Genomic DNA, 186,595 nt, shown 5'->3' with positions numbered 1-186,595 from the left:
CAAATCCTGCCCCCGCAACCAAATCATAAACAAAAGCCCGCATGGTGAAAACCAGCGGGCTTTCGTGCGTTTGAACGCAAAGCAGAAGCAGGAATGACAAGCCAACTGGCGATGAAAGCAGGTATGAGACGCGCCGACATCAGCCCGGCTCATAAGTTCTTTGCGAGATAGGGTTACGATGCTGCGCCGAAGAAGGCGAGGCGGGTGAAGATCGTATAGTGCGATTCGGATACCATCAGCGCGACGAAAATCAGCACGAGCAGCGGGGGCAACAGGATGGCATAGACGAGCGCCAGCCGTTCCCAGGCCATGTGCATGAAGACGGCGACGATCAGGCCCGCCTTCAACATCATGAACAGCAGGATCAGCGACCACCGCAGATAACCCTGCATGCCGAGATAATCGACCATGTAGGAAAAGGCGCTGAGCACGAAGAGCAGGCCCCAGACGACAAGATAGAGCCGGATCGGATGATGCTGTCCGCTTTGAGCTTGAGCCTGTGCGTGCATGTGCGCCGTTCTTTCACTCATGACCGTCTTCCTCACCACAGATAGAAAAATGCAAAGATGAAGACCCAGACCAGGTCGACGAAGTGCCAGTAGAGGCCCATGATCTCGACGGCCTCGTAGCGACCCTTGCGGCTGGTGAAAAAACCGCGCCGTTCGGTGTCGAAGTCACCGCGCCAGACCTTGCGGGCGACGATGAGGAGGAAAATGACGCCGATCGTGACATGGGTGCCGTGAAAGCCGGTAATCATGAAAAAGGCCGAGCCGAATTGCGCCGCGCCAAACGGGTTTTCCCATGGGCGCACGCCTTCCGATATCAGCTTCGTCCATTCGAAAGCCTGCATGCCGACGAAGGTTGCGCCGAGCAAGGCGGTTGCGAGCATCAAGACTGCCGTCTTGCCGCGTTCGCGGCGATAGCCGAAATTGACCGCCATCGCCATGGTGCCGCTGCTTGAGATCAGCACGAAGGTCATGATCGCGATCAGGATCAGCGGAACGTCCTGCCCGCCGATATGCAGCGCGAAGACCTCGCTCGGATTGGGCCAGGCGACCGGCGTCGACATGCGGGCGGTCATATAAGCCAAGAGGAAGCAGCCAAAGACGAAGGTGTCGCTGAGAAGGAAGATCCACATCATCGCCTTGCCCCAGGAGGCGGTTTTGAAGGCGCGCTGGTCCGAACCGAAATCGGCAGCGATGCCCCGCAGACCGCCCGGCCGGAGGGGAGGATCGCTGTGTGTCTGAGCGGACTGTGTCATCTGGAAATCCTCTAGCTGAGCAACTGGCGGCAGAGATCGACGAAATCGTTCGCCCAGCCGGCAAAGAGCGCGAAGAGGACGAGCCAGACGGCAAGCATGAAATGCGAATAGGTGGCGCAAAGATCGACGCTGAGGCGTAGTTGGGTAGGCGGAACATTGGCCGCGAATGCCCGGACGGTGGTGCGGCCGGTCACGGCAAGACCACCGAGGATATGCAGGCCGTGCAGGCCGGTCAGCAGATAGAAGAAACTGTTGGCGGGGTTGTCGGCCAGCACATAGCCGGCCGCGGTCAACTCCCGCCAGGCCTCGATCTGTCCTGCGAGAAAGAGCGCGGCAAGGAGGAGGCCGGTGGCAAGTGCAGGCTTCAGGGTCTCCATGCGGCCGTGGCGAGCCTCGGTTTTTGCCCATTGCAGCGCGGCGCTGCTGGCAGCGAGCAGGCCGGTGTTCACCCAGAGCAGCCCAGGCACCGGCATTCCCCACCAGTCGGACGAGGCCATGCGCATGAAATAGGCGCTGATGAACAGGCTGAAGAGGGCGCCGACGACGCCGAGGAAGACATAAAGGCCGATTTTTATCGCCGGAGCAGCCGGATCGTTCATGCTGGTTGCCGTTTGCACCGGGCTCGCTTCGAGCCAGGGTTTTGACGTTAGCCGCTGTCCCGCCATCCACCAGGCGATGATGGCGCCGATGACGGCAAGGAAAAGCAGCGTGACGTTCATCTCATGACCTCCCGCGTTAGGCCGCCGGTTGCTGGTTGGGTCTGCGGAATGAAATCCTCGGGCGCTCCCGGCACGCTGTAGTCATAGGCCCAGCGGTAGACGACCGGCAGGTCCTTGCCCCAGTTGCCATGGGCGGGTGGCGTTTGCGGCGTCTGCCATTCGAGTGTCGTGGCGCGCCACGGATTGCCGCCGGCCTCCTTGCCGCGGAAAAGGCTCCAGATCAGGTTGAACAGGAAGACCACCTGTGCTGCTCCAACGATGAGGGCCATGATGGTGATGAAGATGTTCAGCGTGTGGGCCGAAGGCGGAACGAAGCTGGTCTCGCCGATCTCGTAGTAGCGGCGCGGCACGCCGAGCAGGCCGAGATAGTGCATCGGAAAGAAGATCGCATAGGCACCGAGAAAGGTGATCCAATAGTGGATATGGCCGAGCGCGGTGTTGAGCAGGCGCCCGGTCACTTTTGGGTACCAGTGATAGATCGCCCCGAAGATGACGAGGATCGGCGCCACGCCCATCACCATGTGGAAATGGGCAACGACGAACATCGTGTCGGACAGCGGAACATCGACGACGACATTGCCGAGAAACAGGCCGGTCAGTCCGCCATTGACGAAGGTGACGATGAAGGCCAGCGCAAAGAGCATGGGCAGCGTCAGGTGAATATCGCCGCGCCACAAAGTCAGCACCCAGTTGTAAACCTTGATCGCGGTCGGGACGGCGATGATCAGCGTCGTGGTGGCGAAGAAGAAACCGAAGGCGGGGTTCATGCCGCTGACATACATGTGGTGCGCCCAGACGACGAAGCTCAAGGCTGCGATGATGACGATCGCCCAGACCATCATCCGGTAACCGAAGATGTTCTTGCGCGCATGCGTGCTGATGAGGTCCGAGACGATCCCGAAGGCAGGCAGCGCCACGATATAGACCTCCGGATGCCCGAAGAACCAGAACAGGTGCTGGAACAGGATCGGGCTGCCGCCGCCATGCTGCAACTGCGTCCCCATTTCAACGATGGCGGGCATGAAGAAGCTGGTGCCAAGCAGGCGGTCGAACAGCATCATGACGCAGGCGACAAACAGGGCCGGGAAGGCCAGAAGCGCCATCACCGTTGCGGTAAAAATGCCCCAGACGGTCAAGGGCATGCGCATCAGCGTCATGCCGCGCGCACGGCCTTGCAGAACGGTGACGACATAGTTCAGCCCACCCATGGTAAAGCCGATGACGAAGACAATCAGTGAGGACAGCATCAGGAGGATGCCCCAGTCCTGGCCGCCGGGTGTGCCGGATAGAACGGATTGCGGCGGATAAAGCGTCCATCCGGCCCCTGTCGGCCCGCCGGGGGCGAAAAACCCAGCAACCAGGATAAGGACCGCGAGCAGATATATCCAATAGCTCAGCATGTTCGCATAGGGGAACACCATGTCGCGCGCGCCGACCATCAGGGGGATGAGGTAATTGCCGAAACCGCCGAGAAACAGCGCGGTCAGCAGATAGACCACCATGATCATGCCGTGCATGGTGATGAACTGGTAATAGTGATCGGCGTCGATGAAGGCAAAGTATCCGGGAAAGGCAAGCTGCAGCCGCATCAGCCAGGAAAGCACAAGTGCCACAAGACCGATCGAGATGGCCGTGATCGCGTATTGCACGGCGATGATCTTGGCATCCTGGCTGAAGACATACTTCGTCCACCAGCTTTTCGGATGGTAAAGCTCCATGTCTTCGACTTCGGCGGCCGGGACCGCGTCTGCGCTGCCGGCTGGAATCTCGACCATGATCTTTGCTTCCTTTCGCTCCGATGCCTTCCTGCCGTGTTCAGTTTGCTGGCTGCGGCTCTGCCGATGCCAGGAGCTGGGTGAATGTCTGTTGCTGCGCCAGCCATGCCTGATAAGCCTCCGCTTCCTCGACCACGACAGTCCCGCGCATTTGCGGATGGCCGACGCCGCAAAGTTCGGCGCAGAGAATATCGAAGGTGCCGGTTCGTGTCGGCGTGAACCAGAAATAGGTTATCATGCCGGGGATCATGTCCATCTTGGCGCGGAATTCCGGTACGTAGAAATCGTGCAGGACGTCGATGGAGCGCAACAGGATGTGGACCGGCTTGCCGACCGGCAGATGCAGCTCGCCACCCTCGATGATGACGTCGTCAAGGCCGGCCGTATCGTTCTTGTTCACGCCAAGCGGATTTTCCGGGGTGATGTCACGCGTCTCCGACCGGCCGAGCTTTCCGTCTGCGCCCGGCAGCCGAAAACTCCATAACCACTGCTGGCTGACAACCTCCACCGGTGCGGCATCGTTGGGCACGGTGATGAACTGGTTCCAGACGAAAAGGCCTGGCACAAGCATGGCGGCGACACCGACGGCTGTTCCCGATGCCAGCAGCAACTCCAGCTTCCGGTTTTCCGGCTCGTACGCCGCCCGGTTGCCCGGCTTGTGCCGGAAACGCCAGACACAATAGGCTATGAAGGAGACGACCGCGACGAAGACGACACCGGTAATCCAGAAAGTGGCGATGAGTGTGTTGTCGATATAGGTCCAGTTGGACGCGATCGGTGTCCACCACCAAGGGCTTAGCAGGTGGAACAGCACGGAGCCCACCACCAGCAAGGCGAGGATCAACACGACAGCCATTTCCGACCCTCCCTGAGCCGACCCGGCCGTGAACCGAAAGCCGCATCGACAGAATATCGGTTTAGTGTCCTGCAAGTGAGAAACGCAGCAATTAAAGCAGTTTGTGGATGGGCTACATGCCCGTCACGCAACCTGTCACTTGGAATATTGCTTCAGATAGGCGATGAGATTGCTTATATCCTGATCGTCCTTCAGGCCGGCGAAGGCCATCTTGGTGCCTTTCACCTTTACTTTCGGATTGTGCAGATAGTCCCGCAACGTCGTCTCGTCCCAGACGAGGCCACCGTCTCCGGCCGCCTTCATCCCAGCCGAATAGGCGAAATCCGGATGTGTTCCGGCTTTTCTGCCGAATAGCCCGTTCAGCGACGGGCCGACCTTGTTCTTGTCGGTATCAACGATATGACAGATCGCGCATTTCTTGAAAACGGTGGCGCCTACCGTTGCATCGCCCTCTTCGGACCGGGCATCAAACGAAGAAAGAGCGATGATGGATGCGCTGATCAGCAGAATATCACGATAATCCATGGCAAACCTCATCCTCCTCAAGGATGCCTAGCCACTTGCACCATCCGCAACAATTCCCGTGCGCATAGTGTTCGCTATCCCCGAAAGCTTAATCCTTCGCGGTAGCAAGTCAATCGGTTCCACAATTTTGCGGCGGGATCGAAAGAGGGGGGGCTCAGGCATCGATGTCGCGGATGGAATCGAGTGGGCCTTTGAGCGCGGTGCGCGGATGGACCAGCTCCGGCTGGATCAGGTGGATCTTCACGGCGGGGCGGGTTTCTTCGATCAGTTCGAAGGCCTTGGCCAGCATGCTTTCCGTGTCCTGCCGGATCATGATCACCGGGAAGGGCAGGAAGGAGCCGAAGGGATCATAGTCGTAGCAACCGACCACGATATCGGCGAAAGTCTCGTGCGGGTGCTGCGCCATGAAGCGGAGCAGGCCTTCGAAGTTGATCGACGAATTGATGAACAGTCCGCGCGGTAGCTTTCCCTCACGCTCGTAAAATGCCTCGAAGGCTTTCTGCGTCATGCCCGGCGAATAGCCGGTCGGCTGGATGCAGTCGTCGCTGTCGTGGCCAAGCAGTTCGGTCTTGATGTCGCGAAAGCCCTTTATGCGCTCGCGGCTGGCATGGTCGTTGCGGCCGCCGAACAGGAACAGTTCCTGCGGCCTCAGGGGCGCTTCGGCATCGTCGAACCGCTTGATGATCGCCTGTGTCAGGAGCCGCGCGCCCTGATAATTGTCGCTGATGACGGACGGCGCCTTTGTGCTGGGAAGATCGATATTGATATGGCGGATGCCTGCGGCTTCGCACAGGCCATGGACGCTGTCGGGATCAGTGGCACCGGCAATGAACAGTTCGTCGATCGAATAGGAGATCAGCGTTTCGACGGTCGCCAATTCTTCCTGCGGATCGCGTGACGCGCTGACAACCACCGGGCATTTGCCGTGGCTGCGCACCTGCGCCTCAAACGTCTGGGCCATGGAGGAAAAATAGCGGTTGTCGTGGACGGGCAGAAGCAAGCCGACAAGGCCGGAGCGGGAATTGCGCAGGCCGCGCGCCTGGAGATTGGCGGTATACTGGTGCTGCTCGGCAAGGCTTTGAATGAGTTCGGCCGTGCTTTCCTTGATCCGGCGCTTGCGCCAGGTGCCGTTGAGCACCGCGCTGACGGTGGACGCTGAACAGCCGGACAGGACCGATAGATCGTAGATCGTCGCCTTCTTTTTTCCCTGCGGTTTCATCGATTCCTCCCTTCATTTGCTTAGTGCCAATTTCCTCTTGACGAAAGTTTAAATCCAAAACATATTATTTGCACCATCGATTGTGCAAAAAAGAAATATCGATTGTGCACCATGGTCCGCTTGAGGAGGCGGTGAAGTGGAGGATGCGATTTCCCGCGTCAATCCGAACTAAACTGACAGGGAGCGCCAGCCGGGCGCCCCGGGCCTGTTTCCGTGCGCGGAAACGTTTGGAGGAGGAAGAGCATGAAAAAGTTTATGATTGCGGCGCTCGCTGCATCGCTGTCGCTTGGCGTTTCGTTTGCGGCGATGGCCGCCGACAAGGTTGGCGTCGTCGTCAAGATTGGCGGTATTCCGTGGTTCAACGCGATGGATGCCGGGATCAAGGAGCAGGGCGCCAAGCTCGGTCTCGATGCTTTCATGGTTGGCCCGACCAGCGCTGACCCGGCGCTGCAGGTGCGCGCCATCGAGGATCTGATCGCGCAGGGCGTCAAGGTGATCGGTGTGGTCCCCAACGATGCCAAGGTGCTTGAGCCGGTGCTTGCCAAAGCGAAGCAAGCCGGCATCTTCGTTATCACTCATGAATCGCCGAGCCAGAAGGGGGCCGACTGGAATTTCGAGCTGGCCTCGTCGACCGGTTTTGGTGAAGCGCATGCCAAACTCCTGGCTGAAAAGATGGGCGGCAAGGGTGAGTATGCCGTGTTCGTCGGCTCGCTGACTGTTCCCCTGCACAATGCCTGGGCGGATGCGGCCGTCGGTTATCTCAAGGCCAACTACCCGGACATGAAACTGGTCGGCGAACGTTATGGCGTGGCCGAGGATGTCGACAAGAGCCGTTCGACGGCGCTTGATCTGATCTCCGCTCACCCGGACCTGAAGGGCTTCCTTGCCTTCGGCAGCCAGGGGCCGATCGGCGCCGGACGTGCCGTTGAGGAACGCCGCAAGACCGGTGAAATCTTCGTGCTCGGACCATTCTCGCCCGGCCAGGGCCAGAAGCTGATCAAGTCCGGTGCGATCTCCGGTGGCTTCATGTGGAATCCGAAACAGGCCGGCGAAGTCTTCGTCACCATGGCTGACCGCCTGATCAAGGGCGAAAGCGTCAAGGATGGTGACGATATTCCGGGTCTCGGCGTCATCAAGCCTGCTGGTAACGACATCATCGTCGATCAGCTTTTGCCGATCAACAAGGATACCGTGGACGAGCTTGCAGGCATGGGCCTGTAACGCGCTTCCCGAATGGGTTCTCCCGGGCTGCTGGGCTGGCTTCGGCCGGCTCGGCGGCGCCCGGAAGTTCTAAAAAATCAGCATTTCACAGGTTGAACCGATGACTGGACGCGAGAGCGCTAAGAGTGGCCAAAAGCCGCTTCTGTCCCTGCGCAACATCAACATGACGTTCGGTGGCGTCAGGGCCTTGAAGGATGTCAGTTTCGACGTCCTGCCGGGCGAGGTGCATTGCCTAGCGGGTGAAAACGGCTCGGGCAAGAGCACGCTGATCAAGATCATCACCGGCGTCTACCGGCCGCAGGATGGCGCGGTGATCGAGTTCGACGGGCAGACCTATTCGCATATGTCGCCGGTGACGGCGCAGAATTCCGGCATTCAGGTGATCTGGCAGGATCTGGCGCTGTTTCCGGAAATGACGGTGGCCGAGAATATTGCGTTCCAGACGCTGCTCGGCCGCTGGCCGCGTTTCGTCAATTATAACGCCATGCGCGAGAAGGCGGTCAAAGCCCTGGCGCGGCTGGACGTGACGCTCGATGTCGACCGGCCGCTGAAGGACTATGCCATCGCCCAGCGCCAGATCGTGGCGATTGCCCGGGCGCTGGTCGGCGAAGCGAAGCTCGTCTTCATGGACGAGCCGACCGCATCGCTGACGCAATCGGAAACCGACCATCTTCTCGATATTGTCCGCACGCTGTCTGCCTCCGGTGTTGCCGTTGTTTTCGTCAGCCACCGGCTGGCCGAGGTGCTGGAGATTTCCAGCCGGCTGACGGTGTTGCGCGATGGTGCGCTGGTTGGCGCCTATTCGACCGAGGGCATGACCCAGTCGCGCATTACCGAACTGATGACCGGCAAGACCTTCGACCAGACGGTTCGCGCCCGCAATGTCAATGCCAATCCGGTGGTGCTGGAGGTGGAAGCTCTTTCGCGGCCCGGACAGTTCGAGGATATCTCGTTTGCCGTGCGGCGGGGCGAAACCCTTGGCATTACGGGATTGCTGGGGGCAGGGCGCACTGAACTGGCACTCTCGCTGTTCGGCATGCTGAAGCCGCGTTCCGGCACCGTCAAACTCGAAGGCAAGCCGGTTCATTTCTCTTCCAATCGTGACGCCATCGCGGCAGGGATCGCCTATCTCTCTGAAGACCGGCTGTCGCTCGGGCTGATCCAGCCACAATCGATCGCCGACAATCTGGTGATTTCCTCGCTCGACAAGATCATCTCGGGCGGACTGTTGTCCGACAGCCGCAAGCGCGATCTCGTCGCTCAATGGATCGCCGATCTCGGCGTCAAGATCGGGCTGCAAACCGATGCGATCTCGACATTGTCTGGCGGCAACCAGCAGCGCGTTGCGATTGCCAAATGGCTGGCGACCGATCCGAAGCTGCTCATCCTCGATGCCCCGACCGTCGGCGTCGATGTCGGCGCACGCGCAGGCATCTTCGATATCGTCGCGAAGCTGGCGGAGACGGGCCTCGCGATCATCCTGATTTCCGACGAAGTGCCAGAAGTCTATTTCAACGCGGACCGCGTGCTGCATATGGCGCAGGGGCGTGTCGTCGACCAGTTCCTGCCAGCGGCCTGCTCGCTCGCCGAGATCGAGGCAGCCGTCTATGCGTAAGGCCGTTCAATCCCATGCGACGGAATTTGCGCTGATCGCCGTCATCGCTGTCATCAGCCTGTTCCTGTCCTTTGCAACCGATCGGTTCTTCTCGCTCGGCAATGCGTTCGATCTGCTCAACACCAGTTCCGTCAATATCATCTTTGCCGTCGGCCTGCTGGTGGTTCTGATTGCGGGTGGCATCGATATCTCGTTCGCGGTTGCTGCTTCCGTCGTTCAGTATGTCGCTGCACTGATGCTCGGCTGGATGGGCGGTGGCGGGTGGATCAGCGGGTTGTTGATCGCCGGTGCGCTCGGCGTCTTGCTCGGTGCGGTCAATGCTTTCCTGATCCATAAATTCCGGATCATTTCGATCGTCGCGACCATCGCCACCTTCAACATCTATTTCGGCCTGCTGATGTTCTTCACCCGCGGGGTGTCGATCTACAATCTGCCGGACTGGCTGACGTCGCGGGTCATCCTGTTCGAACACGAAATGGCTGATGGCAGCTGGATCGAGATCACGCTTCCGGTGCTGGTCATGCTGATCTGCGTGGTGGCGACCTGGGTATTCATCACCCGTACCACGACCGGGCGGCAGCTCTATGCTTTCGGTGACAATCCGGAGGGCGCGCGCCGGTTCGGCATCAATATCGGCGCGATGCAGTTCATCGCCTTCGGCTGGCTTGGCCTGATGGCCGGGATCGGCGGCCTGATCCAGGCGCATTATGCACAGGAAGTGGTGCCGAATGCACTGTATGGCCGAGAACTGGACGTACTGGCCGCCGTTGTTCTCGGCGGTGCGCGGCTCGGCGGCGGCAAGGGCTCGGTGCTTGGCTGCGTGCTCGGCGTTCTTCTGATCTCGATTACCCAGAACGGGCTCAATCTGGCAGGTGTTTCGCCCTACGCTTTCAAGATGATCGTCGGAGCCATCATTCTCGTCGCCATTACCCTGTCCAATACCAGCATCGAAAAGCTCTGGCCGTTCATGCGCCAGGAGGAGGGCCGCAAATGACCGCAATCCTCAATCGCATCAAAGCGGCGCTGGGTCCGGATATGGCCGGGCCGGGATTTGCGCTCATTGCCGTGCTGGTGGTCTTCAGCCTGGCCTCGCCGCAATTCTTCAGCTGGGCGACCTTCGGCTCGGTGGCTTTCCAACTGCCGGAACTCGGGCTCCTGACCCTGGCGATGCTTTTGCCGGTGCTAACAGGCGGCCTCAACCTTGCCATCACCTTTACCGCCAATATTGCCGGGCTGACGGTTGCCTGGGTGCTGCAGCAAAATGGCGGTGCTGATGCCGGACCGTTTGCCTTCCTGCTTGGGTCTGTCCTTGGGATTGGCGTCGGAGCTTTGAGTGGCGTGGTGATGGGGCTGGTGATTGCCTATACCCGCGCCCACCCGATCCTTGTGTCCCTGTCGATGATGATCTTCCTACGCGGGCTTGGCGAGTTCCTGACGCGCGGCGGCGATGTCTCAGGTTTTCCAGCCTTCCTGCAGCCGCTCGGCCATGGCAGCATTCTCGGCTTTCCGGTGCCGCTGCTCGTCTTCATCGGCTGTGTCCTGATCTGGCATCTGCTTTTGACCCGCATGAAGCTCGGCTTCAACACCTACATGATCGGCTCGAATATCGAGGCGGCGCGGTATTCCGGCGTCAATACCCGCAAGGTGCTGGTGCTGGTCTATACGCTGTCGGGGGCGATGTGCGCGATTGCCGGCATCATCATGCTCGCCCGGTTCAACTCGGTGCGTGTCGGCCACGGCGAGTCCTACCTGCTGATCACCGTGCTTGCCTGCTTCCTCGGTGGGGTCAATCCGTTCGGCGGCTTTGGCCGTGTCATTCCGGTGGCCGTGGCGTTGGTGGTGCTGCAGCTCCTGTCTTCGGGCCTCAACATCCTCGGGGCCAACCAGCATCTGGCGACGGCCGTCTGGGGCATCCTGCTCATCACCGTGATGATCCTGCGTTTTGCCGCAGGCCACTTCAAATCTCTCAAGCGAAAAAAAGGATAAGGCCATGGAAGGTTTTGGCGTTCATACCAGCATGTGGACCATGAAATGGGACCATGCGGGAGCGGAGAAGGCGATTGCCGCCGCGGTCAAATACGAGATGGATTTCATCGAAATCGCGCTTCTCGATGCGCCTGCGGTCGATGCCGGACATAGCCGCAAGCTGCTCGAAAAACACAAGCTGCGTTCGGTTTGCTCGCTCGGGCTGCCGGAACATGCCTGGGCCTCGGTGCATCCGGAAAAGGCCGTCGAGCACCTGAAGGTCGCCATCGACAAGACGGCGGATATGGGGGCGGAAGCTCTGTCCGGGGTCATCTTCGGCGGTATCGGCGAGCGCACCGGCGTTCCGCCGACCGAAAAGGAATATGACAATATCGCCCGCGCCCTACAGGCGGCAGCCAAGCACGCCAAGACGCGCGGCATCGAACTGGGCGTCGAGGCGGTCAACCGCTACGAAAACCACCTGATCAATACCGGCTGGCAGGCGGTCGATATGATCGAGAGGGTCGGTGCCGACAATGTCTTCGTGCATCTCGATACCTATCACATGAACATCGAGGAAAAGGGCGCTGCCAACGGCATTCTCGATGCGCGCGAGCACCTGAAATATATCCATCTCTCGGAAAGCGATCGCGGTACGCCGGGCTATGGCAACGTGCCGTGGGACGAGATTTATGCAGCGCTCGCTGCCATTGGCTTCAAGGGCGGCCTTGCCATGGAAAGCTTCATCAACATGCCGCCGCAGGTGGCCTATGGGCTTGCCGTCTGGCGGCCGGTGGCCAAGGACGAGGCTGAAGTGATGGGCAATGGCCTGCCGTTCCTGCGCAACAAGGCGCGGCAATACGGTTTGATCTGACAACAGGACCGGGTTGTTCCCGCACGGGCGGGAACAACCGCCAACTGACAGACAATGCGGGATGCGGACATGGCGGACGGGCGGTGGAGCGAAGGAAGGGGGGACGGGCAGGAAGCAACTGTCGCGGTCCTCGATGTCGGCAAGACCAATGTGAAGCTTAACGCGGTCACAGCATCCGGCACCATTCTCGAAACGCTGTCGGTTTCCAATCCGGTGACTGAAGACGGGCCGTGGCGGCATCACGATCTGGATACGCTGAGCGATTGGGTGTTCGGCACGCTTGCCGGTCTTGCAAAGCGCCATCCCCTATCGACCTTCGTTTCCTCCGGCCATGGCTCCGGCGGCGTTCTCGTTGGACCGGATCCCGATGCTGGCGACGGTACCGCCTTGCCGATGATCGATTACGAACAGGCTCTGCCGGACGATATCCGCCGGCGTTATGCCGCCTTGTCCGGCTCGTTCTTCGACCGGGGCAGCGCCATGATGCACGGCGCCACCCATCATGCCCGCCAGATGTTCTGGATGCAGCAGGCCGATCCTGCAGGTTTTTCCCGGGCAAAGTGGTTTCTGGGCGTGCCGCAATACTGGGCCTGGCGATTGTCGGGTGTGGCGGTGTCAGAAGCCACAGTTCTCGGTGCGCAATCGCATCTCTGGAATGTGGCAGAGCAGCACTGGTCGCCTATCGTTGCATCGCAGGGCTGGCAAAACCTGCTGCCGCCTTTCGCCAGGGCGTGGGAGGCGATCGGGACGATCCGTTCGATTGTCGCGAAGCGATACGATCTGCCACCGGACATCCGGGTTCTCGCCGGCATTCATGACAGCAGCGCCAACTTCTATCGCTATCAGGCGGCAGGGTTCGATGATGCGACGGTGGTTTCAACCGGGACGTGGATCGTTGCGCTGAGCGGCAAGACGCCGCTTGACCGACTGGACGAACATCGCGGCATGACTTGCAACAGCGATGTCGATGGCAACCCGGTCGGCGGGGCGCTGACCATGGGTGGGCGCGAGTTCACCCATGTTGCCGGGCGTGACGATAACCGCCTGAATGCCGAAGCGGCTGCCGTCAGCCGGATGATCGGGCAGGGCACGATGGCGCTGCCGTCCTTTGGCGATGACGATGGGCTGTTTCCCGGCAGCGCGGGCAAGGGGCATATTGCCGGGCCGCCTCCGGCCGATGCGGCGGAACGCAAGGCATTGGCGGTGCTCTATACGGCGCTTCTGACGGTCGAATGCCTGGATGCGCTGAGAAGCAGTGGCCGGGTGATCCTCGACGGAAGCTTTCTGCGCGATCCTCTGTATGCGGCGCTGGTTGCGGCGTTGCGGCCGCAGGGTGACACGGTTTCCAACCTCGATACCTATGGCGTTGCCTCGGGCACGGCGCTGCTCGCCAGCCACGGAACCCGGTCCGCCCGGGCGGCGATCGCGCTCGAAAAACCACCGGTCTTCAACCATCCATCCGCCGATCTGGCGGCCTATGCCCGCCGTTGGCAGGCCACGGCCAGACAGGCCACGAATTTCAACGTGCTTTACGAAAGGTCCTCCCTATGAGCACTCAACACACCGATATTGCCGCGCTGCGCCGCGACATGGTCGACACCTGCCGCAAGATGAACGCCAGCGGCATCAATCAGGGAACGGCGGGGAACCTCTCCGTGCGCACGGCCACCGGTTTCCTCGTCACGCCATCCTCACTTGCCTACGACACGATGACGCCGGGCGATCTGGTGGAGATGGATTTCGACGGCACCTATGCCGGCCGCCGGCCGTCTTCAGAATGGCGCTTCCACCGCGACATTCTGAAGAACCGGCCGGATATCAATGTCGTGCTACACTGCCATTCGATCTACGCCACGACGCTTGCCTGCCATCACAAGACCATTCCGAGCTTTCATTACATGACCGGTGTCGCCGGTGGTACGACGGTACGCTGCGCGGAATATGCCACATTCGGCACGCAGGCTCTTTCGGATCATGCACTGGTGGCGCTGAAGGACCGGCTCGCCTGCCTGCTCGGTCAGCATGGCCAGATTTCGCTTGGCAAGACGCTGGAAGGCGCGCTCTGGCTGGCGATCGAAATCGAAACCTTGTCGCGCATGTATGTGCAGGCGTTGACGCTCGGCGAGCCGCCGGTGTTGCCGGACGATGAGATGGCGCGGGTGATCGAGCAGATGCGCAAGATGAGTTACGGCCATGCGCCGGATGCGGGAGGGGTAGACGATATCGCCCGGCCGAAGAGCCTGGTGTCCTGAGCCGCCGGGTGACGTCTGTAACTGGCCGGTGCCGCTGATCAGCCGGAAAGGCCGTAAACCTTTTCCAGCATTTCCCAATTCTCGTCCATGGCATAGGCGGGCGAGAGGAACGGGATACTGAAATGGCCGAAGCGGATCGACAATTGCCGCTCAGCTATGTCTTCATCGACGCCGGCAATGCGGTTGAGATAAAGGACAGAGGCAAGGCCGGTCCGGTCGGCGCCGGATTTGCAGTGGATGAGAATGGGCGTCGGCGCGTCGCGCAACACTGTGACGAGCTTGTGGGCTTCTTCCACGCTCAATTCTCGTGTCGCAATCATCTTGAAGTCGATATGTTTGATGCCGAGGGCCTGGGCAGCTGCGACTTCGTTTTTATACCATGCGGCGTCTTCGCTGCTTCCACGCAGGTTGACGATGGTTTTGATGCCGTAGCGCTCAGCGTAATCGGCCACTTGCAGCGCCGTTGGCTGGTTTGAACGATAAAGCGCGCCCGGGACGACCTCGGCAAAATTGCCGGTGGCCTGAATGGTGAAGAGATAGGTTCCAAGCCCCACAGCGGCGGCGCAACCTGCCAGCCCGGCCAGCTTCAAAAATCTGTACATCGTTCCACCAACGGCTGTTTCGATCAGCCACCTCTGACGTTTTGGGCTGACAGCAGCCTGAACGCCGTGTGATGATGGATGAGATGCCGGGACGGGAGTGGTCTTGCTGGGGGCGTTGACAGTAAAAGGCGGAGCTTCGTTATCCGAATATGTGAAATATATTTCAAAGTATGAATTATATTGACAGCGCTTCGCCGTTGCGATTATCTGCCCATACCGGACTTCGAGGAGGAACTCCGGTCTTCATTGGATCATCGGGCCGCCTTTCAGGCGCCGCCGGGTATTTGGGAGGGGCTTCGGCCTCAAGGAGGAATCTTGCGCAAATTTCTAAGCACGACCGCATTGGCGGTCCTTGCATCCACGCTGTTCGCCGGCGCTGCCAGCGCTGAAACGGAAAATCCGTTCCGCTGCAAGCCGGGCGAAAAGTATGTCATGAACGTCATGGTCTCGGGCGTCGAATACTGGTTCCCGGTCTATGAAATGTTCAAGCAGGCGGGCCAGCAGTTCGGTTGTGAAACCGCCTATACCGGCACGCCGGAATATGACGTCAACAAGCAGATTGCCACATTCGACCAGGCGCTGGCCCAGAACCCGGCCGGTATCCTCGTTCACCCGATGAACTCCGACCCGTTCATCGAGCCGATCAACCGCGCGATCGACCAGGGCACGGCTGTCGTGACCTTCGCCGCCGATGCGCCGCTTTCCAAGCGCATCTCGTTCATCACCTCGGACAACACCCGCGAAGGCACCTATGCCGCCGACGCGATTGCCGAAAAGATGGGCGGCAAGGGCGAATATGCGGTTCTGGAAAATCCAGGCCAGGACAACCACGACAAGCGTATCGCCGCCTTCATCGCCCGGATGGGAGAAAAATATCCGGACATGAAGCTGGTCGGCCGTGCGGCTTCCAACCAGGATCCGACCAAGGCCTATCAGGCGCTGTCGAGCCTCATCCAGGCCAATCCGAACCTTGGTGCCGTGTTCATGCCGGAAGCCAACTCGGCGATCGGCGCGTCGCAGGCCAGCAAGGAAAACGGCGGCAAGATCCTCGTCATGTGCGCCGACGTCAACGCCAACATTCTCGACATGATCAAGGCGGGCGAAGTGTTCGGCTCGATCAACCCGAACCAGGGCATGCAGGGTTACATGGGCTTCATGCTTCTGTGGCTCGCCAAGCATCCGGAACTCATCGACCCGATGAACGACGCCAAGCGCGCCGGCTTCAACCCGATGAGCATTCCCTTCGTCGATAACGGCCTGTCGATCGTGACTGCCGACAATGCCGACGACTTCTACTGGGACAAGTACCTGAAGCGGCGTGGTACGAAGGGCATCGAGGAGTAAGCCTTTTCGTGCCGGCTGCCCGGGGCATGATGCTCCGGGCAGCCACCGCAAGCGTATCAGGGAGAATGTCATGGCGCCGGTGCCGGTCTTGGAAATTCGCAATGTCAGCAAGCACTTCGGTGCCGTGAAGGCGTTGACGGATGTGAGCTTCAGCCTGGAGAAGGGCGAGGTTCATGCGCTGTGTGGCGAAAACGGCGCGGGAAAATCGACGCTGATGAACATCATCGCCGGTGTATTGCAGCCGACCGAGGGCGCAGTTCTCGTCGATGGTGTGCCGGTGAAGGTGACGTCGCCGTCGGTGGCGCAATCGCTCGGGCTTGGCCTCGTGCATCAGGAAATTGCGCTCTGCCCCGATGCGACGGTGGCGGAAAACATGTTCATGGCAGCTACCAACCGGCGTCGCTCGCCTTTCATGAATTATGGCAGGCTGGAGCGCGAGGCTCAGGCCGTGATGAACCAGCTGACACCGATCGACGTGCGCCAGAAGGTGGCCGAGTTGCCAATTTCCAGCCAGCAGCTGGTCGAGATCGCCAAGGCGCTGACGCTCGATTGCCGGGTGCTGATCTTCGACGAGCCGACGGCCGCATTGACGGAATCCGAAACCCAGGTGTTGTTCGGGATCATCCGTGATCTGAAGGCACAGGGTATTTCAATCATCTATATCAGCCATCGCATGGCCGAAATTTTCAGCCTTTGCGACCGGGTCACGGTCTTCCGCGACGGACGTTATGTTTCGACGGAGAAGGTCGCGGATCTGACGCCGGACGATATCGTCCGCCGCATGGTTGGCCGCGAGATCACGCAGCTCTATCCGGAAAAGCAGACTGCGAGCGAGCGGACGAACGAAACCATTTTGAGCCTCGGCAAGCTGGGCGATGGCAGTCGCTTTCACGATGTCAGCTTCGACTTGCGCAAGGGCGAAATTCTCGGGATCGGCGGTCTGATCGGATCGGGCCGCACCGAGATTGCGGAAGGCATCTGCGGCTTGCGGCCGGTGACAGAGGGCGACGTGACGCTGCATGGGCAGCGGCTGAACGCCCGGTCCTATGCTCAGGCCGTCAAGGCTGGTGTCGTCTATCTCTCGGAAGATCGCAAGGGCTCTGGCGTTTTTCTCGATCTGTCCATCGCCCAGAATATTGCCGTTCTCGACCTGAAGTCGCTGACGGGACCATTGGGGCTTCTGAATTCGAAGACGGAGGCGGAGCGCGCCCGTGATCTGACCAGGAGGCTCGGCGTGCGCATGGGCGGTATCGAAATGCCGGTCTCGTCGCTGTCGGGCGGCAATCAGCAGAAGGTGGCGATTGCCAAGCAGCTGGCGGTCAATCCCAAGGTCATCCTGATGGACGAGCCGACGCGCGGCATCGATGTCGGCGCCAAATCGGAAATCCACCGGCTGCTGCGCGATCTCGCCCGCTCCGGTATCGGCATCGTCGTCATTTCGTCGGAACTGCCGGAGCTCCTTGGCCTTTGCGACCGGGTTCTGGTGATCCGCGAAGGCACGGTCGCCGGTGAGGTCGAGGGCGAGGCGATGACGGAGGAGGCAATCATGCGGCTCGCATCGGGGGTCGGCGATCACAACACTTCAAAGGCATCAGAGCATGCCGCATAAAGAACAAGCAGGGGCAGGAGACAAGGTCATGGCGGATGCTACATTGGCAACGGCACATCAGGCGCGGGCGCCGGGCTGGAAGCGGCTGGGGACGATGCGCGAGGCAGGACTGATCGCGATCATCCTGGCGCTTTGCATCGCCATGACGTTTGCCTCGCCGCACTTCCTGACGCTCGGCAACTTCCGGGCGATGATGATGTCCTTTTCGGTCGAAGGCATCGTCGTCGTCGGCATGACCATCCTTTTGATCGTCGGCGGCATCGATCTGTCGGTCGGTTCGGTCGTCTGCTTCTCGATGGTGCTGTCGGGATCGCTGTTCCTGATGGGGCTTGATCCGTGGAGTGCATCGCTGATCGGCATCATTGCCAGCGGCCTGATCGGCTGCGTCATGGGCTTCTTCGTCACGGTGGTGGGGCTCAACCATTTCATTACGTCGCTTGCGGCCATGGTGATCGTGCGCGGTATCTGCCTGATCATCACCAAGGGCACGCCGCTGTCGCTGTTTACCTTGCCACCGTCGTTCAAGGCGGTCGGGCAGGGGACGTTCTACGGCATCCCCTATGTCATCCTGATCTTCGTCGCGGTCGTCGTGCTGTTCGATTTCCTGCTGCGCCGGGCAACCGCGTTCCGCAAGGTGTTCTATACCGGCAGCAACGAGAAGGCGGCGCTGTATTCCGGCATCAAGACCAACCAGGTGAAATTCTGGGTCACCGTGCTCTGCGCCACCCTGTCCGGTGTTGCCGGCGTCATATACATGTCGCGCTTCGGTGCCGCGACCCCGACGTTCGGTGTTGGCATGGAACTCAACATCATCGCAGCGGCCGTGATCGGCGGCGCTTCGCTCAACGGTGGCTCCGGCACGATCCTGGGGGCGATCCTCGGCATCGCTCTGCTCTCTGTTGTCACCAGCTCGCTGATCCTGCTCGACGTGTCCGTCTATTGGCAAGACATGATCAAAGGTTGCATTCTGCTCGCCGCTGTTTCAATCGACCATTTCCTGCACAAGCGGAAGGCTGCCTGATATGTCGCCCAATAGGCCGATTGCCAAACTGAAACCCGCCAATGCGCCGCGCGAGGAGATCGTCATTGCGCGGCAGATGCACCAGGCGCTGGTTCTGCATTTCCTCGAAGGGCTGACGCAGGCGCAGATTGCCGATCAGCTCGGCATCTCGCACGCCACCGTCAATCGGCTGATCAAGCGCGGCCGCCAGCTGGGCCTCGTCGAAATCAAGATCAAGTCGCCGGTCGAGCCGCTGGTCGATATGGAAGAACAGCTGCTGGCGCTCGGCGGTATCGGCCGCGCCGTGGTGGTGCCGACGGTGTCGGACAATCCGCAGACAGCGCTGCAGGCGGTCGGCGAGGCGGCGGCCCGGCTGCTTTTGGAAGAGATTATCGATGGCGATACGATCTGTATTACCGGTGGCAAGGGCGTCAGCGCCGTCGTTGCCGGATTGCAAGCGCAGCGCCGCTTTGATGTCGAGGTGATCCCCGCGACCGGTTGCGTCCAGGGCAAACATTACACCGACGTCAACCACGTCTCGACGATGATGGCCGACCGGCTGGGCGGGCGTTCCTACCAGATCCATGCGCCGCTGTTTGCCGATAGTGCGGCCGAGCGCGGCATGCTGATCAACATGCGCTCCGTTGCCGACGTGTTCAAGCGGGCCCGCGAGGCGAAGATCGCCGTGGTCGGCATCGGCTCGATCCTGTCGGACGACTCGAGTTACTACGACCTGCATCCGTCTTCGAGCACCGACCGCGCGGCCATCGAGCGTTCCGGCGCATCGTGCGAACTGCTGGCGCATCTGCTCGACGATCAGGGGCAGGTTTGTGACTACAGCCTCAACCGGTCGCTGGTGTCGCTGACACTGCCGGAATTTGCCTCGATCCCCACCAAGATCGGCGTGGCGAGCGGACCAAACAAGGCAGGACCGATCCTCAGTGTTCTGAGAGGCAATCATCTCGATACGCTGGTGACGGACGAAGCGACCGGTGCGCGCGTGCTGGCATTGGCGAATGGCGAAGGAAAATGGGCATGAGCGGACAACAGTTGACACGCGAGATCGGTGCATCCGGCGTTTCCGCCTCGGCGGTCGGGCTCGGCACATGGGCGATCGGCGGCTGGATGTGGGGCGGGACGGACGAGGCGGAATCCATCGCCGCAATCCAGGCTTCGCTCGATGCCGGCGTAACGCTGATCGATACGGCGCCGGCCTACGGGCTTGGCCGTTCGGAGGAGATCGTCGGCAAGGCCTTGGCTGGCCGCCGCGACAAGGCCGTCATCGCCACCAAATGCGGTCTTGTCTGGCACACGCAGAAAGGCCGCCACTTCTTCGATCAGGACGGCAAGCCGGTTCATCGCTATCTCGGCCGGGACGCAATCCTGCACGAGGTCGAGGAGAGCCTGAAGCGGCTCGGAACCGACTATATCGATCTCTACATCACCCACTGGCAAGACCCGACGACGCCGGTCGAAGAGACCATGCGGGCGCTGGAAGACCTGCGCGCCTCCGGCAAGATCCGCGCCATCGGGGCGAGCAATGTCAGCCGCGATGATCTCAATGCCTATATTGCGGTGGGTGGTCTCGATGCGATCCAGGAACGGTTCAGCATGATCGATCGGGAGATCGAGGTGGATCTTCTGCCAATGACCAAGGCCAACGGCATCGCGACGCTCAGCTATTCGTCGCTGGCGCTCGGGCTTCTGTCGGGCACGATCGGTCCGGACCGGGTGTTTTCCGGCGACGACCAGCGCAAGGATAATCCCCGCTTTTCAGTCGAGAATCGGAAGAAGGCAGCGGCTCTGGCCGACGCCATCCGGCCGGTTGCGGAAAAGCATGAGGCCAGCATCGCCCAGACCGTGATTGCCTGGACACTGGCGCAGCCTGGCGTGACCTTCGCGCTGTGCGGCGCGCGCAATCCGGCGCAGGCGATCGACAACGCGCGGGCAGGCACCATCCGGCTCGACGCGGCCGATCTCGCGGCCATCGATACGGCGATAGCGGCGAAACTGACTGATATGGACAGGTAGCGGATCGCCATCATGAAACGTGAAGAAATATTGGACGGGCTCCGCCAGAGCCCGAAGGTGGACGTGTGTGTCATCGGCGGCGGCATCAACGGCATCAGCGTCTTTCGGGAACTGGCGCTGCAGGGGCTGAACGTGCTGCTCGTCGAAAAGCATGATTACTGCTCGGGTGCCAGTGCCGCGCTGTCGCGCATGGTGCATGGCGGGCTTCGCTATCTGGAAAATGGCGAGTTCAAGCTGGTGCAGGAATCGCTCGCCGAACGGGACCGGCTGTTGCGCAACGCGCCGCATTACGTGGCGCCGCTACCGACGACGGTGCCGGTCTTCGATATCTTTTCCGGTCTCGGCAATGGTCTCGTCCGGTTTCTGGGTTTGAGCCGCAGCCCGAGCCGCAGGGGCGCCATTGCCATCAAGGCAGGTCTCAGTATCTATGATTTCCTGACACGCAAGCGGGCGATGATGCCGCGCCATCAGTTTCGCGGACGGCGTTCGACGCTCAGCAAATGGCCAGCCCTTCATCCGGGCATCAAGAGTTCTGCCACCTATTTCGACGCCTGGGTCAGTCATCCGGAACGGCTTGGCATGGAACTGTTGCAGGACGGTCTTTTGGCGGCACCCGGGGCCAAGGCGCTGAACTATGCGGAGCTGCGCCGCACGGAAGACGGCCGGTATCGCGTGGAAGACCAGATTGGCGGTGCATCCGTTGCCGTTGAACCGGCGCTGATCATCAATGCCACTGGTGGCTGGATCGATATCGCCAACCAAGGCCTGTTTTCGCCGGACGCGCTCCCCGCACCGCTGATGGGCGGCACCAAGGGATCGCATCTGATCATCGACAATGACGCGCTGCGCGGCGCGCTCGCCGATCACATGATCTATTACGAAAATGAGGACGGGCGGATTTGCATCCTGTTTCCCTATCTCGGCAAGGTGCTGGTCGGGTCCACCGATATCCGCGTCGATGATCCGGAAACCGTGCGCTGCGAAGCCGACGAGCGCGATTACATCCTGCAATCGCTCGCCTTCGTCTTGCCGGATATCAAGATCAGGCCGGAGGAGATCGTCTTCCAGTTTGCCGGTGTGCGGCCGCTGCCTGCCAGCACCGATAGCTTTACCGGCCGCATTCCGCGCGATCATTTCTGCACGGTCGTGGAGCCGAAGGATGGTGGTCCGCCGGTGCTGTGCATGATTGGCGGCAAGTGGACGACGTTCCGGTCGTTCGGGGAGATGGCCGCCGATATGGCGCTCGAACGGCTAGGCAAACGCCGCCGTGTTTCGACAACCGACCGGCCAATCGGCGGCGGGCGGGCCTTTCCGGCCAATGCGCCGGTCTGGCTTGAGAACACTGCCACGGCCAAGGGGCTTTCCGGAGCGCGCATGGCCGAGCTGTTTGCCCGTTATGGCACCGATGCCGAGGCCGTTGCAGCCTTCATTGCGGCAGGCCCCGACGCAGCGCTGCCGCACGCCGGTTATTCGGTACGCGAATTGCAGTTCCTGATCCGCGGCGAAGCGGTCGAGCATCTTGACGATCTGCTGTTGCGCCGGACGGCGCTGGCGATTTCGGGCGAACTGTCGCTGGATATGGCCGATGCGGTGCTGGATCTGCTGGCGCAGGAAAAACACTGGACACCGGCGCAGCGCGCTCAGGAGCGCAGCCGTTTTCTCACCCTTCTCAACGGGCGCCATGGCGTCGATGAAGATATGCTTTCCGCAAGGAACGAACCAAGGAGCACAGAATGCGAAACAACAGCAAAGTCCGGATGAACCGGCTGTTCGGCAATGGCCGCTGCCTCGACGTGGCGATAGACCACGGCGTATGCAACGAGCCGTCTTTCCTCGATGGACTGGAAAACATCGAAGCGGTCGTCAAGGCGCTGGTGTCTGCCGGGCCGGATGCGATCCAGATGAACTACGGCCAGGCGGACCTGCTGCAGGATATCCCTGGCAAGGACAAGCCGGCACTGGTGATGCGCATCGACATGGGCAACCCCTATAACCGCATCCGCCACCGCGACATGTGGGCGGTGTTGCAGAACGAGGCCGAGCCGCTGATCGGCGCGCTCGAGATGGATGCCGCCTGCGTCGTCGTCAACCTGTTCATGCTGCCGGACGAGCCGGACCTGTTCCGCCAGTGCGTGCAGAATATTTCCCGCGTGCGGGCCGATTGCGACAAGTATGGCATGCCGCTGATGATCGAGCCGCTGGTGATGCAGCCGGTCACGGAAAAAGGCGGCTACATGGTGGATGGCGATGCCGACAAGATCGTCACGCTGACGCGTCTTGCCCGCGAGATGGGTGCCGATATCGTCAAGGCGGACCCGACCGACAATGCCGCGGATTTCCACCGGGTGGTGGAGGCGGCGCGCTGCCCGGTTCTGGTACGTGGCGGCGGCAAGGAAGATTTGCGGGCTGTGTTCGATAAATCGGCGGCCTTGATGCAGCAGGGCGCCATGGGCATGGTCTATGGGCGCAACATCTATCAGCATGCCAATCCGAGTGCCGTGGTGCGCGGACTGATGGCGATCATTCATGAGAATGCCAGCGGCGAACAGGCGTTTGCGCGTTATCAGCAGGGGTAAGGAGCAGGTTCTTTCTTCTCCCCAACGGGGAGAAGTGCCGAGCTTAGCGAGGCGATGAGGGGGCGGCGAGTTCAGAGCCTGCCGCCCCCTCATCCGGCCCTTCGGGCTACCTTCTCCCCGTTGGGGAGAAGAGGAAGTAAGGCCTGTGTTTTCGGCCCGATCCGCGCAAAACTGTCAGAGCCTTGGGAGGGGTTTAGAATGAAAGACTATCTTTTGGGGCTCGACGCCGGAAACACCGTGATCAAGGCGGTGATTTTTGACCGGGCGGGCAACGAAATCGCGGCCGCTGCCGAGGAAGGCCATAGCCGCATGCCGCACCCGGGCCATGTCGAGCGCGGTCTCGATGAACTGTGGACCAATGCGCGGCAGGTTATTCGCGCCTGCATTGAGAGAGCGAAGATCCAGCCCGAGGAAATTGCCGCGATCGGTTGCGCCGGGCATGGCAACGGTCTCTATGCGCTCGATCGCGATGGCGCACCGCTCATCGGCATCCAGTCGCTCGACACACGGGCGTCCGGCCTGGTCGACGAATGGCGTGGAACTGGCGTCGGCGAGCGGACCTATCCGATTGCCCGCCAGCGTCCCTGGCCGTCGCAGACGCCGACCTTGCTCGCCTGGCTGAAGCGCCACCGGCCGGAGCAGTTCAGCCGTATCGGCACTGTGTTCTTCTCCAAGGATTTCATCGTCAACCGCCTGACTGGCGAGCGGGTCAGCGAGGTTTCCGACATGTCCGGCGCGGGGCTGCTTGATCTTGCCGAACGCCGCTACGACAAGGCGTTGATGGAGGCCTATGGCCTCGGCGATTGCATGGACCTTCTGCCGCCGCTGATCGAAAGTGCCGATATTGCCGGCATGGTAACGGAAGAGGTGGCGAGCCAGACCGGTCTTGCCGCCGGCACGCCGGTGGTGGGCGGGCTGTTCGACGTGGTCGCCTCGGCGCTCGGGTCGGGCGTCACGCGCACCGGCAGCGCCTCTATCATCGCCGGGACCTGGAGCATCAACCAGGTGATCATCGACGGTCCCGATCTCGATGGGCCGGTCTTCATGTCCTCCACTTTCGACCGTGGCCGGTACATGGCGATGGAAAACAGCGCTACTTCGGCCGCCAATCTCGAATGGCTGGTCAGGGAGTTCTTTGAAGGCGAGCATGCGGACGGCGTTTCGCCCTTTGATGCAGCTTGCGCGCTGGCCGGAGCAGTCGAGCCCACGGCCGACGATCCGCTTTACCATCCCTATCTTTACGGCGCCCAGCAGGACGGCCATGCGCGGGCCGGTTTCTACGGCATCGCCGGCTGGCACACCAAGGGGCATCTCGTACGGGCGCTGCTGGAAGGCGTTGCCTTCGGTCATCGCCAGCATATCGAGACGATCCGCAAGGCCGGTGCCGTGTTCAACGAGGCTGTCCTTTCCGGTGGCGGGTCGCGCAGCCTGATCTGGCCGCAGATCTTCGCCGATGTGCTCGGCGTTCCCGTCACCGTTGCCCGCTCGCGCGAAACCGGTGCATTGGGAGCTGCGATCGCCGCTGGAACCGGCGTCGGTATCTTTGAGGATTTCGGTGCGGGTGCCGCAGCCATGGTGCGCACCGAGCGGCATTATCGTCCGAACGTCTCGCTTGATGCACATTATGCCCGGCGCTACGCTCTCTATACCGATATTGCCGAGGCGATGGGGCCGCTCTGGCGGCGTCTGACAGCGGTTGAGCCGGTTGTTGCTGGAGTGGCGGCGTGAACATGCATGTGAATGACCAGACCTTGGATGCGGGAACCTACGACTTCATCGTCGTTGGGGCTGGATCGGCGGGATGCGTGCTGGCCAACCGGCTTTCTGCAGATTCGAAAAACCGCGTGCTTTTGCTCGAGGCTGGCGGCAGCGACCGGTATCACTGGGTGCATGTGCCGATCGGCTATCTCTACTGCATGGGCAATCCGCGCACCGACTGGATGATGAAGACGGCGGCCGAGGCTGGGCTGAACGGCCGTTCCTTGCCTTATCCGCGTGGAAAGGTGCTCGGCGGCTGCTCGTCGATCAACGGTATGATTTATATGCGCGGCCAGGCGGCCGACTATGACGGCTGGCGGCAGGCAGGCAATACCGGCTGGGGCTGGGACGATGTGCTGCCCTATTTCCTCAAATCCGAGGACAATTATCGCGGCAAGTCGCGGATGCACGGGGCGGGTGGCGAATGGCGGGTGGAAAAACAGCGGCTGTCCTGGCCGATCCTTGATGCCTTCCGGGATGCGGCTGAAGAACTCGGCATTCCGAAAACCGACGATTTCAACGATGGCGACAACGAGGGTTCCGGCTATTTCGAGGTCAACCAGCGCGGCGGCCTGCGCTGGAACACCACCAAGGCTTTCCTGCGCCCGGCGATGAAGCGGGCCAATCTGCGGGTGCTGACCGGGGCGGAAACCGAGCGGCTGGAGTTCGACGGCAGAATGGTGACCGGCGTGCGGTTCCGGATGAACGGGCAGGCGCATGTTGCCCGCGCCAGCCGCGAGGTCATCCTGTCGGCCGGTGCAATCAATTCGCCGAAGATTCTGGAGCTTTCCGGGGTCGGCAGGGCGGATGTGCTGGCGTCCGCTGGCATCGGTGTTACCCATGATCTTCCGGGTGTCGGCGAAAACCTGCAGGATCATCTGCAGATCCGCACGGTGTTCCGCATCGAGGGCGCCAAGACGCTGAACCAGCTCTACCACAACCTGTTCACCCGGGCGGGCATGGGGCTCGAATACATGTTGCGCCGCTCCGGGCCGCTGTCGATGGCGCCGAGCCAGCTTGGCATTTTTGCGAAGAGCGATCCGGCGGTGGCTACGGCCGATCTCGAATACCATGTGCAGCCGCTGAGCACCGACCGGCTGGGCGAACCGCTGCACAAGTATCCGGCCGTCACCGTATCGGTCTGCAACCTGCGGCCGGAAAGCCGGGGGACCGTGCATGTCGCCGGGCCTGATCTTTCCGTCGCTCCGGAAATCCGCCCGAACTACCTTTCGACGGCCGGGGACCGGATTGTTGCGACCAATTCCATCCGCCATGCACGGCGCTTGATGGAAGCCGGTGCCATCGCCAAATACCGGCCGCAGGAAATGCTTCCGGGTACGCAGTATCAGAGCGAAGAGGACCTGATCCGCCGTGTCGGCGATATCGCCACGACGATCTTCCATCCGGTCGGCACCTGCAAGATGGGCAGCGATCCGCTGGCGGTGGTCGATCTGCAATTGCGGGTGCATGGCCTCTCAAAACTGCGGGTGGTCGATGCCTCGATCATGCCTTCGATCGTTTCGGGCAACACCAATTCGCCCGTCATCATGATCGCGGAAAAGGCGGCGGAGCTGATTGCCTCGGCTCGATAGGCATCCGATACGGCGAGCGACGAGTGGCTCTGCCTGAGCGGCAAGCCTGCTGGCAAACCTGATGCGCCGGGATTTCACGGCGTATCGGGGGCGTCAGCAAAGCTCCGATAGGCCATGCGCTTATAGGCTTCGATGAGGGCGCGGCCTTCCGGCTCGCCGGTCGAGATCGCCAGCCGCATGACGCACTCGCAAAAATACATCACCAGCAAGGCCGACGCCTGAAGCTTGTCCACGTTCTCGCCCGGCAGCGCGCGCTTCAGCGCCCTGGTGAGAAGGATGGCATTCTGCCGGCTGGCCTCAAGCTCGATCTCGCGCAATGCCTTGTCCGCCTGCATTGCCGACCAGATGTCGCGGATCACCGGCTCGGCCAGGAATATCCCGTAATACTCATCGATCAGCGCCGAAAAGGCCCGTTGCAGGTCTGCCATCGTCCTTACATCGGCGAGGCCATCGGTGATGCAGGTGCGCGAGATAGCATTGTAACGCTCGGCCAGCGTCCGGATGATCGCCGCCTTGTCGGGAAAATACTGATAGAGCGAACCGATCGAAATGCCGCTCAGCTCGGCCACTTCGCTCATCCGCATCGTGTCGCTGCCACGCTCGGCAATCAGCCGTGAGGCACTCGACAGAATAAGCTCGACCCGTTCGCGGCTGCGCTTTTGCGTCGGCGATTTGCGCATTGCCCCTTCGTCTTCCGGTGCCGGCGAGGGGGCTGTCTGGTCCAGGGCCAAGGGTCATCCTTTCGATATTTCGCTTGACGATCAAAATACGAGGGTTTATCACATTTAGCAAATGTGAGGATTGCTCATATTGTTGAGGCCAAAGGGAGCAGGTTGATGAGCGCAGAAGCAAGCGGAACGATTGTGATCCTGGGCGGTGGCGGCAAGACCGGGCGGCGGGTGGCGGAGCGCCTGGCGGCAAAGGGCAAGGACGTGCGGCTTGCGTCGCGCTCGACCGCTCCGGCATTCGACTGGACCGATCCTTCGGGCTGGGCGGCTGCGCTCGACGGTGCCGATGCCGCCTATGTCAGCTACCAGCCGGACCTTGCTGTTCCAGGTGCCGTCGAGGCGATCGGGACTCTCTGCCGGATGGCGGCCGACAAGGGCGTCAAACATCTGGTCTTGCTGTCTGGACGCGGAGAAGACGAGGCTCTGGCGGCGGAAGAGACGCTGAAACGGTCCGGCGTTGGCTATACCATCATCAGCGCCAGCTGGTTCTTCCAGAATTTCAGCGAGGCTTTCCTGCTCGACGGCATCCAGTCCGGCGAGTTGTTCCTGCCGGTCGGCGCTGTGAAGGAGCCCTTCATCGACGCCGATGATATTGCCGATGTTGCGGTTGCCGCTTTGACGGAGCCGGGGCACACGGGTAAGACCTACGAGGTGACAGGGCCGCAGTTGATGACGTTCGGTGAGGCGGTGGCGGAGATCGCCCGGCAGACGGGCCGCGATATCCGCTTCACTACCGTCGGTATCGATGACTATGCCGCCATGCTGGAACAGGCGCAGATTCCGGCTGATTATATCGGACTGGTGCGGTATCTGTTCACCAGCGTTCTCGATGGCCGCAACGAGAGCCTGACGGACGGTGTCGCCCAGGCGCTTGGCCGTCCGCCGCGTGGTTTTGCCGGTTTCGTGCGTGAAACTGTTGCAACCGGTGTCTGGGAGGAGCCGAAATGATTGCCGCACTTTTTCCCTGGCTGATCTTTTCGGCCGTGATCGGCGCCGGGCTCAATGCCGGCCTGTTCTTCATCTTCTCGGTCTGCATCATGGCGTCGCTGGCGCGGCTGCCGGCCGAGCAGGGCATCGCCGCAATGCAGGCGATCAACGTGGTGATCCTCAATCCATGGTTTCTGCTGGTCTTCATGGGAACGGCGGTTCTGTCGTTGATCCTCGTTGCCGGCGGTTTCATCCATGGCGGGCCGGCGCGGTTCTATCTGATCGCTGGCGGGCTGCTCTTTCTCGCAGGCGTCATCCTGGTGACGATGATCGTCAATGTGCCGATGAACAATGCGCTGGAAGCACTGCAACCGGGCAGCGACGAAGCCGCCCGCCTGTGGGCATCCACCACGCTCGTCGACTGGGTCTGGTGGAACCATGTGCGCACATTGTCGTCGATCGGTGCATTGGGGTGTTTTGTGATGGCTTTCCGCACGGCCTGAACACGTCAGTGCCGTGAGCTAAACTGCCTTTTCGCGCCGTTTATCCGCCGAACGCGATGGTGACGAGCACGAGGACACTGCCGATCGAAGCCATGGCAAAGGCCGTTGGCCAAGGTTTCCGTCCGGTATATCTGCCGATCTGAGCGCCGATGATAAACAGCATGACTAGCGATGTCGCGTTGGACACGCGCATGGCCAAGCGCAATTCGTCGATAAAAAAGAAAGGGATGCTCGGAGGCAGTGTCGAGGCGACGACAAGTCCGAAAATCAGCACAGCAGCCTTGAAATCGCCAAGCGTAACCACTCTGCCGCCTTGTACCTCCGGCTTCGCCCGCATGCATGAGAACAATGCCTCAACCTGGCTGTTGTCGAGGCATGATCCGATCTCATCGGGAAGGTGCTCAAGAAAAACCTGGCGGGCTTCAGGCACAGCATCTTTTCGGATCGATGTCATCAAATGTCGTTTTCTCGCCCGCTCCACTGCGACCGCAAGCACGAACATCACGCTGTCCACGATGCCCCACGCGACATTGCATCCCAGCGCGGCAACCAGCACGCCGCCGACCTGTTCCCCATCGGCTACGGCCGCACTCATCGTTCCGGTAAAGGAAAGCGCCATCAGTAATCCGAAGACAATCTCGGACATCCGGTCGACCGGATCAAGAACAGGCCGGGCACGCTCAACAATCGTCATTGAAAATCCCTTTATCCCGCTTCGAAGAAACTCGTTCTACCGTTCGTGCCTTCGTCATCCACCTGGCGGTGAGACCGATACACTGGCAGGGCTGCTTGACCGCTTCGGGCCGAAAGCTGACCGTCCTTTGGTGCAAGTTCATGCGGCCCGGCCCTCAATCCAGCGCGTTGGCCCGCGTTTTCAGGATCGCCGAAAAACGCGGGTCGAAGGCGCGGCTGATCGGTTCGGCGGCTGCACCGAGCGCCACCGACCAGGGGTCGGTCATGCCCAGTTGCAGGCGGGGTATCGGGCGGCCCGGGCGGTTGGCGTTGGACGGAAGCAGGGGGTGGATGGCCTCCAGAAGTTTGCGGGTCAGCGCTTCCGGCCCGGTTGAGCAGAGAATGACGGTCTGGGGGTCGAAGATTGTCTCGATGATCTGCACCCCCCAGCGCAATTCTTCGGCGGCCGCATCGATCCACGATGCCATCGCAGGATCGCCGGTGTTCACCAGCATGTTCAGGTGTTCTGGCAGTCCGGGATCGGACGGGTCGGCGCCGAGATGCTCGTAGAGCGAGGCAAGCGACGCGCGGTGCTCAAGCGACGTCTGGTCCGGCCGCCGCTGGGTGGGAGGTAACAGCACCATGCCGATTTCACCGGCATTGCCGTTGGTTCCGGCATAGAGTTCACCATTCAGAATAAGGCCGGCGCCAATACCGAAACCGACATACAGACAGACGGCATGATCGATGCCATGGGCAGCACCAACCATGCGCTCGGCAGTGGCGCAGGCGGCGGCGTCGTTCTGGAGTGCCACTTCCAGCCCGGTGCCGGCGGCCAGTGTCTCGAGCAGCGGAAAATTCTGCCAGGCGGCCATCATCCACTGATCGTCGTTGTCGGTCGCCAGCCCGAACGGGCCGGGCATGGCGACGCCAAGGCCGACCAGCCGTTTCTCGGCCTGATCGGCAATGCCAGCCAGTTCGGTACGCACATGTTCGATCAGGTCGAGAATGACCTTGGCGCCATTGGCCGGGCCGCCCGGTGGCAGGTTTGCCTGGGCGCGCACCAGAACGGTGCCAACGAGATCAACCGCGATGGCCCGCGTCACATGCCGGTCGATCTGCAGGCCGATGGCAAAGGCACCGTCCGGCACCAGCCGGTAGGGCGTCGAGGGCTGGCCGCGGCCGTTGCGGACTGCCGCCAGCGAGACCACCAGTCCGTCGCGCTCCAAATCCTCGATGATGTTGGAGACTGTCTGCTTGGTGAGTTTTGTTGCCCGCGCGAGATCGGCACGCGACAACTGCCCGTTCAGTCGCAGCGCGTCGATCATGACGCGGCGGTTATGGGCGCTGGTGCCCTCCTGATTGGTGCCGCTTTTGGCCCGGATCGGTCGCATCTCGTTCATCCCGCGGAACCCTCTTGACACCATTAGAATATTGAACAAGAATTAAGTCAAAGCAATTGACTTAATAAAAAAGAGCCGCAGAGCTTTTCGGGAACAAACGGCATTACGGAACAAGTCCTAGTGGCCGCACAACACTTCGACAAGGCATGCCGGAAGCCGCTTCACGCGGTTTCGCGGAGAGGCGCGCGTTTTGCGGGCCGAGAAGACGACTGTTGTTTAATAATGGAGGGAAAAGACATGTTGAAAGCCAAACGTAATGCGCTCATGGGCGCCGCTCTGGTCGGTGCATTTTTTGCGACCAATGCCTATGCTGAAACCACGCTCAATGCTCTGTTCATGGCGCAGGCCGCCTATAGCGAAGCCGATGTCCGGGCCATGACCGATGCCTTTGCCAAGGCTAATCCGGACGTCAAGGTCAATCTCGAATTCGTGCCTTACGAAGGCCTGCACGACAAGACCGTGTTGGCGCAGGGTTCCGGCGGCGGCTATGACGTCGTGCTGTTCGACGTGATCTGGCCTGCCGAATATGCCAGCAACAAGGTTCTGGTTGATGTGTCCTCGCGCGTCACCGACGACATGAAGAAGAACGTGCTGCCCGGCGCCTGGACGACGGTACAGTATGACGGCGCCTATTATGGCATGCCATGGATCCTTGATACGAAATACCTGTTCTACAACAAGGAAATCCTTGAAAAGGCAGGCATCAAGACGCCGCCGAAGACCTGGGACGAGCTGGCCGAACAGGCCAAGGCCATCAAGGACAAGGGCCTTCTGGCCACCCCGGTCGCCTGGAGCTGGTCGCAGGCGGAAGCTGCGGTCTGCGATTACACGACGCTGGTCAGCGCCTATGGCGGCGACTTCCTGAAGGACGGCAAGCCCAACTTCCAGACCGGTGGCGGCCTTGATGCGCTGAAGTATATGGTGTCGAGCTATTCGTCCGGTATCTCCAATCCGAATTCCAAGGAATTCCTCGAGGAAGACGTCCGCAAGGTGTTTGAAAACGGCGAAGCCGCGTTCGCGCTGAACTGGACCTACATGTACAACCTCGCCAACGCGGGCAAGGACAGCAAGGTGGCAGGCAAGGTCGGCGTCGTTCCGGCTCCGGGCGTTGCCGGCAAGAGCGAGGTTTCGGCCGTCAACGGTTCGATGGGCCTCGGTATCACGGCGACCAGCAAGCATCCGGACGAAGCTTGGAAATACATCACCTTCATGACCTCGCAAGCTGTGCAGAACCAGTATGCCAAGCTCAGCCTGCCGATCTGGGCTTCATCCTATGAAGATGCGTCCGTCAGCAAGGATCAGGAAGAGCTGATTGCGGCTGCCAAGCTGTCGCTGGCCGCCATGTATCCGCGTCCGACGACGCCGAAATACCAGGAGCTTTCGACAGCCCTGCAGCAGGCCATTCAGGAAGCATTGCTTGGCCAGACCAGTCCGGAAGATGCCCTGAAGACTGCCGCCGAGAATAGCGGTCTCTAAGGCGCCGGGGTCACCCCTTCGCCGTGCATCCACCGATCTCCGGGCGGCACCATGTCTGCCGCCCGGCCTTTCGCCCCCCTTGCATCCCATGATATTTTCAGGAAGAGTTGCCCCATGTCCGGGACATCGATGACCACACGTGCATGGCTGCTGATGCTACCGCTGCTCGCCGTCATGATCGCCGTCATCGGCTGGCCGCTCGCCGATACTGTCGGGCTCTCCTTCACCGATGCCAAGCTGGTCGGTACGGCCGGTAATTTCGTCGGCATCGACAATTACGTGAAGACGCTGACCAGCTCCAATTTCCAGCGCACGCTGACGACGACGACGATCTTTGCCGTCATCTCCGTCTTTGCCGAAATGGTTCTCGGCGTTCTGGCGGCACTTCTGCTCAATCAGCAATTTTATGGACGCACCGTCCTGCGTGCGCTGATGATCCTGCCCTGGGCTTTGCCGACCGTCGTCAACGCCACGCTTTGGCGGCTGATCTACAATCCGGAATATGGTGCGCTGAACGCAGCGTTGACCCAGATCGGCATGCTCGATGCCTACCGCTCCTGGCTGGGTGAGCCCGGCACGGCGCTGGCTTCGCTGATCATCGCAGACTGCTGGAAGAATTTTCCGCTGGTGGCGCTGATTGCGCTGGCCGCCCTGCAAGCCGTGCCGCGCGACATCACCGCCGCATCGCTGGTCGATGGCGCCGGCCCCTTTGCCCGTTTCCGCTTCGTCATCCTGCCCTATCTGGCCGGGCCTTTGATCGTGGCGCTGGTGCTTCGAACCATCGAGGCGTTCAAGGTGTTTGACATCATCTGGGTGATGACCCGGGGCGGACCAGCCAACAGCACGCGCACGCTGTCGATCCTCGTCTATCAGGAGGCATTTTCCTTCCAGCGGGCGGGATCCGGTGCCTCGCTGGCGCTGATCGTCACGCTGCTGGTGGCTGTTCTGGCAGCTGTTTATGCCATGCTTGTCCGGCGCACAGCGGGGAGCACGGCATAATGGAACGCAAGAGTTTTCTCTTCTCCTTCTTCATCCATGCCTGCGCTCTCTTGCTTGCGGTCATTATCCTTGCACCGGTTCTGTGGCTGTTCGTCATGAGCATTTCACCGGCCGCTGACTTGACGGCAAAGCCGCTTGTCTGGTGGCCGCAGTCGGTGGACTTCTCACGCTATGCGACGTTGCTTTCCAGCGTTGAAAACAGCGCCGGTGCCGCCTTCGTGGCGTCGCTGACCAACAGCATTCTCGTTGCCGGCATGGCGACCATCGCTGCGCTGGCGCTTGCCATTCCCGCGGCCTGGGCCGTATCGCGCACGCCATCGGTCGGCTGGTCGCTCTATATGGTGATCGCCACCTATATGTTGCCGCCGGTGGCGCTGGCGGTGCCGCTTTATTTCGGCCTTGCGCATCTTGGCCTGCTCAACAGCGTTTTCGGGCTGGCGCTGGTCTATCTGACCATCCTTGCCCCCTTCACCACCTGGCTGATGAAATCCGGCTTCGATGCCATCCCGAGGGAGATCGAGGCGGCGGCGATGATGGACGGGGCAGGGCTGTTTGCAACGCTGCGGATCATCACCCTGCCACTGGCTGCCCCCGTGATGGCGACGTCGGCGCTGTTTGCCTTCCTGCTTGCTTGGGATGAATTCTTCTATGCACTGCTGTTCACCTCCGACCTGCGCGCCAAAACGCTGACCGTTGCCATCGCCGATCTCGCCGGTGGCCGTGTTTCCGATTACGGACTGATCGCAACCGCGGGCGTGCTTGCCGCCCTGCCGCCCGTGGTGATCGGCCTCGTCATGCAACGCGCCCTGATCTCCGGGCTCACCAGCGGCGGCGTCAAGGGATGACCATGACCTCCAACGATTATCGCCCGATCGGACTGCAAGCGATCGATCGCGAAATGGCACGGCAGAATGCCGATGCGATTGCCTCCTTCGAGAGCGCAGGCGAGAGAGCCAAAGTGATCGCCGCGTCACTGCGCGAGACCGGCGGCCTGCTTTTGCTCGGCATGGGCGGGTCGCATGCGGTCAATCGCGCCGTGGAACCGTTATATCGTGCGCTTGGCATTGAGGCGATTGCCGTCACATTGTCCGAACAGCTCGGCATGCCGCTGGCGATCGAAGGCCGCACCGTTTTGATCACCTCGCAGTCCGGCGAGAGTGCTGAGGTCCTGCGCTGGTTTTCAGAAACCGGTGGATCGGAAGATACATTCGGACTGACGCTGGAGGGGACGTCCTTTCTGGCTGGAGCCACGCCCTGCCTTGTCGGTGCCGGTGGTACGGAACTGGCCTTTGCCGCGACACGCAGCCTGACGGTCAGTTTCGCGCTGCATCTGGCAATTCTCGCGGCGCTCGGCGAGGACCCGGCCCCGGCGCTGGCTGTGCTTTCGGCGCCTGTTGAAAATGATGTGACGGCAGCGCTTACGGCTTTTGAAAACATCGGCGCGGTGGTCACTTCGGGGCGCCGCCTGCAGGGGCTGGCGGAAGCGCTGGCGCTTGGGCTGACGGAGCTTTCGCGTTATCCCTGTTTCTCGCTGGAGGGCGGACAGCTTCGGCACGGTCCGATGGAAATGCTGGGTCCGAAGATTGGCGTCGTGCTGTTTCGCGGTGATGACGCAACCGCCGATCTGGTGACGGCGATGGCTGTATCGGCGGTGGAGACAGGCTCTCCGGTTGTTGTTTTCGATGCGTCGGGGCAAGCGCCGGTGGCGGGGACAACGACGCTGAGCTTTGCGCCGGCGACGGGGTTTGCGGCCATCTTCTCGATGCTGCCGGTTGCCCAGCGCTTCATGATCGCCTTTGCCGAGGCCCGCGTCGAGAATGCCGGAACGCCGGTGCGCTCCACCAAGATTACCCGGAGCGAATGACATGCGTCCGCTTGCGGTGATCGGAAACGTCAATGTCGACCTGATCCTTGGACCGGCGGAGCCCTGGCCGAAGGCCGGCACCGAGATCATCGTCGATCACGATGAATTGCGTGTCGGCGGTTCAGCCGGCAATGCGGCCCTTGCCTGGAAGGCGCTCGGGGTCGATTTCGAGATCGCCGCCAATACCGGCACCGACGAGTTTGGCCGCTGGCTACGCGAGTCCTTCGGCTCTCAGGCGGAGAAATGGCCGGTTCGGCCGGAAGGGACGACGCTTTCGGTCGGCATCACCCATCCCGACGGCGAGCGGACGTTTTTCACGACCCGCGGACATCTGCCGCGGTTTTCACTCGACTGCGTGTTTGCAGCCCTTGACGGCGCCCGGCTGTCCGGTGGCTATGCGCTGCTTTGCGGCTCCTTCCTTACCGATGATCTGGCGGCGGATTACCCTTATCTGTTCGATTGGGCCGATACACACGGCATCACGCTGGCGCTCGACACCGGCTGGCCGCTCGACGGGTGGACCGAGAAAAACCGGCAGGCGACGCGCGGATGGCTATCGCGCTGCGGCTGCGCGCTATTGAACGAGGTGGAAACAACCACACTGTCCGGCCTTGCCGACCCCGTTGAAGCTGCCCGTGAACTCAAACGCCATATGCCCAAGGATGCCATTGTCGTCGTCAAGCGCGGTCCGGATGGGGCTCTTGCGATCGGCGCCGATGGTGCGCTGGTGTCTGCACCGGCACCGCCGGTCAAGGTCGTCGATACGATCGGTGCAGGCGATGTCTTCAATGCTGCGTTTCTGGCGGCGCTTGCCGAAGGCCTGCCGCTGCAGGAATGTTTGCAGGCCGGAACCACTGTTGCCTCGCGCGCCATTTCCACGCTTCCCCGCAACTATGGCGGCCCATTGTTGGCCGCGACCGGAGAGACCGCATGAGCGCGCTCGAAATCGAGAATATCCGCAAGACCTACGGCGCGCTGGAGACGCTGAAAGGCATCGACATATCGCTGGAAAGCGGCGAGTTCCTGGTGCTGCTCGGTTCCTCCGGCTGCGGCAAGTCGACCTTGCTCAACATCATTGCCGGTCTTGCAGAGGCATCGGGCGGCGATATCCGGATCGGTGGGCGCTCTATCCTGGGGGTGCATCCGAAGGACCGTGACATCGCCATGGTGTTCCAGTCCTATGCGCTTTATCCGAACCTCACGGTCCATCGCAATATCGGCTTCGGGCTGGAGATGCGCAAGGTTCCGGCCGCGGAGCGGGAAAAGGCGGTGCAGGAAACAGCCAGACTGCTGCAGATCGAAAATCTGCTGGATCGTAAGCCCGGCCAGCTATCCGGTGGCCAGCGTCAGCGTGTGGCGATCGGCCGGGCGCTGGTGCGCAAGCCGCAGGTTTTCCTGTTCGACGAGCCGCTGTCCAACCTCGACGCCAAGCTCAGAATGGAGACGCGCACCGAACTGAAACGGTTGCACCAGATGCTCGGCACGACGATCGTCTACGTTACCCATGACCAGATCGAGGCGATGACGCTGGCGACACGGATCGCTGTCATGCGCAACGGCCGGATCGAACAGCTTGGCACGCCGGAAGAGGTGTATGACCATCCGGCGACGCTCTATGTCGCTGGTTTTGTCGGCTCGCCGCCGATGAACGTGCTGGATGGTGTGGTCACGGGCGAGGGCGTGCAGCTGGACGGATCGGCTACGGTCATCACTCTGCCGGCGCGCTTCAAAAATGCAGCATCAGCCGAGCGGCGCGTCAAGCTGGGTGTCCGTCCGGAAGCGCTTCGCCTGACGGATGATGCGGCGGACAATCCCGTGCTGCAGGTGGAGATCGAGGTTGTCGAGCTGACTGGCCCGGAATTGGTGGTGACGGGTCGGGTCAGTGGACAAAAGGTCACCGCCTGCCTGCCGCCGCGTACCAAGCTGACGGTAGGCATGAAACAGGCCTTTGGGTTCGACGACGACGCTCTGCATCTGTTCGATGCGCAGACGGAACTCGCACTCGGCTGACCGGGCACCCGGTTAGCGCAGTTTGCAAACTACCCGGCAGGGCTGGTTCCCAACGGTGGTGCTATGTTCTAGAAACGCATCTGATGAAGATCGCATTCTATAGCCCGCTCAAATCCCCCAATCACCCCGTTCCCTCCGGCGACCGGCTGATGGCGCGCCTGCTGATGGCAGCGCTGGTCAAGGCAGGCCATCAGGTGGAAATTGCTTCAGAGCTTCGGGCTTTCCTGCCGGATGCTTCGGCTGATGCAATCGAAACACGGGCCGCAGCGATGGCCGCAGAACGCGCGCGGATTTCGGCGCTCTGGCGCGAGCGCGGCGCACCGGATCTCTGGTTTTGCTACCACCCCTATTACAAGGCGCCGGATCTGATCGGCCCGGCGCTCGCCCGGAAATTTGGCCTGGGTTATGTGACGGCGGAAGCGTCCTATTCTGCCCGGCGCAATCAAGGGCTTTGGGCGGATATGCAGCAACAGGTGCTGGATGCCGTGAAACAGGCATCGGTGAATATCTGCCTGACCCGGCGAGATTTCGATGGGCTTGCAGCGGCAGGGCCGGAGGCACGCCTGGCGCTTTTGCCGCCGTTCATTGACCCGGCACTATTGCTTGAGACGCAACCGCACCCTCAACACGGACGGTTGGTCACGGTTGCGATGATGCGCTCCGGCGACAAGATGGACAGTTATGTCATGCTGGCCGATGCGCTTTTGCGGCTGACGCATCTGCCCTGGCAGCTTTCCGTCGTTGGCGACGGACCGCGTGCTGCCGATGTGCGTGCATTGTTTGCCGGGTTCGATGCGGACCGGATTGTCTGGCACGGCGAAAAATCGGCAACCGAAATCGCCGATCTCCTGTCGGGATCATCGCTCTACGTTTGGCCGGGGTGCGGCGAGGCTTATGGTCTAGCCTATCTCGAAGCACAAGCCGCAGGGTTGCCTGTTATCGCACAGGAGATTGCTGGCGTGCCTGAGGTGGTGGTGCAGGGGAAAACGGGCCTGTTGACACCGCCGGGAGATGTCGATGCCTATGCGCAGGCGATCGGGCGGCTGCTGACGGATGACGGCGAGCGGCAGGCGCTTGCCGGCGCGGCTAGATCCTTTGCTGTTGAGGAGCGTTCGCTTGAGCGGGCGGCGGTGCGGTTAAGTGCGATCCTCGACGAATATATAAAAGCGGGTACCACATGATGGGTGAATTCGAAGCAGCGATCGTTGGCGAACTGGATCGCTGGCATCAGGCGGGTAAGGTGGCGCAGTTCTGGCTGCGGGATGACGATGCCATCGAGCCAACGGGAGCCCTCGACCGGTTGCTGGATGTATCAAACAAGTTCGCAGTGCCGCTGACGCTGGCGGTCATTCCGGCGCATACCGGCACGGCGCTGGCCGAACGGCTGCAGGCGGAACCATTGTGTTCCGTTGTAGTACACGGCTGGTCACACCGCAACCATGCAAGCGCCGACGAGAAGAAGCAGGAACTTGGCCGGCATCGCCCGGCGGAGGACGTCCTTGGCGAGTTGAAGCGGGGTTTCGACCAGCTTGCCGCGCTCTATGGCGGACAGTTTGTGCCGATGCTGGTGCCGCCGTGGAACCGGATCGATGCAATACTTCTGCCGGAATTGACGGGACTTGGATTTCAAGCCCTGTCGGTCTATGGCCCGGAAAAGCCGACCGCCTTGCCGCTGATCAATACGCATGTGGATGTGATGGACTGGCATGGGACGCGGGGAGGACGTGACCGGCAGGCACTGGCTATCGAGATTGCCGCGCGCTTGCGGTTCATGTTCGATCATGGCGGGGCAATGGGGCTTCTGACCCATCATCTGGTGCATGACGCGGCGGTCTGGGATTTCATGAATGCACTGTTTGCCGTGACCGCAGGCCATCCCGCCTGCCGGTGGACCCCGGTTGCGGATATCCTTCGGGAGCAGCAGGCCTCAACCGTCTAAGGCTGCCTCAGAGATCGATCACCTGACCGTCACGGGCGGTAATCGCGCCGTTGAATTCCCGGCCAGCCAGCCGCTGGATTTCGTCGAGTTCGGTGTCGGTGCGCAGCGGCGAATGGTGGATGAAGGCGACCTGCTTGGCCTTTGCCGTCTTGGCGAGCCGGATGCCTTGCTGCCACGTGGAATGGCCGTAGCCGACATGGCGGTGCATTTCGTCGTCGGTATACATGCAATCGTAGAGGAAGAGGTCGCAGCCATCGATCAGGTCGAGCACGGCGGGATCGAGCGTGCCGGGCTTGTGTTCGGTATCGGTGACCAGCGCCACGGCGCGGCCGCCCCATTCGACGCGGTAACCGATGGCGCCGCCCGGATGATTGAGACTGCCCGTACGGATCGTCACACCAGGATAGGGAACAAGCGCATCGCCGGAGCGGAAATCGCGGCAGTTGATCGAGGCGCGGCAGATATCCGGCTCCACCGGGAACCACGGCGGCCGCATGAATTCGCCGATCATCTGGCGGGTGGACATGCGTCCGGCCAGATGTCCCGACCAGAGAGTTACCGATGCATGCGGGTCAAACAGCGCCGGCAGATAGGGCAGGCCGACAATGTGATCGTAATGGCAGTGGGTGAAAAACAGGTTGAAGTCGGAAACGCCTTCGGATTTCAACGCCTGGCCGGCAGGCATCAGGCCGGAGCCGGCATCAAACAATAGCCTATGCGGCCCGCATTGCATCTCGATGCAGATGGTGTTGCCGCCATAATTCTGGAACTCGGCCCCCGAGACCGGGAGGCTGCCACGCACACCCCATAATCGCACCCGAAACACGTTTTCGTTCACTCTCTCGCCTCAGTCACGGAAAACTATCTTGCCTTTCCGTCTGCAACTGTCCCACTTAACTCTTAAGGTCGTCTTTTTGTCGTGCTTGATTAACCAAGCCGCATTTCCGCCATGTTAGCTAAACTGCTTGGGTTAAGCGAGACTTCAATTCGCTTTTTCTTTGCACATATGCGAGAGACGGAGAGAAACGAATCCGGTTTGAACGTGCAGACGGAAAATACCGACAGAATGCCGACCGCAGAGCACCCGCGCATCGCCATTGTCGCCGATGCGCATTTCCATGATCTCTATGCCGACTACGGCTTTGCCGGTATCATGCAGGATGACCGCCGGCTGACGTTCCGGCTGTTGGCCGACACGGCCCGCTCGACGCGGGTTTTCAACGAAAGTTATTTCGCGCTTCATTACACGCTTGATGATATCGCGGCACGAGGCATCCGCCATGTCGTGCTGCTTGGCGATTATTCCGATGACGGGCAGGTGGAAACCGTCAAGGGTGTCAAGCGGGTGCTCGACAATTACACGGAGCGGTTTGGCATGCGGTTTTATGCCACCACCGGCAATCACGATATTTTCGGGGCGGATGGGCGCCACCGCGCCAAGCGCTTCCTCAACGAAGACGGTGGCTACAGCATTCTCAGCAGCGACCCGCATCTGCGCGACCGGGGTGCGCATGCGGTCATCGCCAGTGATCGGATGTATTGCCAGGGTTATCCGGACGGGCTGGATGCCATGGCGGATTTTGGGTTTTATCCGCGGCCGGGCGATCTGCACTGGGAAACGCCGTTTGGCATCGATGGCGATCCAGCAGCACGGTTCTACGCGGTCCATTCGCCGGATGGAAACACCACGCGCCGGCTGATGGATGCGTCCTATCTGGTCGAGCCCTTTCCCGGCGTCTGGCTGCTGATGATCGATGCCAATGTCTTTGCGCCTGTCGATGGGGTCGTCCCCGGCGAAGCCGGCGATCTCGCTGACAGCACCAGCGCCGGCTGGAACGCGATGCTGGTACACAAGCGGTTCGTTCTGGACTGGATGGCCGATGTTTCCCGCCGGGCGCGGGACGAGGGCAAATGCCTTTTGGCGTTCTCACACTATCCGGTTCTGGATCCGCTTGACGCAACTGTCGATGACGAGGTGGCACTGCTTGGCCGGACAGGCATGGCGGAACGCATTCCCCGCATCGACGTTGCAGAGGCGTTGATCGACGCGGGTATCGATATCCATTTCAGTGGGCATCTGCATGTCAACGATACGGCGCAGTACCGCAGCGGCGAGCGCTTCCTCACCAATATCGCCATGCCGTCGCTTGTGGCATTTCCGGGCGCCTACAAGATCATCACCATCGGAGAATGCAATTTCGGCATCGAAACGGTTGGCCTCGAGGCGATGCCGCTCGATGATGATCTGCGGCAGGCTTATGGCAGGGAGATTTTACCGTCGCGGCTGGAAACCGGCGGCCTGCTGGATGTGGACAGCTATGGTGATTTCCTGTTCGAACATATCGGCCATCTGGTCGGACGGCGTTATCTCAAGCGGGAATGGCCGAAGGATATTGCCGCGCTGATCCGCGGTCTCGATCTCGCCGATCTGGCGGCTCTGGCGTTGATCAATGTGCCGGTTGGCGCTGAGGATGCAATGATGGCAATCACCTCTGCCCGCGACGACACGGAGCTGCAGCAGCGGTTGGCCACGCGCTTGACTGAACGCGGAACGGAGATCGGGACACTCCGCGGAATGCCAGCGCTGGCATTTCTGGCGGACTGGTACCGGGTCCGGATGGGAAGCGAACTTGCGCTGGACTGGATCGGCGCAGACAAGATTTCAGCCTACCTGGCCGTCGGGCAACTGTTTTCGGATCGCGATAACAAGGAGCCGGGCGCAGTGCAGACGCAGTTCGCCGTGATATTCCGGATGTTGGCGAAATACCTCTCCGGCCTGCCGTCGCGAAACTTCAGCATCGACCGGAAAAGCGGAGTGATCGAACTGTGGAAGCCTCCCGCAGGCTGACGCTTTGGCGACCCTTGCGGAGTTCGAACCTGCGACAACCTGCTTAGAAGACAGGTGCTCACTCAGTGCAGGTCAGAGTCCTTGCGTGCACGGCTGCGGGCTTCGGACAGCTCGCTGGTCGTATGGCTGAGGCGATCAGCCAGGACGCGCATGATCTCGATGGTGATTTCGGGGAAGTCGGTGAGCAGCTTGAGGAAATGTTCCTTGCGGATGCGCAGGGCTTCCAGCGGCGTCGTTGTCTGCACTGTGGCGGTTCGCGAAACGTCGCAAAGGATGGCGATTTCGCCGACGATGGAGTTGGTCTCGACTTCGGCGATTTTGATCGGGCCGGTCGAGGAATCGACCAGGATATCCGCTCTGCCCGCCAAGACGACATAGGCCGCATCACCGGTATCGCCCTGATGGAAAAGCGCTTCGCCCGGATCATAACTCACGCGGTCGGAGGTGAACGCGAGAAGTTTCAGTTTGCCCGGTTCGACATTCGAAAACAGCGGCACGCGCCGCAGCATTTGAACTTCATCCTTCAACAGCATAGTCGTGCCCATTCCCCATTTTTTTCTTCCTCCCGGATCATCCGCCGGTGACGGTCACCGGCGTTGGCATCGCGAGGATTGCCCTGCCTGCATCCCCGTCGCACGCTTGGACTTCTCCACTGGCATTATGATGACACAAGCTCCTTAAAGATACCGTTATTCTTGACCAGCGCCGCATGCGTTCCTTCTTCCACAAGCAAGCCGCGGTCAAAGACAAGCACACGGTCGAACAGACTGGACAGCGCAGTGTTTGAAAGGACCCAGACGACTGCCGGATCGCGCCCGTCCCGGCGCACCAGCTTCAGCACGTCGCGGACGATTTCATCCTGAAGACGGTGATCGAGGCCGGGCAGGGGCCGGTTGAAGATGTAATATTCAGACTTGCGGACCAGGGCACGCGCCAGATTGAGTTTCTGCCGCTGCACTGCAGTCAGCCGTTTGCCGCCGGCACCCAGATTGAAATCCAGGCCGATATCGATGACGCGTTCGAGCAGGCCGAGCGAGTTCAAAAGCGAGCTGACGATCGAGCGAATGCGCTTCGACCCGTCGCTATGCTTGTGGCTGATGCGGCCAAACAGGATGTTGTCCATCAGGCTTGCTGACGCCAGATAGTGTTCCGGGTCGTAGCGCTCGATATCGCCACGCATATTGTCGGGCAGGCCGTCGTGGAACTGACGGCGCACATCGACGATCTTGGCCATCAGTTCGTCCGTCAAAAGACCGAAACGATGCCGCGGTTCGACATAGCGGAAGCTCAGGCGAATGATCTGGCCGCGATCATCTTCCGAGGCGGCATCAAAGCCCTTGCCCTTCAACTTCTGCAGCAGCAGCTGATAATCGGGAATGTCATCCGCCGTCATGAAGGTCAGCTGCTGGAAGAACGGATGATCCGGCGGCAGGTCGGCGAACAGTTCCACCGCGTTTTCGGCGATGCTGTAGCCCATGTCGAACAGGATGCGGTCTAGGCCGGAGCGGCCGACGACGGAGCGGAAATAGGCGTTCTTGCCGATTGCCTTGCCGATGAATGCCGGGCCGGTTGCAGTGCCGAACAGAAGGTTTTCGCCGACTGTCGCCTCGGTATTGTAAGCGCCAGGCTCGAAGGAGACGACGAGGCTGCTGAGGCCCGCCTCTTCCAATTCGTCGCGAAGGGCGTGGCGCATCTCGACGATGCCCTCGGCAAGGCCGGGGTGCTCATCAGGGGACACGGTACTGCGAAGCGCGAGGTCGAGAATGTCCTTTGACAGTTGCACCGTGTCGAGCACCGAAAGAACCGGTGTGAAGAGATCGTCGCGGTTGGTCGCGTTGGCGGCCTCGTAATCGATCCAATCACTGTTTACGTCGTAGTCCGGATTGCCGGCGAGTTTCGCCTCGGCGATCTGCCACTTGCGATGCGCAGCGCCGCTGCCTTCATAAACGGCTTCCTTCAGAGGCGCGTGCTTGAGGCCGTAAAGCAGATTGTCGCGAAGGCTTCCGTAGAAGAAATAGGCATCGGAGGAAACATAGGAGATCGCCCGGCCCGTGACCGATTCCGGTATTTCCAGCAGATCATCGCCACCTGCCGTTACCTTGCCGCTCTCCGGCCATGTGAGCCGCGCAAACGCTTCCGCCAGCATGTCGCCGCCACCGGCGGCACCCCCGACGATGGCAACGGTTTCGCCGGGATGGATCTGGACCGACACGCGCTCCAGAAGCTTGGCGCCGCTATCGTCGGCCAGCGACAGGTTGACGGCTGCCAGCGGATGCTTCAGCGAACCGGCGTCCTTGACGGCTATGGCCTGGATGGCCGGATCGATGGTCTTGTCGACACTGAACTGCTCGACGACCTGAACATACTTGACCTGAACATCCTGGCGGGTCTGGTCCCAGTCGATCAGGTCCTTCAGCGGGCCGGGCAGGTCCTTGTAGGCGCTGATCACGGCGATCAGCTGACCGATGTCGAGACGGCCTTGCAGGGCCAGGTAACCGCCGATGCAATAGAACAGGAAGGGGGTGAGCTGGGCGAGGAAGTTGTTGATGAACTTGACCAGGAATTTCCACTGATAGAGGTCGTAGCGGATCTTGAAGATGCGGCCGAGGCGCGCGGCGATGTCGGCGCGTTCGTAGTTGGATGTGTCATAGGCGTGGATGGTGCCGATGCCGTCGACAATCTCGCTGACGCGGCCGGCGAGTTCCCGGGCGGTGATCTGGCGTTCACGGCCGAGCACCAGCAGGCGCCGGCGCATGCGCGGAATGATCACGGCCTGGACGCCGACCATGACGGCTGCGATCAGGCCAAGCCAGGCATTTTGCATGAAGATGAAGAACAGGGCCGTCAAGGCCTGGCCGCCGAGCAGGGCGGGCTGGACGAAAGCATCACCGGTGAAGCCACCGAGCGGCTCGACCTCGTCCTTCACCATGCTGGACACTTCAGCGCCCTTCATCCGCTTGAACTGGCCGGGCGGGAAACGCAGAATCCGGTCGACGAGTTCGAAGCGGATGCGGCGCAGCAGGCGCTCGCCAAGCCGGCCCTTGTAGGTGTTGATGTAGAACTTGAAGAGGCCGTTGATGATGACCAGCAGCAGGAAAACCATGCTGAGGGCAAACAGGGTCTGCATGCGGGTCAGTTCAACGCCGTCAAACAGCGTCACGGTTCCGAGCCATGGCAAGTCGAAACTGATATTCATGAATGTTTGGGTGGCGCCCGGCTGGTCAAACCCCTGACCCTGGATCGGCCCGTTGACGATCTGCTTGGGCAGGTCGAAGGACAGGAAATAGGGGATCATCGAGACGGCGACGACCAGAAGGATCCAGAGCTGCTGGCCTCTCGTGTGCGTCCAGATGTAGCGGGCTATGCTTTTTTCCATGGGGAGATTCAACTGGCCGTATAGCGGGTGTCAAGGACGTAGAAGCGCCGGGCAGCATAGGGTGTGCCGGCGATCTCCGGGTCGTGCAGATGAAGATCGAATTGTCCACGAACCGTCACTGCCGGACGGCTGACGATATGCGGGACCTGGGAGGCGGCGCGTTCGAGTTCCGGTGCGTATTCGATCACGACGGTCTTGGCGTTTTCGATCAGCGAGAACAACAGGTCGCCGAGCGGATCCTTGCGGCCGAACGGTTTCAGCGAGTAACCGAGCAGGACGAGACCATAGCTTCCGGGCTGATAATGATAGTCGATCTGCTGGAACTTGGCCGGAATATGCCGCACATGGCAATGCTGGCCGTTCAGCTCGTTTGCCTCATAGGCCTCCGTCTTCGGATCGACGGAGGTGACCGATAGCGGATGATGGGTCAGATAAGGGGTGATTGGACGGATATGGCCGCCGATTTCCAGGATGTGCGGGCAGTCGCGCATGAAGTGGGCAGCAAAGACCTGCCGCATGGTTGCGCCCAGTCCTGCCAGATGCGGTATGTCCTTTCCCGCCTCCAGGGGCGGCGAAACGGAGGTGGCATCCTTCAGGTTGACTTGCATTCCTTGCACTCCAGAAAAGTCCAGACTACAACACGCGCATGATGAAAACCACCCGATCAAACGAAGCAAACACAACAGATTGGCACGAGAGTGCCTTCGATATCATCCGCGGTCTGTCCGCCTATACGGGAAGCTCTCTGATAGAAGGCCTTGCGAAAGTCATCGCCAAATATCCGGATGCGGACCTCGGCACGGCCTTCAACCACAAGCAGGTTGGAAGCAAGATATGGGCACGCGAAAAGCTGTTTGAAAGCCTTGGCGGAAAATTTAAGCACATCGTCCTGCTCGGCGGCTGGTATGGCGTGCTTCCGGCCATGTGTTTCGATGACAGCCGCTTCGACATCGACCTGTTCGAAAGCATCGACATCGATCCGGCCGTCGCCGAAATCGCTGAGACGTTGAACGCCAAAGTTGGTGAGCGTTTCCGCACGACCACGCACGATATGTATACGGTCGATTACAGCACCCGCGGCGCCGATCTCGTCATCAACACCAGCTGCGAGCACATTGCCGATCTGCCGGCATGGCTGGCTCTATTGCCGCGCGGCACCAAGGTGCTGCTGCAGTCGAACGATTATTTCAGCGAGCCGACCCACATCAACTGCGTGCCGTCGCTGGAGGCCTTCAAGGAGCAGACATCACTTAGCCACCTGGCCTTTGCCGGGTCGCTGAAGATGAAGAAATATACCCGTTTCATGGTGATCGGGACGGTCTGATCCTCGATCAGATCAATCCGCGCAGGATTTCGGCGGTGCGATGGGCGCCGTCGAGATCGAGCGTGTGCGGCGGGCGGTTCGTCGCTGCAAGCGCTGTTTCGATCGCCCGCGTCATGCTCTCTGCCGACAGATCGTCCTCGGTCAGGACATGGGCCAGCCCAAGCTTTTCGAGGCGTTCGGCCCGAACCGTCTGCTCGGTTTCGCCGCCAGCGGTGAAGGGGATGAGCAGGGCATGGCATCCGGCCCGCAGGATGTCGCAAACGGTGTTGTAGCCCGCCTGTGAGACCGACAGTTTCGCACCGGCGAGAAGGCTCGCGAAATCCGGACGGAAGCGGTAGACGCTGACATGGGCCGGCGCATCGGCCGAGATCGCGTCGAAGTCGGACTGTGGCAGGTTGGGGCCGGTGATCAAGGCCCAGGACAGTGAACCGCCGATCGATTTTGCCGCTTCGAGGGCGGCGCGGATCAAGGCATTGCCGACGGCGCCGCCACCGGCCGAGACGATAACGTCGAAACGCTCTGTTGGCTGCGCAGGGGCGGGGGCTGCGACCAACCCGGTATAGATGACTTTGTCCGTAATTTCGGCAGCCAGCGGAAACGTGTCCTCCAGCCGGGCAAAGGCGGGGTCGCCATGCACCAGAACCCGGTCGAAATACTGCTTCACCAGGGCAACCGTTTCTTCGTCGCGGCCGGGCTTGGAGCGTTCCTGCAGGATATCGCGCAGCGACGTGACGACCAGCGGCTTGTTTTCCATCGCCGCAATCGCCTCAAGCAGCGGCAAAAGTTCGAACCGGACCTGACGGCGGCCGAACGGGAATGCTTCGATGATGACGATATCGGGCTGGCTTTGGTGAAAGGCGGCGAGCAGTTGTTCCTTGCGGCTTTCCTTGAAGGCGTCATCGACCGGATTGCCATTGATATCGGCGAGCCCCGAAAAGCCGGCATCACCTGACGTGATCGGCGGCAGGGCGACATGCTGGACGAGTGGGCCGGGGAAACCGGGCACCGGGGTGCCGCCGGTAACGACCGTCACCTCGAAACCGTCTTCGGCCAGCGCGCGGGCGATACGGCTTGCCCGGGCAAGATGGCCGATGCCGAGCAGGTGCTGCACATAGAAAAAGGCGCGGGGGCCTCTTGGTCTGCTATCGGTCATTCCGCCACTCACTCTCAAACAGGTCTTTCAATTGGCGGATGCTGGTCTGATGGTCGAAGTGACCACGGACCTTGCGTTCGGCTGCTTCACCGAGACGCTTGCGCAGCGCCGGATCGCGGATGGCTTGCTCCAGCGCGCGTGAAAGCGGTTGTGGGCATTCCGGCGGGACCACAAAGCCGTTTTCGCCATCGGTGAGAAGCTCGGGTATCCCGGAAATATCCGTCGATATGCAGACCAGCGCCTGGCTCGATGCCTCGACGATCACGTTTGGCAATCCGTCCCGGTCACCATCGGCGGTGATGCGGCAGGCAAGCGCAAAGATATCGGCGGTGCGATATTGCTGCAGCACTTCGGTCTGCGACAGCGATCCGTGCCAAACAATTTTCTCGGCGATGCCAAGTTCGGATGCGAGTGCTTGAAGCTTCTTCAAGAGATCGCCGCCACCGATATGGACGAGCCGCCAGTTGAGACCGGCAGGCAAGAGGCTCAGCGCCCGCAAAAGGATATCGAAGCCCTTCTTCTCGACCGCGCGGCCGACGCTGACGATCGTGACGGGATGTGCGGGATCGGAGCCGTCATAGTCAGGGCGAGTACCGTCAAAGGGTGCGAAACGGCTGAGATCGAGGCCATGGTAACTCAAGTGGACATGGGGCTTGCCGCCGGCAAGATGGCGCAGGTGCTCAAAGCCGGTCTGCGTGCAGGTCACGGTCCAGCGGGTACTGGCGAGCTTGCCGGCCAGTTCCCATTCCGGGGATGTCCAGATGTCCTTGGCATGGGCCGAACAGGTCCAGCCGATGCCGGTGATCATGCTGGCATAGCGGGCGACGGAGGCGGGGGTATGGATGAAATGCGCGTGCAGCCATTTGCCGCCCGTTGGCCATTCGGCAGAGAGAACCATCGCCTGGCCGAAGCGGCGAACCCGGTTGCGGGTCCGGTCGCGCCAAAGATCGCTGACGAACGCGGGCAAAGCGCGCCAGAAGCCGGTTTTTGGCAGGCAGCGGAAGAGCGCACGGGCGACCCGAGCCGGTTCCTCGTGCAGATATTCCGGCAGATAATGGACCGGGGCGCGGATTTCGTCATGGATCGGATGGCGCTTCTTGTCCGTCGGCCGACGCAGTGCCACCAGCTCAAGGTCGAAGCCCGCGCGTTCCAATCCAAGCAGTTCCTGGGCAATGAAGGTTTCCGACAGGCGCGGATATCCCTTCAGCACCACGACGATCTTGCGGCGTTCAGTCAATTCTGGCTCAATCCCTTGACGACCTTCAAATGCTCGCGGTCGCGGCGGCCAAGCCATTCTCCGACGATCTGCGAGATGTTCGCCAGACCTTCAAGCGTCATGCCCTTGGCGCTCTTTGAGGGTGGATCGCGCGCGGGCAACGCCTTGAGTGCGGCGGCAAAGCGCATCGGGTCGGCCGCCTCTTCGGGCAGAAGCATGTCGATCAGCCCAAGCTCTGCGGCGCGGCTGGCGCGGATAAGCTGTTCTTCGCGCGGCATGACCCTCGGGACGATCAGCGCCGGTTTGTCGAAGGACAGAATCTCGCAATAGGTGTTATAGCCGCCCATGGCGAGCACGGCCTTGGCGCCAGCGATCAGCTCTTCCATGCGGTTGTCGAACTCGATCACCTCAAGATAAGGGATCTTCGCGCATTTTATCAACAGCTTGTGGCGCTGCTTGACCGGCATATAGGGACCGAGCACGATCAGCGACTTGTGCGTCAGGGTCGGGTCTTCCTGATAGGCATCGATCACATCGTGGATTAGGTCGGAGCCGTCGCCGCCGCCACCCGTGGTGATCAGAATATAGTCGCCCTTTGGCTTGTGTTCGGATTCGACATCCTGCGAGACGCTTCTCTGCAGAAAGCCGACGAAATCCATCTTGCTGCGCACGGTCGGGGGTACGTCGAGGCCGACGAGGGGATCGTAGAAATCCGGTGGGCCATAGACCCAGACGCTGTCGTAGAACTGGCCGATCTTTCGCATCACGTCATTACGCTTCCATTCCGCATCAAGCAGATGCGGCGCGTCCATGACTTCGCGCAGGCCAAGAACCAGGGTCGTTCCCTGTTTTTTCAGATAGGCGAGGGTGTCCTCGACTTCGCCCTGCAGCCCCATCGGTTCCTTGTCGACAATGAAGATGTCCGGCTGGAATGTCTCTGCCGTGTGACGGATGATCGATTTGCGCATCTTCATCGTCTCGTGCAGGTCGATATGCCTGTCCATCGAGGTGTATTCGCCGTTGCGCAACTTGATGACGCTGGGGATTTTGACGAAATCAACGCGGGCGCGATAATCGAAGGCACCGGCAATGGTCGCGCCTGAAATGATCAGGATGTTGACGCCGCGATAGTCCTCGACCAGCGAATGCGCGATCGTCCGGCACCGTCTGAGGTGACCGAGGCCGAACGTGTCATGGCTGTACATGAGGATGCGGGCGTCTTCGATCCGGCGCGTCATAAGCGGGGCCTCTTATCTCCCATGGCGTTGCCAATCTCCGGAAGGAGCGTCCTTAGCATATGGGTATCCACTTCACTTGTACGGATCGGCTGCATCGCGCAATCCGTCGCCCAGGAAATTGAACGCCAGAATCACGAGGATGACCGGGATGGTTGGAAACAACAGCCATGGATAAAAAGCAATGACGCTGACGCTGCGGGCTTCGGTCAGAAGAATACCCCAGCTGGTGATCGGCGGGCGCAGACCAAGGCCAAGGAAGCTTAGCGCCGTCTCGCCCAAGATCATGCCGGGGACCGCGAGCGTCGCCGTTGCAATCAGGTGCGACATGAAACCCGGCACGAGGTGGCGACCGATGATACGGCCTGAGCCGGCACCCATCAACTGGGCTGCCTGCACATAGTCCTCTTCGCGCAAGGCCAAAAGTTTGGAGCGCACCGCGCGCGCCAGCCCTGTCCAGTCGAGCAGGCCCAGAATGGCGGTGATGCCCAGGTAGATCAGGATCGGGCTCCAGGTCACCGGCATGATGGCCGCAAGCGCCATCCATAGCGGAATGCTCGGTATCGATTGCAGCACCTCGATGATACGCTGGACGATCAGGTCGAAGACACCGCCGTGGTAGCCTGCAAGTCCACCAATGGTGATGCCCAGCACAAAGCTCATGGTGATGCCGAGCAGGCCGATGGTCAACGATATCCGCGCTCCATAAAGGATACGTGACAGCACGTCGCGGCCGAGCCGGTCGCTCCCCAGCAGGAACATTTGCCCGTCCTTGGCAGGGCAGGCCAGATGCACATTGGTCTGCACCAGGCCCCAGAATTTATAGCCATCGCCGCGGCAGAAGAAGCGGATCGGTTCGACCTGATCCGGCTTGTCCGTATAGATGCGGCGCAGCGTATCCATATCGAGCGTCATCGTACGGCCATAGACGAACGGTCCGACGAATTTTCCATCGTGGAAAAGATGGACGCGTTGCGGCGGCGAATGGATGAAATCGACGTTGCGGGTATGCAGGTTGTACGGGGCCAGGAACTCCACGATCGCAATGGTCGCGTACAGGAAGGCCAGGAAATACAAGGAAAACAGCGCCAGCCGGTGCTTCTTGAATTTCCACCACATCAGCCGCAATTGCGAGGCCTGATAGATCCGCGATTGCTCTTCGGTCATCGCATCGACGGAGTGCGGATCGAAGGGTGCCGTTGAAACGTAGTGCGACAGCGGTTCGCCGGATTGGGGGAGGGATACCGTCACTTGGTGCTACCGCCTTGCAGTCTGATGCGCGGATCAAGCAATGCGAGCGCGATGTCAGAAATCAGCACGCCGATCACGGTGAGGAAGGCCAGGAACATCAGGAACGAACCAGCAAGATACATATCCTGACTTTGCAACGCTTTGATCAGCATCGGTCCCGTCGTTTCGAGCGAAAGCACGATCGCCGTGATTTCCGCCCCTGAAATAATTGCCGGCAGGATCGAGCCGATATCCGAAATGAAGAAGTTCAGTGCCATGCGCAGCGGATATTTGACCAGTGCGCGGAACGGATGCAAGCCCTTGGCGCGGGCAGTCACGACATATTGTTTCTGCAGTTCGTCGAGCAGATTGGCGCGCAAACGGCGGATCATGCCGGCAGTGCCTGCCGTGCCGACGATCAGCACCGGTATCCACAGATGTTCGAGAATGGACTTCGCCTTTGCCCAGCTCATCGGTTCGGCCAGATATTTCTGGTCCATCAGATGGCCGATCGAGGTGCCGAACCAGATATTGGCGAAATACATCAGGATCAGCGCGAACATGAAGTTCGGAATGGCGATGCCGATCAGTCCGATGAAGGTGAGGCCGTAATCGCCCCAGCTGTATTGATGCGTGGCGGAATAGATGCCGATCGGAAAGGCGATCAGCCAGGTGAACAGGATGGTAACGAAGGAGACCAGCACGGTCAGCCACAGCCGGTCGCCCACCACCTCGTTGACCGGCAGCTGGTATTCGAAGGAATAGCCATAATCGCCCTGCACCAGGCCCGCGGCCCAATGGAAATAACGCATCACCGGGGGTTGATCGAAGCCGTATTCCTTACGCAAAGCATCGATCTCGGCGGTGTCCACGGCTTCGCCCTGGGCACGAAGTTCGGCAATGTAGCTCTCGAAGTAATCACCCGGCGGCAGTTCGATGATGGTAAAGACCAGCGCTGAGATGATCACCAGCGTCGGGATCATCGCCAGGATACGCCAGAAAATGTAACGCAACATGGTCAGCTAACCTCTTCGCTGTACCAGAACGTATCTGGCATGTAGACCCCGAGATAGCAGGTCGGGTCGAAACCGTAGAGGCCTTTTTCGGGAATGTTGCGGATATAGGCGGAGTGCATGATCGGCTGGAGTGCTGCGTTGACGATGCCGATCGAGAAGACGTTCTGTGTATAGATTTCCAGCATTTCGTGCCAGATACGCGTTCTGTCTTCCTTTTCGACGGTTTTTCGCCATTCCTTGAGCAGATCGATCAGCTTGATTGCTTCGGGCAACTCTGGCGCACTGCCGTTCTGTCCGATGGACAGGTAGTACATGCCCCATGCCGGCCACTGAAACTGGTCGTCTCTGCTGGGTGCAAGATCGCCGGGGTTCATATCGGCTGTGGGCACACCGTTTTCGATGCCTGACCACATCGACATCATGATCTCGCCGCTCATCGTCCGGCTGCTGAAAACGTCCCGTTGCGAGGTCTTGATAAAAAGCGCGAAACCGATTTTCGCCCAATGGTCCTTGATGAGTTCCAGCACGTCGGTCTCGAGCGTGCTCTCACCGGCGGTCTCGACGACGATCTGGGCTTCCCGTCCGTCGGGCAGGAGACGGATGCCGTCGCTGTTGCGTTGCGTCAGGCCGACCTCGTCGAGCAGCCTGTTGGCCTGATCCGGATCATGGCTGGCCCAGGCCGCCGCGTATTCCGGTTTGAACAGCGGGCTGTCCGGCAGGATGGTATCGGCACTTTCGCTGGCAAGGCCGTAAAAGCTGACCATGTTGATTTCGTGCCGGTCAATCGCCAGAGACAGGGCGCGGCGGAAGCGGACGTCCCAGAACAGATCGCGCCAGACCTTGTCGGCACAGTTGAGGTTCGGCAGAAGGGTAAGGCGGGAGCCTTGAATACGTTTCCAGAGATTGACCTTCACGGGATAGCGTTTTTCCGCATCCTTGAAGAAGGCGTAGTCGGAAAAATCGACGCCGGTGGACTGCAGGTCGGTTTCACCGGCACCCGTCTTGGCCGCGATGATTTCCGACGAGCTGATATTGAGCAGCCAGCGATCGATATAGGGCAGCTGCAAGCCGTTTTCGTCGATCCGGTGGAAGAACGGGTTGCGCTCGAACACGAACTGCTCGGCTGGCGGGGCCGTGCGCGGAATCCACGGATCCAGCGACGGCAGGTCGGGATTTTCAGGCCGGTACTGGCGCGACATCTTGATGTGCAGATCGGCCCATTTCTTGACGCGATACCGTTTCATCAGCGCCGAGAGGCGGAAATCGTCCTGATACTTCTTGTGGAAATGCCGCATATAGGCCGACGGCATCAGGATGACGACCGGGGAAGCGGCTGCGAGGCCCGGCAGGAAATCCGGGTTCGGCACTTTCCAGGTATAGCGTACGGTCAGTTCGTCGATGATCTCGAAAGTCGGCCCTTCGCCATCGGCGAGAAGTTCGCGCTGGACGCCGCCTTTGCGCAGATCCTTGTTGAGGATGACATCTTCCCAGGTATAGCGGAAATCCTCGGAGGTCAGGTAGCTGCCGTTCGACCAGCGGTGGCCATCACGGATCTTGAAGGTGAAGATCCGGCCTTCCTGAACGTCGAAGCTTTCCAGAATATCGGGCTGGAATTTCAGGTCCTCGGTATAGCCGACCAGACGGGCATAGCCGTTGATCGTCATCATCCGGATGTCCTTCTGGCTGCCGATCAGCATCCGGACGGTGCCGCCATACTTTCCGGGCTCACGGCCCATGGCGGCGAGATTGACGCGCCGTGGGTTTTTCGGCAGGCGATCCGGCAGGTCAGGCAGGGCCTGAGCCCGCAGAAAGGGCCTCAGGAATGGCGGCTCCGGTGTCGCTCGTGCGATGCCGGGTACGAGGGCGGTAGCAAGCAGGCCAAGGGTAGTGCGCCGTGTGATCATGGTACGAGCTCCCTGACATCGGCGCTCTTTCGCGCCAGAACAAGATGACCGTTGCCGAGGTCTGCCGTCCCCAGCACATTTGCGTCTCCATCATCGGAAAAATGCTTGCCCCAGCTGCGCTTGTCGGCGGCGCCACTGGGATTGAGCAGCGAAAAGTCGAGTGGCCGGTCGAGATCGGGGAAGGGCACGGCGGCGAGCAGCGATTTGGTGTAGGGATGAACGGGCGCTTCCATCAGCGTCTCGCGCGGGGCGATTTCCACAATGCGGCCACCACACATCACCGCGATCCGGTCGGCCATGTAGTCGACGACGGCGAGGTTGTGCGAGATGAACAGGTAGGTAAGTCCCAGCTCCTTCTGCAGATCCTTCAGCAAGTTGAGGATCTGCGCCTGAACCGACACATCGAGCGCCGAAACAGGCTCGTCGCAGATCAACAGGTCAGGTCCGAGCGCCAGTGCTCTGGCAATGCCGATGCGCTGCCGCTGGCCACCCGAAAAGCTGTGTGGATAGCGATTGAGGTGGCGTTCGCTGAGGCCGATCGCTTTCAGCAGCGCGGTCACTCTTTCCACGCGGGACTTGCCATTGCCGCGGCCATGGATTTCGAGTGGTTCGCTGAGGATGTTCTGCACCGTCATGCGTGGCGACAGCGAGGAAACCGGATCCTGGAACACCATCTGGACTTTGGTGCGCAGGTCCTGCAATTCCGAACCTTCCGCCTTCAACACGTCGATCGGGCCGTCGCTGCTGTTGAGCATCACGGCGCCGGTGTCCGGCGTCACTGCGCGCATCAGGATCTTGCTGAGCGTGGTCTTGCCGCAGCCGCTTTCGCCCACCAGCCCAAGACATTCGCCGCGCATGATGTCGAAGCTGACGCCGTCGACGGCCTTGACAGCGGCTGCCGCGTCCTTGCTCATCCAGCTCGATTTGCGGGTGGTGAAGGTCTTGCTGACATCACGCACGGATAGCAGGATTTCCGGCTTTAGCGCTTCGTCGGCAGCAATGATCTTCTTCTTGCCAAGCAGGCTGCTTGTATTGACAGGGACCTCGCGCAGTGCCTTCAGGCGTTCGCCGGGCTTCATGTCGAAATGCGGAACGGCTGCCATCAGGCCTTTGAGATAGGGATGCGAGGGATTGCGGAAAATCGCCTCCACCGGTCCGGCTTCCATGATCTCGCCGTGATAGATGACCACAACCTCGTCGGCGACATTGGCGACGACACCGAGATCATGGGTGATCAGCAACATCGCCATGTTCAGCTTGGTCTGCAGGCTGCGCAACAATTGCAGAATCTGCGCCTGGATGGTCACATCGAGCGCAGTCGTCGGCTCGTCGGCAATCAGAAGCGCGGGATTGCAGATCAGCGCCATGGCGATCATGGCGCGCTGGCGCATGCCACCCGACAGCTCGAAAGGGTACATATCGAAGGCGCGTGACGGCTTGGGAAACCCGACCAGTCCCAGCATTTCCTCGGTGCGGTCGCGCCGCTCGCGGCTGGACATATGCGTATGGATTTTCAGGGACTCGCTGATCTGATTGCCGACCGTGTGCAGCGGCGACAGCGAGGTCATCGGCTCCTGGAAGATCTTGCCGATGCGGTTGCCGCGCAGATTGCGGATTTCCCGTCCGTCGCGCGGCATGGCCAGAAGATCGACCGGTTGTTCGTCCTGGGCAGGATCGCAAAAGAGAATGCGGCCGCTACAGGTGGCGGATTTCGGCAGGATGCCCATCACCGCCTGGCTGATCACAGATTTCCCGGAGCCGGATTCGCCGACCAGCGCAGTCACCTTGCCTGGCAGGACGCGCAGGCTAGCATTGCGGACGGCATCGATCTGCCCACCGAGCATCGCGAACGAGATATTCAAATTCTCGATCCGCAGCAGGTCCGCGCCTGATTTCATGCGAGCAAGTGTCCTTGTTTCACGGCGGCCCGCGATCTTGCGGAGCGCGCTTCCGGGCTTTAACCCGGTTCCTCAAAAAAGGAGACTATCCCACGGAAATTGACGTGTCCATGACCTTCGGCTGGTAAAGTGCGCACGGATATACTCGCAGCGGCGGTTGACCGGCGCGGTGGGGAAATGTCAATCATTCGAGCGGGATGCTTCTGCTCTCTATCCCGCCAATCAAGCGCTGATCTTTACTGCAGCAGCTTGTTCCAGAGCAGGTCTCGCGGCTGCGGTTTCTTGCTGTTACGGTAGAGCAGCATGACCTGCTCTGCCTCGGATCGCGTCTCCATTGCATTGTTGCGGATGGCTTCGCCATCGTCGAGCTTCATATTGTCCTGCCCCGGCAGCAGCACGGTGACCTTCTGGCCAACGCCGCGCAGCTTTTCCTGGCCAAGCGTCACCCAGTCGCCGCCGCAATAGGTTGCGAAAGATTGGCTGGCCACGATCGGCTGGGCATACTTCTTCGTGAGCCCCTGCAGTCGCTCCACTTCGTTGACGGCAGCGCCGAAGGCGGAAAAGGTTAGGCGGTCGTTGAGGCCGACATTGCCGAACATGACATTGCCGACATGCAGCCCGATGCCGTATCGGACCTCCGGGAGGCTCTGCCTTAGGCGGCCGGCATTGAGTTCGCCCATATGCGCTGCTGCCTGACGCACGGCAGCCATCGCGGCAAGGGCTGCGACCTGCGATGGTTCGCGATGGCGGCCGCAGGGATAGACGGCAAGAAAACCATCCCCGACAAAACTGAGGATTTCACCGCCATTGCGGCTGAACGGGGTGGCGATCGCATCGAAGAACTGGTTGAGCGTGTCGATATAGACTTGCCGCCCCTCCTTTTCGGCGAGCACGGTCGATTGACGCATGTCGGCCATCACCAAGGCTGCGCGGATGGTCTCGCCATCGCCGCGCCGGGTCTGACCGGAGAGCACGCGTTTGCCGGCATTGGCGCCGAGATAGGTGGTCAGCATATTGTCGGCGAGCTTGCCGAGAACGGCCATCTTGGCGGCGACGGCCAGATTGTTCTGGATACGCAGTAGTGCCTCGATGACATTGTCGCTGAAACCGCCGTGGGCATCGGTCGACCAGGAGCCGATCATGCCCTGGCCGGAGGTTTCGCCGAAAGACTGGACGAAGGCGATATAGTCGGTGACGCCCATCTCTTTCAACTCGTCGAATATCGGAAACTCGGACGGACCCGTGAGGTCGATCTGGCGGCGCATATGTTCGAGATTGTTGCTCAGGAGATAATAATAGGGGCTGAGCAGAAACCGGTCCGGCTTCTCATCGGACGGGTCGGCGCGATAACCTTCGACTGTGACGCCCTGACCGCGCAACCAGGTGAACCCGAGCGCGTCGTAGAGCGGATGCAGCATCGAAAAGCTCAAGTGGACGCGGTTGAGCGGCAGGCCGGAGGCGGCCAGCCTTTCGCAAAAGCCCGTAACGACCGTTTCGAGCGTTTCACCATTGAGGGCGGCCTGTTGCAACCAGTTCGATACGCGGTCCAGCAGGTGAGTGGAAACAGTGGTTCTGTGAATATTCATTGGGCGGCGTATCGCTTTCTCAACGAAATCCCGGCGCCGCCCGAAGTCCGGTCTGCGTCGCGATAGATCAGGCGTTTGCACCCTCCCCATATAAGTGGCGAAAATGGCAAAACCAGATTCCAGCCCGACAAAAATTGGATAATTGTTCCGGCCGCGCTAACAGGTGAAACCGGTGCGGTTCTTGACTTCGGGCCAATTTATCCTCAACTGACCCCCATCCGCAAAGGCGCTTCAGTGCGCCACGATCAGTCGAGAACACGCATTTGACCGTCCATTCTTCCGTGAGCGAGGCCCTCCTTTCGAAGATCGCAGACCGTAGCGCCCGTGCGGGTGTGATCGGGCTTGGCTATGTCGGCCTGCCGCTGGCGATCACCGCTGCCCGAAACGGCTTTTCTGTCACAGGCTTTGATATCGACCCGCAGAAGATCGTCGCGATCGATGCAGGACGATCCTATATCGATGCGGTTCCGGATGCTGTCCTGGCAACGGAAACCGGGGAGGGGAGGTTCCGGGCAACGACCGATTTCAGCCAGCTGTCCGGCTGCGACGTCATCGTCATCTGCGTTCCAACGCCCTTGACGAAACATCGCGATCCGGATCTGTCTTTCATCACCCGTACGTGTGATCGCATTGCCGAGACACTGAAGCCCGGCCAGCTGATCGTTCTGGAATCGACGACTTATCCCGGCACCACGGACGAGGTGGTGAGGCCGATCCTGGAAAAGACTGGTCTCAAATCGGCGCAGGAGTTCTTCCTTGGTTTCTCGCCGGAGCGCGAGGATCCGGGCAATCGCGATTTCCACACGTCAAGCATCCCGAAGGTCGTGGCCGGTGACGGCGAGGCGGCCGCGGAGCTGATGAAGGCTTTTTACGGCGCCGTCGTCCACACGGTCGTGCCGGTGTCGTCTCCCGCGACAGCCGAGGCAGTCAAGCTGACCGAGAACATTTTTCGCGCGGTCAACATTGCCCTCGTCAACGAGTTGAAGGTCGTCTACGAGGCGATGGGCATCGACATCTGGGAAGTGATCGACGCGGCCAAGACCAAGCCTTTCGGCTACATGCCGTTCTATCCCGGCCCGGGGCTCGGGGGGCACTGCATTCCGATCGATCCTTTTTATCTCACCTGGAAATCGCGCGAATACGAATTGCCAACGCGTTTCATCGAGCTTGCCGGCGAAATCAATTCGGCCATGCCAAAGCATGTCGTCGGGCGGCTTGCCGAGGCACTGGATATCCATTGCGGCAAGGCGCTCAGCCGGTCGAAGGTGCTGGTGATCGGTCTTGCCTACAAGAAGAACGTGCCGGATATCCGCGAAAGCCCATCATTGAAGCTGATCGAATTGATCGAGGAACGGGGCGGAAATGCCGCCTATCACGATCCGCATGTCACCGAGATTCCAAAGACACGCGAATACATGGCGTTGAAGGGGCGGACATCGGTGTCGCTGGACGAGCAATCGGTCAAGGGGTTTGATGCGGTTCTGATCGCGACTGATCATGATGCGGTCGACTATGCAGCGATTGCCCGCTGGTCGCCGTTGATCGTCGACACGCGCAACGCCTTTGCCTGCAGAGGGATCGAAGGCGCCAATATTCTCAAGGCATAGCTGGCCGCACCGCCGCGATAGGGGAAGGGGCCGGCATATGCTTCTTCAGCCGGCTGGCGGCCATGGCATAACCGCCAGCTGCACCATCGATGAAGTGCATGTGGTCGCGGCTGAGCGGTGTCGGTACGATACAGGTCATCAGCGCCGAATCCTGCCGGTGCAGGCCGAAGCGGCAGATACCGGCGCGTGCGGCTTGCTCAAGCCGCGCCTCGATCAGGCGAAACCGTTCCGCATCAACATCGATGGTCATCTTCAGGCCATCGTCGAACTTGCGGAAATCGGTATTGCGGGCAACATCCTGCCGGTATGCCCTTGGGTCGAAACGGCCAAGTGTCAGGCCAAGCCGATAAAGGCCGACGATCAGGAGATATTGCGCCAAAATGAACAGCCTGTGGGTGAAGCGTTTTCCCTTCGGAGCTGTTTTCGTTTCCGCAGCCAGCCCCGCCATCGACAGTCCGATCTGCGGGCCTTCGGCTGCGACCGGATGGCCATCCCGTTCTTCGCCTGCGGCCAGCGCAACGATGTCGGCCACCAGAGCCTGGAAGGCGGTTAGGTTGTCCGATCCGGCAGGAATTGCGATGATGGAGACGATTTCGCCATGCCGGGATTGTATCGGGTTCCATCGGCAAGAAAGGCCGGTCAGGTCCGGCCGTGCGCCTGACGGTGCAGGTGGCACGGCAAACAGGCCTTCCTTCATCCGCGCTTCCGCCCAGCTTGAACCGCCACCGGCAAACATCGCGTAGGACACATCGGGGTTCACCTGGAACCGGGCGACACGAACGGCAAGGCCCGCTGCGATGACGTCGGCTACGGGCACCAGTGCTGCGCGCAGCGTCAGTTGCAATTCCTCGCCGACCCAGCCTTGCACTGCCGAGAGCGCATCGCGTGCCTTCTCTACGCCGGACGGCGGCACGGCGACCATGGCGCCATCGCCGCCAAAGACGAAGGGAAGGTCGTTATTGCCCAGCGCATTGAGAATCGCGGAGATGACGCTGGCTCCCGCCATGTTGACGGCCTTGTAGCGGCCCGCCTCGATCGCACCGGTGGAATCGACGATGTCGGCCGTTGCCAGCGCCCAGTCAGCGGGCAGTGCCCGGTAGTTGTCGCTGTTGGCGACGCCTTCGAATTCGACGAAGACCGGCAGCGCGCTGAAGAATGTTTCGCTGGAAAGCTGGCTCATGTTTGAAGGCTAACATATTCGCCAAGGGCAGGCGATGTCGTTTGATAAGGAGGAACCGGGAAATCACACGGGAAACCGACCCACGAGCGTCTGGTTGAGTTTACCGATATTTTCCCGCTCTCATGGTCGACCAGGCGCGGGCACTCGTGTTAAGCGAGGCGACTGGCATGATTTGAATGGATGGATGGAAATAGATGAGTCGTCTTGATGGTTTTATCTCCCGCATGCACTCGCAGCGCGCTGTTCTCAACCATATCAAGGAGGCTTCGATGGTCGCGCCAGATGGCGTGATTCTTGAAATCGGCCTTGGCAACGGCCGGACCTACGACCATATCCGCGAACTGTTTCCGGACAACCGGATCATCGTTTTCGACCGCGCCGTCGGGTCGCATCCGGATTCGACACCGCCGGAAGCGGACCTTATCCTTGGCGACATCAAGGAGACGATCGCCCAGTTTTCCGGAAAGGGCATCGCGTTCGCACATGCCGATATCGGCACGGCGTATCGGGAAAAGGATGCCAAGACCTTGACTTGGCTGCCGCAGTCGATCGCCGCCGCGCTGAAAACCGGTGGCGTGGCCGCAAGCGGGTTGCCGCTTGATCATCCTGAACTTGAGCCGCTGCCACTGCCTGCCGGTGCCGATCCGGGCCGGACCTATTTCTACCGGAAGCGCTAATCTGGCTGCCGCTGCCCGTCTATCTGGCGGACGGGTTGCTCAGGGCAGGAGCAAAACGTCGAACTGATCCTTGCCGATGGGCAGGGCTTTGACCTTCATGTCCACCTGGCTGTCTTCATAGAAAACGATGCAATTTTCATAGAAGCCTGCCAGATAATTGACGAATGCCTGTGATCCCGCCGGTCCGTAGAAGACCGGCGAAAATTCCATATAGAATGGCACGCGCCTGGCAAGAAGCGGCTGCATGGACCGGCTTGCAACCGGCTCGTAACCCTCGATATCCATCCAGATAAGGCCGATATCGTCAGGCGCAACGCCTGCCTCTGTCAGCATGGCGGTAACCGGTTTTACGGGAACCTTGATCTGGATGTCCCGCTCACTTTGACGAAGCGCACTGCTCTTGCCGTGGTTATCCCTGTGCATGAAGAAATCGAGCGTGCCTTCGCTTTCTCCGGCAGCGACATTGATCGCCGTAATCTCTTCATGGAGATTGTTCTGGTCGATATTGGTACGGAGAAGTTTGAAGTTGCGCGGGTCTGGCTCCACCGTAACAATGTGGCGGAAGGCTTTGCTCAATGCGAAATAGACCGTCTGCGTACCGATATTGCCGCCGAGTTCGAGCAGAACCTTTTCCGGTTGCAGCAAGGCCCTTTGCCGCAGGACGCTGAGGAGCCGCACGACATTTTCGCGCTGGAAATGGCCCTTGCGGTAGATCTTCCGGCCAATGTAGTCGTGTGGGGAGAAGGTCATCAGATGGTCGCCGCAATCTGCCGTCATCGACAGGATTTTCGGGCTCACTGCGTTGACGAGCATTTCGCGGCCGATGCGGGTGGCGAGCAGGCGTTTTGCCATGCGATTGCGCCACTTGCGCAGCCGGCGCTTCCAGGATTTCGTCACTTGCATGCCTTGCCCGTCTCCATCGTGTGCTGATCTTCTTCAACACGAGATTGAGCGGGAAATGAAGGCGTTTCTGCGAAAACGCCAGGCTATGCCGGTTTCCCTGTCGTGCCGCGGCGCACCAGCGGGCCATCGACCTTGATTGTCATCGGCCGTGGCTGCTTGCCGTGGATTGCCATGTCGATAAGGATTTCGGCGGCCTTCTGGCCCATCTCGTAGTTGGGCAGCACAAGCGTGGAGAGGGGCGGGTGGGTGTAACGGGCCAGTTCCTGGTCGTCATAGCCCATGACGGACAGGTCCTCCGGCACGCGTAACCCTTTTTCGGCGGCCGCCTCCATGACGCCGATCGCCATCAGGTCGTTGCCGCAGAGGATGGCGGATGGGGGATTGGGCATCGAGAGCAGGTCAAGTCCTGCCTCGTAGCCGCGTAAGGGCAACCAGTCGCCGTCGCGCACCAGCGTTTCGTCAAAGGCGATATCGGCGGTGGCAAGCGCCTGCTTGTAGCCCTTGAGGCGATCCATGGCGGCATCCATCCAGGGCTCGCCATTGATGAAGCCGATGCGTTTGTGGCCAAGACTGGTCAGATGCGCGGTTGCGGTAAAGCCGCCGGCGACTTCTCCGGGCACGATTGCCATATGCTGGCGCGGTTCCGAATAGCAATTGAGCAGCACCGTCGGGATGCCCTTCAGCTGCGGCGGCACGGTGACCTTGCGGGTGAAGATCGTCGCGTAGATGACGCCGGCGATGGAGCGGTCACGCAGGACCGAGCGCAGAACGGCATCCTGCAGGTCGGGATTGGAGCGGGTGGCATGGGCAGAGACCAGCAGCCCCTGTTCGAATGCATAGTCACGGATACCGTCGAGGCTGACGACGGGATGCGGGCTGGTGGAAATCTCGTCGACGATGAAGGCGATGGTGTCCTTTTCCACATGCGGGACGGTATCAACCTCGTTTCGCGTCATTGGTAATTTATAACCAATTTTATGAGCTGCCTCGCGCACCCGCATCTGGGTCTCGGCTGAAATGCGGGCGCCGGACATCTCGTTGAGCACAAGTGAGACGCTGGATTGTGACACGCCGGCAATCCTCGCCACGTCCGTCATGGTTGGCCGGCCTGTCTCTCCCTGCTTGTTGGAAGCGCTGTTCCGCCCGTTTCCTCGTGCCATCGTCCTGTCTCGCTTCCATCCCGGTTTCTGCTGCGATGCAGAATTATTTTTTGTGCGCATGCTAATAAATTAGCGCTTGACTGATAATATTATTAGCGCAAGATTTACGTATGTGAAGCGGAAAATGCTCACTGCCCGGTAGAGGAGTACCGGTAAATTTCGGAGGAGAAAATACCGATGTCCATGATTTCACGCCGCACGTTCCTGGCTGCCGCAACAGCCATGGGCGCCATCGCGCTTGCCGGCACCGTCGCTTACGCGGAGCTGCCGGCTCTGGCCAAGAAAGATACCTATAAGGTCGGCTTCGCGCAGACCGAATCCAACAATCCCTGGCGCATTGCCCAGACCGAAAGCATGAAGGCGGAAGCCCAGAAGATGGGCTACCAGCTGGTCTATACAGACGCTGCCGGGTCTGCTGCCAAGCAGGTGGCCGACGTCAACTCGATGATCGCCCAGGGTGTCGACGTGATCTTCCTTGCCCCGCGCGAAGAAAAGCCGCTGATCCCGGCCGTCATGGCTGCGAAGAAAGCCGGCATTCCGGTCATCCTGCTCGACCGCAACGTCGATCAGTCGCTTGCCAAGGCAGGTGAAGATTATGTCACCTTCATCGGTTCCGACTTCATCGACGAAGGCAAGCGTGTAGCCGAGTGGCTGGCCAAGAACGCCAACGGCAAGTCGAAGATCATCGAGCTGGAAGGCACCACCGGTTCATCGCCGGCCAACGATCGCAAGAAGGGCTTTGACGAAGCCATCACCGCTGCCGGCGGTTTTACGATTGTCGCATCGCAGACCGGTGACTTTGCCCGTGACAAGGGCCGTCAGGTTGCCGAGGCTCTGCTGCAGGCACATCCGGATGCAGACATTGTCTATGCGCACAATGACGAAATGGCGATTGGAGCCATTGCAGCCATCGAAGCTGCCGGCAAGGTGCCGGGCAAGGATATCCTCGTCTTGTCCATCGACGGTGGCAAGGAAGCCGTTCAGGCGGTGGTCGATGGCAAGATCAATGCCGTGGTCGAGTGCAATCCGCGTTTCGGGCCAAAGGCTTTTGAAACGATGACGCGTTACGCCGCTGGTGATAAGATCGAGCCATGGGTCATCAACACAGACAAGTTCTACGATGCATCCAATGCATCGGCCGAACTGTCGAGCGCTTACTGATCTCCCAAGACTGTCGCTTCCGGCCGGGGTGGCATCGCCATTCCGGCCGGCTTTTCATGTCTGCTTATTGAGGATGGAGGAAACATGCTGCTGTCCATGCAGGATATTTCCAAGGCGTTTTCCGGCGTGCCCGCCCTGCGATCAGCCTCGCTTGAAATCGCCGCGGGCGAGGTCATGGCGCTGGTCGGCCAGAACGGCGCTGGAAAATCGACGCTGATCAAGATTTTGACCGGAGCCTATCAGCGCGATACCGGACTGATCCGCTTCGAGGGTGAGGACGTCGTTTTCGCAACGCCCGGCGCCAGCCAGGCGCGAGGCATCGCGACGATCTATCAGGAAATCAATCTGGCGCCGCAGCGTTCAGTCGCCGAGAATATCTATCTGGCACGTGAACCGAGAACGGGCCTCGGGCTGCTTGACCGGCGGGCGATGCGCGAGGGGGCAGCCTCCGTGCTCAAGACTTTCAATCTTGATATCGATGTCGATCTTCCCGTCGGACATTTCAGCGCCGCCACCCGGCAGATGATTGCGATTGCCCGTGCCGTGACGCAGAAGGCCCGGCTGGTGATCATGGATGAGCCGACATCGTCCCTTGACGAGCGTGAGGTCGCTATTCTGTTCGAAACGATCCGGACGCTGAAGAGGAACGGCGTCTCCGTTCTGTTTATCGGCCACCGGCTGGATGAACTCTATGAAATCTGCGATTGCGTCACCATCATGCGCGATGGCCAGACGGTGGCGCATAGCGCCATGGCAGATATGCCGAAAATGGAACTTGTCCGCCATATGCTCGGCAAGGAACTGGCGGCCTTTCAAGCGATTGCACGCGATAGCGATGACGGCGAGATGAAACCGGTGCGGCTCTCTGTTGAAAGTGCCGGGTCCGGCGTGCGGGTCCGCGATGTCAGCATGAGTGTGCGCGAAGGTGAAATTTCCGGTCTGGCCGGTCTTCTCGGTTCTGGCCGCACGGAAACGGCGCGGATCATCTTCGGGGTCGACCGGATGGAAAAGGGCGCGATCCGGATTGATGGCAAGGAGCGCCGCTATTCCGAGCCGGCCGATGCCATTGCCGACGGGATCGGGCTGGTGTCAGAGGATCGTAAGATCGACGGCATCATCCCGGACATGAGCATTCGCGAGAACATGACGCTGGCGCTGCTGCCGAAGCTGAAGAAGGCCGGCATTGTCGACCGTGCCCGTCAGCAGGAGATTGTCACGCGGTACATCAAGGCATTGGGCGTCAAATGCGCTTCCCCTGATCAGCCGATCAAGGAGCTGTCGGGCGGCAACCAGCAGAAGGTGCTGCTTGCCCGCTGGCTCTGCACCGATCCGCGCATTCTGATCATCGACGAGCCGACGCGCGGCATCGATATCGGTGCCAAGGCGGAAATCCTGAAGCTCTTGCGCAGCCTAGCCGACGAAGGCCTGAGCGTGCTGATGATCTCCTCGGAGCTGGAGGAGCTTCTGGCGGCCGCAGACCGTGTCACGGTGCTCAGCGACGGCCGCTCGGTTGCGGTGTTGAACCGGAACGAACTCAGTGAGACGGCGCTGCTTTCCGCCATGGCCCATCAGGTGAACTGACATGACGACGATCGATACATCCGCTCCAGGAGAGCGTGCCGCCCGCCCCAATATGGCGCAGTTTCTCAGCCGTTACGGCACATTTGCAGCCTTCATCCTGCTCGTGCTGTTCAACCTGATCGTCACGCCGAACTTCCTTTCCTGGCAGACGCTCAACGTCAACCTGACGCAGGTGGCAACCATCGTCATCGTCGCCGTTGGGATGACATTGGTGATCGCCACCGGTGGCATCGATTTGTCGGTCGGGTCTCTCATGGCGATTGCGGGTACAGTTGCACCGATGATCTTCATGGGCAAGGTGCTGCCGATCGAGAACATGGGCATTCTCATTCTTCTCTCGTTCATCCTCCCGGTTCTGCTGGTCATGGCATTTGGCTGGTTCAACGGGGTGCTGGTGACGCGGTTTTCGATCCAGCCGATCATTGCCACACTTGTCTTGTTCATTGCGGGGCGGGGAATTGCCCAGGTCGCCACCAACGGCAATCTGCAGGTTTTCAAGAACCCGGATTTCCAGTTCATCGCCATGGGCCGTATCGCCGGTATTCCGGCGCAGGTGATCATCATGATCATTGTCGCGGTGCTCGCTCATTGCCTGATCCGCTACACGGTCATCGGCCGCCAGATCATCGCCGTCGGTGGTAACGAGAAGGCGGCGCGGCTGACAGGTATTCCGGTGCGGCGGGTCAAAACCTTTGTCTACATTGTCAGTGGTGCTCTCGCCGGTGTTGCCGGGCTGATCGTCGTTGCCCGCAATTCGGCGAGCGACGCCAATCTGGTTGGGCTCGGGATGGAGCTTGATGCCATCGCCGCGGTTGCCGTTGGCGGCTCGCTGCTGACGGGCGGCCGGGCCAATATCGTCGGCACGGTGTTGGGCGCCTTCGTCATCCAGCTGGTGCGCTATACGCTTCTTGCCAACGGCGTGCCGGATGCGGCGGCATTGATCGTCAAGGCAGGCCTGATCGTCGTCGCCGTCTTCATCCAGCAACGTGCCAAGGCATAACGGATATGACCTCCATGCTGAAAACCCTCTCGCGGCCCTTCATGGCCAAATCCTCCGGCGACTTCGCCCGCCTCGGCGTGCTTCTGGCGCTGGCGGGCCTGATCCTGTTCGGCGCGCTGCGCTATGACAATTTCATCTCGCCGTTCAACATCCTGAGTTTCCTGCGCTACAATTCGATGTTCGCGCTGATCGCGCTCGGCATGGCCTTTGTCATCATCACCGGCGGCATCGACCTTTCGGTCGGCGGCGTGGCGGCGATGGCGAGCGTGGTTGCCGCCTATCTGTCGCCGTATGGATGGTTTCCGGGATTGGCCGGCGGTATGGTTGCCGGGCTGATTGCTGGCGCAATCAATGGCCTGATCATCACCCGGATGCGGATCCAGCCGTTTATCGCAACGCTGGCAATGATGCTGGCTGCCTACGGGACAGCGTTGCTGCTGGCCAACAACCAGTCTGTTTCGGTGTCCTATGACACCGGATTCACGATGATCGGGCAGGACGATTTTCTCGGATTTCCGATTCCTGCCTGGATTGCCGCGCTCGCCTATGTGCTCGGCTGGGTCTTTCTGGAGCGGCATCCTGCCGGGCGGCATGTGCTGGCGATCGGTGATGGTGAGGCGACGGCCAATCTGATGGGATTAAAGGTCGAAAAAACGCTTTTTGCCGTCTATGCGCTGTCCGGTCTGCTTGCCGGTCTTGCCGGGGTTATCCTTGCCTCGCAGTTCGGCGCGGGGCAGCCGACAGAGGGCGTGGGCTGGGAACTGTTTGCTATTGCTTCTGTCGTGGTCGGCGGTACGTTGCTGACCGGCGGCTCCGGTTCGGTCGGCGCGACGCTGGCGGGGGCACTGCTGCTCGCCATGGTGTTCAACGTCCTCAATTTTGAAAACGGTCTCGGCTGGATTTCGCTCTCGGCCTACTGGCAGTCCGTTATCCGCGGCTCTTTCCTTCTCGTCGTTGTGGTACTGCAAGCCCGGCTGATGAAAAAGACCGAGGCGTAAGCCTAGTCTTCCACGCCTCTCTTTTTTCCAGCGCGTCCGGGCAACCGGGCGCGCTTTGCGTTTGTCCACAGTCACGCTCTTTAAGGCTGCAGGTGCATATCGAATTGGTGCGCCGCCGCATCGAACGTGCTTGACAAATTTTTCATTGCGTGAAAATTCTTTCATCAACAGATAAAAATATCACCTAGTGAAAAAAATAGCAGGAACGGGAGGCGGGGTATGGTTCAGGGCGGTGGCTCCTTCAAGGACGATGAGTCAAGCATGGCGACGCGTGCAGCATGGCTGCACTATGCCGGTGGATTGACCCAGTCCGAAGTTGCCAAGCGCCTCGGTCTGACATCGCTGAAAGCCCATCGTCTGATCACCAAGGCCAACCAGGAAGGTCTGGTGAAGGTCTATATCGACGGCGAAGTCTCCGAATGCGTTGAACTGGAGCAGAAACTGTCGGCGCGTTATGGCCTCGACTATTGTGAAGTCGTTCCTGATTTCGATCCGGAGGACCTGCCGCTGAAAGCGCTCGGTATCTCCGGTGCGCAGTTCCTCAAGCGGGAGATCGAGAAAGAGGGACCGGTGCTGATCGGCATGGGGCATGGCCGCACACTGGCCGCTTGCGTCGAATATCTGCCGCGCACCACCAATCACGACGTCCGCTTCGTCTCGCTGCTCGGTGGCCTGACCCGCCGGTTTTCCGCCAATCCCCATGACGTTATCCACCGGCTGGCCGAGCGCACGGGGGCGGAGGCCTATGTGATGCCGGTGCCGTTCTTTGCCAATACCGTCGAGGATCGCGATGTTCTGTTCAATCAGCGCGGCGTGCGCGAAGTGTTCGATCTTGCCAGCAGCGCCGACCTTTTGCTGGTTGGCATCGGCACGGTCGAGCGCGAAGCATCGCTGGTCTCCACCGGCATGATCGAAAAGAGCGAGATCGAGGAAATCAAGAATGGTGGTGGTGCCGGCGAATTGCTTGGCCATTTCTTCGACGACAGGGGCCAGCCGATCGAGACGTCGCTATCGAACCGCACATTCACGCTGAGCCGTGAGGACCTGAAAAACCGCCGTACGGTCGCTGTTGCCGGCGGCAAGGTGAAGGCGCGCGCCATTCGTGCCGTGCTGGAAAGCCGGTTTCTGAGCGGGCTGATCACCGACGAGAAGACGGCGCAGACATTGATGGAGGATGCCGCCTGAAACGGCGCTGTCCCGCATAGGGAGTGACGGCTTGCGACTGATCCGGGGAGTGGTTCGGTTCAAGCCTTTCGCAGCTGCATCCCGTCCGGCACCGTGCCGCGGGGTGCACGCGCTGCGATCTGGAGGAAATACCGGTCGGGTAAGCCGGTACGGCTCAATGGATTGAGCATGTTTTGCCCGTGAAGGAGGAGAAGACCAATGCATGAGAAAGAGAAAGACCTGATCAGTGCATTCCTGCGTGGAGAGGTGGACCGCCGCGGAATGCTGAAGGGCCTCGGCGCCATGGGCGTTACGGCTGGTGCGGCGGGCACGCTGCTCAACATGATGTCCACCAGGGCAATGGCTGCCGATTTCGACTGGAAGAAACATTCCGGCAAGACCGTAAAGCTGCTTTTGAACAAGCATCCCTATGCCGATGCGATGATTGCCAACCTGCAGTCGTTCAAGGACCTGACCGGCATCGACGTCAAGTATGACGTGTTTCCGGAAGACGTCTATTTCGACAAGGTGACCGCTGCCCTGTCATCCGGCTCCACCGAATATGATGCGTTCATGACCGGCGCCTACATGACCTGGACCTATGGTCCGGCCGGCTGGATCACCGACCTCAAGGAATGGATCAACGATCCGGAAAAGACCAACCCAAACTACGCCTGGGACGACTTCCTGCCGGGCGTGAAGAATTCCTGCGCCTGGAACGGCCAGCCCGGCGGCGCGCTGGGTTCGGACGACGCTAAGCAGTGGTGCATTCCGTGGGCGTTCGAGCAGAACAACATCACCTATAACAAGTCGATGTTCGACAAGGCCGGTGTTTCCGTGCCGAAGAACCTCGATGACATGATTTCCGTGGCGGCCAAGTTGCAGAAGGATGTCGGCGGTATCTACGGTATCGGCGTGCGTGGCTCGCGCTCCTGGGCGACGATCCATCCGGGCTTCCTGTCCGCCTACTCGAACTTCAACGAGAAGGACCTGAACGTCACCGACGGCAAGCTGTCGGCAGCGATGGGAACGGCAGGCTCCAAGGCCTTCCACGCCAAATGGGTGCAGATGATCCAGGAAAGCGGCCCGAAGGATTGGTCGACCTATACCTGGTATCAGGTCGGTACCGATCTCGGCGCCGGTGCCTCGGCGATGATTTTCGACGCCGATTGCCTGGGCTACTTCATGAACGGCGGCGACAACAAGATGGCCGGACAGCTGTCTTATGCCGCCTTCACCGCCAACCCGGATGCGACGGCCTCGACGCCAAACATCTGGATCTGGTCGCTTGCCATGTCCAATTTCTCCAAGGACAAGGACGCCACCTGGTACTTCCTGCAATGGGCGACCGGTCCGGAGCATGCGATCTTCGGCGCCACCAAGATGGATTTTGTCGATCCGGTCCGCCAGTCGGTCTGGAAGGACGAAGCCTTCCGGACCAAGCTGAACAAGTATCCGGGTTATGTCGACATGTTCGACGCATCGGCGGCCGGCGCTTCGATCAAGTTCACCCCGCAGCCATTGTTCTTCGATGTCACCACCGAATGGGCGGCGACATTGCAGAAGATGGTCGCCAAGGAAGTTCCTGTCGACGAAGGTCTCGACCAGCTGGTCGAGAGCATCGATCGCCAGCTGAAGGAAGCCGGTCTCGGCTGATCTGCCTCCCAAGCAGAGCCCGGCGCTCAATAGAGCGCCGGGCACCCGCACACCGGCTGACAGCCGCCTTGAGACAACGTGAGATGCCGATGGACTGGCGCGGGACAAACCGCGTGCCGCGCGCTTTCTTCAAAGACAAAGAACGGAGCTCGACATGGCTTCAACAGCAACCCTCCGCAAACCGGCTTCAGGTTTCCGCATCAGCCGGAAGATGCTGCCTTATGTGCTGAGCCTGCCTGCCCTGCTCGTCTGCATCGGCATCCTGATCCCCTTCATCACGGCCGTGATTTATTCCTTCCAGCGCTACCGGCTCAGCCAGCCCTGGGCGCGGCAGTTCAACTGGGGTGAAAACTATCTCAACTTTTTTACCGATCCGGCCTTCTGGAACACGCTGAAAGTCTCGCTGCTTTATGCCGGGATCACGGTGACGCTGGAGTTGTTGCTCGGTCTCGGTATTGCGCTTCTTCTGCAGCGCCGCTCGACGGTCAACAACTTCATCTCGATCATGCTGCTTCTGCCATTGATGATCGCGCCAGCGCTGGCCGCGCTGATGTGGAAGCTGATGACCAACCCGAGCTTCGGCATCCTCAGCTACCTCGCCAGCCTGATCGGCCTGCATGATTTCCGCTGGGCATCTTCCCCGAGCACGGCGCTGTTGACCGTCGTTCTCGTCGATATCTGGGTCTATACACCCTTCATCATGATCCTTTTGCTGGCGGGCCTGCGCTCGCTGCCGACCCAGCCGTTCGAGGCGGCAGCCCTGGATGGCGTGCCACGGACCTTCGTGTTCTTCCGCATTACGCTACCGATGCTGACGCCCTATATCCTGACGGCCACGTTGTTCCGTCTGCTCGACAGTATCCAGCAGTTCGATATCATCTACGCGATGACGCAAGGGGGGCCAGGCAATACGCTGACCGTTTTCCAGGTGGAAGCCTATCTCAACTTCTTCCAGTCGACCAATGTCGGGCGCTCCGCGGCGCTGATGGTCATCCTCTGGGCGATCACCTACCTGCTCTCCAATATCTTCATCAAGAACTGGCTGCGGCTGCGCGAACGCGCCCGCGGCGAAGCGTGAGGGGAAAACCATGGAAACCACATCCACGCTCGAAAAGACCCTGCGGCTGATCGCGCTCTCGCTCGTCGTCATCTTCTTCATGTTCCCGATCTTCTGGATCTTCCTGATGTCGTTCCAGACCAACGAGACGATCCTGGCGATCCCGCCATCGGTGATCTTCACGCCGACGCTGTCGAACTATGCGGCACTAATCACCGGCAAGCTGACGACGGCAGCCGGCACGCTCGACATCGCCTTCATGCGCAATCTCGGCAACTCGATCTTCCTCTCGGTGACCTCGGTCGCCCTGGCGCTCGTCCTTGGCGTGCCGGCCGCCTATGCCTTTGCCCGCCACAAGTTCAAGGGCTCGGAAGACATTGCTTTCACGCTTTTGTCCTTCCGGTTCGCACCGCCGCTGCTCGTGCTCCTGCCGCTGACCCAGTATTTCCAGTGGCTCGGGCTATCGGACACCTATTTCGGACTGATCTGGGTTTACCAGCTGATCTGCCTACCGCTCATCCTGTGGATCGTCCGCGGCTATTTCGAGGATATCTCGGCCGACGTCGAATATGCCTACCGGATCGCAGGGCATTCGTGGTTTGCCACCTTTCGCAAGATCGCCCTGCCGCTGGCAGGACCGGGGATTGCGGCTGCCGGTCTGTTGGCCTTCATCTTCGCCTGGAACAATTTTGTCTTCGCGCTGGTGCTGGCCTCGGCTGACAAGCAGCCGGTGACCGTGGGCGCGCTTGCCTTCGTCACGTCTTCCGGCATCCAATACGGCCAGATTGCCTCGGCCATCGTGCTGTCGGTGACGCCGACACTTGCACTTGCACTCTACGCCCAGCGCTATCTTGTCGAAGGCCTGTCGCTTGGCGCGGTGAAGGGATAAATCATGACAACACTTCAGCTTAAAAACATCGTCAAGCGCTACAAGACCAACACGGTCCTCGACAACCTGTCGCTGGATGTGGCCGATGGCGAAACGCTGGTGCTGTTTGGCCCATCGGGTGCGGGCAAGACGGTGCTGCTCCGGCTGGTTGCCGGTGTGATCGATCCTGAAGAGGGGCAGATCCTGATCGGCGGCGAGGATGTCTCCGATATCGATGCCGAGCATCGCGGCATCGGCATGGCCTTCCAGAATTTCGCGCTGTTTCCACATATGAGTGCCTTCGACAATATTGCCAGCCCGCTGACGGCGACGAATTCGACGAAGGACGCCATCTCGGCGGGCGTGCATAAGGTCGCCAAGCTGCTCAAGATCGACCACGTGCTGTCCCATCATCCAAAGGCGCTGTCGAATGGACAGAAACAGCGCACGGCGCTGGCCCGCGCGCTGGCAGGTTCGCCGCCGCTGCTGTTGCTGGATGATCCCTTGCGCAATGTCGACGCCAAGCTGCGTTTCGAGATGCGTTTGGAATTGCCACGACTGCTGGCCGCGCAGGGTGCCACGGTTGTCTACGTGACGCAGGATTACAAGGAGGCCATGGCGCTCGGCGACCGCATCGCGGTCATGTCACAGGGCCGTATCCGCCAGATCGGCACGCCGGAGGATATCTACAATACACCGGCCGATATCGAGATCGCCCGACTGTTCGGCGATCCGACCATCAACCTCCTGGATGTAACGCCGAAAGCCGGACCGGAGGGTATCCATGTCGAGCTTTCGAACGTGAAGGTGGTTTTGCCCGGCATGCCGGCGGACGTTGCCGGAAGAGCCTGCGTCATCGGCCTTCGGCCCGAAGCCATAGCCTTTACGGATGCTGGTGCGCCGGGGGCTATTCCGGTGACGGTGGAAGCCGAAACGCCGCTCAATGAAAAGACGGTAACGCTGGTCCTGACCGCACGTGGCCGGGAAATCCTGGTGTCGCGCCCGGCGGGGACGCCCGGCCCGGTCTCCGGCCCCGCCCATATCGCCGTCAACGGACGGGCGGCCTTCCTGTTCGACAAGGAGAGTGGCGGGCTGATCCGTTCCGCCGCAACCCCGATGACACGCAATGGAGAAGCGGCATGAGCGAGACCGCACTGTTCATCAAGGGCGTCGACAAGTTCTATGGCCCGATCGATCATGGCGTCCATGCTGTCAAACAGCTGAACATGGACGTGAAAAAGGGAGAGATCATCGCGCTTCTCGGCTCGTCCGGCTGTGGAAAGACCTCGACATTGCGCATGGTCGCTGGTTTCGAAGCCGTGTCGCGCGGCACGATTTCGATGAAGGGACGCGAGGTTCAGACCTTCGCTCCCGTCAAGCGCAACGTCGCCATGGCGTTCGAGGGCTACTCGCTCTACCCGCCGCTGACCGTGCGTGAAAACATTGCCTTCGCGCTGAAGGCCTCTAGGCTGTCGCAGAGTGTCGTCGATGAGAAGGTCGCCAGTATCGCCAAGTTGCTGGAGATCGAGGATATCATGGGCCGCTATCCAAGCTCGATCTCGGGCGGCCAGCAGCAGCGTGCATCGCTCGGCCGGGCGCTGATCCGGGATGCCGACCTGCATCTGCTCGATGAGCCGATGGGGCAGCTGGAGCCGCAGTTGCGCGCACTTTTGCGCGGCCGTATCAAACATTTCATCAAGGAACGCGGACTGACCGCTATTCTCGTCACCCACGACCAGACGGAAGCCAATGCGCTGGCCGACCGGATCGCCGTCATGGAGGGTGGCGTACTCCAGCAATTCGATACGCCGCAGATGATCAAGGAGCGTCCGGCCAACCTGTTTACCGGCACTTTCGTTGGCGAACCGCCGATGAACGTATTTTCTGCGGGGATTTCAGGGTCTGGCGATACGGTCTCTTTCGGCCTCAACGACGGTGTCAAGCTCGATTACAAGGCGTCTGACTTTTCCCATGAAGTGCGGGCCGAACTGATGAAGCGCAGCAAGGTCGTGCTTGGCATCCGGCCCTATGCGGTTCGCCGCAGTGAGGGCGGGGTCGGCGCGAAAGTGGCGGTCAACCAGTGGCTTGGGGACCAGACGCATATCGCCACTGATTTTGCCGGCGGCACGATGGTGCTGGTCGAGCATGACCGGACGAACCTGGCGATCGGCGAGAATGTCGGTATCCGCCTTGACCCATCGAGCCTGCATGTGTTCGACGGCGATAGCGGCAAGGCGATCAGCCATGGGCAGGAGCTTGCCTGATGCGCGATATCCTGATCGGGATCGATGCGGGAACCTCCGTCATTAAGTCCGTCGCTTTCGATCTTGGCGGCAAGCAGATCGCGGCTTGCGCCATCGCCAACAGCTATGAAAGCGAAGGCGGTAAGGGCGTTGTGCAGGACCTCGACCGGACCTGGGCTGATACTGCAAAGACGCTTGCCGATCTCGCTGGCAAGGTCGAAAATCTTGCCAGCCGGGTTGCGGCGATATCGGTGACGGGCCAAGGCGATGGCACTTGGCTGATCGACAAGAACGGCGACCCTGTCGGCAAGGGCTGGCTTTGGCTTGATGCCCGCGCCGGCGATACGGTGGAGCGGCTGCGGCAGGACAGGGGTGATGCCGCCCGCTTTTCCCATACCGGTTCAGGTCTTGCCGCCTGCCAGATGGGCTCGCAGCTTCGGTGGATTCTGGAAAACGCACCGGAGATGATCTATGGCGCGACAACAGGGTTTCATTGCAAGGACTGGCTCTATTTCAAGCTGACCGGAAAGCGCGCGACCGATCCTTCCGAGGCCAACTTTACCTTCGGAGATTTCCGTACCCGGCAGTATTCCGAGGATGTCATAGACTTTCTCGACCTGCGCAAACAACGCTACCTGCTGCCGGAGATCGTCGATGGTGCGGTGACACAGCATGCTTTAGGCGACGCCGCGGCAGCTTTGACCGGGCTTCTGGCCGGAACGCCCGTCGTGCTCGGTTACGTCGATGTCGTCTGCACGTCGCTCGGCGCCGGTCTCTACGAACCGGGAACCGATACCGGTTGCTCCATCATCGGTTCGACCGGCATGCATATGCGGCTGGCAAAGAGCGCCGATGATGTCCAGCTCAACAGGGATCTGACCGGTTACACGATGTGCCTGCCGATTGAGGGCCATTATGCGCAGATGCAGTCGAACATGGCGGCGACACTGAACATCGACTGGATACTGTCGCTTGCGGGCAGCGTGCTCAAGGGCATGGGTATCGACAAGAGCAAGGCCGAACTGCTCGGTCATGTCGAAGGCTGGCTGTCGGAATCCAAGGAAACCTCGCTGCTGTTCCATCCCTATATTTCCGAGGCAGGCGAGCGCGGTCCGTTTGTCGATGCCTCGGCGCGGGCGTCTTTCATCGGGCTCGATCTGAACCACGGCTTTGCCGACATGGTCCGTGCCGTCTTCAACGGTCTCGCGATGGCGTCGCGTGATTGCTACGTCGAGATGGGACCGCTGCCGTCGCGGGTGCGGCTGACCGGCGGCGCGGCGCGCAGCGCATCCTTGCGGCGCATTCTCGGCGGCGCGCTCGGCTCATCGGTGCAGACCAGCGAGCGCGAAGAGGCGGGCGCTGCCGGCACGGCGATGATCGCCGCCGTTTCGCTCGGCATCTACGGCTCGATGGAAGACTGCGTCAAGCAATGGGTCACCCCCTATCAGCGGCCGGCGGAACCGGCCGACACAGCCATGGCGGCGCGTTTCAACGCGGCGTTTCCACTCTACAGGCAATCGCGCCTGTCCCTTCGTCCGGTCTGGCACGCCCTTTCCCACGGCACCGCCCCGGCAACTGAACAGGAAAGACTGAAATGAAGAAAATCGCCATCATTGGAGACCGGTTCATGCTGCCAACGGTCTTTCGCGACAAAGTCGTGGAAGCTTGTGGCGACGGGCATGATATCCGGCTTCTCGAACAGCCCTGGCCGGATGAGCCGATGGAGCACGGCTATGCCGTCGAGGGCATGGACGGCCTGAAGGAATATGTCGGCAAGGCCGACGACATCGTCGAGTTCGTTGGTGACGCTGAGATGGTCATCACTCAGTTGGCGCCGTTTTCCCGCGGCATGTTTTCCCAGCTTCCTGGCCTGAAGTTCATCGCAGTGTCGCGCGGTGGACCGGTCAATATCGACATGAGCGCCGCGCGGGACGCCAAGGTTCTGGTGGTCAACACGCCCGGCCGCAATGCCAGTGCGGTTGCCGAATTTACACTCGGCGCCATCCTTGCCGAAACCCGGCTGATCCGCTCCGGTCACGAGTCCCTGCGCAAGGGGGAATGGCGCGGAGAGCTTTACCGCGCCGACAAGACCGGCCGCGAACTTTCCGAAATGACGGTTGGTGTCGTCGGCTACGGCAATATCGGCACCAAGGTGGTGCGGCTGCTGCGGGCGTTTGGAACCAAGGTTGTGGTCTATGATCCCTATGTCCAACTCTCGGCCGATGACCGCAACGCGGGTGTCGAGCATGTCAGTTTCGACGATCTGTTGTCACGCTCCGATGTCGTGACGCTGCATTCGCGGGTGTCGGAAGAGACACGGCATATGATGAATGCCGAGAGCTTTGCGAAGATGAAGCCGGGAGCGATCTTCGTGAATACGGCGCGTGGGCCGCTTTGCGATTATGATGCCCTGTACGAGGCCTTGGTGAATGGCCCGCTCGGGTCTGCAATGCTCGAAACGTTCGCCGTCGAGCCGGTGCCGGAGGACTGGCCGCTCTTGCAACTGCCGAACGTAACGCTGACACCGCATATTGCCGGGGCTTCGGTACGCACCGTCACCTATGCCGCCGAGATGGCGGCCGAAGAGGTGCGCCGCTATATCGCCGGCCTGCCGCCGGTCAACCCGTGCTGAGGGCAGGACGATGACAGAGAATTACGTTCGCCAGTCGATCATCGACCATTGCCGTAAGATGAATGCGCTTGGCATCAATCAGGGAACATCCGGCAACATCAGCGCGCGCTATGAAGACCGGATGCTGATCACCCCGTCGGCAGCGCCCTATGATGAGATGACGCCGGACATGATCGCCTCGTTGCCGCTGGAGGGCGAATACGGCGCCTGGGATGGCCCGCGCAAACCTTCGACGGAATGGCGCTTTCATCTCGATATCATGAAGAGCCGGCCAGAGGTTCATGCGGTCATCCACACGCATGCGATCTATTCGACCATCCTTGCCATCGCCCACAAGCCGATCCCGGCCTGTCACTACATGATTGCCGCCTTTGGTGGCGACGACGTGAAAGTCTGCGACTATGCGCGCTATGGGACCAAGGAGCTTTCGGACAATATTCTTAAGGCGATGGAGGGCCGTACCGCCTGCCTGATGGCCAATCACGGCATGCTGGCCACCGGAGCAAGCCTTGAAAAGGCGATGTGGGCGGCGGTCGAGCTCGAAACCATTGCCAAGCAATATTACCATGCCTTGTTGATCGGCGGCCCGGTCGTGCTTTCGGCAGAGGAAATTGCCGGTGTCCGGAAGGGCTTTGCGAGTTACGGATTGCAGGAGAAACGATCGTGAGTGCTGAAGCCGGCATCATCGACCTGTTTATCATCGGCGGCGGTATCAATGGGGCAGGCATTGCCCGCGATGCGGCAGGGCGGGGCATGTCCGTCGTTCTTTGCGAAAAAGATGATCTGGCGCAGGGCACCAGTTCGCGATCCGGAAAGCTTGTGCATGGCGGGTTGCGTTACCTCGAGTATTACGAGTTCCGGCTGGTGCGCGAGGCCTTGATCGAGCGCGAGGTGCTGCTCGAATCCGCGCCGCATATCATCTGGCCGATGCGCTTCGTGTTGCCGCACAGCTCGTCCGACCGCCCGGCCTGGCTCGTTCGTCTCGGTCTGTTTCTCTATGATCATCTGGGCGGCCGCAAGCGGTTGCCCGGTACGCGCACGCTTGACCTGCGCACGGCGCCGGAGGGCGCGCCGGTCAAGACGGACTATCGCAAGGCGTTCGAATATTCCGATTGCTGGGTGGATGATGCCCGGCTGGTGCTGCTCAATGCGCTGGATGCCAAGCAGCGTGGCGCCAAAGTCTACACGAGAACTGCCTGCACGTCGGTGCGCCGCAATGGCGATCTCTGGGATATCGAGATGACTCAGGCCGGCACGGGCCGCAAGAGCGAACTGAAGGCGCGATGCGTCGTCAATACCGCAGGGCCATGGGTCAACGATGTCATCGGCCGTATTGCCGGGCTGAATTCCCGCCGCAATGTCCGGCTCGTCAAGGGCAGCCATATCATCGTGCCGAAATTCTGGGAGGGTCGGCAGGCCTATCTCGTCCAGAACCCGGACAAGCGGGTGATCTTCATCAACCCTTACGAAAATGATCTGGCGCTGATCGGCACCACCGATATTCCCTATGACGGCCGGCCGGAAGATGTGAAAGCCGATGCCAACGAGATCGATTATCTGATCAAATCGGTGAACCGCTATTTCAAGCAGCAGCTCGCCGAAAGCGATATCGTCCATAGTTTCTCCGGCGTGCGGCCGCTCTATGATGACAATGCCGAAAATCCGTCAGCCGTAACGCGGGACTATATTTTCGAGGTTGATGCGGAGAGTGGAAAAGCGCCGCTGCTTTCCGTGTTCGGCGGCAAGATCACCACGTTCCGCAAATTGTCCGAACATGCGCTGGAGAAGATCAGGCCGTTCTTTCCGTCGATGAAACCGGGTTGGACCTCGAAAGGTATCCTGCCTGGCGGCGATATGCCAAAGGCGGATTTCGATCAGTTTCTCGGCGATCTGCGGGCGCGATATCGCTGGCTTCCGGCCGATTTGGCCAAGCATTACGCAAGACTCTACGGCACGCGCGCCCATGACCTGCTCGGCAACGCGGTATCGCTCGACGATCTCGGTACGTCCTTCGGCAAGCTGTTGCGTGAACGCGAAGCGCGGTTCCTGATCGAAACCGAATGGGCGCAGACGCCGCAGGACATTCTGGAGCGCCGCACCAAACACGGATTGCACATGACGCCGGCAGAACGCGAGGCTTTCGCCGCCTGGTGTCTGCGGCAGTCGCAGGCGGCTTGAACGATATCGGAGACAATGGTGAGAAGTTCTGAATTCGAAGCCCTTCTGGATGTCTCGGCCCGGGTCGGTGCCGATCCGGCGCTGGTGCAGGCAGCTGGCGGCAATACCTCGATCAAGGAGGGCGGCACGCTGTGGATCAAGGCGTCGGGCCTTTGGCTGATGCAGGCAAGGCAGCGCGATGTGATGGTGCCGGTGGCGCTCGATGCGTTGCTCGACGCGCTGGAGCGTGATGATCCCTCGACCGAGAAAGCACAGGATTTCGTCATCGCGGACCGCAATCCATCCGGTTTGCGCCCCTCGATCGAAACGACGGTGCACGCCCTGATGCCGCAGAAAGTCGTGATCCACGTGCATTGTGTCGAAACGATCGCGACCGCTGTGCAGGTCAACGGCGAAACCATTGCCGCATCGAAACTATCGGGTATTCCGCATGCGTTCGTGCCCTATGCACGACCCGGCCTGCCGCTGGCAAAGGCGATCGCCACGCGGATTCGGCCGGATACCAGTGTGCTAATCCTCGGCAATCACGGGCTGGCCGTGGCAGCCGAAACCGTTGCAGAGGCGGAATTGTTACTGGCTGAGGTCTCAAACAGGCTGGCCCTGCCACGGCGCAAGGCGCCGGACGCCGACCTTGCGGCCCTCTCGCGGCTTGCCGTCGGCAGCAATTTCGCGCTGCCGGAAGACAGCCTGATCCATGATGCCGCGACCGATCTGGCAAGCTGCCGTATTGCCGCTGGTGGTAGTCTTTATCCGGACCATGTCATCTTCCTCGGCCGCGGATCGTTTGTTGCAGCGCCCGGCGAAACGGCCGCCGCGATCGAGGAACGGCATCGCGGCGAGGGAGTGTCCGTGCCGCTAGCACTGTTGTTTCCAGGCAAGGGCGTCCTGGTCTCCAAGGAGGTCACGGCCGGCGCGCTGGCCATGGCCCGTTGCCTCTCGGACGTCCTTGGCCGTATCAACGAAGGCGCGCGGTTGCGCTATCTGACGGATGCCGAGAATGCCGAGTTGCTTGGGTGGGACGCGGAAAAATACCGGCAGGAACTGAACCGGGCCGGAAAGACGCTGCAATGACCAGTGCCGCAAACAGGCCTTTGGTGATCGGTATTGATATCGGTACATCCGGCGCCCGCGCTGTGGCAATGGATGCGGATTTCGACATAGCCGCATCCGGGGCATCCAGACTTGCCGATTTTTCCGCCGACCATCGCGATCCCGTGATTTGGTGGCAAGCGGTACAGACCGCGCTTGGGCAGGTACTTGGTGCCATCGACCGGACACGGGTCCGGGCAATTGCGATTGACGGCACCTCTGGCACCGTGCTGCCAGTCGGCCCAAACGGCGCGCCGTTGGCGGCGCCGATGATGTACAATGATCCGGTCGAGGATGCGGATATTCTCGCCCGGATCTCCACCCATGCGCCGAAGGAAAGTGCGGTGCATGGGGCGACGTCCGGGTTGGCGAAAGCGCTGGTGTTTCAGTCCACTCCCGGCGTTTTCCGGATTATTCATCAAGCGGATTGGTTAGCCGGGCATTTCACCGGGCTTTATGATGTTTCCGACGAGAACAACGCGCTGAAGACCGGCTACGATCCGGTATCGCGCCGCTGGCCGGACTGGATCGCGGCAACGGGCGCGCGGCTCGATCTGCTCCCGGACGTGCTGCCTGCGGGTGCACCGATCGCCGGGATTTCCCAGGAGGCGGCGAGTGCGTTCGGCCTTGCGGATGATGTCGTCATCGTCGCCGGGACGACGGATGGCTGTGCTTCGTTTCTGGCAACCGGTGCCGGTCAGCCGGGCGATGCCGTTTCCGCGCTTGGGACGACACTCACGGTAAAGATGCTGTCCGACCGGCCGCTGTTTGCGCCGGAATATGGTCTCTACAGCCACCGGATCGGCGATATGTGGCTGGCTGGTGGTGCTTCCAATACCGGCGGCGTGGTGCTGTCCGCCCATTTCGACAACGAGAGGATCGCAGCGCTTTCCGCGGAGATCGATCCGGCGACGGATACCGGGCTCGATTATTATCCGCTGATCAAGGATGGTGAGCGCTTTCCGGTCAACGACCCGGCGATGAAGCCGCGCATGACGCCGCGGCCGCAAAGCGATGCCGAATTCCTGAAAGCGATCTTCGAGGGCATCGCGGGCGTCGAGGCTTTAGCCTATCAGCGGCTGGTGTCGCTCGGCAGCCCGGCCTTGGGTTCCATCCGCACAGTCGGCGGTGGTGCGAAGAACGCGGTCTGGACGGCGATCCGCAACCGGAAGATATCCATTGCCTTTCTGCCGGTGGCTTCGGAAGAGGCGGCTGCGGGAACGGCGCGACTTGCCCTGACCGGCGCGAAAGCGGCGGGCGTGCTATGAAGGGCGGGCCACTGACAATATCGGGCCTAGCTGAGATCGAAGAGCGTTTCGATGCCTTCCTGATCGATCAGTTCGGCGTGCTGCGGGATGGTAAAGGGCCGTATCCCCACGCTGCGGAGACACTTCTGCGGCTGAAGCAGGCTGGCAAGATGATCATCATCCTGTCGAACTCGGGAAAACGTTCGGCGGAAAATGACCGCCGCCTTGCCGCTCTTGGTTTTGATCCGCAGAGCTGGGACTGGTTTTTGACGTCCGGCGAGGTCGCCTGGCGTATCCTTCAGGCCGAAATCCGGCAGGAGGCCGGAAACACCGCACGCAAATGTCTGTTGATCAGCCGCGATGGCGATACCTCACCGCTGGACGGGCTTGATCTGACACGGACCGATCGCGGCGAGGATGCGGATTTCATCCTCTTGGCGGCAAGCGAAGGTGATGCATATCCGCTGACGTTCTACGAAACGCTCCTGGCGCCCGCAGCCGCGCGGGGTGTGCCATGCCTGTGCACCAACCCGGACAAGATCATGTTGACGAAGGACGGTACTGCCTTCGGGGCGGGGCGTATTGCTGAACTCTATGAAGATCTGGGGGGCACCGTGCGCTGGATCGGCAAGCCATTCGCCGACATCTATACAACGGCGCGTGAATTTCTGGGGGACGTTTTCGCGGAGAAAATCTGCTGCATCGGTGACAGCATCGAGCACGATATTGCCGGTGCCGCCGGGGCGGGGCTCGCATCGATCCTGGTGACGACCGGTATTCTCGAAACCGCGTCCGACGCTGATCGCCAGGCGCTGTTTGCCGAGCATGGCGCAGTTCCCGATTTCATCCTGCCGGCATTCATCTGGTCTGAGAGGTAAGGCTTATGGCGTTCACGCTGTCGCTCAACACCAATCCACTGGTCAACCGTTTCGCCGAGGCCGATGACCTGATCGATACGATCGCCGAGAAGATCCGCATTGGCTATGTCCAGCTGACCCACGAGTTCGTCAATCCGGGCTGGCCGGCTGCAACGATCGTCAAGCAGCTGCGCCAATTCAAGCGGGCGCTCGGGCGAACCGGCGTCAAGGTGACTTCGGGCATGACTGGGCCTTATGGACGGCTCAACCATTTCGGCCATCCCGATATCGATGTGCGCCGTTATTATATCGACTGGTTCAAGACCTTTGCCGATATTTCCGCCGAACTCGGTGCTTCCGGCATGGGCACCCAATTCGCCATCTTCACCCACAAGGACTATGACGACCCAGCGCGCCGCGAGGAACTGATGCGGATCGCCATCGATTGCTGGGCCGAAGTGGCCGAGCATGGCAAGGTTGCCGGTCTCACCTATCTGTTTTGGGAACCCATGTCAGTCGGCCGCGAGTTCGGCCATACGATCGCAGAATGCCGCGCGCTCGACGGGCGGCTGGCGCAGTCGGGCCTGCCGATTCCAATGAAGATGATGGTCGATATCGACCACGGTGACGTCACCTCCAGCAATCCGGACGACATCGATCCCTATGCCTGGGCGGAGGCGTTTCCGAAGGAATCGCCGATTATCCACATCAAGCAGTCTTCGATGAACAAGGGAGGGCACTGGCCGTTCATTGCCGTCCATAACAAGGACGGCCGGATAGTGCCTGAAAAGCTGCTCGACACGGTTCGCCGTGGCGGTGGTACCGACAACGAAATCTGCCTTGAACTCTCCTTTCGCGAACGCGAGCCGACCGATCATCTCGTCGTCGATATGATCCGCGAATCCGTGGAGTTCTGGGAGCCGCATATCGATACGGGCTTCAATTCCCGGCGCAACTGATCTCCCTGATGCGCCGCGGCCAGGCGCCCGGTAGCAATGCCGGGCGTTTTGGCATGGGATAGAACCCGAAGCCCAGCGACCACTCAGGACAACGCGTCTTTGAAAAGCTTGTCCAAACCCCCGATTTCAATGCTTTTCGTGATGGCCTCGTCACCACCACGCGCAAACTGCCGCCCATCCTCAATGCCATCATTCGGGATCAGGCGACATGGCAAAGCACTTCCGGAAAGACATCGCTCATCGACTCGCAGCCGCTCGTCACTCGCCGCTGGGGAGAAGGGGAATGTCTGCTATTGCCGAAGCCCTCAAACCCCTTGCATCACCAGAAACGCCTTCATTCGCTCCATAGCCATATCCGGCATATCCAGCACGTTGGCCTTGTCGGCCAAACGGAAGATATTGGCATAGTGCAAAACGCCACGGGCCGACTGCATGCCAGCCGGCATGGTGAAATGTCGTTGGTGGCCATTGAGCCAGGCGAGAAAAACCACGCCGGCCTTGTAATATTGCGTCGGCGCTTCGAAGATTTTTCGCGACAAAGGCACAGTCGGTTCGATCACCGCGCGGAAGGTGGCGGTATCGCCAGCGGCAAGCGAGGCCAGCGCCTTGGAGGCGGAGGGCGCCACGGCATCGAAGATGCCGAGCAGGGCGTGGCTGTATTTCTTTCCATCGCCTTCGATCAGTTCGGCATAGTTGAAATCATCGCCGGTGAAGCAGAGCACATCGTCGGGCAGACGGTTACGCAGGGCGACCTCGTAAGCATTGTCGAGCAATGAAATCTTGATGCCCTCGACCTTCGCCCTGTTCTCCTCGATGATCGACAGGACCGTATCGAGCGCCGTTTCGAAGTTTTCCGATCCCCAATAGCCCTTCAGTTGCGGGTCGAACATGTCGCCCAGCCAGTGCAGCACAACCTTGTCCCTGGTTTGCGACAGGATGCGGCCATAGACCTTGCGGTAGTCATCCGGCGATGTGGCGATGCGGGCGAGTGCGCGGCTGGCCATCATGATCGAGCGGCCGCCTTGCTGCTCGACGAAGCCGATCTGCGTTTCATAGGCGCGGATGACATCGTCGAGCGAGCGTGTATCGGTGGGTAAAAGGTGGTCGGTTCCGGCACCGCAGGCGAGATCGGCGCCCGGCACCGTGCGGGCTTCGGCCAGCGATCGGCGGATCAGTTCCTGCGCGCCTGCCCAATCCAGCCCCATGCCGCGCTGCGACGTGTCCATCGCTTCGGCGATCTTGAAGCCGAGAGCCCAGAGATGATGGCGGAAGGCCATCGTCCGCTCCCAGTCGATGGCCGGGCGGCCCCATGGATCGAGATCGCGCAATGGATCGGAGACCACGTGCGCGGCGGCATAGGCGATACGATTGAAGGTGGGGGCCGTTTTCGGCCGCGAGACCGGTGTTCCCGTCAAACGGTAAATCTCAAGCGAGCCATCGGCGTGTGGCAGCGACAGGGTGGCGGACATGCGGGCTCCTCCTTGGATATTGAAAGCCGAATAATTTAGATCGTTCCAAATTTCAAGGAAAATTTGCGTGCCAAACCGAAGCTTCGAATGCGCAGAGAGTAGATTTTTGGACTGACGTCGAGTTTCTTGTCGTTGTATGTAAGGCGCCGTGTTTTAAATTAACAAGCTAATATCAATGGCTTGTCTATTTCTGTGTTCTTCGATCCGGTTTCGCTGTCTGTGGATAAAGGGGAGCCTGATCGAGTTTGGCGAAATCCGCTTGACAAAATTGGAACGTTCCAATTATTTTGAGCATGCATGCTGAGGTGGAAGACCTTGGCCGGGAGGGTGATGTGGTAAAAGACCGGGTGACAGTGATCGATATTGCGCGCGCCGCCGGTGTGTCGAAGTCGACCGTGTCGCTCGTGCTGCAGGCGAGCCCGCTGGTCAATGAGGCCACCCGCGCCAAGGTCAATGCGGTCATTCGCGATCTCGGCTATGTCTACAATCGAGGCGCCGCCAACCTGCGCCAGTCCAATTCCAAATCGAAGATCATCGGTATCGTCGTCAACGACCTGACCAACAGTTTCTTCGCCGAGCTTGCTGTCGGCGTCGATATGGTCGTGCAGTCGGCCGGTTACGTGCAGTTTCTTGCCAATACCGCCGAAAGCGTCGACCGCCAGCGTGAGGTAATATCCTCGATGCGTGAGCACGGTATTTCCGGGCTGATCCTGTCGCCGGCGCGTGGAACAGATGCCAATGACCTGAAGCCGCTGGTGGCGAGCGGTATTCCCGTCGTCAATGTCGTCCGGCAGGTTACCGGCGCCAAGGTTTCCTCGCTGATCTCCGACAATCATGCCGGCATGCGCGATGCCGTCCGCCATCTGGCCGGGCTTGGCCATCACCGTATCGCGTTCCTCGGCGGCTTTCCCGATACGGCCGTTTTCAATGAGCGGCTGCAGGGTTATCGCGACGCGCTGTCCGATATGGATCTAGCTCTTCATGACGAACTTGTGGTCAGCTCGGCGCCGTCGCGGGCAGGGGGCGTCGCTGCCATCGAGCGGGCGTTGCTGCTCCGCGAGCGGCCGACGGCGGCAGTGTGTTTCAACGATGCGGTCGCTTTCGGGGTCTGCGACGGCTTGCGCGCCCATCGTCTTGATCCAGGTGAGGATTTTGCCGTGATCGGTTTCGACGACGTGATCGAGGCGCAGACGGCGGTGCCGGCGTTGACGACAATTTCGGTTGATCCGCAGGGCATGGGGCGCCGGGCGGCGCAGCTTCTTTTGAAACAGATCAATGCCGGACGGGCCGATGCGGAAGCGATCGTCAGTTCGGTGCGGCTGGTCGTACGCCAAAGCTGTGGTGCCGCCATCGACAAGCGGGAAAGGCTATCCTTGTTATGACACGTTGGGGTTTGATCGGGGCAAGCACGATTGCCCATGAATGGGTAATCGACGCGATCCGCGCCGTTGGTGGCGAGATCGTTTCGGTGATGAGCACCAGCGCCGAGCGCGGCGCCAAATATGCCGCAGACCACGGCATTGCAAAATCGGTGACCAGTGTTGACGAGCTTGTTGGTGATCCTGATGTTCAGGCCGTCTACATTTCCACCACGAATGAACTGCATCGCGACCAGGTGATTGCGGCGGCCAAGGCCGGCAAGCATATTCTCTGCGAAAAGCCGCTGGCGATGAGCCTTGACGATGCCCATGCCATGGTCAAGGTGGCACGGGATGCCGGTGTCGTCATGGCGACCAATCATCACCTTCGCGGTGCCGCAACCCATCGTGCCATGCGCGATGCGATTGCCGACGGAAAGATCGGCAAGCCATTGGCGGCCCGCGTCTGCCATGCCGGTTACCTGCCGCCGCATCTGCAGGGCTGGCGCTTGGACAAGCCAGAAGCGGGTGGCGGGGTCATTCTCGATATTACCGTGCATGACACCGATACGCTGCGTTTCGTGCTCGGCGACGATCCGGTCGAGGCGGTGGCGCTTGGCCAATATGGCGGCATGGCAAAGGCAGGGCTTGAAGATGCGGCGATGGGTATCCTGCGGTTCAAATCAGGCCTGATTGCTCAGTTCCATGATGGTTTTACCACCAAATATGCAGTTACCGGCTTTGAGGTGCATGGCTCGGACGGATCACTGATCGCCCGCAACTGCATGAGCCAGAAGCCGGTTGGCACGGTGACCTTGCGCAATGTCGAGGGTGAAACGGAGCTGCCGCTCGACCACCGCAATCTCTATGAAAACACGCTGACTGCCTTTGACAACGCCATTGCTGGCAAGGGCAAGCCGCTCTGTGGCGGCGAGGATGGCATCTGGTCGCTGGCGACGGGGCTGGCGGTGATGAAATCGGCGCAGACCGGAAATGCCGTCGCTGTCGAAACGGGGCTTTGAGGCCATGATTGGCGAGACGGTCGAGCGGCTGCATGCTTTCCTGGGGGAGGTGATAGCAGCTTCCCACTTCTCCCCAGTGGGGAGAAGTGCCGAGCGGGAGCGAGGCGATGAGGGGGGCCGCGTATCGAGTATCGAGGCAGCCGCCCCCTCATCCGGCCCTGCGGGCCACCTTCTCCCCGCTGGGGAGAAGAGGGGGCCAGCCGCAACTGAAGACCATGATGATTTCAACAGAGTTCTGTCTATGAGCAAGCATATCACCCCGGCTGAGGCCGCCGCTTTGATCCCCGATGGCGCGACCGTTTCTGTGTCGTCGTCGAGTGGGCTCGGTTGCCCGGACCTGATGCTGAAGGCGATCGGAGAGCGTTTTGACGCGACCGGCCATCCGCGCGATCTGACGACACTGCACCCGATTGCCGCGGGTGACATGAGCGGCATCAAGGGTGTCGATTACATCGCCAAGAAAGGGCTTTTGAAAAAGATCATCGGCGGCTCCTATCCCTCCGGCCCCTCGACATCCGAGCCGCCGCTGATCTGGCAGATGATTGGTAGCAACGAAGTGGCTGCTTACAACATCCCCTCCGGCGTGCTGTTCGACATGCACCGGGAAGCGGCCGCAAAGCGTCCGGGGGTGCTCACCAAGACCGGTCTCGACACTTTCGTCGATCCCGCGCGCCAAGGCTGTGCCATGAATGCGTCGGCCATGGCCGAACCGGTCGTCAAGAAGATGGAATTCGAGGGCGAGGACTGGCTGTATTTCAAGGCGATCGTGCCACAGGTGGCGATCATCCGGGCAACCACCGCCGATGAGCGCGGCAACCTGACCTATGAGCACGAAGGCGCCTATCTCGGCGGTCTCGACCAGGCGCTGGCCGCTCGAAACAATGGCGGTATTGTCATTGCGCAGGTCAAGCGGATCACCAAGTCCGGTTCGCTGAAGCCGCATGACGTGCGGGTTCCCGGCATGCTGGTCGATTATGTCATCGTCGATCCCGACCAGAAGCAGACGACGCTGACGGATTATGATCCGGCGATCTCAGGCGAAATCTTCCGGCCACTCGACAGTTTTCGGGTGCCGGAATTCAATATTCAGAAGGTCATTGCCCGCCGTGTTGCGCAGGAACTGCAGGGTGGATCCTGCGTCAATCTCGGCTTCGGCATTTCGGCCAATGTGCCGCGTATCCTGCTAGAAGAGGGCCTGCACGGCTCGGTCACCTGGGTGATTGAGCAGGGGGCGGTCGGTGGCGTGCCGCTGCTTGATTTCGCCTTCGGCTGCGCCTCGAATGCCGACGCCTTCATGCCGTCGCCTTACCAGTTCACCTATTTTCAGGGCGGCGGCTTCGATGCCTCGCTTCTGTCGTTTCTTGAGATCGATAAATCCGGCTCGGTCAACGTCTCGAAACTGTCCTTCCGGCCACACGTGACCGCAGGGGCGGGCGGGTTCGTCGATATCACTGCGCGGGCAAAGAAGATCGTCTTCTCCGGCATGTTCAACGCGGGGGCTAAGCTCTCGATGACCGACAGCAAGCTGGTGATCGAAAAAGAGGGCAAGCTGAAGAAGCTGGTCAACGAGGTCGAACACGTCACCTTCTCCGGCCGCCGCGCCGTTGAGCAGGGGCAGGATATCACCTATGTCACCGAGCGTTGCGTGATGAAGCTGACGCCTGAAGGCATCATGCTCACCGAAATCGCGCCGGGTGTCGATCTGCAGACCCATATTCTCGACCAGTCGGAATTCCCGCTGATCGTGTCTGACAAGTTGAAGGTCATGGATGCGGCGCTGTTTCATGAAGCGCCGATCGGGCTGACGTTGCCGCAAAAGCCGGTTCGGACGCTGGAAGGAGCGGCGCATGGCTGACGAACGCATCCGTATCGAGACCGAGGGGGCGATCGCCATCCTCACGGTTGCACGGCCGGACAAGTTGAATGCCTTCGATATCGACATGCTGAAGGCACTCTCGGCAGCCTGCGATACGGTCGAGGCCGATGCGACCATCCGCGTCGTCATTTTGACAGGCGAGGGCAAGGCCTTTTCGGCCGGGGGCGATATCAAGGCCTGGGGGGCGATGAGCCCCAACGAATTCGGTCACGCCTGGGTGCGTTTCGGCCACCGTGTGTTCGAGCGGCTGGCGACCCTGCGCATGCCGGTGATTGCCGCGATCAATGGCCACACACTTGGCGGCGGGCTGGAACTGGCGGCAGCGGCGGATATCCGCATTGCCGAAAAGCAGGTGAAGATCGGCCTGCCGGAAACGAGCCTCGGTATGGTTCCGGGCTGGTCGGGCACACAGCGTCTGGTCCGGCGGTTTGGCGCGCAAGTGGTGCGGCGCATGGTGCTGGGCGGCGAGATGTTTACGGCCGATGAGGCGAAGGCACTGGGGCTGGTCGATGCCGTCGTGGCGACTGGGACGGTGCGGGATACGGCGAAGGACTATGCCGGGCGCATTGCCAAGCGCGGTCCGGCGGCACTGGAAATCTGCAAGCTGATGATCGCGTCCGCCAATGGCGAAGACAACGGAACGGCTGTGGAAGCGCTGGGATCGATCCTGGCGGCCAAGACCGGTGACATGAAAGAGGGCGTTGCGGCTTTTAGCGGCAAACGCCCTGCGGAATTCAAGGGAGAATGGTAATGACGGTTCTGGTGAAGCCCAAGGCTTTGACTGACACGAAGGTGCGCGACTTCCAGATGCTGATTGACGGCAAATGGGGCAATGCTGCCGAGGGCCGGACACTGGAGCGCGTGGCGCCCGGTCATGGCGTCACCGTCAGCCGCTATCCGGCTGCGACGAAAGTGGATGCGGAGCGTGCTATCGCTGCAGCCCGCAAGGCATTTGACGATGGTCCTTGGCCGCGCATGACGGCATCGGAGCGTTCGCTTGTGCTGCTTCGCGCTGCTGACATGATCGCGGCGCGTGCCGATGAACTGGCCTATCTCGATTGTATCGAGAGCGGTAAGCCGATCAGCCAGGCCAAGGCCGAACTTGGCGGCGCCGCCGATATCTGGCGCTATGCCGCAGCGCTTGCGCGCGATCTGCACGGCGAAAGCTATAATACGCTCGGCGATGGCACGCTCGGTGTCGTCCTGCGCGAAGCCATTGGCGTGGTCTCGATCATCACACCGTGGAATTTCCCCTTCCTGATCGTCAGCCAGAAACTGCCGTTTGCGCTTGCGGCCGGCTGCACGACGGTGGTCAAGCCGTCTGAACTCACGTCCGGATCGACGCTGGTGCTGGGCGAAATCCTCGAAGCAGCCGGTGTTCCCGCAGGCGTCGTCAACATCATCACTGGCACTGGCCCGGATGTCGGCGCGATCATGACCTCGCATCCCGACGTCGAAATGGTCTCCTTTACCGGCTCGACCGGTATCGGCAAGCTGACGATGACCAATGCCGCGCAGACGCTGAAGAAGGTTTCGCTGGAACTCGGCGGCAAGAACCCGCAGATCGTCTTTCCGGATGCCAATCTCGATGATTTCATCGATGCGGCGGTGTTCGGCGCCTATTTCAATGCCGGCGAATGCTGCAATGCCGGTTCGCGGCTGATCGTTCACAAGGAGATCGCTGAGGACGTGATTGCCCGTGTCGCCGCGCTTTCGGCGAAGGTCAAGGTCGGCGATCCGCTCGATCCGCAAACCCAGGTCGGGGCGATCATTACGCCGCAGCATCTGGACAAGATCGTTGGCTACGTTTCGGCCGCCTCCGGCAATGGGGCTAAGGTTTCGCATGGCGGCGCCGCACTTGATCTCGGCTCGGGCCAGTTCATGTCACCGACCATTCTCTCGTCCGTCACGCCCGACATGGCCGTGGCGCGGGAAGAAGTGTTTGGTCCGGTGCTTTCGGTGCTGACCTTCGAGACCACGGCGGAGGCGATCCGGATTGCCAATTCGATCGATTACGGTCTGTCGGCCGGTGTCTGGAGCCGCGATTTCGATACTTGCCTGACGGTTGGCCGGAAGGTGCGGGCCGGAACGATCTGGATGAACACCTTCATGGATGGGGCCTCGGAGCTGCCATTCGGAGGCTACCGCCAGTCCGGTCTTGGCCGCGAACTCGGCCGCCATTCGGTGGAAGATTACACCGAGACCAAGACGCTCAACATGCATATCGGCGGCCGCACCGGCTGGTGGATGCCGCGTTCATAAGGGAGATTTGAGCAGAGGCGATGAGAGGAGGGGAGGGGGCATGGAGCTGAATTCGAGTTTGGAACAGGGCACTGGCCTCATTCTCAAGGTCTCACGTTGCCGGAAAATTGATCGTCGGCTTCAGCATGACTTGCATGTCGGCCGTGTTCGTTCCAGCAATCCGAGCCATGAGGACGCGGCCCATCTGTTCACCGGTATCCGTCAGATCCTCATAGATCGTCTCAACCTTGGGCTGGATGTTGACCAGCAGTTTCGAGGTCTGTTTGGCGACGATGTCATATTCGACGCCGAGCGCCAGTCCGTGATCGCTCATGCCGGTGATCGTCGCCAGCGCCGAAACCTCACCGCCGCAGACAAAGCCGTCGGGCGCGTCCGGTTGCCCGGCGCGGCGGCTGATGAAGTCACGGATATGGTCGATCGGGCTGTCGAGATGGATTTCTTCGGGGATTTCGTAAGCGACGCCGGCCTCGCGCACAGCCGTCATGAAACCGTGCATCAGGTGCTGCGAGAAGGTCATGCGCTTCGGCGGCAGGATGATCGTCGGCTTTCGCCGGCCGCGCGTAATCAGCCGCTTGGCTGCCTCGTAGGCGAAGGAGAAATTGTCATAGTCGACATAGGGGTGAGGGGTGGAAAGCTCCGTTCTCCCATGGCAGACGAAGGGAAAATCGTTTTCGAGCAGGAAGCGCACGCGCGGGTCGAACGGTTCGGTGCGCGAGAAGATCAGCCCGTCAGCCATACTGTTGCGGACGATGTGGCGCACCGCATCGAGATTGCTGTCGTTCATGAAATTCGGCGTGACGATGATGTGGTAGGGCGTATCGGTCAGCGCCTTGGCAAGGCCGAGCATCAGCGAGGTGCCGTAGCCGAGGATTTCCTCGTGCGGGTCGAGAAGAACGCTGATGACGTTGGTTCGGCCGGTCTTCAGGCGCTGCGCCGCCCGGTCGGGAAGGTAGCCGATTTCTGCCGCCACCTCATGCACGCGGCGCCGGGTTTCGGCCGAAATCTGCGGTGCATTGCTGAGTGCCCGCGACACGGTCGTCACGGCAAAGCCGGTGAGATCGGCGAGGGTGCGCAGCGTTGGCTTGCCGCTTTTCGGTCTCGTTTCGGCAGCGGCGGATTTGGGAGTGTCAACCAATGAAATACTCCCTTGAGGCGACGACAAGGCGTCTTTGTAACGTCAGACGCACACATGCGCAATGTGTGTTTATGCAAACGTTACAAATGCGCATTGCTAGTAAGGATTTGCGGCGGTGCGGCATTAATTTCACGGCTTATAAACACTGGAATTCAAAGTGTTAATTCGAATTGTCTGGCTATGGTGTGCGGTGCTTGACTTGAGCCTATTTATAACGTTTTAAATGAACCGGCGGTGGAGACCGCAGACCAATTGCTTCCCTGTTTGAGCGGGGATGGCATTCAACGGCGGGGGAGGAGTTTCCCGCTATCCGACTTGCAAACGGGAGGACTACGATGCGCAAGTTTATGACGACGACAGCAATTGCAGCATTGATGATGACGGGTGGCGCGGTGATGGGCGGCTCTGCCGTGCAGGCTGCTGAAAGCGTTGAAGTTCTGCATTGGTGGACATCCGGCGGCGAAGCGGCCGCTCTGGACGTCCTGAAGAAGGATCTGGAAACCAAGGGTATTTCCTGGACCGACATGCCGGTTGCCGGTGGTGGTGGTACGGAAGCCATGACCGTGCTGCGCGCCCGCGTCACCTCGGGCAATGCACCGACGGCCGTTCAGATGCTCGGCTTCGACATTCTCGACTGGGCCAAGGAAGGCGCGCTTGGTAATCTCGACGAAATCGCCGGCAAGGAAGGCTGGGACAAGGTCATTCCGGCCGCCCTGCAGAAATTCTCCAAATACGACGGTCACTGGATTGCCGCTCCGGTCAACGTCCACTCCACCAACTGGATGTGGATCAACAAGGCAGCCCTCGACAAGGCAGGTGGCAAGGAGCCGCAGAACTGGGACGAGTTGGTCGCTCTGCTTGATAACTTCAAGGCACAGGGCATTACCCCGATCGCAGCCGGTGGCCAGCCGTGGCAGGATGCGACCCTGTTCGATGCTGTCGTTCTTTCGCTCGGCACCGATTTCTACAAGCAGGCCTTCATCGATCTTGATCCGGCAGCTCTTGGCGGCGACAAGATGAAGACCGCCTTCGAGCGCATGACCAAGCTGCGTTCCTATGTGGACGACAACTTCTCCGGCCGCGACTGGAACCTGGCATCTGCCATGGTCATCGAAGGCAAGGCCGGCGTGCAGTTCATGGGCGACTGGGCAAAGGGCGAGTTCGTCAAGGCAAAGAAGGTGCCCGGCACCGACTTCGTCTGCATGCGTTACCCGGAAACACAGGGTTCCGTCACCTTCAACTCCGACCAGTTCGCGATGTTCAAGGTTGCCGCTGACAAGGTTCCGGCCCAGATGCAGATGGCCGCTGCGATCGAAAGCCCGACCTTCCAGTCGGCCTTCAACGTCGTCAAGGGTTCGGCTCCGGCCCGTACAGACGTATCGAACGAAGCGTTCGACGCTTGCGGCAAGAAGGCCATCGCCGATCTCGCCGACGCCGACAAAAACGGCAAGCTGTTCGGTTCCATGGCTCACGGCCATGCCAATCCGGCTGCTGTCAAGAATGCGATCTACGACGTCGTGACACGCGAATTCAACGGTGAACTCACCCCCGAAGAAGCCGTCAAGGAACTGCCGGCCGCTGTTGCTGCTGCGCAGTAATCGTTCTGCGAATAATGCCACTCATCCGCCCTTCGGGCATCTTCTTCCCGTCGTAACGGGGAGAAGGACCGGGCGGCGACCTCTGTAATCCCCTCTCCCCGCATGCGGGGAGAGGGCTAGGGTGAGGGGCATCTTGCTTTATTCAATTCACATACAACGGTGGTATTCGCTATGGATAGCCGAAGCCGGCTGCAGGACCTTGTGCCAAAACTGGTACTTGCCCCAAGCTTTCTGATCGTCATTGTCTTCGTGTATGGCTTCATTGTCTATACCGGCTATCTGTCGGTCACCGACAGCAAGATGCTGCCGTCCTACAATTTCGTGGGATTGAGCAACTATTCCAAGCTCTGGGCTCTGCCGCATTGGTGGCGGGCAATTTCCAATCTGGCGATCTTCGCGTCGCTTTACATTCTCATCTGCTCAGTGCTGGGTCTGGGCCTTGCCATTCTTCTCGATCAGAAGATCCGCGCCGAAGGTTTGCTGCGGCCGATCTATCTCTACCCGATGGCGCTGTCCTTCATCGTCACCGGCACGGCCTGGAAATGGTTTCTCGATCCGGGCATCGGCCTTGAAAACACCATGCATCTCTGGGGCTGGGAAAGTTTTACCTTCAACTGGATCAAGGATCGCAACTACGCGATCTATTGCGTGGTGATCGCAGCCGTCTGGCAATCCACCGGCTTCATCATGGCGATGTTCCTGGCCGGTCTTCGCGGCGTCGATAACGAAATCATCAAGGCGGCGCAGATCGATGGCGCTTCGACCACGACGATCTACCGGCGGATCATCATTCCGCTGATGCGTCCGGTGTTCCTGTCGGCCTTCGTCGTGCTCGCCCATCTCGCCATCAAGGCCTATGACCTGGTCGTGGCACTGACGGGCGGCGGGCCGGGGCAGGCGACCGAACTGCCTGCAACCTTCATGTATTCCTACACTTTTACCCGCAATTCGATGGGCATTGGCGCCTCGTCGGCCATCGTCATGCTGGCCATGATCTTCTCGATCATCATCCCCTACCTCTATTCCGAAATCAAAGGGGAGAAGCGCGCATGAGTGTCCAGAGCCCTGACAACGCCATTTCTTCCGGCCGCCTGACGCGCGCGCTGATCTATACCGTGCTGATCCTGTTTGCGGCCTATTCGCTGCTGCCGCTCTATGTGATGCTGGTCAATTCCTTCAAGCCGCTGGACGAAATCCGCCAAGGCGGCATGCTGAACCTGCCGATGAGCTGGACGCTGGATCCCTGGCGCTCCGCCTGGTCGACGGCGCAGATCGGTGTGCAGCCGACAGGCTTGCGTCCCTTCTTCATCAATTCGATCCTGATGGTCGTGCCGGCCGTGGCGATCTCGACGATCATCGGTGCGCTCAATGGTTATGTCTTGACCAAGTGGCGGTTTCCGGGCTCCGGCATCTTCTTTGGCATGCTGCTTCTGTCCTGCTTCATCCCGTTTCAGATCGTCCTGATCCCGATGGCGCGCATGCTGGGTATCTTCGGTCTTGCCGGATCGGTCCCTGGCTTGGTGATGGTGCACGTCATCTATGGTCTCGGTTTCACGACGCTGTATTTCCGCAACTACTATGAGGCGTTTCCGACCGAACTGGTGCGGGCCGCACAGATCGATGGCGCCAGCTTCTTCCAGATCTTCCGGCGCATCCTGCTTCCATCGTCGGGTCCGATCATCGTCGTCTCGGTTATCTGGCAATTCACCAATATCTGGAACGACTTTCTGTTCGGGGCATCGTTCTCCGGGGCGGATTCGACGCCGATGACGGTGGCGCTCAACAATCTCGTTTCTTCCTCGACCGGGGTGAAGGAATACAACGTCCATTTCGCAGGCGCGATCCTTGCCGCCTTGCCAACGCTTGTCGTCTACATCGTTTCCGGCCGCTATTTCGTCCGTGGCCTGATGTCCGGCGCCGTGAAGGGTTAAAGCCATGTCCTTTCTGAAAATCACAAACCTTCGCAAGTCCTACGGCTCGCTGGAAATCCTGAAAGATATCAATCTGGAAATCGACGAGGGCGGCTTCCTGGTGCTGGTCGGCCCGTCCGGTTGTGGCAAGTCGACCTTGCTCAACACCATCGCTGGGCTGGAACCGATCACGTCAGGCGAAATCTCGATCAACGGCAAGTCGGTGGCGGGCCTGCATCCCTCCAAGCGCGACATCGCCATGGTCTTCCAGTCCTATGCGCTCTATCCGAACATGACGGTGGCCGGAAACATCGCCTTCGGCATGGAAATCCGTGGCGTGCCGAAAGACGAGCGTGACAAGGCTATCAAGCAGGTTGCCGACATGTTGCAGATCGGCCATCTGCTCGACCGCAAGCCCAGCCAGCTTTCCGGTGGTCAGCGCCAGCGCGTCGCCATGGGCCGAGCGCTGGTGCGCAATCCGCAGGTCTTCCTGTTCGATGAACCATTGTCCAACCTCGATGCAAAGCTGCGCGTCGATATGCGCACCGAGATCAAGCGCCTGCACCAGCGCATGAAGACGACGATCGTCTATGTGACGCATGACCAGATCGAGGCGATGACGCTGGCAACGAAGATCGCCGTTCTGAAGGACGGCATCCTGCAGCAATTCGGCACGCCTGCCGAAATCTACAATAATCCGGCCAACCTGTTCGTCGCCGATTTCATGGGCTCGCCGGCGATGAACCTGTTGACCGCAACGGTGGAGGGCGGCGGCAATGATCTGCGTGTCTCGCTGGTTCGACCAGATGCTGAGCCGTTGCATCTGCCGGTCGCCCAGGTGTCTGGCCTTGCCGCCTATAGCGGCAAGCAGGTTGTTTTCGGTATCCGGCCGGAAGCGCTGACCGATCCCGATGGCGCCGATCGCAACGCCCGCTCTCTGGTGGAAGGCGATTGCTTGATCGAAGTGGTGGAGCCAGCCGGTTCGGACACGTTCGCAGTCACCAAACTTGGCGGCAAGGAAGTGGTGGCGCGTCTGCGCGCCGACGCCCGTATCGCGCCCGGCCAGAATACAAGACTGGCCTTCAATCTGGACAAGGCGGTGTATTTCGACCCGCAAAACCAGCAGCGCATCGGCTGAGTTCCGTCATGGTCAACCAGCCCGACATCGTCATCATCGGTTCCGGCATCGGCGGAGCGACGGTCGCTTCGGCGCTTGCCGGGTCGGGCGCACGCATCGCCATCCTCGAGCGCGGCGAGCGCCTTCCCGACACGCCGGAAACGCGCAGCTATAAATCCATCTTCGTTGATGGACACTTCCGGCCAAAGGAGATGTGGCGCGAACCGGACGGGACGGCGTTCAATCCAGGGAATTTCTATTTCGTCGGAGGCAATTCCAAGCTCTTCGGCGCGGTCCTTCTGCGCTACCGCGCCGAGGACTTTACCGAAATGCAGCATCTCGGCGGTGTCTCGCCGGCCTGGCCCTTTCCCTACGAGGAACTGGAACCATGGTACGGCAAGGCGGAACGGCTGTTTGCGGTGCGCGGCGAGCTTGGTCAGGACCCGACGGAACCTGCGCACTCGACGCCCTATTCTCACGGCCCGGTACCGGACGAGCCCGCAATCGCCCGCGCCCGCGCCGAGTTGAAGGCGCAGGGACTGCATCCGGCGACATTGCCGCTCGGCGTCGATATCGACACCTGGCTGGCCGGCGGACGCACGCCGTGGGATGGCTTTCCCAACACGGGCAAGGGCAAGAAGGACGCCGAGACCGCGCCGCTTGCCGTCGCGCTGAAGGACCCGAATATCGAGCTGATCACCTCCGCTTATGTCGAGACGCTGGAAGCCGGGCCAGGCGGGCGGATCGAGGCGATCCACTACGTCCACAAAGGCGAGAGGAAACGATTGTCCCCGAAGCTGGTGATCCTGTCGGCCGGCGCGATCAATTCCGCCGCGATCCTGCTGCGCTCCGGCGATGGCAAGGGAATTGCCAACCGCTCCGATCAGGTCGGCCGCAACTTCATGAACCACAATTGCAGCGCCATGCTGGCCATCAACCCGTTCCGGCGCAACGACAGCGTCTACCAGAAGACGCTGATGCTGAACGACTACTACCTCACCGGTGGGCGTGATGGCTTGCCGCTGGGCAATGTCCAGCTGCTCGGCAAGATCAACGGAGACATCCTCAAGGCCAATGCGCCACGTTACGCACCGCGCTTCGCCCTCGATTTCATGGCTGGCCACGCCATCGATTGGTACATGATGACAGAGGATCTGCCGAATCCGGAAAGCCGCATCATGGTCGATGGCAAGGGCATCATCATGCAGTGGCGGCGCTCCAACATGGAGGCACTGTCCGGGCTTGAGGCGAAGATGCGCGCCCACTTCAAGGCGGCGGGTTATCCGATCGTGTTGTCCCAACCGTTCGACAAACGCACACCGTCGCACCAATGCGGCACGGTGCGCATGGGCAACGACCCGGCGTCTGCGCCGCTCGATCCGTACTGCCGGGCCTTTGATCACTCGAACCTTTATGTTGTCGATGGCGGCTGCCTGCCGACATCGGCCGCCGTCAATCCGGCGCTGACGGTTGCCGCACAGGCGCTGCGTGTAGCCGATCACATCATCGCGAAGGATCTGGCGGCATGAGCAATCACAAACGCCCTGTCGCCATCGTCACCGGCGGCCGCCGCGGAATAGGTCTCGGCATCGCCAGGGCACTGGCGAAAACCGGTTTCGACATTGCCATCACCGGTATCGGCGATGCCGATCAGGTCTCGGGTGTGCTGGAGGAGCTTGCTGCGCTCGGCGCCAAGGCGATTTTTCTGAAAGGGGATCTCTCCGAGTTGTCCGGTCATCAGGCGACGGTCGATGCGGTGCTGGCAGAATTCGGCGGGATCGATTGCCTCGTCAACAATGCCGGCATGGCATCGGTGGTGCGGGGCGATTTCCTTGAGCTTGCCCCGGAAAACTTCGACACGATCATCGGCACCAATCTGCGTGGTACGGTGTTTTTCACTCAGGCGGTGGTGAAGGCGATGCTGGCGGGCTGTGCCCGCGGGCCGCGTTCGGTAATCAACATCACGTCCGTATCGGCGGTGATGAGTTCGCCGGAGCGTCTGGACTATTGCATCAGCAAGGCGGGGCTTGCATCGTTTTCGCAAGGGCTGACGCTGCGTTTGGCCGATACCGGTATCTCGGTGTTCGAGGTTCGCCCCGGCATTATCCGCTCCGATATGACCGCCGGCGTGTCCGCCAAGTACGACGCGTTGATAGATGGCGGGCTGGTGCCGATGAAACGCTGGGGCGAGGCGGATGATATTGGCCGCATGGTCGCGGCATTGGCCAACGGCAGCTTCGGCTTTGCCACGGGCTCGGTGATCAATGCCGACGGTGGGCTTTCGATCGGGCGATTGTAGTGAATTTTGGCTGGGAAGGGCAGGGCGTAATCCTCTTCTCCCCAGCGGGGAGAAGGTGGCCCGAAGGGCCGGATGAGGGGGAGCCAAGCACACGCGAGTTTGCGGCGACACCCCCTCATCGCCTCGCTGCGCTCAGCACTTCTCCCCGCTGGGGAGAAGAGGGAGCAGACGGCTTGCCCCGTTTGAGATCGCCGCAAGGCGACAACGTTTTAAGGACGACGACATGACCTATGACTACATCATCACCGGTGCCGGACCGGCCGGTTGCGTGCTTGCCAACCGGCTGACCGAAGACGCAGATGTCAAGGTGCTGCTGCTCGAGGCTGGCGGCAGCGACTGGAATCCTCTGTTCCATATGCCGGCTGGCTTTGCCAAGATGACCAAGGGTGTCGCCAGCTGGGGCTGGGAGACCGTGCCGCAGAAGCACATGAAGAACCGGGTTCTGCGCTATACGCAGGCCAAAGTGATCGGCGGCGGCTCGTCGATCAACGCGCAGCTTTATACGCGCGGCAATGCGGCCGATTACGATCTCTGGGCCAGCGAGGACGGCTGCACCGGCTGGGATTACCGCAACGTGTTGCCCTATTTCAAACGCTCGGAAGACAATCAGCGTTTTGCCGACGATTACCATTCCTATGGCGGACCGCTCGGCGTCTCCATGCCGGTCTCAGGCCTGCCGATCTGCGATGCCTATATCCGCGCGGGGCAGGAGCTTGGCATTCCCTACAATCACGATTTCAATGGCAAGCAGCAGGCAGGCGTCGGCTTCTATCAGCTGACCCAGCGCAACCGCCGCCGCTCGTCGGCGTCGCTCGCCTATCTCAACCCGATCAGGGATCGCAAGAACCTGACCGTCCGGCTCGGCGCGCGGGTGACGCGGATTGTGCTGGAGGGAATGCGCGCAGTTGGCGTCGAGGTCGCGACTGCAAAGGGATTGGAAACCATCCGCGCCGAACGCGAGGTGTTGGTCTCTTCCGGGGCTATCGGATCGCCGAAACTGCTGCAGCAATCGGGCATCGGCCCGGCCGATCATCTGCGTTCTGTCGGCGTCGATGTGAAACATGACCTGCCGGGTGTCGGCAGCAATCTTCAGGATCATCTCGACCTCTTTGTCATTTCCGAATGCACCGGCGATCATACCTATGACGGCGTCGCGAAACTGCACCGCACCGTCTGGGCCGGTCTACAATATGTGCTGTTCCGCTCCGGTCCGGTCGCCTCATCGTTGTTTGAGACCGGCGGCTTCTGGTATGCCGATCCGAATGCACGCTCACCCGATATCCAGTTCCATCTGGGGCTCGGCTCCGGCATCGAGGCCGGTGTCGAGAAACTGAAGAATGCCGGCGTGACGCTGAATTCCGCCTATCTGCATCCGCGTTCGCGCGGTACCGTCCGGCTGTCGTCTTCCGATCCGGCGGCCGCCCCGCTGATCGATCCGAATTACTGGAGCGATCCGCATGATCGCAAGATGTCGCTGGAAGGCCTGAAAATCGCCCGCGAAATCTTCCAGCAGCAGGCGCTGAAACCTTACATCATGGCCGAGCGACTGCCCGGGCCGCAAGTGATGACCGATGACGAGTTGTTCGAATACGGCTGCGCCAATGCCAAGACCGATCATCATCCCGTCGGGACCTGCAAGATGGGAACCGGTGCTGACGCCGTCGTCGGGCTGGATTTGCGGGTGCATGGACTGGAGGGGCTTCGCGTCTGCGACAGTTCGGTCATGCCGCGCGTTCCCTCTTGCAATACCAACGGGCCGACGATCATGATGGGCGAAAAGGGTTCGGACATTATCCGTGAGCGGCAACCGCTTCCGGCCACCATCTTCAGCCATGAGCGCAACGATCAACGGCCGCGGGCGCGCGCCGATATCCGATAGGAGCCTGCCATGATCCGCCATTGTGTCTTCATCCGCTTTCAGTCAGCCGTTGCTGATTCCGAGCGGCAGTCGATCCTGTCTGATATCGCCGCGCTGCAGGCGTTGGTTCCCGGCTATCTTAGTTTTACCGCTGGTCCCAATGTCAGTCCGGAAGGCCTGGGCAAGGGCTATAACAGCGGGTTTATCATCGATTTTGCCGATGCGGCGGCGCGCGATGCCTATCTTGTCCATCCGGCGCATGAAAAGGCGGGCGGCCGGATCGTTGCCGCGACCGAGGGCGGCGTCGATGGTGTCTTCGTTTATGATTTCGAGATTGCAGGCTGATTTGATGATTGCTGACCCCCGTGCCTTCCTGACGAGCTTGTTTGAGGCGGCCGTCGAAGCAGCCGATCCGCTTGCCGCCATCCGTGCCCACCTGCCGGAAAAGCCGAAAGGGCGCACGATCGTCGTCGGCGCAGGCAAGGCGGCAAGCCAGATGGCAGCGGCGTTCGAAAGCCTGTGGGATGGGCCACTGGAGGGCGCTGTCGTTGCGCGTCATGGTCCGATCGCCGTGTGCGAGCGCATCCGCGTGCTGCAATCGGCCCATCCGGTGCCGGACGAGGCTGGGCTTGCCGGATCGGCGGAGCTGCTGCGGCTGGTCGAGGGGCTCACACCGGACGATCTGGTGGTGGCGTTGGTGTCCGGTGGTGGCTCGTCGCTGTTGCCCGCGCCGCCGCAAGGTCTGACCTTGGCTGACGAAATTGCCGTCAACAAGGCCCTGCTTGCGTCCGGCGCGCCGATCTCGGCGATGAATGTGGTGCGCAAGCATGTCTCTCGCATCAAGGGTGGGCGGCTGGCTTTTGCTGCTGCACCGGCGCGGGTCGTCAGCCTGATCGTCTCCGACGTGCCCGGCGACAATCCGGCCTTTGTTGCCTCCGGCCCGACGATTCCCGATATGTCCACGCCTGCTGAGGCTTTGGCCATTGTCAGCCGTTACGGCATGACACTGCCGGAAGCCGTGATGCAGCATCTGCGCTCGGAGCAGGCCGCTGCACCCACCCCAGATCATCCGGCATTTGGCAATCAACAGCACCATGTCATCGCATCAGCCAGCGTCTCGCTGGAGGCGGCAGCGGCGAAAGCGCGCGCGCTGGGCGTCGAGGCGGTGATCCTGTCGGATGCGATCGAGGGGGAAGCCCGCGATATCGGCCGGATGCATGCCGCCATCGCCCGGGAAACTGCGCTGCGCAACCGCCCGTTCTCAAAGCCGGTGGTGATCCTGTCCGGTGGCGAAACCACGGTAACGATTGCGGGCGATGCCTATGGCAAGGGCGGCCGCAACAGTGAGTTCCTGCTTTCGCTTGCGCTGGATATCGACGGTGTCGAGGGTGTTCATGCGCTGGCGGCCGATACCGATGGGATTGACGGGTCGGAGGACAATGCCGGTGCCTTTGCCGACGGTTCAACTGTGAGCCGTATGCGGGCGGCGGGCGCCGATCCCCGCGATCATCTCGCCCGCCACGATGCCTGGAGCGCATTCAGCGCCAGCGGTGATCTGTTCGTGCCCGGCCCGACTGGCACCAATGTCAATGATCTGCGGGCGATGCTGGTCGTCTAGCGGCCTGTCTGGAGGCATGGGACACGGTGTGGACGTGTTCCTGCGCGGGAGGCGCGCCCGGCCATTTTTGCGAATCTGAAACCGGAACAAATCGGTGGCATGTCCGTTCCTGCCGTGTGGTGGAGGTGGCACATGTTTATTCGGTTGGGTTACGAAATAGGCATCAATTGCAGTCAACCGACCCCTATGATGACCTTTTTGTCTGTGGATCGCACAAGGCGGCACGATATCGTCAGCGAGTGCGGGCCGATTTCCGATCCGGTGATAAAAATGGGAGAGGTTACCGACCCCTTCGGAAATGTCTGTATGCGGATGGTTGTTCCCGCAGGCGGCCTGCGCTTGACCTATGATGCAGTAATCAAGGATAGCGGGTGGCCAGATTCCGTGAACCGAGGGGCTCAGGCTGTGCCGGTCGAAAAACTGCCACCCGAATGCCTGCCCTACCTGTCAGCCAGCCGTTATTGCGAAACCGACCGTTTCGGTGCGCTTGCCTGGCGCCTTTTCGGTGAAATCGAGCCCGGTTGGGCGCGTGTTCAGGCGATATGCGACTACGTGCATCAGCGCCTGACCTTCAGTTACGGCTACACGGCAACGCTACGCACCGCGATGGAAGCACATGAGGAAAGGGCAGGGGTGTGCCGCGACTATGCGCACCTTGCCGTGACGCTCTGCCGCTCCATGAACATGCCGGCGCGTTACGTCAACGGTTACATGGGCGATATTGGCGCAACGGACAATCCGGCACCGATGGACTTCAATGCGTGGTTCGAGGTGTTTCTCGATGATCGCTGGTATACGTTCGATGCCCGCCACAATGTGCCGCGTATTGGCCGTATTGCCGTGGCGCGCGGCCGCGATGCAGCCGATATCCCGTTGATCCAGACATTCGGCAAGCATGAGTTGACGACCTTCAAGGTATGGACATCCACCGAGACGGACGGTGCGTTGACCAAACCGCACAGTCAGGCGGATGTTTCCCTTTTGACGCCGTGGTTCAGCGAACGCTGGTCCCGGCTTGTCCAGCAGAGGGCGCTTGAGAGGGGACATTGAGAACGCGGTGGCTTTCATCCGGTGGAGACGGGCCTTTGGGTTGGTTTTTTCCTGCGGGGCGCCAAAAGCAGAAAATAATATCTATAAACTTGGTGTAAAATAACGGAGAAAACGTATGGCGCTGCGGCCGTGATGGCGGCAGACATCTGCAACACTCTCGTGGAGGACAATATGCAAGGTTCGAAACCAGTCATGCAGAAAAGTCCGGTGAGCTTTGGCGCGCATTCTGCGCCGCATTTATCCTGGACGATGGCAGCGCAGGCCACTGCATTGGCCGCTGCCTTCCTGTTTGTGACCGCAATGGTCTGCGGCGCGATCTGAGTTTAACAGACAGCATAACATCGATGTTTGTATCAAGCCCCTGATCCCTCTGGATGCAGGGGCTTTGGATTTTCAGGAGGCGCGGGAAAGGTGCTCGTGGACGGCGAGCCATTTGCCGTCCGGCTGTCTTTCGAAAATGATCGTTTCCCGTTCCTGACTTGTGATGGTTTTACCGCCGAATTCCGCCCGGGTTTCAACATCATGGGTGAAAATCGCTACGCTCCCGAGCATCTGGAGGTTGCGATCACTGGAGGTGCAGGAGAGAACCTTGAAACCGTCGCGTTCCCAGAGCGCCCATTCCGCTTCATAATCCGCGCGGCTTCTCAACGGGCGATCGAGATTGTGGAAGATGAAGGTCGCGTCCTTTGAAAAGGCCGCGAAATAGCGATCGCGGTCATGTTTCGAGAAGGCCTCGACGAGGCTGTCGGCAGCTGTAAGGACCGCAGTGTCTGTATGTTCCATCCCTGATATCCTGATTGTTATTGTAGTTTCGGACTACTGATCAGTGTTGCCAGCGGCCGGTTCTGCCTGCTGACGATGTCTTTCAGTGCGTCGAGCGTCATCGCCTCGTCCTTGACGAATTCGATGAACATCATGTTGAGATTGTTGAAGAACATCTGGCCGGTGGCGGCCGTGTCGATACCCGGCATGACACCGCCACGCCGCTGCAATTTGGCAATCAGCGTCGAGACCTGGTCGCAGAGCCGGCCGTCGAGCTCCGTATAACGCCGGCTGAACGGGCTCTCCGGCTGCTGGATCGAGATCGCCATGGCGGTGCGCCACATTTCCTTGCTGAGATAGACAAGGGAATGATCGTAATATTGACCAATCAGGACTTTCAGCGCCTCGCCAACGGTCTCGGGCGGGCTGTCAACGATCGCTTTACCGGCTGCAAGCACTTCCTCGACTTCCATGGACACGGCGGCGACCAGGATATCGCCCTTGTTCTGATAGTAATTGTAGAACGTGCCCACCGAGACTTCCGCGCGCTCGGCGATATCTTCGATGCGGGCGCTGTCATAACCAACTTCCCGAAAAAGGATTGTCGCTGCCTGCAAAATGCGCCGGTTCCTATCGGCTTTCTGTCGTGCACGAAGCCCGGTCATGCCGCCTTTTTCCTTTTTTTGAATGTCCTCAAAAATGACATTGACTTAAAAATTGAATTCATTCAATCTTTTTGTGAAGGCGCCGCAATGAGCGCTGTAAACCAGAGGGCAACGCGATGATCACTTCCGTGAATGGCGCTTTCGCGCGTCGATTTTTCTCTTCCGTGGCTGCGGTCTCGCTCGCTGCCGTCTCCACCGTCACCGCGCCTGCACCGGCGTTTGCGACCGAAGAACTGAATGCCCTGGTCTGGTGCGATCATACGGACCCGGCGCTGGTCGAGCCGTTCGAAAAGGCCAATGATGTCAAGGTCAACCTCAAGGACTACGAGGGAACCGGCGCGGCATTGTCGATCCTCGAACAGTCGCAGCCAGGTGACTGGGATGTGCTCGTCATCGACGGCGTCGATGTCCAGCGCGCCGTCGGTCTTGATCTTCTTGCCGAAATTCCCGCCGACAAGCTGCCGACGGCCGATATCTTCCCGGAAGTGCGGATGGAAGCCAACAATATGAAGGACGGCAAGACCTACGCCGTCACCGAAAAATTTGGCTACAACACGATCTCCTTTGACAAGACCAAGGTCGATCCCGCCGACATGAAGGACCTCTCGGTCATCTGGTCAGACAAGTACAAGGGCCGTATCGCGCTCTATGATTATTATCTCCCGATGATCGGCCTTGTGGCGCTTGGCCTTGGCAAGAAGACCGCCGAGCTGTCCGACGCGGACATGCCGGCTATCACCGAAAAGCTGTCGGAGATGAAGAAAGTCTCCAAGCAAGTGAGCGACGTCGTCTCGTCGCAGACGGCGCTGGCAACCGGTGAGGTCGATATTCTCGTCGGCGGTGGCGAATGGATTACCGCTGCACTCTCGGGCGAAAAGCCCAACCTCGACTGGACGGTGCCGGATCAGGGCGCGGTCCGTTGGGCACAATCGATTGGCGTGATGAAGGCATCGAAGAAACAGGATCTGGCGCTGAAATTCGTCCAGTATATTGTCAGCCCCGAAGGGCAGGCGCGGCTGGCGACCTCGTCCTGCTACTGGGCAATGCCCGCCAACATGAAGGCCGGCGAGCACCTGACCGACGCCCAGAAAGCGGCGCTGCGCTGGAACGACCAGGCCGAATATCTGAAGAAGACGCAGCTTTATCCGATCCCGAGCGCCGAGCTTGACCAGAAGATGCAGGATGCCTGGACGGACATGATGCAGCAGTAACAAGACTGCGCAAGCATTGCCCCTCACCCTAGCCCTCTCCCCGCTTGCGGGGAGAGGGGACGACAGAGATTTCGGCATCTCCCTTCTCCCCGTTGACGGGGAGAAGGTGGCCGGCAGGCCGGATGAGGGGCTATTCCGGCACTGGAGCTATTATCATGTCCACCATCACCCTCGAAGATACCGAACGCCGCAAGGCCTGGGGTTTTGTCGCGCCGGCACTCTTGTGGACGATCGCCTTCTTCGTCTTGCCGTTCCTGTTCATGGCGGCGATGAGCCTGTGGTCGCGGGAGAGCGGACAGATCGTCCGCGCCTGGAATCTCGACAACTACATCGCCTTTTTTGCCAAGGATTCACTGTTCAAGGGACTTATGAATTCGCTCGAAATCACCCTGATCGTCACGGTGCTGTCGGTGCTTCTTGCCTACCCGCTCGCCTGGATCATCGCCGAGCGGGTGCCGAAACGGTTTCAACGTTTGGCGCTGATCATGGCGGTTTTACCGTTCTGGACGTCCTATGTGGTGCGGTCCTATTCCTGGCTCTTGGTGCTGTCGAAGAACGGTGTGATCAACCAGACGCTGATGACGCTTGGTGTTGTGGCCGAACCGCTGGAGATCGCCAGCAACCGGACGGCAACGGTGATCGGCTTCGTGCATTTCTTCGTCATGCTGCTGACGCTGACGATCTACGCCAATCTGATCCAGCTCTCGCCGAACTATCGCCGGGCGGCGGCCGATCTCGGCGCGAATGGGCTGCAGACCTTCTGGCATGTCATCCTGCCGCTGACATTGCCGGGGATCATGACCGGTGCGTTTTTGACCTTCGTCCTTTGCATCGGTGACTATGTCACGCCGCAGATTCTTGGCGGCAACAACGAGCTGGTCTTGCCGCAGATCGTCATGCTGCAGCTTGGCCGCCGGGCGGATTTCCCGATGGCGGCGGCGCTGTCGATCATCTTGATGCTGGCCGTAACCGCAGCTTATGTGCTCTGCGCCCGTTGGCTGAAGATCGAAAGGGCTTGAGATGCGCGATATGATGACCAGGATCGCCTCATATGCCTATGCTGGCCTGATCTACGGCTTCATCTTCCTTCCGGTTGCGGTGCTGGTGCTGTTCTCCTTTCAGGATGGCCGCCTGCCGGTGCCGCCGTTCAACGGCTTTTCGCTGCAATGGTACGAGGCTGTCTTTGCCGATCGCAAGCTGATGGCGGCGCTCGGAAACTCCTTCATTGTCGCCATCGTCTCGTCGCTGATCGCCTGCCTGCTGGGTTTTCTCGCGGCCTATGCGCTCGCTCGTTACAAGCTGCCGGGTTCGGCGTTGCAGCGCGGTCTGCTGATAGCGCCGATGACCGTCAGCTATCTGATCATCGCGCTCGGGCTCCTGACGGTGCTCAATACATTCGGCATCAGACTGTCGCTATGGACTGTCGGGATCGGCCATGTGGTGATCAACCTGCCGCTCTGCTTTGCCATCATCTATTCCTCGATGGGCGATCATCACATCAACATCGAGCGCGCTGCACGAGACCTCAGCGCCAGCGATATCAAGGTGATGGTGCTGGTGACCGCGCCGATGCTGATGCCGTCGATCCTTGCTGCATTCTTCCTGTCGGTCACCTTCAGCTGGGATGAGTTCATCATCGCGTTCCTGTTGTCGCGCTTCGACGTGACGCTGCCAGTTGAAATCTGGAGCCTGCTACGCTCCGGTCTTAACCCCAAAACCAACGCCATCGGCTCGCTGGTCTTCCTTGTATCCGTCGCGGTGCTGGCGGTGTTGGAACTGACCCTGTTCGGAAGGACGAAAAAATCATGACCGCTGCGGTTTCGGTTCATAACGCCACCAAGACGTTTGGCGCCTTCACCGCGCTGAATGACGTTTCGCTCGATATCAAGGCCGGTGAGTTTATTGTCCTGCTCGGCCCGTCGGGCTGCGGCAAGACCACATTGCTGTCGATCCTTGGTGGCTTCCAGTCTCCGACCAGAGGCAAGGTGATGATCGGTGGCAAGGACATGACCAGCGTGCCGCCGGCAAAGCGCCCGACGACGACGATGTTTCAGGATTATGCGCTGTTTCCACACATGAAGTTGCGCGACAATGTCGGCTTTGGGCTCAGGATGCGCGGCGTGGCAAGGGCGCAGAGGGACGAAAAGGCGCTCGGCTTTCTCGATCTTGTCGGCCTGAAATCATCCGCCGACAAGAAGCCGCATGAGCTTTCAGGCGGCCAGCGCCAGCGCGTCGCCCTAGCCCGCGCACTTGCCGTCGATCCCGATGTGCTGCTGCTCGATGAGCCGCTGGGGGCGCTTGATCTGAAACTGCGCCGGCAGATGCAGGATGAATTGAAGGCGATCCAGAAGCGGGTCGGCACCACCTTCGTGCATGTGACCCACGATCAGGAAGAGGCGATGGCGATCGCCGACCGGATCGTTGTCATGAACCAGGGCCGGATCGAGGACTTTGGCCCGCCCGCCGATATCTACATGCGGCCGCGTTCGGTCTTTTCCGCAGGTTTCATGGGGGAGGTGAATTTCATCCCGGGCCAAGTGAAAAGCGTCGATGCGGCGTCTGCTCTCGTCGAAACGGCGGTTGGCTCGATAGCGCTGCCGATCACTAGCTTTACGGCTTCAGTGCTGGTTTCCAGCCAGCGGGTGGTGCTCTGTATCCGGCCGGAACATTTTCGCCGGGCGGGGGAGGCCGACGATCCGGTCGTGCCGCTGGGGGAGGCCAAGGTCACCGGCAGTGCCTTTTTCGGCACGCATTACCGCTGCCATCTGAAACCGGCGAAGGCTCCGGATCTGTCCATCGTGGCGCATATGCCGCAATCCGCAGCGGTGGCTGACGGCCAGATCGTCCCCCTTGCGGTCAGTCTCGCCGATATCGTAGCCTTGCCCCAGAGCAGGAATTGAACATGCAACGCATCAGCGCGGACAAATGGTATCAGGTGAAGCGTCTCGATGACGATGTCACCGCCATTTCCGAGCCGTTCATCCAGGAATTCTACCGTTGTAACATCTGGCATGTGCGCGGCCGGGACCGCGACATGCTGGTCGATAGCGGCATGGGCGTCGTCTCGCTCAGGGAACATGTGCCGTTGGTCACAGGGCGCGATCTGATCGCTGTCGCGAGCCACACGCATTTCGACCATATCGGTTGCCATCACGAGTTCGAATGCCGCGCCGTGCACTCGGCCGAGGCCGGGCTGCTCGCCAATCCGACGCGGGAAAACACGCTTGCCGATCCCTATGTCACCGACGAAATCTTCGATGCGCTGCCGCCGGAGCCGTATTGCTCGAAATGCTATGCGGTGAAGAAAGCGCCGGCGACGCGCATCCTTGAAGATGGCGATGTGATCGATCTCGGCGACCGGGTTTTCGAGGTCATTCATACGCCCGGTCATTCGCCCGGGGGGATTGCGCTTTACGAGAAGGCGACCGAAATTCTGTTCTCCGGCGATATTCTCTACGACGGCCCGTTGATCGAGGATACCTATCATTCCGACGCCGGAGACTATCTCTCCTCGATGGAGCGCCTGTTGAAAATCCCCGTCCGCATTGTGCATGGCGGTCATTTTCCAAGCTTCAGCGGTGAACGCTACCGCCAATTGATCAGCGATTGGCTCAACGAAAAACAGAAGACGATCTGACGGGAAGGACAAGAAGCATGCTCGATAAACGCAAGTTCTACATCAACGGCGAATGGGTCGCTCCGCTGGTTGCCAATGATCTCGAGGTTCTGAACCCTGCAACCGAAAAGCCGGTTGCGGTTATTTCCATGGGAACGGCAGGCGATATCGATCGCGCTGTAGCCGCCGCCAAGAAGGCGTTTGCCACCTATAGCCGGACGACGACGGAAGAGCGGCTGGTACTTCTGGAAAAGCTGCTGGCCATCTACAAGCGCCGCTATGAAGAGATGGCGCAGACCATCACCATGGAACTCGGCGCGCCGATCACCATGAGCACCGAGCAGCAGGCCGATGTTGGCGTTGGCCATCTCCAGGGCTTCATCGATGCCCTGAAGCGTCTGCATACGCGCGAAGTGCTGCCGAACGGCGACGTCATGCTGCGCGAGCCGATCGGCGTTTGCGGGCTGATCACACCATGGAACTGGCCGATCAACCAGATTGCGCTGAAGGTCGTTCCCGCCCTTGCGACCGGCTCGACCTGCGTGTTGAAACCGTCCGAATTCACGCCGCTGAACGCGATGCTCTATGCCGAGATGGTGCATGAGGCTGGCTTCCCGGCCGGTAGCTTCAATCTCGTCAATGGCGATGGCCTGAATGTCGGTGCGGCCCTTTCCAAGCACAAGGACGTCGACATGATGTCGTTCACGGGCTCGACCCGCGCCGGCATCGCCGTCAGTAAGGATGCGGCCGAAACGGTCAAGCGCGTGACGCTGGAGCTGGGCGGCAAGTCGCCGAACATCGTTTTCGAAGACGCCGATCTCGAAGACCGCGTTGCAGGCAGCGTGCTGGAATGCTTCAACAATTCCGGCCAGTCCTGCGATGCGCCGACCCGCCTGCTCGTCCAGAAGTCGGTCTATGACAAGGCTGTCGAAATCGCCACGCGGGTGGGTAAAGAAGCCAAAGTCGGCGATCCGACCAAGGAAGGCAGCCATATCGGGCCGCTGGTCAGCGACGTTCAGTTCGGCCGGGTGCAGGCGCTGATCGAGGCGGGCATCGCCGAAGGCGCGCGCGTTCTCGTCGGCGGTGCCGGAAAGCCGGAAGGTTTTGAGACCGGCTATTTCGTCAAGCCGACGATCTTTGCCGATGTCAACAATGGCATGCGCATCGCCCGCGAAGAGGTGTTTGGTCCGGTGCTGGCCATCATGCCGTTCGAGACAGAAGAAGAAGCGATCGAGATTGCCAACGATACCAATTACGGTCTTGCCGCCTATGTCCAGACGGGTGACCCCAAGCGTGCCGAGCGCGTCGCCTCGCGGCTTCGCGCAGGCATGGTCCATATCAACGGTGGGCCGCATCGCTATGGCAGCCCGTTCGGCGGCTACAAGCAATCCGGTAATGGCCGCGAAGGTGGCATGTTCGGGCTGGAGGATTTCCTCGAGGTGAAGACGGTTCACCGGCCGGATGCGGCCTGAGACCGTTCGTCTGATTTGAGCCGATGCCCGCAGACGCAGCGTCTGCGGGCCTAAGTTCACCGTTTCTGATCATTCCATGTATGGAAGTTGCTGTTTCCCCGCGAACCGTTCTGATAGTTTCGGGGCCCTATGGTGTGGCACGTGCTGCGCCCGTTTTATTGGACAGCTTTCGTGTCAGACACCGCACTTCCCGTATCCTCCACGGCCTCGCCATCTGCCAACCGGCTTGCACTGATTGCCCTTCTGATCGGTGGCGCTGCGATCGGCGGTTCGCCCATCTTCGTGCGCCTTTCGGAAGTCGGGCCGATGGCGACGGCGTTCTGGCGAGTGGCGCTGGCGCTTCTGCCGCTTGTGATCTGGTCGAGGACGGCCGGGAATACGGTGACCGATCAACGTCCCGCCGGACTGGCGGATTACGCTCTGCTTGTGTTGCCGGGTGTCTTTCTCGCTGTCGATCTCGCCGCCTGGCATCTGGCGCTGCACATGACATCGGTTGCCAATGCGACGTTGCTTGCCAATCTGGCCCCGATCTTTGTCACGCTCGGCTCATGGCTTTTGTTTCGCGCCCATGTCAGTGGTGTGTTCATTGCGGGTCTTGCGACAGCGCTCGCGGGTGTCGTCATCTTGAAGGGCGGGCCGGCAGCGCTCGGTGACGGCCAACTGGCGGGTGATGCGACGGCGGCATTGGCTGCGGTCTTCTATGCCGGCTATATCCTGTCGATCGGCCGTCTGCGCAGCCGCTTCTCCACCAACCGGATCATGATCTGGAGCACGGGATCGGCCGCCGTCTGCATGCTTCCGATCGCGTTCTTCTTCGAGGCGAGTTTCATGCCGACCGCATTGTTCGGCTGGGCGATCCTGTTTGGCCTTGCCTTCATCAGCCATGCGGGCGGGCAGGGGCTGATCATCTATGCGCTGGCCTTCCTGCCGCCGGCGTTTTCATCGCTGACGCTGCTGTTACAGCCGGTCGTGGCGGCAATACTCGCGTGGCTGTTGCTCAGCGAGCCGGTCGGGCTGATGCAGGCCATCGGCGGAGCGGTGGTGCTTGCCGGTATCCTCATCGCCCGCCGGGGCTGATTTTCCGCTGATCAGATTCCCGGCAGGTTGAAGCCCGACAGCCGTTCCTCGAGTTTCAGGATGGTCGGCGCATCGGCATTGGCGAAGGCGAAGCGCAGATAGCCTTCCTGGCCTTCGCCGAAATAATCACCCGGCAAGCAGACGACGCCAGCGATCTTCGCCAGTTTTTCGGCGACGAATTCCGAACGGATATCCGGATAGGGATGGCGGATGTAAGCGAAATAGGCGCCGATCGCCTGCAGCTTCCAGCCTTTGAGCTTGCTCATCACCTCTTTCAGCGCATCGGCGCGGGTGGCGATCTCGGCGCGGTTGCCCGCTCTCCATTCGCCAAGTGCGGGAATGGCCTTGGCAACGGCTGCCTGGGCCGAGCGCGGAGCGCAGATCTGTAGATTGTCCATGATCTTGGCAACCTGCTCGACCATGGCCGGTCCGGCAGTGATGGCGCCAAGCCGATGGCCGGGGATGCAGAATGATTTGGAGAAGCTGTAGAGGCAGACGAGACTGTTTTGCCACCCCTTGACAGACAGAAGATCGTGCGGTGCATCGCTGCCTTCCGGCAGGAAGTCGCGATAGGTCTCGTCGAGGATCAGCCATGTGCGGTTGGCGCGGCAAAGGTCATAGATTCGGCGCAGCAGCGCGGGTGGATAGACGGCGCCGGTCGGGTTGTTTGGCGTCACCAGCGCCAGCGCGCGAATGCCAGGCTTCAACGCTGCGGCAATGGCATCGACATCTGGCAGGAAACCGCTGCCTGCGTCGCAAGGCACCAGTTCAATACCGATGCCGAGCATCGCCAGCGTCGTCTGCTGGTTGAAATAGAAGGGGTTGGTCATCAGGATCGTATCGCCCGCACCGGCAATCGCCATGGCCGTGCAGATGAAGGCCTGGTTGCAGCCGGAGGTGATGTGGATGTTACCAGCGCTGACTTTGGCATTGTAGAGGCCGGAAACATGTTCCGCATAGGCGCTGCGCAAAACCTGTTCGCCTTCGATCGCGCCATAGCCGGTGAATGCGGGGGAGGCGGCGGCTTCACCCAGCCAGTTCAACATGTCCGGATGAGCGGGATAACCGGGAACGGCTTGGCTGAGATCGATCAGCGGTCCGCGCGACCCATCATATTCCTTGGCCCAGGCAAGCACGGATGGCACCGGTGGCGGCGAGAGCTTGGCGATCAGCGGGTTGAAATGCGGCATCGGCTTGTCCTGTGGTTATAAGGCTTGGCTATTCTTAAGATTTGGCGCGGCGTTTCGGCGCGGGTTCCGGACGCCTGTTGCGGGCGGGAGAGGATACCGGCTGAAAGCTGTCCTTGGCGGATTGTCGTTCCGGCGCACTGACCTTGTGGGTGCGGGCGCGGATGATGGTGCGTGCCGAGGTCTGTAACTCCGGCATCGGGTCGTTTTCAAGAGCGGAAAACAACCAGTCGATGAAGACCTTGACGATCGGGGCCGCGCGCACCTCGTTGCGGCAGGCGACATAGAAGGCATCGTTGGCCGGAACGGTGAGATCGAACGGGGCGATCAGTTCACCCTTGGCAATCAGGCTGCCGGCGGTAATCGTATCGCCGAGCGCTACGCCTTGATTATGCAGGGCGGCCTCGGTCGAAAGCCGGGCGTCGCTCATGAAATGCTGGCGGCCACGCTGGATATCGATGCCGTCGGCTGCTGCAAGCCAGGTGTTCCATTCGCGCCCGTCGTCACCGTGCAGGATGACGTGATCGCGCAGGTCGCGTAGCGACCGCAACGGCCGCATGTTGAGAAGCGTGGGGCTGACCACTGGAAACAGTTCCAGCCGGCTCCACAGCCGCGCCCAGCAGTCCGGCCAGTTGCCGTCGCCATAGAGCAGGCAGATATCGACATCGGCGGAGAACAGATTAGCGGCGTCATTGGAGGCGATCAGCGTCAGCTGCACGTCCGGAAACTGTTCGGTGAACTGGTGCAGGCGCGGGATCATCCAGAAGGACAAAAGTGCGGGCACGCAGACGATGCGCAGCTCGCCGCTGGTGGTCGGCCGGGTCATCGCGGCGGTGGCGGCGGCAATGCCCTCGAAGGCATGGGTGACGGCGGGCAAAAGCAGCGCACCTTGCGAGGTCAGTTTCAACCGCTTGCCGCCGCGCTCGAACAAAGCGGCGTTGAAGGACAGTTCCAGCGCTCTTATCTGATGGCTGATCGCACCATGCGTAACGTTGAGCTCGCGGGCTGCTGCCGAAACCGAACCACGCCGGGCAGTCGCTTCAAAAGCGCGCAAGGGGTTCAACGGGGGCAGGCGGCTGGACAAAAATGCGCTCCACGGCATCGAAATCGATGTTAGTTTTTCTCACATCAAAAGCTATAACAATGTCAATTGATTTTCCAATCAATTTGTTTCCTAATGAGATCAACAAAGGCAAAAGCCTGGGGAACATGCATCCGGTACCATCGCTGGCAAACAACGGCGGTTTTCCGGCTTTAGGCGCCACGAGCAGTCTCATTTTACGCTCGCCAACTCGCCCAAAATCGCACGTCTTCCAGGCCCAACAGAAGGTCAAGCGGACATGGCGTGGGATGACAGCAAGCTCAACGAACTGAAGGCGAAGTACGGCGAAGCCCATGGCGGCGAGATGTTCGATCCGACCTTCCGCAAGGTGGCCGACAAGATCTTCTCCAAGAACGGCACCCGTCTTGCGCCTTACTCGGGCGTTCCGACCTTCCTGATGGCGCCGCATATGCCTGTTGATGCCAATGAGCCGGATTTCGGCAATCTTCAGGTCGCCATCGTCGGCGTGCCGATGGATCTCGGTGTCACCAATCGTCCGGGTTCGCGTTTCGGGCCGCGCGCCATGCGCACGATCGAGCGCATCGGTCCTTACAACCACGTTCTCGGCTGCGCGCCGGTGCATGACCTGCGCGTCGCCGATATTGGCGACGTGCCGTTCCAGAGCCGCTACCGGCTGGAACTCAGCCATGACGACATCGAAAAGCGCATCAACCAGATCGTCGATGCCGGTGTGGTTCCTCTTTCTGTCGGCGGCGACCATTCGGTCAGTCATCCGATCCTGAAGGCCGTCGGCAAGAAGCGCCCGGTCGGCATGATTCATATCGACGCTCATTGCGACACCGGCGGCGCCTACGATCTGACCAAGTTCCACCATGGTGGGCCGTTCCGCAACGCAGTGCTCGACGGAGTGCTCGATCCGACCCGGACGATCCAGATCGGTATCCGTGGTTCCTCGGAATATCTGTGGGAGTTCTCCTACGAGTCCGGCATGACCGTTGTTCATGCCGAGGAAGTGACCGGCATGGGCATTCCGGCGATCATCGAGAAGGCGAAGAAGATCGTCGGCGATGGTCCGACTTATCTCTCCTTCGACATCGACAGCGTCGATCCGAGTTTTGCGCCGGGCACCGGTACGCCGGAGATCGGTGGTCTCACCACCCGCGAAGTGCTGGAGCTGATCCGTGGCTTGAAGGGTCTCAATCTGGTCGGCGGCGATGTCGTCGAGGTGGCGCCGCAATACGATTCGACCACCAATACCGCGCATGTTGGCTCGCAGGTCCTGTTCGAGATCCTGAGCCTGATGGTGTTCAGCCCGTTCGTCAACGGCACGCGGGATTAGAGACGTTTCCCTTCTCCCCTGCGGGGAGAAGGTGGCCCAAAGGGCCGGATGAGGGGGCGGCCCGCTCGATACTCGATGCGCGGCCCCTCATCGCCTCGCATACGCTCGGCACTTCTCCCCGCTGGGGAGAAGAGGCAGCAACCAACATTTCCCTCGTCCCGATTATGGGGTGAGGGGCAGACGCCACACACTCAGCCGTGCCTATTGCAAACAAAAATCACAAAGGGGAATACAATGGCCAAACTCTCGACTTTCAAATCCGGCCTGACCGCCGCCCTGATGCTCAGCGGCGCTGTTCTCGGCTTCGCATCGGCTGCCAATGCCGATGCCATCGACGACATCACCAAAGCTGGCGTGCTCAACGTCGGTGTCTTCGCCGATTTCCCGCCTTTTTCCTCGGCCAGCGCCGATATGAGCCTCAAGGGCTATGATATCGACGTCGCGCAATACATCGCCGACAGCCTGAAAGTGAAGCTCAATCCGGTGCCGGTCACCGGTCAGAACCGCATTCCGTACCTCACCGAAAAGCGCGTCGATATGCTGGTCAGCGTCGGCTTCAGCAAGGAACGCGCCGAAGTCATCGATTTCGCAGCCGCCTATGCGCCATACTACATCGCCGTGATCGGCCCGGCTGCAACGGAAGTGAAAGGCAAGGAAGATCTTGCCGGCAAGAGCATCGCGGTCAACCGCGGCACGCTGGAAGACACCTCGCTGACGGAAGCAGCCCCCAAGGATGCCGATATCAAGCGTTTCGACAACTATAACTCGGTGATCCAGGCCTTCATCTCCGGCCAGACCGAACTGATGGTGGTCGGCAATGACGTCGGTGCCCAGGTTTTGGCCCGTCAGGAAGCCCTGAAGCCGGAACAGAAGTTTCAGCTTCTGACCTCGCCCTCGCATCTGGCGCTGAACAAGGGCGAAGACCGCCTGAAGACGGCGATCAACGATGCGGTTGCCAAGATGCTGGCCGACGGCAAGCTGAATGCAAGTTCGGAAGCATGGCTGAAAGTGCCGCTCAATCCTGAAAACCTGAAGGATTGATCCTTTGGGCTATGTGCTCGATTTTGGCTGGCTGGGCGATGCGGTTTCGCTGATCGCCAGCGGCGCGGCCATGACGCTTTTCCTGATCGCGGTGTCGGCTGTTGCCGGCATCGTGCTCAGCGTTTTGGGTGCCGCAGGACGTCGCAGCCGTCATGCGTGGCTGCGCCGCGCGATCGCCGGTTATGTCGAGCTCATCCGCAACACGCCGTTTCTGGTGCAATTGTTCTTCATCTTCTTCGGGCTGCCCAGTCTTGGCATTCGCCTTGATCCGGTAGCCGCCGCCATTCTTGCGATGACCTTGAACATGACGGCCTATACGACGGAGATCGTCGGTGCCGGTCTTGACGCGGTACCGAAAGGGCAGCGCGAGGCGGCACTTGCGCTCGGTCTGCGGCCGCGCCTGGTGTTCATCAAGATCGTGCTGCCGCAGGCGCTGAAGGTGATCTATCCGGCGCTGACCAGCCAGATCGTCATCATGATGCTGGAATCGGCCGTGGTCTCGCAGATCGCCGTGCGCGAACTGACCTATGAGGCGGATCTGCTGCAAGCCCGGACATTCCGCGCGTTCGAGACCTATTTCGTCATCACGCTGGTTTATCTCGCCATGAGTATCGGCCTTCGCCGCCTGCTTGTCGCCGGCGGTAACCGCTTCCTCTCCGGAGGCGTGTCGTGATTGAATTCACCCTCTGGGACATCATCCGCAATCTTCTGCTGGCGGCGCGCTGGACGATCCTGTTGTCCGCCGTTGCCTTCGCAGGCGGCACCATCGTCGGCTTGCTGATCCTGTTCATGCGCATTTCCAAGCGGCTCTGGGTGCAGCGGTTTGCCGAATATTACATCGGCCTGTTTCAAGGCACGCCGCTTCTGATGCAGCTGTTCCTGCTGTTTTTTGGCCTGCCGCTGCTGGGCTTGCGTATCGAACCCTGGACGGCGGCGGTGCTGGGCCTGACACTCTGCGCAAGCGCGTTCCTGGCGGAAATCTGGCGTGGGGGTGTGCAGGCGGTGCCGGTCGGGCAATGGGATGCCGGAGGCAGCCTTGGCCTGCATTATCTGAAGCAATTGCGGCTGATCATCCTGCCGCAGGCCTTTGCGATGACGCGGGCGCCGACGGTCGGTTTTTTGGTGCAGCTGATCAAGAGCACCGCGCTGACATCGATTATCGGCTTTGAGGAGCTGGTCAGAACGTCGAATGCGATCAACAATGCGACCTTCGAACCGTTCAAGGTTTATGGCTTTGTGGCGCTGATCTATTTCGCATTGTGCTTTCCGCTGACGCGTTACGCAAAGATGCTCGAACTTCGTGCTTTAAAACACTGATCAAACCATGGTCCGGGGCTTGCAAGCCGGACCAAAACTTGGGAACAGACCGGAAGCCACAAAAGCGGCACCGGCATAAACAGGAGAACCATGATGACAGATTTTCTCAAGCAGCCCATCGGCCGGCGTGCCGTACTCGGCGCCGGTCTTGCCGGTGCATCGATGCTGGCGATGCCGTCGATCCTGCGTGCGCAGGACAAGTCGCTGAAGGTCGGCGTCTACGGCGGTTATTTCAAGGATTCGTTCGACAAGAACATCTTCCCGGACTTCACCAAGGCAACCGGCATTGCCGTTGAAGCGATTGCCGAGCCGACCGGTGAAGCCTGGCTGGTTCAGCTGGACCAGGCCGCCAAGGCGGGTCGGGCTCCGGCCGACGTCTCGATGATGTCGCAGGTGGCGATGTTGAAGGGCCAGGCGACCGATCTCTGGGCGCCGCTCGACATGGCCAAGATCAAGAACGGCTCCAACCTGATCGACCGCTTTGTCAACAAGTATCCAGACGGCCGTGTTGCCGGTATCGGTGCCGTTTCCTGGTACATCACGCTTGTCACCAATACCGACGTCTACAAGGAAGCCCCGACATCCTGGCAGGCATTCTGGGACCCGGCAAACGCCGACAAGCTCGGCCTTCTTGCGCTCGTGTCCAACTCGTTCCTGCTCGAAGTGACGGCGAAGACGTTCTTCGGCGGCACCAATGCGCTCGATACCGAAGAAGGCGTGCAGAAGGCGTTCGACAAGCTGGCCGAGGTCAAGCCGAACGTTCGCCTCTGGTATCGTGATGAAGCCCAGTTCGAGCAGGCGCTGAAATCGGGCGAAATCCCGATGGGCCAGTATTACCATGACGTCACCGGCCTTGCCGCTGCCGATGGCAATCCTGTCCGCTCGACCTTCCCGAAGGAAGGCGGCATTCAGGACTCGGGTTGCTGGGCGCTGTCGCGCGCATCGACGAAGGTCGAGGAAGCACATGTCTTCATCGATTACATGAGCCAGCCATCGATCCAGGCATTGCTGTCGCGCAAGGTCGGCACGTCGCCGACGGTGAAGCGCGAGCTGATGGACCTGACGGATGCGGAATTCGCAGCCGTTTCGTCCGACATCGAGCCGATCATTCCGCGCTACGATCTCTACCAGACGAAGTCGGATTGGCTGAACCAGAAATGGACCGAACTGATCGTCGGTTGAAGGGGGAAAGCCCCTTATCCGGCCTTCGGCCACCTTCTCCCCGTTTACGGGGAGAAGGGATATGCGGAGTGCTCCGTCATCCCCTCTCCCCGCCTGCGGGGAGAGGGTTAGGTGAGGGGCTTTTCTAACCACCATGTTTGAGAAGCAAAAACAATGTCAGGCCTCGCCCTCAACAATGTCACGAAGGAATTCGGGACTTTCACCGCGGTCAACAATGTCGAGTTGACGGTGCCGCATGGCACGTTCGTCTGCATGCTCGGACCGTCCGGGTGCGGCAAGACCACGCTGCTCAGGATGATCGCCGGCCTCGACCTGCCGACCGGCGGCGCGATCCGGCTTGACGGCGAAGACATCACCCATGTTCCAACGCACAAGCGCAATCTCGGCATGGTGTTCCAGTCGCTGGCGTTGTTTCCGCACCTGACCGTCGGCGAGAACATCGCTTACCCCTTGCGCATTCGCGGCGTGCCGAAGGAAGATCAGAAGAAGCGTGTCGATGAGCTTCTGTCGATGATCCACCTTTCCGGCTATGCCGACCGGCCGGTAGCAAAACTCTCCGGTGGCCAGCGCCAGCGCGTCGCGATCGCCCGGGCACTGTCGATCTCGCCCAAACTCTTCCTGCTCGACGAGCCGCTGTCGGCGCTCGACGCTAAGCTGCGCGAAGCGATGCAGGTAGAATTGCGCCAGCTGCAGCAGAAGCTCGGCATCACCACCATCGTCGTCACCCATGACCAGCGCGAAGCGATGACCATGGCCGATACGGTGGTCGTCATGAAGGGCGGCGAAATCCGCCAGGCCGCTTCGCCCATCGAGATCTATCGCCGTCCGGCCGACACGTTCGTTGCCGACTTCATCGGCTCGACCAATCTTCTCGAGGCGGAAGCCGACAGCACTGGTGGCGTCACCGTTCTTGGCCAGCCGGTGTCCGGCGTTTCTCTCGGGGGAGGTGTCCGCAAAGCGACGCTGTCGATCCGGCCGGAAGACGTGCATCTGACGGCACCCGGCAATGGCGCGCTGTCCGGCACCGTCACCTTCGTGCGCGATCTCGGCGGCACGATCGAAACCTTTGTGGATATTGCCGGCCGTCAGCTCGTTGCAGTCTCGACGCCGCGCGCCCGCCCCGATGTCACCGTCGGTCAGCCGGTCGGCGTGGTGCTTTTGCCGGACGTCTGCGTGGTGCTGGCCAAATGAGACGCGAAGCCCCGCAAAAACTTAGCGATTACGGCCCGTTGTTCTTCCCGGCGATGATGCTGATCGTTTTTTTCGTCGTGCCGTTCGCGACGATGATTGCCGTCTCGTTCTTCCAGCGCCAGCAGGGCGGCTTCTATGTACCTGCCTTCCAGTTCGCCAATTATGAGCGCTTTCTCAGCCTGTTCTTTGCCAACGTGCTCGGCTTCTCGCTGATGCTGGCGGTGACGGTGGCGATCTGCTGCGTCTTGCTTGCCGTTCCCTTCACCTATCTTCTGACCCGCATGACGCGGAAAGTGCAGATCGTCTGGCTGGTGGCTTTGCTCTCGGTTCTGTCGCTGTCGGAAGTCATCATCGGCTTTGCGTGGTCGACGCTGTTTTCGCGGACTGCCGGGATTACCAACCTGCTCGTCATGGCGGGTATCATGAGCGAGGCGAAAGCTCTTTTGCCGAGTTTCGGAGCGGTGTTGACCGGCATGGTCTATCAGGCCTTTCCCTACACCGTCCTGGTGCTGTATCCGGCCCTCGTGCGGCTTGACCCGACCCTGACCGAAGCGGCCCGCACGCTGGGCGCTTCGCCAATCAAGGCGTTCTTCACGGTCGTCGTTCCGGCGCTGCGCAACACCATTACCGCAACACTGATCATGGTCTTCATCTTCGCGCTCGGGTCTTACCTCCTGCCGCAGCTTCTCGGCCGGCCGCAGCACTGGACGCTGTCGGTGCTGATCACCGATCAGGCGATCTACCAGTCGAACATGCCCTTTGCGGCAGCAATGGCGGTGTTCCTGGTGCTGGTGACGCTCGGCCTTGTTGCGTTAACGGTTCTTGCCGGACGCAAGGGAGAAGCCGCATGACCGGTGCGCTCAGCAAAGTCTATTTCTTCCTGATCGGCCTGTTTCTGGCCTTGCCGATGATCGTCGTTGCCGGTGTGTCGGTGAACGCCAAGCAGACGCTGGCCTTCCCGCCGAAGGGGTTTTCGTTGTCCTGGTACGGCGAAATCTTCCTCAATCCGGAGTGGCGCAACGCCCTGTTTGCCTCGCTGACGCTCGCCATCCTGTCGGCGGCTCTGGCCGTTGCGATCGCCTTGCCGCTCGCCTGGTTTCTCTGGCGGCGGATCGCGCCTTGGGCGAACATCTTTCAGCTTCTTGGCATCGCGCCGTTTACGCTGCCGCCTGTGATCACAGCCCTTGGCCTTTTGACGTTCTGGGCGACGACCGGTTTTTACGGCCAGCCGTGGACGGCCGTCGTCAGCCACGCGATCTTCTTCGTGACGCTGCCGCTGGTGACCTTGTCGCTCGGTTTTACCGCGATCGACCGCTCGCTGGTCGAGGCCGCCGCAACCATGGGCGCCGATGACAAGACGATCTTCCGCACGGTCGTGCTGCCGCTGATCCTGCCCTATATCGTGTCGGGTTATGCCTTTGCCTTCGTGCTGTCGCTCAACGAATATATCGTTGCCTACATGACCGTCGGCTTCACCATGGAAACGCTGCCGATCAAGATCTTTAATGCCCTGCGCTATGGCTACACGCCGACCATGGCATCCGTGACGATCCTGTTCGTGGCGACCGCCGCCATCATCTTCTCCCTTGTCGCGCGGTTCGGCGATCTGCCAAAACTGCTCGGCGCCATGTCATCGGACGACACATGATCACCATCGCCGCTTTGCAGATGAAATCGGAAAGCGGCGATATCGCCGCCAATCTCACCCGCATCGAACAGGCGGCGCGGGACGCGGCGGCCAAAGGTGCAAGCCTGCTGATCACGCCCGAACTCGGGCTTACCGGCTACGGCGCCGGTGATATAATTCGCGAACTGGCGGAGCCGGTGGACGGACCTCTGGTACGGCGGTTGCAGTCGATCTCGACGGAGCTTGGCATCGCGATCATTGCAGGTTTCGCCGAGAGGGCAGAGGGCACGGTCTTCAACAGTGCCGTTTATGTGGATGGTCCGGCGGCCCCCGTCATCTATCGCAAGTCCAATCTTTATGGTGATTACGAGCGGGGGCTGTTTGCGGCTCCCGAACCGGGCACCGTCCTGTTCGATCACCGTGGTGTCAAATGCGGCATGCTGATCTGCTACGATGTCGAGTTCCCGGAAAATGTCCGCCGTCTTGCCTTGGCGGGGGCGGATGCGGTGCTGGTGCCGACGGCGTTGCCGGCCGGTTACTCCGGTACCTTCATTGCCGATCACATGATCCAGACACGCGCCTTCGAAAATCAGGTTTTCGTCGCCTACATCAATCATCACGGTGCGGATGAACGATTTACATTCGCCGGATCGTCGCGGATCGCAGCACCCGATGGCAGTCTGCTGGCAAAGGCACTTCCACACGGCGAGGCCTTGATGCTCACGAGCATCAACCCTGCCGATTTTCAGGTCTCGAAAACCGAAAATACCTATCTCACCGACCTCACGCATCGCGCCTGATCCGGCGACTGATGTTTTGGCTCAGGGTTAAAAGCCTGACACCTGTCCAAACCGGCTTGATGCAGCAAGGCCCAAATCATCGTTCACATATTGTGAACGTTCTGTCCGCGCAGGGCATCTTTATAAAACAGCTCATGCAGCCGATATTCGCTCCAGACATAACGAATGGAGGCAGCCATGAGCTTGCAACTGACAGGAATTCATCACCTCACCGCGATCACTGCGAACGTCAAGGAAAACGTGCGTTTCTATACGCATGTCCTCGGCATGCGTCTGGTCAAGAAGACCGTGAACCAGGACGATACCACCGCCTATCATCTGTTCTATGCCGATGGTGAGGCAACGCCGGGTACCGACCTGACGTTCTTCGATTGGCCCGTCAATCGCGAAACCCGCGGTACTCACAGTGTTTCGCGCACCGGTCTTCGTGTCGGCAGCCCGGAGAGCATCGAATGGTGGAAGGCCCGCTTCGGCGAACTGAGCGTCGCGTCCGGCGATGTCATCGAGATCGACGGCCGCCTGTCGCTTGATTTTGAAGACGGCGAGGGCCAGCGGTTCCGCCTGATCGACGATGGTGGGCTTGCGCCGTCGCATCCCTGGGATCGCAGCCCGGTTCCAGCCGAACACCAGATCAAGGGTCTTGGCCCAATCACCATGAGCGTTCCGGATATCACCAATACGCAACTGGTGCTGGAGCAGGTGATGAACATGACGAAGCAGCGCCAGTACCCGTCGCCGGATGGCAATGGCGAGGTGCATGTGTTTTCGATGGGCGAAGGCGGCCCGGCCGCCGAACTGCATGTTGCTGTTCAGCCCGGCCTGCCGACGGCCCGCCAGGGAGCCGGTGCCGTTCACCACGTCGCGTTCCGCGCACCGGACGAGGCTGCGCTGCACGCATGGACCGAACGTCTCGAGGGCTTCCGCCTTCCGTCGAGCGGCGAGGTCGAACGGTTCTACTTCCGCTCGCTCTATTTCCGCGAGCCGAACGGCATCCTGTTCGAGATCGCCACCGACGGCCCCGGCTTCGCCGTGGACGAGCCGATGGAAACATTGGGCGAAGGCCTGTCGCTACCGCCGTTCCTGGAGCACAAGCGTGTCCAGATCGAGGCCCGGCTGAAGCCGCTGGTCTAACGACAACAAAAGCCGGGAGCAAAACTCCCGGCTTTTTTGTCTGTACTTTTCTGCATTTCGCAGCATTCTTCCGGCAAAGTATGGAAGGATTCTCCCGCATGACAAAACTGATCGGCATTTCCGGAAGCCTGAGAAAGGCGTCGTTCAACACTGCTCTCTTGAAATCGGCTCTGACGCTTGCGCCTGATGGTGTGGCGTTTACATCCGGCACCATCGAAGGCATTCCGCTCTACAATGCCGATGTCGAGCGTGAAGGCGTGCCGGAGGCCGTGCAATTGCTGAAGGATCAGATCGCCGCTTCAGATGGTGTCATCCTGTTCACGCCGGAATACAACAATTCGATGCCCGGCGTGTTCAAGAACGCCATCGACTGGGTCAGTTCGTCGATGACCGGTGCGCCGAATGTGTTTGCCGGACGCGCTTTTGCCATTGCCGGGACGTCACCTGGACCTTTTGGGACGCTGCTCAGCCAGAACGCGTGGCTGTCCGTGTTGCGCACACTTGGTGCGGATCTCTGGTCCGGCAAGCGATTGATACTGCCGAAGGCGGCGTCGCTGTTCGACAAGGAAGGCCATCTGACCGATGATGAGGCGAAGGCGAGGCTGAAGGCTTTTGTTGAGGCCTTCGCCAGCTATGTTGCAGAAAAATCGAAGTAAGGCCGTGCGGGGGCGTCAGCCCCCGATCGTTTTCAGCCAATCGCGAACCGCGTCTGCGTCCATCGGACCAATCTCGTGGCCGGCATCCAGGGTGACGGTTGCAAGTGTTGCGCCCGCGTCGCGCAACACGCCCTCCAGCGGTGTGGCATAGCGGGAATAGCCATCGGTCTTTCCCGTTACCAGCAGGATCTCAGTGCCGGATAGATTCACTTCCGGTACTGTTTCCAACGGGTTCATCATGCGCAGCAGCGCCGCTTTGCGGATCAGTCCGGGGTGCAACAGCATGGTAGCGATCAGCATGTTGGCGCCGTTAGAATAGCCGACGAAAACCATCTTGTCGCGATCAAGGCCGTAGCCCGAAACAGCCCCTTCGATCATCGCCACGAAGGCTTCGGCTTCCGAGGCGATGTCCTTCTGATCAAAGGTGAAGGGCGTGATCCGGCGGAAGAACCGGGGGTGTCCTTCCTCGGTGCTGCGGCCGCGCAGGCTGAGAAGCAGCGCGTTCGGCGCGATCTGGCGGCCGAGCGGCAGAAGGCTGGTTTCGTTGGCGCCGCTGCCGTGCAAGAGCACCAATGTCGTGCCATCGGGATCATCCGCCTGGTGCAGGCGGTGAATGAACGGCAGGTCGCGTTCCGTGAAACGTTCCTCGCCGGGCAGGCCGAATTGCGGCAGCATGACGAGGTTGTCCTGCAGATTTCCGCCAAAATGCTCGGGCACGAACAGTTTCGTTCCCAAGGTCTCAAGACTTTCATCCACCGTCATGCCTGGCGTGTCGGTGGCAAATTCGAACAGCGTGCCGCCAGGTTCGCGGACATAGAGCGAATAGAAATACTTGCGGTTATGGGCGTTGATTTCGCCCGCATCTTCCGCCTCAAGCTGCATGCGCAGCTCCTTGACAGCCGCCACGCTTGAGGCGCGGAAGGCGATATGGTCGATGGTGCCGGTGCCGGGGGCCGCCGTCCAGAAGCCGCCGGCATCGCGGACATCGATGATATCGCCGGAATCGGAGACAAGGCGTTGGATCGCGTCCGTTCGGTCCGCTTCGGCATAGCCGAAATGCCGCGTCACGAAAGCGGCTGTGCCATCGGGCGTGGCTGTCAGGATGGTTGCGCCGCGCAGCCGCCGGATCGCGTCTTCCTGCGGAATATCGGCCGTTACATGCGGAGAGGGGCTGGTCACGGCATCGCTGCCGACGAGCTTGACGATGACGCCGTCGGGATCCTTCAGCCGGATGACCGGTTCGCCGAATTCATGTGTCGGGCCAGTTGCCGCCACATTGTACCGAAGCGCCCGTGTCAGCCAGAAGCCGAGGCTTTCCGGCGCAATGACAAAGGCGATCTCGCTCGGCTGGCCATAGCCGACGCGGCCGGGTGCGCCGTCCTCCCAGACGAGAAATGTGACCAGCGATCCCGGCGAACCAGTCTCGTCACCGTAAAGCAGATGAAGTTGTGCTGCGTCCTCAAACCCGGCTGTGCGCTTGACGAGGCGAAGGCCAAGGAATCCTGCATAAAAATCGACATTCGGCTGTACTTTGCGCGTGATCAGGGTGATGTGGTGGATGCCGCTTGTCATATCTTCCAATCCATTGCTTTGGCTGCACAAAAGCAGCAAACAGAGTGCGGTGCCAGCGCTTCTGCGTAAACACATTGTCCACCGAATGGGCGTCCAAAAGGGCACCTATCGCAGCCGTCTTAGCTGATTCCAGGTCTGTCCTTTACAAGGAAGGCCTTGAAGGCGTCAGCATAGTCCGGATGCCAACGCGATAGTGGAGGGCGGTTTTCGATGATATCCCCGGCCGCCCAGAGAATGCGTTTTTCATCGGTGGGGCGCGCCACGTCATTGTCCGGGCAGAGAATGTAGAAATCGCCGCCCTCAAGGCTTTGCATCATGAAGTCGACCGTCTCCTGGGACGTCCAAGCTGCGTCCGGCTTTTCGGTGCGGCCGTTTGCGGTCAGTCCGGTATAGACGAAGCCGGGGATCAGCAGATGGGCAGTGATGTGGCACTCGGGCGTGTTGCGCAGATCGTGCTGGAGCGCTTCGGTGAAGGCTTTGACGCCGGCTTTCGCAACATTGTAGGCGGGGTCGCCAGGCGGAGTGGTGATGCCCTGCTTGGAGCCGGTATTGATGATCAGGCCCGTCTGGCCGTGGGCGATCATGGCGGGAGCAAAGACGCGCGAGCCGTTGATAACGCCCCAGAGATTGACCGCGAAGACCTTTTCCCACGCATCCTGTGCACCCAAAATTGCGCTGCCGGGTTGGATGCCTGCATTGTTCATCAGCACATGTACACGGCCGAAGCGTTCAATGGCTCCGGCTTCCAGCGCCTTGAGAGAGTCGATGCTCGATACGTCCGTCGCGATCGCAATGACACTTCCGGCCCCATGCGGGGAAAGGGCTGCTGCTTCCCGGGCGGCCTTGTCCAGACGCTCACCCGGTAGATCAGCGAGAACAACGTTCATGCCAAGTCCGGCAAAGCGCCTGGCAGCCGCCAGGCCGATCCCGGACGCCGCTCCGGTCACGACGGCAACATGGTGATTGGCAAAGGCTGGATGATTCATCGCTTCCATCTCGTTTTCGAGGGTATGGTCATGGATGGAAAACTAGGCAAGCTGGCGGGATAAGTCCACCATTGCCGTGGGCCGTCCTCTTGCCGGAAGGACAGGCGGCCCTAATTTTTACAGGAATTCACTGCCCTGATTTTCCGTCCGGGCGTTGCGCAGAGGAACCCAATGGCCACATCGAAGACCCGGAACAGCCGGCAGACGCCTTGCGAACAATGTCCTTTGCGGGCGCTTCCGCATTTCCGCGAATTCAAGCCGGATGAACTGGAATTCGTTTCCAACTTCAAGACTGGAGAACTGGCGGTCGACGCGGGAACCACCATCCTGGTGGAAGGGTCGCATAGCGCTCATCTGTTTACGGTTCTGTCCGGTTGGGGTTTTCGCTACAAGATGCTCGATGATGGCCGCCGCCAGATCCTCAACTATATGATGCCGGGAGACCTGATCGGCCTGCAGGGTAGCCTGATGGGCGAAATGCAGCATTCGGTCGAGGCGCTTTCGCCAGTCACTCTGTGCGTTTTCGAGCGTGACAAGCTTGGTGCACTCTACCGCAACTATCCGGATCTTGCCTACGACCTGACCTGGATTGCTGCGCAGGAAGAACGAATCCTCGACGAAAATCTGCTGAGCATCGGCCGGCGGTCAGCGCTCGAACGGGCCGCCTATTTGCTGGCCTTCCTCTATCAACGCGCCAAGGCAAGCAACCTGTTCAAGGGCGAACGTGTTTCCATTCCGATCACGCAGCAGCATGTGGCCGATACACTCGGGCTTTCCATCGTTCACACCAACAAGACGCTGAAGAAGCTCGGCGAGCGCAAGCTCATCCGCTGGGCCGACCGCGGCTGTGATATTCTGGACGACGACGGGCTGATGAAGATTTCGGGCTGGGAGGGGTATCGTGAGCAGCACCGCCCGTTTATCTGAGTGGGGTGTTGCCCAATTGCGTCGGTACGTGTCTTATTTAAATGCCGTGACCGCTTCGTTGTCATACGTGTTGGTTTCAGGGCTTGCGCTCGAATGGTGCAGGCGATTCGCGGACAGGGACTTATCGGTGACGCTCACGGAAATTCCAGTCTCGATCAAGCGTGTATTGGTGCTCGAAGACAACTTCATTATCGCCATGGACGCCGAGGATGTTTTAAAGTCGATCGGCATTGAGCATGTCGACATTGCTGGAAATGTTGCCGAGGCGCAGGCGCTGATCGAGGAGAAGTCTTTCGATTTTGCGCTTCTCGACGTCAATCTGGGTACTCAAACAAGCTTCGACTTCGCCACGATCCTCATCGAGCGGGCCATAGACTTCGGTTTTGTCAGCGGTTACGGCGACGACTTCGTCTTTCCCCCCGAACTGCGCGACATATCCCGCATTACCAAGCCTTTCAACGAGAGCTCCGTGGCTGGTCTTCTCGGCGCGGGACTGGCCAACCGGCGCTAGACCTTTCCCCCCGGCAAGCATTTTCCCGCATAGCCATTCCCCTTGGGTCTCAACCTGCGGTTTTCGCTATGCTTATGTAAAAAATCCGCATAGCCTCCCTACTGCCGTCAATGCAGCGAGGAGCATGCTTGCTCATCTTGTAACGAATGATTTCCGTCGATCCCATCCGCTTGTCATTGGGGTGGGTCGCGTATATTGAGGGGCCACAATAAATGGTTCAGCTTGAATATCGGAATGAGCGGGCGCAGATGAGTGAGAAACGAAAACTCCGCCGATCCGGATGGTGGTTGGCATCGTTCGCAGCCTTGGCCCTGACATCCTGCGAGGGCGAAACGAAACAGCCGGAAGCGGCAAAAATCACTGTCCGGGTGCAGACTGCCGAATTTGCCGATCACCGGCAGACAGTGACGCTGACCGGCGAGGTTGTCGCTCATGTCCAGACCAATCTTTCGTTCCGCGTCAGTGGCCAGATAACGGAATGGCTCGCGGATGTCGGCTCGCATGTCTCCGCCGGCGAGGTTTTGGCGCGCATCGATCCGAGCGAACAGAAGGCCGATGTCGAGGCCGCGGAGGCTGCTGTGAGGGCTGCCGAAGCGCAGGTTCGGCAGGCTTCCGCTGCGTTTGAACGGCAAAAATCGCTGCTGGCGAAGAATTCCACCACGCAGGAAGCCTTTGATCAGGCACAGACCGCTTTGCAGACGGCGCAAGGATCGCTTGAATCTTCGAAAGCGCTGCTCGGCACGTCCCGGGACGCGCTCTCCTATACCGAACTGAAGGCTGATGCGGATGGGATCGTCACGGCACGCAATGCCGAGACGGGTCAGGTGGTTCAGGCCGCGCAAACGATGTTTTCCGTCGCAAGGGATGGTCCCCGCGATGCAATATTCGACGTTTATGAATCGCTGCTGTTCGAAAAGCCCGCGGAGCCGAAAATCCAGCTGGCGCTCGTCAGTGATCCTTCCGTCAAAACTGAGGGAACGATCAGTGAGATCTCGCCGACGATCGATACGGCAACGGGAACCGTTCGCGTCAAGATTGCCATGGACACGACGCCTGATCGCATGACGCTCAGCGCGCCGGTGACCGGATTTGCCAGCTCCAAGCCGTCAAAGCTGGTCGTGCTGCCATGGACATCGCTGTCCTCGCTGGATGGAAAACCGGCCGTCTGGGTGGTCAATGACAAGGACAACACGGTTAGCCGCAAGCCTGTGAAGGTGGCATCTTACGAGACAGGCCGCGTGCTTGTTGCGGAAGGCCTGTCCAACGGGGAGGCCGTGGTGACCGAAGGCGGAAAGATGCTGCGCCCCGGCCAGACCGTCTATGTGATCAAGGAGCGGGCGAAATGAACCGGATATCCCTCGGCCTGCTCGTTGCGCCATGCGCATTTCTAATACTTGCCGGTTGCCAGGAAAAGGAAGAGCAGGCTGAACCGGCAATCCGCCCGGTGCTTTCGCAAATCGTTGTGCTGCAACGGCTGCCTGCTCCCAGCTTCGCGGGCACCGTGCAGCCAAAGGTCCAGACCAACTTCGGCCCTCGCGTGACGGGCCTGCTGGTTGCCCGGGATGTCGATACCGGTGATACCGTGACGCAGGGCCAGCTTCTGGCCGCGCTCGATCCAACAGCGCTTGAGCTTGCCGTCGGGTCGGCCCGTGCCGATCTGGCAAATGCGGAAGCGACGCTTGCCAATGCCGTTTCGGTCGAGCGGCGCACGAGGGCGCTGTTCAAGATCGGTACGGAAACCCAAGCGTCGGTGGAAAGTACCGAACAGGCGAGTGCCGCGGCGGAAGCGTCGGTTGTCCAGTCGCGTGCGGCGCTGCTGAAAGCTGAGGAGCAACTCTCCTATGCACAGGTGAAGGCCGCCTTCGACGGCGTGGTGACCGAGACCGGGGCGGAGGTGGGCCAAGTGGTCGCCGCCGGTGCGGCAGTCGTGACTGTTGCCCGGCCGGATGCCCGGGATGCGGTGGTGGACGTTCCAGACGGCAATGCGCTTTTGCATGTGGGGACGCCATTCCTTGTTTCCCTGCAGATCGATCCAGCGATAACGGTTAGCGGCCTTGTCCGTGAGGTCGCACCGGCAGCAGATCCGGCAACACGCACGCGCCGCGTCAAGATCGCGCTTGAAAATCCACCGGCAGCTTTCCGGCTTGGCACCACGATCACCGCCACGCTCAAAGAAGCTATTGTCGAGCAACTGGTGCTGCCAGCAACCGCCATCCTCGTGCGTGACGGAAAATCCTATGTCTGGGTGGTCGATGAGGGCGGCGTAACGGTCGAGACCCGCGAAGTGGTCACCGGGCCGCAGACGGGCAATGTGGTCGTCATCACCTCCGGCATCGATGCCGGCATGCGTGTGGTAACGGCAGGGGTCCATAGCCTGGAGGACGGCCAGAAGATCAAGATTGAAGACGAGGCGCAGTCATGAAGAAATTCAACCTGTCCGACTGGGCGCTCGATCACGCATCGATGGTCTGGTATTTCATGATCGTCTTCGGCTTGCTTGGTTTCTTCTCCTACCTGAGCCTTGGCCGCGAGGAAGATCCATCCTTTACCATCAAGACCATGACGATCTCGGCGCAATGGCCGGGCGCTTCGGTCGAGGAAACCACCCGCCAGGTGACGGAACGGATCGAGCGCAAGCTCGAGGAACTGGAATCGCTGGACTACACGCGCAGCATCACCACGCCGGGGCAAACACTCGTCTTTGTCAATTTGAAGGACACGACGAAGGCCCGGGATGTTGCGTCGATCTGGGTGACGGTCCGCAACATGATCGGCGATATTCACGGCCAGTTCCCGTCCGGCGTTGTCGGGCCTTCCTTCAACGACCGCTTCGGCGACGTGTTTGGCAACATCTACGCGTTTACCTCAGACGGGCTGACCCAGCGGCAATTGCGCGATTATGTCGAGACTGCGCGCCGCGAAATCCTGACGGTTCCGAATATCGGCAAAGTCGATATCGTCGGGGCGCAGGACGAGGTGATCTATCTCGAATTCTCGACACGGCAACTGGCAGCACTCGGCATCAACCAGAATGATGTCGTTGCCACGCTGCAGGCCCAGAACGCGATTGCGCCTTCAGGCGTCGTACAGGCAAAGGGTGAGCGCGTCAGCGTTCGCGTCAACGGTCAGTTCTCCTCAGAAGACAGCCTGCGCGCCGTCAATCTGCAGGTCAACAACCGTTTCTTCCGCCTCACCGATATTGCTACCGTCACAAGGGGCTATACCGATCCGCCATCGGCGCTGTTCCGCTACAACGGCCAGTCGGCGATCGGCCTTGCCATCGGCATGAAGCAGGGCGCCAATCTTCTGGAATTCGGCGATCATGTCGAGGAAAAGATAAAGCAGGTCGAGGCGGAGCTGCCGGTCGGCGTTGGTGTTCACCTGGTTTCCGATCAGCCGCTGATCGTCGAGGAGGCCGTCTCCGGTTTTACCCGCGGTCTGGCGGAGGCCGTCATCATCGTTCTTCTCGTCAGCTTCGTCAGCCTTGGCGTTCGTGCTGGGCTGGTGGTTGCCTTGTCGATCCCGCTGACGCTGGCGATTACCTTTGTCGTCATGTCCTATTTCGACATTTCGCTACAGCGGATTTCGCTCGGCGCGCTGATCATCGCGCTCGGTCTCCTCGTCGATGACGCGATGATTGCCGTTGAGATGATGGTGGCGCGGCTGGAGGAGGGCGACTCGCTGCGCAAGGCGGCGACCTATGTCTATACATCCACGGCGTTTCCGATGCTGACCGGCACGCTGGTCACCGTCGCCAGCTTCATTCCTGTCGGGCTCAACAACAGCGCCGCCGGTGAGTTCACCTTCACGCTTTTTGTCGTCATCGCGGTTTCGCTGGTGGTGTCCTGGATCGTCGCCGTGGTGTTTGCCCCATTGCTCGGCGTCACCATCCTGCCGAAAACCATGAAACAGCACCACGAGCAAAAGGGCCGTCTGGCGCGGCTTTTTTCCAGCGTGCTTGGCTGGTGCATGCGCTGGAAATGGACGACGATTGCGCTGACGATAGCCGTCTTCGGCCTGTCGCTGTTCGGCATGACCAAGGTCCAGCAGCAGTTCTTCCCGTCATCGGACCGGCTTGAGCTCATCGTCGACTGGTCATTGCCACAGAATGCGTCGATTACCGACACCAATGCACAGATGGCGAAGTTCGAGCAGGACAAGCTGGTCGGCAATCCCGATGTCGAGCGCTGGTCCACCTATGTCGGGCAGGGCGCTGTGCGCTTCGTTCTGTCCTTTGATGTCCAGCCGCCGGATACGTCGTTTGGCCAGACGATCATCGTGACGAAGAGCCTTGAGGTTCGTGATAAGCTGCGTGCCGACCTGCAGAGGTACCTGAAGGAAACCTTCGTCGGCACGGATGCCTATGTGAAACTGCTGGATATCGGGCCGCCCGTTGGCCGCCCGGTACAGTACCGGCTGAGCGGCCCGGATATCGGTAAGGTGCGCGAGCACGCACTTGAACTCGGCAGCGTTCTTGGCCGCAACCCTCTGCTTGGCGATGTCGTCTATGACTGGAACGAACCGGCACGTGTCATCAAGGTGGATGTGCTGCAGGACAAGGCGCGCCAACTGGGCGTCACCTCGCAGGATATCGCCTCAGCACTCAACGGCATCGTCGGCGGAACGACCGTGACGCAGGTCCGTGACGATATCTACCTGATCAATGTCGTTGCCCGCGCCAAGGCGTCCGAGCGGCAATCGATCGAGCTGCTGCGCGACCTGCAGCTTCCCGGTGCGAGTGGCAACTCCGTGCCGCTGGCCGCCGTCGCAAGCTTCCGCTACGAAATGGAGCAGCCGGTCGTCTGGCGCCGCTCGCGTCTACCGACGCTGACCGTCAAGGCCGGCATTCTCGATGCGACACAGCCGGCGACGATCGTCGCGCAACTTTCCAAGGAGGTGAACGCTTTCGCGGAAAAACTGCCGCCCGGATACAAGATCGATGTCGGCGGCAGCGTCGAGGAGAGCGGCAAGAGCCAGGCGCCGATTGCCGCCGTCGTGCCCTTGATGCTGTTTGTCATGGCGACGATCCTGATGATCCAGCTGCAGAGTTTTTCGCGGTTGTTCCTCGTCTTTGCCGTTGCCCCGTTGGCGCTGATTGGGGTCGTCGCCGCCCTGCTATCCAGCAATTCGCCGATGGGCTTCGTCGCCATTCTCGGCATTCTGGCGCTGATCGGCATCCTCATACGAAACTCGGTCATTCTTGTGGTGCAGATCGAACATCTGCGCACCGAGGGTGTTGCGCCGTGGCAGGCGGTGCAGGACGCGACCGAGCACCGGATGCGGCCGATCATGCTGACGGCCGCGGCCGCCAGCCTGGCGCTGATCCCGATCGCGCGGGAAATCTTCTGGGGGCCAATGGCTTATGCGATGATGGGTGGCATCATCGTCGGTACGGTTCTGACCCTGCTCTTCCTGCCTGCTCTCTACCTCGCATGGTTTCGCATCAAGCCGCCGGAAAAGACCGAGGAAGTCACGCTGGAAGGAACGGCGGTCGCGACCCCGGATGATGCCGTTCCGGTTTAGGATGTTTACAGCATCACCACTGTCAGTTCCGTCTTGTCATGGGCGAAATCGAGCGGTGTAGTGCCGGCGTGCTCCAGCACGAGCCAGTCGTTGGCGTTGAGGATCGCCACGCCGATGGCGCAATTGCTATAGGACGCGGACGCCGTGTCGTTGTCATTGATAGTGGCGACGGCTGTTATGCCATTGACTTTGACGGTAACGGAAAAGGCGCCCGCTGGATTGGCCTCGACGCCAAGACAAATGAGATAGGGGCCTGAAACAGGCACGACGAGCCGATTGCCGCCACCCGTGGCGGCGGCGCCGAGGGTGAAGCCGCCCTGATTGATGTTCAGGATGGAAAAGCCGGTTTGCGAACCGGAAACCGGGGTCAGCAGACCGCCGCCGAGCGTGGCGCGCGCCAATGGCCGCTGCGGCATGCTGACCTGTCCGTGACCGGTGATCACCAGCGCCGATTTCCAGGTGGATCCATCAGGACTGACTTTGATGGCAAACTCGTCCGATCCGGCAAGCCCCATTTCGGCACGGCCGGACCAGCCCGACTGGAACAGCAGGCTTGCCGTGTCGAACGCCGCCGCCTTGTTGACCTTCACCTGATGTCCGTTGCCGTTATGGGTCAGCAGTGTGGCAGCGGCTGCGACAGCGAGCCGGTTGGTGCTGTCGGCGGCGGTGTTGATGCCGAGAAACGCGGGCGTGCCGATCGCGTCGAAGGTTGCCCAGTCGGTGCCGTTGTGAATCTTCAGCTTGTCTTCGGCCGTAAACCAGCCGCGCCAGCCATCCTTCGGCGTGATGAAAATCCAGTCGCCATCCTGGCGGAAGGCAAGCTTGCCGCTCTTTCCGGCCCACGCTGCCGTGGGCGATGCCGTGACATTGAAACACGTTCCCTCCTGCGGATCCGAGGGCGGGGTCGAGAGCGAAGCGATGATCGTCAGTTGTGTCAGCGCATCGAGGCGCTGCAGGGCTTCATTATGGGTGACGTGCTTTTGAGCCTGCGACGGCAGGATATAGGGCAGTTCCAGGTTGACGGTTGTTTCGCTCATCGGGTCCGTTCTCCTTTGCGGTGAGGAGAAGGGTAGCCGCTGATGGAATGCAGGGGATGCGGAGGCTGCCGTATCGTTGTTTTAAAAGGGAGATTAAGGCCGCGTATGCCCGCCAATTCCCCACAGGGGCCGCTGGCAGGAGTCAGTCCTTGCCGCGCGAGACAAAATGCGGATTGGCGAAATCGGCGTCGGATGCCTGGTTGCGTTTGCCGTAGGTGAGCGGATTGCCATCCATGGTCACGGTTTCGCCGCCGGCGGCGCGCAGGACGGCGTCACCTGCAGCGGTATCCCATTCCATCGTCCGGCTCAGCCGCGGATAGATATCGGCCAGTCCTTCGGCAAGAAGACAGAATTTCAGCGAAGAGCCGATCGCTTCATAATCGGTGATGCCATGCTCGGTCAGGTAGGCGACGGTTTCCTGGCTATTGTGATGCTTGCTTGCGAGTGCCACCAGCCGGTCACCACGGCTGCGGCAGCCAATGATCGTTGGCGGACCGATATCGTTTTGGCCGGTAACGACGGCCTTTTTAGCCTTGTTGCGGTTGGCTGCATAGAGAATGCCGAGCGCGGGTGCATAGACGACACCGGCAACCGGTTCGCCTTTTTCGATCAGGGCGATGTTGACGGTGAAATCGTCATTGCGGCAGACAAATTCCTTGGTGCCGTCGAGTGGATCAACCAGGAAGAAGGATTTTCCTTCGATATCGGGGACGTGGCCCGCAGCGACGGCCTCCTCGGCCACGACGGGGATATCGGGGAAGGCGGCTGCCAAAATGTCGAGGATGATCTTTTCGGCGCTCTGGTCGGCATCGGTGACGGGGGAACTGTCGGCCTTGTAGCTGACTTCCGGTCCGGCGTGATAGACGTCGAGGATCGCTTTCCCCGCAGCCACCGCCGCTCCTTCCAGAATGTCGAGCATCTGTGCTTCCTGTGCCTTGCAGCCATCCACGGCTATCGTCTCCGAGTTTTTCACGGACGTTGAATTTCAACGTCCGGAACGCGCATCATACATCCGCATTCCTTACCGGTCTTTTCAAGATTCGCGCGTGAAATTTTGCCGACTGTGCCGCATTTGGCACTGTGTCTTTTGCGCTGGTGCGGTAGAGCTGCGATTGCACTGCAACAGGATGGGTGGAACTGGGACTGGCATGCGTTATTCGGCATTCTCCATCGTTAAGAACGCGCTGACGGGCAACGTCAACTGGAAGCCGGCCTGGCGCCAGCCGGAACCGAAGCCATACTATGACGTGATCATCGTTGGCGGTGGCGGCCATGGGCTGGCGACAGCCTATTATCTCGCGAAAGAATTCGGCCTCAAGAACATCGCGGTGCTGGAAAAGGGTTATCTCGGCTCTGGCAATGTCGGCCGCAACACCACCATCGTGCGCTCCAACTACATGCTGCCCGGCAACGAGCCGTTCTACGAGTTTTCGATGAAGCTCTGGGAAGGTATGGAGCAGGACCTCAACTACAACGCCATGCTGTCACAGCGCGGCATCATCAACCTCTACCACAATGACGGCCAGCGCGATGCCTATATCCGCCGCGGCAATGCCATGTGGATGGAGGGTGTTCCGGCCGAGTTGCTCGACCGCGCCGCCTTGAAGAAAATGTTGCCCTTCCTGAATTTCGATCATGCCCGCTTTCCGATCATGGGTGGTCTGTTACAGAAGCGCGGCGGCACGGCGCGTCATGATGCCGTGGCCTGGGGTTATGCCCGCGCCGCCGATCGTCTTGGTGTCGATCTCATCCAGAATTGCGAAGTCACTGGCATCCGCCGCGACAACGGCGTCGTCACCGGCGTCGAGACATCCAGAGGTTTCATCGGTTGCGGCAAGCTCGGGCTGGCGGCAGCCGGCAACACCTCGCGCGTCGGAGAGATGGCCGACCTGAAGCTGCCGATCGAAAGCCACGTCCTTCAGGCCTTTGTTACTGAAGGACTGAAACCTGCTATCAATCATGTTATCACCTATGGCGCCGGGCATTTCTACATTTCCCAGTCGGACAAGGGCGGCCTTGTTTTCGGCGCCGACATCGACGGTTATAATTCCTATGCCCAGCGCGGCAATCTGGCGACGGTCGAGCACGTGATGGAAGAAGGGGTGACGATGATCCCCGGCCTGTCGCGGGTGCGTGTGCTCCGCTCCTGGGGCGGCGTCATGGACATGAGCATGGACGGCTCGCCGATCATCAGCCACACGCCCATCGACAATCTCTATCTGAACTGTGGCTGGTGCTACGGCGGCTTCAAGGCGACGCCGGCATCCGGATGGTGTTTTGCGCATCTGATCGCCAAGAACGAAACCCATCCCGTCGCCCGCTTTCTGCGCCTCGATCGCTTCGAACGCGGCTATCCCATCGATGAACACGGCGCTGGTCCACAGCCCAACCTGCATTGAGATCTGAAAAGCATGGCGAGCCTCATTCACTGCCCGCATTGCGGCGTCCGGCCGAAGGAAGAGTTTTCGATCCGCGGCGACGCGTCGCTGGTCCGCCCCGATCCGGAAGCGTCCGACGAGGCCTGGAACGATTACGTCCATATCCGCAGCAATCCGCGCGGCCGCTACCGCGAGCATTGGCAGCATGTTGCCGGTTGCCGCCGCTGGCTGGTGGTCGAGCGCGATACATTCACCCATGAGGTGTTTTCCGTCACGGATGCTGCCGCTGCCACTGTTGCGCGGGAGGCTGGCCGATGACAGCGTATCGCCTTGCCTCCAGCGGTCTGGTCGATCGCAGTGCGCCTCTCGATTTCCGGTTCGATAACCGGAACCTGACCGGATTTTCGGGCGATACGCTCGCCTCTGCGTTGCTTGCCAATGATCAGCTTCTGGTCGGCCGCAGCTTCAAATATCACCGGCCACGCGGCATCGTCACCGCCGGGCCGTCCGAACCGAATGCGCTCGTCACCGTCGGCAAGGGCGCGGATAGTGACCCGAACACCAAGGCAACGGTTGCCGAACTTTATTCCGGTCTGGACGCCCGCAGCCAGAACCGGTTCCCATCGCTGAAATACGATATCGGCGCCGTCAACGGCCTGTTGTCGCCGTTTCTTGGAGCAGGTTTCTACTACAAGACGTTCATGTGGCCGGCGGCCTTCTGGGAGAAGATCTATGAGCCCATCATCCGCAAGGCGGCAGGGCTTGGACGCGCAGTGCTTGAACGCGATCCGCAGGCCTATGAAAAATGCTGGGCGCATTGCGACCTGCTGGTTGTCGGCTCTGGCCCCACGGGGTTGATGGCGGCGCTTACCGCTGGCCGCGCGGGCTTGCGGGTCATTTTGGCGGACGAGGATTTCAGGCTGGGCGGTTCGCTGCTTGGCGAGACTGCGCGGATCGGCGACGCTTCTGCGCAGGATTTTGCCGAGAGGTTCCTCGCGGAACTCCGTTCCTTGCCAAATGTGACGATGATGCCGCGCACCACTGTTTTCGGTTGGTACGATGACAATGTGTTTGGCGCGGTCGAGCGGGTGCAGAAGCATGTGGCGCTGCCGCAGGCGAAACTGCCGGTCGAACGGCTTTGGCGGATCATCGCAAAGCGGGCGTTGCTGGCGACAGGTGCCGAGGAACGGCCGCTGGTCTTCGGCGGCAATGACAAGCCGGGTGTGATGATGGCCGGCGCCATGCGCACCTATGCCAACCGCTTCGGTGTGGCGGCCGGAAAATCGGTGGCAATTTTCACCAATGGCAGCGCCGGTTACCGCACAGCCGCTGATCTTACGGCGCATGGTGTCGACATTGCTGCGATCATCGACAGCCGCGCTGATGGTTCTGATCGTGCGCCGGACGGCGTTCGGGTCATTCGATCGGCGTCGGTCATCGACACCAAGGGGCGTCAGCGCGTAGCCGGTGTCGTGGTAGAGCGCTCGGGCTTCGAGCAGACGATTGCCTGCGATGCGATCGGCATGTCCGGCGGCTGGAACCCGATTATCCATCTTGCCTGCCAGCGCGGAGCCAAGGCCGTCTGGTCCGAGGATTTGAAGACGTTTCTGGCGCCGGACGTTGGCAATGGGCTTGTTGTCGCCGGGGCCGCGGCGGGGCGCTACACTTTGGCTGGCTGTCTGAAGGACGGTGCGGACAAAGCGGCGGTTCTCGCTGCCGATCTCGGATTTTCGGCCGTTTCCCACACGGCGCCTGCCGTCGAAGGCGAAATCGATCCCTCGTTTACGGCGCTGTGGTATTCGCCGGGCGCCAAGGCAAAGGCCTTTGTCGATTTCCAGAACGATGTCCACGTCAGGGATATCGGGCTTGCCCTGCGAGAGGGCTTTGGCCATGTCGAGCATGCCAAGCGTTACACGACAAACGGCATGGCGACCGATCAGGGCAAGCTCTCCGGCATCAATGCCACTGGCCTTCTGGCCGCGATGCAGGGCATCAGTCCGGCCGATGTCGGCACGACCACGTTCCGGCCGTTCTACACGCCGGTCGCCTTCGGCGCATTGGCGGGAACATCGCGCGACGAGCATGCCGCGCCGGTGCGCAAATCGCCGTTGCATGGTTGGGCACAGCGAAACGGTGCCGTGTTCGTCGATTCCGGCCTGTGGTTCCGCCCCGCCTATTTTTCGCGCGGTGGCGAAAAGACCTGGCGCGAAAGCACCGACCGGGAAGTCCTCACTATCAGAGAAAATGTGGGTCTCTGCGATGTCTCGACGCTCGGCAAGATCGAGATCTTCGGGCCGGACGCTGCGGAATTTCTCAATCGGCTTTACTGCAATCCGTTTTTGAAGCTGCCGGTCGGCAAGGCACGGTACGGCTTGATGTTGCGCGAGGATGGCATGGTCTATGACGATGGCACGACCAGCCGGTTGTCGCACGAGCATTTTGTCATGACTACCACCACGGCGCTGGCCGGCGGCGTCATGTCCCATATGGAATATTGCGCGCAGGTGCATTGGCCGGATCTCAAGGTGCGCTTCTGCTCCTCGACCGATCAATGGGCGCAGATGGCGATTGCTGGGCCGAAGGCGCGCCTGGTCCTGCAAACGCTGGTCGAGGATGATATTTCCGACGCGGCCTTTCCGTTCCTTGCCGCCGGTACCGTCACCCTGAGGGGCGGACTGAAGGCGCGGTTGTTCCGGATCTCGTTTTCGGGTGAATTGGCCTATGAGCTTGCGGTGCCTGCGGGGCTTGGTGAGGCCGTTGCCGATGCCATCATGGAAGAGGGCAGGGCGCATGGGATTTGTGCTTACGGGCTGGAGGCCCTGAACGTTCTGCGCATCGAAAAGGGACACGTCACGCATGCCGAATTCGATGGCCGGGTAACGCCTGACGATGCAGGCTTCGGCCGTATGGTCTCGGCGCAGAAACAGGACTTCATCGGCAAGCGGCTTTCGACCCGTTACGGTCTGACGGCCGCCGACCGCATGCAGATGGTTGGATTGAAGCCGGTGGAAACGGACCAGCATATCCGCGCCGGAGCGCATCTGTTGCGCGAGGGTGCAAAGCCATCGACACTGAACGATCAGGGGTATGTCAGCTCCGCCTGCTTCTCGCCGACGCTTGGACACGATATCGCGCTGGCCTTCCTCAAATCGGGCCGCGAGCGCTATGGCGAACGGGTCGTCGTCTGGGACAAGCTGGCAGGCGCCGAGACGGTGGCGGAAATCTGCAATCCTGTCTTCGTCGATCCCGGCAACACGAAACTGAACTCCTGAGGCGGATGCGGACATGAGCAGAACCTATATTTCCCGCCATCCCCTGGATGATCTGCTGCCGCTGGAACCGGGCATTCGCGCGGTTGACCATCTGGATATTCCGCGCGTTGTCGCAATCGTTTCGGTTATGGCTATGGACGGCGAGGAGGCTTCTGTGGCTGCTGGATTGGCTGCTTCGGGCGATGCGTCAGCCCGCTTTTCGGGACCCGGCGAGTGGCTGGCTGTGTCGCAGCCGCAAACGGCGGAAAGCCTGCATCGCAATTTGTCCCTGCTTTTGGCAGAGACGGCCTACATTGTCGATCAGAGCGATGGCCGCGTCGTTTTCAGGCTGTCCGGCCCCAATGTCCGGCGGATCCTTGCCAAGGGCATTGCCACCGATCTGCATCCGGCGATCTTCGAGACCGGGACATCCGTCAATGTGCTTTGCGGCCATATCAGCGTCAATCTGGCCCGCACCGGTGAGAACGAATTCGAGCTGATCGTCATGCGCAGCTTCGCCGTCGCGCTCTTCGATGATCTGAAAGTGATGGGCCGGGAATTCGATCTCTCCGCCGGTTTCTCCGTCCGGGGATAAAAGCGGCATCGCATGACGTTTTTACGGCGCTCCTGAAGTAGCCGATGGCGGGAATGGGCAAGACCTGTTCGCAGGGATATCTTTCACAGCGGCGGCTTTGCCGGTACGGTTTCGACAGCCAAGATTTCGCTTAACTGAGCGGGATGCTTTTCGCAAGCAATCCCGAAACCGGAGAATATCCATGAAAAGCCATGCCAGGGTCGTCGTTATCGGCGGCGGCGTCGTCGGTTGCTCGATCCTTTATCATCTGACGAAGTTCGGCTGGACCGATGTGGTACTTCTGGAGCGCTCGGAACTCACCTCCGGTTCCACTTGGCATGCGGCCGGCGGCATGCACACGATTAATGGCGATCCGAACGTCGCCAAGCTGCAGAAATATACGGTCGAACTCTACAAGGAAATCCAGGAGTATTCCGGCCAGGACATCGGCCTCCACATGACGTCCGGCATGATGCTGGCGGCAACCAAGGAGCGGTTCGACTGGATGAAGTCGATCCTTGCCAAGGGCCGATATATGGGGCTGGAAGCCGAGCTTTTGACGCCGAAGGAAGCGCATGAGCTGATGCCGCTGCTTGATCCCACGCAGTTCGTTGGCGCCGTGTTCGATCCGGTCGAGGGCCATCTCGATCCCTATGGCACCACCCATGCCTATGCCAAATCCGCCAAAAAGAACGGCGCTGATATCTACCTGCACACCAAGGTGGAGGATCTTGTCCAGCTGGAGGACGGCTCATGGCGGGTGATCACCAACAAGGGTGAGATCATCGCCGAGCATGTCGTCAACGCCGCTGGTCTGTGGGCACGCGAGGTTGGCCGCATGACGGGGCTGGAACTGCCGGTGCTGGCCATGGAGCACATGTATCTCATCACCGAGGACATGCCGGAAGTCATCGAATTCAACCAGACGCGCGGCAAGGAACTGATGCATTGCGTCGATTTCGATGGCGAGATTTACCTGCGCCAGGAACGCAATGGCATGCTGATGGGTACCTATGAAAAGGCCTGCCGCCCGTGGTCGCCGATCACCACGTCATGGGACTTCGGCCATGAATTGCTGGCCGAGGATATCGAGCGTATCACGCCTGAACTCGAAGTCGGTTTCCGCCACTTCCCGGCCTTCAACAATGCCGGCATCAAGAAGATCATCAACGGCCCCTTCACCTTCTCGCCGGACGGCAACCCGCTCGTCGGCCCGGTGCGTGGCCTCACCAACTACTGGTCGGCCTGCGCCGTCATGGCCGGGTTTAGCCAGGGCGGTGGCGTCGGTCTGGCGCTGGCCAACTGGATCATCTATGGGGACCCGGGCTTTGACGTGTTTGCCATGGACGTCTCGCGTTTCGGTGATTTCGCCACGCTCGGCTTCACCAATGCCAAGGTTCGCGAAAACTATTCCCGCCGCTTCTCGATCCGTTACCCCAATGAAGAATTGCCGGGTGCGCGTCCGTTCCTGACCACGCCGATCTACGACAAGCTGAAGGATGCCGGCGCTGTGTTCGGCGCCTCCTATGGCCTCGAATCACCACTGTGGTTTGCGCCGAAGGGCGAGGAAGACAAATTCTCCTGGCGCCGCTCGAACGATTTCGACGTTGTTGGTGCGGAAGCCAAGGCCGTGCGCGACAGCGTTGGGCTGATGGAGACCTCCGGCTTTGCCAAGTACACGATCACCGGCAAGGGCGCGGAAGCCTGGCTCGACCGGATCTTGACCTGCCGTATCCCGGCCACCGGCCGCATGTCACTGGCACCGATGCTGAAGGACGACGGCAAGCTGATCGGCGACTTCACGCTGGCAAAGCTCGGGGAAGGGGATTTCCTGCTCATCGGCTCGGGCATTGCCGAGGATTACCATATGCGCTGGTTCGAGGGCCATCTGCCGAAGGACGGCTCGGTGACGCTGAAAGCGTTGAACCTGCAGCTGGTCGGGCTGTCGATTGCCGGCCCGAATTCCCGTGCGCTGATTTCCAAGCTGACGCATCTCGATATGTCCGACGACGCCTTTGCCTTCATGGATATCCGCCGGATGGATCTCGGCATGGCGCCTGCAATCGTCGGCCGTGTCAGCTACACCGGCGATCTCGGTTATGAAATCTGGATGAAGCCGGAATATCAGCGCTATCTCTACGACCTGATCATGGGGGCTGGTGCAGAATTTGATATCAGGCCGTTTGGGCTGCGGGCACTTAACGCGCTGCGAGTCGAAAAATCCTTCGGCAGCTGGTCGCGCGAATACCGCCCGCTTTACGGGCCATTCGAAGCCGGGCTCGGGCGATTCGTTGCCCTGAAGAAGGATGCTGACTTCATCGGCAAGCAGGCGGCGGCCAAGGAAAAGGCCGAAGGCGGCACCTTGCGGCTACGCACTTTCATCATCGAGGCCAGGGACGCTGATGTGATCGGCGACGAGCCGATCTCGCTGAACGGCAAGGTCTGTGGCTGGGTGACATCGGGCGGCTATGCCCATGCGTCCGGTGTTTCGGTGGCGATAGGCTATGTTCCAAAGGAGGTTGCGGATGAGGTCGAGGGGTGGCAAGTTGAATTGCTGGGCGAGATGCTGCCCGCCCGCCTGCAGATGCAGCCGCTTTTCGATGCCAACGGTTCGCGCATGCGATCCTGACCGTTCGATTGCAGTCGCGGCATTTCATAGACCCGGCTGGCGTTGAACGCGCTCGCCGGGGCGAGGCCATGTTTAACCGTATAATTCACGGTCTTATGCCCAAAAACAGGGCCTAAACTGCACTATTTTTGATTTTTCGACTGTTTAAGCGTCAATATCACTAAAATGGGAAAGAAATTCAGGAAAGCATCATTTTAAGCTTCACTTTTGGTCTGAAAGCATTATGGAATCCTCTATCGAAAAGGCTCAGAAAGAGCCACGAAAAGAAGAGGTCTGACCTACTAGGATCAGACCCGGGGGATATTGATGGAGTATTTTGTCCAGCAGCTCGTCAACGGGCTGACTCTTGGCTCTATTTACGGTTTGATTGCCATTGGTTATACAATGGTTTACGGCATTATCGGCATGGTGAACTTCGCTCACGGCGATATCTTCATGCTTGGCGGTTTCGCAGCACTTATTGTTTACCTGGTTCTTGTGGGTTTGTTCGGCGGTGTTCCGATCGCACTTGCCCTTTTCGTCATGATCATCGTGGCGATGCTGATGACCGGGTTGTGGAACTGGGTCATTGAGAAGATGGCTTACCGCCCGCTACGCGGTTCGTTTCGCCTCGCGCCACTGATTACCGCGATCGGCATGTCCATCGCTCTGTCGAACTTCATTCAGGTGACGCAAGGCCCGCGCAACAAGCCGATCCCGCCGCTGGTGTCGTCGGTTTACAATGTTTTCGGCATCTCGATCTCGTTGAAACAGATCATCATTGTTGTGGTGACTGCGGTTCTGCTGACGATCTTCTGGTATATCGTCAACCACACGCCGCTTGGCCGTGCGCAGCGCGCCACCGAGCAGGACCGCAAGATGGCGGCATTGCTGGGCATCGACGTCGACAAAACCATCTCGATCACCTTCGTCATGGGCGCGGCGCTGGCTGCTGTCGCCGGAACCATGTACCTGATGTATTATGGTGTCATCGTCTTCACGGATGGCTTCACGCCGGGCGTCAAGGCCTTCACGGCCGCGGTTCTGGGTGGCATCGGCTCACTGCCGGGAGCTGTGCTGGGCGGTCTGATGATCGGGCTCATCGAGTCTCTGTGGTCTGCCTATTTCACCATCGACTACAAGGATGTCGCGACATTCTCGATCCTCGCCATCGTGCTGATTTTCAAGCCGTCTGGTATTCTGGGTCGGCCGGAAGTCGAGAAGGTATAATTCAATGGCAAACATTACCAACACACCTGAGAGCGCCGGCAGCAATCTGATGGCGCGGGCTCTGCGCGAGGCGTTTTATGCGGGCCTCGTCGCCCTTGGCCTGTTCGTTCTGTTCGTCGGCCTGAAGACCGACCAGAACATCCTGAACGAGTTGGTCCTCGTTCAACGCTGGGGATTGCTGGCGGTTTTCGTCGCCATCGCCGCGGTTGGACGCTTCCTGTCGGTGGCCTTCATCCGTCCCTATCTCGCTGAGCGCAAGGCTTCAAAGGCCAGTGCAGGCGTGAAGGAACCCGGCTTCGTGACGCGCAACTTCAGCATGATCGCGGTCGCGGTTCTGCTTGTCTATCCGCCGATCATGGTCGCCATTTTCGGTTTCCAAGGCTCGTTGAAATGGGTCGATAATTTCGGCATCCAGATTCTGATCTACGTGATGCTGGCCTGGGGTTTGAACATCGTTGTTGGCCTCGCTGGCCTTCTCGATCTCGGTTATGTCGCCTTCTATGCGGTCGGTGCTTATTCCTACGCATTGCTGTCGTCTTACTTCGGTCTGTCGTTCTGGGTCCTGCTGCCGATGGCCGGCATTTTTGCGGCTCTCTGGGGCATGATCCTCGGGTTCCCGGTTCTGCGCCTGAAGGGCGATTACCTGGCGATCGTGACGCTCGCCTTCGGCGAAATCATCCGGCTGGTTCTGATCAACTGGACCGCCGTTACCAAGGGTACCTTCGGTATCTCCGGTATCGCCAAGGCCTCGGTTTTCGGTATCTGGTCGTTCGATGTCAGTGCATCGAACAATTTCGCCAAGGTATTCGGGTTGCCGATGTCGTCGGCATACTACAAAATCTTCCTGTTCTACCTGATCCTGGCGCTCTGCCTGCTGACAGCCTTCGTGACGATCCGTCTGCGCCGCATGCCGATCGGCCGTGCCTGGGAAGCATTGCGCGAAGACGAGATCGCCTGCCGCTCGCTCGGCATCAATACGGTGACGACCAAGCTCACGGCATTCGCAACGGGTGCCATGTTCGGTGGCTTTGCCGGCTCCTTCTTCGCCGTTCGCCAGGGCTTCGTCTCGCCGGAAAGCTTCGTCTTCCTGGAATCGGCTATCATTCTTGCCATCGTGGTTCTGGGCGGCATGGGCTCGCTGATCGGTATCGCTGTTGCGGCGACGCTGATGATCGGTGGCACCGAGTTGCTGCGTGAAATGGAATTCCTGAAACATATCTTCGGGCCTGATTTTACCCCGGAACTCTATCGCATGCTGATCTTCGGCCTGGCCATGATCATTGTCATGGTGTGGAAACCACGCGGCTTTGTCGGCTCGCGCGAACCCACGGCATTCCTGCGAGAGCGCAAGAATGTCTCCGGCAGCTTCACCAAGGAAGGTCACGGTTGATCATGGCCGGAACGAATACGATGACGAAAGATCCAATCCTCAAAGTCGACCATTTGTCGATGCGCTTCGGCGGCCTGATGGCCATCAACGACCTGTCGTTCGAAGCCTATCGTGGCGACATCACTGCACTGATCGGCCCGAACGGGGCCGGCAAGACCACGGTGTTCAACTGCATCACCGGCTTCTACAAGCCGACGATGGGCATGATCACGATGCGGCAGAAGGCGGGCAAGGAATACCTGCTCGAGCGCATGTCGGATTTCGAGGTCAACCGCGACGCCAAGGTGGCTCGTACGTTCCAGAATATCCGGCTTTTCTCGGGCCTGACGGTTCTGGAAAACCTTCTGGTTGCGCAGCATAACAAGCTGATGCTGGCATCGGGCTATACGGTTCTCGGTCTTCTTGGATTTCCTGCCTACAAGCGGGCGGCGGCGCAGTCGATCGAACAGGCAAAATACTGGCTCGACAAGGCAAACCTGATTGACCGGGCCGACGATCCGGCGGGCGATCTGCCTTACGGCGCCCAGCGCCGTCTGGAAATTGCCCGCGCGATGTGCACCGGGCCCGAATTCCTCTGCCTCGACGAACCGGCAGCTGGTCTCAACCCGCGCGAATCGCTGGCGCTCAACGAGTTGTTGCGCTCAATCCGCAAGGATACGGGGACCTCGATCCTGCTGATCGAGCACGATATGTCCGTGGTCATGGAAATTTCCGACCATGTCGTCGTCCTAGAATACGGTCAGAAGATTTCGGATGGCAATCCGGACCATGTGAAGAACGATCCGAAGGTTATTGCGGCCTATCTCGGCGTTGAAGATGATGAGGTCGAAGAGGTGATCGAACAGATCGAGGAAATCGCCGAAGTTGCGCCGGGAGATACGCACAAATGAGCGGTAACCTTCTGCATGTAAAAGACGTCGAGACTTATTACGGCAACATCCGAGCGCTTGCGGGCGTCGAGGTGGAAGTCAAGCGCGGTGAAATCGTCTGCATGATCGGCGCCAATGGTGCCGGCAAGTCGACACTGATGATGACGATCTGCGGTAGCCCGCAGGCCAAAACCGGCTCGGTTATTTTTGACGGGCAGGACATCACCCGGATGCCGACGCATGAGATCGCGCGGCTGCGGATCGCCCAGTCGCCGGAAGGCCGCCGGATCTTTCCGCGCATGACGGTGTATGAAAATCTTCAGATGGGAGCCAGCCTCGACAATCTGAAATATTTCAACGAGGACGTGGAAAAGATCTTCACGTTGTTTCCGCGCCTCAAGGAGCGCCAGGCGCAGCGTGGTGGAACGCTTTCGGGCGGCGAGCAGCAGATGCTGTCGATCGGCCGCGCGCTGATGGCACGTCCGAAACTGCTGCTTCTCGACGAGCCTTCGCTTGGTCTGGCGCCGCTGATCGTCAAGGGCATCTTTGCCGCGATCAAGAAGCTCAATGAAGAGGAAGGCCTGACGGTATTCCTCGTCGAGCAGAACGCCTTTGCCGCCCTGAAGCTGTCGCACCGTGGTTACGTCATGGTCAACGGCAAGGTGACGATGAGCGGCGGCGGCAAGGAGTTGCTGGCCAATCCGGAAGTGCGCGCCGCCTATCTCGAAGGCGGTCATCATTGATGGCATTCCGGCCCGTGTCAGAAATTTTCATAGGCCTGGGCCGGCTTGTACATCCGATATATTGGAGCGTTCGCATGCGGTTTGAAAACCGCACGGCGCTTTGAAGGGGAGAAACGGAATGCAAGGCATTCTCTACGAAGAACCCTCGGTTCTGTACTTCGCGCTGATCACCATCGTGATGGGTGGATGGACGGCGTGGCGCACTGGAAAGAGTGCGGCCGAAGGCTGGAGCGGCTACCGGGTCCTGGTATTCTATACGCTACTTCTGGGTGTGGCGATCCGGTTCATCCATCATGCGCTTTTCAACGGCAGCATGTTGACTTTACAGTACTATGTCGTGGACACGATCATTCTTTTGCTGTTTGCTACGGCCGGTTATCGTTACTACCGTACGCAGCAGATGACCAATAATTACTACTGGCTTTACGAGAAGGTGTCGCCCTTCTCGTGGAAGTCAAAATGACAGAGGGAACCCCGCGTCAGAGCCTTTGATACTGACACGGAGATAAGAATACCGGCGCGATTATGGTGGGTATCGTGACTGGTTTAAAAAGGCACCCGCTCAATTTTTTTGGGAGTAACAAGATGAAAAAGTCACTTTTGTCAGCTGTTGCGCTGACTGCAATGGTCGCTTTCAGCGGCACTGCATGGGCTGACCTGCTGGTTGGTGTTGCTGGCCCGCTGACGGGTCCGAACGCAGCCTTCGGCGCACAGCTCCAGAAGGGTGCTGAGCAGGCCGCAGCAGACATCAATGCTGCCGGTGGTATCAATGGCGAACAGATCAAGATCGTGCTCGGCGACGACGTTTCCGATCCGAAGCAGGGCGTTTCCGTTGCCAACAAGTTTGTTGCTGACGGCGTCAAATTCGTAATCGGCCACTTCAACTCCGGCGTCTCGATCCCGGCTTCGGAAGTCTATGCTGAAAACGGCATCTTGCAGATCACTCCTGCATCCACCAACCCGGTCTTCACCGAACGCGGCCTGTGGAACACCTTCCGTACCTGCGGCCGTGACGACCAGCAGGGTGCTGTTGCCGGTGCTTATATCGCTGCAAACTTCAAGGACGCCAAGGTTGCCGTCGTTCACGACAAGACGCCTTACGGCCAGGGCCTTGCTGACCTGACCAAGGCTGCGATGAACGAAGCCGGCGTCAAGGAAGCCGTCTACGAAGGCATCACCGCTGGCGACAAGGACTTCTCGGCTCTGATCGCCAAGATGAAGGAAGCCGGTGTATCGCTGGTTTACTACGGCGGTCTGCACACGGAAGCTGGCCTGATCATGCGCCAGATGGCTGACCAGGGCCTGAAGGCAACCCTGATGTCCGGCGACGGCATCGTCTCGAACGAACTTGCTTCGATCGCTGGTGACGCAGTCAACGGCACGCTGATGACGTTCGCTCCGGATCCGCGCAAGAACCCGGCTGCAAAGGAACTTGTTGAGAAGTTCCGTGCCAACGGTTTTGAGCCGGAAGCCTACACGCTCTACTCCTACTCCGCTCTGCAGGTTATCGCGGAAGCTGCCAAGACCACCGGCGGCAACGATCCGCAGGCTGTTGCCGAGAACATCAAGGGCAAGGGTCCGTTCAAGACCGTTATCGGCGAGTTCGGCTATGACGAAAAGGGCGACATCACCCGTCCGGACTACGTCATGTACACCTGGAAGAAGGGTGACGACGGCAAGTACAGCTACTTCGAAAACGACAAATAATCGTTCTCAGGTGAGCACTGATAGTCCTTCTGGACTGCGAAAGGCCCGGCATTGCCGGGCCTTTTTGCATTCGGCATGCGTCATCGCCGGTTGCCGTTTTTGGCAAGTCTGTTTCAACAAACCAGCGGCTGGATCGCGGGCCGTCCTGTGTTAGATGTCTGATTTGAAGTTTTGAATCGGAGCAGACCATGAACGGAAAACCACGCATTCTTGTGACCCGGCGCTGGCCGGATGCCGTCGAGCGTGTGCTTGCCGAACGGTTCGACGCGACATTCAACACCTCGGATGTTGCTATGGATGCCAAAGCTCTTGCCGAGGCGCTGCAATCGTTTGATGCCGTGTTGCCGACGGTGTCCGACCGTCTGCCAGCGTCGCTGTTTGAAGAGGGCGATCTGCGCACCCGAATCCTGGGGAATTTTGGTGTCGGTTACAATCACATCGATATCGCGGCGGCAGAACATTACGGGATAACCGTCACCAACACGCCGGGGGTACTGACCGATTGCACGGCCGATATCGCCATGTCGCTGCTGCTTTCGGTGGCGCGCCGGGCGGGGGAAGGTGAGCGGGAGGTTCGTGCCGGACAATGGACCGGCTGGCGGCCAACGCACATGATCGGGACTAAGGTAACTGGAAAGACGCTGGGCATCATCGGCTTCGGGCGGATCGGCAAGGCGATGGCCAAGCGCTGCCATTTCGGGTTCGATATGGACGTGGTTTTTTACAACAGATCGAAGATCGATCCGGTGGAAGCCGCACGCTATGGCGCACGGCAATTGGATACCGTGGAGGACGTGTTGGCGGCTGCCGATTTTGTGTCGCTGCACTGCCCGGGCGGCGGCGAAAACCGTTATTTGATCAATGCGCAGCGGCTGGCAGTGATGAAGCCGGGCGCCTATCTGATCAACACGGCACGCGGCGATGTGGTGGATGAGACTGCGTTGGTTACGGCGCTGGAAACCGGCACGATTCGGGGCGCAGGGCTGGATGTCTTCGAGGCGGAACCGAATGTTCCGGAGCGCCTACGGGCGTTGGAGAACGTCGTTCTCCTGCCGCATCTTGGCAGTGCGACCGAAGAAACGCGCACGGCCATGGGCATGAAAGTGGTGGAGAATATCACCGCGTTCTTCGAAGGCCGGGAGCCGCCCGACAAGGTTGCTTGATCGACTATTCCTGGCGCAACGCGTTTGCGGCCTTCACAGCCGCAGACGCCCGATTTTCAACGCCGAGCTTCACATAGATCTGTTCCAGATGCTTGTTGACGGTGCGGGCGCTCAGGCCAAGAATCTCGCCGATATCGCGATTGGATTTGCCCTTGGCGATCCAGAGCAGGACCTGCCCCTCGCGCACCGTCAGTAAGAAATTCTGTCGAAGGATTTCGTCGTCGCTGGTTTGGCTGACGCCGGTCAGCCGGAACAGGAATTCGTCACCGCCGATTGCTCCGAGATAGGCGAGTTGCAATACCGGCTGTCCGTTCTGATGGATCATCAGCGGGCCATCCTTGGATACCCCGTGTTTTTCACGTTCCTGCAACCAGCCGCAAATATGCACCGCCAGCGTATCCAGGCCGTCGTCGCGGCCTGTTGCAGCATTGACAAGGCGGGTCGCCTGCGGTGTCGACCACTGGATGGTGCCATTGCTGCGCACGGCAAGCAGATGCCGCCCTGCCGCGTCCAGCGCCACCCGGGCGCTTTGTGCCGAGCGCGCATTGGCGAGATGAACGCGGATACGGGCGCGCAGTTCGTCGATATTGATCGGCTTGGAGAGGTAATCGACGCCGCCGGATTCGAGTGCGTGGACGATGTGTTCGGTTTCGGTCAGCCCGGTCATGAAAATCACTGGCACCTGCGCCACGGACGGATTGGTCTTCAGTGTCCGGCAGGTTTCAAAGCCGTTCATGCCGGGCATGACGGCATCCATCAGGATGACGTCCGGCGTGATGCGGTCGACGACATTGATGGCCGCATTTCCAGAGGTGGCGATCAGCACGGAGAAGCCGGATTGCTCCAGTGCGTCGGTGAGAAAACCCAGTGTTTCCGGGGAATCGTCGACGATGAGCACGATATCGCGCGGATGCACTGCTTCATTCACCGGCCGATCCCCCCTGTTTGTTGATGTTCTGCAGGAAGTCGGCATAGCCGGCAAGGTCGAAAGCTTGGACATAGGTCTTGACCGCATCGGTAAACGGCTGGTTTTCCTCCTGCCGGGCGAGATCGGCGAGTTTGGCCTCGATACCCCGGACATAGCCGATTTCACCGAGCCGGATCAGTTCCTCGACATGGGCAGCGCCGGGGTTCGTCATGGTGCGTTTGGGCTTGGCCTTGAACGCCGGTTGCACCGTGTCGCGATAGATCCATTCTAGGGTCAGATGCACCGCCAGCTTGTCCTGCAACTGGCGGATATCGAAGGGTTTGGCCAACGTATCGTTGTGGCCCGTATGGGTGTCGGCGGCCGTGCCGTCGCCGATATTGGCCGACACCATGATGACCGGCGCCGTTTGTTCATGATCGCGCAGCCGTGTGACCAATTGCCAGCCGTTCATACCGGGCATCGAGATGTCGATGAGGAAAAGGTCAGGTTTGATCCCCTCGATCAAGGTCAGGCATTCCATGCCACCGGCAGCCGTCAGCACGACGAAATCGAGCGGCATCAGCACTTCGCGCATCAGGTCGCGATGATCCTCGTTGTCATCGACCACGACGATGGTGCGGCGTGGTCCGGCGTAGCCGGCGATCTTGCGGACCGAGGGAAGGGTGGCGGCCGGGCGATTGATCGCCGACAGCATTAGCCGCACCCGGAAGGTCGACCCCTTGTCGCGCTCGCTATCGACGACGATCTCGCCGCCGAGTGTCTGGGTCAAAAGCCGGGTGATTGTCAGGCCGAGGCCAAGGCCGGGCATCGGCCGGATATGCTCGGCCTCGCCGCGCTGGAAGGGTTCGAAGATCCGCGGCAGGTCGGCCTGTGATATGCCGCGGCCGGTGTCGGAGACCGTGAAGGCCGCCACCTGGCTGCGATAGGCGACGTCGAAACGGATGGTGCCGGTATCGGTAAATTTTATGGCATTGGAGAGCAGGTTGACGAGAATCTGGCGCAGGCGCTTCTCGTCGGTGCGGACATATTGCGGCAGGGCGCTTGCGCGTTCGTGCTCGAAAAACAGCCCTTTGGCCTGCGCTTGCGGGCGGAACATATCGGTGATCTGGTCGAGGAAATCCTGGATATTGATCTCGTTGGAATAGACCTGCAGGCGCCCCGCCTCGATCTTGGAAATATCCAGCAGGCCGTCGATGAGGCCGGAGAGATGATCGGCGCTGCGCTTGATGACCTTGATCGCCGACTGGCGTGGGGCGGGTATCGTTTCGTCGCGCTCGAGAATTTGGGCATAGCCGAGCACGGCGTTGAGCGGCGTGCGCAGCTCATGGCTGAGGCCAACCACATAACGGCTCTTGGCCCGGTTGGCGGCCTCCGCCGTCTCCTTGGCATATTGCAGGGCGGCGTCGGTCTTCTTGTGGGCGGCGATTTCCTTGAGCAGCAGGGTATTTTGGCGCGAGGATTCTTCCTCGGCCACCAGGCGGCTGTCATGCGCCAGCACGTAAAACCAGCAGACGACCCCGGTCACCACGGCAAAAACGAAAAAGACCACGCCGACGGTGCGGTTGATCACCGAGGCTGTCTCCGGCGAGGCCGTGCCGGTCTGATGGGCGATCATCGCCAGAATGATACCGATACCGGCAACCGACAGAACGACGGCGATGCCATATCGGCCGAGCCGGGTGGACAGCGTTTCCATCACCTTTTGCGGCAGCAAGGCCTTGGCCGCCACCGCTGTCTGCGCGTTGAAGCGCGCATGCGGTTTGCACATGTCGTGGCAGCGGCTGTCGAGCGAGCAGCACAGCGAGCAGATCGGCGCGGAATAGGCAGGGCACCAGGCCATGTCCTCCGGCTCGAACGGGTGTTCGCAGATCGAACAGGTAACGGTCGATAGCGTCTTCCAGCTCTGGCGCGGCTTGCGGGCCAGGTAATATTTGCCCTTTGTCACCCAGGCGATGGTGGGCGAGACGAGGAAGGCGGTGATCAGCGCGATATAGGGCGCAAGCGACGCGGCCATGGCGCCAAACACGCCGAAATGCGCCGTCAACGCGATCAGCGCCGATGCCGTCATGGCACCAGTGCCGACTGGGTTGATATCGTAGAGATGGGCGCGCTTGAACTCGATGTTGGGTGGTGCCAGCCCCAGCGGCTTGTTGATGAACAGATCGGCGGAGATCGTGCATAGCCAGGCCATGGCGATGATCGAGAAGATGCCGAGCGTTTCTTCCAAGAGCTTGTAGATGCCGAGTTCCATCAACAGCAGCGCGATGGCCACATTGAACATCAGCCAGACGACGCGGCCGGGATGGCTATGGGTGAGGCGGGAGAAGAAATTCGACCAGGCGAGCGAGCCTGCATAGGCGTTCATGACGTTGATCTTCAGCTGCGACACGACGACGAAGGCGGCCATCAGCAACAGCGCCGCATTGTGCCACGGGATCATGTAGCCGAACGCTGTCAGGTACATATGCGCGGGGTCGGCGGCATCCTCGACCGGAACGCCGGCGCTGAGACAGAGGACGACCAGGAACGAACCCGCCAGCAGCTTCGGCGCGCCGACGATTACCCAGCCGGCGCCGGCCAGGAATACGGCAAGCCGGTGATGCAGCTTGCGCTGGCCTTCCGGCGGCAGGAAGCGGAGGAAATCCACCTGCTCGCCGATCTGCGCCATCAGGGCGAGGATAACGGCGGAGGCTGCGCCAAATTCCAGCAGCGAGAACGGTGCGAGCGTACCGGGTTCGCCGAATGGCTTGCTGGTGCCGGGAAAGGCAAGCCAGAGGTCGAACTTGCTCCAGTCGGCCAGCGCGATGAAGGTAAAGGGTGCGATATTGAGGATGATCCAGAACGGCTGGGTCAAAAGCTGAAACTTGCTGATCAGCCGGACACCATGGGTCACCAGCGGGATGACCATAACGGCGCTGATGATATAGCCGATCCAGACGGGGATGCCGAGTGCCAGCTCCAGCGCCGCCGACATGATCGAGGCTTCGATGGCAAACAGCATGAAGGTGAACGAGGCGTAGATCAGCGACGTGATCGTCGAGCCGATATAACCAAAGCTGGCGCCGCGCGTCAAAAGGTCGATATCGACGCCGTGGCGGATGGCATAGCGGCTGATCGGCAGGCCGACGCCGAGCATGACGAGGCTGGCGACGAGAATGGCGATGATGGCATTGGTGGTGCCGTAGGACAGCGTGATGGCGCCGCCGATCGCCTCCAGCGCCAGAAACGAGATCGCCCCGATCGCCGTCTGCGAAATGCGCTGCGAGGAGAATTGCCGGGCGCTCTTGGCGGTGAACCGCAGCGCGTAGTCTTCCAGCGTCTGGTTGGCGACCCAGCGATTGTATTCGCGGCGGACCGGGATGATGCGCTGGCGTGCGGTCATGCCTAATTTATATTCCCGTTCTTTATGTGATCAATGATTGGGCAATGTCCTCCGGTCTACGATTTTTTGCAAGTGCGAGATGCCGATTGATTTGGGGATGGGGATTTGTTTTCACCGCAGGGACGGCGAACGCGGAACCGCTTGCCACGGGCGTCCGGTGAATGTCGTCCCAGCTGTATTGCAGTGCACACTTCGCCCCGGCGACTACGTTAATTGACGTATACAGAATCCGGAAACCCGGGCGGATAGTTTGCCTACGAACGGCAAAGGTCTCCCAAGCGCCGTCGTCAAAAGAACGAGAGGGGTTCACATCATGAAATTCAAATCCCAGATTCTGGGCGCGTTTCTGGCTGGCGCGCTCGCCACAACAGCATTTTCCAGCGTTCATGCCGCTGAAGACACCATCAAGGTCGGCGTGTTGCATTCGCTCTCCGGCACCATGGCAATCTCCGAGACGACGCTCAAGGATGCCATGCTGATGCTCATCGAAGAGCAGAACAAGAAGGGCGGCCTTCTCGGCAAGAAACTCGAGGCCGTCGTTGTCGATCCGGCCTCTGACTGGCCGCTGTTTGCTGAAAAAGCCCGCGAGCTGATTTCCGTCGATAAGGTCGCTGCTGTCTTTGGTTGCTGGACGTCGTCGTCGCGCAAATCGGTCCTGCCGGTTTTCGAAGAGCTGAATTCGATCCTGTTCTACCCGGTCCAGTACGAGGGTGAGGAATCCTCGCGCAACATCTTCTACACCGGTGCCGCTCCAAACCAGCAGGCCATCCCGGCCGTCGACTATCTGATGAACACCGAGGGCGTCGAACGTTTCGTGCTGGAAGGCACCGACTACGTCTATCCGCGCACCACCAACAAGATCCTCGAAGCCTATCTGATCGCCAAGGGTATCCCAAAAGAGGATATCATGATCAACTACACGCCATTCGGCTTCTCCGACTGGCAGACGGAAGTGACGAAGATCAAGGAATTCGGTTCGGCCGGCAAGAAGACGGCCGTCGTTTCGACCATCAACGGCGATGCCAACGTGCCGTTCTACAAGGAGCTCGGCAACAAGGGCATCAAGGCAACCGATATCCCGGTCGTCGCCTTCTCCGTCGGCGAAGAAGAGCTGGCCGGTCTCGATACCAAGCCGCTGGTTGGTCACCTCGCCGCGTGGAACTACTTCCAGTCCGTCGATGCGCCTGCCAATGCTGAATTCATCAAGCAGTGGCATGCCTTCACCAAGAATGACAAGCGCGTCACCAACGATCCGATGGAAGCCGCCTATATCGGCTTTAGTGCCTGGGTAAAGGCCGTCGAGGCTGCTGGAACCACCGAAACCGATGCCGTTCTCGACACGATCATCGGCACCAGCGTACCGAACCTTTCGGGCGGCTACTCCACCGTGATGCCGAACCACCACATCACCAAGCCGGTGCTGATCGGTGAAATCCAGGCCGACGGCCAGTTCGAAATCGTCCAGCAGACCCCACAGGTCGTTGGCGACGAATGGTCGGACTTCCTGCCGGACTCGAAGGATCTGATCTCCGATTGGCGCAAGCCGATGTCCTGCGGCAACTTCAACGTTGCAACGGGCAAGTGCGGCGGCAAAGGCTCCTGATGTCAACGATTACCCGCTGATTTCATCAAGCTCAGCATATTCCGGCAACGGCCTGACGGCCATTTCCCAGAAATCATTCTCATGACGTCTTGATTGAAATGCCAATACCCTCCGTCCAGACCCTGTCTGGGCGGAGGGACCTGCATCCCGACATCTGGCATGTTTTCTGCTTGGCTCAGTTGGGACGCGGCTCCTGGATGCCGGTCCCCATCGATGTGCTCGTCGAGCGAGCGGAGTGCGGAAAACTTAAGCAACAGCGCCGGCATAACGTGTGTTTCGTCAATGCACGGCGCCCGAGCCAACGGAACAAGAAGAGCTCATGTATCGCGCCATCCAAACCTTCCTTGTTGCTCTCTGCCTGCTGATCAGCTGCCTGGCAACGGGCCTGCGCGCTGAGGAGAACATCCGGCCGCTGGTCGATGCGCTGGGCGCTACGGCTTTCCCGCAGAAGATCGAGGCCGTCAAAGCGTTGGCCGCATCGGGTGATCCTAAGGTCGGTGACATCCTGAAGAACCTCAGCGACGGCAAGCTTTATGCGCCGAAGACCGGCGGTGCGGTCTATCTCGAAGGTTCGGCCGACGGTACCTATCTTGATGTGCTGACAGGGGCCGCGGTCTCTGATGCTCCCGGAAACCTTGCGAAAATCCGGTTGAACAATGGCCTGCGCGGGGCGATCGGCACGGCGCTCAGCCAGTTGACGCTTCTGAGTCCGGATCGTTCCGCCCGCCTTGCGGCGGCGCAGGACCTGCTCAAGGACGCCAATCCGGACAATCTGACCCTTTTGAATTCGGCACTGGTTGAGGAAAAGGATGCCGAGATCAAATCGACCATGGAAGCGGCGCGTGCCGTTATCCTGCTCAAGACCGACGCCACAGCCGAAGACAAGAAAGCCGCTATCGACACGATTGCCGCGCGCGGAAACCGCGACGCCCTGACGATTCTGACGGCAGCGATGGCCAATGCGCCTGATGACCTGAAGCCGGTGATCCAGACCCATGTCAATGCGATCGAGCGAAGCCTTGCCGTCTGGGATATCGCCCAAAACGTTTGGTATGGCCTGTCGCTCGGTTCCGTCCTGCTTCTCGCGGCCATCGGCCTTGCCATCACCTTCGGGGTCATGGGCATTATCAACATGGCCCATGGCGAGATGGTCATGCTCGGGGCCTACACGACCTACGTGGTGCAGCAGACGATCGCTGCGGTCGCGCCGGGAATGGCCGATTTTTCGCTGGCGTTTGCGGTTCCTGCGGCCTTTCTCTTCACCGGCCTGGTTGGCGTCGGCATCGAACGCAGCGTCATCCGCTGGCTTTATGGCCGTCCGCTCGAAACGCTGCTGGCCACCTGGGGCATCTCGCTGATCCTGCAGCAGGCGATCCGCACCATCTTCGGCCCGACCAACCGTCAGGTCGACAATCCAAGCTGGATGTCGGGTGCGTTCGAGATCGGCGGGCTTGCGATCACCTACAATCGCATGTGGATCATCGTCTTTTCGCTGGGTGTCTTCGTCGCCTTGCTGCTGCTGCTCAAACGCTCCAAGTTCGGCTTGCAGATGCGCGCGGTCACCCAGAACCGGCGGATGGCTTCGTCGATGGGTATCCGTACCCCCTGGGTCGATGCGCTCACATTCGGGCTCGGATCCGGCATTGCCGGCATGGCGGGGGTGGCGCTCAGCCAGATCGACAATGTCTCGCCCAATCTCGGCCAGAACTACATTATCGACAGTTTCATGGTCGTGGTCTTCGGCGGTGTCGGCAATCTCTGGGGGACGCTGGTGGGCGCGCTGACACTTGGCATCGCCAACAAGTTTCTGGAGCCCTATGCCGGTGCGGTGCTCGGCAAGATCCTCATTCTCATCTTCATCATTCTTTTCATCCAGCGGCGGCCACGCGGCCTGTTCGCGCTCAAGGGAAGGGCGGTCGAACAATGATCACGCAAATGCTTTTCAGCCAGCACGAAAAGAAGACGGTCTGGGCCGTTTGCCTCATCCTGCTTGCCGCAATCCTCGTACCGCTCGCCAATCTTCTGATCCCGGAAGACAGTGTCTTTCATGTCCCTGGCTATCTGGTGCCGCTGCTTGGCAAGTATCTTTGCTATGCGCTTCTGGCCTTGGCGCTTGATCTCGTCTGGGGCTATTGCGGCATTCTTTCGCTCGGTCATGGCGCGTTCTTCGCACTCGGCGGATATGCCATGGGCATGTATCTGATGCGCCAGATCGGCGATCGCGGCGTCTATGCTAATCCGCTGCTGCCGGATTTCATGGTGTTCCTCAACTGGCAGGAACTGCCGTGGTACTGGTATGGCTTCAACCATTTCGCCTTTGCAGCGCTGATGGTGCTTTTGGTGCCCGGATTGCTGGCCTTCGGCTTCGGCTGGTTTGCCTTCCGCTCGCGCGTTACCGGCGTCTATCTGTCGATCATCACCCAGGCGATGACCTATGCTCTGTTACTAGCCTTCTTCCGCAACGAGATGGGTTTTGGTGGTAACAATGGCCTGACCGATTTCAAGGAAATTCTCGGCTTCAACGTTCAGGCCGGTGGTACGCGCGCCGCACTTTTTGCGGCAACCGCCATCGCGCTGGCGTTGGCTCTGGTTCTGAGTTCCGCCATTGTCCGCTCAAAATACGGCAAGGTGCTGGTCGGCGTGCGCGATGCGGAAAGCCGGACCCGGTTTTTGGGCTACCGGGTCGAGAATATGAAGCTGTTTATCTTCACCGTCTCGGCGATGATGGCGGGCGTGGCCGGTGCGCTCTATGTGCCGCAGGTCGGCATCATCAACCCGGGAGAGTTCGCCCCGGCAAACTCGATCGAAGTGGTGATCTGGACGGCGGTTGGCGGGCGCGGCACGCTGATCGGCCCGATCATCGGCGCCATCCTCGTCAATTTCGGCAAAAGCGTGTTTACCGCGGCCTTCCCGGAATTCTGGCTGTTTGCACTCGGCGCCCTGTTCGTCGCCACGACCTTGTTCCTGCCAAAGGGCGTGGTCGGCACGGTCCAGCAGTTCCTCGCCCGGCGCAAGGAACAGAAACAAGCAGATGCCGCTGAAAAAGTCTATCAGGACAAGGCTGCGGCCAGGGCCGAAAGCCGGCTGGCCACGCTTGAACCCCTGGCTGCGGAGTAAGATCGATGGATGCAAAGACCTCACGCAGCCTGCTTTATCTCGATGGCGTCTCGGTATCGTTCGACGGGTTCAAGGCGCTGAATTCGCTGTCCTTCGTGGTTGAGCCCGGTGAACTCAGGGCTATCATCGGCCCGAACGGGGCAGGCAAGACGACGATGATGGATATCATCACCGGCAAGACCCGGCCGGATAGCGGCCAGGTGTTTTTCAACGGCGATATCGATCTGACCAAGAAGGACGAGGCCGACATCGCCCAGCTCGGCATCGGCCGGAAGTTTCAGAAGCCGACGGTGTTCGAAAGCCATACCGTCTGGGACAATATCGAGCTGGCGCTCAACCGGAAACGCGGCGTTTTCTCGACCCTGTTTTACCGGCTGACGGCGGAGGACAAGGTGCGTATCGACGAAATCCTCGAAACGGTGCGCATGACCGCGCGCAAGGACGATCTGGCCGCCAATCTCTCGCACGGGCAGAAACAGTGGCTGGAGATCGGCATGCTGCTCGCGCAGGAGCCGAAACTGCTTCTGGTCGATGAGCCCGTCGCCGGCATGACCGATGCGGAAACCGCCGAAACCGCCATCCTGCTCAAGGAAATCGCCAAGACCCGCTCGGTCGTCGTCGTCGAACACGACATGGGCTTCATCCGCGATCTCGGCGTCAAGGTGACGTGCCTGGCGGAAGGCTCGGTGCTGGCCGAAGGCTCGATCGATTTCGTCAGCAACGATCCGAAAGTGATCGAGAATTATCTGGGGCGGTGAGATGCATTATAACGTTTCGATGTTCTGCGGCCGGTGGATGCCGGTTTCACCCCCCTCTGTCGCTTTGCGACATCTCCCCCACAAGGGGGGAGATCATTCTCTTTCCTCGATTGCGCTGATGCCAATGGCAATCTCCCCCCTTGTGGGGGAGATGTCGACGCCGCCGACAGAGGGGGGTGAAGCCACAACTTCTGAAGGTGATCAACTATGCTGACCGTCGACAACATCAATCTCCATTACGGTGCGGCTCAAGCCCTCCGTGGCGTTTCCATTACAGCGCCCATGGGCAAGATCACCTGCGTTCTCGGCCGCAACGGCGTCGGCAAGACCAGCCTGCTTCGGGCGATTACCGGCCAGCATGGGCCAAGCGCCGGCACGATTACCTTCAACGATACGGTGCTGAACGGCATGGCGCCCTACAATCGGGCCAAGCACGGCATTGGTTTCGTGCCGCAGGGGCGCGAGGTCTTTCCGCTGCTGACGGTCAAGGAAAACCTGGAATCGGGCTATGCGCCGGTGGCGCGCAAGGACCGGTTCATTCCGGAGGATATCTTCAACCTCTTCCCCATCCTGCGCTCGATGCTCGGCCGCCGCGGCGGCGATCTGTCGGGCGGGCAGCAGCAGCAGCTGGCGATTGGCCGGGCGCTGGTCACCCGGCCCAAAATCCTCGTCCTCGATGAGCCGACGGAGGGTATCCAGCCATCGATCATCAAGGATATCGGCCGGGCGATCCAGTATCTGCGCGATTCCACCGGGATGGCGATTCTGCTTGTGGAACAATATCTTGACTTCTGCCGGGAGCTTGCAGACCATGTTTACATCATGGACCGTGGCGAGATCGTGCATGAAGGCCCGGCCGAGACGCTGGATACGCCGGAAGCGCGCCGCCACCTGACGGTTTGACGGCAGATGGCTGAAGTAGCAGCAGGGATCGCTCCGCAAAGGGCGTGGGGCAAAGGGCGGCTGGTGGCAAAGCCGTTTGCGGGGCGTACCCGGCTTGCCGAATTCTATCAGGAAGGCTGCGCCAAGATCCGGTTGCCGGACACATTCGACACCACGATGGAAGCGGTGCTGATCAACAGTTCCGGCGGTCTGACGGGGGGCGATCATATAGAATGGTCGTTTGCAGCCGGTGACGGCACCCACCTGACATTGACCACCCAGGCCTGCGAGAAAATCTATAAAGCCAGCGCCGGGACGGCCGCGGTGAGTGCGCGGATTTCGCTGGGGCAGGGAGCCACAGTGCATTGGCTGCCGCAGGAAACCATCCTGTTTGACCGGGCCTCGATATCGCGAAAGCTGGAGGTCGATCTTGCTGATGGGGCGGAATTTCTGGCGGTCGAGGCCGTGCTTCTGGGGCGCAAGGCGATGGGCGAGGCGATGCGGGAAGGCCTGTTTCAGGATCGCTGGCGCATTCGCAAGAATGGCGCGCTGCTGCATGCCGAAAATCTGCGGCTTTCCGGCGATATCTCCGGTTTGACGCAGGAACGCGCGGTGCTCGGCGGGCAGGTGGCTTTCGCGACCGTGTTTTACACCGGCGCTGATTGCGAGTTGCATCTCGACAAGCTGCGCGGTCTGATCGGCGGCATTGCGGGCGGCGTGAGCTGCTATCGGGTGGGAGGCGAAGACAAGCTGATTGCCCGCCTCGTTGCCGCCGATGGTTTTGCCTTGAGAAAAATCCTCATCCCGGTCATTTCGCACTTGCGCAAGGGCGCCTCTGTGCCGAAAGTCTGGAACCTGTAATTGACCCATAATCCCGGTGACCACGCATGAACCTGACACCTCGTGAAAAAGACAAATTGCTGATTTCGATGGCAGCCATGGTCGCCCGCCGGCGGCTGGAGCGCGGCGTCAAGCTCAACCATCCCGAAGCAATCGCCCTGATCACCGATTTTGTCGTCGAGGGTGCGCGCGATGGCCGCTCGGTGCCTGACCTGATGGAGGCGGGCGCTCATGTGATCACCCGCGCTCAGGTGATGGAAGGCATTCCCGAGATGATCCACGATATCCAGATTGAGGCGACGTTTCCGGATGGGACAAAGCTTGTCACCGTCCATGAACCCATTCGCTGAGGAAAGACCATGCTGCAACTGAGACCCAATTGCGAATGCTGCAACAAGGATCTGCCGCCTGGCAGCCGCGAAGCCATGATCTGCAGCTTCGAATGCACCTTCTGCACGCAGTGCGTCACCGATGTTCTCGATGGGCAATGCCCGAACTGTAGTGGCGAACTCGTGCGCCGCCCGGTTCGTCCAGCAGCCAAGCTCGGCAAGTTTCCGGCCTCCACCGAGCGCGTTCTGAAAGCCGAAGGCTGCGCGCCGATCAAGGCTGCCTGAAGAGGAGAGACGATACGATGATCCCCGGTGAAATCCTTGCGGCAGAGGGCGAGATCGAGCTGAATGCCGGGCTGGACACGGTATCGCTGGAGGTTTCCAATAGCGGTGACCGTCCCGTCCAGGTCGGCAGCCACTATCATTTTGCCGAAACCAATGCCGCCTTGCTGTTTGACCGGGCCGTGGCACATGGCAGGCGCCTGGATATTCCAGCCGGAACCGCGGTGCGCTTTGAGCCGGGACAGACGCGTAGCGTCACGCTCATTCCTTTTACCGGCAAGCGCGAGGTTTACGGCTTCCGCCAGAAGGTCATGGGCAAGCTATGAGGCGTTTCCTCCTCACGTCAGTTTCGCTTGCGGTCACGTTGTTTCAAGGCGTTCTCCTTGCACAGGCGCAAGAGGATCCGCAGGTCGATTGCGCCAATGCAATGACCCAGGCGGATATGAACATTTGCGCCAACAAGGATTATGAGGCGGCCGATACGGAGCTGAACGCGGTCTACAAGAAGGCCATGGCGGCGATGAAGGATACCGACAAGGAAATGGCCGGTATCGCCCCCAGCTATGTCGGTGCCGTCGAAGCTCTGAAGAAGGCCCAGCGCGCCTGGATTGATTATCGCGACGGCCAATGCGAACTGGCCGGTTTCGAGGCGCGGGGCGGTTCGATGGAGCCGATGCTGGTCTCCGGTTGCCTGGCGGACCTGACCAAGAAGCGAACCGAGGAACTGAAGGGCCTGACGGAAGGTGCTGGAAACTGAGGTGTCCGTGACCGCGAGCCGGACCATCATGATCGTTGGCAATGGTCCGGTGCCGGATGGTGCGGCCGCCATCATCGATGCGGCTGATCTGGTGATCCGCTTCAACGATTGCCGTTCCTGCGGAGCGGGTGGGGAGAAGACGGATATCGTTGCCGTCTGCAACACCGGACGTCCGGCGCTGGCCATGCTGGGGGGCGGGATGTGGAAGACGAAAGCGGCGGTGCGGCGGGCAAGCGCGATCTGGTGCGTTCGTGATGGAGACAAGTTTCAGGCGTTGCGGCCGCAGCTGGCTTTGACGCATCCGGATCTTGATGATCTCTGCGACGATTATACCGATGGTTTTCGCACCTTTGCCCAGGCGACCGGCCGCGCCTTTCATACGATCCCGGCGTCTACGCATGAGCGTGTCGATGCGGGGCTGAAGCCATTCGACCCCGGCGAATATGTCGTGCCGAGCAGCGGTTTGATTGCGATTGCCGAAGTGCTGGCTCATTGGCGCCGCCCGACGAATCGCGTGGTTCTTGCCGGTTTTGGCCATGCGGGCTGGGAGTGGCATCCTTTTTCTGCCGAGCGCCGTTATGTCGATGACCTGATTTCCAAGGGGCAGCTGTTGCGCCTCGATCCGACCAGTTTACCCGCCTTTGCTCAGGGAGCCTGAAAGCCATGTCCTACAAAATGTCGCGCGCGGCCTATGCCAGCATGTTCGGCCCCACCACCGGCGACAAGGTTCGGCTGGCCGATACCGAGCTGTTCATCGAGGTGGAAAAGGATTTCACCACCTATGGCGACGAGGTGAAGTTTGGCGGTGGCAAGGTCATTCGCGACGGCATGGGCCAGAGCCAGGCCACGCGGGCGCAAGGGGCGGTCGATACCGTCATCACCAATGCGCTGATTGTTGATCATACCGGCATCGTCAAGGCCGATATCGGCTTGAAGAACGGCCGGATCGCTGCGATCGGCAAGGCTGGTAACCCGGACACCCAGCCGGGGGTGACCATCATTGTCGGTCCGTCGACGGAGGTGATTGCCAGCGAAGGCAAAATCATTACGGCAGGTGGCATGGATGCCCATATCCATTACATTTGCCCGCAGCAGATCGAGGAAGCCCTGATGTCGGGGATCACCACGATGCTTGGCGGCGGCTCCGGCCCGGCGCATGGCACGCTGGCAACCACGTGCACCGGCGCGTGGCATATCGAGCGGATGATCGAGAGCTTTGATGCCTTTCCAATGAATCTCGCGCTGGCTGGCAAGGGCAACGCCTCGCTTCCGGCGCCGATCGAGGAGATGATCCTTGCCGGGGCCTCCAGCTTGAAGCTGCACGAGGACTGGGGCACGACGCCAGCCGCCATCGACAATTGCCTGTCGGTTGCCGATGCCTTTGACGTGCAGGTGATGATCCACACCGATACGCTGAACGAAAGCGGTTTCGTCGAAGATACGATCGGGGCCATCAAGGGGCGCACGATCCATGCCTTTCACACCGAAGGCGCGGGCGGCGGCCATGCCCCTGATATCATCAAGATCTGCGGCCAGCCGAACGTCATCCCGTCCTCAACGAACCCGACCCGGCCCTACACGGTCAATACACTTGCCGAGCATCTCGACATGCTGATGGTCTGCCATCACCTGTCGCCGTCGATCCCGGAAGACATTGCCTTTGCCGAAAGCCGTATCCGCAAGGAGACGATCGCAGCCGAAGACATCCTGCATGATATCGGCGCGTTCTCGATCATTTCGTCCGACAGTCAGGCCATGGGCCGCGTTGGCGAGGTGGCGATCCGCACCTGGCAGACGGCCGACAAGATGAAACGGCAACGGGGCCCGCTGCCGCAGGAGACCGGCGAGAACGACAACTTTCGCGTCCGGCGCTATATCGCCAAATACACGATCAACCCCGCGATCGCGCAGGGCCTTTCGCATGAGATCGGCTCGATCGAAGTCGGCAAGCGTGCCGATCTGGTGATGTGGAATCCGGCGTTCTTCGGGGTGAAGCCCGATATGGTGCTTCTTGGCGGCATGATCGCGGCTGCCCCGATGGGGGATCCGAACGCCTCGATCCCGACGCCACAGCCGGTGCATTACCGGCCGATGTTTGGCGCCTTTGGCAAGGCACGAACCAATTCGTCCGTCACCTTCGTATCGCAGGCATCGCTCGATGGTGGGCTGCAGGCGCGGCTCGGTGTTGCCAAGCAGCTCGTTGCGGTGAAGAACACCCGTGGTGGCATCGGCAAGGCCTCGATGATCCACAATAGCCTGACGCCGCATATTGAGGTGGACCCCGAAACCTACGAGGTTCGGGCCGATGGCGAGCTCTTGACCTGCGAACCCGCAACGGTGCTACCGATGGCGCAGCGCTACTTCATGTTCTAGCGCGGTTGTTGATCGAGAAAGAATGCTGATGTCCTGGAGACGGCCCGTGCGCTGGCTGGCGGCCGCTGTGTTTACCGCGGTCTTGGCGATTGTTGCCGGGACATTCGTGCCTCGGCCTTTGTGGCATACCGCGAAAGCCGATGCGGAAACGAGGGAGACGCATCGGATTCTTGTGCTGTCCAACCCGATCCATACGGACATTGCCATTCCAGTCACTGCCGAAACGCTGGGCCGTTTTCCGTTTCTCGCGGAAAGCGGCATGCCGGTTGCGCATCCGGACGCACGCTGGCTGGTTTTCGGCTGGGGTGGCCGGGCGTTTTATATCGAGACGCCCACATGGTCGGAGTTGAAACCGGTGCCATTGTTCAAGGGGCTGACGCTTGATCGCTCGGTCATCCATGCCGATGTCGCGGGCGAGATTCTCGAGCCCGCCGATCATGTTGCGGGTTTTGAGATCGGGCCGGATGAATACGAACGGCTGCTATCCTTCATCGAAGCGAGCTTTATGTCAGCAGGCGGCCGAATCGAGGCGATTCCGGATGTTGCCTACGGCGCCAATGACCGTTTTTTCGAGGCCAACGGCTGGTTCACTGCTGTCCTTGGCTGCAATACCTGGACGGCCAAGGCGCTTCGCGAGGCAGGGTTGCGAACCGGCTGGTGGAATCCATTACCGATTTCCCTGTCGGCATCGCTGGCGCTGTATAATTGAAATAATTGACTTTTTGTCGCAGGCACAGGCATGCGCTGAGTGCAGGTCAGCCATGCGGCGAGTGTTTTTCGTCGCCTTTGTGCTGCATCGCAGCAGCCATTGCTATAGAAAAAGGGTCACTTCCTGCGCCGGGTTCCTCCCAAGACCTGCCGCGCGGGACGTTTATCTTTCAAGGAGTATCCATCATGATCATTGGCAGAAAAGTTCCGTCCGTTACCTTCCGCACGCGTATTCGCGACGAAGCCGTTGGCGGTGCCAATCCATTCCGCTGGCAGGATGTTTCGTCGGCCGATTATTTCGCCGGCAAGCGCGTCATCCTGTTTTCGCTGCCGGGCGCGTTTACGCCGACCTGCTCGACCTTTCAGCTTCCCGACTTCGAAAAGCTGACGGCTGATTTCCGTGCCGAGGGCATTGATGAAATCTACTGCATCTCCGTCAACGACGCCTTCGTGATGAATGCCTGGGGCAAGTCGCAGAACCTCGAAAACGTCAAGCTCATTCCTGATGGCTCCGGCGAGTTTACCCGCAAGATGGGCATGCTCGTTTCCAAGGACAATCTCGGCTTCGGTATGCGTTCCTGGCGTTATGCCGCCGTCATCAATGACGGTGTCGTCGAACAGTGGTTCGAGGAAGAAGGCTATTGCGACAATGCCGACAACGACCCGTATGGCGTCTCGTCGCCGCAGAACATCCTCGGCGCGCTGCAGTCGGAAAAGATCGCTGCCTGATTTCAGGCAAGGGTGATTTTCGTCAAATCCGGCGCCGGGCCTGTTTGGTCTGGCGCCGGATTTTTTTGTTGTTACAGTCATATGATTGAATTTGAAGGCTCGTTGAATGCCCTATCGCTCGACTGAGATCCTGTCGCCCGGTCCAACCGACAAGACAGCGCTGCATACGATTGCTCTTGCCCATGACAAGCGGCACCTGCGCCGCAAATTGCTGCATCTCGACAATGACGATGTGGTGATGCTTGACCTGAAGGAGCCCGTCATGCTGGCTGATGGCGATCTTCTGGTATTGGACACCGGGGAGTATGTCCGCATCGCTGCGATTGATGAGCCGCTCTATGACATTCGCCCGCGAGATCCCCTCCACCTGATCGAACTCGCCTGGCATCTCGGCAATCGGCACCTTGCCGCAGAAATCCGGCTGGAGCGGATTTTGATTCTGCGTGATCCGGTGATCAAGGCGATGCTGGAAGGTCTGGGCGCTGCGATCAGTGAGGTGACGGAACCGTTTCAGCCGATGCGCGGTGCCTATCATGGCTCCGGTGGACATTCGCATGGTCATGGCGGCCACCATCACGCCCATGACTGATCATGCCGACACCAAAGCGCTGCTGCGGCTGGTGACATGGTTGTCGCCAGCCTTTCCGGTCGGGGCGTTCTCCTATTCCGGTGGGCTTGAGCAGGCGGTGCACGATGGTCTGGTGCGTGACGCGCCGGGGCTTACGCGATGGCTGAAGGCGTTGATCGAACATGGTTCGAGCTGGAATGATGCCGTACTTCTGGCCGAGAGTTATCGGGCTTGTGGAGATACACCTCGACTGGCGGAGTTAAGAGAACTCGCTGAAGCCCTTGCCGGATCGCGCGAGCGCCATATGGAAACCATGCTGCAAGGAGAGGCGTTCCTGATGGCAGCTGCCCATTGGCCGCATCCGGTGCTCGATACCCTGACAGGTGCGGTTGCCTATCCTGTTGCCGTTGGGGCGATTGCGGGCGCGCATGGCACGGGACTTGAGCCGCCGCTGGCTGCCTACCTGCATTCGACGGCATCCAATCTGGTTTCGGTGGCAATCCGTTGCGGGGTGATCGGGCAGACACACGGAGTTGCTGTGCTTGCCGGGCTGGAACCGGTGATCGCTGAAACAGCGGCACGGGCTGCGACGAGCACGCTGGACGATCTTGGTTCCGCGACCATCACGGCCGATATTTCAGCGCTGCGCCATGAGACTTTGCATTCGCGGCTCTTTCGGTCCTGACAGTTTCGAGCCCGCTTTCTTGAAAGGAATATTACGATGAAATCTGCCAATGGCCCCCTTCGCGTCGGAATCGGCGGTCCAGTCGGCTCCGGCAAGACAGCGTTGACCGACAAGCTCTGCAAGGCGATGCGCGAAACATATTCGGTCGCCGTCGTCACCAATGATATCTACACCAAGGAAGATGCCGAGGCGCTGGTACGCATGCAGGCACTGCCGTCGGACCGGATCGTTGGCGTCGAGACCGGCGGTTGTCCGCACACGGCAATCCGGGAAGATGCGACGATCAACCTGCAGGCCATTGCCGATCTCAACCGGCGCATTCCGGATCTCGACGTCATCTTCATCGAATCCGGTGGTGACAATCTGGCAGCGACCTTTTCGCCTGATCTTGCCGACATCACCATCTATGTCATTTCCGTCTGCCAGGGCGAGGAAATCCCGCGCAAGGGCGGACCGGGGATCACACGCTCGGACCTTCTGGTGATCAACAAGAAGGACCTGGCGCCCTATGTCGGTGCCGATCTCGACGTCATGGAGCGGGACGCCAACCGTATGCGTGCTGCGCGGCCTTTCGTGTTTTCCGACATGAAACGCGGCGACGGTATCGAGACGATCGTCGATTTTCTGAGGGTTGAAGGCGGGCTGTGAAGAGAGCGCTGTTTCAAGACGAAAAAGCCCGGCCGCATTTATGAGGCGGCCGGGCTTTTTGAGGGGGGCGAGCTGGAACTATTCCGCTGCGAGCGCGGGGTGGTTGATGACGTTGCCGCCGCGTTTGGGGGCTTCCAGCTTGTCGAGCCGTTTTTGCAACTCGTCGATCGTCTTGCCCTGATCCGTGACGATGCCCGTCAATGCTTCGTTTTCAAGCACCTCCAGTTCCTCATCCTTCTTGCCGACCATGCGGCCGAACAGCCAGCCCATCAGGCGGGATACGTCGTCCATGATCAGGAAGAACGACGGCACGACGAGAAGCGAGAGCACGGTGGATACGATGATGCCGCCGATAACGGCGATCGCCATCGGTGCGCGGAACGAACCGCCTTCGCCGACACCGAGTGCTGAGGGAATCATACCCGCCGACATGGCGATGGATGTCATGATGATCGGCTGAGCGCGTTTGCGGCCGGCCTCGATCATGGCCTGGACACGTTCCATGCCCTGACGCTTCATCTCGACGGCGAAGTCGACCAGCAGGATGGCGTTCTTGGTGACGATACCCATCAGCATCAGGACACCGATCATGACCGGCATCGAGAATGCATTGCGGGTCAGGATCAACGCCACAGCGACGCCGCCGATTGCCAGCGGCAGCGACAGGAGAATGGTGAAGGGCTGGATCACATCCTTGAACAATAGGATGAGCACCACCAGCACCATCAGCAATCCGAGCAGCATGGCGTTGCCGAAGCTCTGCATCATCTCGCTCTGGATCTTGGTATCGCCGCTCTCGGCAAGCCGAACGGTCGATGGCAGCTTCGTCTCGTCGACGATCCGCTTGAACTCTGCGGTCGAGGTATCGAGCGCGGTCCCCTGCGGCACATCGGAGCCGATCGAGGCCACCTTGTTGCGAGCATTGCGCAGGATTGAGCTTGGTCCTTCGGAATAGCTGATATCGGCAACGCTATCGATCGGAACCGTCGAGCCAGACGCGGTCTTCACCTTCAGGGCGCCGATCGCTGCGAGGTCACGGCGAACGTCAAGTGACGTCTGTACCCGGATCGGGATCAGCCGGTTGTCGAGCGAGATCTTGGTCAGTGCTGCATCGACATCACCGGTCGTAGCAACGCGGATCGTCTGGGAAATCTGCTGCGGCGTGATGCCGAGACGTGCGATTTCATCCTTCCGCGGATGAATCTGCAGTTCCGGCCGGGGCAGGGCGCCTTCCGAGCTGACGTTGGACAGGATGGGTGACGCGCGCAGTTTGCCTTCCAGCAGGCTGACGGCCGCATTCAGGTCGTCCTCGTTGGACGACAGGAAGTTGAAGGTCAGTTCACGTTCGCCGCGATCGTTCAGCTTGGTGATGCGTACATCCGGAATGCCGCGCAGGTTGGCGAAGATGTCCTTTTCGACGTCCCACTGCGGACGTGTCCTGCCATCCATCTTCATCTTCGGCATATACTGCCCGATCAGCGGAAGATTGCCGAGACCCTTGTTGACCAGGGTTTTGACAAGCGAATGGTCGATGGTCCCGAGAATGATGCGGACCGTTGCACGGCGCAGTTCAAGATCGCCCTTCGGCGAGGCGCCGCCGAGCACGAAGACGCTCTCCACGCCATCGATACCGCGCACAGCGTTGTAGATCTGTTCAGTTGTGGCGTCGGTTTCAGCAAGAGTTGCGTTTGGCGGCAATTCGACCGACAGCACGACGCGCGATGAATCGTCCGGCGGCATGAAGCTGCCTGGCACCTGCGCCATCAGAGCCAGGGAACCTGCCAGGAAGGCGAAAGCGGCGAGCATCGTTGCGTAGCGCATATACCAGCGCCGGGTCGTGGCGCTGACCAGCCAGGTATAGCCCTTCATCATGCGCCCATCATTGTCATGATGGTCGTCAACGCCGTCCTCGGGCTTCATCAGGTAGGCTGCCATCAGTGGCGTGATCAGACGCGCGACCATCAGCGAGAAGAAGACGGAGAAGGCGACCGTCAAGCCGAACTGAATGAAATATTGTCCGGCAATACCGGGCATGAACGAGACCGGCACGAAGACGGCGATGATGGTGAAGCTGGTGGCGATAACCGCTAGCCCGATTTCGTCGGCGGCGTCGAGCGAGGCCCGGTACGGCGTCTTTCCCATCTTGATATGCCGGGCAATATTCTCGATTTCGACGATCGCGTCATCGACGAGAATACCCGTCGCCAGTGTCAATGCCAGGAAGCTGACGAGATTGAGCGAGAAGCCCATCAGATCCATGATCCAGAATGTCGGGATCGCGGACAGGGGCAGGGCAACCGCGGCGATAAGCGTCGCCCGCCAGTTTCTCAGGAAGAGAAGCACGACGATAACGGCAAGGATCGAGCCTTCCAGCAGCGTGTGCAGCGCAGCTTCATAGTTGCCGTAGGTGAAATAGACCGAGTCATCGACCATTGCGATGTTGACTTGGGGATGGGCGGCACGAACCGTATCGAGGCTTTTCGCCACGGTTTCTGCGACGGTGACTTCGCTGGCGCCCTTGGATCGGAACACTGCGAAGGTGACCGATGCGTCACCATTGAAGCGAGAGAAGGATTTCTGCTCTTCATAGGTATCGGTGACGGTGCCGAGATCGGAGAGTTTTACGAACCGGCCATTGGGCAGCGCGATCGTCGTATTGGCGAGCTGGGCCACGTTGCGGGCGTCGCCGAGTGTACGGATGGTCTGCTCGTTCCCGCCGATCTGACCGCGGCCCGAGCCGAGGTCAACGTTGGTGCTGCGCAGCTGATTGTTGACATCCGGGGCTGTGATGCCGAAGGAATCGAGCTTGTTCGGATCAAGCTCGACCTTGATTTCCCGGTCGGAGCCGCCGTAACGGTCAATCCGGCCAACGCCGACCTGACCCTGCAGGGCGCGCTTGATGGTATCATCGACGAACCAGGAGAGTTCCTCCAGCGTCATATCAGGCGATGTGACGGAGAAAGTCTGGATGGCTTGGCCTTCGACATCGATCTTGGTGACGACAGGCTCTTCAACGTCGGCAGGCAGATCGCTGCGGATGCGGTCGATCGCGTCCTTGGTGTCCTGGACGGCTTCTTCCGTGGGCTTTTCGATACGGAAAACGACTGAAGTGACCGACTGTCCGTCGGTAACCGTGGATTGGATTTCGTCAACACCGGCGATCGAGGCAACGGCGTCCTCGACCTCCTTGGTCACCTGCATTTCCAGTTCCGACGGCGAGGCGCCGTTCTGGGTCACGGTGATCGCGACCACCGGGACGTCGATGTTCGGGAACCGGGTGATCGGCAATGCGTAGAACGATTGAATTCCCAGGTAGAGCAGAAGCGCGAAACCCAGGATCGGCGCGATCGGGTTGCGGATGGACCAAGCAGAAAAGTTCATCTCTTTGACCTCGATCAGTTCGATACGGTTTCGGCGGCCGCAAGCACGGGTTTGATACGATCACCATCGCGCACGAAGGCGCCGGCTTTCGTAATCACCCGGTCGCCCTGCTTCAGCCCGCTGCGGATTTCGATATATCCGTTGTCCTGTATGCCGGTTTCAACTTGCGCAACATGTGCCACGTCACCCTCGACCTTGCGGGCGACCATGCCGTCCTTCGTATTGGTGACCGCCGAAAGCGGCAGGACGAGCGCCTGTTTTTCCGTGACGATGATCTGCGCCCGTGCATACATGCCAACCCTGGCTTTTTCGGGTTCCAGCAGGCTGATATAGACACTGCCGAGGCGGGTCTGGGTGTCGATCACCGGCGAAATCAGGCGGATTCTCCCGTCGATCTGCGTCTTGCCGTCGGCAAGCGTTACCTTTGCCTTCTGGCCGATCTCAAGCTTAGGCAGGTCGGTTTCGATAACTTCCGCCTTCATCTCGACGGCACCATCGCGAATGATGGTGAACAGCGGCTCACCGGCGCCATTCGCAATGGCCCCAACCTTTGCGGTGCGTGCCGAGACCACGCCGGTTACTGGCGTTTTCACATCCGTGCGGACAAGCCGCAGATCGACATCGGAAATCTGCGCCTCAACGACCTTGATATCCGCCTTGGCGACAGAGACCAACTGGTCAGCCGAGCGGACGCGCGCAAGCGCTGCGGTGGCGGCGGCTTTTTCCTGGTCACGCTGCGCTGTCGACATCGAACCCGCCTCGGCGAGCTTTTTTGATCGTTCGCTGACCCGGACGGCTTCATCCGCATTGGCCTGCGCTTCCGCAAGTTGTGCCTGATATTGGGCAAGAGCGGCCTCAGCCTTGGCAAGGCTTGCGGCATATTGGCTCTTTTGCAGCACAAGCATATCCTGGTTCAGGGTGGCGAGCGTACTCTCTGCCTCAACCCGGTCACCGACATCGGCGTTCAGCGTGCGAATGGAAAGCCCGTCGACCAGCGGGGAGACATAGGTCTCATCGACGGCTTTCACCGCACCGGTTGCCACGACCCGATCGACAATCGGCCTGGATGCCACCTCGGTTACGACAATGGACGGCAATGTCTGCGTGGCTTCCGGCTTGGCGGCCTCCTGCGCGAATGCCGTGCCGGATAGCAAAGTCAGCAAAAGAGCAGTGGAAATTCCAAACGCAAACGTCGTGTTACGGGCCATCGGCTCACTTTCCTCGAATTCCGGATAAATCAGTTCGCTGACGCCGAAAACATTGCCTGGATGGGCCGGTCGCCGTCATATGCAGGAAAGGAAGGAAATAGCGCGCCGGTTGCAATTACGTTACGCGTAAATTTTCTCCCGCATCCTCCTCAGAATGCCTTCGGGCTCTATTTAGTTAGAGCCATTCGGCTATGCAAGATCATAGAAATAAAGAATGGTGCCTCATTATTTTATTTGTTGGGTGCCATCAATGCAACTTCCGTTTTATGTCTTTTTGTTGCGCAAACGTATTTGCAAGTGTTGCAAATGAGAAACGCGCGGGAACCAGCCCGCGCGTTTCTTCTGTCAAAAGTACTATAAAAACGCCTATTTGAGAGCGGCGTCAGTAATCTCATGCGTGAAGGCGCCTGATGGTTCCTTGCTGATAACGGGGTCGGATCCACCCTTCAGCAGCGAAGCAACGGTGCGTTTGTAGTCGGCGTCATCCAGCGCGCCGTTCGAGCCTGCCGTCAATTTGGCAACTTCACTCATCATGCGCTTCTGGTGTTCTTCCGTCTGGGCGCCGGTAGCGTCGTTCTCAAGAACGATGCCGGCGGCTTCGTCGGTGTTTTGCTCGGCGTATTTCCAGCCCTTCATCGAAGCGCGCACGAACTTGACCATCTTTTCCTTGAAGGCCGGATCCTTGAGCTTGTCTTCAAGCACGTAGAGACCGTCTTCCAAGGTTGCGACGCCCTGATCCTGATACTTGAAGACCACCAGGTCATCCGGCTTGATGCCGGCGTCGATGACCTGCCAATATTCGTTATAGGTCATGGTCGAGATGCAGGCAGCCTGCTTCTGGATCAGCGGATCGACGTTGAAGCCCTGCTTCAGGACGGTGACGCCATCCGGGCCGCCATCGGTCTTGAGACCGAGTTGGCTCATCCAGGACAGGAACGGATATTCGTTGCCGAAGAACCAGACGCCGAGTGTCTTGCCCTTGAAATCGGCAGGAGAGGCGACGCCGGATTCCTTCAGGCAGGTCAGCATCATGCCCGAGGACTTGAACGGCTGGGCGATGTTGACGAGCGCCACGCCCTTTTCGCGGGTTGCAAGCGCAGATGGCATCCAGTCGACGACGACATCGGCGCCGCCACCGGCGATGACCTGCGGAGGTGCGATGTCCGGGCCGCCCGGCTTGATCTCGACATCGAGACCTTCGGCTTCATAAAAACCCTTGTCCTTGGCGACGTAATAGCCGGCGAACTGGGCCTGCGTGACCCATTTCAGCTGCAGCACCACCTTGTCGGCGGCCATGGCATGGAATGCGGACAGCGAAAAAGCGCTTGCCAGCAGCAATGATGCAAGTCTTGTCTTCATGTCAGTTCCCTCTTTTTTGTTGTACCCGCCCACCACGGGCAGGTATTTTTTAAGCCGTCCGCGCATTCCGCACGGACGGATGCCAGAACGTGACAGCCCGCTCGATGAGCGCGACTATCCCGTAAAAGGCGGAGCCAGCCACCGCCGCAACGGCGATTTCGGCCCAAACCATATCGACATTCATGCGTCCCACCTCGGTGGAAATCCTAAACCCCATGCCGACGATCGGCGTGCCGAAGAATTCCGCGACGATCGCGCCGATCAGCGCCAGAGTGGAGTTGATCTTGAGTGCGTTGAAAATGAAAGGCCATGCCGCTGGAAGACGCAATTTAACAAGGGTTTGAAACCAGCTGGCGGCATAGGTGTGCATCAGGTCGCGCTCCATCGAACTTGCCGCAGCAAGGCCTGAAACCGTGTTTACCAGCATCGGGAAGAACGTCATGATGACGACGACCGCCACCTTCGATTGCCAGTCGAAGCCGAACCACATGACCATGATCGGTGCGACGCCGATGACGGGCAGGGCGGAGACAAAATTGCCGAGCGGCAGAAGGCCCTTCTGCAGGAAAGGCGAACGGTCGATGGCAATCGCAACGAGGAAGCCGAGCCCGCAGCCAAGCGCATAGCCGGTGATGACGCCTTTTAGGAACGTCTGCTGGAAATCGGCCCAAAGTGTCGGCACCGAGTTGATCAGCCGCGTCCAGATCATCGACGGTGGCGGTAGCAGCACCGAGGGAACATTGAGCCCGCGCACCAGTCCTTCCCAGAGAACCAGAATGCTGACGCCGAACAGCAGGGGAACTGCCAGACGAACAACGCTGTTTGCTGACGGGATGCGGAATTTCCTGCGCACCAGCCATTCATTGGTTGCCCAGGCCGCAAGCCAGAAGACGATGGCGCCGAACAGAAGACTATAGTTCATGGTTTCATCCCCATGCGCTTGAGGACGGCGGTGTGGGCAAGCCCGACAATGATCACCAGGGTTGCGGCGAGCGCTGCCGCCATGAACAGAGCCGACCAGATCTGCACCGTCTGGCCATAATAGGAACCGGCGAGCAGGCGGGCGCCGAGACCGGACACGGCACCGGTCGGCAATTCGCCGACGATGGCACCAACCAGCGAAATGGCGATGGCGACTTTCAACGAGGCGAAGAGATAGGGCATGGACGACGGCCAGCGCAGCTTCCAGAAGGTCTGCGACGGGCTGGCATAATAGGTGTGCATCAGGTCAAGCTGGATCTGTTCAGGCGCGCGCAGCCCCTTCACCATGCCGACGACGATCGGGAAGAAGCTCAGATAGGTGGAGATCAGCGCCTTGGGCAAAAGCCCGGATATGCCGACGGCATTGAGGACGACAATGATCATCGGCGCGATGGCGAGGATCGGAATGGTCTGGCTGGCAATGACCCAGGGCATCAGTGAGCGATCCATCGCCCGGTTATGGACGATGCCAACCGCCAGCAGGATACCGAGCACGGTGCCGATGCCAAACCCGAGCAGTGTGGCGGAGAGTGTGATCCAAGCATGGTAAACGAGGCTTCGCTTGGAGGTGACCGGCATTAAAACCGTCGTGTTCCAGATTTCGGCGATCACCTGATGCGGGGCAGGCAGAACCGGCCGTTGCTGGAACATGGTTTTCGGCAGGATTTCGGAAAAGGTAATCTCCGTTCCCGCCCGCGCAGCCGTGTCGCGCTCGAATGGCGCGTTGAGGAAGACTGCGGAAACATACCAGATAATCAGGACGGCAAGCAGGATGACGCCCACCGGCATGATGCTGTCTTTGAAAAGGTTCGGCTTTTCCATGTTCAAGCCTTTCCTCCCGTGGGCAGCAACATCAACCCCATGGAGACGACACCCAGCGCCACTCCGGCCAGTTGTGGCAAGGTCATGCGCTCACCGAAGACGGCAAAGGCGATGAAATTGACCAAGAGGAGTTGGGCAATAGCCGATGCCGAAATGGCAAGCCCGAGCCCACCCTCACGCATCAGCCGCACCATCATCAGATTGCCGAGGCAATAGAGCCCGAGCGAGAACAGGAGGATAAGGATGTTATTGGTGGAAACATAATAACGCGATGCCGTGGCGCCGCCAAGAAAGATCGCCATGGAAGCGGCGAGCCAGAGAATGAAGGAGAGGTTCATTGGTTTGGCTCGGCCTCCAGAAAATTCGAAATGGCTTGTTCTATTGTTAAGAAAACATAGTCCGGGCCGTCGATTACCTGAGCGTTGTCAAAACGGAGGACGCTAAAGCCCTGGGCTTGAAGAAACCGATCGCGTTGGTTGTCGTGTCTCCGTCCATCTGTCGTTTCATGGCTATCGCCATCGACTTCAATCACAATGCGCGCCGACAACCAGGCAAAATCAGCGACATAAGGACCAATCGGAGTTTCACGGCGGAACCGTGCGCCGCGTGAACGGAAGTCGCGCAGCATATTCCACATTCTGGCTTCGGCTTTGGTCAGTTCGGTGCGTAGTTTCTTGGCCCTCGTTCTGGTTTTTGGGTCGATATTTGAGTGCGGCAAGAAAGACCCCTCCCGGTTCGCTGCGCTCACCACCCTCCCCACAAGGGGGAGGGAGAAAACCGCGGCGCCTGCATCGCCAAACTGAAAATGCATCGCCTGCGGCGATCCCTCAAAACTCGAGTTAGAATTTCTGCGCATCGTACGTGCAGCAATTTTGTCTTGTTGGAAGTCTGAAAAAGCGAAAGGCCGACCGGTCGAGCCCCTCCCCCTTGTGGGGAGGGGTTGGGGAGGGGCCTTCGCCGCAATCTCGGTCGCCCTACTCATCATAACTATGCCCCGCTCTCAGACCCTCGCGCACGCGATGGGCGATCGCGAGGAATTCCGGGGTTTCGCGGATGCCCAAGGGGCGTTCGCGTGGCAGGGTGGATTCGATGATGTCGGTGACGCGGCCGGGACGGGGGCTCATGACGACGATCTTGGTGGAGAGATAGACGGCTTCCGGGATCGAGTGGGTCACGAAGCAGATCGTCTTGTTGGTGCGGTCCCAGAGTTTCAAGAGCTGCTCGTTCAGGTGATCGCGGACGATTTCATCGAGTGCGCCGAACGGTTCATCCATCAGGAGAAGATCGGCATCGAAGGCGAGCGCGCGGGCGATCGAGGCGCGCTGCTGCATGCCGCCCGAAAGCTGCCACGGAAATTTCTTGCCAAAGCCCGTCAGGTTGACCAGTTCGAGGGTACGCTCGATCCGCGCCTTCTGGTCCGCGGCGCTGTAGCCCATGATTTCGAGCGGCAGAGCGATGTTCTTTTCGATGGTGCGCCACGGGTAGAGGGCGGCGGCCTGGAAGACATAGCCGTAGGAGCGGTTTTTGCGGGCGTTTTCCGGTGTCGTGCCATTGACGGTGATCGCGCCGGATGTCGGCTTTTCCAGATCGGCGATGACGCGCAGGAAGGTGGTCTTGCCGCAACCGGAGGGGCCGATGAAGGAGACGAAATCGCCCTTGTTGACGTCGAGATTGACGCCTGTCAGCGCGTTGACCGGGCCGTCGTTGGTCTCGAAGGTGAGGCCGAGATCGCGCGCCGAAACGACGGATGTTGCTGTGCCTGTCATTGTATCCGGTGCGCTCCGCCCTGAATGCCATTGGCTGGAAGATTGGTGTGACGTCATTCGGTTTTCTGCCTCCGATAGTCGTACTTCATATTTTTTGAATGGGGTATGCTGCCTGCGGCGTTCCTGCGGAGGAGATATGAAAATGTTGCAATCATCGAAACCCACCTGCCGGATCGTCCGTCCCGGCCAGACCTATGATGGTAAGCAGGGGTTCAGTTACTTCGAGGGGATTTCGGCAGAGGCTGTCGGATCGGCGGGCATCTGTATGCACCTTCTGACCATTCCGCCGGGTGGCCGGGCCAAGGCCCACAAACACGAAACCCATGAAACGGCGATCTACATGCTGTCTGGCGAAGCCCATACGTGGTTTGGCGAAAGGCTGGAGAACCATGTGATCGTGCGCGCGGGCGAGATGTTTTATATCCCGGCTGGCGTGCCGCATCTGCCGGCCAATCTGTCGGATCAGGCCGCTTCGGCCGTCATTGCGCGCACAGACCCGAACGAGCAGGAAAGCGTCGTCCTGTTGCCTGAACTGGAGGCCCTCGTGCCGTTGTAATTGTTGTCTTGCGTGAACGGGCTGGTATCGCCGCTGGCCCGCCGGCCGGCGACAGAGCGATCTGGAGGATGGGGGCCTGCTCACGTGCATTTTTTCAAAGCCCCCTCGTGTACGCCGCCCTCACCATCATACCCCGCTGGCCGGAATGCCGGTGCGCTGGACTTTGCGCGGTGCGGTGATCTCCTTCCAGGTAGAGAGCGCCTTGTTGACGGCGGTGAAAGGTTCGCGCTTGACGAATTTGCCTTGGCCTTCGCGTGTCTTGACCGTCGATTCCTCGATGGCAACCACGCCGCCGGTCAGCGTGTAGCGCGGCAGGCCGGTCACCTGCTTGCCCTCGAAGACGTTATAGTCGATCGCCGATTGCTGGCTTGAGGCCGAGATGGTCTTCGAGCGTTTCGGATCCCAGACAACGAGATCGGCATCGGCACCGACGAGGATCGCACCTTTTTTCGGGTACATGTTGAGGATCTTGGCGATGTTGGTCGAGGTCACAGCCACAAACTCGTTCATGGTGATGCGGCCGGTGGCGACGCCGTTTGTCCAGAGCATCGGCATACGGTCTTCAAGCCCGCCGGTGCCATTGGGGATCTTGGTGAAGTCACCGACGCCGAAACGTTTTTGTTCGGTCGTAAAGGCGCAGTGGTCGGTCGCGACCACCTGCAGGGAACCGGCGGAGAGGCCTGCCCAGAGGCTGTCCTGATGCTGCTTGTTGCGGAACGGCGGCGACATGACGCGGCGGGCGGCATGATCCCAGTCGGGATTTGCATATTCGCTCTCGTCCAATGTCAGATGCTGGATCAGCGGCTCGCCGTAGACGCGCATGCCGTTTTGGCGGGCGCGGCGGATGGCCTCGTGCGCCTGTTCGCAGGAGGTGTGCACCACATAAAGCGGTGCCCCCGCCATGTCGGCGATGATGATGGCGCGGTTGGTCGCCTCGCCTTCGACGGCGGCGGGGCGGGAATAGGCGTGGGCTTCCGGGCCATTGTTACCGTCTGCCAGCAACTTTGCCTGCATCTGCGCAACGATATCGCCGTTTTCGGCATGCACCATCGGCAGCGCACCGAGCTCAGCGCAACGCTGGAACGAGTGGAACATCTCGTCGTCATCCACCATCAGTGCGCCCTTGTAGGCCATGAAGTGCTTGAACGAGTTGATGCCCTTGTCCTGAACGATGGTCTGCATCTCGTTGAAGACCTGCTCGCTCCACCAGGTGATCGCCATGTGGAAGGAGAAGTCGCAATTGGCCCGCGAGGTCTTGTTGTCCCACATGGTGAGCGCTTCGAGCAGCGACTGGCCGGGCGCGGGCAGGGCGAAATCGACGACCATGGTCGTGCCGCCGGACAGGGCCGCGCGCGTCCCGCTTTCGAAATCGTCGGAGGAATAGGTTCCCATGAACGGCATTTCGAGATGGGTATGCGGATCGATACCGCCGGGCATGACATAACAGCCGGTCGCATCCAGCGTCTTGTCGCCCGAGAGATTCGGCCCGATCTCGATGATCCTGCCACCGTCGATCTTGACGTCGGCCTTATAGGTGAGGTCGGCGGTGACGATGGTGCCGTTCTTGATGACTGTGGTCATGATCTTGTTACCTCTTTGGTGTTCGCGAAGACGCCTGCGGGCGAGAAGCGGGCCGCATCGCAGCGTGCGGAAATCTCGCCGGACAGGACTGCGAGTATGGTGTCGAGAACCGCGCGCCGTTCCCGAAGAATTTCGTCGTTCCAAAACCGCAGAACTGAATAGCCGTTCTGGTTCAGCCAGCGTGTTCGAACAATATCGGAAAGCGAACCTGAATGTTGCGCGCCATCAAGTTCGATCACGAGGCTTTTTTCGCGACAGACGAAGTCAGCAACATAAGGTCCAAGCGGCACTTGCCGTGTGAACTTGTACCCGTTGAGTAGGCGATTGCGCAGTTCACTCCAGAGTTTGTATTCGGCCTCTGTCTCTTCCTGCCGCAGGTGGCGAGCCTTGGCTGTTGCTCCGCTGCGGTGCTTGGTAATGTCGTTGTTCTTTTGGGCATTCATCGGAAGGCCCCCTCATCCGACCCTTCGGGCCACCTTCTCCCCGCTGGGGAGAAGAGGGAGTGCGTGGAGGCCCCGCGCATTACGGATAGTTCTGAAAGCGCAGAGGTAAAGGGCGATATTGTTAGCACGGCAAACACCCTCTTCTCCTCAGCGGGGAGAAGGTGGCTCGAAGGGCCGGATGAGGGGGCCACGGCCACGGTCTTCACCCCACGATCCCCGCAGTCTCCACCACCGCGTGGAACAGCACGTCGCAGCCGGCGGAAGCCCATTCCTTGGAGATCTCCTCGGCCTCGTTGTGGCTCAACCCGCCGACACAGGGGCACATGACCATGGTGGCGGGGGCGACTTTGGCGGCCCAGCAGGCGTCGTGGCCGGCGCCGGAGATCAGGTTCATGTGGCTATAGCCAAGTTTCTCGGCGGCGGTGCGTACGGCGGTCACCAGCGCCGGATCGAAGGTCACCGGCTCGAAATGGCCGATGGCCTCGATGGAACAACCAACGCCGAGCGCTTCCGTGATCTTCGGTGCTTCGGCCTCGATCTTCGCCCGCATGCGGTCGAGCTTGGCCTTGTCGGGCGAGCGGATGTCGACGGTGAACACAACCTTGCCCGGCAGCACGTTGCGCGAATTCGGCGAGAAGAACACCTGGCCAACGCCGCCAACGGCACCCGGCTGGTTTTCCATCGCGACCCCCTGGACCATTTCAACGATCCGCGCCATCGCCAGCCCGGCATTGACGCGCAGGTTCATCGGCGTCGAGCCGGTATGCGCTTCGCGGCCCGTCAAGGTGAATTCCAGCCACCACAGGCCCTGACAGTGCGTCACCACACCGATAGTCTTTTCTTCTGCCTCGAGGATCGGGCCTTGCTCGATGTGATATTCGAAATAGGCGTGCATTTTTCGCGCGCCAACCTCTTCCTCGCCTTGCCATCCAATCCGTTTCAATTCGTCGCCGTAGGACTTGCCGTCGGGATCCTTGCGGCCATAGGCGTAATCCAGCTCATGGATACCGGCAAAGACGCCGGAAGCGAGCATGGCGGGCGCGAAGCGCGCGCCTTCCTCGTTTGCCCAATTGGTGACGACGATCGGATGCTTCGTCTTGATGCCGAGATCGTTCATGGTACGCACGACCTCCAATGCGCCCAAAACGCCGAGCACGCCGTCATATTTGCCGCCGGTTGGCTGGGTATCGAGATGGCTGCCGACATAAACGGGAAGGGCGTCGGCATCGGTACCGGGGCGGGTGGCAAACATCGTGCCCATCTTGTCGACGCCCATGGTCATGCCGGCGTCTTCGCACCATCTTTGAAACAGGTGACGGCCTTCGCCATCTTCGTCGGTCAATGTCTGGCGATTGTTGCCACCGGCAATGCCGGGGCCGATCTTGGACATGTCCATCAGGGAATCCCACAGACGGTCGGCGTTGACGCGCATGTTCTCGCCCGGTGCATGAGCCATGACGGTTCTCCTCATTCTTTTTAAGGGAGGCAGATTTGGCTGCGCATCCCATCGTTCCCGTGGTCAAATCGGGGCATCTGGTTTTTTCGATTGCCCTGCGATCAGCCGTTGCGTTTGAGTTTGAACTGACTGATAATTTGACCGGTTGGTAAAACATTACAACTTCCGTTGCCGCACTCAAGACGAAAAACAGAAAAAACGTCAGTGCCGTCCGAATTTTTGGACCACGCGGTTTTCGGAGGTTTTCAAGCCGTACGCCGGCGGCGATTGGTGAGAAGACTGGGGGAAAGATGGTACTTCCGAGGGCAGCCCGAACGCAACGGCGAACCCGCATCCAGGAGGAGAAGGAAGAACTGATTCTCGAGGCGGCGCTCGACGTCTTTGCCACCCACGGTTTTCGCGGCAGCACCATCGACCAGATCGCTGAAGTGGCGGGCATGTCCAAACCCAACCTGCTCTATTATTTCCGCACCAAGGAAGCAATGCACCGGGCGCTGATCGACCGGGTGCTCGACAACTGGCTCGACCCGTTGCGCGAGTTCGATGCGGAGGGGAGTCCGGTTACGGAAATCCGGAGTTACATCCGCCGCAAGCTGGAGATGGCGCGGGATTTCCCGCGCGAAAGCCGGTTGTTCGCCAACGAGATCCTGCAAGGTGCCCCCCATATCGAGGACGAGTTGAAGGGCCCCTTGAAATCGCTTGTCGACGAGAAGGCCGAGGTGATCCGCAGTTGGGCCAAGTCCGGCAAGATCGCCAAATGCGATCCTTATCACCTGATCTTCGCCATCTGGTCGACCACGCAGCATTATGCGGATTTCGACGTTCAGGTGCGCGGAGTGCTCGGCGAGGAGCACTCCGGCGAAGGGCGTTTCGAAGATGCTGCGCGGTTCCTCGAGCAGCTCTTCGTCAGTGGGCTGGAAATCCGCAACGGTGGCGCCTGATCCGGAATTAGCAGTCGTCGCTGACGATCCGGTTGCGGCCTTCCGCTTTTGCGCGGTACAGCGCCATGTCGGCTCGGGTCAGCATTTCCTCGAACGACAATTTTGAAGTGCTGCTGCAAACGGCCAGGCCGCCACTCACCGTGATCGACAGCGTTGTTCCATCGCCGGCATCGATTTCCAGGCGCTCGACGGCTTGCCGGATGCGTTCCGCCACCATTCTTGCGGCGGCTGCCGAGGCCCTTGGCAGCACCACGCAGAACTCTTCGCCTCCGGTCCGCCCGAAGAGGTCGTCTTTCCGCAGCGTTGAAGTGACGGCGGATGAAAAGGCAATTAGCGCATTGTCGCCGACCGCATGCCCGTGCTGATCATTGACCGATTTGAAGTGATCGATGTCGAGAACGAGAACGGCCGAGCCATCGACGTTGCCGCCCTGCGAAATGGCGTTTTCGCTGCGTGCCATGAAGGTGCCGCGGGCGAGCGTGCGGGTCAAGAAATCATGGTCGACAGAATCCTGAAGGCGCTGCAGCAGCCCGTTTCGGGTCGTCGTAATGCTTGCCACCGAAAGCGGGGCCATCGCAATCATGCCAAGGCCCAGCCGGATGGATTGCATCCACAAAAGAGGATCCACGGCCTCTGGTGCACTCGTGCTGAAGGTCATCATACCCCAGATGCTGAAGACCATAGTCAGCAGGGTCATCGGAAACAGCGAGAAACTGGTGGCGCACCAAAGCAGGGCCGGAACTGGAAACGCGAAAGCTCCGGGGCCGCCGATGAAACTGCTGGCGAGCATCGACAGCAAAAGGGCCGCCAAGGGAA

General features: G+C 60.2%; 169 protein-coding genes (1 of these 169 cut by a window edge). 118 read left to right on the top strand and 51 right to left on the bottom strand.

Translation table 11 applies throughout. The annotated features are described in order from the left end of the window. Positions 1-173: 173 nt before the first annotated feature. The 7 genes from ACSQ3J_RS16850 to ACSQ3J_RS16820 form a co-directional block, all read right to left on the bottom strand. Positions 174-530, bottom strand: coding sequence for a cytochrome C oxidase subunit IV family protein (locus ACSQ3J_RS16850; protein WP_436039590.1), 357 nt, complete (start codon positions 528-530; stop codon positions 174-176). An 11-nt stretch (positions 531-541) separates the two neighbouring features. After that, the gene (locus ACSQ3J_RS16845; RefSeq protein WP_436039588.1) at positions 542-1,261 is read right to left on the bottom strand and encodes a heme-copper oxidase subunit III family protein; all 720 of its coding nucleotides are present in this window, start codon (positions 1,259-1,261) and stop codon (positions 542-544) included. A gap of 11 nt (positions 1,262-1,272) precedes the next feature. Next, entirely contained in the window at positions 1,273-1,980 is a 708-nt protein-coding gene (locus ACSQ3J_RS16840; RefSeq protein WP_436039587.1) for a cytochrome c oxidase subunit 3, read from the bottom strand. Continuing rightward, positions 1,977-3,755 (bottom strand): cytochrome c oxidase subunit I, encoded by a 1,779-nt coding sequence (locus ACSQ3J_RS16835; RefSeq protein ID WP_060506038.1) that lies wholly within the window; start codon positions 3,753-3,755, stop codon positions 1,977-1,979. The genes ACSQ3J_RS16840 and ACSQ3J_RS16835 overlap by 4 nt, the downstream gene beginning before the upstream one ends. A gap of 40 nt (positions 3,756-3,795) precedes the next feature. Continuing rightward, complete coding sequence (locus tag ACSQ3J_RS16830) at positions 3,796-4,611, bottom strand: cytochrome c oxidase subunit II (RefSeq protein ID WP_060506037.1); 816 nt, start codon at positions 4,609-4,611, stop codon at positions 3,796-3,798. Between the two features lie 135 nt (positions 4,612-4,746). Then, positions 4,747-5,136: a c-type cytochrome gene (locus ACSQ3J_RS16825; RefSeq protein ID WP_060506036.1), complete on the bottom strand. Its 390-nt coding sequence runs from the start codon at positions 5,134-5,136 to the stop codon at positions 4,747-4,749. 154 nt (positions 5,137-5,290) lie between these two features. After that, positions 5,291-6,355 carry a LacI family DNA-binding transcriptional regulator gene (locus ACSQ3J_RS16820; protein WP_436039585.1) on the bottom strand — a complete coding sequence of 355 codons (1,065 nt, stop codon included), beginning with the start codon at positions 6,353-6,355 and terminating at the stop codon, positions 5,291-5,293. Positions 6,356-6,598: 243 nt separating this feature from the next. On the opposite strand from ACSQ3J_RS16820, the gene ACSQ3J_RS16815 reads away from it, so the two are divergent. The 7 genes from ACSQ3J_RS16815 to ACSQ3J_RS16785 all read left to right on the top strand — a co-directional run bounded on the left by ACSQ3J_RS16815 (position 6,599) and on the right by ACSQ3J_RS16785 (position 14,282). Then, positions 6,599-7,576 carry a substrate-binding domain-containing protein gene (locus ACSQ3J_RS16815; protein ID WP_436039584.1) on the top strand — a complete coding sequence of 326 codons (978 nt, stop codon included), beginning with the start codon at positions 6,599-6,601 and terminating at the stop codon, positions 7,574-7,576. A gap of 100 nt (positions 7,577-7,676) precedes the next feature. Continuing rightward, a complete protein-coding gene (locus ACSQ3J_RS16810; RefSeq protein WP_436039582.1) occupies positions 7,677-9,191 on the top strand; it encodes a sugar ABC transporter ATP-binding protein in 1,515 nt (504 codons plus the stop codon). Then, positions 9,184-10,185 (top strand): ABC transporter permease, encoded by a 1,002-nt coding sequence (locus ACSQ3J_RS16805; protein WP_436039581.1) that lies wholly within the window; start codon positions 9,184-9,186, stop codon positions 10,183-10,185. Before ACSQ3J_RS16810 ends, ACSQ3J_RS16805 begins: the two co-directional genes overlap by 8 nt. Further along, positions 10,182-11,177, top strand: coding sequence for an ABC transporter permease (locus ACSQ3J_RS16800; protein ID WP_436039579.1), 996 nt, complete (start codon positions 10,182-10,184; stop codon positions 11,175-11,177). The genes ACSQ3J_RS16805 and ACSQ3J_RS16800 overlap by 4 nt, the downstream gene beginning before the upstream one ends. Before the next feature lie 4 nt (positions 11,178-11,181). After that, positions 11,182-12,030 (top strand): sugar phosphate isomerase/epimerase family protein, encoded by an 849-nt coding sequence (locus ACSQ3J_RS16795; protein WP_436039578.1) that lies wholly within the window; start codon positions 11,182-11,184, stop codon positions 12,028-12,030. Positions 12,031-12,099: 69 nt separating this feature from the next. Continuing rightward, positions 12,100-13,581, top strand: a complete 1,482-nt coding sequence (locus ACSQ3J_RS16790) for an FGGY-family carbohydrate kinase (RefSeq protein ID WP_436039577.1) — start codon at positions 12,100-12,102, stop codon at positions 13,579-13,581. Next, a complete protein-coding gene (locus ACSQ3J_RS16785) occupies positions 13,578-14,282 on the top strand; it encodes a class II aldolase/adducin family protein (RefSeq protein WP_436039576.1) in 705 nt (234 codons plus the stop codon). The genes ACSQ3J_RS16790 and ACSQ3J_RS16785 overlap by 4 nt, the downstream gene beginning before the upstream one ends. Positions 14,283-14,320: 38 nt before the next feature. Here ACSQ3J_RS16785 and ACSQ3J_RS16780 read toward each other — a convergent pair whose 3' ends face one another. Next, positions 14,321-14,884, bottom strand: a complete 564-nt coding sequence (locus ACSQ3J_RS16780; protein ID WP_436039575.1) for a dual specificity protein phosphatase family protein — start codon at positions 14,882-14,884, stop codon at positions 14,321-14,323. Positions 14,885-15,199: 315 nt separating this feature from the next. Here ACSQ3J_RS16780 and ACSQ3J_RS16775 point away from each other — a divergent pair, with 315 nt between their 5' ends. The 9 genes from ACSQ3J_RS16775 (at position 15,200) to ACSQ3J_RS16735 (ending at position 26,794) form a co-directional block, all read left to right on the top strand. Then, complete coding sequence (locus tag ACSQ3J_RS16775) at positions 15,200-16,228, top strand: substrate-binding domain-containing protein (RefSeq protein ID WP_060506027.1); 1,029 nt, start codon at positions 15,200-15,202, stop codon at positions 16,226-16,228. Positions 16,229-16,298: 70 nt separating this feature from the next. Then, positions 16,299-17,837, top strand: a complete 1,539-nt coding sequence (locus ACSQ3J_RS16770) for a sugar ABC transporter ATP-binding protein (protein WP_060506026.1) — start codon at positions 16,299-16,301, stop codon at positions 17,835-17,837. A 28-nt stretch (positions 17,838-17,865) separates the two neighbouring features. Further along, a complete protein-coding gene (locus ACSQ3J_RS16765; protein WP_112834580.1) occupies positions 17,866-18,858 on the top strand; it encodes an ABC transporter permease in 993 nt (330 codons plus the stop codon). Position 18,859: 1 nt separating this feature from the next. After that, positions 18,860-19,876 (top strand): sugar-binding transcriptional regulator, encoded by a 1,017-nt coding sequence (locus ACSQ3J_RS16760; protein WP_060512043.1) that lies wholly within the window; start codon positions 18,860-18,862, stop codon positions 19,874-19,876. Next, entirely contained in the window at positions 19,873-20,868 is a 996-nt protein-coding gene (locus ACSQ3J_RS16755; protein ID WP_060506023.1) for an aldo/keto reductase, read from the top strand. Before ACSQ3J_RS16760 ends, ACSQ3J_RS16755 begins: the two co-directional genes overlap by 4 nt. A gap of 12 nt (positions 20,869-20,880) precedes the next feature. Next, positions 20,881-22,629: an FAD-dependent oxidoreductase gene (locus ACSQ3J_RS16750; RefSeq protein ID WP_436039574.1), complete on the top strand. Its 1,749-nt coding sequence runs from the start codon at positions 20,881-20,883 to the stop codon at positions 22,627-22,629. After that, complete coding sequence (locus ACSQ3J_RS16745; RefSeq protein WP_060506021.1) at positions 22,602-23,444, top strand: class I fructose-bisphosphate aldolase; 843 nt, start codon at positions 22,602-22,604, stop codon at positions 23,442-23,444. The genes ACSQ3J_RS16750 and ACSQ3J_RS16745 overlap by 28 nt, the downstream gene beginning before the upstream one ends. Positions 23,445-23,642: 198 nt before the next feature. Beyond that, entirely contained in the window at positions 23,643-25,172 is a 1,530-nt protein-coding gene (locus ACSQ3J_RS16740) for an FGGY-family carbohydrate kinase (protein ID WP_060506020.1), read from the top strand. Between the two features lie 2 nt (positions 25,173-25,174). Beyond that, positions 25,175-26,794, top strand: coding sequence for a GMC family oxidoreductase (locus ACSQ3J_RS16735; RefSeq protein WP_436039610.1), 1,620 nt, complete (start codon positions 25,175-25,177; stop codon positions 26,792-26,794). Between the two features lie 74 nt (positions 26,795-26,868). Here ACSQ3J_RS16735 and ACSQ3J_RS16730 read toward each other — a convergent pair whose 3' ends face one another. Next, on the bottom strand, positions 26,869-27,474 hold the full coding sequence (locus ACSQ3J_RS16730; RefSeq protein ID WP_112834579.1) for a TetR family transcriptional regulator: 606 nt from the start codon (positions 27,472-27,474) through the stop codon (positions 26,869-26,871). Positions 27,475-27,630: 156 nt separating this feature from the next. Here ACSQ3J_RS16730 and ACSQ3J_RS16725 point away from each other — a divergent pair, with 156 nt between their 5' ends. Together ACSQ3J_RS16725 and ACSQ3J_RS16720 are read left to right on the top strand one after the other, a co-directional pair. Continuing rightward, positions 27,631-28,470, top strand: coding sequence for an NAD(P)H-binding protein (locus ACSQ3J_RS16725; protein ID WP_060506018.1), 840 nt, complete (start codon positions 27,631-27,633; stop codon positions 28,468-28,470). Next, positions 28,470-28,952 (top strand): anthrone oxygenase family protein, encoded by a 483-nt coding sequence (locus ACSQ3J_RS16720; RefSeq protein ID WP_060506097.1) that lies wholly within the window; start codon positions 28,470-28,472, stop codon positions 28,950-28,952. The genes ACSQ3J_RS16725 and ACSQ3J_RS16720 overlap by 1 nt, the downstream gene beginning before the upstream one ends. Positions 28,953-28,992: 40 nt before the next feature. On the opposite strand, the gene ACSQ3J_RS16715 is transcribed toward ACSQ3J_RS16720, so the two are convergent. Beyond that, positions 28,993-29,646 carry a VIT1/CCC1 transporter family protein gene (locus ACSQ3J_RS16715; RefSeq protein ID WP_060506017.1) on the bottom strand — a complete coding sequence of 218 codons (654 nt, stop codon included), beginning with the start codon at positions 29,644-29,646 and terminating at the stop codon, positions 28,993-28,995. 154 nt (positions 29,647-29,800) lie between these two features. Continuing rightward, positions 29,801-31,027 (bottom strand): ROK family transcriptional regulator, encoded by a 1,227-nt coding sequence (locus ACSQ3J_RS16710; RefSeq protein WP_060506016.1) that lies wholly within the window; start codon positions 31,025-31,027, stop codon positions 29,801-29,803. A gap of 237 nt (positions 31,028-31,264) precedes the next feature. Between ACSQ3J_RS16710 and ACSQ3J_RS16705 the strand changes: the two genes are divergently transcribed. From ACSQ3J_RS16705 to ACSQ3J_RS16670, 8 genes are all read left to right on the top strand, one after another. Further along, positions 31,265-32,503, top strand: coding sequence for an extracellular solute-binding protein (locus ACSQ3J_RS16705; protein ID WP_060506015.1), 1,239 nt, complete (start codon positions 31,265-31,267; stop codon positions 32,501-32,503). A 114-nt stretch (positions 32,504-32,617) separates the two neighbouring features. Further along, positions 32,618-33,502 carry a carbohydrate ABC transporter permease gene (locus ACSQ3J_RS16700; RefSeq protein ID WP_060506014.1) on the top strand — a complete coding sequence of 295 codons (885 nt, stop codon included), beginning with the start codon at positions 32,618-32,620 and terminating at the stop codon, positions 33,500-33,502. Further along, positions 33,502-34,347, top strand: coding sequence for a carbohydrate ABC transporter permease (locus ACSQ3J_RS16695; RefSeq protein ID WP_060506013.1), 846 nt, complete (start codon positions 33,502-33,504; stop codon positions 34,345-34,347). Before ACSQ3J_RS16700 ends, ACSQ3J_RS16695 begins: the two co-directional genes overlap by 1 nt. Then, a complete protein-coding gene (locus tag ACSQ3J_RS16690) occupies positions 34,344-35,366 on the top strand; it encodes an SIS domain-containing protein (protein WP_060506012.1) in 1,023 nt (340 codons plus the stop codon). Before ACSQ3J_RS16695 ends, ACSQ3J_RS16690 begins: the two co-directional genes overlap by 4 nt. Position 35,367: 1 nt before the next feature. After that, positions 35,368-36,300, top strand: a complete 933-nt coding sequence (locus ACSQ3J_RS16685; RefSeq protein ID WP_060506011.1) for a PfkB family carbohydrate kinase — start codon at positions 35,368-35,370, stop codon at positions 36,298-36,300. Continuing rightward, positions 36,297-37,376, top strand: coding sequence for an ABC transporter ATP-binding protein (locus ACSQ3J_RS16680; protein WP_060506010.1), 1,080 nt, complete (start codon positions 36,297-36,299; stop codon positions 37,374-37,376). Before ACSQ3J_RS16685 ends, ACSQ3J_RS16680 begins: the two co-directional genes overlap by 4 nt. A gap of 83 nt (positions 37,377-37,459) precedes the next feature. Continuing rightward, complete coding sequence (locus tag ACSQ3J_RS16675; RefSeq protein ID WP_060506009.1) at positions 37,460-38,557, top strand: glycosyltransferase family 4 protein; 1,098 nt, start codon at positions 37,460-37,462, stop codon at positions 38,555-38,557. Continuing rightward, the gene (locus tag ACSQ3J_RS16670; RefSeq protein WP_112834578.1) at positions 38,554-39,315 is read left to right on the top strand and encodes a polysaccharide deacetylase family protein; all 762 of its coding nucleotides are present in this window, start codon (positions 38,554-38,556) and stop codon (positions 39,313-39,315) included. Before ACSQ3J_RS16675 ends, ACSQ3J_RS16670 begins: the two co-directional genes overlap by 4 nt. Positions 39,316-39,322: 7 nt before the next feature. On the opposite strand, the gene ACSQ3J_RS16665 is transcribed toward ACSQ3J_RS16670, so the two are convergent. Continuing rightward, entirely contained in the window at positions 39,323-40,153 is an 831-nt protein-coding gene (locus ACSQ3J_RS16665; RefSeq protein ID WP_060506007.1) for an MBL fold metallo-hydrolase, read from the bottom strand. A 228-nt stretch (positions 40,154-40,381) separates the two neighbouring features. Between ACSQ3J_RS16665 and ACSQ3J_RS16660 the strand changes: the two genes are divergently transcribed. Then, positions 40,382-42,163 carry a metallophosphoesterase family protein gene (locus ACSQ3J_RS16660; RefSeq protein WP_060506006.1) on the top strand — a complete coding sequence of 594 codons (1,782 nt, stop codon included), beginning with the start codon at positions 40,382-40,384 and terminating at the stop codon, positions 42,161-42,163. Between the two features lie 62 nt (positions 42,164-42,225). Here ACSQ3J_RS16660 and ACSQ3J_RS16655 read toward each other — a convergent pair whose 3' ends face one another. The 3 genes from ACSQ3J_RS16655 to ACSQ3J_RS16645 all read right to left on the bottom strand — a co-directional run bounded on the left by ACSQ3J_RS16655 (position 42,226) and on the right by ACSQ3J_RS16645 (position 46,147). Next, complete coding sequence (locus ACSQ3J_RS16655; RefSeq protein WP_060506096.1) at positions 42,226-42,696, bottom strand: cyclic nucleotide-binding domain-containing protein; 471 nt, start codon at positions 42,694-42,696, stop codon at positions 42,226-42,228. Between the two features lie 125 nt (positions 42,697-42,821). Beyond that, positions 42,822-45,539, bottom strand: coding sequence for an ABC transporter transmembrane domain-containing protein (locus ACSQ3J_RS16650; RefSeq protein WP_436039571.1), 2,718 nt, complete (start codon positions 45,537-45,539; stop codon positions 42,822-42,824). Positions 45,540-45,547: 8 nt separating this feature from the next. Then, a complete protein-coding gene (locus tag ACSQ3J_RS16645; RefSeq protein ID WP_436039570.1) occupies positions 45,548-46,147 on the bottom strand; it encodes a hypothetical protein in 600 nt (199 codons plus the stop codon). Positions 46,148-46,185: 38 nt separating this feature from the next. On the opposite strand from ACSQ3J_RS16645, the gene ACSQ3J_RS16640 reads away from it, so the two are divergent. Then, a complete protein-coding gene (locus tag ACSQ3J_RS16640; protein WP_436039569.1) occupies positions 46,186-46,863 on the top strand; it encodes a class I SAM-dependent methyltransferase in 678 nt (225 codons plus the stop codon). 7 nt (positions 46,864-46,870) lie between these two features. Here ACSQ3J_RS16640 and ACSQ3J_RS16635 read toward each other — a convergent pair whose 3' ends face one another. The 8 genes from ACSQ3J_RS16635 to ACSQ3J_RS16600 form a co-directional block, all read right to left on the bottom strand. Then, entirely contained in the window at positions 46,871-48,016 is a 1,146-nt protein-coding gene (locus ACSQ3J_RS16635; RefSeq protein WP_436039568.1) for a glycosyltransferase family protein, read from the bottom strand. Beyond that, the gene (locus ACSQ3J_RS16630; protein WP_436039567.1) at positions 48,006-49,253 is read right to left on the bottom strand and encodes a glycosyltransferase; all 1,248 of its coding nucleotides are present in this window, start codon (positions 49,251-49,253) and stop codon (positions 48,006-48,008) included. The genes ACSQ3J_RS16635 and ACSQ3J_RS16630 overlap by 11 nt, the downstream gene beginning before the upstream one ends. Beyond that, the gene (locus tag ACSQ3J_RS16625) at positions 49,250-50,470 is read right to left on the bottom strand and encodes a glycosyltransferase family protein (RefSeq protein ID WP_436039565.1); all 1,221 of its coding nucleotides are present in this window, start codon (positions 50,468-50,470) and stop codon (positions 49,250-49,252) included. Before ACSQ3J_RS16625 ends, ACSQ3J_RS16630 begins: the two co-directional genes overlap by 4 nt. Positions 50,471-50,542: 72 nt before the next feature. Continuing rightward, positions 50,543-51,718, bottom strand: a complete 1,176-nt coding sequence (locus ACSQ3J_RS16620; RefSeq protein ID WP_436039563.1) for an ABC transporter permease — start codon at positions 51,716-51,718, stop codon at positions 50,543-50,545. After that, positions 51,715-52,713, bottom strand: a complete 999-nt coding sequence (locus tag ACSQ3J_RS16615) for an ABC transporter permease (RefSeq protein WP_060505998.1) — start codon at positions 52,711-52,713, stop codon at positions 51,715-51,717. Before ACSQ3J_RS16615 ends, ACSQ3J_RS16620 begins: the two co-directional genes overlap by 4 nt. A gap of 2 nt (positions 52,714-52,715) precedes the next feature. Beyond that, positions 52,716-54,617, bottom strand: a complete 1,902-nt coding sequence (locus ACSQ3J_RS16610) for an ABC transporter substrate-binding protein (RefSeq protein ID WP_060505997.1) — start codon at positions 54,615-54,617, stop codon at positions 52,716-52,718. After that, positions 54,614-56,515, bottom strand: a complete 1,902-nt coding sequence (locus ACSQ3J_RS16605; RefSeq protein ID WP_060505996.1) for an ABC transporter ATP-binding protein — start codon at positions 56,513-56,515, stop codon at positions 54,614-54,616. Before ACSQ3J_RS16605 ends, ACSQ3J_RS16610 begins: the two co-directional genes overlap by 4 nt. Positions 56,516-56,751: 236 nt before the next feature. After that, complete coding sequence (locus ACSQ3J_RS16600) at positions 56,752-58,101, bottom strand: adenylate/guanylate cyclase domain-containing protein (RefSeq protein ID WP_060505995.1); 1,350 nt, start codon at positions 58,099-58,101, stop codon at positions 56,752-56,754. Between the two features lie 263 nt (positions 58,102-58,364). On the opposite strand from ACSQ3J_RS16600, the gene ACSQ3J_RS16595 reads away from it, so the two are divergent. After that, positions 58,365-59,708, top strand: a complete 1,344-nt coding sequence (locus ACSQ3J_RS16595) for a nucleotide sugar dehydrogenase (RefSeq protein WP_436039561.1) — start codon at positions 58,365-58,367, stop codon at positions 59,706-59,708. Here ACSQ3J_RS16595 and ACSQ3J_RS16590 read toward each other — a convergent pair. Next, entirely contained in the window at positions 59,698-60,888 is a 1,191-nt protein-coding gene (locus ACSQ3J_RS16590) for a DUF3095 domain-containing protein (RefSeq protein ID WP_060505993.1), read from the bottom strand. The genes ACSQ3J_RS16595 and ACSQ3J_RS16590 overlap by 11 nt on opposite strands. 194 nt (positions 60,889-61,082) lie before the next feature. On the opposite strand from ACSQ3J_RS16590, the gene ACSQ3J_RS16585 reads away from it, so the two are divergent. After that, a complete protein-coding gene (locus ACSQ3J_RS16585) occupies positions 61,083-61,565 on the top strand; it encodes a class I SAM-dependent methyltransferase (protein WP_060505992.1) in 483 nt (160 codons plus the stop codon). A gap of 39 nt (positions 61,566-61,604) precedes the next feature. On the opposite strand, the gene ACSQ3J_RS16580 is transcribed toward ACSQ3J_RS16585, so the two are convergent. Together ACSQ3J_RS16580 and ACSQ3J_RS16575 are read right to left on the bottom strand one after the other, a co-directional pair. Further along, complete coding sequence (locus ACSQ3J_RS16580; RefSeq protein ID WP_060505991.1) at positions 61,605-62,468, bottom strand: FkbM family methyltransferase; 864 nt, start codon at positions 62,466-62,468, stop codon at positions 61,605-61,607. 83 nt (positions 62,469-62,551) lie between these two features. Then, positions 62,552-63,628, bottom strand: coding sequence for a LacI family DNA-binding transcriptional regulator (locus ACSQ3J_RS16575; RefSeq protein WP_060505990.1), 1,077 nt, complete (start codon positions 63,626-63,628; stop codon positions 62,552-62,554). Between the two features lie 177 nt (positions 63,629-63,805). Here ACSQ3J_RS16575 and ACSQ3J_RS16570 point away from each other — a divergent pair, with 177 nt between their 5' ends. The 18 genes from ACSQ3J_RS16570 to ACSQ3J_RS16485 all read left to right on the top strand — a co-directional run bounded on the left by ACSQ3J_RS16570 (position 63,806) and on the right by ACSQ3J_RS16485 (position 84,318). Next, on the top strand, positions 63,806-64,789 hold the full coding sequence (locus tag ACSQ3J_RS16570; protein ID WP_060505989.1) for an ABC transporter substrate-binding protein: 984 nt from the start codon (positions 63,806-63,808) through the stop codon (positions 64,787-64,789). Positions 64,790-64,873: 84 nt separating this feature from the next. Then, positions 64,874-66,370 carry a sugar ABC transporter ATP-binding protein gene (locus ACSQ3J_RS16565; protein WP_060505988.1) on the top strand — a complete coding sequence of 499 codons (1,497 nt, stop codon included), beginning with the start codon at positions 64,874-64,876 and terminating at the stop codon, positions 66,368-66,370. A gap of 1 nt (position 66,371) precedes the next feature. Then, on the top strand, positions 66,372-67,370 hold the full coding sequence (locus ACSQ3J_RS16560) for an ABC transporter permease (RefSeq protein ID WP_060505987.1): 999 nt from the start codon (positions 66,372-66,374) through the stop codon (positions 67,368-67,370). Positions 67,371-67,375: 5 nt separating this feature from the next. Then, on the top strand, positions 67,376-68,368 hold the full coding sequence (locus tag ACSQ3J_RS16555; protein WP_060505986.1) for an ABC transporter permease: 993 nt from the start codon (positions 67,376-67,378) through the stop codon (positions 68,366-68,368). Positions 68,369-68,587: 219 nt separating this feature from the next. After that, on the top strand, positions 68,588-69,553 hold the full coding sequence (locus ACSQ3J_RS16550) for a sugar-binding transcriptional regulator (protein WP_060505985.1): 966 nt from the start codon (positions 68,588-68,590) through the stop codon (positions 69,551-69,553). A 198-nt stretch (positions 69,554-69,751) separates the two neighbouring features. Next, positions 69,752-71,188 (top strand): extracellular solute-binding protein, encoded by a 1,437-nt coding sequence (locus ACSQ3J_RS16545; protein WP_060505984.1) that lies wholly within the window; start codon positions 69,752-69,754, stop codon positions 71,186-71,188. 154 nt (positions 71,189-71,342) lie between these two features. Next, positions 71,343-72,266 (top strand): carbohydrate ABC transporter permease, encoded by a 924-nt coding sequence (locus ACSQ3J_RS16540; RefSeq protein ID WP_060505983.1) that lies wholly within the window; start codon positions 71,343-71,345, stop codon positions 72,264-72,266. Positions 72,267-72,276: 10 nt separating this feature from the next. Next, entirely contained in the window at positions 72,277-73,134 is an 858-nt protein-coding gene (locus ACSQ3J_RS16535) for a carbohydrate ABC transporter permease (RefSeq protein ID WP_060505982.1), read from the top strand. Positions 73,135-73,137: 3 nt separating this feature from the next. Beyond that, the gene (locus ACSQ3J_RS16530) at positions 73,138-74,256 is read left to right on the top strand and encodes an ABC transporter ATP-binding protein (RefSeq protein ID WP_060505981.1); all 1,119 of its coding nucleotides are present in this window, start codon (positions 73,138-73,140) and stop codon (positions 74,254-74,256) included. After that, positions 74,253-75,377, top strand: a complete 1,125-nt coding sequence (locus ACSQ3J_RS16525) for an ABC transporter ATP-binding protein (RefSeq protein WP_060505980.1) — start codon at positions 74,253-74,255, stop codon at positions 75,375-75,377. The genes ACSQ3J_RS16530 and ACSQ3J_RS16525 overlap by 4 nt, the downstream gene beginning before the upstream one ends. Beyond that, positions 75,377-76,954, top strand: coding sequence for an FGGY-family carbohydrate kinase (locus tag ACSQ3J_RS16520; protein ID WP_060505979.1), 1,578 nt, complete (start codon positions 75,377-75,379; stop codon positions 76,952-76,954). The genes ACSQ3J_RS16525 and ACSQ3J_RS16520 overlap by 1 nt, the downstream gene beginning before the upstream one ends. Beyond that, a complete protein-coding gene (locus ACSQ3J_RS16515; RefSeq protein ID WP_060505978.1) occupies positions 76,951-77,988 on the top strand; it encodes a 2-hydroxyacid dehydrogenase in 1,038 nt (345 codons plus the stop codon). The genes ACSQ3J_RS16520 and ACSQ3J_RS16515 overlap by 4 nt, the downstream gene beginning before the upstream one ends. 10 nt (positions 77,989-77,998) lie before the next feature. Next, positions 77,999-78,655, top strand: coding sequence for a class II aldolase/adducin family protein (locus ACSQ3J_RS16510; RefSeq protein ID WP_060505977.1), 657 nt, complete (start codon positions 77,999-78,001; stop codon positions 78,653-78,655). Continuing rightward, the gene (locus tag ACSQ3J_RS16505; RefSeq protein ID WP_060505976.1) at positions 78,652-80,166 is read left to right on the top strand and encodes a glycerol-3-phosphate dehydrogenase; all 1,515 of its coding nucleotides are present in this window, start codon (positions 78,652-78,654) and stop codon (positions 80,164-80,166) included. The genes ACSQ3J_RS16510 and ACSQ3J_RS16505 overlap by 4 nt, the downstream gene beginning before the upstream one ends. Positions 80,167-80,181: 15 nt before the next feature. Further along, the gene (locus ACSQ3J_RS16500; RefSeq protein ID WP_436039560.1) at positions 80,182-81,237 is read left to right on the top strand and encodes a class II aldolase/adducin family protein; all 1,056 of its coding nucleotides are present in this window, start codon (positions 80,182-80,184) and stop codon (positions 81,235-81,237) included. After that, positions 81,234-82,523: an FGGY-family carbohydrate kinase gene (locus ACSQ3J_RS16495; RefSeq protein WP_060505974.1), complete on the top strand. Its 1,290-nt coding sequence runs from the start codon at positions 81,234-81,236 to the stop codon at positions 82,521-82,523. The genes ACSQ3J_RS16500 and ACSQ3J_RS16495 overlap by 4 nt, the downstream gene beginning before the upstream one ends. Further along, positions 82,520-83,380, top strand: coding sequence for a TIGR01459 family HAD-type hydrolase (locus ACSQ3J_RS16490; RefSeq protein WP_060505973.1), 861 nt, complete (start codon positions 82,520-82,522; stop codon positions 83,378-83,380). Before ACSQ3J_RS16495 ends, ACSQ3J_RS16490 begins: the two co-directional genes overlap by 4 nt. Before the next feature lie 5 nt (positions 83,381-83,385). Then, positions 83,386-84,318, top strand: a complete 933-nt coding sequence (locus tag ACSQ3J_RS16485; protein WP_060505972.1) for a sugar phosphate isomerase/epimerase family protein — start codon at positions 83,386-83,388, stop codon at positions 84,316-84,318. A gap of 305 nt (positions 84,319-84,623) precedes the next feature. Here the strand turns inward: ACSQ3J_RS16485 and ACSQ3J_RS16480 are convergent, their stop codons facing one another. After that, complete coding sequence (locus ACSQ3J_RS16480) at positions 84,624-85,787, bottom strand: dihydrodipicolinate synthase family protein (protein WP_060505971.1); 1,164 nt, start codon at positions 85,785-85,787, stop codon at positions 84,624-84,626. Positions 85,788-86,119: 332 nt separating this feature from the next. Here ACSQ3J_RS16480 and ACSQ3J_RS16475 point away from each other — a divergent pair, with 332 nt between their 5' ends. The 5 genes from ACSQ3J_RS16475 (at position 86,120) to ACSQ3J_RS16455 (ending at position 92,305) form a co-directional block, all read left to right on the top strand. Then, positions 86,120-87,169, top strand: a complete 1,050-nt coding sequence (locus ACSQ3J_RS16475; RefSeq protein ID WP_060506095.1) for a LacI family DNA-binding transcriptional regulator — start codon at positions 86,120-86,122, stop codon at positions 87,167-87,169. Continuing rightward, complete coding sequence (locus ACSQ3J_RS16470) at positions 87,166-88,167, top strand: Gfo/Idh/MocA family protein (RefSeq protein WP_060505970.1); 1,002 nt, start codon at positions 87,166-87,168, stop codon at positions 88,165-88,167. Before ACSQ3J_RS16475 ends, ACSQ3J_RS16470 begins: the two co-directional genes overlap by 4 nt. A 241-nt stretch (positions 88,168-88,408) precedes the next feature. Next, positions 88,409-90,022, top strand: coding sequence for an acyl CoA:acetate/3-ketoacid CoA transferase (locus tag ACSQ3J_RS16465; RefSeq protein ID WP_060505968.1), 1,614 nt, complete (start codon positions 88,409-88,411; stop codon positions 90,020-90,022). Further along, positions 90,015-90,794 carry an enoyl-CoA hydratase/isomerase family protein gene (locus ACSQ3J_RS16460; RefSeq protein WP_060505967.1) on the top strand — a complete coding sequence of 260 codons (780 nt, stop codon included), beginning with the start codon at positions 90,015-90,017 and terminating at the stop codon, positions 90,792-90,794. Before ACSQ3J_RS16465 ends, ACSQ3J_RS16460 begins: the two co-directional genes overlap by 8 nt. Further along, on the top strand, positions 90,794-92,305 hold the full coding sequence (locus tag ACSQ3J_RS16455; protein ID WP_060505966.1) for an aldehyde dehydrogenase family protein: 1,512 nt from the start codon (positions 90,794-90,796) through the stop codon (positions 92,303-92,305). The genes ACSQ3J_RS16460 and ACSQ3J_RS16455 overlap by 1 nt, the downstream gene beginning before the upstream one ends. 91 nt (positions 92,306-92,396) lie before the next feature. On the opposite strand, the gene ACSQ3J_RS16450 is transcribed toward ACSQ3J_RS16455, so the two are convergent. Further along, complete coding sequence (locus tag ACSQ3J_RS16450; protein WP_347360146.1) at positions 92,397-93,440, bottom strand: LacI family transcriptional regulator; 1,044 nt, start codon at positions 93,438-93,440, stop codon at positions 92,397-92,399. Between the two features lie 374 nt (positions 93,441-93,814). On the opposite strand from ACSQ3J_RS16450, the gene ACSQ3J_RS16445 reads away from it, so the two are divergent. From ACSQ3J_RS16445 to ACSQ3J_RS16395, 11 genes are all read left to right on the top strand, one after another. Further along, complete coding sequence (locus ACSQ3J_RS16445; protein WP_244482333.1) at positions 93,815-95,038, top strand: ABC transporter substrate-binding protein; 1,224 nt, start codon at positions 93,815-93,817, stop codon at positions 95,036-95,038. A gap of 171 nt (positions 95,039-95,209) precedes the next feature. Beyond that, the gene (locus tag ACSQ3J_RS16440) at positions 95,210-96,091 is read left to right on the top strand and encodes a carbohydrate ABC transporter permease (protein ID WP_060505964.1); all 882 of its coding nucleotides are present in this window, start codon (positions 95,210-95,212) and stop codon (positions 96,089-96,091) included. Further along, complete coding sequence (locus tag ACSQ3J_RS16435; protein ID WP_060505963.1) at positions 96,088-96,969, top strand: carbohydrate ABC transporter permease; 882 nt, start codon at positions 96,088-96,090, stop codon at positions 96,967-96,969. Before ACSQ3J_RS16440 ends, ACSQ3J_RS16435 begins: the two co-directional genes overlap by 4 nt. 4 nt (positions 96,970-96,973) lie before the next feature. After that, a complete protein-coding gene (locus tag ACSQ3J_RS16430) occupies positions 96,974-98,086 on the top strand; it encodes an ABC transporter ATP-binding protein (protein ID WP_060505962.1) in 1,113 nt (370 codons plus the stop codon). 8 nt (positions 98,087-98,094) lie between these two features. Beyond that, positions 98,095-99,594: a GMC oxidoreductase gene (locus tag ACSQ3J_RS16425; protein WP_060505961.1), complete on the top strand. Its 1,500-nt coding sequence runs from the start codon at positions 98,095-98,097 to the stop codon at positions 99,592-99,594. Beyond that, positions 99,591-100,364, top strand: a complete 774-nt coding sequence (locus tag ACSQ3J_RS16420; protein ID WP_060505960.1) for a 3-ketoacyl-ACP reductase — start codon at positions 99,591-99,593, stop codon at positions 100,362-100,364. The genes ACSQ3J_RS16425 and ACSQ3J_RS16420 overlap by 4 nt, the downstream gene beginning before the upstream one ends. Positions 100,365-100,587: 223 nt before the next feature. Next, positions 100,588-102,243 carry a GMC family oxidoreductase gene (locus ACSQ3J_RS16415; protein ID WP_060505959.1) on the top strand — a complete coding sequence of 552 codons (1,656 nt, stop codon included), beginning with the start codon at positions 100,588-100,590 and terminating at the stop codon, positions 102,241-102,243. 9 nt (positions 102,244-102,252) lie between these two features. Continuing rightward, the gene (locus tag ACSQ3J_RS16410) at positions 102,253-102,567 is read left to right on the top strand and encodes a Dabb family protein (protein ID WP_060505958.1); all 315 of its coding nucleotides are present in this window, start codon (positions 102,253-102,255) and stop codon (positions 102,565-102,567) included. A gap of 4 nt (positions 102,568-102,571) precedes the next feature. Then, a complete protein-coding gene (locus tag ACSQ3J_RS16405; protein ID WP_436039556.1) occupies positions 102,572-103,840 on the top strand; it encodes a glycerate kinase type-2 family protein in 1,269 nt (422 codons plus the stop codon). Positions 103,841-103,972: 132 nt separating this feature from the next. Next, positions 103,973-104,890, top strand: coding sequence for a transglutaminase-like domain-containing protein (locus ACSQ3J_RS16400; RefSeq protein ID WP_060505957.1), 918 nt, complete (start codon positions 103,973-103,975; stop codon positions 104,888-104,890). A 132-nt stretch (positions 104,891-105,022) separates the two neighbouring features. Then, positions 105,023-105,211 (top strand): hypothetical protein, encoded by a 189-nt coding sequence (locus tag ACSQ3J_RS16395; protein ID WP_060505956.1) that lies wholly within the window; start codon positions 105,023-105,025, stop codon positions 105,209-105,211. A gap of 72 nt (positions 105,212-105,283) precedes the next feature. Here the strand turns inward: ACSQ3J_RS16395 and ACSQ3J_RS16390 are convergent, their stop codons facing one another. Together ACSQ3J_RS16390 and ACSQ3J_RS16385 are read right to left on the bottom strand one after the other, a co-directional pair. Beyond that, positions 105,284-105,673, bottom strand: a complete 390-nt coding sequence (locus ACSQ3J_RS16390) for a YybH family protein (RefSeq protein ID WP_060505955.1) — start codon at positions 105,671-105,673, stop codon at positions 105,284-105,286. Between the two features lie 17 nt (positions 105,674-105,690). Then, entirely contained in the window at positions 105,691-106,317 is a 627-nt protein-coding gene (locus ACSQ3J_RS16385; RefSeq protein WP_060505954.1) for a TetR/AcrR family transcriptional regulator, read from the bottom strand. Between the two features lie 116 nt (positions 106,318-106,433). Between ACSQ3J_RS16385 and ACSQ3J_RS16380 the strand changes: the two genes are divergently transcribed. From ACSQ3J_RS16380 to ACSQ3J_RS16350, 7 genes are all read left to right on the top strand, one after another. Then, a complete protein-coding gene (locus ACSQ3J_RS16380; RefSeq protein WP_060505953.1) occupies positions 106,434-107,528 on the top strand; it encodes an ABC transporter substrate-binding protein in 1,095 nt (364 codons plus the stop codon). A 155-nt stretch (positions 107,529-107,683) separates the two neighbouring features. After that, the gene (locus tag ACSQ3J_RS16375; protein WP_060506092.1) at positions 107,684-108,547 is read left to right on the top strand and encodes an ABC transporter permease; all 864 of its coding nucleotides are present in this window, start codon (positions 107,684-107,686) and stop codon (positions 108,545-108,547) included. Position 108,548: 1 nt separating this feature from the next. Next, on the top strand, positions 108,549-109,337 hold the full coding sequence (locus ACSQ3J_RS16370) for an ABC transporter permease (RefSeq protein WP_060505952.1): 789 nt from the start codon (positions 108,549-108,551) through the stop codon (positions 109,335-109,337). After that, positions 109,334-110,428, top strand: a complete 1,095-nt coding sequence (locus ACSQ3J_RS16365) for an ABC transporter ATP-binding protein (protein ID WP_060505951.1) — start codon at positions 109,334-109,336, stop codon at positions 110,426-110,428. The genes ACSQ3J_RS16370 and ACSQ3J_RS16365 overlap by 4 nt, the downstream gene beginning before the upstream one ends. A gap of 2 nt (positions 110,429-110,430) precedes the next feature. Continuing rightward, positions 110,431-111,165: an MBL fold metallo-hydrolase gene (locus tag ACSQ3J_RS16360; RefSeq protein WP_060505950.1), complete on the top strand. Its 735-nt coding sequence runs from the start codon at positions 110,431-110,433 to the stop codon at positions 111,163-111,165. Between the two features lie 17 nt (positions 111,166-111,182). Continuing rightward, complete coding sequence (locus ACSQ3J_RS16355) at positions 111,183-112,616, top strand: aldehyde dehydrogenase family protein (RefSeq protein ID WP_060505949.1); 1,434 nt, start codon at positions 111,183-111,185, stop codon at positions 112,614-112,616. 171 nt (positions 112,617-112,787) lie between these two features. Further along, the gene (locus ACSQ3J_RS16350) at positions 112,788-113,693 is read left to right on the top strand and encodes a DMT family transporter (protein ID WP_060506091.1); all 906 of its coding nucleotides are present in this window, start codon (positions 112,788-112,790) and stop codon (positions 113,691-113,693) included. A gap of 11 nt (positions 113,694-113,704) precedes the next feature. On the opposite strand, the gene ACSQ3J_RS16345 is transcribed toward ACSQ3J_RS16350, so the two are convergent. Genes ACSQ3J_RS16345 through ACSQ3J_RS16335 form a run of 3 tightly spaced genes read right to left on the bottom strand, consistent with a single transcriptional unit; the run spans position 113,705 to position 116,157 of the window. Then, entirely contained in the window at positions 113,705-114,883 is a 1,179-nt protein-coding gene (locus tag ACSQ3J_RS16345; RefSeq protein ID WP_060505948.1) for an aminotransferase, read from the bottom strand. Positions 114,884-114,917: 34 nt separating this feature from the next. Beyond that, positions 114,918-115,964 carry a LysR substrate-binding domain-containing protein gene (locus ACSQ3J_RS16340; RefSeq protein WP_156397724.1) on the bottom strand — a complete coding sequence of 349 codons (1,047 nt, stop codon included), beginning with the start codon at positions 115,962-115,964 and terminating at the stop codon, positions 114,918-114,920. Then, positions 115,921-116,157: a hypothetical protein gene (locus ACSQ3J_RS16335; RefSeq protein WP_156393926.1), complete on the bottom strand. Its 237-nt coding sequence runs from the start codon at positions 116,155-116,157 to the stop codon at positions 115,921-115,923. Before ACSQ3J_RS16335 ends, ACSQ3J_RS16340 begins: the two co-directional genes overlap by 44 nt. Before the next feature lie 63 nt (positions 116,158-116,220). On the opposite strand from ACSQ3J_RS16335, the gene speB reads away from it, so the two are divergent. The 11 genes from speB (at position 116,221) to ACSQ3J_RS16280 (ending at position 126,227) form a co-directional block, all read left to right on the top strand. Continuing rightward, positions 116,221-117,282 (top strand): agmatinase, encoded by a 1,062-nt coding sequence (gene speB, locus ACSQ3J_RS16330; protein ID WP_060505946.1) that lies wholly within the window; start codon positions 116,221-116,223, stop codon positions 117,280-117,282. 234 nt (positions 117,283-117,516) lie between these two features. Next, positions 117,517-118,323 carry a transporter substrate-binding domain-containing protein gene (locus tag ACSQ3J_RS16325; RefSeq protein ID WP_060505945.1) on the top strand — a complete coding sequence of 269 codons (807 nt, stop codon included), beginning with the start codon at positions 117,517-117,519 and terminating at the stop codon, positions 118,321-118,323. Positions 118,324-118,327: 4 nt separating this feature from the next. After that, positions 118,328-118,996 (top strand): amino acid ABC transporter permease, encoded by a 669-nt coding sequence (locus tag ACSQ3J_RS16320; RefSeq protein WP_060505944.1) that lies wholly within the window; start codon positions 118,328-118,330, stop codon positions 118,994-118,996. Then, positions 118,993-119,640 (top strand): amino acid ABC transporter permease, encoded by a 648-nt coding sequence (locus ACSQ3J_RS16315; protein WP_060505943.1) that lies wholly within the window; start codon positions 118,993-118,995, stop codon positions 119,638-119,640. Before ACSQ3J_RS16320 ends, ACSQ3J_RS16315 begins: the two co-directional genes overlap by 4 nt. A 93-nt stretch (positions 119,641-119,733) precedes the next feature. Beyond that, positions 119,734-120,822, top strand: a complete 1,089-nt coding sequence (locus ACSQ3J_RS16310; protein WP_436039555.1) for an ABC transporter substrate-binding protein — start codon at positions 119,734-119,736, stop codon at positions 120,820-120,822. Positions 120,823-120,975: 153 nt separating this feature from the next. Continuing rightward, entirely contained in the window at positions 120,976-122,013 is a 1,038-nt protein-coding gene (locus ACSQ3J_RS16305) for an ABC transporter ATP-binding protein (protein WP_060505941.1), read from the top strand. Beyond that, a complete protein-coding gene (locus ACSQ3J_RS16300) occupies positions 122,010-122,864 on the top strand; it encodes an ABC transporter permease (RefSeq protein WP_060505940.1) in 855 nt (284 codons plus the stop codon). Before ACSQ3J_RS16305 ends, ACSQ3J_RS16300 begins: the two co-directional genes overlap by 4 nt. Next, a complete protein-coding gene (locus ACSQ3J_RS16295; protein WP_060505939.1) occupies positions 122,861-123,661 on the top strand; it encodes an ABC transporter permease in 801 nt (266 codons plus the stop codon). The genes ACSQ3J_RS16300 and ACSQ3J_RS16295 overlap by 4 nt, the downstream gene beginning before the upstream one ends. Beyond that, positions 123,658-124,440: a carbon-nitrogen hydrolase family protein gene (locus ACSQ3J_RS16290; RefSeq protein ID WP_436039554.1), complete on the top strand. Its 783-nt coding sequence runs from the start codon at positions 123,658-123,660 to the stop codon at positions 124,438-124,440. Before ACSQ3J_RS16295 ends, ACSQ3J_RS16290 begins: the two co-directional genes overlap by 4 nt. Positions 124,441-124,617: 177 nt before the next feature. Beyond that, positions 124,618-125,571 carry a ring-cleaving dioxygenase gene (locus ACSQ3J_RS16285; protein ID WP_060505937.1) on the top strand — a complete coding sequence of 318 codons (954 nt, stop codon included), beginning with the start codon at positions 124,618-124,620 and terminating at the stop codon, positions 125,569-125,571. A gap of 98 nt (positions 125,572-125,669) precedes the next feature. Next, entirely contained in the window at positions 125,670-126,227 is a 558-nt protein-coding gene (locus ACSQ3J_RS16280; protein WP_060506090.1) for an NADPH-dependent FMN reductase, read from the top strand. A gap of 15 nt (positions 126,228-126,242) precedes the next feature. On the opposite strand, the gene ACSQ3J_RS16275 is transcribed toward ACSQ3J_RS16280, so the two are convergent. Further along, positions 126,243-127,799 (bottom strand): VOC family protein, encoded by a 1,557-nt coding sequence (locus ACSQ3J_RS16275; RefSeq protein ID WP_060505936.1) that lies wholly within the window; start codon positions 127,797-127,799, stop codon positions 126,243-126,245. 119 nt (positions 127,800-127,918) lie between these two features. Continuing rightward, positions 127,919-128,785: an SDR family NAD(P)-dependent oxidoreductase gene (locus tag ACSQ3J_RS16270; protein ID WP_060506089.1), complete on the bottom strand. Its 867-nt coding sequence runs from the start codon at positions 128,783-128,785 to the stop codon at positions 127,919-127,921. 171 nt (positions 128,786-128,956) lie between these two features. Here ACSQ3J_RS16270 and ACSQ3J_RS16265 point away from each other — a divergent pair, with 171 nt between their 5' ends. From ACSQ3J_RS16265 to ACSQ3J_RS16245, 5 genes are all read left to right on the top strand, one after another. After that, positions 128,957-129,712 (top strand): Crp/Fnr family transcriptional regulator, encoded by a 756-nt coding sequence (locus tag ACSQ3J_RS16265; protein WP_060505935.1) that lies wholly within the window; start codon positions 128,957-128,959, stop codon positions 129,710-129,712. Beyond that, entirely contained in the window at positions 129,687-130,223 is a 537-nt protein-coding gene (locus tag ACSQ3J_RS16260; protein ID WP_244482322.1) for a hypothetical protein, read from the top strand. Before ACSQ3J_RS16265 ends, ACSQ3J_RS16260 begins: the two co-directional genes overlap by 26 nt. Positions 130,224-130,510: 287 nt before the next feature. Then, complete coding sequence (locus ACSQ3J_RS16255) at positions 130,511-131,569, top strand: efflux RND transporter periplasmic adaptor subunit (protein ID WP_436039553.1); 1,059 nt, start codon at positions 130,511-130,513, stop codon at positions 131,567-131,569. Beyond that, entirely contained in the window at positions 131,566-132,645 is a 1,080-nt protein-coding gene (locus tag ACSQ3J_RS16250; RefSeq protein ID WP_060505933.1) for an efflux RND transporter periplasmic adaptor subunit, read from the top strand. Before ACSQ3J_RS16255 ends, ACSQ3J_RS16250 begins: the two co-directional genes overlap by 4 nt. Further along, complete coding sequence (locus ACSQ3J_RS16245) at positions 132,642-135,746, top strand: efflux RND transporter permease subunit (protein WP_436039552.1); 3,105 nt, start codon at positions 132,642-132,644, stop codon at positions 135,744-135,746. Before ACSQ3J_RS16250 ends, ACSQ3J_RS16245 begins: the two co-directional genes overlap by 4 nt. Before the next feature lie 5 nt (positions 135,747-135,751). Here ACSQ3J_RS16245 and ACSQ3J_RS16240 read toward each other — a convergent pair whose 3' ends face one another. After that, positions 135,752-136,783, bottom strand: coding sequence for a DUF2793 domain-containing protein (locus ACSQ3J_RS16240; RefSeq protein ID WP_436039551.1), 1,032 nt, complete (start codon positions 136,781-136,783; stop codon positions 135,752-135,754). A gap of 142 nt (positions 136,784-136,925) precedes the next feature. After that, positions 136,926-137,702, bottom strand: a complete 777-nt coding sequence (cysQ, locus tag ACSQ3J_RS16235) for a 3'(2'),5'-bisphosphate nucleotidase CysQ (RefSeq protein ID WP_436039550.1) — start codon at positions 137,700-137,702, stop codon at positions 136,926-136,928. A 229-nt stretch (positions 137,703-137,931) separates the two neighbouring features. Between cysQ and ACSQ3J_RS16230 the strand changes: the two genes are divergently transcribed. The 12 genes from ACSQ3J_RS16230 (at position 137,932) to ACSQ3J_RS16175 (ending at position 152,696) form a co-directional block, all read left to right on the top strand. Beyond that, positions 137,932-139,182, top strand: coding sequence for a sarcosine oxidase subunit beta family protein (locus ACSQ3J_RS16230; RefSeq protein ID WP_436039549.1), 1,251 nt, complete (start codon positions 137,932-137,934; stop codon positions 139,180-139,182). A gap of 12 nt (positions 139,183-139,194) precedes the next feature. Then, positions 139,195-139,479: a sarcosine oxidase subunit delta gene (locus ACSQ3J_RS16225; RefSeq protein ID WP_060505929.1), complete on the top strand. Its 285-nt coding sequence runs from the start codon at positions 139,195-139,197 to the stop codon at positions 139,477-139,479. Continuing rightward, positions 139,476-142,433, top strand: coding sequence for a sarcosine oxidase subunit alpha family protein (locus ACSQ3J_RS16220; protein WP_436039548.1), 2,958 nt, complete (start codon positions 139,476-139,478; stop codon positions 142,431-142,433). Before ACSQ3J_RS16225 ends, ACSQ3J_RS16220 begins: the two co-directional genes overlap by 4 nt. Before the next feature lie 13 nt (positions 142,434-142,446). After that, positions 142,447-143,007, top strand: coding sequence for a sarcosine oxidase subunit gamma (locus ACSQ3J_RS16215; RefSeq protein WP_060505927.1), 561 nt, complete (start codon positions 142,447-142,449; stop codon positions 143,005-143,007). 181 nt (positions 143,008-143,188) lie between these two features. After that, positions 143,189-145,615, top strand: a complete 2,427-nt coding sequence (locus tag ACSQ3J_RS16210; protein ID WP_436039547.1) for a GcvT family protein — start codon at positions 143,189-143,191, stop codon at positions 145,613-145,615. Positions 145,616-145,921: 306 nt separating this feature from the next. Then, a complete protein-coding gene (locus ACSQ3J_RS16205; protein WP_060505925.1) occupies positions 145,922-146,824 on the top strand; it encodes a branched-chain amino acid ABC transporter permease in 903 nt (300 codons plus the stop codon). Positions 146,825-146,828: 4 nt separating this feature from the next. Next, positions 146,829-148,214, top strand: a complete 1,386-nt coding sequence (gene livM, locus ACSQ3J_RS16200; protein WP_060505924.1) for a high-affinity branched-chain amino acid ABC transporter permease LivM — start codon at positions 146,829-146,831, stop codon at positions 148,212-148,214. Positions 148,215-148,216: 2 nt separating this feature from the next. Then, positions 148,217-149,104, top strand: a complete 888-nt coding sequence (locus ACSQ3J_RS16195; protein ID WP_060505923.1) for an ABC transporter ATP-binding protein — start codon at positions 148,217-148,219, stop codon at positions 149,102-149,104. Next, positions 149,101-149,826, top strand: coding sequence for an ABC transporter ATP-binding protein (locus ACSQ3J_RS16190; RefSeq protein WP_060505922.1), 726 nt, complete (start codon positions 149,101-149,103; stop codon positions 149,824-149,826). Before ACSQ3J_RS16195 ends, ACSQ3J_RS16190 begins: the two co-directional genes overlap by 4 nt. Positions 149,827-149,944: 118 nt before the next feature. Next, on the top strand, positions 149,945-150,289 hold the full coding sequence (locus ACSQ3J_RS16185; RefSeq protein ID WP_060505921.1) for a DUF6867 family protein: 345 nt from the start codon (positions 149,945-149,947) through the stop codon (positions 150,287-150,289). Positions 150,290-150,411: 122 nt separating this feature from the next. Further along, on the top strand, positions 150,412-151,533 hold the full coding sequence (locus ACSQ3J_RS16180) for a branched-chain amino acid ABC transporter substrate-binding protein (protein WP_060505920.1): 1,122 nt from the start codon (positions 150,412-150,414) through the stop codon (positions 151,531-151,533). Between the two features lie 188 nt (positions 151,534-151,721). Then, entirely contained in the window at positions 151,722-152,696 is a 975-nt protein-coding gene (locus ACSQ3J_RS16175; RefSeq protein ID WP_436039545.1) for a 2-hydroxyacid dehydrogenase, read from the top strand. 4 nt (positions 152,697-152,700) lie between these two features. On the opposite strand, the gene ACSQ3J_RS16170 is transcribed toward ACSQ3J_RS16175, so the two are convergent. Continuing rightward, positions 152,701-153,669, bottom strand: coding sequence for a response regulator (locus ACSQ3J_RS16170; RefSeq protein WP_436039606.1), 969 nt, complete (start codon positions 153,667-153,669; stop codon positions 152,701-152,703). Further along, on the bottom strand, positions 153,617-157,006 hold the full coding sequence (locus ACSQ3J_RS16165; protein WP_060505917.1) for a hybrid sensor histidine kinase/response regulator: 3,390 nt from the start codon (positions 157,004-157,006) through the stop codon (positions 153,617-153,619). Before ACSQ3J_RS16165 ends, ACSQ3J_RS16170 begins: the two co-directional genes overlap by 53 nt. Positions 157,007-157,319: 313 nt before the next feature. Here ACSQ3J_RS16165 and urtA point away from each other — a divergent pair, with 313 nt between their 5' ends. The 17 genes from urtA (at position 157,320) to ureG (ending at position 171,285) form a co-directional block, all read left to right on the top strand. After that, positions 157,320-158,609 (top strand): urea ABC transporter substrate-binding protein, encoded by a 1,290-nt coding sequence (urtA, locus tag ACSQ3J_RS16160; protein WP_060505916.1) that lies wholly within the window; start codon positions 157,320-157,322, stop codon positions 158,607-158,609. Between the two features lie 319 nt (positions 158,610-158,928). After that, positions 158,929-160,536 (top strand): urea ABC transporter permease subunit UrtB, encoded by a 1,608-nt coding sequence (gene urtB, locus ACSQ3J_RS16155; protein ID WP_060505914.1) that lies wholly within the window; start codon positions 158,929-158,931, stop codon positions 160,534-160,536. Then, positions 160,533-161,726: an urea ABC transporter permease subunit UrtC gene (gene urtC / locus ACSQ3J_RS16150; protein ID WP_060505913.1), complete on the top strand. Its 1,194-nt coding sequence runs from the start codon at positions 160,533-160,535 to the stop codon at positions 161,724-161,726. Before urtB ends, urtC begins: the two co-directional genes overlap by 4 nt. A gap of 5 nt (positions 161,727-161,731) precedes the next feature. After that, positions 161,732-162,484 carry an urea ABC transporter ATP-binding protein UrtD gene (gene urtD / locus ACSQ3J_RS16145; RefSeq protein WP_436039544.1) on the top strand — a complete coding sequence of 251 codons (753 nt, stop codon included), beginning with the start codon at positions 161,732-161,734 and terminating at the stop codon, positions 162,482-162,484. A gap of 207 nt (positions 162,485-162,691) precedes the next feature. Continuing rightward, entirely contained in the window at positions 162,692-163,387 is a 696-nt protein-coding gene (gene urtE / locus ACSQ3J_RS16140; protein WP_060505911.1) for an urea ABC transporter ATP-binding subunit UrtE, read from the top strand. A 6-nt stretch (positions 163,388-163,393) separates the two neighbouring features. Beyond that, on the top strand, positions 163,394-164,227 hold the full coding sequence (locus tag ACSQ3J_RS16135) for an urease accessory protein UreD (RefSeq protein WP_060505910.1): 834 nt from the start codon (positions 163,394-163,396) through the stop codon (positions 164,225-164,227). A 26-nt stretch (positions 164,228-164,253) separates the two neighbouring features. Then, a complete protein-coding gene (locus ACSQ3J_RS16130; protein WP_037099076.1) occupies positions 164,254-164,556 on the top strand; it encodes an urease subunit gamma in 303 nt (100 codons plus the stop codon). A 9-nt stretch (positions 164,557-164,565) separates the two neighbouring features. Beyond that, entirely contained in the window at positions 164,566-164,820 is a 255-nt protein-coding gene (locus tag ACSQ3J_RS16125) for a DUF1272 domain-containing protein (protein WP_060505909.1), read from the top strand. Between the two features lie 17 nt (positions 164,821-164,837). After that, the gene (locus ACSQ3J_RS16120) at positions 164,838-165,143 is read left to right on the top strand and encodes an urease subunit beta (RefSeq protein WP_060505908.1); all 306 of its coding nucleotides are present in this window, start codon (positions 164,838-164,840) and stop codon (positions 165,141-165,143) included. Then, a complete protein-coding gene (locus ACSQ3J_RS16115) occupies positions 165,140-165,574 on the top strand; it encodes a lysozyme inhibitor LprI family protein (protein WP_082512269.1) in 435 nt (144 codons plus the stop codon). The genes ACSQ3J_RS16120 and ACSQ3J_RS16115 overlap by 4 nt, the downstream gene beginning before the upstream one ends. Positions 165,575-165,581: 7 nt before the next feature. After that, positions 165,582-166,232 carry a hypothetical protein gene (locus tag ACSQ3J_RS16110; RefSeq protein WP_060506085.1) on the top strand — a complete coding sequence of 217 codons (651 nt, stop codon included), beginning with the start codon at positions 165,582-165,584 and terminating at the stop codon, positions 166,230-166,232. A gap of 5 nt (positions 166,233-166,237) precedes the next feature. Next, positions 166,238-167,947: an urease subunit alpha gene (gene ureC, locus ACSQ3J_RS16105; RefSeq protein ID WP_436039542.1), complete on the top strand. Its 1,710-nt coding sequence runs from the start codon at positions 166,238-166,240 to the stop codon at positions 167,945-167,947. Positions 167,948-167,975: 28 nt separating this feature from the next. Next, positions 167,976-168,656, top strand: a complete 681-nt coding sequence (locus ACSQ3J_RS16100) for a TIGR02117 family protein (RefSeq protein WP_060506084.1) — start codon at positions 167,976-167,978, stop codon at positions 168,654-168,656. A 188-nt stretch (positions 168,657-168,844) separates the two neighbouring features. Further along, positions 168,845-169,384, top strand: a complete 540-nt coding sequence (locus tag ACSQ3J_RS16095) for a peroxiredoxin (protein WP_060506083.1) — start codon at positions 168,845-168,847, stop codon at positions 169,382-169,384. Between the two features lie 106 nt (positions 169,385-169,490). Next, entirely contained in the window at positions 169,491-169,973 is a 483-nt protein-coding gene (gene ureE / locus ACSQ3J_RS16090) for an urease accessory protein UreE (protein WP_060505906.1), read from the top strand. After that, on the top strand, positions 169,966-170,637 hold the full coding sequence (locus ACSQ3J_RS16085; protein ID WP_060506082.1) for an urease accessory protein UreF: 672 nt from the start codon (positions 169,966-169,968) through the stop codon (positions 170,635-170,637). The genes ureE and ACSQ3J_RS16085 overlap by 8 nt, the downstream gene beginning before the upstream one ends. 36 nt (positions 170,638-170,673) lie before the next feature. Further along, positions 170,674-171,285: an urease accessory protein UreG gene (ureG, locus tag ACSQ3J_RS16080; RefSeq protein ID WP_060505905.1), complete on the top strand. Its 612-nt coding sequence runs from the start codon at positions 170,674-170,676 to the stop codon at positions 171,283-171,285. A gap of 78 nt (positions 171,286-171,363) precedes the next feature. Here the strand turns inward: ureG and ACSQ3J_RS16075 are convergent, their stop codons facing one another. From ACSQ3J_RS16075 to ACSQ3J_RS16040, 8 genes are all read right to left on the bottom strand, one after another. Next, positions 171,364-174,666 (bottom strand): efflux RND transporter permease subunit, encoded by a 3,303-nt coding sequence (locus ACSQ3J_RS16075; RefSeq protein WP_060505904.1) that lies wholly within the window; start codon positions 174,664-174,666, stop codon positions 171,364-171,366. Between the two features lie 14 nt (positions 174,667-174,680). Continuing rightward, positions 174,681-175,874, bottom strand: coding sequence for an efflux RND transporter periplasmic adaptor subunit (locus ACSQ3J_RS16070; RefSeq protein WP_436039540.1), 1,194 nt, complete (start codon positions 175,872-175,874; stop codon positions 174,681-174,683). 366 nt (positions 175,875-176,240) lie between these two features. Further along, a complete protein-coding gene (locus tag ACSQ3J_RS16065; RefSeq protein ID WP_037099053.1) occupies positions 176,241-177,233 on the bottom strand; it encodes an ABC transporter substrate-binding protein in 993 nt (330 codons plus the stop codon). Positions 177,234-177,282: 49 nt separating this feature from the next. Beyond that, positions 177,283-178,155: an ABC transporter permease gene (locus tag ACSQ3J_RS16060; RefSeq protein WP_436039538.1), complete on the bottom strand. Its 873-nt coding sequence runs from the start codon at positions 178,153-178,155 to the stop codon at positions 177,283-177,285. Next, positions 178,152-179,003: an ABC transporter permease gene (locus ACSQ3J_RS16055; RefSeq protein WP_436039604.1), complete on the bottom strand. Its 852-nt coding sequence runs from the start codon at positions 179,001-179,003 to the stop codon at positions 178,152-178,154. Before ACSQ3J_RS16055 ends, ACSQ3J_RS16060 begins: the two co-directional genes overlap by 4 nt. Positions 179,004-179,038: 35 nt before the next feature. After that, positions 179,039-179,374 (bottom strand): hypothetical protein, encoded by a 336-nt coding sequence (locus ACSQ3J_RS16050; protein WP_060505900.1) that lies wholly within the window; start codon positions 179,372-179,374, stop codon positions 179,039-179,041. Then, entirely contained in the window at positions 179,371-179,847 is a 477-nt protein-coding gene (locus ACSQ3J_RS16045; protein WP_244482318.1) for an endonuclease domain-containing protein, read from the bottom strand. The genes ACSQ3J_RS16050 and ACSQ3J_RS16045 overlap by 4 nt, the downstream gene beginning before the upstream one ends. A 163-nt stretch (positions 179,848-180,010) precedes the next feature. Further along, complete coding sequence (locus tag ACSQ3J_RS16040; protein ID WP_060505899.1) at positions 180,011-180,802, bottom strand: ABC transporter ATP-binding protein; 792 nt, start codon at positions 180,800-180,802, stop codon at positions 180,011-180,013. A gap of 142 nt (positions 180,803-180,944) precedes the next feature. On the opposite strand from ACSQ3J_RS16040, the gene ACSQ3J_RS16035 reads away from it, so the two are divergent. Continuing rightward, positions 180,945-181,358: a cupin domain-containing protein gene (locus ACSQ3J_RS16035; protein ID WP_060506080.1), complete on the top strand. Its 414-nt coding sequence runs from the start codon at positions 180,945-180,947 to the stop codon at positions 181,356-181,358. Between the two features lie 126 nt (positions 181,359-181,484). On the opposite strand, the gene hydA is transcribed toward ACSQ3J_RS16035, so the two are convergent. The 3 genes from hydA to ACSQ3J_RS16020 form a co-directional block, all read right to left on the bottom strand. Next, positions 181,485-182,939 (bottom strand): dihydropyrimidinase, encoded by a 1,455-nt coding sequence (gene hydA / locus ACSQ3J_RS16030; RefSeq protein WP_060505898.1) that lies wholly within the window; start codon positions 182,937-182,939, stop codon positions 181,485-181,487. Then, complete coding sequence (locus tag ACSQ3J_RS16025) at positions 182,936-183,382, bottom strand: endonuclease domain-containing protein (RefSeq protein WP_060505897.1); 447 nt, start codon at positions 183,380-183,382, stop codon at positions 182,936-182,938. The genes hydA and ACSQ3J_RS16025 overlap by 4 nt, the downstream gene beginning before the upstream one ends. Before the next feature lie 202 nt (positions 183,383-183,584). Further along, positions 183,585-184,838, bottom strand: coding sequence for a Zn-dependent hydrolase (locus tag ACSQ3J_RS16020; protein WP_060505896.1), 1,254 nt, complete (start codon positions 184,836-184,838; stop codon positions 183,585-183,587). Between the two features lie 290 nt (positions 184,839-185,128). Here ACSQ3J_RS16020 and ACSQ3J_RS16015 point away from each other — a divergent pair, with 290 nt between their 5' ends. Next, on the top strand, positions 185,129-185,779 hold the full coding sequence (locus ACSQ3J_RS16015; RefSeq protein WP_060505895.1) for a TetR family transcriptional regulator C-terminal domain-containing protein: 651 nt from the start codon (positions 185,129-185,131) through the stop codon (positions 185,777-185,779). Between the two features lie 7 nt (positions 185,780-185,786). Here the strand turns inward: ACSQ3J_RS16015 and ACSQ3J_RS16010 are convergent, their stop codons facing one another. Continuing rightward, on the bottom strand, positions 185,787-186,595 hold the 3' portion of the coding sequence (locus ACSQ3J_RS16010) for a GGDEF domain-containing protein (protein ID WP_060505894.1). Its footprint extends 628 nt past the window's final position; only the last 809 of its 1,437 coding nucleotides appear in the window; its start codon lies off the right edge, out of view; its stop codon occupies positions 185,787-185,789.

It is taken from the genome of Rhizobium sp. LjRoot98, from assembly GCF_964252935.1.
Taxonomy (GTDB): Bacteria; Pseudomonadota; Alphaproteobacteria; order Rhizobiales; family Rhizobiaceae; genus Pararhizobium.
The sequence above is the reverse complement of the archived record's forward strand: the minus strand, read 5'-3'. Positions and strand labels throughout refer to the sequence as shown.

What these genes read in the sequence shown, in the direction of transcription:
- ACSQ3J_RS16555 (WP_060505986.1), top strand. Translation starts at nt 67,376, where the DNA reads ATGACCTCCATGCTGAAAACCCTCTCGCGGCCCTTCATGGCCAAATCC.
- ACSQ3J_RS16785 (WP_436039576.1), top strand. Translation starts at nt 13,578, where the DNA reads ATGAGCACTCAACACACCGATATTGCCGCGCTGCGCCGCGACATGGTC.
- ACSQ3J_RS16840 (WP_436039587.1), bottom strand. Translation starts at nt 1,980, where the DNA reads ATGAACGTCACGCTGCTTTTCCTTGCCGTCATCGGCGCCATCATCGCC.
- ACSQ3J_RS16240 (WP_436039551.1), bottom strand. Translation starts at nt 136,783, where the DNA reads ATGAGCGAAACAACCGTCAACCTGGAACTGCCCTATATCCTGCCGTCG.
- ACSQ3J_RS16295 (WP_060505939.1), top strand. Translation starts at nt 122,861, where the DNA reads ATGACCGGTGCGCTCAGCAAAGTCTATTTCTTCCTGATCGGCCTGTTT.
- ACSQ3J_RS16750 (WP_436039574.1), top strand. Translation starts at nt 20,881, where the DNA reads ATGAAACGTGAAGAAATATTGGACGGGCTCCGCCAGAGCCCGAAGGTG.
- ACSQ3J_RS16425 (WP_060505961.1), top strand. Translation starts at nt 98,095, where the DNA reads ATGGTCAACCAGCCCGACATCGTCATCATCGGTTCCGGCATCGGCGGA.
- ACSQ3J_RS16585 (WP_060505992.1), top strand. Translation starts at nt 61,083, where the DNA reads ATGAGTCGTCTTGATGGTTTTATCTCCCGCATGCACTCGCAGCGCGCT.
- ACSQ3J_RS16725 (WP_060506018.1), top strand. Translation starts at nt 27,631, where the DNA reads ATGAGCGCAGAAGCAAGCGGAACGATTGTGATCCTGGGCGGTGGCGGC.
- ACSQ3J_RS16025 (WP_060505897.1), bottom strand. Translation starts at nt 183,382, where the DNA reads ATGAATGCCCAAAAGAACAACGACATTACCAAGCACCGCAGCGGAGCA.
- ACSQ3J_RS16180 (WP_060505920.1), top strand. Translation starts at nt 150,412, where the DNA reads ATGAAAAAGTCACTTTTGTCAGCTGTTGCGCTGACTGCAATGGTCGCT.
- ACSQ3J_RS16055 (WP_436039604.1), bottom strand. Translation starts at nt 179,003, where the DNA reads ATGCCGGTGGGCGTCATCCTGCTTGCCGTCCTGATTATCTGGTATGTT.
- ACSQ3J_RS16415 (WP_060505959.1), top strand. Translation starts at nt 100,588, where the DNA reads ATGACCTATGACTACATCATCACCGGTGCCGGACCGGCCGGTTGCGTG.
- ACSQ3J_RS16510 (WP_060505977.1), top strand. Translation starts at nt 77,999, where the DNA reads ATGACAGAGAATTACGTTCGCCAGTCGATCATCGACCATTGCCGTAAG.
- ACSQ3J_RS16685 (WP_060506011.1), top strand. Translation starts at nt 35,368, where the DNA reads ATGCGTCCGCTTGCGGTGATCGGAAACGTCAATGTCGACCTGATCCTT.
- ACSQ3J_RS16835 (WP_060506038.1), bottom strand. Translation starts at nt 3,755, where the DNA reads ATGGTCGAGATTCCAGCCGGCAGCGCAGACGCGGTCCCGGCCGCCGAA.
- ACSQ3J_RS16850 (WP_436039590.1), bottom strand. Translation starts at nt 530, where the DNA reads ATGAGTGAAAGAACGGCGCACATGCACGCACAGGCTCAAGCTCAAAGC.
- ACSQ3J_RS16335 (WP_156393926.1), bottom strand. Translation starts at nt 116,157, where the DNA reads ATGAGACTGCTCGTGGCGCCTAAAGCCGGAAAACCGCCGTTGTTTGCC.
- ACSQ3J_RS16375 (WP_060506092.1), top strand. Translation starts at nt 107,684, where the DNA reads ATGTCCACCATCACCCTCGAAGATACCGAACGCCGCAAGGCCTGGGGT.
- ACSQ3J_RS16310 (WP_436039555.1), top strand. Translation starts at nt 119,734, where the DNA reads ATGACAGATTTTCTCAAGCAGCCCATCGGCCGGCGTGCCGTACTCGGC.
- ACSQ3J_RS16745 (WP_060506021.1), top strand. Translation starts at nt 22,602, where the DNA reads ATGCGAAACAACAGCAAAGTCCGGATGAACCGGCTGTTCGGCAATGGC.
- ACSQ3J_RS16790 (WP_436039577.1), top strand. Translation starts at nt 12,100, where the DNA reads ATGGCGGACGGGCGGTGGAGCGAAGGAAGGGGGGACGGGCAGGAAGCA.
- ACSQ3J_RS16400 (WP_060505957.1), top strand. Translation starts at nt 103,973, where the DNA reads ATGTTTATTCGGTTGGGTTACGAAATAGGCATCAATTGCAGTCAACCG.
- ACSQ3J_RS16560 (WP_060505987.1), top strand. Translation starts at nt 66,372, where the DNA reads ATGACGACGATCGATACATCCGCTCCAGGAGAGCGTGCCGCCCGCCCC.
- ACSQ3J_RS16370 (WP_060505952.1), top strand. Translation starts at nt 108,549, where the DNA reads ATGCGCGATATGATGACCAGGATCGCCTCATATGCCTATGCTGGCCTG.
- ACSQ3J_RS16060 (WP_436039538.1), bottom strand. Translation starts at nt 178,155, where the DNA reads ATGAACTATAGTCTTCTGTTCGGCGCCATCGTCTTCTGGCTTGCGGCC.
- ACSQ3J_RS16605 (WP_060505996.1), bottom strand. Translation starts at nt 56,515, where the DNA reads ATGAAATCAGGCGCGGACCTGCTGCGGATCGAGAATTTGAATATCTCG.
- ACSQ3J_RS16655 (WP_060506096.1), bottom strand. Translation starts at nt 42,696, where the DNA reads ATGCTGTTGAAGGATGAAGTTCAAATGCTGCGGCGCGTGCCGCTGTTT.
- ACSQ3J_RS16250 (WP_060505933.1), top strand. Translation starts at nt 131,566, where the DNA reads ATGAACCGGATATCCCTCGGCCTGCTCGTTGCGCCATGCGCATTTCTA.
- ACSQ3J_RS16650 (WP_436039571.1), bottom strand. Translation starts at nt 45,539, where the DNA reads ATGGAAAAAAGCATAGCCCGCTACATCTGGACGCACACGAGAGGCCAG.
- ACSQ3J_RS16520 (WP_060505979.1), top strand. Translation starts at nt 75,377, where the DNA reads ATGCGCGATATCCTGATCGGGATCGATGCGGGAACCTCCGTCATTAAG.
- ACSQ3J_RS16020 (WP_060505896.1), bottom strand. Translation starts at nt 184,838, where the DNA reads ATGGCTCATGCACCGGGCGAGAACATGCGCGTCAACGCCGACCGTCTG.
- ACSQ3J_RS16305 (WP_060505941.1), top strand. Translation starts at nt 120,976, where the DNA reads ATGTCAGGCCTCGCCCTCAACAATGTCACGAAGGAATTCGGGACTTTC.
- ACSQ3J_RS16740 (WP_060506020.1), top strand. Translation starts at nt 23,643, where the DNA reads ATGAAAGACTATCTTTTGGGGCTCGACGCCGGAAACACCGTGATCAAG.
- ACSQ3J_RS16280 (WP_060506090.1), top strand. Translation starts at nt 125,670, where the DNA reads ATGACAAAACTGATCGGCATTTCCGGAAGCCTGAGAAAGGCGTCGTTC.
- ACSQ3J_RS16230 (WP_436039549.1), top strand. Translation starts at nt 137,932, where the DNA reads ATGCGTTATTCGGCATTCTCCATCGTTAAGAACGCGCTGACGGGCAAC.
- ACSQ3J_RS16410 (WP_060505958.1), top strand. Translation starts at nt 102,253, where the DNA reads ATGATCCGCCATTGTGTCTTCATCCGCTTTCAGTCAGCCGTTGCTGAT.
- ACSQ3J_RS16170 (WP_436039606.1), bottom strand. Translation starts at nt 153,669, where the DNA reads ATGCCGACTTCCTGCAGAACATCAACAAACAGGGGGGATCGGCCGGTG.
- ACSQ3J_RS16325 (WP_060505945.1), top strand. Translation starts at nt 117,517, where the DNA reads ATGGCCAAACTCTCGACTTTCAAATCCGGCCTGACCGCCGCCCTGATG.
- ACSQ3J_RS16755 (WP_060506023.1), top strand. Translation starts at nt 19,873, where the DNA reads ATGAGCGGACAACAGTTGACACGCGAGATCGGTGCATCCGGCGTTTCC.
- ACSQ3J_RS16245 (WP_436039552.1), top strand. Translation starts at nt 132,642, where the DNA reads ATGAAGAAATTCAACCTGTCCGACTGGGCGCTCGATCACGCATCGATG.
- ACSQ3J_RS16465 (WP_060505968.1), top strand. Translation starts at nt 88,409, where the DNA reads ATGAGCAAGCATATCACCCCGGCTGAGGCCGCCGCTTTGATCCCCGAT.
- ACSQ3J_RS16285 (WP_060505937.1), top strand. Translation starts at nt 124,618, where the DNA reads ATGAGCTTGCAACTGACAGGAATTCATCACCTCACCGCGATCACTGCG.
- ACSQ3J_RS16385 (WP_060505954.1), bottom strand. Translation starts at nt 106,317, where the DNA reads ATGACCGGGCTTCGTGCACGACAGAAAGCCGATAGGAACCGGCGCATT.
- ACSQ3J_RS16460 (WP_060505967.1), top strand. Translation starts at nt 90,015, where the DNA reads ATGGCTGACGAACGCATCCGTATCGAGACCGAGGGGGCGATCGCCATC.
- ACSQ3J_RS16760 (WP_060512043.1), top strand. Translation starts at nt 18,860, where the DNA reads ATGTCGCCCAATAGGCCGATTGCCAAACTGAAACCCGCCAATGCGCCG.
- ACSQ3J_RS16805 (WP_436039581.1), top strand. Translation starts at nt 9,184, where the DNA reads ATGCGTAAGGCCGTTCAATCCCATGCGACGGAATTTGCGCTGATCGCC.
- ACSQ3J_RS16045 (WP_244482318.1), bottom strand. Translation starts at nt 179,847, where the DNA reads ATGCATTTTCAGTTTGGCGATGCAGGCGCCGCGGTTTTCTCCCTCCCC.
- ACSQ3J_RS16430 (WP_060505962.1), top strand. Translation starts at nt 96,974, where the DNA reads ATGTCCTTTCTGAAAATCACAAACCTTCGCAAGTCCTACGGCTCGCTG.
- ACSQ3J_RS16355 (WP_060505949.1), top strand. Translation starts at nt 111,183, where the DNA reads ATGCTCGATAAACGCAAGTTCTACATCAACGGCGAATGGGTCGCTCCG.
- ACSQ3J_RS16570 (WP_060505989.1), top strand. Translation starts at nt 63,806, where the DNA reads ATGTCCATGATTTCACGCCGCACGTTCCTGGCTGCCGCAACAGCCATG.
- ACSQ3J_RS16515 (WP_060505978.1), top strand. Translation starts at nt 76,951, where the DNA reads ATGAAGAAAATCGCCATCATTGGAGACCGGTTCATGCTGCCAACGGTC.
- ACSQ3J_RS16035 (WP_060506080.1), top strand. Translation starts at nt 180,945, where the DNA reads ATGTTGCAATCATCGAAACCCACCTGCCGGATCGTCCGTCCCGGCCAG.
- ACSQ3J_RS16795 (WP_436039578.1), top strand. Translation starts at nt 11,182, where the DNA reads ATGGAAGGTTTTGGCGTTCATACCAGCATGTGGACCATGAAATGGGAC.
- cysQ (WP_436039550.1), bottom strand. Translation starts at nt 137,702, where the DNA reads ATGCTCGACATTCTGGAAGGAGCGGCGGTGGCTGCGGGGAAAGCGATC.
- ACSQ3J_RS16565 (WP_060505988.1), top strand. Translation starts at nt 64,874, where the DNA reads ATGCTGCTGTCCATGCAGGATATTTCCAAGGCGTTTTCCGGCGTGCCC.
- ACSQ3J_RS16420 (WP_060505960.1), top strand. Translation starts at nt 99,591, where the DNA reads ATGAGCAATCACAAACGCCCTGTCGCCATCGTCACCGGCGGCCGCCGC.
- ACSQ3J_RS16300 (WP_060505940.1), top strand. Translation starts at nt 122,010, where the DNA reads ATGAGACGCGAAGCCCCGCAAAAACTTAGCGATTACGGCCCGTTGTTC.
- ACSQ3J_RS16540 (WP_060505983.1), top strand. Translation starts at nt 71,343, where the DNA reads ATGGCTTCAACAGCAACCCTCCGCAAACCGGCTTCAGGTTTCCGCATC.
- ACSQ3J_RS16100 (WP_060506084.1), top strand. Translation starts at nt 167,976, where the DNA reads ATGTCCTGGAGACGGCCCGTGCGCTGGCTGGCGGCCGCTGTGTTTACC.
- ACSQ3J_RS16575 (WP_060505990.1), bottom strand. Translation starts at nt 63,628, where the DNA reads ATGGCACGAGGAAACGGGCGGAACAGCGCTTCCAACAAGCAGGGAGAG.
- ACSQ3J_RS16075 (WP_060505904.1), bottom strand. Translation starts at nt 174,666, where the DNA reads ATGAACTTTTCTGCTTGGTCCATCCGCAACCCGATCGCGCCGATCCTG.
- ACSQ3J_RS16660 (WP_060506006.1), top strand. Translation starts at nt 40,382, where the DNA reads ATGCCGACCGCAGAGCACCCGCGCATCGCCATTGTCGCCGATGCGCAT.
- ACSQ3J_RS16820 (WP_436039585.1), bottom strand. Translation starts at nt 6,355, where the DNA reads ATGAAACCGCAGGGAAAAAAGAAGGCGACGATCTACGATCTATCGGTC.
- ACSQ3J_RS16470 (WP_060505970.1), top strand. Translation starts at nt 87,166, where the DNA reads ATGACACGTTGGGGTTTGATCGGGGCAAGCACGATTGCCCATGAATGG.
- urtB (WP_060505914.1), top strand. Translation starts at nt 158,929, where the DNA reads ATGTATCGCGCCATCCAAACCTTCCTTGTTGCTCTCTGCCTGCTGATC.
- ACSQ3J_RS16625 (WP_436039565.1), bottom strand. Translation starts at nt 50,470, where the DNA reads ATGACGCGCCGGATCGAAGACGCCCGCATCCTCATGTACAGCCATGAC.
- ACSQ3J_RS16780 (WP_436039575.1), bottom strand. Translation starts at nt 14,884, where the DNA reads ATGTACAGATTTTTGAAGCTGGCCGGGCTGGCAGGTTGCGCCGCCGCT.
- ACSQ3J_RS16535 (WP_060505982.1), top strand. Translation starts at nt 72,277, where the DNA reads ATGGAAACCACATCCACGCTCGAAAAGACCCTGCGGCTGATCGCGCTC.
- ACSQ3J_RS16675 (WP_060506009.1), top strand. Translation starts at nt 37,460, where the DNA reads ATGAAGATCGCATTCTATAGCCCGCTCAAATCCCCCAATCACCCCGTT.
- ACSQ3J_RS16695 (WP_060506013.1), top strand. Translation starts at nt 33,502, where the DNA reads ATGGAACGCAAGAGTTTTCTCTTCTCCTTCTTCATCCATGCCTGCGCT.
- ACSQ3J_RS16545 (WP_060505984.1), top strand. Translation starts at nt 69,752, where the DNA reads ATGCATGAGAAAGAGAAAGACCTGATCAGTGCATTCCTGCGTGGAGAG.
- ACSQ3J_RS16765 (WP_112834580.1), top strand. Translation starts at nt 17,866, where the DNA reads ATGGCGGATGCTACATTGGCAACGGCACATCAGGCGCGGGCGCCGGGC.
- ACSQ3J_RS16225 (WP_060505929.1), top strand. Translation starts at nt 139,195, where the DNA reads ATGGCGAGCCTCATTCACTGCCCGCATTGCGGCGTCCGGCCGAAGGAA.
- ACSQ3J_RS16185 (WP_060505921.1), top strand. Translation starts at nt 149,945, where the DNA reads ATGCAAGGCATTCTCTACGAAGAACCCTCGGTTCTGTACTTCGCGCTG.
- ACSQ3J_RS16640 (WP_436039569.1), top strand. Translation starts at nt 46,186, where the DNA reads ATGATGAAAACCACCCGATCAAACGAAGCAAACACAACAGATTGGCAC.
- ACSQ3J_RS16135 (WP_060505910.1), top strand. Translation starts at nt 163,394, where the DNA reads ATGGCTGAAGTAGCAGCAGGGATCGCTCCGCAAAGGGCGTGGGGCAAA.
- ACSQ3J_RS16390 (WP_060505955.1), bottom strand. Translation starts at nt 105,673, where the DNA reads ATGGAACATACAGACACTGCGGTCCTTACAGCTGCCGACAGCCTCGTC.
- ACSQ3J_RS16115 (WP_082512269.1), top strand. Translation starts at nt 165,140, where the DNA reads ATGAGGCGTTTCCTCCTCACGTCAGTTTCGCTTGCGGTCACGTTGTTT.
- ACSQ3J_RS16730 (WP_112834579.1), bottom strand. Translation starts at nt 27,474, where the DNA reads ATGCGCAAATCGCCGACGCAAAAGCGCAGCCGCGAACGGGTCGAGCTT.
- ACSQ3J_RS16220 (WP_436039548.1), top strand. Translation starts at nt 139,476, where the DNA reads ATGACAGCGTATCGCCTTGCCTCCAGCGGTCTGGTCGATCGCAGTGCG.
- ACSQ3J_RS16405 (WP_436039556.1), top strand. Translation starts at nt 102,572, where the DNA reads ATGATTGCTGACCCCCGTGCCTTCCTGACGAGCTTGTTTGAGGCGGCC.
- ureG (WP_060505905.1), top strand. Translation starts at nt 170,674, where the DNA reads ATGAAATCTGCCAATGGCCCCCTTCGCGTCGGAATCGGCGGTCCAGTC.
- ACSQ3J_RS16395 (WP_060505956.1), top strand. Translation starts at nt 105,023, where the DNA reads ATGGCGGCAGACATCTGCAACACTCTCGTGGAGGACAATATGCAAGGT.
- ureE (WP_060505906.1), top strand. Translation starts at nt 169,491, where the DNA reads ATGCCCTATCGCTCGACTGAGATCCTGTCGCCCGGTCCAACCGACAAG.
- ACSQ3J_RS16290 (WP_436039554.1), top strand. Translation starts at nt 123,658, where the DNA reads ATGATCACCATCGCCGCTTTGCAGATGAAATCGGAAAGCGGCGATATC.
- ACSQ3J_RS16195 (WP_060505923.1), top strand. Translation starts at nt 148,217, where the DNA reads ATGGCCGGAACGAATACGATGACGAAAGATCCAATCCTCAAAGTCGAC.
- ACSQ3J_RS16530 (WP_060505981.1), top strand. Translation starts at nt 73,138, where the DNA reads ATGACAACACTTCAGCTTAAAAACATCGTCAAGCGCTACAAGACCAAC.
- urtA (WP_060505916.1), top strand. Translation starts at nt 157,320, where the DNA reads ATGAAATTCAAATCCCAGATTCTGGGCGCGTTTCTGGCTGGCGCGCTC.
- ACSQ3J_RS16265 (WP_060505935.1), top strand. Translation starts at nt 128,957, where the DNA reads ATGGCCACATCGAAGACCCGGAACAGCCGGCAGACGCCTTGCGAACAA.
- speB (WP_060505946.1), top strand. Translation starts at nt 116,221, where the DNA reads ATGGCGTGGGATGACAGCAAGCTCAACGAACTGAAGGCGAAGTACGGC.
- ACSQ3J_RS16445 (WP_244482333.1), top strand. Translation starts at nt 93,815, where the DNA reads ATGATGACGGGTGGCGCGGTGATGGGCGGCTCTGCCGTGCAGGCTGCT.
- ACSQ3J_RS16770 (WP_060506026.1), top strand. Translation starts at nt 16,299, where the DNA reads ATGGCGCCGGTGCCGGTCTTGGAAATTCGCAATGTCAGCAAGCACTTC.
- ACSQ3J_RS16070 (WP_436039540.1), bottom strand. Translation starts at nt 175,874, where the DNA reads ATGGCCCGTAACACGACGTTTGCGTTTGGAATTTCCACTGCTCTTTTG.
- hydA (WP_060505898.1), bottom strand. Translation starts at nt 182,939, where the DNA reads ATGACCACAGTCATCAAGAACGGCACCATCGTCACCGCCGACCTCACC.
- ACSQ3J_RS16615 (WP_060505998.1), bottom strand. Translation starts at nt 52,713, where the DNA reads ATGTTGCGTTACATTTTCTGGCGTATCCTGGCGATGATCCCGACGCTG.
- ACSQ3J_RS16590 (WP_060505993.1), bottom strand. Translation starts at nt 60,888, where the DNA reads ATGAGCCAGCTTTCCAGCGAAACATTCTTCAGCGCGCTGCCGGTCTTC.
- ACSQ3J_RS16705 (WP_060506015.1), top strand. Translation starts at nt 31,265, where the DNA reads ATGTTGAAAGCCAAACGTAATGCGCTCATGGGCGCCGCTCTGGTCGGT.
- ACSQ3J_RS16365 (WP_060505951.1), top strand. Translation starts at nt 109,334, where the DNA reads ATGACCGCTGCGGTTTCGGTTCATAACGCCACCAAGACGTTTGGCGCC.
- ACSQ3J_RS16715 (WP_060506017.1), bottom strand. Translation starts at nt 29,646, where the DNA reads ATGACGATTGTTGAGCGTGCCCGGCCTGTTCTTGATCCGGTCGACCGG.
- ACSQ3J_RS16455 (WP_060505966.1), top strand. Translation starts at nt 90,794, where the DNA reads ATGACGGTTCTGGTGAAGCCCAAGGCTTTGACTGACACGAAGGTGCGC.
- ACSQ3J_RS16050 (WP_060505900.1), bottom strand. Translation starts at nt 179,374, where the DNA reads ATGAACCTCTCCTTCATTCTCTGGCTCGCCGCTTCCATGGCGATCTTT.
- ACSQ3J_RS16825 (WP_060506036.1), bottom strand. Translation starts at nt 5,136, where the DNA reads ATGGATTATCGTGATATTCTGCTGATCAGCGCATCCATCATCGCTCTT.
- ACSQ3J_RS16500 (WP_436039560.1), top strand. Translation starts at nt 80,182, where the DNA reads ATGGTGAGAAGTTCTGAATTCGAAGCCCTTCTGGATGTCTCGGCCCGG.
- urtD (WP_436039544.1), top strand. Translation starts at nt 161,732, where the DNA reads ATGGATGCAAAGACCTCACGCAGCCTGCTTTATCTCGATGGCGTCTCG.
- ACSQ3J_RS16495 (WP_060505974.1), top strand. Translation starts at nt 81,234, where the DNA reads ATGACCAGTGCCGCAAACAGGCCTTTGGTGATCGGTATTGATATCGGT.
- ACSQ3J_RS16360 (WP_060505950.1), top strand. Translation starts at nt 110,431, where the DNA reads ATGCAACGCATCAGCGCGGACAAATGGTATCAGGTGAAGCGTCTCGAT.
- ureC (WP_436039542.1), top strand. Translation starts at nt 166,238, where the DNA reads ATGTCCTACAAAATGTCGCGCGCGGCCTATGCCAGCATGTTCGGCCCC.
- ACSQ3J_RS16735 (WP_436039610.1), top strand. Translation starts at nt 25,175, where the DNA reads ATGCATGTGAATGACCAGACCTTGGATGCGGGAACCTACGACTTCATC.
- ACSQ3J_RS16275 (WP_060505936.1), bottom strand. Translation starts at nt 127,799, where the DNA reads ATGACAAGCGGCATCCACCACATCACCCTGATCACGCGCAAAGTACAG.
- ACSQ3J_RS16380 (WP_060505953.1), top strand. Translation starts at nt 106,434, where the DNA reads ATGATCACTTCCGTGAATGGCGCTTTCGCGCGTCGATTTTTCTCTTCC.
- ACSQ3J_RS16435 (WP_060505963.1), top strand. Translation starts at nt 96,088, where the DNA reads ATGAGTGTCCAGAGCCCTGACAACGCCATTTCTTCCGGCCGCCTGACG.
- ACSQ3J_RS16345 (WP_060505948.1), bottom strand. Translation starts at nt 114,883, where the DNA reads ATGCCGCATTTCAACCCGCTGATCGCCAAGCTCTCGCCGCCACCGGTG.
- ACSQ3J_RS16815 (WP_436039584.1), top strand. Translation starts at nt 6,599, where the DNA reads ATGAAAAAGTTTATGATTGCGGCGCTCGCTGCATCGCTGTCGCTTGGC.
- ACSQ3J_RS16525 (WP_060505980.1), top strand. Translation starts at nt 74,253, where the DNA reads ATGAGCGAGACCGCACTGTTCATCAAGGGCGTCGACAAGTTCTATGGC.
- ACSQ3J_RS16635 (WP_436039568.1), bottom strand. Translation starts at nt 48,016, where the DNA reads ATGACCGATAGCAGACCAAGAGGCCCCCGCGCCTTTTTCTATGTGCAG.
- ACSQ3J_RS16490 (WP_060505973.1), top strand. Translation starts at nt 82,520, where the DNA reads ATGAAGGGCGGGCCACTGACAATATCGGGCCTAGCTGAGATCGAAGAG.
- ACSQ3J_RS16015 (WP_060505895.1), top strand. Translation starts at nt 185,129, where the DNA reads ATGGTACTTCCGAGGGCAGCCCGAACGCAACGGCGAACCCGCATCCAG.
- ACSQ3J_RS16690 (WP_060506012.1), top strand. Translation starts at nt 34,344, where the DNA reads ATGACCATGACCTCCAACGATTATCGCCCGATCGGACTGCAAGCGATC.
- ACSQ3J_RS16065 (WP_037099053.1), bottom strand. Translation starts at nt 177,233, where the DNA reads ATGAAGACAAGACTTGCATCATTGCTGCTGGCAAGCGCTTTTTCGCTG.
- ACSQ3J_RS16165 (WP_060505917.1), bottom strand. Translation starts at nt 157,006, where the DNA reads ATGACCGCACGCCAGCGCATCATCCCGGTCCGCCGCGAATACAATCGC.
- ACSQ3J_RS16610 (WP_060505997.1), bottom strand. Translation starts at nt 54,617, where the DNA reads ATGATCACACGGCGCACTACCCTTGGCCTGCTTGCTACCGCCCTCGTA.
- livM (WP_060505924.1), top strand. Translation starts at nt 146,829, where the DNA reads ATGGCAAACATTACCAACACACCTGAGAGCGCCGGCAGCAATCTGATG.
- ACSQ3J_RS16830 (WP_060506037.1), bottom strand. Translation starts at nt 4,611, where the DNA reads ATGGCTGTCGTGTTGATCCTCGCCTTGCTGGTGGTGGGCTCCGTGCTG.
- ACSQ3J_RS16670 (WP_112834578.1), top strand. Translation starts at nt 38,554, where the DNA reads ATGATGGGTGAATTCGAAGCAGCGATCGTTGGCGAACTGGATCGCTGG.
- ACSQ3J_RS16680 (WP_060506010.1), top strand. Translation starts at nt 36,297, where the DNA reads ATGAGCGCGCTCGAAATCGAGAATATCCGCAAGACCTACGGCGCGCTG.
- ACSQ3J_RS16485 (WP_060505972.1), top strand. Translation starts at nt 83,386, where the DNA reads ATGGCGTTCACGCTGTCGCTCAACACCAATCCACTGGTCAACCGTTTC.
- ACSQ3J_RS16550 (WP_060505985.1), top strand. Translation starts at nt 68,588, where the DNA reads ATGGTTCAGGGCGGTGGCTCCTTCAAGGACGATGAGTCAAGCATGGCG.
- ACSQ3J_RS16130 (WP_037099076.1), top strand. Translation starts at nt 164,254, where the DNA reads ATGAACCTGACACCTCGTGAAAAAGACAAATTGCTGATTTCGATGGCA.
- ACSQ3J_RS16440 (WP_060505964.1), top strand. Translation starts at nt 95,210, where the DNA reads ATGGATAGCCGAAGCCGGCTGCAGGACCTTGTGCCAAAACTGGTACTT.
- ACSQ3J_RS16120 (WP_060505908.1), top strand. Translation starts at nt 164,838, where the DNA reads ATGATCCCCGGTGAAATCCTTGCGGCAGAGGGCGAGATCGAGCTGAAT.
- urtC (WP_060505913.1), top strand. Translation starts at nt 160,533, where the DNA reads ATGATCACGCAAATGCTTTTCAGCCAGCACGAAAAGAAGACGGTCTGG.
- ACSQ3J_RS16085 (WP_060506082.1), top strand. Translation starts at nt 169,966, where the DNA reads ATGACTGATCATGCCGACACCAAAGCGCTGCTGCGGCTGGTGACATGG.
- ACSQ3J_RS16810 (WP_436039582.1), top strand. Translation starts at nt 7,677, where the DNA reads ATGACTGGACGCGAGAGCGCTAAGAGTGGCCAAAAGCCGCTTCTGTCC.
- ACSQ3J_RS16205 (WP_060505925.1), top strand. Translation starts at nt 145,922, where the DNA reads ATGGAGTATTTTGTCCAGCAGCTCGTCAACGGGCTGACTCTTGGCTCT.
- ACSQ3J_RS16040 (WP_060505899.1), bottom strand. Translation starts at nt 180,802, where the DNA reads ATGACAGGCACAGCAACATCCGTCGTTTCGGCGCGCGATCTCGGCCTC.
- ACSQ3J_RS16645 (WP_436039570.1), bottom strand. Translation starts at nt 46,147, where the DNA reads ATGCAAGTCAACCTGAAGGATGCCACCTCCGTTTCGCCGCCCCTGGAG.
- ACSQ3J_RS16215 (WP_060505927.1), top strand. Translation starts at nt 142,447, where the DNA reads ATGAGCAGAACCTATATTTCCCGCCATCCCCTGGATGATCTGCTGCCG.
- ACSQ3J_RS16845 (WP_436039588.1), bottom strand. Translation starts at nt 1,261, where the DNA reads ATGACACAGTCCGCTCAGACACACAGCGATCCTCCCCTCCGGCCGGGC.
- ACSQ3J_RS16190 (WP_060505922.1), top strand. Translation starts at nt 149,101, where the DNA reads ATGAGCGGTAACCTTCTGCATGTAAAAGACGTCGAGACTTATTACGGC.
- ACSQ3J_RS16580 (WP_060505991.1), bottom strand. Translation starts at nt 62,468, where the DNA reads ATGCAAGTGACGAAATCCTGGAAGCGCCGGCTGCGCAAGTGGCGCAAT.
- ACSQ3J_RS16210 (WP_436039547.1), top strand. Translation starts at nt 143,189, where the DNA reads ATGAAAAGCCATGCCAGGGTCGTCGTTATCGGCGGCGGCGTCGTCGGT.
- ACSQ3J_RS16270 (WP_060506089.1), bottom strand. Translation starts at nt 128,785, where the DNA reads ATGAATCATCCAGCCTTTGCCAATCACCATGTTGCCGTCGTGACCGGA.
- ACSQ3J_RS16700 (WP_060506014.1), top strand. Translation starts at nt 32,618, where the DNA reads ATGTCCGGGACATCGATGACCACACGTGCATGGCTGCTGATGCTACCG.
- urtE (WP_060505911.1), top strand. Translation starts at nt 162,692, where the DNA reads ATGCTGACCGTCGACAACATCAATCTCCATTACGGTGCGGCTCAAGCC.
- ACSQ3J_RS16480 (WP_060505971.1), bottom strand. Translation starts at nt 85,787, where the DNA reads ATGTCCGCCACCCTGTCGCTGCCACACGCCGATGGCTCGCTTGAGATT.
- ACSQ3J_RS16175 (WP_436039545.1), top strand. Translation starts at nt 151,722, where the DNA reads ATGAACGGAAAACCACGCATTCTTGTGACCCGGCGCTGGCCGGATGCC.
- ACSQ3J_RS16600 (WP_060505995.1), bottom strand. Translation starts at nt 58,101, where the DNA reads ATGAATATTCACAGAACCACTGTTTCCACTCACCTGCTGGACCGCGTA.
- ACSQ3J_RS16710 (WP_060506016.1), bottom strand. Translation starts at nt 31,027, where the DNA reads ATGAACGAGATGCGACCGATCCGGGCCAAAAGCGGCACCAATCAGGAG.
- ACSQ3J_RS16800 (WP_436039579.1), top strand. Translation starts at nt 10,182, where the DNA reads ATGACCGCAATCCTCAATCGCATCAAAGCGGCGCTGGGTCCGGATATG.
- ACSQ3J_RS16125 (WP_060505909.1), top strand. Translation starts at nt 164,566, where the DNA reads ATGCTGCAACTGAGACCCAATTGCGAATGCTGCAACAAGGATCTGCCG.